The sequence below is a fragment of the Vreelandella gomseomensis genome (assembly GCF_031451645.1).
Lineage (GTDB): Bacteria > Pseudomonadota > Gammaproteobacteria > Pseudomonadales > Halomonadaceae > Vreelandella > Vreelandella gomseomensis.
The window spans coordinates 1-230,686 of sequence record NZ_JARWAI010000001.1 but is presented as its reverse complement, the minus strand read 5'-3'; the positions used below and the strand labels follow the sequence as shown (position 1 = coordinate 230,686).

Here is a 230,686-nt window from a genome sequence, read left to right as displayed (position 1 = left end):
CGCGGCGCAGGCTCGCCAGCAGCAGGCCCGTGGCGAGCCGGCCGAAACGGCTGACGCGACGGTGTCGCAGCAGTCGGCGGCGCCCGCTTCCACGCGGAAAGCCGGGCGTGGGCAGGCACTTTCGCCGGTGGAGCGAATCATCCAGCTGTTGCTCCACGAGCCCGGTCTGGTGACAAGCCTGCCGGAAAAGGACGCCTGGCTACCGGACAGCGAAGGGCCGCAAGGCGACGAAGTGCGCCTCTGCCAGGAATTGCTGGCGCTCCTGCGAGCCGGGCGTTATCGCAGCCCCCAGGTGATTCTGGCGCACTTTCAGGGCAGTGCCGAAGGGGTTCAGTTGGCGGCCTTTGCCCAGCGGGAGCTGTTGATTCCCAGGGCGGCGCGGGAGACCGAGCTAACTGGCTTGGTGGCTCATTTGAGCCACGTTCAACAGCAGCAATCGCCGCGCGAGGAATATGAGGCGTTGCTTGCGCTGGAGCGCGACGGGCAGAAGCTCGACAAGCGCCAACGCCAGCGCCTGGCGAGTCTGGTCATGGAGTTGTCTCAACGCCAGCAGTGACGTTACACGGCGGGTACGGGTTGAAAAGCCCCTGCGCCGCCTCAAGATAAGTGCCACGAGCAAAAAATGGCAAACCAATCAACCTAACACACCTGAATGACAGCGCAAATACACAAACTGGAAAAACTCGGGCTAAACGCGCTATACTGTTCGGCTTGATAGGTTTTTTTTCATCAGCGCTTCAGGTGCTTCATTCTTCTTCGTCGAGATAGGGTTTCTATGGCTGGAAATGCGCAGCAGCAGTCACGTCTGAAGGAGTTGATCGCGCGCGGCAAGGAACAGGGCTACCTGACCTATGCCGAGGTCAACGACCATCTACCCGAGGATATCGCCGACCCGGATCAAGTGGAAGACATCATTGGCATGATCAACGACATGGGTATCAGTGTCGTTGAAGAAGCGCCAGATGAAGACACTTTGATGATGTCGGATCACTCCACGGACGAGTCCGCTGCGGAAGAGGCCGTTGCGGCCCTTGCCGCCGTGGAAAGCGACGTCGGTCGCACCACCGACCCGGTGCGCATGTACATGCGCGAAATGGGCACGGTCGAGCTCCTGACCCGGGAAGGCGAAATCGAGATCGCCAAGCGGATCGAAGAGGGAACCCGCGAAGTCATGTCGGCGCTGGCTTATCTGCCCGGTGCCGTAGCGTCGATCCTTGACGCCTATGACGCGACCCAGGACGAAGAGGCGCCAGGTCGGCTGTCCGACCTGTTCTCCGGCTTCATCGACCCGGACGAAGGTATTCCCGGCGTGGCCGAAGCCGAAGTGCCCGAGCCCGAGCCGGTGTCAGAGGTTGACGACGACGTTGACGTCGACGAAGAAGACGATGACGCCTCGGCCAGCGAAGGCGGCCCGGATCCTGAAGAGGCGCGCGCGCGTTTCGAGCAGATCCGCGAGCAGAATGCCCTGGTGGACGCTGCCTTTGCCAAGCATGGCCGTGGCAGTGCCGAGCTGAAAGCCGAGCAGGCGCGCCTGGCCGAGCTGTTCTCGCCCATCAAGCTGGTTCCCAAGCATTTCGAACGGCTGGTGGGGCAGGTACGCATCAGCGTCGAGCAGGTTCGCGCCCAGGAAAAGGCGATCATGCAACTGTGCGTGAAAAAAGCCAAGGTGCCGCGCAAGACGTTCATCAAGTCGTTCCCGGGCAGCGAGTCGAACCCCAAGTGGCTGGATGCTTTCCAGTCCGAGCAGCCCAAGTACGCGGACCGGCTGGAGCCGCTGCGCGCCGATATCGCCCGCTCTCAGCGCAAGATCGCGTTCGAAGAGGACATGGTGCAGCTCAGGGTGGCCGACCTGAAAGAGGTCAACCGCAAGCTGTCGATTGGTGAAGCCAAAGCCCGTCGCGCCAAGAAAGAAATGGTCGAGGCCAACCTGCGCCTGGTGATCTCGATTGCCAAGAAGTACACCAACCGTGGCCTGCAGTTCCTCGACCTGATTCAGGAAGGCAACATCGGCTTGATGAAGGCGGTGGACAAGTTCGAATATCGCCGCGGCTACAAGTTTTCGACCTACGCCACCTGGTGGATTCGTCAGGCGATCACCCGCTCCATCGCCGACCAGGCACGCACCATCCGGATTCCGGTGCACATGATCGAAACGATCAACAAGCTCAACCGCGTATCGCGCCAGATGCTCCAGGAAATGGGCCGCGAGCCGACGCCGGAAGAGCTGGGCGAGCGTTTGGAAATGCCCGAAGACAAGGTGCGCAAGGTGCTCAAGATCGCCAAGGAACCGATCTCCATGGAGACGCCGATCGGTGACGACGATGACTCCCATCTGGGCGATTTCATCGAAGACGGCACCATGCTGCTGCCGATCGATATGGCCACCGGTGAAGGCCTGATCGAGGCAACTCGCAACGTGCTGGGCGGCTTGACGGCGCGTGAGGCCAAGGTGCTGCGCATGCGTTTCGGTATTGACATGAACACCGATCACACGCTGGAAGAAGTCGGCAAGCAGTTTGACGTGACGCGCGAGCGAATCCGTCAGATTGAAGCGAAGGCGCTGCGCAAGCTGCGTCATCCCAGCCGCTCCGAGCCGCTGCGTTCCTTCCTCGACGAATAGGCGCCCGGCGCCCTGCATCAAAAAAGCCCGCCGTTTGCCAACGGCGGGCTTTTTTTGGCCCTTCATGCAGCCGTAGAACTAGGCGTGTGCGAGGCGCGCCTTGTGCACGCGGCGGGCAAGCAGCATCAGCTCGATCATGGCGACAAGGATCAGGGAATAGCCCAGCAGTTCGACCACCTCCTCGGCGACGTCTTTGAATTCCCGCACGAAATGATCCTGTAGCACGGCTCTCCAGAAGTCCTGACGACCGTAAAGCCGCGAAAAGATATAGGTGGTCAGTACCCCGGCGGTAAACAGGCCGAACGAAAACGAGTTGCTGTAGTGCGCGAACTCGTCCAGAAAGCGGCGGCGCTGCATGACGACCCAGGCCAGCGAGGGCACCACGATGAGGGCGACAATGATTTGCCAGGTGTCGTCAGCGATATACTGATCAAGAAAGGCATCCTGCTCGCGAACCAGCGAGGCGCCGATAAACGCCAGCAGCAGCAGCGTCACCGTTGGCCACACCTTGAGGATATGGCGAACGTACAGCAACAGGCCGCAGCTCACGGCAAGCGTCAGGGTTTGCGTCAGCTCGGTAAAGCCCAGCTCGCTGAAACGCACGTCGGGGAGGTAGAGCGCTTCCAGGAAGGCGCCTTGGGCAATGGCGCCAATCCCCAGCACGTAAAGAATGGCCTTGATCAAGGTAGTGCGGAACCCAAGCGGCCAGGCACGGGGGGTATCAGACATACAACATCCTTATAACGTCCAACGGCAGGTGAGGCAGGTAAACAGGCGTTTAACAGGTGTCATTATATCGTCACCGTTCTGTGTTGGCACGCCACGATTGCTTGGGAAGCCGTTGTCAAGGCGTTAACCATGGCCGGCTGGGTTCATGGCGTGTTGGGGAGTACCGAGCCTATATGGGTAACGAGATGATCGACCAACTGGCGTATCTTGGGCGATAGATGGCGGTGGCGGGGATAGACGGCCCAGACCCCGGTATCGTGATGCTGGAAGGGCTCCAGCACCGCTACCAGCTCGCCGCTGGCAAGGTAGGGCGTCACATAGTAGTCGGGCAGCTGGGCGATACCGAGTCCCTTGAGCGTTGCGTCGAGCAGCGCCGGACCTGAGTTGGATTGCCAGCATCCGGCGATTTTTACTTCGCGGCGCTGCCCATTCTCCTCAAATAGCCAGTTGGGGCGTGATCCCACCAGGCAGCGGTGCTGGCTCAGTTCGCTCAGAGTGTGCGGGCGCGTTGCCTGGCGAAAGTAGGCCCGGGAGCCGACAATGTATTCGCGGCGATTGCACAGTCGTCGCGCGATCAGGCTTGAATCTCTGAGTACCCCCATGCGGATCGCAATATCGAAGCCCTCGTCGATCAGTTCGACCGGGCGGTTGGTGAAATGCATGTGCACGTCGAGCTGTGGATGCAGGCATTGAAAGTCGTTGACCAGCGGGGCGATGTAGCGCTCTCCAAAGGTCGTGGCCGAGGTCAGCTTCAAGACGCCGTGGGGCTTGGCCTGCTGCTCACTGAGCGCCTGTTCGGCATCGCGCAGGCCGTCAAACAAGTGTCGGCAGTGGTCGACGTAAATCTCTCCGGCGTCGGTCAGGCGGATTTGCCGGGTAGTGCGATACAGCAACTGAACGCCCAACTGGTTTTCCAGCTGGCTGACCAGCCGGCTAACGTGCGAGGTCGACACCTTGAGGTGGCGTGCTGCCGCCGAGAAACTCTCAAGGCGCACCACTTCGACAAAGGCTTCGATACGGTCCCAGCGCTGCATGTCATCACCCTGGTTGAATGGATTGTTGCTCAGTAGCAATAATCTTGTGAGTGTATCCCGCTTTATCCCGGTCGCCTACCTGACCTACACTGTGATGTATTGAGCGTTGTGTACTGGCTTTGTAGAGCGAGTGGCTAGGTATCGCGGACAACCTCGATCCAGCGGGCGAGCCCGTCTTTTTCCATCCAGGAGGTGATGCGTGTCTCAGCATTTATGGATTCCAAACGCAGGCAAGGCAGCGCTGCTGCTGACCATGGGGGTCTCCCTCAGCGCCGTGGCGGCGCCCGATCAACGGCCCGAGCAGGTGTCGGGCTGGTTCCGCATGATGGTCGACAACCACGAGGTCACGGCCCTTTACGACGGCTATACGGCGATTGACACCCAACTGCTCAAGGGCATGGGGCAAGACGACATTCGTGAACACCTTAACGCGCTGTTCATCGACACCGACGACGGCGTGCAGACCGCGGTTAACGCCTTTTTGATCAACACCGGTGACAACCTCGTCCTGGTGGATGCTGGTTCGGCCGCCTGTTTCGGCCCCACGCTCGGAAATGTCGAAGAGAATCTGCGCGCCTCCGGCTACCAGCCCGAAGACGTGGATACCATTCTGATGACCCATCTTCACCCGGATCATGTGTGCGGGCTGACCCGCGATGGTAAGGCGGTGTATCCCAACGCCGAGCTGCGCGTCAGCCAGCAGGATGCCGATTTCTGGCTGAGCGAATCGCGCGCGGAAGAGGCTGAGGAAGGCCAGAAGGCGTTTTTCGAGATGGCCCAGGACGCCGTTGCGCCCTATCAGGAAGACGACCGCGTTACGCCCTTCGAGCCGGGTGACGAGATGCTGATGGGCATTGAGGCCCAGGACACCCACGGCCATACGCCTGGCCATACCAGCTTCATGCTGAGCGGTGACGACGACGCCATGCTGGTATGGGGTGACGTCGTACATAGTTACGGCGTTCAGTTCGACGATCCCACGGTCGCTATCGAGTTTGATTCCGACCCAGCCCAGGCGATTGACGCCCGGGAGGCCGTGTTCAAAGCGGCGGTCAACGACAAGCATTGGGTCGCTGGCGCACATATGCCGTTCCCGGGGATCGGGCATATTATCGAGGACGGCGACGGTTATCAGTGGCTACCCATTGAGTATCAACCGGTCACGTCCGACGAAGAGTAAACCATACGCCCGCGCTGAAAGGCGCGGAGCCGACAGGCAGTAAAGGAGCAATAGAATGAAGTCACGTGCTGCGGTAGCACTGGAAGCAGGCAAACCCCTGGAACTGGTCGAGATTGACGTCGAGGGCCCCAAGGCGGGTGAGGTATTGGTCAAGATGGCCGCTACCAGCGTTTGTCACACTGACGCCTACACGCTTTCCGGCGCCGACCCGGAAGGCAACTTTCCCGCCGTGCTGGGCCACGAAGGCGCCGGCATCGTCCAGGAAGTGGGTGAGGGCGTCACCAGCCTCAAGCCCGGCGACCATGTGATTCCGCTTTACACCGCTGAATGCGGCCAGTGTAAATTCTGCCTGTCGGGCAAGACCAACCTGTGCGGCAGCGTACGCGCCACCCAGGGCAAAGGCGTGATGCCGGATGGCACCTCGCGTTTCTCGCTGGACGGCAAGATGCTCCATCACTATATGGGCACCTCCACGTTCAGCGAGTATACCGTGCTGCCCGAGGTTTCCCTGGCGGCGGTCTCCAAGGAAGCGCCGATGGACAAGATCTGCCTGCTGGGCTGCGGGGTGACCACCGGTATTGGCGCGGTGCTCAATACCGCCAAGGTAGAACCCGGCTCGACGATTGCCGTCTTCGGTCTGGGGGCGATTGGCCTGGCGGTCATCCAGGGGGCCGCCATGGCCAAGGCGTCGAAAATCATCGCGATTGACGTCAATCCTGACAAATTCGAGCTGGCCAAGCAGTTCGGCGCCACGGACTTCGTCAATCCCAAGGAATACAGCGATCCGATTCAGCAAGTGATCGTCGACATGACCGACGGCGGCGTGGATTACTCGTTCGAGTGCATCGGCAACGTCAATGTCATGCGGTCGGCGCTGGAGTGCTGCCACAAGGGCTGGGGGGAGTCGATCATCATCGGCGTCGCCGGCGCTGGTGAAGAGATCTCCACGCGGCCGTTCCAGCTGGTGACCGGTCGGGTCTGGAAAGGGTCGGCGTTTGGCGGCGTGAAAGGTCGTACTGAGCTGCCCGGCTACGTTGAGCGCTACATGAACGGCGAAATCAATATCGACGACTTCATTACCCACGACATGCCGTTCGAGAAGATCAATGAGGCCTTTGACCTGCTGCATGCGGGCAAGAGCATTCGTACCGTTCTGCATTACTGAGTATGATGGTGATGTATACCAAGGGCGCGGCGGGGATACCCGCCGCGCTTGCTGCTTTAAAGGAGCTTGCCCATGAGCATGAGTGAAACCCTCGAGCTCGTCTCGGCCAACCGCAGCTTCGGCGGCTGGCATAAACGCTACCGGCACTACTCGCGTGCGCTGGACTGCGACATGGTGTTTGCCGTTTATCTGCCCCCCCAGGCCGAAGAGGAACGCGTGCCGCTTTTGTGGTGGCTGTCGGGGCTGACCTGCACGGACGAGAACTTCATGCAGAAAGCCGGCGCGCACCGCCTGGCGGCCGAGCTGGGCATTGCCATTGTATGCCCGGACACCAGTCCGCGCGGTACCGAGGTGCCCGGCGAGCATGACAGCTATGACCTGGGGTCAGGGGCTGGCTTCTACGTCAATGCTACCCAGGCGCCCTGGAAGTCGCACTACCGCATGTACGATTACGTGATCGAGGAGCTGCCGTCGGTGGTACGCCAGCACTTCCCGGTCAACGGTCGTGAATCGATCAGCGGCCACTCGATGGGAGGCCACGGGGCGTTGATTCTGGCGCTGCGCCATCCCGGGCGCTTCCGTTCGGTGTCGGCGTTTGCGCCGGTGGTGAACCCCATGAACTGCCCATGGGGACAAAAGGCGTTTTCCAGCTACCTGGGAGACGACCCGGCGCACTGGCGTCAGTACGATGCCTGCGAGCTGGTGGCCAACGGCGCCTCGCGCCAGCGGCTGTTCATCGACCAGGGGGAAGCCGACCAGTTTCTGGAAGAGCAGCTCAAGCCTGAACAGCTGGAAGCGGTGTGCGACACCCACGACCATCCGCTGACGCTGCGTCGGCAGCCGGGGTATGATCACAGCTACTTTTTCATTGCGTCCTTCATCGACGACCACCTGCGCTATCATGCGGATCATCTGTTGAAGCGCTAAGGGGACCTCCATGTTGAAAGGCGCGCTACGTCGCATGGCAAGCCTGCTGTGGTGGTGGGTCTGGCGTGGCGTGTTTCTGTTTGTGGTGGTGTCCCTGAGCCTGGTGATGCTGTTCCGCGTGGTGCCGCCACCAGGCTCGATGGTCATGGTCGAGCGCAAGATACAGAGTTGGGTGCACAGCGAACCCGTGCAACTGCAGCGGGAATGGCGTGACTGGTCGCAACTCGCTGACTCAGCGAAGGTCGCGGTCATGGCGGCCGAAGACCAGCGGTTTCCAGACCATCATGGTTTCGACCTTGTCGAGCTTCGCCGCGCCCTGCAGGCCCGCCTTGATGGCGGCCGTCTGCGCGGGGCGAGCACCCTCAGCCAGCAAACCGCCAAGAACGTCTTTTTGTGGACCGGCCGGAACTGGGCGCGCAAGGGGTTGGAGGCGTGGTTTACCGTGCTCATCGAGCTGATATGGGGCAAGCAGCGCATTCTGGAGGTCTACCTCAACGTGGCCGAGTGGGACGCTGGGGTGTTCGGCCTGGAAGCCGCTGCCCAGCACTATTTCGGGGTGTCGGCAAGCGCATTGAATGAGCGTCAGGCCAGCCTGCTCGCGGCAATTCTGCCTAGTCCGCTGACCCGCAGCGCCTCACGGCCCGATCCCCAGGTAGAGCAGCGCAGCCTGTGGATACGCCAGCAGATGCGCAATCTGGGCGGGGCCAATTATCTGCAGCAGATTGCCGCTGATCGATGAAGCCGTACGGATTGCATAGGAACCTTCGACGCCGCCTGTCGTGTCAGTCGAATAGCGCCTTGTCGATTACCGGAAGTGCTTCAAGCTGCGGGCGGGCAAAGTAGAAACCCTGTTGCACGGGAATACCGATGTTCAGCAGGCAGCGTGACTCCTCGCGGGTTTCGACGCCTTCCGCTACCAGTTGGATCTCCAGCGTGTTGGCAAGCGCCACGATACTGCGCAGGATCGCCTGGCGGCGAGGGTTGCGGTTGCAGTGCATGACGATATCGCGGTCTATCTTCAGGGTGTCCGGGCGCAGGTCGGTGAGCAGATCCAGGTTGGCGTAGCCGTTACCAAAGTCATCAAGCGAGGTGGTGAACCCCATGGCGCGGTAACTTTCGATGATATTGCGCATGTGTTGCCGGTCCTGAACCCGCTCGGTTTCGGTAATCTCGAAGTTGAGTCGTTCGGTGGGCCAGCCGACCCGCTGGGACGTTTCCAGGGTTGCCTGAATGCACGCTTCGGGTTCATAGACGGCGTTAGGCAGGAAATTGATCGACAGACGTGCCTGCATATCCAGGGCGCTGGCTAGCTCGATGGCCTTGATCCGGCATGCCTGATCAAACTGGTACAGCAGGTCGTCGGTGACCTGTCCGAGTATTGTGCCCGCCGATTCCCCATCCGGGCCGCGTACCAGCGCTTCGTAATACACCACCTGCCGGGCCGCCACATCGACAATGGGCTGGAAGGCCATGGTGAAGGCAAAGGGAACCGGAGTATCGCAACGGTTGCAGCGGCCGTTTACCCGCGCGCAGTGGTGATGTTCAGACGTCTTCATACAAGCCCTGGGTGTTCCCTATCTCGTTATGTAGCTGATGTGTGGACAGCGGGTTTACGCACCGTCAATACGACACCGGCAATGGCCACGGCCATCCCGCCCAACCCTATCCAGGAAAGCCGCTCGCCGAATAACCACCACGCCTGAAGTGCCGTGACGGGAGGCACCAGATAAAACAGGCTCGCCACCCGCGACGCTTCGCCTCGCTTGATCAGCGCCATCAATAGAAGGATAGCGGCTATCGATAGAATCAGCACTAACCAACCCAGCGTCAAGACAAAGGTGAGCGTCCAGGTCACCTCGCGGGTTTCGAACAGCAGCGCGCCAATGCCCAAAACCCCGCCGGCGGCCAGGTATTGAATCACGGCGCCGGAGAGCAGCGGCATCTGCGTGCAGAAACGCTTTTGATACAGCGTGCCCAGCGAAATGCCCACCAGGGCCGCCATCACGCTCACCAAGGCACCGATGCCAAAGCCGCTGAACAGCGATTCCCCCAGCTCCAACTGGCTGCCGAGCACGGCGCTGATGCCGACCAGGCCAAGTACCAGTCCCAGCCACTGCTGCGCCGCCAGCCGTTCACCCAATAGCGGGCCCGCGCAGGCCGCGGTGAGCAGCGGTTGAAGACCGACCAGCAAGGCAGCGAGCCCTGCCGGCATGCCCAGCGAGATGCCGTAGAAAACGCCTCCCAGATAAGTGCCGTGTACCAGCAGACCCGAAACGGCGATGTGCGTCCATAACACAGGTGATGAAGGCCAGGCTATTTTCAGCATCCACACCAGCGGCGTTAACAGCGCCACCGTGAGCGCAAAGCGAATGAACAAGAATGTGAACGGCTCGGCGTAGGGCAGGCCAAACTTGGCTCCGATGAACCCCGTGCTCCAAAGCAAGACGAAAACCACGGGCATGGCGGTCAATCCCCATGCTGTGGCGTCTCGTTGGCCTACCCATGATGGCACTATGCGCATATCGATCTCGATGTAGTCGGTGGTGTTTACGTAACGTTCTTTATGTTACTTACTTTTACATTAAAATTTGAACCTCACGAATCGCCCCGCGTCACAGTAGGGACATTCATAATGCGCCAATTGAGGTTTCTTATATGCAACGTATGACTGCTCTGTTTTCTGCTGCCCTGCTTGCCACCGGTCTGATGACCGCGACGGCTCACGCCCAGCAGGATGAAGCGTCCACTCAGGGCTCCATGGCAACTGAAACAGCGCCTTCTCAAGATTTCTCTGACGAGCAGCTTCAGCAGTTCGCCGATGCGTCCCAAGAAATCGCGGTTATCTCTCAAGAGTATACCCAGCGCTTGCAAGAAGCCGATGATGAATCTGCCCAGCAGGAAGTTCGCACCGAAGCCAATGACCGCATGATCGAAGTGGTCGAAGACAGCGGCCTGGATGTTGATACGTTCAACGCTATCGGTCAAACCATCCAGCAGGATCCTGAAATGATGCAGCGTGTTCAGGAAATGGCGGAATCGTAAGCAGTTATTCAATGTTGCACGATGAGTGATGCAACCTCATCGTTGAAGCATGGGACGATCCCCAAAGCCCGGCGCAGCGCGCCGGGTTTTTTTTGTCTGGGGTTTACGCGTTTAACGCTTCGCGCCACACTTCCTGAATGATACCTGTGCCGAAAGGGTCGCGGGGCAAGGTGTGACGGTTGGCCAACACGGCCTGAGGAGAACGCATGGATGTCGAGCTGTTAGAAATACGCCAGCACATGGGGCAGTTCCCGCCCTTCGATGGGCTGTCAGATGAATTGCTGGATGAAATCGCCAGCAGGGTCGAGGTCAGCTACTTCAAGACCGGCGCGGACATCCTCACGCTCAACGAAACCATGACCGACCTGTGCTATATCCGCAGCGGCGCGGTGGAGGTGTACCGGCGTCAGGGGGAGCTCTACAACCGGCTGGGCGAGGGCGATATCTTTGGCCACTTCAATCTGCTGCGCAATCAGAAGGTGCGTTTTCCCGCCAAGGCCATCGAGGATACCCTGCTGTATTTCATTCCCTTGGATGTCTTCCAGAAGCTGTGCGAAGAAGACGATCACTTTGCCGACTTCGTCGAGCTGGAACGGCCGCGCCTGGAAACCGCCGCCGAGCAGCAGAAGAAAGCCAACGACATGATGGTTACCCGGATTCGCAAGCTGGTGACGCGCTATCCGGTCATGGTGGAGGAGTCCACCACGGTGCAGCAAGCGGCGCAGCAGGTCAGCCAGTCCCAGGCATCGGCGGTGCTGGTACTCAAGGAGGGTAGCACCCATCCCCGCTACAGCTTTCAGGACAGCGAAGGGCGCACCTGGCAGGTATGCGGCATTCTGACTGACAGCGATTTCCGCACCCGGGTCGTGGCCGAAGGGCTGTCACCGCAAACCCCGGCAGGAGACGTCGTGTCGCCTCGGCTGATCACGATCCAGTCGGACGCCTCCATCTATGAGGCCATGCTCACCATGCTGCGCAATAACGTTCACCACCTGCCGGTACTCTACCGTCAGCGACCGGTGGGCGTGGTGCATCTCTCCGACATTATCCGCTACGAAACCCACAGCGGACTGTATCTGGTGAGCAATATCTTTCACCAGTCGAACGTCGAGGGGCTGTCGCGTCTCGCCCCGGATGTCCGCGCTGCCTTTGTCAGGATGGTTCAGGAAGGCGCCAACTCGCAGATGGTGGGCAGTGCGCTCTCGACCATCGGACGCAGCTTCACCCGGCGCCTTTTGGAGCTTGCCGAGGAGACGCTTGGCCCGCCGCCGGTGGACTACTGTTTCATGGTCAACGGCTCGATGGCGCGCAACGAGCAGAGCATCGTCACCGACCAGGACAACGCACTGATACTCTCGGATGACTTTATCCCCGAAGCGCATGACGCCTACTTCAAGGCGCTGGCGACCTTTGTCAGCGACGGCCTGGATGCCTGCGGCTACACCTACTGCAAAGGCGACGTCATGGCGACCAACACCCAGTGGCGGCAGCCGCTGAGCGTGTGGAAAAGCTATTTTACCGACTGGATTGCCAATCCGACGCCCGAGAGGCTGCTGCACAGCTCGATCTTCTTTGATCTGGATAGCCTTTACGGCGAAGACCTGTTCGTGGAAGCGCTTCAGGACCTGATCGCCGAGCAGGCACCCAAGTCGCCGCTCTTCCTGGCGGCCATGGCCCGCAACGCCCTTAATCGCACGCCCCCGCTGGGCTTTTTCCGCACCTTCGTGATGGAAAAGGACGGCAAGCATAATAATTCCATCAACCTGAAGCGTCGCGGTACCGCCCCCATGGTCGACTTGATTCGCGTGCACGCCTTGGCATGCGGGTCCAAGGCGCAGAATACCTTCCAGCGGCTGGAAGCGATTGCCGATACCCAACTGCTGGCGACCGGCATGAGCGACAAGCTTAGCTATGCCTTCGAGTTCATGTGCATGTCGCGGTTGCGCCATCAGATGATCGACCTTCAGGAAGACCGGCTGCCGGATAATAACATCGAGCCGGAGAACGTCGCCGACAGCGAGCGTCATACGCTCAAGGACGCCTTCCAGGTGCTCAGCAATGCGCAAAAGTTCCTGAAGTTCCGCTACCCGATACCCAGCAATCGGGCGGGGCGCTGACATGACGCTTATTCGCCCGCGTAGAAAAATCAGCCAGGCGGACTGGGCCGCGTACATGCAAAAGCGCGAGCCGCTGGCCAAGGATCCGGCCATTCAGCGCTTTTTCGCCACGCCGCCCCCCAGCCTCGATACGCCGATCGGCGAGGTGCCGATGGTCGCCCTGGACATGGAAACCACCGGACTCGATGAGCGCCGCCATGCCATCGTCAGCGTCGGCCTGGTGCCCTTTACGCTGAACCGTATCAAGATGGCCGAACGGCGCTACTGGGTGGTCAAGCCGCCGCGCCCGCTGGATGAAGCCTCGATCACCTTTCACCATATTACCCACTCCGAGATTGCCCATGCCCCGGATCTCGAGGCCATCATCGATCCCTTGCTGGAGGCGCTGGCGGGCAGGATCGTCGTCGTGCATTTTCGCCATATTGAGCGCCCGTTTCTGAATGCGGCAATCAAGGCGCGGCGTGGTGAGGGCGTGATGTTTCCGATGATCGACACCATGTCGCTTGAGGCGCGACTGCACCGGCAGAAGCTGTGGGCGCGGTTCCGGCGCTGGCTGGGTCGGCCGCCGGTATCCATTCGCCTGGATGCCAGCCGGCGTCGCTATGGGTTGCCCAGCTACCAGGGCCACCATGCGCTGGTCGATGCCCTGGCAACGGCCGAGCTACTCCAGGCGCAGATCGCCACGCACTACGAGCCTAGTACGCCACTGGGGGCGCTGTGGAGCTGATGTGATCAAGGTCCAGGCATAAAAAAACGGGCAGCCAGGTGGCTGCCCGTTTTTACTGCCATCTACGATGGTTAGACCGCTTTTGGCTCGCTCATCAAGCCCTTGATGATGGCATAGCAGGCCACCAGCAGGATGATGGTGAACGGGAAGCCGGTCGAGACGGCCATGGTTTGCAGCGCGGTAAGACCGCCGCCCAGCAGGAGCGCAATGGCGAGCGCGCCTTCGATGATCGCCCAGAACACGCGCTGGGGCTTCGGTGCGTCGACCTTGCCACCGGCGGTGATCGAGTCGATAACCAGCGAACCGGAGTCCGACGAGGTCACGAAGAACACGATAACCAGCACAATGGCGACGAACGACGTGATCTGCGACAGCGGCAGCTGCTCCAGCATGATGAACAGCTGCAGGTCGATGCCGGCGTCGCGTACGGCCTCGATGCCCTGGCTGAGGTACTGATCAATCGCCGTGCCGCCAAAGGTTGTCATCCACAGCACCGAGACGATGGAAGGCACGAGGAGAACCGATACCATGAACTCACGCACGGTACGGCCGCGCGAAACGCGGGCGATGAACATGCCGACGTACGGAGACCAGGAAATCCACCATGCCCAGTAGAAGGCGGTCCAGCCCTGGCTGAAGTTGGCGTCTTCGCGGCCGAACGGGTTGGACAGCGCGGGCAGGTGAACCGCGTAATTGAGCAGGTTTTCGAAGAACCCGGTGGCGATCAGCAGCGTCGGGCCCACCGCAATCACGAAGAACAGCAGGGCTGCGGCCATGGCGATATTGATCTTGGATAGCAGCTGGACGCCTTTATCCACCCCCGCCAGGATCGAACAGATGGCGATGATCGTGATGCCGATGATCAGCAGGATCATGGTGACGTCGGTTTCCGGCGCGCCGAAAAGATAGGTCATGCCGGCGGCGGCCTGCGTTGCGCCCAGGCCGAGCGAGGTGGTCAGGCCAAACAGCGTGGCAAATACGGCCAGGATATCGATAAGGTGGCCAGGCCAGCCCCACACGCGCTCCCCAAGGATGGGGTAGAACACCGAACGCATGGACAGCGGAAGGCCCTTATTGAAGGCAAACAGCGCCAGGGACAGCGCAACGACGGCGTAGATCGCCCAGGGATGCAGGCCCCAATGGAAGATCGTGGCGGCCATACCCAGCGCGGCGGCGCCAGCTTCGTCGCCTTCGGCACCGCCCAGCGGTGCCCAGCTGCCACCGTCAAAAGACGTGCCAAAGTGGGTCAGCGGCTCGTTGACGCCGTAGAACATCAGGCCGATGCCCATGCCGGCGGCAAACAGCATCGAGAACCAGCCCATATAGGTAAAATCAGGCTTGGCATCGGCGCCGCCAATACGGATTTTACCTAGCGGGGAGAAAATCAGGCCGATACACAGAATCACGAAGATGTTCGCGGCCAGGATAAAGAACCATGCCAGATTGCCGGTCAAGAAACCGAAAACTGCATCGTACACCGGGGCGATTTCGTCCTGCAGGGCCAGCGTCAGGATGACAAACAGCAGCACCACGATGGACGAAATGGTGAACACCTTGCCATGCAGGTCGAGGTTCACGCCCATCGTGGTGGTGGTGATGTTGTCCTGGCCGATCACGTAGTCGGTATCAATCAGGTTGGCCGGGCCTTCCGGGGCAGGAATGCCTTCCGATGGCGCCTTGTCATCAGGCGATTTGTCTTGCGATTTGTTATCCACAAAGATGCTCCCTTTGCTGTTGGGACATTACGCCGTTTTACTTGGCTGGACGAATGAGAAAAACCGAGGCGTCGGTGTGGGTGGCCACCTTGCCGCCGTGGGACGGCATGACAATATCCAGGTGACGGGGCAGGTGTGTTGCCATCATGACCAGGTCGGTACCGATCTCTTTGATGGCTTTCACCAGCAGGTCGTCGACGTTGGCAACGGGGTCGGTGGAGCTGTAAACCTTGATGCTGACGGGTTGGCCATGCACTTGGTGACGCTCCTGGGCGAAAGCGTCGAGTTTCTGCTCATACTCCTGAGGCGTACGGGCCACGCTGGTCGGCGTGTTGGCCGTGATGCCGACGTAGGTGATGCGCGCGTCGTAGCGTTTGGCCATGTCGGCCACCACGTCCAGAGCGGGCTCCAACGTTTCGAGATGGGCAAGGTCTACGGGCACCATAATATTGTTAAACATGGCAGGCTCCTCACTATACTTGCGTAATGATCGACACTATCAAACGATATGCCGATCATCGTTATGGTTGAGGTGAGATAGATACAAGTGAGCTGGCACGTAAAAACGCACCAGCTCATGACTATCTCCGGGTGTGAGAATTAGCTCTCGAGCCATTCCTCAACGACGTCCTGGTTGTCTTCGACCCACTGCTTGGCGTTTTCATAGGGGTCGCTGTCATCTTCCTGGTTCATGAGCATGACTTCGCCCATTTGCTCAGGCGTCCATTCAAACGCATCAAGAATGGCGTAGGCTTCAGGCATGTCGTCTTCCAGGCCGTTGCGAACCACGGTATGGATCTGCTCGGCACCGCCATAGACGTTCTCCGGGTCTTCCAGATACTTCACGTCAAAGCGGGCAAACATCCAGTGCGGGGTCCAGCCGGTGACCACGATGTCTTCTTCGTTGGAAATGGCGCTCGAGAGCGCCGCAGTCATGGTAGCGCCGCTGCCGCTGCGTAGTTGAAGATCAAGATCATAGGTATCGACGACCTCTTCGGTGAGGGACATCAGGCCCGCACCAGGATCAATACCGATAATCTCGCCGTCAAAGGCGTCGGCGTTGTCGTTCAGCTCGGCGATAGAGTCGACATCGGTATACTCGGGTACCACGAGGCCCAGCTTGGTGCCGTCCAGGTTCGGGCCGAGATCTTCGACGTTATCGCCCACCCGCTCCATGTAGTTTTCGTGGGTCGAAGGCAGCCAGGCCGCAACGATGGCGTCGGCATCGCCGGTTGACAGCGCCTGGAACATGGCAGCGGCGGACAGCGAGGTCATGTCGACTTCGTAGCCGGCCTGCTCAAGCACGGCACGCACCACGTTGGTGGATGCCACTTCGGACGCCCACTCCACGTAGGCCAGGTTGACCGTGCCTTTGTCTTGCGCCTGAACCATGCCGCCAGCGGCGAGGCCGGCGCTTGAGACGAGTGCCAACGAGGCGAGACGGATACGTTTATTCAGCATACGAGTTTTCATTCACTTGCTCCCTTTGATGGAGAGGCGACAACGGCCGCCTCGAACAAAATCGTGCTTTCTTGTGTCGTTCACAGCATGCGCATGTATCGCATGCTGTGCAAGTTTTACCCTTTAACGCCCATGGGGCGCAAACAGGGGCTAGCGCCGTGACTTGCTGAATGATTGCGTCAAACGATCAAGCACCATGGCAAGAATCACAACGGCGATACCGGCCTCAAAACCGTCACCGGGACGCAGGCGCTGAATGGCACGCCATACCTCGCTACCCAGGCCGTCGGCGCCGATCATGGCGGCGATCACCACCATGGAAAGCGCGAGCATGATGGTCTGGTTGATCCCGGCCATGACCGTCGGCAGCGACAGGGGAAGCTGAACCTTGAAAAGCTTCTGGCCGCGGGTTGCCCCGTAGGCGTCAGCGGCTTCGATCAGCTCCACCGGTACCTGGCGAATCCCCAGGGTGGTGAAGCGAATGGCGGGGGGCATGGAGAAAATCACCGTGGCAAAGATCGCCGATACCGAGCCGATACCGAAGAACGGAATCGCCGGGATCAGGTACACGAAGGCCGGCATGGTCTGCATGAAGTCAAGCACCGGCATGATCACACGGTACAGTCGTTCGGATAGCGCAGCAGCAATGCCCACCGGTATGGCCATGACCACGGCCACCAGGGTGGCGATAACCACGAGGGTCAGGGTCTCGATCATCGGATCCCAGAGGCCCAGGTTCCAGATCAGGGCCATGCCGGCGGCCGCGCCGATCGCCAGACGCACGGAAGCCGCTTTCCAGCAGAGAAGCGCCACAATGGCTAGCAAGGCCCATGCGGGCAGCCACATCAGACCGTCGTTGAGTGCTTCGATACCGGTCTGGGTGACCCGCGAGATGGCGCGCGTCACTACCGAATATTCGCTGGTCAGCCAGGTCAGGCCGCTTTCAATCCAATGACCTAATGGAATACTAGGAATTTCCATGCTTATTCTCCCGCTCGCGCTAGTTCGTCGAGTACTGCCCCTTTGACCACGACACCGAGTAGCCGCTGCTCGTCATCAACAACGGCGATCGGGAAGCTCTTTTCGCTGAACATGGCGAACAGGTCGTGAAGCGCCTCGTCGGTGGTAACCTTGCGAAAATCCTGGGTCATGTAATCCTGGATCGTCTCCGCGCCGGCCTCGATGGCGCGGCTGGCCGCGTCGGCTTCGAGAAGCCCGAGCAGCTTGCGGTCGCGGTCGGTGACGTAAATGGAGTCGATGCTGTGGTCACGCATGCGGCGAAGCGCGGTGCGCGGTCCGTCGCTGTCCCGAGCGGTGGAACGCAGCGGGCGCATGGCGCTCTCGGCGGTCAGGATGCGCGAGCGGTCGACCCCCTCGATAAAGCGACGCACATAGTCATCAGCGGGTTTAGTGAGGATTTCCTCGGGGGTGCCGATTTGCACAACGGCGCCGTCCTTGAGCAGCACGATGCGGTCACCGATATTCAGCGCCTCGTCCAGATCGTGGGTAATGAAGACGGTGGTTTTCTGCATCCGGGATTGCAACTGCAGGAGTTCCTGCTGCATGTCCTTGCGGATCAGCGGGTCGAGCGCCGAGAAGGCTTCATCCATCAGCAGGACGCTGGCGTCATTGGCCAACGCCCTGGCAAGGCCCACCCGCTGCTGCATACCGCCGGACAGCTGGTTGGGATAGGCGTCTTCCCAACCATCCAGGCCGACCTGGGTCAGCGACTCCCGCGCCGTCTTGTCACGTTCGGCGGGGGAGATACCGCGAATCTCCAGGCCGAACTGGGCGTTTTGCAGAACCGTCTTGTGGGGGAAGAGGGCGAAATTCTGGAAGACCATCGAAAAGTGCCGGCGGCGACACTCGAGCAGGGCTTTCTCGCTCAGCGAAGGGATATGCTCATCGTCGATGAGTATATCCCCTTCGCTGGTGTCGATCAGCCGGTTGAGGCAGCGGATCAGGGTGGATTTACCCGACCCCGATAGCCCCATGATCACCAGCAGCTCACCTTCATAGACATCGAAAGAAATGTTGGAAAGCCCCAGCGTTTGCCCGGTTTTCTCAAGAATTTCAGAGCGACTCAAGCCCTGGTCGCGAAGCTCAAGGGCGCTTTTGGGGTTCTTGCCAAAGACCTTGCTTACCCCTCGCACCTGAATTTTGACGTTGCGTGTCTCGTCCATCGGCGTTGCCTTTTGTCAGCTGAGCGGCGCGCCGCGACCCGTTGGCACATGAGAAAGCTGCCTGCGGGGCCAGCGAACACCACCGCTCATAAAAAAAAGAGATAATGAAGTGCTAAAAGGATTATCAATTATTATACATAAGTGCCCGAGGTGTGTCACAACGCCCCGCGGTGAGCGGTGGCATGGCGTCTCATGTGTCATTTTTCACCCACTCCCACGCGGTGAGGCAAGCAGTAAGAGGGATGCTTTTCAGCGAGTAAAGTCATGATTTTTATGTTTTTTATTAAGTAATGCGCGGTGTTGGCATAATATGTGTAAACAGTTATTTAGCCATAGTGCCTTGACGCGTCTCGGTTCAAGCAAATAAATCAAGTGCAGCAAGTTAAACTCAGTACAAACGCATTAGCAATAAGCGATTACCATTTTCTCGTCCGAGTGAATGAGCCGCCTCAACGGTGAACGTGGCCAAGCGGCCATGCCATGGGTCGGCACTGTTTTCGTCATGAAAGGAGCAAAACGAGTGAAGTTATCGGGTTGTAACGTATCGAAAGGTGTCTGGGCAGCGTTGCTGTTCAGCAGTGTCTTATTGGCCGGTTGCGGACAGGAAGACGACGCTGATGGATCAGGCGTGCCAGAAGACGCGCCGACTCAGGAGCAGAGCACCCAAGATCAACAGGATGCTGGCGTGGCTGAAGACGTAGCGACGCAGGATGATCAGTTCGTTTCCGAAGAAGAATCGGTCAGCGCGGATGCGGAAATGGACGGCGAGTCCAGCAATACCGCCACCGCGCCGGAAGAGGCGCCGCTTAACGGCGAGGCCAATGAAGATCCCGGCTTTGGCGAGGGTACCGACCCCATGCCAGGTGACGGTGAAGATGCCAGCGACCTGGCAGACAGCAGCGATGAAGGCAGTGAAGATGCCGACATCGCCGATGGTCAAGATGAAGAGGCTAGCCAGGACGAAGAGGCTAGCGAAGAAAGCGAAGATCGCAGCGAGTAAGCCATCAGTAGTGATGGGAGTAGCGTAGATAGTGTAGGTCCCTACGATGGTAAGTCGCTTCAGCTGTTTGTTCCCTGCGGCTGTTCACACGGCTTATCATCCTTTCAGCCCCCGCACCCGCGGGGGTTTTTTTTGCCCGCTCGGTTTCAGGTATCTTCGCTGTCTTCCAGACGACGGTAAAGCGTGCGCCGGGCGATACCCAGTACTTCCGCCGTGCGGCGCTTGTTGCCGCCGGTGGCCTCCAGCACCTTGCGGATATAGCGCTTCTCGACTTCTTCCAGGCTCGGCCAGGGGGCCGATGCAGCGGTGGGAGCCTGCGGCGTGGAGAGGACTTCGCCGGTGAGCGTGGCCGTGGTCTGCGCCGACGCCTGGTTGAGCTGTTCGCGCAGCCGTTCCGGCAGGTGCTGGTGGCGAAGCGTGCCGTCCTCGCTGAGGGTGACGGCGCGCATGATGGCGTTCTCGAGCTCGCGTACGTTGCCGGGATAGGGATAATGCAGCAGGCAATGCAGCGCATCCGGCTCGATATGCTCGATCTGTTTGTGCTGCCCCTCGGCATGCTTGTCGATCAGGCTGAACACCAGGTGTTCGATGTCGGGGCCGCGGTCGCGCAACGGGGGGATGCGCAGCGAGAAGGTTTCCAGGCGGTAGAACAAGTCGCTTCGGAAGTTGGCCTGCTCGATTTCCTTTTCCAGATGGCGGTGCGTGGCGGCGATAATCCGCACGTCAACGGCTTCCTCGCGCTCGCCGCCCACCGGGCGCACGGTTTTTTCCTGCAGCGCACGCAGCAGCTTCGCCTGTAGATTGATCGGCATCTCGCCGATTTCGTCGAGAAACAGACTCCCGCCCTGGGCGCTGTGAAAGAGCCCCTGACGCGCCTCATTGGCGCCGGTAAAGGCTCCCTTTACGTGGCCGAAAAACTCGCTTTCCATCAGGTCGGCAGGGATGCTGGCGCAGTTGACCGCCACAAAGGGAGCGTCATGGCGCAGGCTTTCCTGATGAATCGCCCTTGCCAGCAGCTCCTTGCCGGTGCCGCTTTCCCCCAGCAGCAGGATGGGCGCATCGCTTTTCGCCAACCGTGAGGCATCATGAAATAGCGCCTGCATGGCATCGCTTTTACCCACGATGCCATGAAAGTGGCCCACCTCCGATGCCGGTGACACCGCCAGGCGCTGGCGTTCCAGTACGCGAAAGACCGATTCGCGCACGGCGTCCAGATCCAGCGGCTTGGTCAGGAAGTCGTCGGCGCCAAGCTTGAGCGCTTCCACCGCCTGGTCGATGGTACCAAAGGCGGTAATCACGATAATGCCAAGCTCGCTGCCTTCGTGGCGTAGCTGCTGGAGCAACTGGATGCCGCTGATGCCCGGCAAGCGCACGTCCGTGATGATCAGCGATACCGCCGTATGACTCAGCAGGGCAATCGCGTCTTCAGCGCTGGATACGCCATGCGTGGTGTAGCCGGCATCGTGCAGCTCTTCTTCCAGCAGCTCCCGTATGGCGCTGTCGTCTTCCACTACCAACAAAGGTAAAAGATGTTCCGTATGCGTCACAAACATGATCCTCATGCAGGTGTGGTGTCGTAGAGGGGCAGGGTGATTTCAAAACCGGCGCCGCCCAGCGGACTGTTGAAAACGCCGATGGTGCCGCCGTGATCGTTGATGATCCGGTGCACCATTGACAGGCCAAGCCCGCTGCCCTGACCGACGGGCTTGGTAGTAAAGAAGGGGTCAAATACCTGCTGGTGGTGCGAGGCGGGAATGCCCGGCCCGTCATCCTCGACCCATAAATGCAGTTCCTGGCGCTGCTGCTCGGCGTGCACCCGAATGCGAGTGACACCGTCAGCCTGGGCGGCGTTGCGCAGCAGGTTGGTCAGTACCTGCACGATTTGCTGGCCGTTGGCGAGCAGCGTGGGCGCCGGGCTGGGTAGCGTGGTTTCCAGGTTCACCCCGCGCGGTTCCAGCTCGTCTTCCACCAGGGCGCTGGCGCTGTGCACCAGCTCGTCTAGCGGCTGTTCGTCTTTCTCGACGTTATGCTGGCGGCCCAGTTCCATCAGCTGGCGAACGATCTCGACGATACGCTCCACTTCACCGCGAATGCGGCTCAGCCGGGCGCGCTCGTCTTCGCCGATCACGTCGCGCCGCGCCAGTCGCTGGGCCTGGCCGTTGATCACGGTCAGCGGCGCGCCGATCTCATGGGCGACGCCGGCCGCCAGGACGCCAAGTTCGGCAAGTTTCTTGGACTTGCGCAGCCGCTTTTCAAGCTCGATTTCACGCAGCTGGCGATCCTCGATGTCGTGATCCTTCTCTGCCATGGCATCCAGCATGCCGTTCAGCCCGGCCGCCAGCCGGCGGTATTCCGCAGGCCCTTCGATATTGGCGCGCTGGGCTCGGTCACCTTCCTCGACGCGCTGCATGACCGTCAGCAGGCGATTCAACGGCCGTTCGATATAGTGCCGGAACCCCCACCAGATGCTCAGCACGATGCCGGCGGCGCCGACTACAAACACCAGAGCCGCGACGATACTCAGAAAGCCGGTATAGTTTTCAATGCCGGTATTCAGGCGATTGACCTGCAGCACGCCGGTGACCTCACCATCCGGCGTGCGCAACGGCTTGAGCGCCGAGTAGTAAGTCCAGCCTTCGAACTGGCGATAGTCGCCGTAAAGCGCATCGTCTTCGATGACCTGCTGAATATCCTCGCGGCTGAACAGCTCCCGGCCCAGCCCCAGACCGTGGATTTCGCGGCCGTCGGTGTCGAACACATAGGCCCCGTAGATACGGTGGAAGGAAAAGGCGCCTTCCAGCGCTTCCTCCAGCGACGCATCATTTTCCCGGGCAACGGCGTAGCCAAGCGTCGTGCTTAACGCATGGGTGATCATGTCGACTTCATTTTGTAGCTTGGAGCGGACGTTATCCTCCAGCGACTTGATGGCGACCAGGCTGAACACCACCAGAATCACGAAGAGCGGGACGATGACCGTCAAAATAATCAGATTGCGTAAACGCATGCGCTAACCGGAGCTATGAAACATCAATGGTGGACGGTCCCTATTCGACGGGGCGTAAGCGATACAGGGCGCCGTCGGCGGCGTCGGTCAGCACGTAGATGGCCTCGTCAGGGCCCTGGCGCACGTCGCGAATACGGCCAAGCTCGCCGTCGAGGACGACTTCGCGTTGGGTCACGTCATTGTCTTCCAGCTGTAGCCTGACCAGGCGTTGGCTGCCCAGGCCGCCTGCCAGCAGCTGGCCCTGCCATTCGCCAAAGGCGTCGCTGGTGACTTCCGCCAGGCCGGACGGCGCAAAGCGCCCGTCAAAGACATGCACCGGGTCGACCATGCCGGGCTTGGACGTCTTGCCAATCGGCTCGTTGGTCGCGTAGTCATTGCCCCGGCTGACCTCGGGCCAGCCGTAATTGTCGCCTGGGGTGAGCCGGTTCAGTTCGTCGCCGGTTCTGGGGCCGTGTTCCGTGGCCCAGGGCTCGCCGTTCTGCCGTACCACCATGCCCTGAATGTTGCGGTTGCCCTGGGTATAGATGTCATCCAGCGTGGCGTCACCGACAAACGGATTGTCGTCGGGCACCCCGCCGGTAGCGGTAAGCCGCAGGGTAGAACCCGCGTGGTCGTCATCCGCCTGGGCACGCGGCGGTTCAATGCCGCGGTCGCCAATACTCATCAGCAGGGTGTCGTCGGGCAGCCAGGCAAGGCGTGAGCCGTAGTGACGTCCGGGCGAGGAGGCGCGGTTCTGTTCAAACAGATGCTCGACGTCACCCAGTGCGTCGCCCTGCCATTTTACCCGGGAAAGCGCCGAGCGGCTGTTACTGCCCTCGGGCTTGCTCCAGGTGAAGTAGATCCAGTCGTGTTCGCCGTCGCCAAACGCGGGATGCAGGGCAACATCCAGTAGCCCGCCCTGGCCGCGCTGACTGACCTCGGGGAGCCCTTCCAGCACTTGGCGCTCGCCACCGTCATCATCGATCAGGTTGAGCCGCCCGGGGCGTTCGCTGACCAGATAGCGGCCGTCGGGTAGAAACGCGACCGCCCAGGGATTTTCAAGGCCCCCGGCGACTTTTTCGATGGAAAAGGCCAACTGGTCACTCTCGATACGTTCCTCGACCATCTCGGCGGCATTGACCGAGGCGCTGCCAAGTGAACCGACAAGGGCAGCGGTCAGCCAGCGCTGACGCAGCGCATGGGTAGATAAACGACGCATAGAGCACGCTCCCGGGCAGTCATCGATAGAAGGTTTACCAAGCAGTGACGCTTTCAAGTCCGAGAGGTTCCCCGTGCTACGGCATCAACCAGGCAAGCATCAGGGGCAGGTACACCAGTGCCAGCAGGGTAGAGCAGAACACCAGGCTGGCCACATAGGCCGGTTCGCGCTGGGCGCGCTGGGCAAACAGGTAGTTGAATACCGCCACCGGCATGCTCATTTGCAGCACCAGAATACCCTGGGCTAGCGGCGGCAGCCCCAGCCATCCGGCAATCAGCCAGGCCGCCGTCGCGGCAAGCGGGATGCGCACCAGGCTGAATCCCAGGCCCGAACGCAGGCTTCTGACCTGAATGCTGGCCAGCGATACGCCGAGGGTGATTAGCATCAGCGGCACGGTAAAGCCCGACATCAGATCCACGCTGTTGGCGATCCACAGCGGCAGCTCGGTGTCCGTCAGCAGCAGTGCCATGGCAATGGCAATTGCGTAGACCGTCGGCGTCTTGGCCAGTGACTTGAGCGGATTCCCCCGACTGGCCAGCATGGTGCCTACGGTAAATTGAAACAGCGACACCGTGACCATCACGGTAATACCGTACACAAACCCGGCGCTGCCAAAGGCGTACAGCACTACCGGCAGCCCCATGTTGCCGGTGTTGGGGTACATCATCGGCGACAGCAAAACGCGCCAGTCGCGGCGTAATAGCTTGGCGACCAAAAACGTCGCCGCCGCCATGCAGGTGATCACCAGGGCAGTGGCGAGCATGGTGCGGCCAAAGGTGCTGGCGTCTATCTCCGCCCCGGCGAGCGAGGCCAGCACCAGCGAAGGCGTACCAATGTTGAAAACCAGCCGCGTCACGAAATCGACCGGGTAGGGGTGGCCCAGGCGCACCCAGGTAAACCCGAGGCCGGCACCCGCCAGTACGGGCGCCATTACCGCAAAGAGTTCCGCCAGCATGGGGCGTCCTTGGCAATGAATGGCCGACTATTGTGAATAGTAAGCGGACTAACTGGCAAGTCGCGGTTGACTGACCTAGGCGGCGACGTCGTCTTGCCGCCACTGACAGGGCATCTGCTCGCGCAGGAAGGTGAGCAGCGCCTGTACCCGTCGAGGTTGATGGCCGTAGGCATACAGCAGCGTGATCGGCAGGGGCGACGGTTTCCAGTCAGGCAGGCAGGGGGTCAGTTCGCCGGGATGATGAGCTTCGCGCTTGTCGGCGAGCCAGTGAGGCAGCAGGCCGATACCCTTGCCCCGGGCGATGGCATCCAGGTGAAGCGCGGTCAGGTCGACCCGCAAGCGCGAACGGGGCGGATAGAAATGGTAGCTGCCGTGGCTTGAGTGATGCAGCAGCAGGCCGTCCCGGGTCGTTCCCAGCAGGTCGATCCAGGCGTGGTCGGCCAGGTCGCGGGGGTGCCCGGGTAGCGGCTGCTGGGCAAGGTAGTCGGGGCTGGCGTACAGGCCTCTGCTGAGCCTGCCTAGTGGTTCCTGATGCAGGCCGCTTTCCGGTACCTGCCCCAGGCAGACGTGCACGCAATGGCTGTTGAGCGAGGTGGGCGGCGCCTCGCGGGTGCGCAGGGTCAGCTCGACTCTTGGGTAGCGCGCCATGAACGTATCCATGATCTGGCCCATCCAGCCCCGGGCCAGCGCGCAGTGCACCTCAAGGGTGACCGTGCCGCTGATATCCTCGCGCAATTCCGCCAGCGCTTCATGGCTGCGCGCCGCCAGGGCCAGCATGTCCTGGCAGTAGCGGTGGAACAGCAGCCCGGCCTCGGTGGGCAACAGCCGGTTGGCCTGGCGGCGCAGCAATGGCTGCTCGAGACGCGCTTCCAGGTGGCTGATCCGGCGGCTGAGCGTGGACTTGGCCAGCCCCAGCTTGCGCGCGCTGAGCGTGAGGCTGCCGGTCTCCATCACCTCCGCAAAGGCGTTGAGTTCGTCGAAATCATGCATGGTAAGCACCGCACTACGGAAACCGGGCATTGTGCCATTAGTTGCAAGTAATAAAAATCATTATGATTTGCCATTGCGTATAGCTGAGTCCACCCTTGCGTTTTTTACGGTCAGAAGTGCGACAGGGCGTTAGCCGACCAGCGCCTGCCAGACCAGGCGTAACGCCAGCAAGGTGAGCACCGCGTTAAAGAGGCGGGCGAACTGGCGTTCCGGCATGTGCTTCAGGATGCGCAGGCCAACCCAGGTGCCGATAGCGCCGCTCAGGATCATCGCCCCCGCCAGCGGCAGCCAGGGCCCAAGGTTGACCCCCGCCTGCTGAAAGACCGCCATCTTGATGACGTGCTGAAGGCTCATCACCGCCGCCAGCGTCGCCATGATCTGGAAGCGGTGCGTGTAAAGCTGTTTAAGGTAGGCGCCGATCAACGGCCCGGTCGCCCCGACAAACAGCGATAAGAAGGTAGTCACGGCACCGACGACGACCGTCCCCCGCTGACCCATGGCGACCTTTGGCAAGGCCGGCCCCCAGCAAAGATAAAGAATGAAGCTCGCGATGCTCAAATAAAGCACGGTAGGCGGCAGCGAGATCAGCACGAGGCTGCCCAGCAGTGCCCCTACCGCCGCGCCGGGTAAAAAGGCGAGGATCAAACGGCGATCTATGTGACGGAAGAGCATGGCCGCGCGGTTGGCATTCGACCCCAGCTGCACCATGCCGTGCAGCGGAATGATGACCTGGGGCGGGATGATTTGCGCCATCACCCCCAGCAGCATCACCCCGCCACCCGCCCCCAGGCAGGCCGTAAGCAGCGAAGTCAGAAAGGAGCTGCCTATCAAAAGCCCCGCCAAGACAGGGGAGAGTCCATTGAGTAAAGGTTCCAGCGCTCACATCCTGTTCAAAAGATGAGGTGAAAACATAGCAGATGTCGCCGGGCGACCACCATGGCCGCAGCCGGATGCCTCCCATAAAAAACCCCGGCGCCTGGCCGGGGTAAAGATCAGCATTGAAGCCAGTTAAAGGAATCGGAAGCGCACATGGCGATTAGAACGCGTAGCGCACCGAGAGCCACAGGCGACGGCCTTCCTCGCTGTTAGCGTAGCGGTTGCCGTAGCTGGTCTGGGGATTGCCCGCCCGGTCGGTGGAGGCATAGCGTTGGTAGTCGACGAAGTCCTTGTCGAACAGGTTATAAACCGTCGCGCTCAGATCAAGCTGCTCGGTGACTGCGTAATTACCGCCCAGGTTGAATAGCGAATAGGCTTTGAAGTCGCCCAGGTCGTCAAAGGAAGGCGCGCCGCGCACGCGTTCACGGTTGCGGTAGCGCTCGCTGCGATACTCCGCCGAGAGCCAGGCATCCAGCCTGGCGGTGGCCTGCCAGCGCAGCGTCGCGTTGACGGCGTGTTCGGGCGTGTCGGTGAGCGGTTCGCCCTCGTTCGCGCCGCTCTTTTGTTCGCTGTCGGTATAGGTGTAGTTCGCGCTCAGGCGCCAGTCCGGGGTGAACTGGTAGCTTGTCGACAGCTCGACCCCTTGGGTGATCGCCTCGTCCACGTTGACCTGTTGGCTGTAGGATCCGTCGGGGATCAAGGGATCGTTGGTGACCAGGATATCGTTACCGCTGGCGATCTTGTCGTCGAACCGGTTGTGGAAAAGCGTCGCGCTGGCGGTAAAGCCGTGCTGGTTATCGTAATGCGCGCCGATCTCGCTGCTGGTGCTGGTTTCCGGCTCCAGATCCGGGTTGCCGATGGTCAGTACGGTACCCTGGCCCGTGACGCCGTTGATGCCGTCGTGCAGGTCGTTGAGCGACGGCGTCTTGTAGCCGCGGCTCACGCCGCCTTTCAGCGTCCAGTTGGGCGTGGTGTTCCATACCAGATAGCCGCGCGGGCTGAACTGGCTGCCAAAGGCATCGTGGTGGTCGTAACGCCCGCCCAGAGTGAGCGCCAGGTCATCGCGCAGCAGCCATTCGTCTTCGGCAAACACCGAGCTGGTCGTTTGCTCGAAGGTTTCGCCGGCCAGGCCATCGTCCAGTTCGGCGTCCCACCATTGCACGCCCAGGGTGGTCATGTGATTGCCCAGCGGCAGGGTGAATTTGCTGTCGAACACGGTGTTGGTGGTTTCCAGCTCCCGCGGGGCGCCGCCGACAATGCCGGGGAAGCCCGCGTACGCTTCGCCCTGAGTGCCGGGAATCGTGCGGCCGGTGGTTTCGGTGGTGTTGCGCATCAGGCTCGAGTCCAACGTGCCCGAGGCAAACCGCCCGGTATGGCCAATGGCCAGCTGCTCGCGCTCGAAGCGCAGCTCATCCGCATAGCCGTTGGCGGTGCCGGGGGCGGGTTCGCAGCTGCGGGTACGCCCGTCCAGGGTGCCTAGCTGGCAGTCGTCGTTGTTGTAGCGCTGGCGATTCACTTCGCCGTCGAGCCACAGGTCGTGATTGGCGGTGGGGGACCAGGTCAGCTTGCCGCCCAGGTTGTAGGTGTCGCCTTCCACCGGGCTTGGCCCCCGCTGGCTGACCTCAATGGGGTCACCGTTTTGATCGCTGTACTGGAGATGGGACGCGTCGCGCTCCTGGAAGCGGCCGCGTAATTGAATCCCCAGGGTATCTTCCACCAGCGGGCCGCTGGTGTAGAGGTTGATCTCGCGGCGGTCGCCAAAGTCGCGGTCTTCGTTGAAGGTGTTCTCGACGCCGATGGCGCTTGTCCACTCGCGGTCGACCTTGCGGGTAATGATGTTGATCACGCCGCCCATGGCGTCGGAGCCGTAAAGCGTCGACATCGGCCCGCGAATCACTTCGATGCGCTCGATGCTCGCGACCGGCGGAAAGAAGCTCGTGGAGGTCTCGCCAAAGCCGTTAGGGGTCACGCTGCCCGCCGCATTCTGGCGGCGGCCGTCAATCAGGATCAGCGTGTAGTCGCTGGGCATGCCGCGCATGCGGATATTGCGCCCGCCGGTCTTGCCTACCTGGCCGCCTACGTCCACGCCTTCCACGTCGCGCAGGGCATCGGCAATGCTGCTGACCCGCTTGCGTTCGAGCTCCTCGCGAGACACCACCGAAATGCTGGCCGGCGCGTCGACCATGGCCTGTTCGAAACCGCTGGCCGACACCACGATGTTGTCCAGCTGGTCGTTCTGCTGGGCAACCGCTGCGGTGGATGACATGGCGAGCGCAACGGCGCCGCTCAAAACGGTACGGGTGTAGCGTGGCATGGGTATCCCCTTGATGAAGCCGTTCAGGTTTTAATGATATGCATTATCAAATGAGATGCAGAGTCTAAAAACTTAAGTTCCCAAATACGAGGCGACAAAGCGGAACGGTATGTTGCAGATTCGGCAACAGTTGCGGCCTGGCAGCGCGAATTCGCCAGTGTTGCGCAAGGGGGAACGGCGTATTCGCTGGAAGGCTGGTGCAAGTGCTTCTGATAATCGTTATTATCCTCGCCTGGTTCAACAGCGAGGATATCGGATGCGGGCTGCAGCGTTACGCAATGGCGTGGTGGGACTACTACTCAGTGGATTGTTGGTGAGCGCCGCCCAGGCGCGCACGCTCGATACCGCCTTTGGGGAGGTGGAGGTGACGGGTACGCCGGAACGCGTGGTCACCCTTTACGAAGGCGCGCTGGATGCGTCGCTGGCCGCGGGCGTCACGCCGCTGGGCGCGGTTACCACCCGCGGTGGCGATAACGTCGCCGAGTACGTGGAAGCGCATCTGGGTGATGATCGGCCCGCCATCATGGGGGTGGTGCGCGAAATCAACATCGAGGCCGTGCTTGAACAGCGCCCGGATGTGATTCTGGCGCCCGCTCGGCTCTCTGAGGAGCATTATCAGCTGCTGTCACGCATTGCGCCCACCGTGGTACCGACCACTCAGCCGATCGCTCCGGATAACTGGAAAGCCGAAGCGCGCCTTTACGGCGACGCGCTGAATCGCCGGGACGCCATCGAAGACGCCATCAGCGCCGTTGACCAGCGCGCCGCAGAATTAGCGAGCGCCCTGGACGCGGCCGGTGTAGGCGGCACGGCCTTTGTGGTGCGCTGGATGCCGGGCGGGCCGATGGTCATGTCGAAGAACCTGTTCGCCGCCGGTTTGGTCGCTCAAGCGAGTTTAACGGTGGAAGATGCCGGCCTGGTGGGCGAGCGCGGCGTGCACAGCGATATCTTGAGCCTTGAAAACCTCTCCCGGGTGGATGGCGACTGGCTGTTCCTGGCGACGCTCAACGAAGACGGCCAGGAGGCCCTGGCATCGGCCCGGCAGAATAGCGCCTTCACCCGGCTGGACGTGGTTCAGCGCGAGCAGGTGGTGCCGGTGAACGGCCAGCTATGGACCAGCGCCAACGGCCCGCTGGCCGCGCTGGCGATTCTTGACGATATCGACGCCGCCCTGTTGCCGTGATGGCGTTGAGCGTGGGTCACCAACGCACGCAGATGACGTTACTGCTCACCGCCCTTGTGGCGGTGAGTCTCGTTAGCCTGCTGATTGGCGCTGGTAACGTCGGCCCGCTGCGTGCCCTGGCGGTGCTGGGCGGCAGCCAGGATAGCGACGCCAGTTTCGTGGTCTGGCAGCTGCGCGCGCCGCGCACCGTGATCGGCATTATTGTCGGCATGGCGCTTGGGGTGGCGGGGGCGCTGCTGCAGGCGGTGTCGCGTAACCCGCTCGCCGAGCCCGGCCTGCTGGGGGTAAGCGCCGGCGCCGCCTTTGCGGTGGCGCTGACGCTGGTCATGGGCGCCAGTGCCGCCACCCTGCGTATTTCGGTGGCCCAGTTGGGGGCCTTGGTGGGCTGTCTGTGTGTGCTCAGCGTGACGCGGGTGCGCGGGGTTGGAAGTGATCCTGTACGGCTGGTATTGGCCGGGGCGGCGTTTTCGGGGCTGCTCGGCTCGCTGACCTCGCTGATGCTGCTGTATGACCAACGCGCGGCGGATGACATCCGCTTCTGGGTGATTGGCAGCCTCGCCGGACGCCGCCTCGACGATGTGGTGGCGATGCTGCCCAGCATGCTGGTCGCGGCCGTAGCGGTGGTGTTCATCGCGCGCCCGCTGGCGGCGTTGGCATTGGGGGAACGGGCGGCCTCCGGGCTGGGGCATCACCCGGGGCTGATCCGTTGGTTGGTGGTGGCCTGCGTGGCCCTGCTGGTGGGCGCTGCCACGGCGATCGCCGGGCCGATTGCCTTTGTCGGGCTGGTAGTGCCGTTTGCCGCCCGGGCGCTGGCGGGGCCGGACATTCGCCGCACGCTGTGGTTCTGCCTGCCGATTGGCCCCTTGATGGTGCTCTCGGCGGATGTCATTGCCCGCGTGGCGGTGGCGCCCTCGGAGCTTCCTATTGGCGTGCTGACCGCGTTATGCGGTGCACCGGTTTTGGTCGCGGTGGTGCGCGCCCGGCGGCTCCCGACTTTGTAACCTTTGGCGTTGACTTCCATGAAATCGAGCGCAAGTGATCTTCCTTCATCGGCCTTTGTAGCTGAGCGCCCCTCGCCGCCGGTAGCGCCGCCGCCGGGCTACTGGCGTGTTGCCTGGCAATCCACACGGGGTAATGCCTGCAGCCGGCTCATCGAGCGGCGTGGCGTCGCTGTCAGCGCGGGGCTTGGTGTCGCGTTACTGTGTGCCTGCGTCCTTTATTTGAGCCTGGGCAGCATGGCGCTGGCCCCGAGCGCGGTACTCCCGGCGCTGTTTGGCCGAGGCGAGATGATCAGCGTGTTTACCGTTCAAGAGCTGCGCCTGCCTCGGCTGGTGGCGGCCTGCCTGACCGGCGGCGCCTTTGCGCTTGCCGGGGTGCTGATGCAAACCCTGGCGCGCAATCGGCTCGCCACACCCGGGATTATCGGTATCGATAACGGCGCCACCGCCTTTGCCGTGGCCTCGGTGGTGGGCATGGGGGTCTCGCTGGCGCCACCGGCCATGGCGCTGGCGGGGGCGGCCACGGCCGCCGCGCTGACCTTTGGGCTGGTGGCGGGCGGCGGCACAAAGGGCTATCGTTTTATCGTCGCGGGAATCGGCGTGGGCGCGGTGTTTGGCGCGGTCACCCAGCTGATGCTGGCGCGCGTGGCGATCGATACCGCCAATGCCGCCTACCCCTGGACCGTCGGGTCGCTCAATGCCCGCCCCGGCGACGCGGTAAGCTTGCTTGCCGTCGGGTTAGCTGTGGGCGTGATCGCCGCTGGGTTTATCGCGCGCCCGCTATCGCTGATGCGCTTTAAAGACGCCACCGCCTATGGGCTGGGCGTTAACGTCAAGGCGCGCCGCTTTCAGGTGCTGATGCTGTCTGTCGTATTGACCGCGCTGGCGGTCGCTGTAGCCGGGCCGGTGGGCATGGTCGGGCTGATCGGCCCGGAAATCGCCCGCTCACTTGCTAGCTCACGCCAGGTGCCGCTCGTGGCGTCGCTGCTAGCAGGGGCGCTGGTGATGGTGCTGGCGGACCTCGCCGGGCGCACCTTGCTGGCGCCGATTGAAATTCCCGTCGGCATCGTGACCGCGGTGATCGGCGGTCCCTGGTTATTATGGATACTAATGCGCCCGCAACGGAGCCACGCATGACGCCTGCTGAGCCATCCCCCACGCTTGCCACCGAGTCGCTCGCCCTGAGCTATGGCGCCCGGCGCGTCATTGACTCGCTGGATATCAGCCTGCCCAGCGGCCAGGTTACGGCGATTGTCGGCCCCAACGGCTGCGGCAAGTCTACGCTGCTCTCGGGCCTTGCCCGGCTGCACAAGCCGGAAAGCGGCGCGGTGCTGCTGGACGGCGCGGACATTCAGCGCCTGCCCGCCCGGACGCTTGCCACTCAGCTGGCACTACTGCCGCAAGAGGCCGTGGCGCCGGAAGGGCTCACCGTCAGCGAGCTGATTCGCTTTGGTCGCCAGCCTCACCAGGGCTGGCTGCGCCAGTGGTCGGCGGAAGATCAGCGCGTGGTCGAGCATGCCCTCGCCGCCGCCGGGCTTGACGCCTTGGCCGAGCGTCCGCTGGAAGCGCTTTCCGGCGGGCAGCGCCAACGGGCGTGGATCGCCATGACCATCGCCCAGCAAACGCCACTGTTACTGCTTGACGAGCCGACGTCCGCGTTGGACCTGGGCCACCAGATCGAGGTGTTCGAGCTGGTGCGCCATCTGGCCTGCCATGGGCGTACCGTGGTGATGGTGCTCCACGACCTGGCCAGTGCCTGTCGCTATGCGGATCATCTAATCGCCCTATGCGACGGGCAGATCGTCGCCCAGGGCGCGCCTGCCGAGGTGGTGACGCCTGAGCTGGTGCGGACGCTGTACCAGGTCGACTGCACGTTGATGATCGACCCTGATACCGGCAGCCCGCTGCTGGCCAACGTGCGCCGGGCCAGTGCCTAGGCCTCATGCCTGAGCCGTAACGGGGGAAAGTGTTAGCATAGGCCGCGTTATTAGACGCTCATCATTCAGGAAGGAATACCCGTGGCCTCTTCCATGCCCCGCGATCAGAATCAGAGTTTTCAGGCCTTGATGCGCCTTCTGCGCTATGCCAAGGGTTACCGGCGGCGGATCATCGCCGCGAGCGTGTGCTCCATCATCAACAAGCTGTTTGATATCGCCCCCGAAATCCTCATCGGCGTGGCCATCGACGTGGTGGTCAACCAAGAGCAAAGCTTTGTGGCGAGCCTGGGGTTTGAAACGCCCCAGCAGCAGATCACCATGCTGGCGGTGTTGACCTTCGTGATCTGGGCGGGGGAGTCGCTATTCGAGTACCTGTTCCAGATCCTCTGGCGCAACCTGGCCCAGCGGCTCCAGGCGGATATGCGCCAGGATGCCTACGAGCATGCCCAGCGGCTGGACATGGCGTTCTTCGAATCGAAAAGCTCCGGCCAGCTGGTCGCCACCATGAACGACGACGTCAACCAGTTGGAGCGGTTTTTAGACGGCGGCGCCAACGCGCTGATTCAAGTGGGCGTGACCGTGGTGGCCGTAGGCGCGGTGTTTTTCGTGCTCTCGCCGCTGATCGCGCTGCTCGCGTTCACGCCTATTCCGCTGATCATCTGGGGCGCGTTTTACTTCCAGCGCAAGGCCGGGCCGCTCTACAGCGACGTGCGCGAAAAGGTGGGGGACCTGGGCAGCCGGCTCTCCAATAACCTGAGCGGCATTGCCACCATCAAGAGCTTTACCAGCGAAGACCGCGAAGCCGAGCGCCTGCGCGATGCCAGCGAAGCCTACGTTGACGCCAACCGCCGGGCGATCCAGGTAAGCTCCGCGTTCATTCCCGTCATCCGCATGGCGATTCTGGCGGGTTTTCTGGCCACCTTTACCGTCGGCGGCATGATGGCGCTGAACGGCACGCTCAACGTGGGCGCCTATGGCGTGCTGGTGTTCTTGACCCAGCGCCTGCTGTGGCCGCTGACCGGCTTGGCCCAGGTGATTGACCTGTTCGAACGCGCCATGGCCAGCACCAAGCGGATTCTCGACCTGCTGGAAGAGCCCATCACGGTGAAAGACGACAGCACCACACCGCTAGCCCAGCCCGTTCAGGGCGAGGTGCGTTTCGAGTCGGTGAGTTTTCATTACAAGTCAAGCGACGTCGGCGTCGATGGGATAGACCTTCACGCCCCGGCGGGGCATACCCTGGCGCTAGTCGGCGCCACCGGCTCGGGTAAGTCTACGCTGGTCAAGCTGCTGCTGCGCTTTTACGACCCGGAAGGCGGGCGTGTGCTGGTCGACGGTCAGCCGGTACGTGACGTTAGTATGCACTCGCTTCGCCAGGCGATCGGGCTGGTCAGCCAGGACGTTTACCTGTTCGAAGGCAGCATTCGCGACAACATCGCCTACGGCAACCCCGACGCCGATGACGCGGCGATCATCGACGCCGCGCAAACCGCTGAGGCGTGGAGCTTTATCGAAACGCTGCCCCAGGGGCTGGACACGCCGGTGGGCGAACGGGGCGTGCGGCTTTCCGGCGGCCAGCGCCAGAGGCTTTCGCTTGCCCGGGCGCTGCTGAAAGACCCGCCGATTCTGGTGCTCGACGAGGCCACCAGCGCAGTAGACAACGAAACCGAAGCGGCCATTCAGCGCTCGCTGAAACGCATCGCCCACGGGCGTACGGTGATCATGATCGCCCATCGGCTGTCCACCATTGTGCACGCCGATGAAATCGTGGTGATCGAAAAAGGCCGAGTGGCCGAGCGCGGTAGGCACAAGAGCTTGCTCGCCGCCAACGGTCACTATGCCGCCCAGTGGCGGGTACAAACCGGCGAGGCCCAGGCGGGGGACGCCGATGCGGTTAGCGGTTAACCAATAACGCATCCAGGGTGATCGGCACGTGCTCGTCGATCTCCTGGTAGCCCAGCAGCGAAAGCACGCTGCGCACGGTGGCATTGGCCATCAGCGCGCGGCCGTCCATTGCCATGGGCTCGGCGTGGGTAACGCGCACTTCGTTCAGGCCTTCACGGGTAAAGCGCAGCGGGACGCTTTCTTCCTGATTGACCAGGTCGCTTTGCACCCGGAAAGTCAGCGTGTCCACCAGCGACTCGCCAATATCCAGCTCGTCCAGCCGCTCCGGCGGCATCTGCGCTACCAGCGTCACCAGGGTGGTGTTGGCCAGCATCTCGGCCCAGGTAGGCATCTCGCCAAACCGGGTGAGGACATCGGTCTGGCTGAGCTTGAGCGGCAGGCGCAGCGTCCCGTCAGCGGAGATATCGCCCTGCAGATCGCGTACCCGGTGGTGGTGGGTCTGCGGCTCCTCGCCATCGAGCTGAGTGATGGACGCCTGCACCGTGGAACGGCCCGGGTCCAACTGCCAATCGGCCTGCGCCGGCACCGCCAGCAACAGCGTGAAAAATGCGATCAATGCTTTCAAAGCCAATCTCCTTGTAACGTGCCCCTAAGCCAGGGCTACTCTCAAGACCCCCACACCTGCAAAAAGTGCCGCTTTCATGGCAATATAGCCTCGCTCGGGGCTGGCCTCGTCCCATCACATTCGCTATGATATGCACGCCTTTAGGGCCCATAGCTCAGTTGGTTAGAGCAGGGGACTCATAATCCCTTGGTCGTAGGTTCAAGTCCTACTGGGCCCACCATTCTATATGCTTATTCTAAAAGCAGGGGATTATGAGTCCCTTGGTCGGCGGCTCCCTGCCGCTTGTTTGACCCCCCATCTTACTTCCTTGATTTTCGCTTGCGCTTCCTGGCTGTTACCGCACAGGTTGGCGTGTATGATATTCGCCAATTAACGAATATTTACTTAGCGTGGGGAAGCACCTTGAACACGGAAAGTCACTCCCAGTTAGCCGCCTTTATCTGGTCGGTGGCCGATCTTTTGCGCGGCGATTTCAAGCAATCGCAGTATGGTCGTATTATTCTGCCGTTTACCCTGCTGCGCCGCTTGGAGTGTGTTCTTGCGCCCACCAAAGCCGAGGTATTGCAGGCCGCCGAGCAGCACCAACACAAGCCGGAAGCGGTGCGCGAGAAGCTGTTGTTGCGCGCGGCGGACCAGCCGTTCTTCAATGCCTCGCCGCTATCCCTGGGCACGCTCTCCGATACCCAGACCGCCGACGACCTGATGAGCTATGTGCAGTCGTTCAGCCAGAGCGCGCGGGAGATTTTCGAGCATTTCGAGTTCGAAAGCTTCGTTCAGCAGCTCAGCGCCAATGATCTGCTCTACAAAGTAGTGCAGCAGTTTGCGGCGATAGACCTTAGCCCGGCGCGGGTGAGCAATCACGGCATGGGCGGCATCTTTGAAGAATTGATTCGCAAGTTCGCCGAAAGCTCCAACGAAACCGCCGGGGAGCATTTCACTCCCCGCGATATCGTCCATCTAACGACGTCTTTGGTGCTAACCGGGCAAGAAGCCAAGCTCAAGCCCAACAGCATCGTCACCGTGTATGATCCGACAGCGGGTACCGGCGGGTTTCTTTCCGAGAGCGACGAGTACATCCAGCAAGTTAGCCAGAACGTGACCGTCTCGCTGCACGGCCAGGAGCTTAACCCCGAGTCTTACGCCATCTGTAAAGGCGATATGCTGGTAAAAGGGCAGGAGGTCGAACGGATCAAGCTGGGCAACACGCTCTCCGACGACCAACTGGCGGGGGAGCGCTTTGACTACATGCTCTCCAATCCGCCGTTTGGCGTCGAGTGGAAAAAAGTACAAAAGCAGGTTACCGACGAACACAAGCATCGCGGCTACGATGGCCGTTTTGGTCCCGGCCTGCCGCGCGTATCAGATGGCTCGCTGCTGTTTCTGATGCACCTGGTGGCCAAGATGCGCGCTCGGCAGGACGGCGGCTCGCGGATTGGTATCATCCTCAACGGCTCGCCGCTGTTTACCGGCGGCGCAGGCAGTGGGGAGTCCGAAATTCGCCGCTACCTGCTGCAGCATGATCTGGTGGAATCCATTATCGGCCTGCCCACCGATATGTTCTACAACACCGGCATTGCCACCTATATATGGGTGCTCTCCAACAACAAGCCCGCCGAGCGCAAGGGCAAGGTGCAGCTGATTAACGCCACCGGCCGTGCCAGCAAGATGCGCAAGTCGCTGGGCAGCAAGCGCCAGTACATCACCGACCGCGACATTGACGATATCGTGCGGCTTTACGGCGCTTTTGAAGAGAGCGACGAGAGTAAAATTTTCCCTATTGAAGCCTTTGGCTATCGGAGCATCACACTGGAGCGCCCGCTGCGCCTCAACTTCCAGGCCAGCCCCGAGCGTTTAGCCCGACTCGATGACGAGAAGCAGTTCCAGAAGCTCGCTGAGGCCGAACGAGAGGTGATCAAGTCCGCCTGCGCTACTCTGGATCCCGGTCAGAGTTTCACCAATCGCGATGCATTCTCCAGAGCCTTAAAGGCCGCGCTAAAGACTGAAGACATAAATGTTGGGAACCCGGTGCTGAAGGCTATCTTAAATGCGCTTTCCGAACGCGATCCAGAAGCCAGTGTAGTTGTCGATGAACATGGAGGTGAAATCCCTGATATTGGTTTGCGCGAGTATATTAACGTCCCCATAGGAGAAGTAATAGATAACAAATTTGTCAATAGGATAAAAGAGGGTGGCTTTGATGGCTGGGTAGATGTAGGAAAGAAAGACCCTGATGATGGTAAAATTGGCCTTGTTGGTTATAAAATTAATTTTGCATCTTATTTTATTGGGGATGTGACAAGACCAATGGTAAAGGGGCTGAATGCTGAATGGATAAGGTTTTCTGATTTTTCGCGCCCTGTTTATAATGAAGATATGGATTGGGATGTTTGTATTTCTCGCGTTACTGGAGAGTTGCTTGCTAGCGAAAAGATGGTTGGTTTGGGTTCGTCAAGCAGAGCTTTATTACTAAAAATTGACGAGACCGTTGTTTCCAAAGATTATTTTGAGATGGTTCTTGACGGCCCCATATGGAAGAAAGGTGTGCTTGAAGATTTTAAAGGTCTTGGCTGCAGAGTGCTTGATTACGAGACTCTTATGGGAGTTGAGTTGCCCGTGCCCAATCTTGATACACAAGATGAAATGGTTTCTTTCATAGATGATGTTGACGAGCAAGTGGCTAGTCTCAAAGGATTAAGAGAAAATGTTTGGTTGAATCCTCATATAAGACATTTTTCAAACAATAGACAAGGTGCTATTGGCCAGCTAATTGATGTATTACCATACCCTCTCGCTAATCTTCTGCATCATCAAGGCAATACAAATAGCGGTCAGGATAAAGAAAGATATGAGGTAATACTCAAGTTTCTTGAGTGCTCTGCTCAATATTACTGTGCTGCCTTGATTTCTATGCTAAATGACTTGGGATTAGATGTTTCGAGTGTTATTAAAACCAACGAAAATAAGTTTTCTAGGTCTGGTGGGTCGTTCGGCTTCTGGGTTCACTTTATTCAAGATCTGAATAAGGTTGTTAAAAAGAAACAGGGTGAAAAAGGGACGCAAGGGTATACTTATTGGGAGGGTTTTTTAGAGGAAGAAGGGCCCATCTTTGGAGCGTTGCCAGCGTTGGTCGAAGCAAAGGATTTAAGAAATTCCAAGTTGGGCCATGGTGTTTACCCAACACCCGACGAGGCTGCTAGAACATTGCGGCATGCTGAAAGATGCTTAGAAGGGTTTGCGAATAATTGCATATCATTTTTTGCTCAAGTTGAACTGGTACGACCGGGTATGTGTAAGTGGGATGGCACTTCATACGAGTATGAAGTCGAGAAATTTTCCGGGCTTTATGCATACCCATTTTTAAGAGATTCTATTATTTGTAAGAAGCCGTTAAGGTATGGACAGTTACATATTTTTCTCAAAGAGTATGAAAGGCTTGTTGAGCTTCCTGAGATTATTGTGATGTCCCCTGCTATCAAAGACGGTGGGTTTGAAGGCTTTTTCTTTATAGGGAAGAAAGAGGAGAATGATTATAAGTACCTTTGTCATCAGCAGCTACCTATGCAGCAGAGAACTAATAAAGTAGTAGGCAGCCCATTTTTAGTTAGCTAAATTGAGTGATGTATATGGAAGGTTTTTCAAGGTTAGCCGCTTTTATCTGGTCGGTCGCTGACCTTTTGCGCGGCGATTTCAAGCAATCGCAGTATGGGCGCATCATTCTGCCGTTTACCCTGCTGAGACGCTTGGAGTGTGTTCTCGCGCCCACCAAAGCCGAGGTATTGCAGGCCGCCGAGCAGCACCAACACAAGCCGGAAGCGGTGCGCGAGAAGCTGTTGTTGCGCGCGGCGGACCAGCCGTTCTTCAATGCCTCGCCGCTATCCCTGGGCACGCTCTCCGATACCCAGACCGCCGACGACCTGATGAGCTATGTGCAGTCGTTCAGCCAGAGCGCGCGGGAGATTTTCGAGCATTTCGAGTTCGAAAGCTTCGTTCAGCAGCTCAGCGCCAATGATCTGCTCTACAAAGTAGTGCAGCAGTTTGCGGCGATAGACCTTAGCCCGGCGCGGGTGAGCAATCACGGCATGGGCGGCATCTTTGAAGAATTGATTCGCAAGTTCGCCGAAAGCTCCAACGAAACCGCCGGGGAGCATTTCACTCCCCGCGATATCGTCCATCTAACGACGTCTTTGGTGCTAACCGGGCAAGAAGCCAAGCTCAAGCCCAACAGCATCGTCACCGTGTATGATCCGACAGCGGGTACCGGCGGGTTTCTTTCCGAGAGCGACGAGTACATCCAGCAAGTTAGCCAGAACGTGACCGTCTCGCTGCACGGCCAGGAGCTTAACCCCGAGTCTTACGCCATCTGTAAAGGCGATATGCTGGTAAAAGGGCAGGAGGTCGAACGGATCAAGCTGGGCAACACGCTCTCCGACGACCAACTGGCGGGGGAGCGCTTTGACTACATGCTCTCCAATCCGCCGTTTGGCGTCGAGTGGAAAAAAGTACAAAAGCAGGTTACCGACGAACACAAGCATCGCGGCTACGATGGCCGTTTTGGTCCCGGCCTGCCGCGCGTATCAGATGGCTCGCTGCTGTTTCTGATGCACCTGGTGGCCAAGATGCGCGCTCGGCAGGACGGCGGCTCGCGGATTGGTATCATCCTCAACGGCTCGCCGCTGTTTACCGGCGGCGCAGGCAGTGGGGAGTCCGAAATTCGCCGCTACCTGCTGCAGCATGATCTGGTGGAATCCATTATCGGCCTGCCCACCGATATGTTCTACAACACCGGCATTGCCACCTATATATGGGTGCTCTCCAACAACAAGCCCGCCGAGCGCAAGGGCAAGGTGCAGCTGATTAACGCCACCGGCCGTGCCAGCAAGATGCGCAAGTCGCTGGGCAGCAAGCGCCAGTACATCACCGACCGCGACATTGACGATATCGTGCGGCTCTACGGCGCCTTTGAAGAAAACGACGAAAGTAAGGTTTTCCCGGTGGAGGCCTTTGGCTATCGGCGTATCACTGTCGAACGCCCACTGCGGCTCAACTTTGAAGCTAGCGCCGAGCGGCTGGCCAAGCTTGACGACGAAAAAGCCATTCTGAAACTGGATGATGCCGAGCAAGCCGCTCTCAAGGCCGCCTGCAAACAGCTTGGTGAACAGCGCTATACCAACCGTGACGTCTTCACCAAAGCGCTGAAAAACGCCCTCAAGGCAGAGGGGTTGAAGATTGGTGTCCCGGTGCAGAAGGCGGTTCTTAATGCCCTATCCGAGCGCGACTCAGACGCGGATATTTGCCTAGACAAGCAAGGCAATCCGGAGCCCGATACCGGCCTGCGGGATAATGAAAACGTGCCTTACGACGAGTCAGTGTTTGATTACTTCGATCGGGAGGTCAAACCCCACGTCCCCGACGCCTGGATCGATGAAAACAAGCGCGACGAACTGGATGGCCGCATCGGCATTGTCGGCTTCGAGATACCCTTCAACCGCCACTTCTATCAGTTCACGCCCCCGCGCCCGCTGGAGGAAATCGACGCCGACCTCAAAGCCTGTACTGATCGTATCAAGCAGATGATTGAGGAGCTGTCGGCATGAAGAAAGGCGGCGCTCAGTCTGGTCTTTCACAGTCATTGACTATGAAAGGGGTATGCCCTAATATTCTAAGTAATACACCCGCCATGCCTCTCAATGAAGCACACTTTGGCGGGTTTTTTGTGCCTGGAGGTCGGGCATGAGCGATTTTCATAAGCCTGCGCACAGCATTGAAGAGCAGATCGCAACGCTACGCAGCCGTGGCCTGGCGATACCTGACGAGGCTCGGGTGCGGCACTATCTAGCCAATATCAGCTATTTCCGCCTTTCAGCCTACACACGTCCCTTTTTCCAGCCAGGCCTCCAGGAGCATTATTTTCTAGAGGGCACTACCTTTGAGGATGTGCTGGGGCTCTACGTCTTTGATCGCGAGCTCCGCCTGTTGCTTCTTGATGCCATCGAGCGTTTGGAAGTCGCGTTACGCGCCCAATTGACCAACACACTGGCTGAGCACCACGGTCCTCATGGCTATCTTGATCCGGGCATCTTCGACACCCGATACAACCATGGCTGGCTGCTGGAGAAGCTGGAGAATGCAGCCAAGGGGCGAGAGATCGAGACCTTCCTGGCGCACTATCGCGGAAAATACCGATCGGCGCCTAATCAGCCGCCCATCTGGATGGCGGTTGAGCTTCTGACCTTCAAGGAAGTCTCGACCTTGCTAGCCAATTTGCGACTCCCCAAGGATACCCAGCGCATCGAGCGCCATTTTGGCTGGAAGATGCCAGTGCTGAAATCCTGGTTCCGCAGTCTTTCCGACCTGCGCAATATCTGTGCGCACCATGGCCGAGTCTGGAACCGCGAATTCGGTAGCCGCCCCGAGATGCCGAGAAAGGTTCCAGCCGGCTGGCCAAATATCCCCGGTAGTATTGAGACGGGATCTCATGAGCATCCCGGGCAGCGACTTAACCCGCGACGGCGACTGTATCTCCAGCTCGTGGTGACCGAATCGCTGATGCAGGTCGTGTCGCCTACTAGCCAATGGGCAGAGCGGCTGGTGACATTGCTGGATCATTACCCTCAGATCTCACGACCACATATGGGTTTCCCTGGGCATTGGGACACGGAACCTTTCTGGCGAGAGGCCGTGATGAACGTAAGAGAAGGAGCAACGGCATGACCTACCCCGCCTATCCTGAATACAAGGACTCCGGTGTTGAGTGGCTGGGAGAGGTGCCAGCGCATTGGGAGGTGAAACGCCTGAGATACGTTGCTGAACTCAATCCGGCCAAGACTGAAGTGCGTGCGCTGCCTACCGAGAGCTTAGTCAGCTTTATTCCCATGGAGGCCGTGGGAGATGATGGGTCGCTGTCGCTCGAACAGATCCGACCGATAAGTGAAGTCTTGGCAGGGTATACCTATGTCAGTGAGGGTGATGTCACGATCGCGAAGATCACACCCTGTTTTGAAAATGGAAAAGGGGCCGTCATGCGCGGCCTCGAAAATCGTGTTGGCTTCGGCACAACCGAACTCACTGTTATGCGGCCGAAGACCAGCCTTACTACGAGTGATTACCTATATCGGGTCGTCACTTCCGAGCCTTTCAGGGCTCTCGGTGTGTCATCAATGTATGGCGCGGGTGGTCAGAAGCGCGTACCGGATGACTTTGTCCGGAACTTCACTATCGCTTGGCCTCCTTATAAGGAGCAAGCTGAAATTCAGGCCTTCCTCGACCACGAAACCGCCCGCATCGACGCCTTGGTGGAAGAGCAGCAGCGCCTGATCGAGTTGCTCAAGGAAAAGCGCCAGGCGGTAATTTCGCATGCTGTCACCAAAGGACTCGACCCCGATGTGCCGATGAAAGACTCTGGAGTTGAGTGGCTGGGGGAAGTGCCGGCGCATTGGTATATTAACCGCCTGAGGTACGTTGCTGAACTGAACCCATCTAAATCTGAAGTGCGGTTACTGCCTACGGATAGCTCTGTGAGCTTCATCCCTATGGAAGCTGTCGGGGAAGGTGGGACGCTGTCACTTAAGCAGACACGACCAATAGGAGAGGTCTTGGCTGGGTACACCTATTTTAGGGAAGGAGATGTCACCATAGCGAAGATCACGCCCTGCTTCGAGAATGGTAAAGGGGCGGTAATGTCTGGCCTAGAGAATGCAGTTGGCTTCGGCACAACCGAGCTCACTGTCATACGCCCAAAGTCAGGATTAGCCACTAGTGGTTACCTTTATCGAGTCGTTTCGTCCGAGCCTTTCCGAGCGCTCGGTGAATCATCAATGTACGGTGCTGGTGGTCAGAAGCGTGTGCCGGAAGATTTCGTTCGAAACTTCAATATCGCTTGGCCCCCTTTCAAGGAACAAGCTGAAATTCAAGCTTTCCTCGACCACGAAACCGCCCGCATTGACGCTCTACTTGAAGCAGGCCAATCGGGTATCAAACTGCTTCAAGAACGCCGCTCCGCCCTTATCTCCGCAGCTGTTACCGGCAAGATAGACGTGCGTGGCTGGCGGCCGCCAGCGGATTCTGCGGTGGCGACTGGTGAGGCCACTCAGGTGGAGGCGGTATGACCCAACTTTCACCCGATACCCAGGAAATGCTCAACAGCCTTCGCACCGCCGTGGCCGAAACCTTAGAGCGCAAGCGCCGCCTGGGCCAATACGCGGTATTTTGGGAGAACGGCAAACCTGTTTTCATTGGTGAGGACGCGCCGCAAAATCCTGACGACACAACCCTCGACGATAATCAGCAGGCCAAGACGCGCCATTGATCAATACTGAGATTCCAAACAGTGTGTGTAGGAAAAGGGCGGTAGACATGCATCAAACCAGCCTCTGCCGATGCAGCTCCAAGAATTAGGTCTTTGTTTATAAAACACATCACGGCCTAAGGAGACTTCTCCTCTTCTCCCTGAAGCGCTAGGCTGTTATGCATTTACTTCAAGCTCAGGGGCTCAAATGGCGGACAGCAGGGAAGGCCGGTTCCAGCAGGACATCATCGACGCCATGGCCGCTGATGGCTGGCTGGTGGGCATGGCTAATGGCTTTGACCGCACGTCAGCGCTCTACACCGAGGATTTGTTGGGCTATGTGCAGGAAGCCTGGCCCGAGCGCTGGGAAAAGTTCTGCAAGGCCAACCCGCAAGCGCCTGAAGCTGTGTTTGTGCAAAAGGTGGTGCGTGAGCTTGAACGGGCGGGCACGCTTGAGGTGCTGCGCCATGGCTTCAAGGTGCCGGGGGTGGCGTTCGATCTGTGCAGTTTCAAACCTGACCACGCCATGAACCCTGACGCACTTGCCCGCTACCGCGCCAATCGCCTACGCGTGGTGCCAGAGGTGTCTTATTCGCCGCATTCGCGAGATAAAGGCCAGGGCGGCCAAAGCTATAACCCACGTCTGGATCTAGTGCTGTTCGTCAATGGCATCCCTACAGCTACCTTGGAGCTGAAAAGCGAGTTCAAGCAGTCGGTAGAAAACGCCAAGCGTCAGTATCGTAACGACCGCCCGGTGAAAGACCCGGTCACCCGCAAGATCGAGCCGCTGCTGGCGTTCAAGCGCGGCGCGCTGGTGCATTTTGCCGTCAGTCAGGCCGAGGTGGCGATGGCTACTAAGCTGGCGGGTAAAGACACCTTCTTTCTGCCCTTTAACCAAGGCACTGAGGGTGGCGGCGCGGGCAACCCACTGTCGGAAGACGAGAACCGCTATGCGACCACCTATTTGTGGGAGCGCGTGTTTTCACCGGATGCCTGGCTCAAGATTTTGGGGCGCTTCCTGCACCTTGAAAAGAAGACCAGTGAAGATTTTTACGGACGTCGAAAAACAAAAGAAACGCTTATTTTTCCGCGTTACCACCAATGGGAAGTCGTCAACCAACTGGTGGACACAACTCACCAGGAAGCGCCGGGCCAGCGCTACCTGGTGCAGCATAGCGCGGGCTCGGGGAAGTCCAACTCTATCGCCTGGTTGGCCCATCAGCTTGCCAACCTTTACGACGAAAGCGGCCAGCACAAGCGCTTCAACTCGGTCATTGTGGTGACCGACCGCACAGTGCTCGATAGTCAGCTCCAAGACACTATCTACCAGTTCGAGCACGCCCATGGAGTGGTGTGTCCCATTACCCGCGATGTGGGTAACCAGAGCAAATCAGAGCAGTTGGCGGACGCGCTTGCCAATAATACGCGCATCATCATTGTCACGATCCAGACCTTTCCGGCGCTGTTTGATGCGCTGGACAAGCGCCCTCAGCTAGCCGAGGGCCACTATGCGGTGATAGCGGATGAAGCCCATTCTTCGCAGACCGGCAGTTCGGCCACCAAGCTCAAAGCGCTGCTGGCTGCCGCAGGTGAAATGGCGGGTGATGATGAAGACATCAGCGCGGAGATGATGCTGGATGCGGCAGTGGCCTCGCGCCGCCCAAGCGAAAGCATTAGTTACTATGCTTTCACGGCGACACCCAAAGCCAAAACACTGGAGCTGTTTGGTCGCGTGCCGGACCCGACCTTGCCGCCGAGCGCGGAAAACAAGCCTGAGCCTTTCCACCTCTATTCCATGCGTCAGGCAATCGAAGAAGGCTTCATCCTTGATGTGCTGCGCAATTACGTTACCTACGGTACTGCCTGGAAGCTCGCACACCCGGATGGCGAAGCGCAGGAGGTGGACGCCAAAAAGGCCTCGCGCACCTTGGCCAAGTGGGTGCGACTACACCCTTACAACATTGCCCAGCGTGTAGAAGTCATTGTGGAGCACTATCGCGCCAACGTGCGTCATCTGCTGGATGGCCAAGCGAAAGCCATGGTGGTCACTGCCAGCCGCCAGGAAGCGGTGCGCTATCAGCTCGCTATGCGGCAGTATGTGGAATCAAAAGGCTATACCGATGTGCACCCGCTGGTCGCTTTTTCGGGTACGGTGCTGCCTGATGAAGTGATCGTTGAAGAGGTTAGCGAATCAAGCCAGTTACTCAACCCGGGTTTGCGAGGGCGAAATTTGTCGGATGCTTTCGACACCGACGATTTCAATGTGATGATTGCCGCCAACAAGTACCAGACCGGTTTTGATCAGCCCAAGCTATGTGCAATGTATGTAGATAAAAAGCTACAGGGCGTGGATTGCGTACAAACTCTCTCACGCCTCAACCGGCTGTTCCCTGGCAAGCAGACGTTTATTCTCGACTTCTTCAACGAGCCGAAGGACATACTCGAGGCCTTTGCGCCCTATTACCGCAAGGCAACGCTGGCCGATGTATCAGATCCGCAGGTGGTGTATGACATCAAGCGCACCCTGGACGCCAGTGGCATCTATCACTGGCCCGAGGTGGAGGCGTTCGCTACCGCCTTTTTCGATCCCAAAGCACCCTCGTCACGCCTGAGTTACCACTGCAAGCCTGCGCAAGAGCGTTTCAAAAAGCGTTATGAAGTGATCCTCGAACAGCAGGAAATATGGAAAGAGGAACGCCGTCAGGCTCAGCAGAAGGGCGATGAAAAAGGAGGTAAGCGTGCCGATCAGGAGTTGGAGGATGCAGGCAAAACCCGTGACGAGCTCGATCTCTTCCGCAAGAACCTGCAAAGCTTCGTGCGAACTTATGAGTTCCTCAGTCAAATCATTTCCTTTGATGACGCCGAGCTGGAGCAGTTGTGTGTGTTTGCCAAGCATCTCCATCCGCTGCTTCGCACTGATAGGTTGTTGGAAGGCGATCCTCTCGACGTAAGTGAGCTATCGCTGGATAGCTACCGGTTAACCAAGCGCGCCGAACAGCAGCTAAATCTAGGCGAAAAAGAAGGCGACTATGGCCTGAAGCCTATTACAGAGGTTGGTTCTGGCAAACCTCATGATCCAGAAACCCAGCAGCTCAATGAGATTATCGAACGGCTTAACGACCTGTATGGCGGTGATATTAGCGATGAAGACAAGCTGCACTTCGCCAACGGGATAGCTGATCGCATCGAACGTGATGACGCCGTAATGGCCCAGATTAACCATCACGATGATCACCAGGTAATGCACGGCCTGTTTCCAAAACGCGTAACGGACGCCGTGATGGATGCCATGAACGACCATGAAAAGCTCACCATGCCGCTACTGGAGGATGAGGAAACCGGCAGGCAGTTCGCGCTGTTGATTCTTAAGTTGCTGGCAGGAAGGGCAGGGAATAATGAGTATCCAAACAACTGAGTTGTCGACTCTTGTGGCAGCAATGGCAATAGATACATGACGGATACCGTGTGACAGACTTTTCGGTCATGAACGTTGCAGCACAAATAACGTCTATTTGATGCTATTGAAGGCAGGTTTATATGATCAATGCTTGGAAAAATCTGGTGCAGAACGACACCTGAGCAGGTGATCCATATGGCATCCGGCAGGCGGGCGAACGAGACTCAGAGAGTCAGCACTACGCAGGCGGGAGCGTCATCATCTTCGCATACAACGCACGGTCTTCGTTATAGCACACGCAGGCGGCGGCGATCAGGCCGGGCCGATCAAGTATATTGATTTCACCCCGGTGATACCCGATCAGGCCACGCGTCTGCAGTGCGATCGCTGCCATGGTGATGCCTGCCCGTCTGACGCCGAGCATCATGGCGAGAAACTCATGAGTCAACTTCAGTTGATCAGTGCCCGCGCGATCCTGCGTCATCAGCAGCCAGCGGGCGAGGCGGGCCTCTATCTGATGAAAATGGATGCAGGCGGTGGATTGGGCCAGCTGCTTCATGACGACGTAAAGGTAATGCTTCAGCCGCTGATGCAAGACGGGGCTGTCGAGTAGCTGGCGATGGAAATTGGCGGCGCTCATTCGGAGCGCCGAGCCCGTACCTTGCACCAGGGCGAGCAACGGTGCCTCGGCGATGCCCAGCACCAGGGAGCTCCCCAGCATGCCTTCGCAGCCCGCCATGGCGACTTCCAGTCGGCTGTCGCTATCGATCACCACAATCAATGAAATGAAGCTGTCGATCGGGAAATAGACGTGGGTAATGGCCTGGGTGGGCTGCAGGAGCACGTCGCCAAAGGTGAGCTTGACGGTCTCGCAGTCGGCCATAAAGGCCTTTCGCTCGACGTCCGGGAGCCCCGCAAGCAGTTGATTGACAGCTGGAGTGTGCAAAACAGACGTCATGTGCCTCTCCGGTTACAAAACCTGGCAAACGGCACAATGAGGAACCTATCATTTCGATGTCGGCTGCAGATCGATACGCCGTCATCAGATTATCTGACGGTACGCCTGAATATTAACATCCGGTAAATCACGCGTCGGCACGCTACCGTACATAACGCCGTCCTAATAGCGTTGGTTAAGACGGCGGTGGCGGGGAGGTTATTCACACCACCTCGGGGTGCTTGAGCAGGCGGTCGTACTCGCGCTTGACGACCGCGTAGCATTCGCAGACGCGGGCTTCGAGCCCGGGCCGGTCGGTCACGGTGATATGCCCACGGTTGTAGGAGATCAAGCCAGCTTTTTGCAGTTTACCCGCCGACTCGGTGACCCCTTCCCGGCGCACGCCCAACATGTTTGCAATCAATTCCTGGGTCATGATCAGTTTGTCGCCCGGGAGGCGGTCGAGGCTGAGCAGCAGCCAGCGACATAGCTGCTGGTCGACGCTGTGGTGGCGGTTGCATACCGCTGTCTGTGCCATTTGCGTCAGCAAGGCTTGGGTATAGCGCAACAGCAATCGCTGCATGGGGCCGGCGCGGTAGAATTCGTTCTTGAGCAGTTGACCCTTGAGGCGATAGGCCGTGCCTGCACTCTGGACGATCGCGCGGCTGGGGGTGGTTTCGCCGCCCATGAACAGCGATACGCCGACGACACCTTCGTTTCCCACCACGGCAATCTCCGTCGAGGCGCCATCCTCCATCACGCACAGCAGCGAGACGATGGCATCAATGGGAAAGTAGACATGGCTCATCTGCTGGCCGGATTCGCTCAGCGACTGGCCTAGGGTCAGCGTCACCTTTTCGAAAGAGGGTAACAGCCTTTCAAGCTCTTCTTCCGGTAGCAGGCCAAGCAGCGCGTTTTGCTGTAAAACTGTCGGTTCTAGCATTGAAAATCGATCCTTGTCCCTGTGTGACGCACAATGTCTGAGCGCAATGCTCACAGTTGACTTATGTTGTCAGGCGCTTGTATCGGGTATTCCAAGGCGTGGCGGTAGACGTTTCTAGTATAGAACGCCGCAAGGCAAGCTCTGTACGCTAGCGCACATAGGCGTGGTCGACCTGATTAAAAAAGCCATCCGTACAGTCATCGGCCTGATGGTAGATACGAAAAATAGTCGCCTTGCATGTGTGCTAACGCACAGTCGGCGGCGGGCTTACCGTCTAGTGTTCGTATGAGTGTGGCAACGGAGTTGCCTGGACAGGATGTCACACTTTGCGCTGCAGGGAACGCAGCGCCACCCCTCAACGTTTCATTATCACCACTGCCTTGCAGTCGTTACCTCGCCCTGGTTTTGCACCCATGCTCAGCCTGCCCAAATTGCCAAATTAAAAATTGCGTTTGTGTTCGGTGGCGCACAGAAGCGTGTCGCTTGACTCCCTTAAGGTCGAAATAAAACGCTGATATTGCCCAAGCCAACGTACCGGTTTTAGGGGGCAAGGCGTAAGGGCGATGGTGAAAAGGAGCGTATCCCATGGGTGTGGATGTCATCTTTGAAACGGTCACGCAAGCCGCTGTTATATCAACCGCACTTGGAAGTGCAAGGAAGAGACAAGCCGATGCGGCGCGTTAAACGTCGCCCTGTCCACTCGCAGTGGAGGGCCGTCACCGCCGTTGAAACACCCATTGACACGCGCCTGCGCGAGGCTGAAACCGCCTTGAAGGCCGCAACAGAATGGGCCCAGGTCACCTTGAATTCGATCGGCGATGCGGTGATCACCACGGATCTGGCATCGCAGGTTACCTATCTGAACCGCGTTGCGGAAGCGCTCACTGGCTGGTCAAGCCATGAGGCACTTGGCAAGCCTTTGGAACAGGTGTTGGCGCTTATCGATGGTCATACCCTGGAACCTGCCGCCAATCCAGCGCGGCGGGCGATGGACGAGAACCGCACTGTCGGCCTTGCCGTCAATTGTGTATTGGTTCGCAAGGATGGCAGTCAGCTGCTGATCGAAGACTCAGCGGCACCGATCCATGACCATGCGGGCTTTCTTCAAGGCGCGGTGATCGTCTTTCATGATGCCTGCCATTCGACTGAGCATTCTTCCAAGCTGGCTTACCAGGCGCAGCACGACGCCCTCACCGAGTTACCTAATCGTGCGCTCTTCTCTGAACGCTTGATGCGCGCTATTGGTCTGGCAAAACGCCACCATCACCAAGCTGCGCTCTTGTACATGGATCTTGATGCGTTCAAGGCCATCAATGACTCACTTGGGCACGCCATCGGTGACTGTCTGTTGCAGTCGGTGGCGGGGCGTCTTACACATTGTGTTCGAAGCACCGATACGATATGTCGCCAGGGAGGCGATGAATTCGTGGTGCTCCTGAGCGAGATCGACAAGCCCCAGGATGCGGTGAGAATTGCGGAGAAAATCCTCGCAACGCTCGCCGAGGCGCATTCCATCAGCCAACACGAGCTGCATGTTACCGCAAGCGTCGGGATCAGTATTTACCCAGACCACGGCAGTGATGAGCCCACCTTGCTCAATAATGCCGATACGGCGATGTATCACGCCAAGAAAAGCGGTCGTAACAAGTACCAGCTGTTTAGTGCCGAGATGAACGCCCAGAAAACGCAAAACAATCGTCTGGAATCCCAACTAAACCTGGCGCTCAATGCAGACGCGCTGTTTCTCGATTTTCAGCCCCGGATAGATCTCGCCACCGGCCATATGGTGAGTGCCGAAGCACTGGTACGTTGGCACAACCCGACCCAGGGACTCATGCAACCCTCGGCGTTTTTGCCCATTGCGGAAGCCCGCGGGTTGATAGTGCCTATTGGTTACTGGGTACTGGGCGAGACCTGCCGGCGGTTGCAGGCCTGGCGGCGGGAAGGGGGGCATATCGTGCCTATCGCGGTGAATATGTCGGCGATGCAGCTGCGCGACTCATTACTGCCCGCCCGAGTGGCAGAGATATTGGCCAAGACCGGGCTAGAAGCGCGGTTTCTGGAGATTGAGGTGGCTGAAGGTAGCCTGACCCATCTGCATACCGATGCTTCGATATCGACCCTGGTAGAGCTGAGTCGTATGGGAATACGTATTACCATCGACGACTTCGGGGATGGGCGTGCCAGCCTGAAGCAGCTGCAATGCTTTCCCATCAATACGATCAACCTCGCGCCATGTTTTTCCAACTGCATTCTTGATCACCAGAAAAGTGACGCTTTTACCAAGGCGCTGATCAACTTTCTTAAAGGTCTATCTTTCCGCGTTAACGCCAAGGGCGTGGAAACATTGGCCCAGCTCAAATACCTCGAAATGCAGGGTTGCGATGGCGCCCAGGGGTTCTGGTTAAGCAAGCCGCTTTCGGCCACACATTTCGGCGTACTGCTCTGCCCCGACCGCCCCAAACCGCAGTTGCGGCAACTGGTGCTGCGTCATCATTAGGCTTAACTACTTTCCTTTATCGTGATCGGCTACCGCGACCGCCATTAGATCAGTATTGGGGGCATCCACCGCGGTTTTGACTGCCTGCTCGACGGCACTGAGGCTGATCACTTCGTCCCCCAGGTTGGCAAAGCGGGTATAACGGTCAATCAGCGTCAAGAAGCCGTCTTCATCGATAAACCCTTTATCACCGGTCACGTACCAGCGTTGGCCGTCGAGCGTTTTAATGGCGTCAGCGGTGCCTTCGGGGTCATTGAGGTAGCCCTGCATGACTTGGGGCCGCTGATAAGAATCATCGCGGCGGCGCCGGTGGGCAGCTCCGCAAAACTTTCTGGGTCGACGATTTTAACGCTGGTGCCGGAGCAGCATGCCCACCGTGCCGGCTTTGATGCCCCGCTGTACTCGGCAGCAGCAAGCCGGCGTTTGGCCCGGCGTTCAGCTTGCGGATGCGCTTGGTCAGCAGCAGGCTTTCGGTCAGCGCCTGGCCGGCATTCAGCGGGCGGCTGAAGAAATCCGACAGGGCGGGCTCGCCGGGGCGGCGTTTCACGCTGCGGATCCACGCCTCCGGGAGCGTCGTGAGTTCATTGATGGCGTGCTGCCAGGAGTGGGTGGCCTGCTCGAAAATGCGCCGCTTGAGCACGTCGCCCGGGGTGTCCTTGGGTAGCGGCTTGCCAAAGGCGACCACCACCGAGCGGTGCAGCGGGGCATTGCGCCGTGCTTTCAGCTTGCTGGATGAGCGGGAAAACTGGCTGCCCCATAGGCCGCGCAGGTAGAAGGGCACGATGCGTACATCTGGGTTGGCTTTTTGACAGGCGCGCTCGAAGCCACGGCGCAGTTCGCCCAGTTGGCCTCGGCCAGGCGCGGCTTACCGAACAGCCCTTTGACCAGACCGTATTTGGCCGGAGAGTAAAAGGCCGATTGAATCGCCAGCAGTAACGTCATGGCAAACGCCAGCCAAAACCAGCCCTGGTAGTAAGCGATGGTGATGCCCAGTGACACCGCCACTGCCGCCCAGGTGGCCGCCTTACCATACCTTATAAAGCTGCGGGTGCTCTGGCGGGTTGCTTGACGTTTCTGGCTGGCCGCGTTCGCGGTATGCATAGCGGACGGCTGTTTTCGGGATCGAGGATGACATTCGCGTCCAGCTCGAATACGCGCTTGAGGTTGTGGGCGGTAAACACCTCGTTGGGCGTGCCACTGGTCACGATATGGCCGTCGCGCATCATCACCAGCTGGTCGGCGTAGGCGGCGGCCAGGTTCAGGTCATGGAGCACCAACAGCAAGGTACGGCCACGTTCATGGGCCAACCGCGAAAGGAGTTCCAGCAGGTCAACCTGTACCTTGAGATCCAGGAAGGTGGTGGGTTCATCGAGCAGCATCAAGTCGGTCTGCTGGGCCAGCACCATGGCAATCCAGCAGCGCTGGCGCTGCCCACCGGAAAGTGTGTCAACGCTTTGGTCGGCAAAGTCGGTGACGTCGGTGAACGCCATGGCCTCGCGAACGGCCTCGGCGTCTTCACCCGCATTCCGCCGCCATAATCGCTGGTGCGGAAAGCGGCCCATGCTCACCAGTTGCTTGACGCTCAGGCTCTCGGGCGCGATAGGCCCCTGGGGAAGAATGCCTAACTGTGTGGCGACTTCGCGGGTATTGCGATGATGAATATCCTTGCCGTCCAAATAGACATGCCCGGCGCTTGGAGTGAGCGTTCGAGCGAGCGTTTTTAGCAGCGTGGACTTACCGCTTCCGTTGGGCCCCAGCAGTACGGTCAGCTGACCCTCCGCCACCGCCAGGCTGACATCGTTCAATACCCGTCGAGACTCATAACCAGCGCAGAGGTGCTCGGCGGCCAGTCGGGCGTGAAGGGCTGAAGAGAGAGGCATGAAAGGGCTCGGATAGCATCGAATCAGTTGCCACCGTAAGACAAAAAGTTCTCATTTTCAATAAGCTCTAACTAGAAGTGATCACTCACTTCTTTTTGTCGTCCGTCATCGCCATGCCTTGAGCGTTACCTTTGCAAGCATACCTAACGTTGTCGTGCGGCATGCGATCCATGGCATCCAGTGCATTATTGTTTTATATTATTAAAATAATTATCATTTAGATGCGCATTTGTATTAATCGGGATCATTCAAACGCAAGGGGATAAGAAAACGATGCACTTCAAGAAACGGGCGGTATGCTGGCCCACGCTGACACTCGCGAGCTTGGTGACGGTCAGTCATGCTTATGGGCAGGAGGCTTCCGCTATCGCGTCGCAAAACGCGGCCGATGATGCCGATTCGACCATGGTGGTCACCGCGACCCGCAGTCGTAGCGATGAGGGCGAGACGCCCCAACGTGTGACCGTGATCGACCGTAAGCAGATCGAGCAGCAGATGGCGATTACCGATGACCCGGGCCAAGTGCTGAGTAACCTGATTCCGTCTTATTCGCCCAGCCGCCAAAAGCTCTCCAACGCCGGGGAAACCTTTCGTGGCCGCGATGCGGCTTTCCTGATCGACGGGGTTCCACAATCCAACCCGCTGCGCGACAGTTCGCGTGACAGCTACACGATTGATCTTTCCATGGTCGAGCGCATCGAGGTCATTCATGGGGCCAGCGCTGAGCATGGCCTGGGGGCCACTGGCGGGCTGATCAATTTTGTGACGCGTCGTGCCGAGGGTGGGGGTATCAGCCAGCATGCGGGTGTCCGCCTGACCACGGATGATGACTTCGAGTCCGACGGCTTCGGCCATAAACTGGACTACCGGATCAGCGGTCAGCATGAAGACTGGGATTTTGTGGCCGCCGCTACGCGCCAGGAGCGCGGCGCGTTTTACGATGGAAACGACGCGCGTGTGGGCATTGCCTATCCAGGTGAGCTACAGAACGCTAAAAGCTATGATCTATTCGGTAAGCTGGGTTATTGGATAGACGATAACCAGAACCTCGAGCTGTCGCTTAACCACTTTGATCTAGAAGAAAGCAACGGCTATGTGCCAGTAGCGGGCGACCGTGATGAGGGCGTTCCCACTACGGCGCAGAGGGGCACGCGAGATGGTGAGCCTGGTTTCAACGAGGTCACCACGGCGCGGTTGTCGTACTCACACGCCGATTGGCTGGGCAACGAAATAGACGCCCAAGTCTATCATCAGCGCTTCCGGGCCCGTTTTGCCACCACGCCTTATTTCCCTTATCTGGACAGTGCCGGTAACACCCAGTACGACCAGACACGTAACGAGTCTGACAAGGTGGGCGCCAAGTTCACCGTTAATCGTGACGGGTTGTTGGACGACCGCCTCGGCCTCACTGCGGGGCTGGACATAGTACGCGATGAAACGCGTCAAATGCTGGTGGAAACCGGGCGCACCTACGTGCCGGAAAGCCAGTTCGATAATATCGCGCCGTTCCTGCAGGGTAAGTTTGAACTGGCCGAGCCGCTTACGCTTCACGCTGGGGTTCGCCACGAGCACGCCGACCTGGAGGTGGATACCTACCAAAGCATCGACCGCAGCAATGTGACCCAGGACAATGTGACCGTGGAGGGCGGTAAGCCAAGCTTTGATGAGACGCTGTATAACGCTGGCTTAACCTATCAAGCCACCAAGTGGGCGCAGCTTTACGCCAACTACTCGGAAGGCTTTGGTATGCCGGATGTCGGCCGGGTGCTGCGCGGTATCAGCACGCCGGGGCAGAACGTCGATAACCTGTTACAGCTTCAGCCGATCGTCACCGACAACCGTGAAATCGGCGCCCGTTTTGATTGGAACCGCTACGGCCTGGAGTTGAGCTACTACGAGTCAAATTCCGACTTCGGCCAGCGCCTTACCGAGCAGAACGGCACCTGGGTGGGCAACCGCGAGAAGACCGAGATCCAGGGCGTTGAAATTACCGGCGATATGCAGGTGACGGACAATCACGACGTCTCGCTTTCGTATACCCATGCCCAAGGCGAGTCCGATCAGGATGGCGACGGCCGCGTGGATACCGACCTCACCGGCATCAACATCGCGCCGGATACGCTCAAGCTCGGCTGGAACGCTACCTGGAGTGATCGCCTCTCCAGCCGTTTGCAGAGCACTTACTACTTCGATCGCAGCGTCGATAATCCTGAACTCGATTTCGAAGGCTATGGGCTTGTCGACGCCTCGTTGGCGTATCGTCTGCCAGTTGGCAGGGTCTCCGTAGGTGTCGAAAACCTCACCGACGAAGATTATCTGACCTATTACTCCCAGTCGGCGCGGATCAGCGACGAGTACTACTTCACCGGCCGTGGGCGCACCTTCTCAGTGGGTTATCAACTGGATTTCTAGGCAGTTCAGCTTAGCTAGCTCGCTCGCTTGAGGGCGGCCCTGACGGGGCCGCCTTTTTTTGATGGATGGAGGCATCAATCACGGCGATGACGCGTTCTATACAGTAAATAAACAAAACAGGGCGCACCGATGCCGGAAACAAAGATGCCTGCGGGTAGATCTCTGGGCAAAAACGCGACCCGACCCAGCAGGTCGGCATAAAGTACGATCAGTGCGCCAATCAGTGCGGAGGCAGGCGCCAGCCTTGCAAACTGGCGCCCCACCAGCTTGGCGGCCATGTGCGGCGCCATCAGTCCGACAAAACTCAGACCGCCGGCAAAGGCCACCGCCGCGCCGGCCAGCGCCACGCTGCAGGCCAGCAGCAACAGCCGGCTGCGCAATAGGTTTACCCCTAACCCCTGGGCCACCGCGTCGCCAAGTGCCAGGGTATCCAGATGCCGTGCGTGGCCCAGGCAGAGTGGAAGCGCCAGGACCAACCAGGGCAGCATGCCCACGACGTCGTGCCACTGGGCGGCATAAAGGCTGCCGGTCAGCCACACATAGGCGGTCATGGCGGCGCTATCATCGCTGATAACGATCAGTAACGTGGTCACCGCGCCCATCGCGGCGGAAAGGCCAATGCCTACCAGCACCATGCGGGTAGGGCTAACGCTGCCTTTCCAGGCGAACAAGAACACCAGCAAGGCTGCAAAAAGCGCGCCGCTGAGGGCGGCGAGGGGAAGCCAGCCAATGCTAAGTTGAGTGCTTAACAACGCCAGAAATATCACCGATGCCATGGCGGCACCGCTGGTGATACCGATCACATCCGGCGAAGCCAGCGGGTTGCGTACAATACCTTGCAGGATGGCACCGGCAACCGCCAGTGCCGACCCCACCAGCACCGCCAACAGAATACGGGGAAGGCGTAGCTCCCAGACAATAAAGGCGATGTCGCTTTCTGCCGGGGCGGCCAGCGCGTGCACGACCTGCCCGGGCGGTGTGGGGAAACTGCCAAGGCTGAGCGAAAGCCCGATACTGGCCATCAAGCAGATCGACAGCAGTCCCATGACCGTCCAGTGGCGTTCCAATGGGACTGTGTTCAGCCGATGCGCGAGGCGCGTTGAAAGCGGCAGAGAGGTCATGATGAAACCTGTTGTCGACGTGCCAGGTAGATAAACCATGGGGTGCCGATAAGCGCTGTGATCACGCCCACAGGCACCTCCTGGGGCGGCATGACAAAGCGTGACAGCACATCCGCCAGCAGCAAGAGGCTTGCGCCCATCAGAGCACTGGCTGGCAGCAGCCATCGATGGTCGACGCCAAACAGGCTGCGCGCCATGTGCGGCACGATGAGTCCGATAAAGCCGATCATCCCTGCGAGCGCTACTGATGACCCTGCCAGCAAAATCACCGCCAGCCCGAGTAGCAGCTTGATCGTGCCCGCGCGCAACCCAAGCCCCGCTGCCATGTCGTCGCCCAGCATGAGCGCATTGGCGTGCTTGACCAGCAATCCGCACAGCACCAGGGCAATACCAAAAAGGGGCAGCAGGGGAACCACCAGCGACAGTTCGCGCCCCGAGACGGAGCCTGCCAGCCAGTACAGCACGCTCTCGAAGCTCTGCTGATCAACGATCAGTAGCCCCTGGCTAAGCGATACAAACATGGCCGTGACGGCGACACCCGCGAGGACCACGCGAAGCGGGGCAAACTCGCCAAGCGGCCCGCGGCTGAGGGCGACGACCAGCAAAGCGGCCGCCAGCGCCCCGAATAGTGCCGCCCAGATGTAGTCGGCGGGGGAATGCAGCGGCAATAACGAAACGGCGACGACAACGAAAAACATGGCCCCCGCGTTGATACCCAACAGGCCCGGTGATGCCAGCGGGTTACGGGTCATGGTCTGCATCAGCGCGCCGGCTATCGCTAGGCTCGATCCTACCAGGGTGGCGATCACCGCACGGGGAAAGCGTTCGGTGCGCAGCACGATATGCGCCACCTGGGTTGGGTCGTAGTGGGCGAGCGACGCCAGCAGGGTCGCCCAGGAAATCTCGGTGGTGCCGAGCATCACGTTAGCCAGAAACGCACCCAGCGCGACCAGTACCGCCAGGGTCAATCCTGCGCCGTTGCGGGCTTGCTCGCTTAGCATTTATCAGACTCCATGCCGGCCGTAGAGCCTGAAGCGCATGCCATCGACTCGCCGTCTGCGGAGGGTTCCAGGCCATAATGCGCATAAAGGTCATCCAGCATGGCATTGGCGGCCAGAATGCCGCCGCCCATGATCCAGTTAACCGCATCGACTTCAAAAACGCGCCCGTTGGCGACCGCATCGAGCTGCTGCCATAAGGGATGCGAAGTCCAGCGTTGGTAATTCTGGCGGATGGCAGGGTCGTCCGGCTCCAGCAGGACAAAGATCACGTCGGCGTTGATGGCGGGAATATTCTCTTCGCTGGTCAGCTTTATTCCCCATCCCTGGTCGTCGAGGGAACTGGGTTGCTCAAACCCCAGCTCGTCGAGAATGGAGCCCGCAAACCCCGACGAGTAAATACGCACATGGTCGCTTTTAAAGCGCACAACGGCGGCTTTCTGGGGCCAGTGAGAGCCCGATGCGTGACGGATCTTGTCGCGGAAGTCCGCCACTCGCCGATCCCACCTTTCCAGCAACGCGCGGGCGGTGGGTCGGCGGTCTGTCGCTTCAGCGATAAGCATAAGACTTGCTTTAAAATCATACACCTTGCCTGCCACCACCGTGGCCGCCGTCTTTTCCAGCAAGGGCATCACCCGCTGATGGCGAAAGCGCGTGGCCACAATCAGGTCAGGATCAAGCCAGGCGATCTTTTCCAGATTGGGCTGGGTTTCCAGTCCCACTTGTTCTACGTCGGCCAAGGGGGCGCGCAAGTAGTGATACATCGGCTTTTCCAGCCACGACTCCACGACGCCCACGGGTGTGATGCCCAGGGCGACGGCGCTGTCCGTCGCCCCTTGATAAAGGGTGACGACACGCGGCGATGCGGTATCAAGCGTGCGCTGAGCATCCTGCGGTTGGGGGCGATGGCGTTCAGTGCTGTTGGTGGCTAACGTCACGGTGCTGAAAAGCATGAGAAACAGCAGCGCCAATGGCAACTTGGTGATAGGCAGAGGACGAGTCGTCATGTCGGCTTCCTGGCGGACGCTGTCTTTAAGCAAAGGTGGCGGGAGACGGCGGGTATGTAAAACGCCAAACGAACGGTGGGCGATGATTACATGGCGTATTAACTAATGCAAATCGTTGTCATTTGAGGTCTTCTGTGACGCCTGACTGGCTTTCCCGTGTTGGTGCGGTACCATGCTGCGCTGCGTTGGCTCTTCTTACCTAGGCTAAAGGCACTACTAGCATGAGTATTTCTCCGTTTCAGGCGCTGGCCTGCCCGTTGGATGGCGAGCCGTTACAAGTGGACGGTCGCGTCTGGCGCTGTGCCGCCGGGCACAGCTTCGATGTTGCCAAGCAGGGCTACGTCAATCTTCTGCCCGTGCAGCAGAAACGCTCGGCGGATCCCGGCGATAGCAAGGCTATGGTGGCGGCGCGGCGGCGTTTTCTTGAGGCGGGTTATTATCAGCCGGTTGCCGACGCGGTCAGCTCGGCGGTTTTCAGCCATGCGCTGCAGGATGAAGGTGATACGCCGCTTGGCTGCCTGGATGCTGGCTGCGGTGAAGGCTATTACCTGCGCGGCCTGGCATCGGCGGTGCCCGAGGCGTCGTCGCTTGCGCTAATGGGGCTGGATATTTCCAAGTGGGCGATACAGGCTGCGGCCAAGCAGGACGATAAAGCATCGCCGCAAAGTCGCTGGGTGGTGGGCAGTAATGCCAATCTGCCGGTGACGAGTGGGGCGCTTGACCGCGTACTGTGCATGTTTGGCTTTCCGGTTCATCGAGAATTTGCCCGTGTGCTCAAGCCGGGCGGCTTGCTGATACAGGTCGAGGCCGGAGCGGATCATCTGCGTGAGCTGCGCGATATCATTTACCCGAGCTTGAAGCCTGAGCGTGACATGCCGCTTGAGCAGCCTGAGGGCTTCAGGCACCTCGGCACAGAGACCTTGCGCTATGCGTTGACGCTGGACGATGGGGAAGCCGTTGCGGATCTGCTGGCGATGACGCCGCATTTTTACCGGGCGTCCGCAGAGGGGCGTGAGGAAGCAGCGCAACTCAAGGCTATCACGGTAACGGTGGAGGTGCGTATCGTGCGGTGGGAGCGCGTCTAGGTGGCGTTGAACAAAATTTTGGGGGCCACAAACGCAACAAGGCCCGCATGAGCGGGCCTTGTTATTCGAACCCCGGAGGATTCGAGCAAACTGCTAACGGATGTTAGGAAGTTTGCTTGATGTTTGAAGCTTGAAGACCTTTCTTGCCTTGGGTAACGTCAAAAGAGACGCTAGCGCCTTCTTGTAGGGATTTGAAGCCGTCGGCTTGAATCTCAGAGAAGTGGGCAAAGAGGTCGTCGCCGCCGTCAGAAGGAGCGATGAAACCGAAGCCTTTAGTGTCGTTAAACCATTTAACTGTGCCAGTTGCCATGATGTAGATCCTTTCGCGCAAAAGCGCCTTAATTAAGTTCCTGGTATTACCCAGATTGAAGTAGCGGGTGAAACAAGGAATACAATGTCAGGCTGCCGAAATAGATCGTACACTTCTGAAACCATGCTGCTTGCTAACCACTGAGCACACAATGTCATGAATCGCCGGGTGTGTCAAAACCTTTCCGGTTATTTTTCTACAGGCCGCCGGATGGTCTCGGTTACTGCCAACCCATCTTCCATACGCTGTCATCTTTCAGGCGTTGCCAAGGGAGTATCGTTTCGCGATGGGAGTGAACGGCCTCAAGCACGACGTCCACGACATTGTCTTCTTCGTCGCGCAGTAATTGGGTGACGATGAAGTGTTTCTCTTTATTGCGCGGTGCCACGGCCGTCCACTTGCTGTGGTGCAACTTGCTGGGATTGATCGTATGCATGGGGGCTCCGGTTCGAGGGAAATACCTGGGAGAAGTGTCAGGTGGAGATTGCTGGGTATCGCGCCGATTTTCAATGGGCGATTCCCGATGCCTGATTGGATGCATGGCGTCGCTGGTTGGCGGGCGCACGACGCCATGGCTATGCCACAATAGAGGAATGCTGAAGCACCACCACAATCAGGAGGATATATGTTGGATGATCAGGAAACTGCCTACATCGCCCGCGCTGTAGCGTTGGCCGAAGAAGCCCTTGAAGCGGGAGACGAGCCCTTTGGTAGCGTGCTGGTGAGCGGTGACGGCGAGGTGCTGGCAGAGGATCGCAACCGGATTGCCGGTGGCGATTCCACCCAGCACCCCGAGTTTGCTCTGGCGCGTTGGGCGGCTCAGCATATGACGCCCGAGGCCCGGGCCAGGGCGACCGTCTATACGTCCGGCGAGCACTGCCCGATGTGCGCGGCGGCCCATGGTTGGGTAGGGCTTGGGCGGATTGTCTACGCCAGTTCGTCACAGCAGTTGAGCCACTGGCTTGCCGATCTGGGCGTGGCGCCGCCGCCGGTGGCCACCCTGCCCATTCAGCAAATCGTGCCCGGCCTTCCCGTGGAGGGCCCGGTAGCCGGTTGGGACGACAAGGTGCATGCGCTGCACCAGCGTCTCCACGGGGCATGAGCGACGAGCATAAAAAAACCGCCTGAGTGGGACTCAGGCGGTGTATCGCTTGCCATTGCCGGCTAGTGTTTCAGTATCACGTAGAACGCGTGAATGATGCCCGGTATAAAACCGAATAGCGTCAGGAGGATGTTCAGCCAGAAATGTCCTTTAAAACCGACCTCAAAGAATACGCCGAGGGGCGGTAAAATGATCGCAAATATCATCTTGATCGGATCAGTCGCGGTAAACGCCATGAAGCCTCCTTTGCTTTCAGGGTAGGGGTGCTAGTCACCATGTCGGAAAAACGGTAACGACCGTTTTAAAACGCCTTTAACGCTTGTGTTAACAACAGTGTTAACGGCAACGGCCATGCGGATACACCATCAATGTAGACACGCTCGGCGCTTTTCACGAGGCCGATGTGAATACCTGTGACGCGAGCCGCAGTAAAACGTTCCGTGTGCTGTACAATGCCTTTATTTAAGTATTATTTAATATATTGGGAGGGACTCCGTGAAAAAGCTGACCACCTCGATTTGCCTGGCCGGCTGCGCGCTATCAGGCCTCACCTGGGCGCAATCCAGCGAGCCGACCATGGCGACGCTTGAGGTGACCGCTCCAAGGCTGGCCCGCGAGCTGTACGCAACGCCTGCCGCCGTCACCACGCTCGAAGGAGACGCCATCGCCCAGGGCCAGCAGCGCGTGCGATTGGATGAATCGCTGGTGCGGGTGCCCGGCGTGTTCTTGCAAAACCGTGATAATTTCGCCCAGGGCCAGCGCATCTCGATTCGTGGCTTTGGCGCCCGCGCGCCCTTTGGCGTGCGTGGCATCACGGTCATGGTTGATGGTATCCCTTATACCCTGCCGGACGGCCAGGCACAGCTCGATGCGATTGACCTGGACAGCGCCGAGCGTATCGAAGTGATCCGCGGGCCGTCGTCGGTGCTCTACGGCAATGCAGCAGGCGGTGTGATCGATGTGACCACCGCCGATGGCCGCGATAACCCCGGCACGAGCCTGCGCGCCGAGGCAGGCAGCGATGGCTACCGTAAGACATCCCTGCAAACCGGGGGGAGCCAAGGCGACTGGTCGCACCACGTTAGCCTCTCGGCGCTCAATGTCGATGGCTATCGCGAGCAAAGCTCGACGGAAAAGTACCTGTTGAATGCCAAGCTTCGTCGGGAACTGGGCAGCGAGCGGGCGTTGACCGCCATCGTCAACCTGTTGGACAACCCGCGCTCGGAAGACCCCGGTGCGCTGAACGCTAGCGAAGTGGCGAACGGACGCGACCAGGCAGCGCCGAACGCGTTAGCGCTGGACGCGGGGCAGAACGTGGATCAGCAGCTTCTGGGTCTGCAGTACGAGGATTTGTCTGCGGGTTCCGGTGAGTTTTACCTCAAGGGGTTTATCTCCCAACGCGATTTTGAGCAGCAACTGCCCTATGTGGGCGATAGCCGTATCGGCTACCAGCGTGATTACCTGGGCGCGAGCGCCGAATACCACCACGAGATAAGCCTGGGCAGCCTGCCGCTGAGTTATATCGCGGGTGTCGACGTCGCCCGGCAGGATGACGAACGCTTTCGCAACGATGTAAACCCGCAGGGCGTGGTCGGCGAGCAGCTTGCCGAAGAGACCCAGACGGCGACGTCCACCGGCGTCTTTGCTCAGGGGGATCTATCACTGACCGAACAGGTAACGCTTTCACTGGGTGCGCGTTTCGATCGGGTCGAGCTGGAAGTGGATGACCGTTATCAGCAGGACGGTGATCAGAGTGGCAAGCGCAGTTTTGACGAATGGAGTGGCTCGGCGGGGCTCAGCTACCGCTATCGCCCCCAGCATCAGGCCTACGTGAACACCGGCACGGCCTTTGAAACGCCGACATTCAGCGAGTTTGCCAACCCGGCGGGCGGCGGGTTCAATGCCTCGATCGAGCCGCAGAAGGCCTGGAACCGCGAGGTCGGAGCGCGGGGCTATTTCGCGCCGTTGGCGCTGGATTACGACCTGACGCTGTTTTCGGTGCGCGTGCGCGATGAGCTGGTGCCTTACGATGACGGCGGCCGTACCTTTTATCGAAACGCCGGCGATACCGACCGCGACGGCATCGAGCTGGCACTGGGCTGGCAGTTTGCCGACAAGTGGCGGCTGGACAGCGCCCTGACGCTGGCGCGCTATGAGTTTGATCGTTTCTCCACGCCCGGCGAGCGCTTTGACGGTAACCGCATTCCGGGCCTGCCGGAGCAAACCTGGGTCAACCAGTTGACCTGGGAAGGGCGCGACGAGCGCTTCGCCACGCTGGAAACCCAGTACGTGGGTGACTTGGTGGCCGATAACGCCAACGAGACCCAGGTCGATAGCTACTGGCTGGTAAACCTGCGGGCGGGGGACGGCTGGCGATTGACGGACAAGACGCGCCTCAATGCCTATGTCGGCGTGCGCAATCTGCTCGATGAAAAGCACTACGCCAACGTGCGCCTGAACGCGAGCTTCGGGCGCTTTTACGAGCCCGCGCCAGGGCGCAGCGTGTACGGCGGGGTAGAAGTGAGTTTTTAGTCTCTTGCCTTTTAGGCAATGAAATCGGGCGGCCCTTGGGCCGCCCGATGTGTTAGTGCTGGCGTTGGTTAACCGGTTACTCCGGCAGCGCGTAGCCAATCACGTAATCGCCCATCTTGGTGCCAAAGGTGCCGTGTCCGCCCGCCGTGACCACCACGTACTGGCGGCCGTCTTCCCCGGTGTAGGTCATGGGCGTTGCCTGGCCACCTGCGGGCAGGCGTGCCTTGAACAGCTCTTCGCCGGTGGCGATATCGTAACCGCGCAGGTATTGGTCGAGCGTACCGCTCAGGAATGACACGCCGCCGCCGGTGGTCAGCGGGCCGCCCAGCGCTGGCACGCCTACGTTCAAGCCAATCGGCAGGTCGAAGGGCATGCTATCGCGGGTGGTGCCATTACGATGCTTCCAAACAACCTCGGCTTCCTGCAGGTCGATGCCCGCCACATCACCCCAGGAGGGCGCTTGGCAGGGCAGGCCGAGCACTGACAGTAGCGGCCCCAGCTTGACGGCGTAGGGCGCACCGGCATTGACTTGCAGCCCCTGTTCGCTGGCCGAGCCCTGACCCTCTTCGACCTCTTCACGAGGAACCAGCGTCGAGACAAAGGCCAGGTACTTGGCGCCGGTGAACAGCGCCTGGCGTTCGGGGTCAACCGCGACCCCGCCCCAGTTCATCACGCCCACGTTGCCCGGGTAGACAATGCTTCCTTCAAGAGACGGCGGTGTGTACTGCCCTTCGTAGCGCAGGGTGTTGAACTGAATGCGGCACATCATCTGGTCGAACGGCGTTGCTCCCCACATGTCGCTTTCGGTGAGCGGCGGGGGCAGCAGGTTGAGTGCCGAGCGCGGCTGCGTTTCCGAGGCCCAGTCGCCTTCAACGGCGCCTAGCGGTGCGGCGACTTCCTCAATGGGCACGATGGGCTCGCCGGTCTCGCGGTTCAGTACATAGAGGCTGCCCTGTTTGGTGGGTTGCACCACTGCCGGCTGGGTTCCCTCGTCGGTGGCGAGGTCAATCAGTACCGGCTGGGCGGGCGTGTCCATGTCCCACAGGTCGTGGTGCACAAACTGGTAGACCCATTCGACCTGACCGCTGGCAAGGTCAAGCGCCACCAGCCCTGCGCTGTAGGTTTCATCGTTCTGGCTGCGGTTGGCGCCGTACTGGTCGGGCGTGGCGTTGCCCATGGGCAGATACACCATCCCCAGGTCTTCATCGACGCTGATCGGCGCCCATACGTTGGGCGAGTTGCGCGTATAGGTCTCACCCTCGTCAAGCGGTTCGGTGTCGTGGGGGTTGCCGCTGTCCCAGTTCCACACCAGCTCACCGGTGTGCACGTCAAAGGCACGAATGACGCCGGACGGTTCATCGGTTGAGCGGTTATCGGTGACGTGGCCGCCCAGAATAATCAGGTTCTCGGTCACCGTGGGGGGCGAGGTGGAATAGTAGCCGCCGGGAGCAAAGTCGCCGATATTACGTGTCAGGTCGATTTCGCCGCCATCGCCAAACGCTGCGCAGCGCTCGCCGTTATCCGCATTTAGCGCAATCAGGCGGGCATCAGCGGTAGGCAGATAGAGCCTGCGCGGGCACATCACGTCAGCGGCACTTGGCATACGGGGCGTGACGTCATCCCCGGCGTCACTGCCTGGGTTCATGAAGAGTAGAAACGCCAGGTCAATATCAAAGGTATCGCGATCGAAGAGTTCAGGCGTCTGGCGGGTGCCATCCGTCTTGTTGGTGTCAGTCTCGCGGGTGTCGTCGCTATCGGCATAGCTACCGGCATCGTAATAGGCGAGGCCGCGGCAGGTCATATGCGCCCAGCCGGAGAAATCGTCGGCGCCCATGGTGCTGATGTCCGGGTCGAAGGACCAGTTCGTCTCGCCGTTTTCCGGGTCAAGCGACATCGCACGGCTGTGGGACGTACAGATATACAGGCTGTCGTTCACCTTCAGCGGCGTGTTCTGGTTGGTGATTTCCGGCGGCGCATTGGGGCCTGCTTCGTCGCCGGTTTCGATGCGCCAGACTTCTTCCAGCTCGCCGATATTCTCCGGCGTGATCTGGTCGAGGGAAGAGTAGTGGGTGCCGGCGTTGGTGCCGCCGTAGGCGGGCCAGTCGTCACCGGCTACCTGGGCGGGGTTGACGCTTTCCTGATGCTCGCTGCGTTGGGTATCGAGCGTGCCGTCGAGCGCAGCGGGGTCGTCAAACTGGCTGGTCAGTGCCACGCCCATCGCGGCCAGGACGCTGAGCCCCAACGCGAGGCTGCCGCCACGCGAGTCGAGGGGTTTTCGCCACCACGGCAGCAGCAACACAATGCCGATCAGGCAGGGGATGGCCACCCGAGGAACAAGCTGCCACCAGTCCAGGCCGACTTCCCACAAGGCCCACGCCAGGGTGGCCGAGAGGATAAGTGCGTAGAGCCAGAGGGCGGCGCCTTTGCGCAGTGCCAGTAATATCCCGCTGGCCATGACGCCAACGCCCGCTATCAGGTAATAGGCGCTGCCGCCCAGGCTGAGCAGCTTCCCGCCACCGATGGCCAAGGCGAGGCCCGCGATGATCAGTAGTAAGCCAAGTAGTAGCGCAGGCCATTTAGCCCGCTTTTGTTCTTCCATGAGGGTTCCCCTTTTCATAATCTCGAATCGCGGCTTGACGTACCCACGACCCACCGTGCGCTTTATCGTAAGTCGATAAAACGCTTAACATGCTAACTATTTTAAATATCAATGCGCCAATGGTCTAATGATTTCAAGAGGCACGCAATGTAGTAGCCAGGATGCGCTATGAAACAGGAGGGCCATAAAAAAGCCGCGCTGATTAAAACAGCGCGGCTGTAAAGAACCAAAGGGGAAAGAGGGGAGCCTAGTGGTCCAGCTTGACCAGCATTTTACCGGTATTGCCGCCTTCAAATAACGCCAGGAAGGCGTCAGGCGTACTTTCGAGCCCTTGCTTGACGGTCTCCTTGTAGTCGATCTTGCCGTCCACGACCTGGGGCGCTACTTCGTTGAGGAAAAACTGATAGTGTTTCCAGTGATCGGCGACGATAAAGCCCTGCATCCTGGCCTTGCGCACCACGAGTTGAGACAGGTTGCTGGGGCCGGGTACCGGGGTTTTGGCGTTGTAGCTATCGATCATGCCGCACACCGCTATTCGCGCGCCTTCATTCAGCTGGCTAAGCGCGGCTTCAAGGCAGATACCGCCCACGTTTTCAAACACCACATCAATGCCTTTGGGGCTGGCAAGCTGAATCGCATCGCTCAGTTCCTGGGCGTTTCGATCGCGGTAGCTCACCGGCTCGACCCCCAGGGATTCCAGCCAGGCCAGTTTGTTGGCCGCACCGGCAATGCCGACAACATGGCAACCTTTGGCCTTGGCCAGTTGGACCGCCAGCGATCCCACTGCACCGCTGGCGGCGCTGACCAGGACGTGGTCGCCGGGTTGGCAGTTGGCAATCAGGTTGAGGCCGGTCCAGGCCGTCATGCCGGGCATGCCCAGGACGCCAAGATAGGCTTGCTCGTCGACACCGAAGTCGGGCAGGGCCTGCACGCCGTCGGCGGGGATCTGCGCGATGTCACGCCAGCCACCCATATGGCCCACCAGGTCGCCTTCCTTGAAGCGCTCGTCGTGGGAGGCGATGACGTCGCCTATCGCGCCGCCTTCCATGGGGTTGCCCAGTTCAAAAGGCGCCACATAGGTATGAACGCCGGTCATCCGGCCGCGCATGTAAGGGTCGACCGAGAGCCAGCGGTTGCGAATGCGCACTTCGCCAGGGGCGAGGTCGGGCAGAGTTTGGGTTTCCAGCTCAAAAAGCTCGCGCTCAGGGCGTCCTTCCGGATAGCGGCTCAAGGTGAAAAAGCGTGATTGCATGGGGCCTCCTGCGTATGCGTTGGGAATACGATCCGTGCTTTGTAAAGACCGTTAGCGTGCTTGATAGTTCGCCGTCAACGCAAGCGTCGTAAAGCCAAGGGAAGTGCCGAGGAGGAGGTGAAACGCACAACGGGCGCCTGGGCGCCCGTTGTGGTTAGGTACGATGGTGTGAAACGAGCGAGCCGATCACATGAGGCGGCCGCTAGTCGAGCAGCGTGACCAGAACCGGGGCAACGCCACGGTTGATAATGCCCAGCTGCCGCGCGGCGCTTTTCGACAGATCAATGATACGGCCTTTCACGTAGGGGCCGCGGTCGTTGATCAGTACTTCTACCTCTTGCCCGGTATCCGGGCGAGACACCAACACCTTGGTGCCGAAGGGCAGGCTGGGGTGCGCGGCGGTCAGCGCTTTCTGATCAAAGGCTTCGCCACTGGCGGTGGTTGCCCCTTGAAAGCGGTCGCTGTAGAAGGAGGCAACGCCTCGCTGAGTATCGGCCGGTGTACCGTGTGCCAGAGCGCTATTCACTGCCGTGGTGAATACGGCTATGGCAAAGCAAGCATTTAATAACGTGTTTTTGATAGCTCCCATAAGGAGTACCTCAGTGTGTCGTGTCGCGGGTTCCGCATTCATCGATGAGGTGCCAATCAGGCGGCTCGATAGTAACCCTGTCCGACGTGCTGAGCAAGCTTTTAGACGTTCGGTGCCGTTGGCTGCATATTAGCCAACGTTAACCCGTCTGTTGGGGGCCTTTGAATTCAGTGGCTTATTCAAGTTCAAGGCAGTGCTGGCATCGTGTGCACAGAAAAACGCAAAGCCCGGTTGGACAATCCCCCATCATGGCGAAGATGGGCTTATAATGCCGCGTTCAATCAGTCCGTTTTTGCCACAGAATCAAGGATGCACGCATGGCTAAATCTTCTCCCTTAAGTTATCTGCTCGTTGCCGTTGGCGGTGGCGTTATCGGCTTCTTAGCGGCCCAGGCGATAACGCCCGGCGTGTCGCCCGATTCAGCGCCTGCCTCACAAACCGAGGGCGAGAGTAGTCAATCCGAGCGGCTGGCGGGTCTTGAGCGTGTCGCGCTGGGCGAGCGCTTGCGAGGTGAAATCACCTCGGAAAGCGAGCTTAACGGCAATGACGGTAGCCGGTTCGAGCGCTATGTCATGGCGCTCGAGGAAGACGATCTGGTCGAGGTAACGCTGGATGGCGCGCTTCAGGGCGTCGTCTCGCTCTATGATGACCAGCTTCAACTGGTAAGCAGCGGCGAGATCATGCGCCAACGCATCGATCAGAGCGGCGATTACATGCTGGTAGTGAGCGGCGCGGACGCGCAAAGCTATGGGCCTTTCTCTCTGGAGAGCCGTAGCGTCGAGCTTAGCGACAGCGACACCCTCACACTTGCATCGCCGCTGGATAGCTGGCTGCAACAGGACGAGCGCGAATACAGCTTCACCATCGACGAAGCCGGCATGTACGACATCGACATGCGTTCCGATGAGTTCGATACCTTTCTGGTACTGGAAGGCCCGAGTGGCTACTACCGCGAAGACGACGATAGTGCCGGCAATCTGAATGCGCGTATCGCCGACTTCCTGGCACCGGGTGAGTATCAGCTCACGGCACGTTCTGCTTACGGCGATGGCGAGGGCGTGTTTACCCTGGCGCTTGACTCACGCGAGCTGCCGAGTGACACCGAGCTGCGTAACTCGGGCGAGCTGACGGCCGATGCGCCCATCAACGGTTGGTACAGCGGCGAGGCACTGACCTACGAACTCACCCTCGACGAAACATCTGACGTAACCCTCGAAATGCGCTCCAGCGATTTTGATACCTTTCTGGAAGTTGAAGGTAACGGGGTGGCGTTGAGCGATGACGATGGAGCAGGCGGCACGGATTCGCGTATCGGCGAGCAACTGTTGCCCGGGACTTATACGGTCACTGCGCGTGGCTATAACCTGTCGGCCAGTGGCCTGTTCGAACTGACTGCTCGCACCGAACCAAGCGAGGTTGAACCCGAGCTCTAAGCCGGATGGCCGCCTGGTTATCCAGGCGGCCGTCTCTCTGCGCAGGCTATCGGCTGGCCTTGAGGCAACCTACCACCACCAGCAGGGCCGCAATCGGTAGCCGCCAGTCAAGGGTGCTCATGCCGGCCAGCACCAACAGTAGCGCCGCCAGTATCGGCACCCCGTAGGCCAGGCTGCCGACCAGGCTGGTGTGTCCCCAGCGTAGCGCCTTGTCCCAGGCCACCATGGCGATGCCGTAAGGGCCGAGACCCAGGGCCATGCCGGTCAGGACGGCTTCGCTGCTGGGCAGCGCCAGTTGGCCTTCCAGTATGGCGCTGGCCGCTGCGGCCATCACGCAGGCGATCAACAGCAAGCGGGGAAGCAGGGGTGTCAGCGGTACCGGCGCCACCTGACTGAGCCAAGAGTAAAGCGCCCAGCAGCAGGCCGCTAAAAGCGCCAGCGCATAACCGGTGAGCGCGGTATCCGTGCCGCCGCCCGAGGCTTGAGGAATCAACAGCACAGCGGCGCCGGCAAAGGCAATCAACGCCCCCACCAGGCCGCCTATGCGTAAACGTCCGAACCGGCTCCACTGGCTGAGCAGCACGAACAGCACTGGCCAGGTATAGGTAATCAAGGCGGCTTCGGCGGCAGGCGCAAGCCGCATGCCGATAAAGTAGGTGCTGACGGCACCGATAATCAGCAGCGGAACCCCCAGCCAGATACTCACCTGCCAAACGCGGCCGCAGGTCGCGACGTTAACCCGCCGACTCAATGGCAGGGTAGCCAGCGCCCCCGCCAACAGTGTCAAAGCCGTAAGCTGAAGCGGCGGCGTGGCGCGGGCATAATCGGCCAGCAGCGGGGCGACACTCCAAAGCATCACGGCCACCAGCGCCGCGCCAACACTGTAGCTTCGTGGAAACACAACGAGTGGATTGACATGATGCATAGCGATCTCCTGACCTTGCCTTGAAGTGACTTGCCTTGAGGTGACCGGCAAAGCATACTCATTCGAAACACATCACAATAGCGATGTTTATTGATCGTTATTATCAAGGAATATGATGTATGCGAGCGCCTACGCTGGACCTGACGCTTTTGCGCACCTTAGTGACGATTGCCGATACCGGTAGCGTGACGGCCGCTGCCAAACGCCTGTCCTATACCCAGTCGACCGTGAGCATGCAGCTGCAGCGTCTGGAAGCGCAGCTGGCATTGACGCTTCACGAACGCGAAGGACGGCGGCTGCGCTTTACCCCCGATGGTGAACGCCTGCTGAATCATGCGCGGCGTCTGTTGATGCTCAACGATGAAGCCTGGAGCGACATGCAGGCGCATCAGGTCAGCGGCGAGCTGACGCTGGGTATCCCGGAGGACTATGCGTCGCTATTGCCGTCGGTGTTTGCCTACTTCCACCAGCTTTACCCCGGCGTGGGGCTGCAGGTTCGCTGTGGCACCAGCGGCGATCTGGTGGAGCGCGTCAAACGCGCCGAGCTGGACCTGGCGCTGGTGACCCGGCAGCGTAACTCCCCGGGCGGCGAGGTGATTCGCCGCGAGCCGCTGATCTGGGCGGTGGGCGTCAACCAGCAGCCATCGTTAACCGATCCGCTGCCGCTGGCGCTGTATTCCCCCGGCGCGGACGTCTTCCGCGAGATTGCCGAACAGGCATTGCGCAATGCCGGCCGCGACTGGCGCGTGGCCTATACCAGCCAGTCGATGGCCGGCCTGGCGCCGATCGTCACGGCGGGGCTGGCGGTGGTCGTGGTCACGCGGAGCATGCTGACGCCGCTGTTAAGGCCCCTCGATGAAGCCAGCGGCTTGCCGTCGTTGCCGATGATCGAACTGGCCCTGCACCGCGCGCCGCACCGCCCGTCGGAACCCGCGCGACGCCTGGGCGAGTTGATTCGCGAGCAGTTGGCAGCACCGGTCGATGCCTGGGCGCCCTAGCGCCAAGCGTTGACGATGACGGGCGGCTTTATCGGCGAAGCCGCCTGGAAATGGCTAAACTAAGCCCACATAAGCGATTTTTGAGCGGGCGAAAGGAGCAGAGCATGCACGAGTTGGATCACTATATTTACCCGCACCGGGTACTCCACTGGCTGGTGGCAGGTGCTGCGCTGCTGTCATTGGCGAGCGGTTTGACGCTGGGCTTTCTGGGCTTTGAGCGAACGGTGTCGCTGATCGGAACAGGGTTCACCAATGGGCTCTATACCAGCCACAAAACCCTGGGCGTGGCGATACTGCTGCTGATGACGCTGCGTATTATCACCCGGATAGCGTTTGTCGTGCCCGACCATGACCCGCCCCTCAACGCTTTCGAGCGCATCGTCAGTACCAGCGTGCACCACCTGCTCTATGCGGCCCTGGTGGTGATGCCGCTGTTAGGTTGGGCGGCAACGGCCAGCGGTGGTTTCCCCGTGGAGTTCTTCAAGTGGCATCTGCCCGGCCTCATCGGGGAGTATCCGGCGCTGTCAGAGCGGCTCTTCATCTGGCACGGCTGGCTTGGCTGGGCGATTGTGGTACTGATCACGCTGCATGTGCTGGGGGCGCTTTATCACTGGCGCATCAAGCGTGACCACGTGATGACGCGAATGAGTCTGTTCGATTAGCGCCTAGGACGGCGCCGAGCCGTAGCGCGCACTGCTATCGGTTTGGCGGGCTTTCTCGTCGTACATCTGGCCGTCGGCTTCACGCATTAAACACTCGAGGCTTTTGCCGTCAGCGTGGCTGACGCTCATCCCGATACTCACGTCGACGCTGACCCGTTCGTCGCAGGGCAGCTTGATGGGCGCGCGTATTGCCGCGCTCAGGCGGTGGCGGATATCGTTGAGCGTGTTGAGGTCGTCGATGCCCTCGATCAACAGAATGAACTCATCGCCGCCAAAGCGGGCGGCGTGGTCGTGGGCGCGCGCCAGGTGTCCGATACGCCTGGCGACCTGTTGCAGCACAAAGTCGCCTGCCTCGTGCCCAAACTGGTCGTTGACCGGTTTAAAGCGGTCCAGATCCAGCATGAATAGCGCTACCGGCTGGCCGGTTCGCTGACTGCGCCGGAGGGCTTTCTTGGCACAGTCGGTCAAGCCATTGCGGTTCAGTAGTCCTGTCAGTACATCGCGACTGGCCAGGTGCTCGAGCGCCCGGGTGCGGTCGGCCACCTTCTGTTCCAGCACTGCCTCCTGGCGTTTGAGCGTCATCAACATTTCCGCCTGAGCGCGCTCCTTCTGGTGTTTGAGCTTGTTGAAACGCGCGGCCAAGGCAAACGACAGCAGCAGCATTTCCAGCGCCGAGCCAATCTGTATGCCGTGCAGGGTAATAAAGTTGGCGGGCAAGATGCCCAGGTTGCGCAGTGCAAAAACGCAGGCCCCGACCAGAAAAAGCGACCATGCCAGCACGAACAGCCGGGCACTGGGTACGCGTTGTGACACGCAGTACACCCCGCAGATCAGCATCAGCAGCGCAGCCACGAAGCCGGTGATGTCCATCAGCCGCAGAGCGGGCTGAATAGGCAGTATCAGCGTCGCCAATAGCGCGACGATGCAATAGCCGCGAAAATAACTCAGCAGGCGATGCCAGCGGGGCGTGAAGTGTTGCGTGTTGAGAAAGCTCTGGGCGAACAGGGTGCCCATGGTGGAGGCAAAGGTGAAACCGATGGCGACCAGTCGCGCGGTGTTGTCGCCGAGGATGCTCCAGAACATCAGCGTGCCGATGCCGTTGAACGTCAGGATCGCAACGGTAAAGCCGAGCGCAAACAGCGAGTAATACAGAAACACGCGTTCTTTCAGGCCGAAAAACAGCATGACGTTGTAAAGGCCTAGGGCGAGAAGCATGCCGAAATAGGTCGCCAGCCAGAAGTTGTGACGATCGTTTTGCGTGTAGAACGCCTGTTCGGACAGCAAGTTGACGTTGAGCATTTTGCTGCCTGCGGCGCTGACTTGGGCGTACAGCGTGACCGTTTCACCGGGCGCGAGGGTCAGTGGGAACACCGGTTGGCGATGGGCAAGCGCGCGTTGGGATTTTGGCACGGCGCTGCCGCTGGTCATTTGTTCGCTGAAATGCTCACGCACGACATGCAGCGTGACGTGATCCAGAAACGGGTACTCGAACGCAACGATCCAGTCCCTGGACTGCTGGGTAGGGTTTTCAATCCGGGTACGCAGCCATACGTCGTCGGGCGTGTAGCCAAAGTTCAGGTCGCGCTTGTCTTCAGCCTGGGTGAACGGCGGGTTGCGTGCCAGAAGCTCGTCAAGCGCCAGCGATTCGTCGCTGTGCAAGAACTGGGTATGAGGGGTAAGCGAGTAGCGTGACTTATCCGGCGAAATCGAAAGCGATGCAATGGCTTCCTGCCAGCAAAGCAGGCATCCCACCAGCAACAGCAGGACACGAGCTAAGGTGTTTCTGGATAAACAATAAGCCTGCATAGGGGTCGCTTTGGTTATGTTTTTCTCCCCCGTGGCGTTTTCTATAAAGGCCATTACCGCTGTCGGGGTGTGTCAACCTGGCTATCGCACGGGCTTCGCCAGCGTGCGGTAAATGTAAAGCTTACCTAGCTTACTGTGGCATCTACGTCGTTCTGAAGACACTTGATGGGTCAACGGTAATTCAGCCGTTCACGAATACCTGGCTTGCGCAGATGACGATAAGTGCAAGTGTAGAAAGGGTTTGACGCAGATATCAGAAAAACGCATGACCTAAATCAAGGCGACCTGTGCCAGCCGTTCGGTCAGTCGCTCGACCAGATTGCCGCTATGCCGCCAGTAATGCCAGTAGAGCGGGACGCTCAGGGTTTGCCCCGGGGCAATGCTAACCAGTTGGCCGCTTTGCATCAGCGCATGGGTCTGGAGCTGCGGCATCATGCCGTAGCCAATGCCCGCCGCTGCCAGACGCATAAAGCCCTCCGATGAGGGGCATAAATGATAGGGGAAGCGGCCATGGTAGCCGCATTGGGCAAGAAACTGGTGCTGCAACTGGTCATGGGGGCCATAGACAATGGCGGGTGCCTGTAGGAAAGCGTCCGCGCTAGGGCCGTGAGGAAAGTAGCGCGCCGCATAGGCCGGGGAAGCAAGCGGGTGGTAATGCATGTCGCCTAATGCCAGGCAGCGAGCGCCGGCGATGGGTTGGGGAGTCGCACACAGGCATGCCGCGACGTCGCCATCGCGCAGGCGCTTGAGGCCGACGTCCTGGTCTTCGATCACCAGGTCAAGCAAGAGCCCTTCGGCCTCGCAGATATCGGCGATGGCATCGGCCCACCAGGTCACGACGCTATCGGCATTGATCGCAATACGCAGGCGGGGAGCCGGGTCATCCAGGGTGGGCAGCGAGCCGCGCAGATCGCGTTCCAGTAGCTGGACTTGTTGGTAATGTGTCAACAGCCGCTGTCCCGCCGGGGTGGGCGCCAGGTGAGGGTGGCGTACCAGCACCGGCTGCCCCAGACGGACTTCGAGAGCTTTGACCCGTTGCGAAACGGCCGACTGCGAGAGTCCCAGCACGTCGCCGGCACGTTCGAAGCCCCCGCATTCCACCACGGTGGCCAGCGCTTTGAGTAATTTATAGTCGAGCATGACGGTGTTTCCAGGGTCTGAAACAGTGACGGTAAGCAAAAAGACGCGATGAAACAAATCGGCTGATCTGGTTAAGTAGTAGGTGGGATTGAATCTCAAAAGCTAATCGATTACATTCAGTTTATGGGGGCGGCATCGCGCCAGGTGCCGGTACCTTCCACGACCCGCTATCACGCTACTAACAAAAGGATACTGCCATGTCCGCCGTCATGCCCCGTCGGCCTCTCGCCGGCATTGTTGCGCTGGGCGCCTTGATGCCTTTCGCCGCTTTTGCCAGCAACGATGTCACCACCGACGCCGTGGTGCACCACTACGCCGATCTGGCCCATGCCAATTACGCCGATGCGCTCAACGCCGCCGAGGTGTTGAACGAGCGCATCGACGAATTGCTCGCCAACCCTACCGACGACAACCTGAAGGCCGCCAAGCAAGCCTGGCTGCAAGCGCGTATTCCCTATCAGCAGAGTGAAGTGTTTCGCTTCGGCAATGCCGTGGTCGACGATTGGGAAGGACAGTTGAATGCCTGGCCTCTCGATGAGGGCATGATCGATTACGTCGAAGGCGATGACTACCAGCACGAACTGGGTAACGAAGGCGCCACCGCCAATATCATTGCCAACGAGCAAATCACTGTCGGCGGCGAGAGCCTGGACGTCAGCGAGATCACCCCAGAACTCCTCGCCGACCTGAATGAAATTGGCGGTTCGGAAGCCAACGTCGCCAGCGGCTACCACGCCATCGAGTTTCTGCTCTGGGGTCAGGATCTGCATGGCTTTGAAGCAGGCAACGGCGAGCGCCCGGTGAGCGATTATCAAACCGGCGACGACTGCACCCATGGTCACTGCGACCGCCGCCGTACTTACCTGGATGCAGTATCCGATCTGTTGGTCGACGATCTTGAGTGGATGGTCGCCCAGTGGGCACCGGACAGCGAAGACAACTATCGCCAGGAACTGTTGGCGGAGAGCGATCAGGAAGGCCTGCGGCGCATGCTGTTTGGCATGGGGTCGCTGTCGCTTGGCGAGCTAGCCGGCGAGCGCTTGAAGGTAGCGCTGGAAGCCAACTCATTCGAGGATGAACACGACTGCTTCAGTGACAATACCCACAACTCCCACTACTACAACGGTCAGGGTATTCAGAATATCTACACCGGCACCTATCAGCGCCTTGACGGCAGCGTGGTCGAGGGGCCTTCCCTCGAAGACCTGCTGGCGCAGGAAGACAGCGAGTTGGCCGATGAGCTTCGTCAGCAGCTCGACGCCACCATGGCGCGCCTTGATGCGATCAAGCAGGCGGCTGAGGCGGAAAGCTCGCCAATGGCCTTCGATATGATGATTGCCCCTGGTAACGAGCAGGGCAGCGAATTGATCAACGACGCGATTCTCACCCTGGTGGCGCAAACGGGCTCCATCGAACAGGCCGCCGGCGAGCTGGGCGTGACGTCCCTGCAGCCAGATGACGCTGGCCATCAGTTTTAATTCAACCTGTTGATGCCCATGAGCCGCCGGTGGCTTCGTCACCGTGCGGCTTTTGCGCTTCGTGTTACGCGACATCCGCCTCAAGGTATTCCCATGTACCGCTTATTCCGTGTCTCGCCAAGCCGGTGTTCGCTATCCGGTCTTCTGCTGGTGCTGATGACCATGTCCGCGCAGGCAGCCGAATCACCTGACCAGGATTATCCCATTCAGACCACGCCCATGAGCGGTGGCGACGGGTCGGTGGAACAGTTCGACCACAATGCCTACTCGCTGCCGCTGGGCAATATGTCGATGACCAAGCGGCTGGATTTCAGCGTCGGCAATAGCTTCTTCCGCAACCCCTGGGTGGCGGCCCCCGCCAGTACCGAGGCCCGTGATGGCCTGGGCCCGCTCTTCAATACCAATAGCTGCCAGGGCTGCCATATAAAGGATGGCCGGGGACATCCACCGACAGGGGATGAGAGTCCCATTGCGCTGTTTCTGCGCCTCTCGCTGCCTCCTCAGCAAGCGGAGCCGGAGGTTCTGGAGCAGCGCGGCGCGCTCCCCGTGCCCAACTATGGCCTGCAGCTACAAACGGCGGCCATCAGCGGTGCCGAACCGGAGGCCAAGATGCTGATCGAGTATCGTCCTCGGGAGGTGACGTTTGCCGATGGCACCAGCGTGACGCTCCAGGAGCCGCTTTACTCGATTGCCGAGCCCGCCTACGGCGAGCTGCCCGAGGATCTGCAGACCTCGCCACGGCTGGCACCGCCGATGATTGGCCTGGGGTTGCTGGCGGCGATTCCCGACGCCGATCTGCTGGCGGCCGCCGACCCTGACGACGCCGATGGCGACGGCATTTCCGGCCGTGCTAACCGGGTGTGGGACGTGCGTCGAGGGACCACGGTGGTCGGGCGTTTCGGTTGGAAAGCCGGCGAGCCCAGCATCGAGCAGCAGGGCATGCACGCCTTTGCGGGCGATATGGGGCTGACGTCCAGTCTGGTACCGCAAACCGACTGCATGGCGAGCCAGGGCTGCGATAACTTCCCCAACGGCGGCACACCCGAGGTAAGCGATGACGTGGCCGACTTCGTGACCTTCTACGCCTCCAGCCTGGCAGTGCCCATGCGCCGCAATATGGACGACCCGGCGGTGAAGCAGGGGGCTGAACGGTTCAATGCCCTGGGCTGCGCCAGCTGCCACACGCCCCGTCATCGCACCGCGGCGGATGCGCCACGCCCGGCGCTGGCGGATCAGATCATATGGCCCTATAGCGACCTGTTGCTCCACGACATGGGCGATGCCCTGGCCGACCATCGCAGCGAGTTCAAGGCCGATGGCCGCGAATGGCGCACCCCGCCGCTGTGGGGCATCGGCTTGGCGAAAACGGTTAACCCCCGCGCAGGCTTTCTCCACGACGGCCGTGCGCGCACCCTTGAAGAAGCGATTCTCTGGCACGGTGGCGAAGCTGACGAGGCCACCCAGGGCTACCTTGCGTTGCCCGAAGACCAGCGCGCTGAACTCATTCGTTTTCTTGAATCCCTGTAAGGGGCGTTGAATGGTTGAAAGACTTGATTGCCAAGGAGTTTAGATGATGGCTGCGTTTCGACGGTTGGGTTTGCTGGCCTGTGCGTTTTTGGCGGCACCGCTTTCTTTTGCTACGGAGAACACCACCCCACGGGAGATGTGGCACAGCGCCGTGGAGATGCAGTACGCCGAGCTGAGCGCCGCCTCCGAGCGGCTGGAGGCTAGCGCCGCGCGTTTCTGTCAGGGCCCCGACGAAGCACTCAGGCAGCGGCTGGAAGATGACTGGCTGAGCGCCTATCAGGCCTGGCAGGCGGTGCGCTTTATCCAGTTTGGCCCGGTGGAGCAGAACAGCCGGGGCTGGCAGCTGCAGTTCTGGCCGGATCGCAAGAACCTGGTGGGCCGCAAGGTGAACGGCTGGCTGAAAGCGCCCGACGCGCCGGATGCCGAGGTGATTGCCGGTGACAGCGTGGCGATTCAGGGCTTTCCCGCCCTGGAGTACCTGCTTTATGACGATGCCATGGACCAGCAGGCCCTTGGCGAGCCGAATGCCTGTGCACTCATGCAGGCCATCACGACCCATCTTGCGGATACCACCAGTGCCCTGCATCGCGACTGGCAGGCCTTTGGTGAGCACTATCTTGATACTTCTGACTACACCGAAACCACCCTTGCGAGCGCTATCCAGGCCCTTGAACTGCTTGAAGATAAGCGCCTCGGGGAGCCCATGGGCCTTAAAGGCGCCCCCGCCAACGGCTACCTGGCGGAAGCCTGGCGTAGTGGGCAAACGGTTTGTTTGGTAGAGAGCAGCCTGGAGGGACTGCGTACCGGCTTCCTGCCCGGCCTTACCGCGCAGCTGCGTGAGGCTGGTGCGCTGCCGCTCGCCGAGGCGTTTCGTGATCAGCTGGACAAGACGCTCGCTCAGGCCAGCGAACAGCCGTCGGGCTTGGTGTCTGCCCTGGACGACGAAGCGGCGTTTCGCGGCCTGCAGTCGCTCTACCTCGATATCAGCCAGCTACGCCACCTGCTGGGCAACGAGATAGCCGCTGAACTGGGGCTGGTGCGCGGCTTCAATTCCAGCGACGGGGATTGAGCCATGCAGCGACGCCAGGTACTCAAGGTAGGCTTGGGCAGCATGGCCGTGGCGCTGACCCCGCTGAGCTGGGCGCTGCCCGCTCGTGAGGAAGTGGATTGGCTGTTTAGCGCGGTGGATGACGCCAGTGGTGGGCATTTCATCGCCGGGGTGGCGCTGGATGGCCAGGCCCGGTTTATGATCGAGGTGCCCGAGCGCTGCCACGGCGGCTGCTTGCGGCCGGACTCCCGCCAGGCGGTGCTGTTCGCCCGCCGCCCCGGCACGCGGATGCATGTGATCGACGGCGACAGCCGCCAACTCGCCCACACCATCGACGCCGGGGAGGGTTACCACTTCTACGGGCATGGCGTGTTCGACCCGGGCGGGCGCTACCTCTATGTCACCGCCAATCGTCTGGCGGATAGCGCCGGGTTGGTGCGGGTTTACGACGCTGCCAACGGCTACGCCCATGTGCGTGATATGCCGCTGGAGGGCATTGGCCCTCACGAGCTGCGGCTGATGCCGGATGGTGACACCCTGGTCATTGGCTTGGGCGGCATTCAGACCCACCCCGACTACGGCCGGGTAAAGCTCAACCTGGACACCATGGCGCCGGCGCTGGTGCTGATGGATCGCCATAGCGGCGAAATCCTGGCCCGCCACGCGCCTTCACACCACCAGCTAAGCTGCCGTCATCTGGACGTGGCCGCGGACGGCACGGTGATTGCGGGTTATCAGTTCGAAGGCCCTGAGTGGGAGACCCATCCGCTGATCTGCCGCCTGGATGCCGCCGGACACTTTTCAGAGTTGGCGCTGCCCGATGAAGTCACCGCCAGCCTGCACCATTACACCGCCAGCGTCGCGTTCAGCCGTGTTTCGACCAATGTTCTGGTGACTGCCCCGCGCGGCAACCGGGTACTGCTGCTGGATGCCGCCCAAGGCAGGCTTGTTGCCAACCTGGCACTGCCCGACGCCGCCGGCGCCCGCTGCGATGGCAACGGCGGCTTTCTGGTCTCCTCCGGCCAGGGCGGGCTCTACCGGGTAACGCCTGACACGCCAGCGCCTGAACTGCTTGCCAGCCTGGCGCTCCGCTGGGATAACCACCTGACCTGATCAGCGCTGACCTGTTTAGCGCTGACCTAGGTAGCGCACGCCTTGCATGGCGATCGTCGATAGCAGGAAAAATCCAGCGGCCAGGGTGACAATGGTCGGGCCGGTCGGGGTATCGAAGAGGTAAGCCGCTTTAAGCCCCGAGGTGACCGCCAATGCCGCAATGCCCGCCGCCACCAGCGCCATCATTTCAGGGGTCCGGCAGAAGGGCCGCGCCGTTGCGGCGGGAATGATCAACAACGCGGCAATCAGCAACACGCCGACGACCTTGAGGGCAACCGCTACCACCACCGCCAGGGACAGCGTGAGCACCAGCTGCTCCCGGCGGGGCTGAATGCCGCTGGCATGGGCGAGCTCATCGCTGAGCGTGGCGGTCAGCAGTGCCGACCAGCGCCAGCCGAGTAACGCCAACACCATCAGCGTGCCGCCCCCGATGACCCATAGATCGTCTTTGCCAACGGCCAGAATATCGCCGAACAAGTAGGCGCTGAGGTCGATACGCACGCCTGAGATAAACGAAACGGCAACCAATCCAATCGCCAGGGCCGAGTGGGCCATGACCCCCAGCAGGGTATCCATGGCGTAGCCCCGCCCGCTCAGCAAGGTGACGCAGCTCGCCATGGTGAGGGCGACCATTAATACCCCGGCAAACATGGATAGGTTGAACACCAACGCCAACGCAACGCCAAGAATGGCGGCGTGAGCCGTCGCATCGCCGAAGTATGCCATGCGCCGCCAGACCACAAAGCAACCGAGGGGCGCGGCGGCAAGGGCAACGAAAAGGCCCGCCAGGGTCGCGCGCCACATGAAATCATCCAGCATCGGCTACCTCCTCATGATGGTGGTGATACAGGGCTAACATTTGGGCTGTCTGCTCGCCGAATAACGCCTGATAGTCTGGGGAGGAGGCAACCCGCTCGGGTTTGCCCTCGCAGCAGACGCGGCCGTTCAGGCACAGCACATGATCGGCGGTACGCATCACCACATGCAGGTCATGGCTAACCATCAAGATCGCGCACCGATAGGACTGGCGTACCTCTTCTATCTTCTGGTAGAAGTCAGCGATGCCCCGATGGTCAAGCCCCTGCGTGGCTTCGTCGAGAATCAGGATATCGGGCCTGTTGATGAGCGCACGGGCCAGCAACACCCGTTGCAGTTGCCCGCCGGACAGCTGGCTCATCGCCGCATTGTGTAATGTCTCGACGCCCGCGTTCGATAACGCTTGATGCACATTGTCACGGCGATGGCGGCGGGGCAGGTTCATGAAACGCGAGACGGTGATGGGTAGCGTTGGGTCCAGGTGCAGCCGCTGGGGCACGTAGCCGATGCGCAGGTCCGCGTCGATTTCCACACGGCCTGACGTTGGCTTGATGGCGCCCACCAACGCTTTGACCAGCGTGGATTTTCCCGACCCGTTGGGGCCAATTAACGTGACGATTTCTTCGCGATGCAGCGCCAGGTGGATGTCTTCAAGAATCGGTTTTCCCCCGATGCGCACGTTGAGCTGACAGGCACGCAAAAGGGGAGCGCTAGGGGTAATAGATTGGAGCATCAGCAGGCAAACTCTAGCTTACGTATTAATTGTTATGTTATAACATATATGGTGTGGGCGGCCAAGACAAAGTGCGGCCAAAAGCGCCTGACCATAAGACGACGATTATTTACCTGCTGTTGACCATTAGGAGAGAGCCATGACGTATCGCTTGGCACATTACGCCTTACCGCTGTTGGTGGGCCTTCCCTTGACGGCCTTGGCCGATGTTCCCCGTGTGGCGGTGGATATCCCCCCGGTGCATTCACTGGTGGCCAAGGTGATGGGTGATCGTGGGTCACCCGAGCTTTTCATTCAGCCCGGCGCATCCCCCCACGGTTATTCACTACGGCCCTCGGAAGCAGACGCCCTGGATAATGCCGATCTGGTCGTATGGGTAAGCAATGATCTCACGCCATGGCTATCAGGCCCGGTGGAGAATCTGGCCAGCGACGCCAGGCACCTGGAGCTGATGCGCGTACCCGACATCAACACCTTTGCCTATCGCGAAGGCGCGACGTTCGATGTCGCTGACCACGACCACGACCACGACCACGACCACGACCACGACCACGACCACGACCACGACCACGACCACGACCACGACCACGACCACGACCATGGTCATGACCACCACCACGACGGGCAAGACCCGCATGGCTGGATGGACCCCGACAACGCGCGGCGTTGGCTCGACGCCATTGCCCGGCAGCTTGGTGAACTGGATCCGGAAAACGCGGATTACTACCGTAAAAACGCGGCAAGCAGTCAACAACAACTCGAAGCGCTCGAGCAAGACATCGCCGAGCGCCTGGCCAACAGAGATAGCACGCGGTTTATCGTGTTTCACGACGCCTATCAGTATTTTGAGAAGGCCTTTAATCTGTCGGCAGCGGGGGCTATTTCCATCGGCGATGCCTCCTCACCCAGCCCCGCCCGCATTGAGGCCATTCAAACGCTGGTCAACGACGAGGGCATTCAGTGCGTCTTCAGCGAGCCGCAGTTTAATCCGCAAATTGTTGAATCAGTCTTTGGCGATACCGATGCCTATATCGGCGTCATGGACCCCCTGGGCGTTGATCTAACGCCTGGCCCCGAGCTTTACGACGCGCTGCTCAACCAGATGGCAGATGAAATTCAGCATTGCACAAACGCCATGTAACTGGCTGGAAAGGCTGGCGCGTCACTGCGCCACGGCGATATTGTGCTCCCCGTTCGGGTGCTTCATGACCTGCATGGGGAGCCCGTAAATCGCTTCCAGGGTGCTGTCGCACATCATGTCATTGGGGGAGCCGCAGGCCAGTAGGCGGCCGCTGTGAAGCGCCATCAGTTCATCGCAGTAGCGCGAGGCCATGTTGATATCGTGCAGCACGATAATCACCCCGAGGTTTAGCTCATCGCACAGCTTGCGAATCAGCGCCAGGACTTCGATCTGGTGGGCGATATCCAGCGCTGCAAGTGGCTCATCCAGGAGTAGAAAACGGCTGCCCTGTGCCAACAGCATTGCAAGCCAGACCCGCTGGCGCTCGCCGCCGGAAAGCGTATCGACCAGACGGTCGGCGAAGTCCTCGGTGTGGGTGAGGGCAATGGCGCGGTCAATAGCGTCCTTGTCTTTTTGGGTGTGGCGCCCCAGCAGGCCGTGCCAAGGGTAGCGGCCAAAGGCCACCAGCTCGCGCCCGGTAAGACTCTCAGCGCTGGGCAGGTGTTGAGGTAAATACGCGACTTGGCGAGCGAACTCGCGGTTGCCCCAATCACTCAGCGGGCGCTGGTCAAAGTAGATCTCTCCCTGGCTGGTAGGCTGCTGCTGGGCCATGAGCTTTATCAAGGTCGACTTGCCCGAGCCATTATGGCCGATCAGGCCGTAAATCTTGCCTTCCTGAAAGCTATGTTCAATGGGCGTTAGAATCGGCTTGCCATTGATTTCGAAGGTGGCACCTTTGACCTCGAACATGAATCACTCCTAGCGATGCGTTAATGACCATGGCTCCATTCTAGTGCTAATAGTTCTCATTTTTAACAAAGAAATGGAAAAAAATCACGCGGGCGTGACTGCGCTTTGCGCAAGCGCGCTATCGGTTGGCTATGTCGCTCGGGGTGGGCTGCAAGCAGGCTATGCCTCGAGTGTTATTACCCTGAGTAGAGTAACTGGTGTGTCTTGCTGGGCGCTTGGTAGTTTCACTATAAATCGCTATCCATGAAGCGCCGGTGACAGTGGCTATTAGCCGCTGGCTACGCCAAGGTCTCCACGTCAAACGCCACAATTTGGCGCTGGGCGCCTGAAAACTCCACACCGATCAGGTGTATAGGTTTGCCGGAGGCATGGTGTTTATCGGCATAGCCTTTGTGTTTGATTTGCGCCAGGGCGGTGCCTTCTGGCAGTTGCTCGACCACCTTGAACTCGAACAGGTATATATGGCCACCAAAGTCCACGCTCATATCTACCTTGCCGTGGTGGCTGGCATCTTCCACGGTTACGTCAAGCCCCAAGGCAGCGAAGTGGCTGTAGAAGACGCTGGCGTAATGGCCTTCATATTTGGCAATGGGATTGTTGCGGTACCAATCGTGGGGGAGACCGGCGTAAAGCGCTTTGAGGTGAACTTCTAACCCGGAAAGGTCGTGCTGGCTTAAATGCCGAAACAGCGTTCGGCGCTCACGAGGGGCGTTCTCGACCCCCAACGATGGCAACAGTGCATGGTTGAGACTGGTTTCGACTTCGCGGTTAGGAAAGCCCAGTGTGTACTGTCGATAACCTACAAGGGGCTCTTCTACCTGCTGAATGGTCAGGTAGCCGGTTTGAAACAGCAGGCCTTCTGTGCTGATCTGGTCAACATCAAACTGGCTGAGCAGCTCGTACTCGGTTTCCCAATGATCCAGCGAGGGGGTAAACACCCCGCGCTGCTTGAGGATGTCGACCAAAAACGTCGGGGTCGCAGACTCAAACCAATAAGGGCCGAATTCGCGTTTCTGAAACAGTAGCAGCACGTCAAATGGGTTGTAGACAGAGGCTATCTCGCTGCTACCCCAGCGGTAGCCGTTATACCATTGGCGAATTGCTTCACGATCAAGGCCGGGGAGTTCCGAGGTAAACACCGTATCGATGTCCTCGTCGGTATAGCCGCAAATCGTACTGAAGGGGGCATCCAGGGTGATATCGTTGAGGTTGTTCAATCCCGAGAAAAGGCTGACCTTGCTGAACTTGGAAACACCGGTCAGCAGCACAAAGTGCAGGTGTGGGTCGGCATCTTTAATAACGCTGTAGAGGTTCTTCAAACCTTCGCGCAGTTCTCGGGCCTGCTCCGGTACGAGGATGTTATCCAGAATCGGTTTATCATACTCGTCAATGAGCACAACTATCCGCTGGCCGTACTGCTGGTGGGCGGCGCGGATGAGGGCGGAAAATTCGCCGGGTATGTCGGTTTTATGGTGCTGGGTAATGCCGAGTTGCTCGCGTTGAACCCTTAGCTGCTCACGGATACGCTCGTCCAGCCCTTCACGGCTCTGCATCACGCCATCGGCGAAGCTAATACGAATTACCGGGTAGCGCTGCTGCCAGTCCCACTTATCGTGGATATACAGCCCTTCGAACAGCGCCTGGCGACCTTCAAACAGGCAACGCAGGGTGTCCAGCAACAGGCTTTTACCAAAGCGGCGCGGTCGCGAGAGGAAGTAGTATTTGTTCTGGTTAATCAGGCGCTCGATATGCGGGGTTTTATCGACGTAGTAATAGTTGCCCTCGCGGATATCCGAGAACGTCTGAATCCCGATGGGGAGCTTACGGCGGTGGGCATCCGTCACGGTAGGTCTCCAGAGCAAAGCAGCAATATGGTCAATAGTCTAGCATGGCTAGGGTTTGCGCTGCCGAGCGACGAGACTGGCAGCGGAGGACGTCATCATGCGAAAGCCTATACACCTTACTAGTGATGATCACCGACTTGTATCTGCATAAGCACTATCGATGTTTTCGGTTTCAGTCAGGCGGCTAACAAGATTGTCGCCAAAACGCCGGGCGGCAGGTAAGCCTCCCCAGGACCAATAATTGACGGGGATAATCGTATAGCGTCCCTGTTTCACGGCTGGCAAATGTCGCCACTGGCCATCCGAGAGGAGTTGTCTCACACCGCCGTCCGGACCATAGGGGCTATCCAGAAACACCAATTTGGCATCAATATCAAACAGAGATGTCGCGCCGACGGTGGTCATTCCCCATCGGCCTAGATCTCCCTGCCAGGCGTTCTCGAGGCCAAGGCGATTTAACATCATGCCTTCAACGCTTCCTTCGCCGTACACACGGGCGTGACGCTCATCCATCAGGCGTACCACTAACAAAGGCGAGTCGATATCCGTAAGCGCTTGCTTGAGAGATGTGAAGTGGCGGCTGGCTTGTTCGATATAGTGTTCTGCCGCGTCAGGCTCTTCCACCAAATCGCCAAGCTGACGTGTCATCTCCTTGATCGTTTCCCAGTCGTTATTGGGGCCATCAGCATCGGCGTACTTGTAAAGTGGGTACTCCATTACATCAGCAATTTTCCTGAGCCGTGGGAGTAAGCTGACATGAGCAGGCGGTGAAATCAGAATATGCTGTGGTGGGTCGCTTGCAAGCAACTCAAGGTTAGGGAGGTGGCGATAGCCGAGGTTGGTGGCATGGGGGAGAACCCCCTCTTGCCGTGAGTATGTTTCGTATCCTTCAAGGCCCGACAGGAACTTAGGCGGGTGGCCAATCGCATTGAGGGTCTCTGCGATGGCGAAATCAAACGTTGCCAAGGGCGCTATGTGGTTTTCATCGCTGGCCGTTGATGCGTTACTCATTAAGAAACTGATGAGCAACGCGATCAATAAGGCCATGCTTTTATGACGTACAGAGCGATCTAACGTCTTTTTTTGATATGCCAAAATCATGCCTGTGTTTTGCGGATAAAGAAGTGCCATCGTCACCACGGATAGAGCGTATACCAACACCCAGTTTCAGCCTGGGTAGACCGACATCACTGAGGCGATAGTCACCCCATGGCGAGAGCTGGTTTAAGTGGCTTGTGTAAGCATAGGCTGTAACGAGATTGACGTTGAGGATGACGTTTGCCTTGTTCGGCATCCCAGGAACGCGAGCCTCCGCTTGCAAGAAGTGAGGTGATTCACGAATAATCTCCAAACATTAACATGTCTTTTTATGCGAATATTAATTATTTTTGTTTGTATTATGGATAGTATCAAGGCGAAGTCAATATCGCGTGAGCCTGGAGAAGAAAGGCTATGCTGCGGAGACTTCTTGTTTATTGGGTGATAAGAGGGGAGAACGTCGGCTGTCGTCGTCCTATCCATTAAAAAGCCCCGCATATGAAAGCGGGGCGAAAGCGCACTGGCATTGAATTCCTCGCGGTCGATATCCAGACCACAATCCAGGATGACGGTATCGCAGATGGCCGATGAAATCAGCGTCTCGAGCCCGCTGAGGGGGTGTTCTGCTTGGAGGTGGTTAAGTAATAGTTGCCATCATCATCCGGGTAGGGGAATGGATGGGAGCTTGATTCCTCTTCACGATGATAGGCTTGAAGGTACAGGTCCTGCCCAAAGAAATCCGCATGATGGTAGTTGGCGTTGAGCATGCGGCGGTCGGTTTTCGGCTCCCGGTCGGCCGAGAAACCATCATGGATTTCAGCCTCTCGCAAGTTGGGCGTCGACGAGGTCAGATTGGGAAAATAGACCCCTTTATCGTCTTCATAGCCGGATTCATACAGCTAGGCCTTGAGGTCAAGCGTCTGGTTTTCGGTTAGTTGGAAGCTCAGGTTACCGAGAATATCGTGGGAGCGGTTACCCTGAAAATCAGGGAAGATGTCATCTGTGGGTAGGCATCGCTGTTGAGCATTTCATAGAGATGGTGGTTGGGGGCTACTGGCGATTCTCAAGGCGGTGGCGTCTATGTGCCGCTGGGTAACAACAAGCATATCCTTATCAAAAGTGGGTTGGCGCTCACCGATTGACTTACTGCCATTTAACGCAAATAATAACTATTGCTATTTATTCCGTGGTGTTAATCAAGGCAGGAGGCCAAACCGTGGGTACCCAGTCGTGGAATGCTGAGTTAGAGGATATCTTCGTTAATCAGCGACCCCGGCTCTGCTGTGTCGCCGCAAAAGTATTGGGCAATACTGATCAAGCCGATGATGTTGTACAGGATGCCTATCTTAAAATTTCAGAAGCAACCACCCTTTTTGAGGTAAAGCAGCCCATATCCTACGTGTCACGGGTAGTGCGTAACCTCGCCATTGACCGCTGTCGCCGTTCCGCTTTTGAGTCTGCATTGTTTGCAAAAGAAGAGGAGGGAGATAACACCTCTTGCGCTTCGCATTCGCCTGAGGTGATTGCCATTGATCGCCAGGCCTTGGCCCAGGTGGTTGAAGCGTTGGATGAGCTACCTGAGCGGACCCGCCGTGCCTTTGAACTCTACCGTTCGGGAAGCCATACCCAGCGGGAAGTGGCCCAGCAATTAGAGGTTTCCACCACATCGGTTAACTTTATGATCCGCGATGCGCTTACCCATTGCCGTCGGTCGTTGCAAGGGCGGTAAGCCCACTTTAGTTATGCCTCCTTTGTTGTCGCTTTGTTACACTGTCATCAGATGGCTATAGCGTCGAAGAGCCTAGACGCTTCCCCAGGCAAGTATTGAGCGGACAGCAATAGCGAGGTTTGACAGTAACGATGGATAATGAAAGCGGCGACGATGCCGTTTGGCAAACTGCTATTGACTGGCTGATGCGAGAGCATGAAGAGACGTTGAGCGACGCTGATCGCGAAGCGCTGAATGCATGGTTGGCAGACTCTTCCCAGCATCGCCGAGTATTTCATGAAGCAGAACAGCTTTGGCTGCTCACGGGGATGATTCCGCGCAGTGATGAGCGCAACTGATAACTCGCTGCTTTTTAACCACTCCGTTTTTTTGTGCCCCTGGTTTTCCTCCTTGATGGTTTGACGCCTTTCATGTTTTTAAGCGCTAGAGCCGTTTAGCCCCCGCCCGCATTCTTTCTATTTTTTCCTTCCCGACATTAAATTTTCTGGTTCCTCACACGTCATTAAGTAATGAGAAGCAATTGCGTTTTATTTCTCATTCCTTAGGAAACGGTGAGGTTCTACCCATGACAAGCTGTTTTGATCGTGAAGATGCTGTCTTCCGCGTATTAGTCAACCACGAAGAGCAGTACTCCCTCTGGCCGGAATGGAAAGCGATTCCTGCTGGCTGGACGGATACCGGTGTGCTCGGCGATAAGCCAACCTGCCTCGACTACGTCGAAAAGACCTGGACCGATATGCGACCACTGTCACTGCGCCAGTGGATGGATGAGCAAGCTAGTGCCGAGGCGGAGCAGGTGAATGCCGGTTAAACGTTTAAGGCTGCTCTGCCTGCCCTGCGCCGGGGCCAGCGCCACCATGTATCTGCGCTGGAAGCGCCAGTTGCCCGCCTGGGTCGAGGTGTATCCCGTCGAATTGCCTGGGCGTGGCGAGCGCCTGGGTGAGCCGCTTATCGACGACTTCGAGACCCAGGTGGTGCGGCTGTGCGAAGAGCAGGCAACACGGATGCGCGGTGATTTTGCCCTGTTCGGCCACAGCATGGGGGCGCTGCTGGCCTACGGCATGGCGGCACGCTTGCGCGATGTGGGGCGCCCTCAGCCACGGATGTTATTCGCCTCAGGCAGCGCGGCGCCCTCAATGCGCGACCCAGAACGCTTGGCGGGGCTTGATAACGATAAGGCCTTGATTGCGGATCTGCGCCAACAGGGCGGCACTCCTGAGGAAGTCTTCGAAAGCCCTGAACTGCTGCGCCTTACCCTGGACGTATTAGCAGCGGACTATCGCCTCTGCCGCAGTTTCCGCTATCGCGGCGGGTCGCCGCTTGCTTACCCCCTACAGGTACTCGCTGGGCGTGAAGACGATATCGAGGAAGAGCGTCTGGAAGCGTGGCGGCGGGAAGCGGGTGGGGCGTTCTCTTTAAACTGGTTCGAAGGCGGCCACTTCTTTATTCGCCAGCAGCAAGCGCAAGTGCTGGAGACCATAGAACGTGCGCTGACCCGGCGGCTTGAGGAGGTGCCCCATGCAGCGCCTGCGGTTAGCTGAAGGGGTGCCCGAGGGGCTTGAGGTTTGGTGCCTGGCGCTCGACCTGAATGCCCCGGTGGCCGACGACGACGATCAACTGCTGAGCCGAGCCGAGTGGCAGCGTGCCCAGCAGTTTCGCCATCACGCCGATGCCATCCGGGCCATGGCAACACGCGCTGCTCTGCGGCGTCTGCTATCTGAGTACACCGGTATAGCGCCAGAAAAGCTGGTGTTTACTCAAAACGCCTACGGTAAGCCCGAGCTGGAAAACGCTGAGGGGCCTGCCTTCAATGTCTCCCATTCTGGCCATGTCGCCCTGATCGCGCTCGCTCCCGGCGGCGCGGTGGGGGTCGATATTGAGCGTCGCCGACCCGAGGACGAACTGGCGCCGTTGCATGGGTTGGTTCTATCGCCTAGCGAGCAGCGTGATCACATTAGCGGCGCCAATCTCCCCTTTATGGAGCGCTGGGTGGTCAAAGAGGCGGTGCTCAAAACCCTGGGCCTTGGGATTACCGATCATCTGCAGTCGCTCTCTATTACGTCCTCTTCAGAACCGAACACCTATCACCTTGAGCACTCGCTTCCCGTGTCATCACCTCTGCAGGCATGGCCGCTGCCAGCGCCAAGTGGCTATGCCGCTGCCCTGGGTTATGTCGACACAAGCTATCTCGACTCGGGCTATAGCGATCAAGGCTATGCCCAAGGTTAACGCTACTCAATGACTTTTTAGGAGATCAATAATGGACAGCCAAAGCGCAACACTAACGCACCCAACCAACGCCATATCCCAACGTCAGGGGCCAGCTGATTCTGAGCTGCCCATGATGATTTCCCCCGCCTACCCAGGGCAGCCGCTGCTGGAAGCCTTCGACGATTTGCGTGCGGATATTGAGTCACTAGTGACCAAAGTGGGCGGCGTGCTACTGAGAGGCTTTGACGTTCCCGCCGTTGATGATTTTCAACAGTTTGCCGCCGCCTTTGGCCATCCGCTGCTGAGCTACGAGTTCGCCTCGACGCCACGCTCAGCGGTGTCATCGGGTATTTATACCTCCACCGAATACCCCGCCCATCAACATATTCCCCTTCACAACGAGCAGGCCTATACCCGTGAGTGGCCGATGAAAATCTGGTTCCACTGTGTCACCGCGTCACCCGAGGGGGGAGAGACGCCGATAGCCGATAGCCGTGCCATTTACCGCCGTATGCCGGTAGAGATTCGTGAGCGCTTTGCCCCCGGGATTCTCTACGTACGCAACTACGGCGATTTCGATATGCCTTGGCAAAAGGTGTTTAACACCGAAGACCGCGCTGAAGTGGAGGCATTCTGCCAGCGCGCGGGGATTCGCTGCGAATGGAAACCCGACGGCGACCTGCGTACCACCCAGCTATGCCAAGGCATAGAGACTCACCCGGTCACCGGTGAGCCGGTGTGGTTCAACCAGGGCCACCTTTTCCATGTCTCCAACCTGCAGCCAGAAGTACGTGAATCGCTGGAAGAGATGCTCGACCCCGAAGACATGCCGCGCAACGTTTTCTTTGCCGATGGCAGCCCCATTGACGATGCCATTTTCGATGAGATCCGCGGCGTAATGGCCGAGGAAACGGTGATGTTCCCCTGGCAGGCGGGCGATGTGCTGATGCTCGACAATATGTTGGTCGCCCACGCACGAACGCCGTTTAAAGGGCCGCGCAAAGTCGTTGTCGCCATGGCGGAAGGTCACGGCAACCTCTCCAACGACTGAACGCAACACTTTACCCCACGGCCAGGAACTCCAGCAGGTACGTATATGAATATTAGGCACGCTCAGACAGTGAACAGCCGCCCGTCCCATAACGATGCTAGTCGCAATGACGCTTTTAGAAGCTATGTCGAGCATTTAAGTCGCCTGGCCCGGGAAAGGCCCAACGACAGGGCGCTGACTGTGGTGAATGCTCAGGGTGAAACCACGCTTGACTACGCCACCCTGGAGCGACGTTCACGTGCCCTGGCCAGCGAGCTACAACAACGGTTCCCTGTGGGCGAGCGTGCCTTGATCCTGCTGGATAACGATGAACACTACGTGGTGGCGTTCTTTGCCTGTCTGTACGCCGGGGTGATTGCTGTGCCGGTCTTCCCACCGGAGTCGGCCAAGCAGCAGCACCTGGCACGTCTGTTTGCCATCGCCGATGATTCTCAGGCTGCCTGTGTGCTCACTTCTTCGACGATTATTGAGCTGGTTGCTTCAGCGGGAAAGGACTTCGGTAGCGCTGAATTGATCCCCGTAGATGCAGTAAACGAGGTCCTCGCTGACCATTGGGTCGAGCATCGCCCTAAGCGCGATGATATCGCCTTTTTGCAATATACCTCAGGCTCCACGGCCACGCCCAAAGGCGTTATGGTCAGCCATGGCAACCTAATGGCCAATGAGCGCGCTATCGAGACAGGTTTCTCGATTGGTGCTGATGATGTCTTCGTTAGTTGGCTACCGCTTTACCACGACATGGGGCTGATCGGCGGCCTGCTGCAGCCCCTCTATCGCGGTATTCCTGCGGTATTGATGAGCCCCACCTTCTTTTTGCAGCGGCCGGTACGTTGGCTGGAAGCGATTTCCCGCCACCGGGGCACCATTAGCGGTGGCCCCGATTTCGCTTATCGGCTGTGCCTTGATCGTATTCGCGACGAACAGATTGAAACACTCGATTTATCCAGCTGGCGGGTCGCCTTCTCAGGCGCCGAGCCGGTACGCCACGCAACCCTCACTGGCTTTATTGAACGCTTCTGCCCGGCGGGCTTCTCTGCTGATACCGCAGCCCCTTGCTATGGTCTAGCTGAAGCCACGCTGCTGGTTAGCTGTAATCCGCGCAGTACGGGCGTGGTGGGCACGACTTTTTCGCAACAGTCGCTGGCCGAGGGGAAGGCCGCCTCAGCGGTGGAAGGCAATACACTGGTGGACTGCGGCACCCCGGAGCCAGGCCACGCAATCGATATTGTCGATCCCGATGGGCTTCACTCGCTGCCCGAAGGCGACGTCGGCGAGATCTGGGTCCAAGGGCCCAGCGTGGCACAGGGGTATTGGCACAACCCTGAAGCCACGGCTAAAACCTTTGTTACCCGTGATGGCGTTAGCTGGCAACGTACCGGGGCTCACGATAGCGACGCTCACGATACCAATGCACAGGGCCACGACGCCCAAGACGATCGCTGGCTACGCACCGGCGATCTAGGCTTTTTACACCAAGGGCAGCTGTATATCGCCGGGCGTATTAAAGACCTGATCATTCTACGCGGCAATAACGTCTACCCCCAGGACATCGAGAGCGCTGTCGAGGCGGAAGTGGAAGCCGTGCGCAAAGGGCGCGTGGCGGCCTTTGCCGTGACAACACCGGAAGGCGCCGAAGGGATCGGCGTTGCGGCAGAAGTCTCCCGTGGTATGCAGAAGCTGGTACCCGCTGAGAAGTTGATCGAGGCATTAAGGGAGGCGGTGGGATCCGCCTGCCATGAGCCGCTTTCTGTTGCGCTACTACTCAACCCCGGTGGCCTGCCCAAAACCTCCAGCGGCAAGCTACAGCGCAGCGCCTGCCGCCAAGGCTGGGAAGCGGGCAGCCTGGATGCCTACGCCATTCACGCCTTCGGGCATTTTGTCAGCGGTGGCGACGATAAGGACGCTGCTTCTGGAGAATCATCGCAATCTAGTGCGGAACCAGGGAGTGAAACGGAGCAGACGTTAGCGACGCTCTGGCGCCAAGTGCTGGCAGACAGCAAGGAAACGCCACTGGGGAGTAATGCCCACTTCTTCGCCAGCGGGGGGAATTCGCTGGCGGCGGTGCAGTTGGCTTCACGCATTAGCGATCATTGGGCGATTGATTTCCCGACCAGATCGGTCATGGAAAAGCCGCGCTTTAGAGATGTGGTTGGTGAAGTAGAGCGCCGGTTAGCGAAGCCTTCGGCTTTTCGTCAGGGAGCTATCAAGAATCCACTGATGCCGATTCCCCGGAATTCGGAACTACCTTTGGCACCTGTCCAGCGCCGGCTCTGGCTGGTTGATCGCTTGGCAAGTCAGGCGGGCGACCGTGAGCGTGCAGCCTATAACCTTCCAGCGCTGTTTTCCCTGACAGGGGAGTTGAATATAGAGGTTCTGGAGCGAACCGTTAATGCCATCGTTGCGCGGCATGAAGCCTTGCGTACCCACTACCCCGAAAGTGAGCGTGGTGATCCCATTGCGGTTATCGAAGATCAGCTAAACATCGAACTGCCTGTTTTGGATTGCAGCGATCTTTCAGAGCAAGAACAGCAGCGATATCTGCAAGATACTTTCGCCGAGTATGCGAACACACCGTTAGACCTTGCCACTGGGCCACTAATTAAGGCGGGTTTACTGCGTTTTAGCGCACATGACCATGCCCTGGTCCTGGTCATTCACCACATCGTTTTCGACGGTTGGTCGACGAGCGTATTCATCCGGGAGTTTGCCACTCTGTACGGGGAGTTGTTGGAAGGGAAGGAATCCGAGTTACCCGAACTGGGCATTCAGTACGTGGACTACGCCGCTTGGCATGAGAAAGCACTGTCAGGAGCCGCCTTCGAGCAAAGTGCAACCTTCTGGCGTCGCTATCTAAGGAATGCTCCTCCGCTCTCATCACTACCAGCGGACTTCTCTAGGCCTAGCCAAGTCTCCCATGCCGGTAGTGCCCTCAGCATGACACTGAGTCCAGACCTATCACAAGCGTTGAACAAGCTTGCCGCACAGCGTGGCACCACGCTATTTACCCTTCTATTGGCGAGTTTTCAGCTATTGATGCATCGCCAGACACGTCAACAAGACCTGGTGGTGGGAACCGATGTCGCTGGCCGTAGCCATCCCGATGTCGAGCCGCTAATTGGCTTTTTCGTCAATGTCATCCCACTACGATCTCGTTTGGCTGATGGCCAGCTTGATTTCGGCCACTGGCTCGAGCAAGTACAGACCAGCATGCTGGATGCCTTCGACCATCAAGACGTTCCCTTCGACAGAATTGTCGAACTTTCGGGAATTAGCCGTGAGCGCGATCGCTCCCCCCTGATACAAACCCTCTTCGTACTACAAAACACGCCAACCGAGCGGTTCTCACTTCCGGGTCTTGAGGTGGAGGTAATGCCTCAACCCCGGCAGGAGTCGAAGTTCGATATGGCGGTATTCGTTGATGAAAGTGATACCGGACTATCAGTCGAGTGGGTCTACGCAACTGCCTTGTATCGACACGAAACCATCGAGTACTTGACCGGTGCCTGGCAGTCGCTACTAGCGCAAATCGTGGAAGCTCCCAGCACGCCCGTTGAGGAGTTTCGCTTACCCCTAATGGAGAAACACGCTATGCAAAACAAGCTTTCAAAAGGTTCCAAACTCAACAAGCTTGGCAGCCTGAAATCCCAGCCAGGTGCGCGCCCCTCGACCAACAGTGACTCACCAGTACGAACGGCGTTGTTTGACGAAAAAAGGGTCTTTCCCCTGGTGATCGAAGCGACGGATGCTGATCTTGATGCGGTGGCGTGGGCAACGTCCCAGCGTGACTTCATCGAACAGCACTTACGCACGCACGCAGGCATCCTGTTCCGTAACTTTGACCTTACCACGCCGCAAGAGTTTGAGGCCTTTGCCGAGGCTATCCAGCCGGGCCTTTACGGCAATTATGGCGACCTGCCCAAGAAAGAAGGGGGGCGTAATACCTACCGTTCAACCCCCTATCCCGAGCGCCAGATGATTCTTTATCACAACGAAAGTTCGCATTTGGAGCGCTGGCCGCGCAAACAACTGTTCTTCTGCGAGAATCCTTCTCCTGTGGGAGGCGCCACCCCGATCGTTGACTGCCGCGAGATGCTGCGCCAACTCCCCGCCGACGTGGTGGAGGAGTTCGAGCGCAAAGGGCTGCTTTATGTGCGCACCTTCACCCGCAACCTGGACGTGAGCTGGCGAGACTTTTTCAAAACCGACAGCAAAGAGGAGGTGGAAGCGCGGCTCAAAGAAGCGGGAATCGAATGGCAGTGGTTGGGTGATGACGAGCTGCAGACACGTACGCACTGTCCTGCGGTAGTTACCCATCCCGTGACCGGTGACCGAGTGTTCTTCAATCAGGTGCAGCTCCACCACGTCAGCTGCCTTGAGCCTGATGTGAAAGAAGACCTGCTTGGCATGGTTGGCCCGGAGCGCCTGCCGCGCAATGTCTATTTCGGTGATGGCTCCGTGATTAGCGACGAGATAATGAAGGTTGTCGGCGAGGCCTACGAAGCTTGTGCGGTGCGCTTCGACTGGCGCCGGGGCGATGTGGTGATGGTCGACAATATGTTAGCGGCCCATGCCCGGGATCCCTACGAGGGGCCACGCAAAATCGTGGTGGCGATGGGAGACATCTATGAGCGTTCGGCGCTGGAAGAGGCCCAAGGGGCAAGTGCCGATGCCGAGTTGGTCGATCAATAAAGTCACGGGGTTTGGGAGTCAATAAATGAATGCGATAACGGAACAGCAGAGCCTTGCCCATTGGCCGCTTAGCCCTGAACAGCGCGCGGTGTTGGTGGCGGCGGAAGCTAATGAAAGCGACACCCAGCAGGCAGCATCGGCGCAAGTCGATGTCATGGTGGTCGATATCCAAGGTGCTCTTAATAGCTCGCGGTTGGAGCGTGCACTGAGCGACCTTAGGCAACAGCATGAAGCCCTATCAACGGCTTTGAAGAGCGTGGCCGGGTATCGCGGGCTGCGTCACCAAGCGCTTGAAAACCTTCCTGCTATCGAGTGGCAGCATGAGGACTTACGCGGCAGCGATGACAAGGAAGCGCTGCTCAACGACTTTCTTAATATCTATCGCGAGTCAATGAAGCGCCGGCCCCTTGCCCTAGAATCCGGTGAGCTGATGCGTCCAGCGCTGCTGCAAACGGGTGAAACAACCTGGGTATTAGTTCTGGCTGTTTCGGCGTTGGTGGCGGATCGCGGCAGTCTGCAGTCGCTGTTCTCAGCGTTGGCGGATGCTTACGATCAGAGCGAAGGAGCCGATGAGGATTCTGCGCTGCAGTATTCCCAGTTCATCGAGTGGCGCGCTTCGCTCGAAAACGACGATGACGCCAAAGCGGGCCGTGAGTATTGGCAAAGGCACCAGCAGCATGCCGAGCAGGCAGGCGCATGCCGCTTACCTGCCAGGCAAGCGAACCGCCATGGCGTGCGGGTAGAACATGAATATGTGGACTTGGAACTCGAACCAGACCTCGTAGCGCGTATCGATAGCCTGGCAGATGAGCTTCAAGTATCCGCCGAGGCAGTTTTACAGGCAGCTTGGTGGGCGTTACTCGTCAGGATTAGTGGCAATGAGCGTGTGCTAGGTGGTTGGCAACACGACTGCCGCCAGGATTACGAGGTGATGCAAGGGGCGATCGGGCTCTTCGACAAGGTACTGCCGGTACTGGTTGAAGGTGTCGCTGATAGCGATTTCTCTGGCTGGATCGCCCGCTTGTCAGAGCAGTTAGAAGCGCATACCCAAGCCCAAGAGTATTGGTCGATTGATGCGCTGCCTGATAAGCGCCACCTCGCAGTGGGGTTCGCATTTTCAGAGGAAGTGAGTGAGCTAAAGTCGGCGGGTTTGCAGTGGCGCTTGCGAGAAGTGCCTGGGCCATCGACAGAATTTGAACTTGCCTTGCACGTTGGCCGCAGTGAGAGCGGCGTGGTGGCGACGCTCTACGCCGACCCATCTTGCTATAGCCTAGCGGCGGCCGAGTGCCTGCTGGATCAGTACCATACGTTGCTAAAGGCGGGCCTAGCCGACCCAGCGCAAAAGCTATTTTCGGTGCCTCTTATCTCTCCTGAGCAACAGCAGGGATTACTGTCGATTGGAGACAATGTGCTTGACGTGGGCGAACGTAGCGTAGCTGCCCATATCGCTGCCTGGGCGGCTTCGACGCCGGATGCCATTGCCATTGAGGAGCAGGGCCGTACGTTGAGTTACGCCCAACTAGAAGCCCGCGTTAACAATATCGCTCGGTGGTTGGATGGTCAGGGCGTTAAGCATGGAGATTATGTAGCACTTAATTTGCCCCGATCCACCGATTTGGTCGTGCTACTGCTAGCAGTATGGCGTGTAGGCGCCGCTTACCTGCCGCTCGACACTGAGTGGCCCGTAGACCGTAAACGGCGGGTGCTTGAGGATGCCCAGCCCGCGCTCGTGGTGAGCGCTGAAAACGTCGAGGCGGAACTTGCAGCACTGGCCCTTCCTGGTATCCACAGTGTAGGGCTGCCACAAGAAGTGGAAGAAGTAGGTGGCGCATTACCGTTTCCAGAGCCAGAACTCGGTGACGTGGCTTACCTTCTCTATACCTCTGGCTCCACCGGTACTCCAAAAGGTGTGGTGATTGAACATGGTCAACTGCTCAATTACGTAGCCGGTGCCACAAAGGTCATGGGTCTATCGGTATGCCAGCGCTGGACATTGACCGGGTCGCTGGCCACCGACCTAGTTAATACAGCGCTGTTCGGTGCCTTGTTCAATGGTGCTCGCCTGGTGATCGCCACACCTGACGATATGCAGGATGGCGACCACTTTGCGCGCTTTATGTCGGCGGCCGATATTGATGCGCTCAAGATAGTGCCGTCTCATCTGGAGGCCCTGCTGGAGTGCGAAGCCCCACGGTTGCCGAAAACGCTGATTCTAGGCGGCGAGGCCGCTTCACCTGCCTTGCTTTCGAGCATTGCGCGGATCTCGCCCGAGTGCCAGCTATACAACCACTATGGCCCTACAGAAGCCACGGTGGGCGTTATGGTGCACCCGGTATCGCTGTCGCAAGATATTCAAGGCCCGTTGCCGCTAACCCAACTGCTACCGAACTGCCGCTACCGAGTGCTTGACGATAACTTGCAAGCGACCCCCACCGGGGCCATGGGTGAGCTGTATCTGGGCGGCGCTCAACTGGCGCGGGGGTATCTCAATAGCGATGCTTCCGCGTTTGTCGAAGATCCCTTTATTGACGGTGAACGGCTCTATCGCACCGGCGATCTGGCGTGCGTGCTACCCGAGGGTGGCGTACGCCTTATTGGGCGAGCTGACGATCAGATCAAGCTGCGTGGCTTCCGTATTGAACCAGCAGAAATCGAAAGCGTGTTGCAAGCACAACCAGGGGTTAAGCAGAGTCTGGTTCGCCTGATGGGTCGGGGCGGTGATACCCAGGAACTCGTAGCGTTCCTGATCGCTGACGCCGAGGTAACGTCCGTTGAGGGCCAAGCCCAACTGCGCGAGCAACTGACTGTGCTGCTGCCTGAGCCCATGCGTCCTTCTCGTTTTATCCCTGTTGAGCATTTCCCCCGCCTAGGTAATGGCAAGGTAGATACCACCGCGCTGGAAGCCTTGGCCCAAAAAACCGCAGAAAGTAAAACCCTGGTGAAGCCCCGGGATGCCGTGGAAGCCACCCTGTGCCAAGCCATGACCGAGCTACTTGGTCGCGATGAGATAGGCATTGAAGACGACTTCTTCGAACTGGGTGGGCACTCCTTGCTGGTGATCAAGCTGGTAGCTCGCATCCGTAAGCAGTTCGGAATCGAGATAGCTCCTGGCGTGGTATTTGATCATCCCACCGTCGTCGAGCTGGGTGCCGTTCTACGCGAGAGTTGTGCTGAGGCTAGTACGAGCGGTCTAGCCGAGCTTGATAGCAACTGAGTAGCCAAATTTGCCTAATAACATCATTTGTAACGCGGTACAGGAAGAGGATTTAGTGATGAAGGAAGTGGCTCATTCACAAGACGCAGCAGCACAAGGTAATGACAGAGAAGGGCACGATAGAGTGTCTGAAGCAATACGTGAAGATGATGTATTGCCGTTGTCATACTCCCAGCAACAGCTTTGGTTCCTGCACCGTTATTCGCCGGATCTTACCGCCTACAATCAGCCGCGTGCTTACCGGCTTACCGGAAACGTGGATGCAGGGGCCCTAGAAAGCGCCTTTCAAGCATTGGTTCAACGCCATAGCGTATTGAGAACGGGATTCTTCGAACGCAACGGTGTACCACACCAGTCTGTGCTCCCCAGCGTCCCTTTTTCTATTCGTAGAGAAGATCTCTCTGAACTGGCTGCGCCAGAACAGGACGAAAGGCTGGCGCGTTCAATCCAGAATGTCGCGCAGCATGTCTTCGATTTAGGCGCGCCGCCGTTGCTGGTAGCCCATTTAATCAAGCTGGCGGAAAACAGCTATGTATTAGTTGTTTGTCTTCATCATATTGTCTCGGATGCCTGGTCTAACCGCATCATCGAATCCGACCTAAGTGAAGCCTATCGACAGGCGTTGGGTCAAGACAGTGATACGCAGCTTCCAAGCTTGCCCGTACAGTATGGTGACTATGTTCTGCAGCAACACAAGAGAGTGGCAACGGGCGATATTGAGAAGGAGCTTAAGTATTGGAATGAGCATCTTGGGGATGATGTACCGCCGCTGGAAATCACTACTGACCATGTCTATCCCAAACAGCAAGCGTTTCGGGGCTCCGCAAAGCGTTTCGTTTTGGATAACAGTCTCGCCAGTTCCCTAAAAGCCTTTTGCCACCAAGAACGCTTTACTCCTTTTGTGCCACTTTTTGCTGCCTGGCAAGTAGTGCTGGCCCGCTACTGTGGGCAGCAAGACTTCGCTATTGGCGTACCGTCGTCAGGTCGCCAGCAAGAGGAGTTTCAGGAAGTCGTGGGCTTTTTCATCACGACACTGCCTTTTCGAGTTCGAGTGAATCCAGCCATGACACTGCGTGACGTATGTCAGCAGGTGAGAAAGGATGCAGTGGGCTCGCTCAATTATGCTGATATGCCGTTAGAAGTCTTGCTCGAACAACGGAAAGTAAAGCGGAATCCCATTCGGCAGCCCCTATTCCAGGTTATGTTTGGTCTCCAGTTCAAATCCGATGACGAACAGCTTCAGCTAGATGAGGTGTCTGTCGAACTGATCGATCTTCCTCAGACGAGTGCAAAGTTTGAGCTATCCCTGGATATGTTTATTGAACAGGAGCAAGTAGTTGGTGCTCTAGAATTCAATACAGACCTGTTCGAAGAACAGACCATTCAACGTTTGATAGGTTATTACCAGAAAGTACTGAAAATTTTATTAGAAAAGCCGGAAACACAGCTCTCCTCTATCGAACTACTTGAGAATACGGAAAAAGCATTGCTGCTCGACTGGGGAAGCAGCGCAGCAACCGATAGTTCGGTCGAGCCCATCCATCACGTCATAGAGCGCCAAGCTGCGGCAACCCCAGAGGCTACGGCACTCGTATTCGAAGATCAGTCGCTCAACTACACCGAGCTCAACGCCTGCGCCAACCAGTTGGCCCACTACCTGATCGGTCTAGGCGTAAAACCTGAGACCCGGGTGGGTATCGCCATGGAGCGTTCCATCGATATGGTAGCGGGCCTATTGGGCATTCTTAAAGCGGGTGGTGCTTATGTACCGCTAGATCCCGATTATCCAAGTGATCGGTTGGCCTATATGGTCGAGGACAGCGGCATCGAGTTGTTGCTTACCCAGCAGCATCTTCGCGATGCGTTGCCGGTGGCCGATGGGCTGAACGTCATTGATTTGGATCGGTTGGAGGTTGCTCACCACGCGCCGACCAATCCGAATGTGGCCCTGCACGGCGAAAATCTTGCTTATGTGATCTACACCTCCGGTTCCACCGGGCGCCCCAAAGGCGCGGCCAACCACCACCATGCACTGTCCAATCGCCTACAGTGGATGCAAGACGCCTATGGGCTAACGAACGACGATGTGGTGCTACAAAAAACACCATTCAGTTTCGATGTTTCCGTGTGGGAGTTCTTCTGGCCGCTGATGCAAGGCGCGCGATTGGTGATGGCGCCACCAGGTGCTCATCGCGAGCCGACGCAGTTGGTCGAATTAATAAGTACTCACAAGATCACCACGCTTCATTTCGTACCTTCAATGTTGCAGGCCTTCCTGGCCCATGGCGAGGTAGAGACCTGCACCAGCCTAACACGCATAGTGTGTAGCGGCGAAGCGCTACCAGCTGAATTGCAGAGCCAAGTATTTGCTCGGTTGCCTCACGCGGCGCTCTATAACCTCTATGGCCCCACTGAAGCAGCCATCGACGTTACCCACTGGAAGTGCCAAGACGATGGGCGCAACCAGGTACCGATTGGCCAACCGATCGCTGGTATTCGTACCTATGTGTTGGATTGCGATCTTAACTTGGCACCGCTTGGCGTCGCGGGGGAACTCTATCTCGGAGGCATTGGGTTGGCGCGGGGCTACCTACACCGCCCTGACCTTACCGCAGAACGTTTTATAGCCGATCCGTTTGTTAAGGGCGAGCGCCTCTACCGCACCGGCGATCTGGTGCGCTGGCGGGAAGATGGCCAGCTCGAGTACCTGGGCCGTCTTGATCACCAGGTGAAGATCCGCGGCCTGCGTATCGAACTGGGTGAGATCGAAGCCGAGCTATCAGCTCAGCCGGGGGTTCGCGAGTCAGTAGTGGTTGCTCAAGAAGGCCCCGGTGGTTCGAGGTTAGTCGCTTATGTGGTGCCCCAGGCCGACAGTGAACTCGACAGCACCTCACTACGTGAAGCGCTGGGTCAAAAGCTACCGGATTATATGGTACCGGGCGTCGTGGTCACGCTCGAGGCACTGCCGCTGAATGCTAATTGCAAGGTGGATCGCATGGCATTGCCCGAGCCGGACTTGGCCAGTAACTCGCAGTACGAGCCGCCCCAGGGCGAAGTGGAAGAAGCGCTGGCGGACATCTGGTCAGAGGTAATTGGCGTCGAACGTGTGGGCCGATACGACAACTTCTTCGAGTTGGGAGGCCACTCGCTTTTAGCAACTCAGATATCGGCTCGTTTCACGCAGCGCTTTGGTGAAGCGTTGCCAGTAAGACTTATTTTTGAACATCCAATGCTGGCGAAACTGGCAACACAAGTCGCATTAAAACAGCTAAATGCCGAGGGTGGTCGCACGAAGCGGCTCTCCACTATGGATCAACTGCTCAACGAATTGGAAGGGTGAAGCATGGAATTGGACGAAAGAAAGGTTGCTCAACGTTTTGCAGAGTTACAGGTTGATGCGCAGCGAAGTTTCCTGAATAAGCTGAGAAGTAGTGGCATCGATTTTCGTGAGCTTCCTATCGTGCCGGTTAGCCGGGATGAGCAATTTCCGTTGTCATATTCGCAGCGTAGCTTATGGCTGACATGGAAGCTTGATCCGACCAGCCCGGCTTATAACATGCCCGGTGTATTTCATTTGCAAGGCCCACTGGATGTTGCGGCATTCGAGTCGAGTGTGAATAACCTTGTGACGCGTCATGAAGTACTCCGCACAATATATCCTCAGAGCGAGGATGGAGAGCCTCAGCAGGAGATTCTCAGTGGCTGGCAGGTGCCGGTATTACACGATGATTTGCAGCACCATGCCGGTTTAGAGCAGGAAAAAGAACTACAGCGCCTAATTGGCGAGTTCTCTCAGCGCCCGTTTGCGCTTGATGTTGAACCGCCATTCCGCATGGCAATCTACCAGTTGAATACTAACCATCATGCGGTTGCCATTGTATTGCACCATATCGCTTGTGACGGTTGGTCGATTCAGTTGCTCATCGATGAGCTGTTCGAGCTTTATGAAGCCCAAATCCAACAACGTAATGCAGCACTACCATCGTTACCCATTCAGTTTGGTGATTATGCGATATGGCAGCGGAGTTGGTTTGAGGCTGGCGAAATGGAGCGGCAGCTAGACCACTGGCGCCAACGCTTGGGGGACTCGCACACGCCTATCGATCTTCCTTTTGATCGCCCAAGAGGCTCCCTGGAGACATCGAAAGCTGGCCAGTGTCATGTTCAATTATCTCGTGAGGTGAGCCAAGGTATTCACCAGCTAGCCCGTGAGCATGGCGCTTCACTGTATATGGTGATGCTGTCACTGTTAAAGCTGACGCTACATCGCTTCAGTGGACAAAGCGACATACGGATAGGCTCTCCCAGTGCTAATCGGAACAAAGCTGAAACACATGGTTTGATTGGTTACCTGCTCAATGTTCAAGTGCTGAGAACTTTATTAGAGCCTAGCAAAGGGTTTACCAGTTTATTAGATGCAGTTAAAGAAACCGTGCTTGATGCACAGGACTACAAGGACATTCCTTTCGATACTTTGGTAGAGGCGCTGCAGCCTGAGCGCCAGCCTGGCGTACATCCGCTATTTCAGGTCAAGTGCACCCAGCAGAAAGAGCTGGAAAGAGAAAAGGCCGTAGGTGACTTAAAGGTACATCTTGAAGAACTCAGCGGTGGTGATGCTCACTTCGATCTAAGCTTTGATTTTACCGATTCCTCCGATGGTATTCACTGCGTCTTCGCCTATGCGACGGCACTGTTTGACGAACAGACAATCAAGAGACTCGCCGGAGCACTACAAAGCCTGGCTGAGCAAGTGCTTAAAGAACCAAATACGCCGTTGGCATCGCTAGATATCCCCGCCCCCACTTCGGTGCTTGAAGGCAAATCAAACGCATATCCTTCTGAGAACGTCATACAGCTTTGGGATCAAGCCGTCGAAGAGCACTCCCAACAACTTGCGATGCAAGATGAGCCGGATCATGGCGTCACTTATGCCAGCCTGGATGCTCAAGCCCAGCGTCTGGCACAAGCACTAATCGCAGAAGGCGTTGGCCCCGAAGTGCGCATTGCCATCCATGCCGAGCGCTCGTGTGAATACGTACTCGGTATCCTCGCTGTACTCAAAGCGGGGGGCGCCTTTGTGCCGCTAGATCCGCAACTGCCAGCGGAGCGTTTGGCCTATCAACTGGCTGATAGTGGTGCTTGTTTGTTGCTGAGCAATACGTCTTGCGACTGGAATGGTGACGTTCCAGTAATGGCGCTGGCGTTTGCCGATGATACTCCAGCTTCATTAGAGCACGAACTACCCGTCATCCACCCCCAGCAGACGGCCTATGTGATCTATACCTCTGGCTCCACGGGCAAGCCCAAGGGCGTGGCGGTAAGTCACGGTGCTCTGGCCAATTACGTGCAGGGCGTTCTGGAGGCGCTGGCGCTACCAGAGGATGCCCGCAATATGGCGATGGTGTCGACGGTGGCGGCGGATCTGGGACATACGGTGCTGTTTGGAGCCTTGTGCACCGGGCGCGCCTTGCATCTTATTTCCCCCGAGTGCGCTTTCGACCCGGATGCCTTTGCGGCTTATATGCGAGAACAGCAAGTGGATGTGCTCAAAATTGTGCCTAGCCACCTGCGGGCGCTGATGAATGCCGCAACCCCGGCTGATGTATTTCCGCAAGAGCGGCTGATCCTGGGCGGCGAAGCGGCTGACTGGGCGCTACTGGAGCGTATCGCCGAACTCAAGCCAACCTGCCGGGTGCTTAATCATTACGGCCCCACCGAAACCACGGTAGGTATTCTCACCCAGCAAGCCGACATGGCCGATCGAGGTGCCAGCACACTGCCGGTCGGCACGCCGCTGGCCAATGCTCAGGCCTATGTGCTGGACCCCTGGCTTAATCCGGTACCGAAAGGCGTTGCTGGGGAGCTCTACTTGGGTGGCCCAGGACTGGCTAAAGGCTATCTACAGCGCCAGGGACAAACGGCGGAACGTTTCGTCGCCAGCCCCTTCCATGCAGGCGAACGGCTCTATCGCAGCGGTGACCGTGTGCGCCAACTGGCCGACGGTAGCCTGGAGTTCCAGGGCCGTGTGGATGACCAGGTCAAGATTCGCGGTTATCGGGTGGAACCGAGCGAGATCGCTGCCCTGCTGCGCGATCAGCTGGATATTGCAGAAGCAGAAGTAATTGCACGGGAAAACGAAGAAGGCCGCACACAACTGTACGCCTACGTGGTGATGGCAGCCGGTAGCGACGTCGATGACGACGCGTTACTCGCGCAGCTTGGCGAACGCGTGCCGGACTATATGGTACCCAGTGCCATGGTACGGCTGGAGGCTCTGCCGCTAACCGCCAATGGTAAGTTGGATCGCAAGGCGCTGCCTGAGCCGGTGCAAACCAGTAGTGGCAAAGCCTTTGAAGCTCCCCAAGGAGAAGCAGAAGAGGCGTTGGCAGCGGTTTGGGCTGACGTGATCGGCTGCGAGCAGGTGGGGCGTAATGACAACTTTTTCGAACTGGGTGGCGACTCCATCCTCAGCCTGCAGATCGTCGCGCGCTCTCGTAAGCGTGGCTACAAGGTAACGCCCAAACAGTTGATGGAAGGGCAGACCATCGCTGCCGTGGCGGCGATGGCCACGCCCCTGGCGGCGGCCGTACCTAAACAAGTGGTTGCGCCCGATAAGGTGGCTCCCTTTGCACTGCTGCCGACACAGCGCTGGTTCTTCGAGCAGAACTTTGCCGAGCCACACCACTGGAATCAGTCGTTGATGCTGGAAGCGGCCAGTGGTGTGGATGCCACGCTGTTACGGCGTGCCATTGAGGCAGTGGTCGATCATCATGGCGCCTTGCGGCTGCACTTTGAGCGCATCGACGATCGCTGGCAACAAGCCTATGGCAAGCTAGCCGATGACCTCTTCGAGCACCTCGACTTGAGCGATCATGCGGATCCAACGCAGGCCATCACCCAGGCCGCCGATGCTGCGCAACGCAGTCTGAGTTTGGCGCGGCCGTTCCGTGCCATCTGGATGGCACTGGGAGGCGAGCATGGCGGACGACTGCTGCTAGTGGCTCACCACCTGGTGGTAGATGGCGTCTCGTGGCGCGTGATTCTCGACGACCTGCAAGCGGCCTACACGCAGTTAAGTGCAGCAAAGGCGCTCGACCTACCACCAGCCACCACTTCGCTAGATGAGTGGGCGCGCACCCTGGCCGACTACGCCACATCGGAGGCGTTGGCTGAGCAACGTCCCTATTGGGAAAGCCTCGTCAACGAGCCAGAGCCTAGCCTACCGGCACAGAATCTCCAGGGCAGCAACACCGTTGCCGATACCGCATCACTTGCAGGCAGCTTGTCTACTGAGGCAACCACGCAACTGCTGGGGCCGGTGCATAAGGCCTACCGTACCCAAGTGGATGACCTGTTGCTCACGGCACTTTCGAGCGCCCTATGCCAATGGGCGGAGCGAGACAGCGTACTGATCGAACTGGAAGGTCATGGCCGCGAAGACCTGTTCGAGGGTATCGACCTCAGTCGCAGCGTGGGCTGGTTCACATCCCTCTACCCAGTTCGCCTGAGACCGGGTAATGCGGAGCCGGGTTCGAGGCTAAAAGCAATCAAAGAGCAACTTCGCCAAGTGCCTGACAAGGGGCTCGGTTACGGCGTGCTGCGCTATTTGAAAGAGGAACCCGCGCTGGTCGGTGGCGCCTACCCCCAGGTCACCTTCAATTATCTAGGCCAGTTTGACCGCTCTCTGCAGGGCGATGCGGCCTGGAAACTCGCCAAAGAGAACGCCGGGCAGCCCCGCGCGGCGCAAAATGAGCGCCGGACTTGGATTGAGGTGGTGGCCTGGGCTCAAGATGGCCAACTGCGCTTCGACTGGCATTACAGTCGTGAGATTCACAGCGAGGCAGCGATACATGCCTTGCAAGCAAGCTTCCAAGCGCAACTAGAGGCATTGATTGAGCACTGTGACAGCGGCGTTCGTGGCGCCACGCCATCCGACTTCCCGCTGGCGGGGCTGAGTCAGGCGCAGTTGGATGATTTGCGATTGGATGCCACCAATGTTGAGGACATCTACCCGCTGGCACCGATGCAGCAAGGGCTACTATTGCATACCCTGCTCAATCCAGGCGCGGGTATGTACATGATGCAGGATCGCTACCGGTTTGCTTCGCCGATTGATATCAATGCTTTTGAGAAAGCCTGGCAACGAGTCGTCGAACGGTATGAGGTTTTACGTACAGGATTCGTCTGGCAAACCGAAGACATGCAGTTGCAAGTGGTGTATCGGCAAGTTCCTTCGCCCGTGGAATATATCGATTGGCACGGCACGGACGAGGATGAGGCTGATCGTCGCTTGTCGAAGTTATTGCGCCAGGAACTTGATGATGGCTTCGATCTGGAAAGGCCACCACTGCTCAAGGTACGCCTTATTCAACTGGCGGAGAACCTGTTCTACGTCGTACAGAGTTTCCACCATATTCTGATGGATGCCTGGTGCCGCTCCCTGTTGCTCAGCGATTTCTTCCACTACTACGATGCCTATCGTCTAGGTACGCGTCATGAGCTGACGCAACCAAGGCCTTATCGTGATTTTATCGCTTGGTTGCAGCAACAGGATGTCAATGTCCTCCGCAACTATTGGCAACATGAGCTTGAAGGTTTCGATGAGGTAACACCAATTCCTTATCTTAAACCGCACGGTTCGCTCGACAGTGTTGCCACGGTGGCCGATGTATTCTCTTCTCTCTCCCACGATGAGAGTGTAGAGCTACAGAACGTTGCTCGACAGCATCAATTGACTGTCAATACGATCGTACAAGGGGCATGGGCACTGCTGTTAGGGCGGCTTTCCCAGGTGGATGACATCCTATTCGGCGTGACAGTGGCTGGGCGCCCGCTAGAACTTGAGGGCATACAGGAGACGGTTGGGTTGTTTATCAACACGATTCCACTGCGGGTTTCAGCGCCTTTGCCGCAAACCTCCGTCCTTGAGTGGCTGCATGGGCTATTGGCGAAAAACCTGGAGGTGCGCCAATACGAGCACCTGCCGCTAGTAGAAATCCAATCGTTGGGAGAGGGGGTACAAGGGCGCAGTCTATTCGATAGTCTTTTTGTTTTTGAGAACGCTCCGGTAGATGCCAGCTTGACTGGGAAAGGGCAAGACTTCCAGGTAGCAATCAAAGGCAACCGCACGCATACCAACTATCCTTTGACTGTCGTAGTCATGCCTGGAGATGAGTTAACACTGCAGCTCTCCTACGATGCGCGTAAATTCGAAGGTGCCGAAGTTGAGTGTTTGCTCTCGGAGTTCCGCCAAGTTCTTTTGCAAATTATCGACAGCCCTGACGCTCCATATCACGAATTGGAAGTGATGCCAGCAGGGGAGGTAAAAACGCAATTAATGCAAAGAAGTGGAGCGTCGGTTGCTTATCCCTTTGAGCGAGGCTATATCGAGCTGTTCCGTGAGCAGGTACGACAGCATCCACGCCAAGTTGCCGTTCGCCACGAGGGAGAGTTGCTCACTTATGATCAGCTAGAAGGCACCTCTAATCGCATTGCCCAGTCACTGCGGGAAGTAGGGGTGAAGAAGGATGACGTCGTGGCTCTGCATGCCGAGCGTGGCTTGGCGTTACCGAGCATGATTCTGGGTACGTTCAAGGCTGGCGGTGCGTATCTAGCGTTGGATACACGGCTTCCTGATCAGCGTATCGCCGATATGCTGTCTAGCCAGGCATCGGTTCTGGTTGCCACTGCTGAGCAAACACCGCGTCTCGAAGCTGTGCTTGCATCCATGCCCAACCCACCGCAGATGTTTGTGTTCGAAGATCTCGTCCTGGCGGAAGGGCTAGAGGGGGATATCACCGTACCGGTGCACCCAGATCAGGCTGCCTATGTCATCTATACCTCCGGTTCGACCGGTGAACCCAAGGGCGTAGTCGTTAGTCATCGTGGCATGCTCAATAACCAGTTGAGCAAGGTTCCCTACCTGGGTCTGTCGGCCAGCGATGTCATCGCCCAGACTGCAGCGCTGAGTTTCGATATCTCCGTCTGGCAAACGCTGACGGGACTGTTGTGTGGAGCCAGCATCGAGATCGTGCCTGATGAGATTGCACGCGATCCCAGTGCGTTGCTTCCTTATGTGCGCGATAACGGTGTCACAGTACTGCAAAGCGTACCTGCAGTGATACAGGGAATGTTGAATACTACCTCAGTCGACCTGCCAGCACTGCGCTGGTTGCTGCCTACGGGCGAAGCCTCAACGTATGAACTAGTGCGCCAATGGTTTGCACGCTATCCAGCGATCCCATTGGTCAATGCCTATGGCCCTGCAGAATGTGCCGATGACGTATCCCTGCACTTGCTGCGTAGCGACAATGACGAGCATGTAGCTGTGGTGCCAATCGGTAAACCGGCCGATAACACCCAGCTATTCGTCCTAGACAACCAACTGAATCCGTTACCAACGGGGGTGAGTGGCGAGCTATATGTCGCCGGTGTTGGGGTTGGGCGGGGTTACCTGAATCAGCCGCAGCTGACGGCGGAGCGCTTCGTGCCCAACCCGTTTGCCGATGTGCCTGGGGAGCGGCTCTACCGGACAGGCGATCTGGCCCGCTACCGCACCGATGGGGCTATTGAATACATCGGACGCACCGATCAACAGGTCAAGATCCGGGGGCAGCGTCTCGAACTCGGTGAGATCGAGTCCCGGTTGGTGGAGTTCGAAGAAATCCGTGATTCGGTAGTGGTGGCTCAGGAAGGGCCAGGAGGAGCCAGGTTAGTGGCTTATGCCGTTGCCCAGCCACATGAATCGATCGATACGGCTGAGCTACGCGAACGTCTGGGGCAGGTATTGCCGGACTATATGGTGCCAAGTTTGGTGATGATGCTCGATGCCTTGCCACTAACGCCCAACGGCAAGGTGGATCGCAAGGCATTGCCAGAGCCGGACTTCACCAGTAGTTCGCAATACGAGCCGCCCCAAGGTAAGACGGAAGAGGCGCTGGCGGCGATTTGGAGCGAGGTGCTGGGTGTCGAGCAGGTAGGGCGTCACGACAACTTCTTTGAGCTAGGGGGACACTCTCTGTTGGCACTGAGTGTGCTTGAGCGTATGCGAGTTCGAGGGCTGGAATCTCAAGTACGGACGTTGTTCCAGTCGCCAGAACTAGCAGCCTTTGCCAAGGCGCTGTCCATAGAGCCTGATAGGAAAAAACTGGTTGTACCGCCCAACAGGATTCCAGAGCATTGTCAGTCGATCCAGCCGGACATGCTGACACTGATCGATTTGGATACTGATGAAATCAGTCGCATAGAAGATGCAGTGCCAAGCGGAGCGATCAATATCCAGGACATCTACCCTCTGGCACCGTTGCAGGAGGGTATCCTGTTCCATCACCGATTACAGCAAGAGGGTGACACGTATGTACTCCCTTGCTTACTTGGTTTTGATAGCCAGGAACGGCTTGAGCAGTTCGTTGCTGGTTTCAATCAACTTATTGCCCGTCACGATATTCTGCGCACTGCAGTGCTCTGGGAAGGGCTTCATGAACCAGTACAAGTAGTGTATCGGCACGCCTCACTAGAGGTGGAGTGGCTAGAGCTGGAAGAACCCGATACCTCGTGCAGCGTTTCCGAACGACTAAACGCCCATGTTGATCCTGAGCATTATCGCATCGATGTACGCCAGGCGCCGATGGTGCGAGCTATTGCGGCACAAGATGCTGAGCAAGGGCGATGGCTGCTGCAATTGCCCAGCCACCACCTGGTGCTCGATCACACCACACTTGATCTGCTAGTGGACGAGATTGCCTTAATCCAGCAAGGGCGAGAAGGAGAGCTACCCAAACCGCTGCCATTCCGAAACTTCGTAGCACAGGCAAGGTTGGGAGTGAGTCAGACAGAGCATGAAGCCTTCTTTAGAGAAAAATTGGGCGATGTTGAGGAGCCTACTGCTCCATTCGGATTACTGGATGTACGTGGCGATGGCAGTGGCATTGAGGAGATTCGCCTACCACTGACAGCAGAACTGGCCCAACAAGTTCGACAGCAAGCACAGCGACATGGTGTCAGTACCGCTACCCTATTTCACTTAGCTTGGGCGCAAGTGCTGAGTAAAACGACAGGGCGGGACGACGTGGTGTTCGGCACTCTACTATTTGGCCGTATGCAAGGTAGTGAGGGCGCCGAAAGAGCACTTGGAATGTTCATTAACACGTTACCTATTCGTATTAGACTAGGTGCTAAAAGCGTGGGCGGCTGTTTACGCCAGACCCATAGCGAGTTGGCCGAATTGTTGAACCACGAGCATGCTAGTCTCGGACTAGCACAGCGATGCAGCGGAGTAGGTGGAGGATCACCACTGTTCTCAACCTTACTGAACTATCGTTATAGTGCTCTAGAGGAGAATGCAACTAGCCGGGCGTGGGAGGGGATGAAAGCCCTGGGCAATCGGGGGCGTACTAACTACCCAATTGTGATGTCAGTAGACGACTTTGGCGAGGGGTTCCAGCTGGTGGCGCAGGTTAGCCACAAACTCGGGGCTCAGCGGTTGTGTGATTATATGTGTGCGGCACTGGTCGGCATTGTAAATAGTCTTCAAAAGGCGCCTCAGCAATCATTGAGCGATATCAGCCTGCTAGGAAAAGACGAAAGGCAATTGTTGAACGAGTGGGGAGAGAGCTTACTCCAGCATCCCAGTGGTCAGCCAGTCCACCGAATGATTGAATGCCAAGCCATGAAGACGCCAGAGGCAATGGCATTGATCTTCTCAGAGCACCGTCTCAGCTACGGCGAGCTTAATATTCGTGCCAACCGTTTAGCGCACTATTTGATTGGCTTGGGTGTGCGCCCTGAAACCCGGGTGGGCATTGCCGTTGAGCGTTCTATCGAGATGGTAGTAGGGCTATTGGCTGTTCTCAAAGCTGGCGGTGCATATGTGCCGCTGGATCCTGATTACCCCACTGAACGGCTTGCTTATATTGCCGAAGACAGTGGCATCGAACTGCTCCTGACCCAACAGTTTCTTCGCGAGATTTTGCCAGTCTCGGAAAGTCTGAGCGTTATTGAGTTGGATCAGTTGGATGTCACGCATCACGCCTCGACAAACCCTTCGGTGGCGATCCACGGCGAGCACCTCGCCTATGTGATTTACACCTCAGGCTCCACCGGGCGACCCAAGGGCGCCGCCATCCGCCATAATGCCTTGACCAACTGCATGGTCTGGATGCAGGAGACCTATCAGCTCAATGAGTCAGATGCTGTCTTGCATAAGGCGCCCTTCGGTTTTGACGTCTCCGTATGGGAGATTTTCTGGCCATTGAGTGCCGGAGTTCGCCTCGTGGTAGCTCAACCAGGCGATCATCGGGATCCAGAACGCATCATCGAGTTGATCCAGCGGCACGGCGTTACCACGCTCAATTTTGTGCCCTCAATGCTCAAGGCCTTCCTGGCCTATCCCGATGTTAAGACCAATACGCGGCTCAAGCATATTATGTGTGGTGGTGAGGCCGTTCCAGCCACGCTGCAGCAGGACGTGGCTGAGTGTCTCGAAGGTGCCAATCTGCATGATCTTTATGGTCCTACTGAAACCACTATTCATGTCACTCACTGGTGGTGCCGTGATGACGCGCACCGTCAGATCCCCATTGGGCGACCCATTAGCGGTACCCGCACCTACGTCTTGGATGGTGAACTCAGCCTGGTACCCCAGGGCGTCGCGGGAGAGCTCTATATCGGAGGGGTAAGCCTGGCCCGTGGCTATCTCAATCGCAGTGGTCTCACAGCGGAGCGTTTTGTCGCTGATCCGTTCACGGAGGGCGAGCGCCTCTACCGTACGGGGGACCTGGTGCGCTGGCGGGAGGATGGCCAGCTTGAGTACCTGGGTCGTCTTGATCACCAAGTGAAGATCCGCGGCCTGCGTATAGAACTAGGTGAGATCGAAGCCGAGCTGTTGGCTCAACCGGAGATTCGCGAAGCGGTAGTGGTTGCACAGGAAAGTCCTAGTGGCTCGAGGCTAGTGGTCTATGTGGTGCCTCAAGCCGAAGGTGGGCTCGATACCCGCGCACTACGTGAAGCGCTGGGCCAAACTCTACCGGATTATATGGTGCCGGGCGTCGTGATTACGTTGGATGCACTGCCGTTGAATGCCAATGGCAAGGTGGATCGTAAAGCGTTGCCCGAGCCGGATCTAGAGGAAATTCGCGAGTATGTGGCACCCTCTACCTCGGAAGCCCAGCAGCTCGCCGAGATATGGCAAGAAGTGTTGGGTGTTGAACGGGTCGGTGAGACCGACAACTTCTTCGAGTTGGGCGGGGACTCCCTGCTGAGCTTGAAAGTGATGGGGCGCGTGCAAGCACTGCGGAAACCTAGACTTAACTTCAAATTGTTCGACCTAATGCAGAAACCGACCATTGCGGATCTGCTGGGCCTGAGGGGTAACAGCGAGTCGCTGCCCAAAGGGACTGTCATGCTCAACGGTGAGTGTCCCGATCAGCCGCCGCTATTCTGCATCCATGCTGTGATGGGAACGGTTTACGACTATCAACCGTTGGCCCGACACCTGCAGGGAATATGTACGGTCTATGGACTGCCGTGCCGGATGCTAACTGATCCTGAGCATCAAGACTCGTCGCTGGAGGCAATGGCGGATGCCTATGTTGAGACAATACGCCGCATACAGCCTATGGGGCCCTATCGGCTATTGGGTTGGTCCCTTGGTGGGGCATTGGCGGCGATGATCGCGGCACGGCTTGAAAGGGTAGGGCAAGATGTAAGCCATTTGGCTTTGATAGACCCCTATATACCTGGCGTTGGCCTCCACAGTGAGGATAGCTGGGAGAGAGATTTCGTTAACTTTGCATCGATAATACTGCCAGGCGTTGACCTTGAAACGCATGATGGTAATGAAGAGAGCGTGCAAGAACCGAGTGAGGAGAAGGTTGCCATTAAGTTGTCGAGGCTAATGGAATCATTCGATGCATATGGTCGTGAGGGCTACGCAGCTTTGGATAACGAGGAGCTTGCTCGAATATTCTGTGTGGCGAGATACTTGAAAAAGCTCTCCCTCCAAATTGATACTTTGCCAAAGTTGAGTTGCAACATAGGTTGCTGGTGGTCAGAAGAGCGTCTGCAAAAAGAACAACAAGCGTTAGCTCAACAGGTAGGGCAAGTGCCAGATCTTACTATTGAGGTTTCCGAGGGGCATTTCTCTATCGTCTCCAGTGATTCCGTGTTGCCGCAGGTGGTGGAAAAGCTGCAAGAGGAGACTCATCCATCGAGACATGTAGAGGAGAGCTCAATGGTTTGAGGATCTTTGGGTATTGAAAATTATGGTTGCTCTTCTCAGCTGTCAGTTTTGTGCGGCTGAGAAGAGTTATGGAGTAGGATGATTTCGCTAATGAGTACATTCGCAGCCTTAACCACTGCGGAAGTGGCTACACGTTCATTGGCGTTGAGTGGTTGAGATTGATTGGTCTGCTACCAATGCGTCGACCAAGTTGCGAGCAAATTGATATCCTGATGGTAGTGCACCAAATATCCAGAACGGTGGAACCGATATTACAGTACCTTCCTTGATACTAGGCATATGCTGCCACAATCCATGATTTGAAAGCTGGTTCATTCTTTCATCGGATATGCCGGGGCCTTTGACAATTACCAGCCTTGCCTCAATGTCTATGAGTTCTTCGATACCAACAACGGTAAACCCCCATCGGGTTGTCGGCTTTTCCCAAGCATTGGGAAGGTCAAGACGATCAAGTATGGCTTGGGGTAAGCTATTTTCTCCGTAAACTCTGACATGGCTATCATCTAAAGCTCGAATAATCAGGAGTGGCTCTGACCAGTCTTTTACGATATCTTTTAAAGATTCTATTTCAGTTTCTATGGTGTCTATATAGTTTTCAGCAGTATCTTGCTTTTTAATCGAAATAGATAGTTTTCTAGTGAGGTCTGTTAATTGCTTCCAAGTATCCAAGTCGCTGTCGTAAGTTGAAACCACCTGTGTGTTGTAATTTATTGAAAGTCTCTCGTCGATTTTGGATAAGTAGGCTTCTGACATTATAATGTCTGGGGCGAGCTCGGTGATAAGCTCAAGATTTGGTTGGGCGGGAAGCCCAATGTCAAATATACTTTCTGGAAGCGACCTGATACTACCCCATTCTTCGTATTTATTTGGTGCCCACATTCCTTGGGGATGAGCCTCAAGAGCGACCAATGTTTCGGCAACAGTCCAACTGAGTGCTATAGATGAAGGAGGCTCTGAAGCTTGGCTAACGAAAGGAATAAGTAATGAAATATGGAAGACTACTAAAATATTCGGGTTTTTAACTATGGGAAGGCTGGAAAAGGTCATTTTATAAGGCTCTTTTTAAATAAATGTTTTGCTATTGGTAGGTTTTTGAAAATTTTCTTGCGCTTATCGGAAAGGGGTGATCTCCAAATAAAGGTGCTTTTTCTTATTTTGGATTATAAAATAAGCTTTTTGCCTTAACTATATTTTTTATTATTCATGCTACGTTTGCTATTTTTAGTGCTAAAACGCGAAGAGTTAGGCAAAAGTTACAAAGAAACTTGCTCCTTTTAAGAAAAACCTGCACAGGGAACAAGCCTGTGCAGGTTTTAATGATTAGTACTGATAGCGCATTGTTAGCGTGAAATTGCGCGGCTCGCCATAATGATTATTTCGCGAACGGGCCCTCAATGAATCAAAGTACTTTTTATCAGTTAGGTTGTTGCCTTTAAGTGAAAAGTCGAGATGGCGATTAAAGCGGTATCCAATTAATCCTGAAAGCAATGTGTATCCGCTTTGGTCCCAACTTTGATCACCTGCCTCAACATAGATGCTACTGATATAGTTAACTCCAGCACCAATTCTCCATCCTGTGTCAGGATCGTCAGAAAATTGATATCGTGACCACAGCTTAAGGTTGTGCTCTGGGGTCTCGGTAGAAAAGTCTCTGCCTTGCTGAACTGGATCCTTTAAGTACTCGGTTAGTGTATAGGCATAGCCTGCTGATATATCTAGGCGAGGCAAAGGCTGCCCAGTAATCTCTAATTCCAACCCTTTACTTTCAACTTCCCCATCGGAAACCGAAAATCCAGGGTTTTCTATATCGGTAACGCTACGGTTCTGATCAATAATTCGAAAAGCCGCAGCATGCCAATTTAATAAACCATTAGGTGAATTACCTTTTAGACCTAGTTCAAATTGCTCACCAGTACGTGGGTCAAGAAACTCACCATCAATATTTTGTGAACTCTGAGGCTTAAAGATATCAGTATAGCTGGCGTATGCTGAAATGTCCTTATTTATATCATAGATTAAACCTGCGTAAGGAGTAAGTTCGCCATCAATATCGAAGTTGTTAGATGAGTTTAGTCGATCCTTCACTTCCCACCAACTTACCCGACCACCTGCGACGAGTGTCGTATTTTCTAAAACGGATAGGTTTAGTTGACTGTATACTCCTGTTTCTTCTGTCTTTGAGTTAGTGGTTTGATTGATGTCAAATGTTGGTTTTGGAGTGTTAGGATCGGGGTTAACTAAGCTACGCTGTATATTTTGAGGATTTCCGTAGCTCCAATTCACCTGTTCTTCGGTGACTTTGTAACTGGCCCCTGCCATGATGTTGTGTGTCTCACCCAGAAAAGTAAACGGGGTGGAAACCGTAGCATCCACAAAGCTGTCTTCGCGGGGAGTAATAATCCGCCATTGTGCAATATCAATAGCGTCTGTATTAGTATCTGGGAAGCTGACTCCTGCTGAGCTTTGTTGAGTATCAGTTTCTCGTTCTATGTAATTTGCGATCAGGCGCAAGTTGCCGCCATTATCTAACTGATGCTCTAGTTCAACAAAGTACCTATCAAGGTTTTCGTCTTTAATATCCCAAAGAGAACCATGATATGTAGATCGGTCAATGCTTAATAGTTCACCATTGGAGAGTTGTGGAAGTCCAAAATTAGGTCTGGATTCACCAGATTGACTCATGATGCCAGCAGATAAAGTTGTGTTCGGAGTAAGGTCGTACTCCAAGGTGCCGTATCCTAGGGTGTGTTCGTCGTAAATATGATCAATAAAACTACCTTTATCGTCATATACTCCGACGAAGCGACCACGCAGCCTGCCTGACTCATCAAGCGCGCCAGTGATATCGACCTCACCGCGATAAGTATCCCAGGAGCCATATGAAAGGGAAGATTGAAAACCAAAATCTTGCTTTGCGCGCTTGCGAACTAGGTTGACGGTGCCACTAGGCTCGCCAGAACCCTGAAGAAGCCCTGAAGGGCCGCGTAATACCTCTACTCGATCTAGTACAGCAGTATCGAATATAGTGTCCGTCACACCAGCTGCCGTATCTATTGGGCTACCGTCGAGTAACAAAGTATCAATATCAAACCCGCGGGATCTGAAGATTGAAGCTGAAGGTCCAAAGCCGCTTTTCGTTATGCCTGTGGTTTGTGACATGACATCGCCAAGAGTCGTCATGTTCTGATCATTCATTCGCTCACGAGTGATAACACTGACAGATTGAGGTATTTCCTTGAGAGATTGCTCTTGTTTACCAATGGTTACTCTATTGGATGTATAAGACCCCGTATTTTCGGTAGAAGGCTCGGAGATTGCTTCGCCTACTACCCTGACAACTGGCAAATCAGATGAATCTTGGTCTGCTTCCTGAGCAAACGCCGAAGAGCTGCACGCAGCCACAGCAATAGCCGTGGTTAGCCACCGCTTGCGGAAAATGGGTTGGTTCACGAATGTTCTCCTTGCGTTGAGTTTGTGTCGATATTTATGTAAATACTAATTGTTATTATTTGTATTATGAATAGCTATACCCCGATGTCAACACCTGGTGAACACCGGGGTTGGCCACTATGGGGTGGGGACTTCTTGCTTACAGGGAGAGGAAGTAGACAAGGGGTTTGTCTGATCTAATGCATCGCAGATTTCACTTGTCCGCGCCGCCAAAATCGACAGCAGGGTGTCGCTCAAGCCATGGGTGGGTTCGCAACTTCCCTGCAGGAAAATAGCCGGTTTGAACTCAGGTTTGGTGTAGAGCTGATAATGACGATTGACGGCAAAGTCAGATAGGTAGTCTTCAACCGGGGCCAGTAGCTGTTTATAAGTGTCGCGTACATAGCCGGTGGCGAGCACCACGGCGTCGTAACGGGTGATATCCGTATGGCCTGTCTCCAGGTCACGCACGTTGAGCTCGACGCCTTCGTTAGTTGCTTCACTGCCGATAACCTCATGGCGGCGGCGGAAGCGGTGGCGGGCCTGGCCGGTCACTTTTTGTTGGTAGAACACATCGTAAATTTCCTGAATCAACGCCAGGTCAGGGGCTGAGTAGTTGGTGCTTTTGTACTCCTGCAGCAGTGCTTCACGCTGGCCGGTGGGGTTGTTGAACACGTAGTCGGTGTATTCGGGATTGAATATCTCGTTAACGAAGGGGCTATCGTCGGAGGGTTTAAAGGCCCACGCCCGGCTAATAAGGTCCACCTGAATGCCTTCGCGGTTGTGCAGGTCAAGGAATATCTCAGCGGCGCTCTGGCCCGCGCCGATCACCGCGATGCGTTTGGGGGCGTCTTGCTTCGCCAGCTCACGAAGGTAGTGGCTGGAGTGGAAGACCCTTGGGTCGTCTTTTAGCCCGGCGAAGCATTCAGGCACATTGGGCGCGCCGCCTACGCTGATCACCAATGATCGGGTGAGCCTTTCCTGCACCGTGCCGCTCTCATCCCGTGAACGCACGCGGAGGTAGGCGACCTCGTCGTTGTCCGTTTCGGGCAGTACTTCAAATACGTCCTCGCCATAGGCGCACTGGTGTTCAAAGTGGCTGGCCGTCCAGCTTAGGTAGTCATTGAACTCGTGGCGGCTGGGGAAGAAGGTCTGCAGGTTGATAAAGTCCTGTAGGCGGCCTTTGCTGTGGAGGTAATTGAGAAAGCTGAAACGGCTTCCAGGATTGCGGGGCGTGACCAAGTCTTTGAGGAAAGAGATCTGCATATGGGCATTGTCCAGCAGCATATGCGGGTGCCAGGCAAAGCAGGGCTGGCGCTCTATAAAGAAGGCATCTCTTGCTTGCCCTGACTGGCGTTGCTCGTCGAGCGCAATGGCCAGGGCAATGTTGGAGGGGCCGAAGCCGATGCCGATCAAGTCGTGAATATGCATAAGAGTCCTCGTGGCTGACGTGTTTATAAGGTGAAGCGTGGGTCGGGTCGTGGCGCAGACCCAGGGTGCGGAGGCAGCGGAATCCAACTGCGCTCGTTAAAGAAGTGTTCGCGTAGCTGCATGCCGAGCATGGCCCGCTTATGGGGGAAATCGAACGCCTTGACGTGGGCATAACCGCACCGGGCAAGGTTGTGCAGCATCTTGGCGTTATCTACGCGGGGCTCGATCACCAGGCGCTGGGTGCGGCAGTCATCCAGAAACAGGTAGTGCGAGATGGAGGGCATCCAGGCCGCCACATAGGGCCGCCCGCGAAAAGCAGCTTCGCCGATCAACACGTGCCAGCCGCGATCAAAGTCACCGGCGTCGTAGTAAGCGCCGATGCGATCCTCCTTGGCCCAGTAAGTCTCGAAATAGCCGAAGGGCTCGCCGTCGATACAGCCGATCAGCGGTACCACGCTGGGATTTTGCAACGTGCTTTCAAGCCGCTCGCGGTGCTGTTGCAGATCACCTTGCTCTTCCCAGAAGTGGGCGACGACCGGGTCGTTCATCCAGCGGTTGAAGCGTTCAAGGTCGAGCTCCAGGTCAAGGACGCGAAAGCTCAGGGTGGCATCCAGCCAGGGAATATGGCGCTGATAGACCGTGCCACTGGGGCGCGGTGGGCGGCGTGGGTGTCGCTTGCCATTCGCCAGGATGGGTTGCCGTGGGTAGGGGCGCATGGCGGGAGAGTTCAGCCAGAGGGTTGGCAGCTGCCAAAATAGCTCCGCGTAGGCCCAGAGATCTCCATGAGGACCTTTAACCGCAATGCCAGTTGCGCACAGATTGGCATGCAAACCAGTGGGTAGCTGTAGACGAAGCGCTACAGCCCCAGGGTGAAAGGCAAAAGCCCCTTCGATAGCCGCCAGTAACGCCGGGAGAGGAGGTGCTGAACGCTGTGACCACTGCAGCGTCAAGGTGCTGTTGTCATCTACTAACAACCACTCAAGACGTTCTTGATGTCCTTCCACATAAAGTGTCTGCGTGGTGATCTCATAGGTAACGCGATAGGTGCCCCCTTCTGGTCGTGAGAGCAGCGAGGCTACCGTGGGGCTTTCATAAGGTATTTGTACCTTTGTTTGTGCCTGGACAGAACTGGACACCGCTAAGCTCCTATCAATAAGAACGAGTCAAAGAAACGAATAAAAAAACAGCAAAAAAATCACCCCATCGGAGGGCGGCGTTACTGACTTCCTTATCTAAGGACGAATGAGAATGAGGCTTGTTTACATAAATATTGGTTAACTTTTTGCGTGCGCGGTTCGTCATTAGAGATAGGTGTCGGTTTTCAATCGCTTTCCAACGAGGTGAATGTGCTTTCCTATCTGATTCGTCGAACCCGCGGGTTGATGGCCGCTGCTGCGCTGGCCAGTATTCTCTCGGGGCTTTTCAGCGTGCTGCTGATAGCCCAAATCAATGTGGCGTTAACCGGCGATGCCGCCTCCCATACCAACGCTGCCTGGGCCTTCGCGGGGATTGCCGTGGCGTTAATGGTCTGCCGGATGGTGTCGACGGCGCTTTTTGAGCGGTTAGGACAGCGTGCCCTGGCTGAGTTGCGCAGTTTTGTCGCCCGGTGCGTGGCCGAGACCCCCTTTGCCCAGTTCGAGCGGGTGGGCAGTGCGCGGATCCAGTCGGCGCTCACCGAGCACAGCAACAACGTGGCGGTACTGTTCGTTAGCTTGCCGGTGATTTTGACCAATACGGTCATCGTGGTGGGGTGTTTGGGCTACCTGGCAATGCTGTCATGGCAGGTGTTCTTGTTTGCCCTTGGGGTGATTGGGCTGGGGGCTATCGGCTACCACTTGGTGCACTTACGCGCGATTCGTTACCTCCAAAGTGCGTCGTCAGAGCAGGATCGACTGTTTGGTCATTTCCGCGCGCTGACCGATGGGGCAAAAGAGCTGCGCCTGCACCAGCGCAAGAGTCGAGTCTTTATGGATCAGGTACTGGGGGAGTCGGTTGAAGGCGTGCGGCGGCTGCGCACCTATGGCATGTCGCTGTTCGTGATCTCGACCAGTTGGGGGCAGTTCCTGATGTACGCCTTCATTGGCCTGGTGCTGTTTGTGTTGGCGGGCGATGGGCCTAATCAAACCCAGGTCATGACCGGTTTTGCGCTGGTGTTTGTGTATATGGTGACCCCTCTTGAAGGCTTGCTGATCAATATTCCGCGGATCAATATGGCGCGGGTAGCCGCTAGCCGAATTGACGACATCACCCGCGAGATGCCCCATGGGCAGGAGCGGCAGGCGTCACCTCAGGTGCCTGATTTTCAACGTCTAGAATTGCGCGACGTCACCCACCAGTACTACCACGAGCAGAGCGATGATTTCTTTGAGCTGGGGCCGATTAATCTTAGCTTTACGCCGGGGGAAGTGGTGTTTCTGGTGGGGGGCAACGGTAGCGGCAAAACCACACTGGCCAAAGTGGTGGTGGGGCTTTACCCGCCGGAAGGTGGCGAGGTGTTGCTCAATGGCGAACGTGTTGAGGCGGATGACTGGGATGCCTATCGGCAGCTCTTCTCGGTCGTTTTTTCAGACTTCCATCTTTTCGAGCGCCTGTTGGAGGCGCCGCGGGAAGATCTCGACGAAGAGGGTAACCGCCTGTTGGCCAAGCTGCACCTGCAGCACAAGGTGCAGGTTGAAAACGGCGCATTCACCACCCAGGCGCTCTCCCAGGGCCAGCGCAAGCGCTTGGCACTGGTAGTGGCTTACCTGGAAGACCGGCCCTTCCTGGTGTTTGACGAGTGGGCGGCAGACCAGGATCCGTTATTCAAGGAGGTGTTCTACTGCGAGGTATTGCCAGAGCTAAAACGCATGGGCAAAGCGGTGCTGGTGATTACCCACGATGACCGCTATTTCCACCTCGCGGATCGATTGGTGCGGCTGGAGAGCGGCAAGCTGTTGGCGCCAGAGAAGTTGACTAGTAGTGAGAAGGTAGTGTCTTCGGTGGTCAATTGAATCGGACATGGTGCCTTGGTATTGGTGCCTCGGTATCAGGGGGGGGGAGAACTGCTAGGGAGGGTGTCAAAATAGAGAGTATCGTTTAAGCTGTACAGGTAATCGAGGAGAGATGATCATGAATACCCAGCTAGATCCCATCGTTTCTGAATTCGAGACGCAGGAACAAGCCGATAGCTATGATCGTTGGCTCAAGGCCAAGGTTCAGCACAGCATCGACAACCCGGGCCAAGGAATGCCTCATGATCAAGTTATGACCAAGGTTGATGCGATCATCGCCGACGCGGAGCAACGCCAAAGCGGCGGAGTTTCGTGAGCCTGCCTATCCACTGGCATGACGAGGCGATTAACGACTTGTTTGAGCTTGTCGTATACATCGCCGAGCGCGATCCTCAAGCCGCCCGGCGGCTGCGTATTCGTATTGAAGCAGCTCTCTCCTCAGTGGCTGAACACCCCTACTTACACCAAGTGGGCCGTTTGCCGGGTACACGAGAAATTGTTGCTCACCCAAACTTTATCGTGGTCTATCAAGTGACGGATCGCATTGAGGTCATATCAGTGGTTCACTCTCGCCAAAATTATCCCTGACGCCTACTCGCCGCTCATACGAACTGCTAACCCAGAGTCTCCACCTCAAAGGCCACCATTTGGCGCTGGACGTTGGAAAATTCGAGCCGGTCAGATAAATGGGGTTGCCGGAGGCGTCATGTCTGTCAGTCCTTAAACATGTCATTCAGGCTAGTGGCGAAGAGCACCTCTCCTTAGCACTATGACGCTGAGCGAGTTCTTCATCAGAGTATGCGCCTTCATCTAGTGACTTCTTAAGCTCTTACCTGCCACTTCCCCTCACCATACGCGCCAGTACCCGGTCTTTAAGCCATAAGCGGTGAATCAGCGCCATCGCGATATGGCCGAAAATTAATCCACAGAGCAGCCACGCGAGCGGGCCGTGAAGGAGCTCGGCGGGGGCGGTCATCCAGGTGATGTCGCGCTCGACTTCGGGCACTAGCTCCATACCGTAAAAGCGCAGCGCCCCGCCACGCCCGTACTGACGCAGAATGGCAAAAGCGGGTAGCCAAATCAGCAGCCCATAAAAGGTGATATGTACAAGGCGCGCCATGCGACCACCCCATCCAGGCGGCTGCGGAGGACGCTGCTTGCGGTTGACCCATGCCCAGCCAAGTCGCGTCAGGGTTACGATCAGGAGCATAAAACCCAACGAGCCATGAGGCCCGATGCTCGCCAAAAAGAGCGTGATAGCGTTTTCGCCCATTCCCCGCCAGGCCAGCAACACGGTAAATTGCAGCGTGACCAGCGCAGCGGTCAGCCAGTGCAGCGCACGGCTTATGCGACCGTAGTGGCTGGGGCTGTCTCGCCAGCCAATGGTCGCTTGAATTGGCTGGCTTGTGTGATCACTGTTGAACGCTGTGGCGTTTGTTGCGCCTTTATCCATTGGCCTTGTCCTTGCGCCAGTAGCCCATGCTGGTGACGTACTGTTTGGGGAGCCCGCACTCGTTGACCAGATAGCGGCGCAGCTTCATGGCGACCTTGGTTTCAGCGGCGATCCAGGCGTAGAAGGGCGCGTTGTCGTCCAGGGTGGCGGATTCCCAGAGCGGGCCGTCCTCATCGTCGTTTTCGTCGTTGGCAGTGGCGCTGGTAGTAGCGTTAGCAGGCGTGCCGCCCAGCGCTTGAATTTCCCTATGTAAATCGATATCGCGCAGCGCTCTCATCAATAGCTCCCCGTGCTGGCAATTGGGTTCGGCATCGCGGGCCAACCAGTGCAGTTTGGCGGCCTGGGGCAGCGGCTGCACATCGTCGCTGCGGGGCACTTCGAACAGTGCTTCGGCCCTGGGTTTGAAGGGCAGGTCATCGAGGGTTTCCAGAATACCAGCCGCCGCGGGGAGGGCGGTTTCATCGGCGATGATCAGGATCCGGCGTACGCCCTGGGGAGGCTTCCACTCGTAGCCCAGCTTTGGGCCTTCCGCATTGGCGTCGGGAGCTGTCATGGCCAGGCGGTCGCCGGGACGGGCGCGCATTGCCCAGCGCGAGGCGGGGCCATTGTCGCCGTGGAGTACAAATTCTACGTCCACCTCAGCCTGTTCCGGGCGCAGGGCGCGGATGGTGTAGGTACGCGCAGAAGGCCGCTGGGCGTCCGGCAGTGCGCGGTAGGCGCCGTACCAGTCGTGCTCTTCCAGCTTGGCGATCTCAAACAGCGGGTCGAGACTGCCACCGCCTTCGGGGAAGAACAGCTTGACGCGCTGATCGGGGGCATAGGTCGCCATTTGGCCGACGTCTGGGCCAGTAAAGGTGAACCTGACTAATGAGTCGCTGACCTGGGTGCGCCGCGCCAGGGCGATATCGAAAAGCCGGTAGCTCGGTTTGGCTGCCATCGTTTATCTCCTTTTACACAGTGAGTCAATTGTAGTGCTAATTATTATCATTTAGAATCGTTATCCGTTATTCCATCATCAACTTCTAAAAAACGGTAGGGCGAAGACAATGATTCTGCTGCCTGTTAAGTCCCGGACGACGAACGGCATGGCCAGTCTGCAAGGATGCCTCTCATGCTAGGCGCCGCTCACGTTACTCAACGGATGGGGGGGATGTCGCCCTTGAAAGCCTGCCTGTTGCTCAGCCTGCCTATGGTGGTGCTGTTTTGGGTGGGCCTAGAGGATCAAGGCGGTGTCGCCCTGGGTCTCCAGGCATTGGTGGCTCCCTCTTTCGAGAAGGTCGACGAGCTGCTGCTCTACTACGCTTGGTGGCCGCGCCTCTCGATCGCACTGCTCGCCGGGGGCGGCTTGGGGCTGGCAGGCGTGCTTATGCAGCAGGTGCTGCGCAACCCCTTGGCGTCGCCCACCACGCTGGGGGTGGCGTCGGGCGCTAACCTGGCGCTGATGACCGCCACCTTGCTGGCGCCGGGCCTGCTGGTGGCTGGCCGCGAATGGGTTGCCTTGTTGGGCGGCGCGCTGGCAGTGGGGCTGGTTTTCCTGCTCTCCTGGCGGCGCGGGCTGGCGCCGATCGTGGTGGTGCTAGCGGGCCTGGTGGTCAATCTGTATCTGGGGGCGCTCTCTACCGCGCTGCTGCTGTTCAACCATGAAGCGCTCTCGGGGCTATTGATCTGGGGGGCAGGATCGCTGGCGCAAAACGGCTGGGACGGCGTTGCCACTCTCTGGCCACGGCTGGCGATTAGCTGCGTGGCCGCCTGGTTTCTGCTGCGTCCTCTGGCAGTGCTGGAGCTTGACGATGCCAGCGCTAAAAGCCTGGGGGTATCGCTTGCCTATCTGCGCTTTGCAGGCATGGGGCTGGCCGTATTTATTACCGGCAGTATTGTCAGCGTGGTGGGCATCATCGGTTTTATTGGTTTGGCCGCGCCCAACATTGTGCGTATGGCCGGGGCGCGCCGCTTAGGCCCACGGCTGTTATGGTCGACCCTGTTGGGAGCGGTACTGCTGGCGACGACGGACCTGCTGCTGCAGCAGTTCGGCGGCATGGTGGCGGCCTTTATTCCCACCGGGGCGATTACCGGAGCCTTGGGGGCACCGCTGTTAATGTGGCTGATTCCGCGCTTGAAACTCCAGGGCGATCAGCCGCCGAAAGGGGCGGGTGTTTTCGCCCACCGTCACCCGGCGCCTTCCCGCTTGGCCACCGCTTTAATCCTCGCGCTTCTGGGGGCTACGCTGCTTGGGCTGCTGGTTGGACAGGGAGTTGATGGCTGGTATTTGCTGTCGCCTGATAACTGGAACGTCATGCAGTGGCGCGTGCCCCGGGTGGTGGCGGCGGCGGCCAGCGGGTTGATGCTCGCGGTAGCGGGTACCATTCTTCAGCGTCTTTCCGCCAACCCCATGGCCAGCCCCGAAGTGCTGGGCATCAGCGGTGGCTGTGCCATTGCGCTAATTCTGGGCATCTTCCTGCTGCCTGCGCCCACCAATATGATGCTGATTGGCGTGGGCACCCTGGGGGCTTTTGCGACGTTGCTGGTGCTGGTGGGTATCAACCGCAAGAGCGGCTATCTCCCCGAGCGTTTGCTGCTCACAGGGGTGGCGGTCAGTGCGTTGTTTGACGCCGTTCGCAGTGTGATGCTGGCGGGTGGTGACCCGCGGGGCCAGCAAGTGATTGCCTGGCTGGCGGGGTCTACCTATTACGTGGATATCACCAATGCGGTGATCGTCGGCGTAATCGCTGCCGCGCTGGCGCTGGTGACGCTGCCGTTGACCCGCTGGCTGGATATCCTGCCTTTGGGGGCACCCACCGCTCGGGCATTGGGTGTCAACCTCAACCGCGCCCGTTTGGCGCTGCTGGTATTGGTGGCGCTGCTCACCGCCTGCGCCACTCTGGTAGTGGGGCCACTTTCATTTATTGGTCTGCTGGCGCCGCATATGGCTCGCTTGGTCGGCTTCTCCCGGGCAGGGCAGCATCTGCTGGGGGCTGCGCTGATCGGCATGCTATTGATGGTGCTGGCGGATTGGGTAGGTCGTCAGATTATCTTCCCCTATGAGATACCCGCCGGCCTTGTCGCTTCACTGATTGGCGGCGCTTACTTTATGTGGGGGCTGCGGCGGCTATGAATAACATGGCGATCAAACCGGGTGAGCTTTTGGCAGTGGCGGATCCTGCGGAGGCGCTGTTGGCGCTTTACCGCCAGCCACCGCTGGATAACATGAAGGCCCCGGCGTTTGGTCCGCCTGATGAGCCGACGCTGGCGGCCTCTGCGTTGCTGGATCGAAACTTCTTGAGTGAGCAACTGGCGCGCTATGGCTGCAGCCATGGTGACAATGCTGACCGCAAAGCCGTTGCGTCGATCTGGTCGAAATTTCATTTCAGCAGTGTCTCGATCCCGACGCTGGTGGCCAATCTGTTATTGGGTTACGACTTACCGTTGGGTGGGAATGAGTTGCGACTGGCGTTTGGCGATAAGGGCCAGGCCACGCGTATCTGGCTGCCCCACGGGGGCGTGCCATTGGCGTCCAAAGCGCCCCAGGCGCGATTCAGTCGCCTATTCGATGACCACTGTGCACCGCTTATCGAGACGCTGGCTGTGGTCTCCGGGCTTTCTGAAAAGGTGTTCTGGAGCAACCTTGGTCACTATGTGGAGTTTGTGGGGAAGACCTGCGAGCGGCACCCTGATTTCAGCGGAGCCGGTGAGCCGCTGTTGGATTATCTCGACACCAAGACGCTTCCCGGTGGGCGGCGCAACCCGCTCTACCAGCCGGTGCGTTATCTGGAACTGGGCGGTGAGACACCGTCCAGGGTGCGGCGGCTGTGCTGCATCAAATATCGGCTACCCGGCGAGCCCCTGTGCGGCGGCTGCCCGCTGAAACCTGAAAACAAGCCGGCCAAGCGTCGGCGCTAACCCTGAATCGCCAAGGAGCCCTATTCGTGGAGTTGTTGAGGATTGTCTGGCGTGATTACCGCTGGCCATTTGTGGCCGTGGTGGTGCTCAGTCTGGTCAGCGCTGGTCTTGGCATCGGGGTCATTGCCTATATCAATGAACGGATGCTGGGCACCTTCGCTGATCCCTGGCGCATCCTGCCGGAGTTTCTGGCGCTGGTGGCGTTATTGCTGGCGATCACCCTGGCCTCACAATTAGCCTTGACCACCCTGGGTCACCACTTCGTCTATCGGCTGCGGGGGCAGCTGATCAAGCGCCTTCTGGATACCGATATCGAGCGTATCGAGCAGATTGGCAGTGCGCGCTTGCTGGCCAGCTTATCCAGTGACGTGCGTTATATTACTGTGGCCTTTGTACGCCTGCCGGAGTTGGTGCAGGGCGGGGTGCTGACGGCGGGCGTGACCCTTTACCTGGCCTGGCTCGCCCCTGCCATGCTGGCCGTGACGGCGCTATGGGTGATCTTGACGATTCTGGTGGGCATGCGCCTGGTAGCGAAGGTCTATCGGCACATGGCCAAGCTGCGTGATGCTGAAGACCGCCTCTATGAGGACTACCAGTCGGTGATCGAGGGGCGCAAAGAACTGGCGCTCAATCGTGACCGTGCCGAGTGGCTGTACCGTGACGTATACACCCCCAACGCCAAAGCGTATCGCCACCATATCATTCGCGGCGATACCTACCATCTCAGCGCGGTGAACTGGTTCAATATCATGATGCTGGGCGCTATCGGTGTGGTGTTCTTCCTGGCCAATGGCCTCGGCTGGTCGTCGGCGCAGGTGGCCACCACCTTCTCGCTTACGCTGCTGTTTTTGCGCGCGCCGCTGATTCAGGCCATTGGCGCCTTTCCGCCGCTGATCAATGCCCGGGTGGCGTTCGAAAAAATCAGCGCCCTCGATCTGGCCGAACACCATGAACCGTTCGAGCATTCTACCCATCGTCATGAGTGGCAAACGCTGGCGCTGGATCAGGTCACCTATCGATATCCCGCAGAAGAAGCGCGGCCGGGTTTTGCCATTGGCCCTATTGACCTGACGTTACAACGCGGCGAGGTGCTATTTCTGATCGGCGGTAACGGCAGCGGCAAGTCGACCCTGGCAAGGCTTCTGACCGGGCTCTACCAACCCCAGAGCGGCTGTATAAGGGTCGATGGCAGGCCGCTTCAGGAGGAAGACTGGACAACCTATCGCCAGCACATCTCGGCTATCTACACCGATCTGCACCTGTTTGATCGCTTGATTGGCCCGGCGGGTGAATCACCCGACCCAGCGCTGATGGAAGAGTGGCTGGCAGCCCTTGGCATGCACAGCAAGCTCGATTTTGACGGCGACCGGGTCACCAACGCCAACCTCTCCCAGGGCCAGCGAAAGCGCCTGGCAATGCTGCTGGCAGTGGCCGAGCAGCGCGATCTACTACTGCTTGACGAGTGGGCCGCCGACCAGGACCCGCAGTTCCGGCGAGTCTTTTACCGCGAGCTATTGCCGCAGCTAAGGGCGCTGGGCAAGACGCTGGTGGTCATCAGCCACGACGACCACTACTTCGACCAGGCCGACCGCCTGCTGGAAATGCGCGGTGGGCAGCTAGTTGAACTCACCGGCGAGCAGCGTGAAGCCGCCAGCCGCGATGCGGTGGCAAGGGTGAATGGGTAGTCATTGATGTGAGTCGCTTAGCTAAGCCGCGCCCTGGTGATGGCGAAGTATCTAGTTTTCCAGTTAGAGGATAAAGATCCCAGATGCCAGCACGTGGTGCCGCCAGCCTTGACGCTTTTATTACCGGGACATATATTTCAACATATACTTGCTGACAAGGGGTGTGTCATGGGCCAGGTGACGATTTATATCGATGATGATACCGAGAAGAAGATGGCGGCGGCGGCCAAGGCGATGAATATCTCCAAGAGCAAATGGATTACTAATCTGATCAAAGAAGAGGTTGCCAATGAATGGCCACAGGCGGTGGTCGAACTGGCGGGGGCTTGGGATGCGTTTCCGTCGCTGGAGGAGATTCGGGCAGAAACCGGCACCGATCATCAGCGAGAACCACTCTGATGTATGTGCTTGACACCAATACGCTCATCTACTTTTTCAAAGGCATGGGCAATGTCGCCGATAACCTCTTGTCAAAAAAGCCCGGTGATATCGGCATACCTGCGATTGTGTTGTACGAGCTGGAGCTTGGTATTGCAAAATCGGTTGCTCCCAAAAAGAGAGCGATGCAGCTCGACAAACTGATCGACACTGTACAGGTTCTTGGGTTTTCCACCCCCGAAGCCAAAGCCTCAGCGCAAATTCGCGCGACCCTGGAAAAGCAGGGAACCCCCATCGGCCCCTACGATACGCTGATAGCCGGTACCGCGCTTGCCAACCAAGGTACATTGGTTACCCACAATACTGGGGAATTTAAACGCATTAAGAAACTGGCGGTTGAAGATTGGTACTAGCTGGGTGCACGGTACCGTTCGGCTAAGCCGCGCCCTGGCTATGGCGAAGCTGAAAGAGGTCATAATTGGCCTGCATGGATAGCCAGAACTCGGCGCTTCCGGCATGCAATTTTTCCAGAGCCAATGCCATTTCAGGTGTGACGGAGGCGCTGCCATTAATTACCCGGTTCAGGGTGTTGCGGTGGCAGCCGAGCTGTTCAGCGACCGATGCCACGCTGCCAATCTTGTGGCCGTCTTCATCCTCAATCAGACGTTGCCGGATAATGCGACCCGGATGTGAGGGGTTATACATCGCCATGGTTTGTTCTCCCATCAGTGATAATCATCATCGTCCAGCAGGTAAACATTACCGTCTCGGAACTCGAAGAACAGCCGCCAGTTACCTGACACCTTGATGGCATACTGGCCGTCCAGTTTTCCAGTTAGAGGGTGAAGGCCCCAGTTGCCAGCCGCTATATCGTCTAGACTCGTGGCTGCGTCCAGTACGGTCAGACGATCACGGAGACGGTCGACATGATCGGCACGAACGCACTTGGTGCTGCCTTTTTCAAAAAGCAGTTTTAGTCCCTTATGCTTGATGCTTTTAATCATCCATCGTACCGGCTTATGCCTAACTGGGTTTTATTTACTGTAGTGTGTCGCGCGACAGTGTGCAATGCTGGGCTAAGTGCGTTTATCTTCACTTCCGCTGACCTGCCATAGGCTCTGAAGTGAATGTGGACATTGACACTGCCTCTAAATTGAAAAAGAATAAGAATCATTTTCGAATCAGTGGGGCACTATTTATATGGCGGCGGCACCCCGATCAGCCGAGCCTGCGGCTTACCATACCGGCTGTCGAGACTCCCTCGGTCAGCTGTATCACCACCATCAGTCTTGGTTGCAGCAGCTGCTCAGCCAGCAGTTGGGATGCAGTGAATCGGCGGCGGATCTGGCGCAGGACGCGTTTGTGCGCTTGATGAAAACACCCCGCCATCTGGATAGTTTCGACGGTGCCAGAGCCTATCTCAGCCGTATGGCTAAAGGTCTATGCGTGGATCATTGGCGCCGCCAGGATATCGAGCGTGCCTGGCAGCAAGCTTTGGCGGCCAGCGCCGAGGCGCATTTGCCCTCTGCCGAACACCAGCAAATTGTCATCGAAACACTGTGCGAAATAGACCGCATGCTGGCGCGGCTACCCGAGAAAGTCGCCAGCGCCTTTCTTGCCTCCCAACTGCACGGCAAACCCTATCGCCAGATTGCTGAAGAGCTGGGCGTTTCCGAACGTATGGTTAAGAAGTACATGGCTCAAGCCATGCTGCAATGCGCACTGATCGAAGCCGGTTTCGAGGCCAGCCTTTAAATGACCTCGGCCGCTCGCCCCGATGACGCCGCCAAGCGCCGCGCCTTGGCCGAGGCCGCCGAGTGGTTTGCGGAGTGGCAAGCGGGGGAGATGTCGGCAACTGAGCGTCAACGCTGGCAGGCTTGGCATGATGCCAGCGATACACACCGCTGGGCCTGGCAACAGGTGGAGGGCATCAGCCGTCGTTTTACCGCCAACCTGGATGAAGCCGAGCGCCACGCTGCCGACCGGGTTATCAGCTCGGCGCGGCATCGGCGGCGGGGGCGGTGGCACCTGCTGAGTGGGCTCTCTAGCCTGGCAGTTGTGGCTGTGCTGGTAGGGCTCTCCTGGCAGTGGACACCCTTGCCGCAATGGGTGGCCTACTGGGGCGCCGACTACCGCTCCGCCACCGGCAAAATCTCCCGCATCGAACTGGAGGATGGCACCCAGGTTTGGCTAAGCAGCGCCTCGGCATTGGACGTCGACTACGACCAGGAGCGGCGCCAGCTGCAACTGGTGGCGGGTGAAGTGCTGATTAAGACCGGCAAAGACCCCGAACGCCCCTTTTACCTGGATACCCGAAGCGCCCGGCTGACCCCCTTGGGCACTCGCTTCAGCGTGCGCCAACGCCAGGCCGACGAACTGCTGGCGGTGTTCGAAGGCGCGGTGGCTATTCAGACCCTTGGCGATGCCGACCATGCTGGCCAACGCCAGGTAGTCGACGCCGGGCAGCAGGCCAGCTACGCCGCTAACGGCATTGGCGAACTCAACCCCGCCGACGGCAGCCGGGCCGCCTGGGCCAAGGGTGTGTTGTTGGCCGAAAATATGTCGTTAAAAACCTTTGCCGCAGAGCTGAGCCAGCATCACCATGGCCGATTAGAGGTCGACCCGGCGGTGGCGGATCTCACCCTGCTTGGCGCTTTCCCGCTTGACGATCTGGAGCGTACCCTGAACATGGTCGAGACCACGTTGCCGGTGAAGGTGCGCAAAGTCATGCCCTGGTGGATCAAGATCGAGGCGGCTGGGGCAGCCTCTGAATAAAGGCGAGCCAAGAATAAAAAAACGCTTTTCCGGTTCCCCTTTTTCGCGCTGGTTCGATTCCCCTATATAAGCAGCCAAAAATCATCTGCAAGGGGAATCGAAATGCCGCAACAACGCACCGCGTTACATCCATCGCCTACCGCCACCCGTCCGTTTCCACGGCGTCGCCGCGCCCTCGCGCTGGCGGTACACCTCGCCGCCGCCGGTTTGTTAGCCACGCCGCTGCTGTCGCTGCCCGCCATGGCGCAAACCACCCAGCAGCAAACTCGCCAGTACGATATCCCTGCGGGCCCGGTCAGCACGGTGCTCAACCGCTTCGCTGCTGAATCAGGTGTTTTTATCAGCGGCGCTGGCGAGTTGGGGCAAGGGCGGCAAAGTCCTGGGCTGCAGGGCCAGTACAGCGTTGGTGAAGGGCTGGAACGGCTGCTGAGTGGCACCAGTCTTAGGGCCGTAAGGCAGGGGGATGGTACTTATCGGTTGGAAGAGCGGCCTAATGAGGTGGCGCTGTCGGTCGTGGAAGTGTCCGCCGAACAATATAGGGGAGCTGTGACAGAAGGAAATGATTCTTATACATCCAGCAAAGTAACTCTAGGCAAGCAAGGGCTGTCACTCAAAGAAATGCCCCAATCTGTCAGTGTCATCACCCGAGAGCGCATGAATGACCAGAACATGACGACGCTGGATGACGTCCTGACACGCACCACAGGCATCACCAAACGAGACTTCGGCCCCACGGCATCGGTCTACCTCTCGCGCGGCTACGAAATTGACACCATGCTGCTCGACGGCACCCCCATCGACAGCGCAATCGGCGTAACCGACACCATGTTCGATACTGCGGTACTGGACCGTGTGGAAGTCTTACGAGGGCCAGCCGGGCTCATTCAGGGCTCAGGCGAGCCCAGTGGTACCGTCAATCTGGCGCGCAAACGCGCCCAGGAAGAGTTCGGCTTTCAGACGGCGCTATCGTATGGCTCTCACGACGCCTATCGCGGCGAAGTCGATGTCACCGGAGCGCTGGATGAATCTGGCAGACTTCGTGGTCGCTTTGTCGGCGTACATGATGATCGGAACCATTTCATCGACCATGTCTATACCGAAAACACCACAGGGTATGGCACGTTAGAATACGACATCACTCCGAGCACCACCATATCTGTCGGTCTCATGGATCAATCAGGCGAATCCAGGCCCAATTATGGCCTCCCGCAGCTCGCCAATGGGCAGTTGCTGGACATTGATCGGTCCACCTATCACGGCTCGCTTTGGGACGTGAAGGATGAAAGCATCGAGCGCTATTTCGCCGAACTGGAGCATGAGCTTGATAACGGCGGCAATTTTCGTATTATCGCCAACCATATTGACCGAGAGACCGATACACAGCAAAGCACCGCTGGCAACAGTATCCCTACCTCAAACACGGATGATATCGACATCTGGCAATGGCGCATCGCCAACCCCCGTCAAGATAGGTTCGTCGATGCCACGCTTTCAACACCCTTCGAGCTAGCGGGTCAAACACACAACTGGATGGTCGGCGCAAGCCATAGGATCACTGAGGAAGAGACCTTGTTCGGTTCCGGCGACCCTCAGTTCATTCAACGCAACTTGGCCAATCCCAATCCTGACACGCCGAAACCCACTTTCGATGTCAACCAGACTCGGGATCTTGAGACACAGGAAACCAGTCTCTATAGCCAGCTCAGGCTATCGGTTCTTGCTGACACCACTTTCATTGCAGGCGGCCAAGTAAGCTGGTGGGAATCAGAGGACCAACTGGATTCAACTAACAACTTCGAAATCGATAGTGAGTTCACTCCTTATGTCGGCTTGATTTATGATATCAATGATCAGGTCTCGACTTATGCTAGCTACACCGAAATTTTCCAGCCGCAAAGCTCGCAGGAGGTGAACGGCGACTTCCTAGACCCCCGAACTGGTCAGCAGGTTGAGCTAGGGCTGAAGGGGGAGCACATGAACGGAGCCTTTAACTGGCATGCCTCGACCTTCAAGATCACCGACAAAAACCGCGGCATTACTGATCTGGACAATCCAGGCTTCTCAATTGCCGAGGGTGAAGCGGAAAGTGAAGGCTTCGAGCTTGAGGTCACCGGCCGCCTGACGCCTCGCTGGGATATTTCAGCAGGCTATGCCTATACCCAGACAGAACTAGTCAACGACCCAGAACAGGAAGGTAGACCGCTTTCCACCGACACGCCGGAGCATGACCTTAAACTATGGACCCGCTATCGATTCTCCGATAACCCCGATCAAGGTTGGAGAGTGGGCGCTGGCCTCAACTATTCAAGTGAGGTCTTCGCCGAAGCCGGGGATACGCGTTGGGAGCAAGGCGGATACACAACAATATCCGGCCTGATTGGATATCGACTCAATCGTAATCTGGACTTCGCCCTGACCGGAGAAAATCTGACGGACGAGAAGTATTTTGAAACTGTCCGAGCTAGAACTCGAAACAACTATTATGGTGAGCCTCGTAACTTCATGCTAACAATGCGCTATCAATACTAAGCGCCAAGACCGGTGCAGATGCCCTATCTGTGCCGGTTTCCGTCTCTGGGCTTCTCCCGCCCCACACCACTACACAGACTTTGATATGCTTGACGGACGATCAATATCCCTTCGGAATACCATTTCGTGGTTTGCCCTGGTCATCGCCACCATTTTGACCTCCTTCCCCGTATGGAGTCAGCAGGTCAGGGAAGCTGGAACCGTCGCAACCCTCGACTTCGCCATCGCCGAAACACTCTTCGCGTTCCAAGACCTGCCGGTCGCTATGGGCAGCGTCAGCAACTACCAAAGCTGGACAGAAGATTACTCGCTACCACCCAACCTCGTGGACATTGGCTCCAACCCGCAGCCCAATAAAGAACTACTGTCCACGCTCAACCTCGACACTATTTTGATCCCGCTACAGTATGCGTACCTTAAGGATGACCTTTCAGGCATCGCCCCGGTGGCACTGCTTTCACCCTATAACACATCCCCCTTATCAGGCTGGGAAAAAATGCTCGCCTTTACCGAAGAAGTCGGGACACATACGGAAAGGAAGCGAGATGTGAACCAGTTGATTGTTGACGCGGATGACTACATGAACCGTCTCCGTGATACTGCTACAACGCTTCCGCAGCCACTATTGCTAGTGCAGTTCCTCGATACAAGACATGTCAGGATCTACGGACACAACAGCCTGCCTGGCATCGTTCTCGAGCAACTCGGCCTGCGCAACGCCTGGGAAGGGCCCACCAGCCGCTGGGGAATCTCCACCATCGGGATTGGTGAGCTATTCAACATGGAGGCTCATTTCGTTGTAGTGGATACCTCCCACCTGCCGAGCAGACACTCGATTCAGAAGAATGTCATGGCCAGCGAGCTATGGGGCCAACTGCCTAGCGTTCGGGCGGGCAACACCACCCTGCTTGATGCCGACTTCTGGGTTTTTGGGGCCATTCCCTCCACTCTCCGCTTCGCAAGCTCTCTTGTCGAGGCACTGGAAACGCCCGCAGAACCCTGATATCAACTGTTACTAAGATAATTCGATATCACCCATAGATTTGTAATGATAAGTATTATCACTTATTGTTTGCGTCTGGTTTTTTCCCCTTTTTTCGGGGCAATGGGCACAGGCAATCAATGGCAACGGGCGATGGTATCGATAAAGCAGCAGGGTAGGCGCGAGGCTCCTTTCGACGCGCTCTATCATAATCATCACAGTTGGCTGAGGCGCTGGTTGAGCGCCAAGCTGGGCTGTTCCCATACCGCTGCGGATCTTACTCACGATACCTACCTACGCATACTGGCGCGGGGCACCACACCCGAGCCGGAACAGTCGCGGCGTTTTCTAACTCAGATCGCTAAGGGGTTAGTGATCGATCACTATCGCCGTCAGCGGATCGAAACCGCCTACCTTGAAGCCCTGAGCCTGCTCCCCGAGACCATGGCGCCTTCGCCAGAGGAGCAAGCACTTACTATCGAAGCGCTGGTCGAGATCGATGCGCTGCTGCATGGGTTGCCCAATAAACCTCGCCGGGCTTTTTTGATGTGCCGCCTGGATGGCCGGAGCTACCAGGAAATCGCTGATGCCTTGGAGGTGTCGGTTTCATCGGTGGAGAAGTACATCGCCAAGGCGTTGCTGGTGTGCCATCAGGCCATGCATGAATCTCAACCCTAAGCGAGCCGATGCCATGAGCCGACCATCCGCCAATGCCTCCCAAGAGACGCCTTCTCAAGAAACCATCTCCCCTGCTGTTCTGGAGCAGGCCAGCTTGTGGATGGCACGGCTATGGAGCGACGACGCCACCGACGCCCAGCGCAAGGCTTGCCTGCAATGGCGGCAAGCCGCGCCGGAGCACGAACGTGCCTGGCAGCAGCTTCAGGCGGTCGACGGTCAACTGGGAACGTTGCCGCGCCATGCGGCGCGCAGTGAGTTATTCGAGGCCTCCTCACAGGTCTCCAGGCGTCATCTGCTGCAGTGGGGCGGCGTTGCGCTGCTCGCAGGTGGCCTGGGATTTGGGCTCCCGCGCACGCCTCAATGGCAGCGTCAGTTCGCCGACTATGCGACCGGCATTGGCGAGATGCGAGAGGTGACGTTGAGCGATGGCACTCAACTGCGCCTGGATACCGATACCGCCATCGACGTCAGCTTCGATGGCCACCAACGGCGACTCCATCTTCTGCGTGGCGGGGTGCTGATTACCACCTCTAAAACCCCGGATGCCCGCACGTTCAGCGTGATGACGCGAGAAGGGCTTTCTTATCCGTTGGGCACCCGCTTTAGCGTGCAGCAGCATAGCGATAGCACCCAAGTGGCGGTTTTCGAGGGGCAGGTGGCCCTGGAACGGCGGGGAGGCGCCAAGCGGACGACGTTGGATGCCGGCCAGCAAGCCGCTATGAGCGCCGAGCGGGTGACCTCGCCCGAACCGCTAGACGCGACCGAACTGGCACGCTTTGATGGGCGACTGGTGGCGGAGAGCATGCGAGTGATTGAGGTGCTCGATACCTTGAAGCGCTATCGCCATGGGGTGTTGCGCTGCGCACCGGAGGTAGCTGACCGGCGGGTGAGCGGTGTGTTCTCCCTCGAAGATACCGACCGCGCCCTGGCAAGCCTTGCCGATGCGCTGTCGCTGGAACTGGTTTACCGCACGCCGCTATGGGTGACTCTTAAGCCGCGCAGCGGTGGACAGAAATAAAGTGGGAAAATTTCCATAAAATATTGAGGGATTCTCGTTCTCGTTCGGAATAGAGGATGTAGACATAAAAAATGCATCACTCAACGGGGATCTTCATGACGACGCAGCAAGCGCACTCTCGCTTTATCCGTACGCCTCTGGCGCGAGCCATTCAATACGGCCTACTGGCCAGTTGCCTGGCAGCTGGATTGCCCGCCAAGGCGCTTGCCCAACAAGCCACAGGGCAGGACAGCACCGCTCAGCAAACTTATTCTATCGAAGCAGGGCAACTCGATACGGCGCTTAACCGGTTTGCGGTCAGTGCAGGTATAGAGATTGCCTTCGATGCATCGCTAACCAGCGGTAAGCAGACCAATGGCCTGCAGGGGCAGTACAGTGTTGATGAAGGGTTGCAGCGGTTATTGGCAGGTACTGGGCTTGCGCCTGTGCGCCGGGGTGATGGGAGTTATCGGTTGGAGGAGGGGGCTGGTGATGTGAAGCTACCTCTAATGGAAGTCACAGGCACACGCGCTTCAAACCAAGCACTGCCCACTTCTTATTTTGGGGGGCAGGTAGCAACAGGCGGACGCCTTGGTTTGCTGGGCAACATGGACATCATGGACGCCCCCTTTAACATCACTAGTTACACCTCAGAACTCATTGAAAACCAACAAGCCAGAAGCATCGCTGATATTACTGATAATGATCCCTCAATTCAGATTAGTACACGTGGACGAGGAACCAATACTGGAGGTGATACCTTTCACATTCGTGGCTTTGATCTCTTCAACAGTGATATTTCTCTTAATGGTCTCTACGGTGTGATGCCGCTAAACACTATATCCATGGAAACCGTAGAGCGTGTGGAAATCATTAAAGGGCCCAACACCTTATTGGGCGGAGTATCACCTGGTGGCAGGGTTGGTGGCGCAATAAATATTGTCCCTAAGCGCGCAAGCGATACTCCTCTGACAAAAATCTCAGCAGTTTATCAAAGCGACTCACAGCTAGGTACCCACATTGACGCTGGACGCCGATTTGGCGAATCCAATCAACTTGGCGTACGTTTCAATGGTGTCTTCAGAGAAGGCGATACGGCGGTCGATGGTCAATCTTCGACATTAGGCGTTGCCAGTCTTGGCCTTGATTATCAAGAGGATAACTATCGCTTATCAGCCGATCTAGGCTATCAAAAAGATAGGACAGATGCTGGCAGCGGTTTTGGCTCAGGGCTCCAGCTCCGACAAGGGGTTGAAGTTCCTTCTGCGCCCGATGCAAGCAAGCAAACAGCGCAATCATGGGAAAGAATTGAGAATGAGGATACTTATGTCGCTATGCATGGTGAATATGACGTATCCCCTAACTGGACTCTCTATGGTGGATTAGGGGGGCGTAACAATACGCGCTACAACCTTAGAACCAATCACGCACTGATAGATGCGTCAAACCCTTTGGCCTCATTTTCCGTCTATTACCCGGACTATGTTGACACAAGGAGCGCCACATCAGGTATTCGCGGCCTTGTAACAACCGGTGATATTACCCATAACTTCAATATAAACGTATCCAAACTAAAGGAGGAAGGCGGATATCTATACGAGAACAGCGATGTAAGTCTTTCCAACCTTCACAATGTTGGTGTGATTGGCTTCCCTGATCAATTCGAACTATCCAGAAACATCTCAAAATCTTTTGAAAGAGAGCTAACATCCATAGCAGCAGCAAACGTCATAGGTTTGCTTGACGATCAACTGCTTGTCACTTTAGGTGCGCGTCATCAGAATGTCAGGATTGAAAACTTTGACACTGAAAGCGGAAACAGTACCTCTCTGTATGATGAAAGTGCTCTTGCACCAGCTATCGGAATAACCGTAAAGCCCTCTGACAGCATTTCTCTCTATGGAAACTATATTGAAGGACTTGATCTTGGTTACACTGCCCCAGCGACAGCAGAAAATGCTGGAGAAACCTTTCCGCCATCCAAAACTCAGCAACTAGAAGCAGGCGTAAAGCTGGATCTTGGTAATTTTGGAGGATCAGTAAGTGCCTTCGAGATTCGCCAGCCGAGCACAATCACTCTTCCAGGCTCCTCTGATCAAGCATTTATATCGACTCAAGATGGTGAACAGCGGAATCGTGGCGTCGAAATAAATGTCTTCGGTCAACCCACATCAACCTTAAAGCTGTTAGGTGGTATAGCTTATCTACGGCCGACTCTAACTGAAACACAGGATGGTGTTAATGATGGAAATCAAGCACCAGGTATCTCTCGATGGCTAGGTAATATTAGTGTTGAGTGGGATGCCCCTGTTTCTGGATTGACTTTAAATTCAAGTGTTGTTAGCGGCAGCTCGCAATATATTGATGCCAGTAATACCTTAGAAATTCCAGGATGGACACGCTGGGATATAGGGGCAAGTTACCAATTTGACGGCCACCCTGTAACAGTCAGGGCTAATGTAAATAATCTTTTAGATAAGGATTACTGGGAATCTGCTGGGGGGAGCGGCGGACGCCTTCGCCTCAGTGAGCCAAGAAGTGTGATTCTTTCTGCAACGATGGAGTTTTAGTATTAAGTTGCAGCCCCGCTGGCAGCGGCGGGGCTGCTAATTATTAACAATGCTTAGGTTGTGATGCTTTTACAGCAAGTTGTAACTAATCTTGTTGGACTTAGAGAGTTTACTGTCAGCAACCTAAAGACTTAATTTGCTTCACTAAGATTAAGGGACTGTAATGCCCCGTATCTGTATCGCACGTATATTTCTTTTTCGCTGCATGGTCACAATGATCCTAACTGCGTGTCTGGCACTCCCTACTCCTGGCTTGGCCATTACTCCCCGTGACTTCACCTCCATTGCTTCTCTTGATTATCGCTGTACCGAGACATTGTTGTCGATGGGAATAGTCCCTAGCGCTGTCATAGATCCTGACGCTCCATACTCCACGCTAGAAGGAGCGACGCAAGCCATCAATCTTGGAACTATTATCCAGCCCAATCTTGAACTTCTTGATCAGGTTTCACCTGAGCTGGTTTTGATATCGCCAGAGTTCACACACATGGCTCCTCGACTGTCAGGTATTGCCAAGGTGAAAAGCCTAGCTCCTTATAGCCCAGAAAGCGAAGCAAATAGCTGGCAACGAATGATCTCTTTTACAAGAAGGGTAGGAGAGGCCATCGGGTCTACGGCTCTCGCGGAGGACATGATTAATGAAACCGAGTCGCATTTCCAGTCATTGAGAAGCAGAATAGCTGCTGATCAAATACCACCCTTATTGATTGTTCGCTTGATGGATCATAAGCATGCCAGGATCTTTGGTAACAACAGTATGTTTCAAGGTTCCCTTGATCAACTGGGACTGTCAAATGCTTGGCAAGGCTCCGAGAATCACTTTGGAATCAAAATGGTTAGTATCGACTCCTTAGTCGGTATCAGCGGCCGCCTAGTAATATTAGAAAGCCCTTACGCAGATAATCCCAATCGCCAGCAATTCGCTGTAAGTGGTATGTGGGAATATTTGCCCATCGCAAAACGCGATGATGTCATTTTCCTACCAACGACTTTTAACCATTTCGGTGCTCTTCCTTCTGCTCTAGGTTTCGCCGACGCTCTGGTCGAGGCACTCGAATCCCCCGCTGGCTAATCGCAACGCTTAATCACCATGCCAGTCATATAAACGGCCTCTTTATAAGAAAAACTAATGCCCCATTAGCAGGATGATTTTTAGTTATCAGCGCTGCCCGTTATCTTAGTTCCAGATCAATCAACACGACGCTAATTCTGACGCTGGGAGCGGGGCAATGATGGAAAGTTATATCACCGGACTGGTGGTGTGCGGCGGGATTATCATGGCGATTGGGGCGCAGAACGCCTACATTCTGGGGCTGGCGATTCGCCGGGAGTATCACTGGTGGTCGGCGGGGCTTTGCATAAGCGCGGATATCATCCTGCTCACGGCGGGGATGTTTGGGGTGAGCGCTTTCCTGCTGACAATGCCCAGCGCTATGGAGGTCATGCGCTGGGTGGGTGTGGTGTTTTTAAGTTGGCTGGCGGCGCAGGCGTTGTTTAGAGCCGTTAGCGGGCGGCAGGGGCTGAACGCGGAAGCGGGCAAGGCGCGCAGTTTAACCAAAGTGATTTTCGCGACCCTTGCCGTGACCGTGCTCAATCCTCAGGTGTATCTGGACACGCTTCTGCTGATACCCGCCATCGGCGCCCAGCAGGAGAGCGCCGGTGTGTTTGTGGCGGGGGCCTCTACCGCCTCCATACTCTGGTTTAGCCTGCTGGCCTGGGGGGGCGCGGCGCTCTCGCCTTGGCTTTCAAAGCCCATCGCGTGGCGCACTATCGATGGTCTGATTGGCTTGATGATGGCCGGGATTGCCGTGCATCTCGCATTTAATGCCAGCTAGTCATCAATGGCGACTAAAATACGCCTCCATCACCGCGATAACCTTGTCGATATCTTCATCGCTGATATCGCGATGCGCGACGAACCGCGTGGCGTAGAGTAGTTCAATCAAGATGCCGTGCTCTTTGAGCCAGGCGGAGAGCGGCTGAACGTGTTCGTCAGGAAAGTGCGCGAATACCATGTTAGTTGCCTGGGAGGTAATCTCGACGCCCGGCAACCTCGCCAGCCCTTCCGCGAGGCGTGCCGCGCGATGGTGGTCGTCGGCCAGCTCCGCCACGTGATGATCCAGGGCATGCTGACAGGCCGCGGCGATAATGCCCGATTGGCGCATGCCGCCACCCACCACTTTACGCCAGCGTCGGGCCCGGTCGATTAAGGCGTGTGAACCGACCAGTGCCGAGCCGATGGGCGTGCCAAGCCCCTTGGAGAAGCACAGCGAGACGCTATCAAACGGCAGGCAAAGCTGTTTGAGAGGGATGTCGCTCGCCACGACGGCGTTGAACAGGCGCGCCCCGTCCAGGTGTGTGGCCAGGCCACGCTCCCGGGCCAGTTCGGTGGCTTTCAAGACGTAATCCGCTGGCAATACCTTGCCGCCGATAGTGTTTTCCAGTGCCAGCAGGCGAGTGCGGGCGAAGTGGAAATCATCGGCTTTGATCGCTTCGCTGATTTTCTCCAGGGGCAGGCTGCCGTCGGCGGCGTTTTCAATGGGTTGGGGTTGAATGCTGCCCAGTACGGCAGCGCCGCCGCCTTCCCATCGATAGGTGTGCGCGGACTGTCCTACGATATACTCGTCGCCTCGCTCGCAGTGGGCCATCAGTGCCGCTAGATTGCTTTGGGTACCGCTGGGAAACAGCAAGGCGGCATCCTTGCCGGTTTGCTCGGCAAGATGCTGCTGGAAGGCGTTCACCGTCGGGTCGTCGCCCCAAACGTCATCGCCCAGCGGTGCCGAGGTCATGGCCGCCAGCATTGCATCAGTGGGGCGTGTGACGGTATCGCTACGTAAGTCGATCATGACATGTCCTGTTGAGAAAAATCCTGAGTAATGCTTGATAAGCTTCTATGTTTATCTCCATGCTTTTATCGTTCATAAACCCTATCCAGGGCAACCCGGCAAAGGCAATCAGCCCCCTTCGCTGCCTGACATCTCCGTGGGAGAACGGCCAACATGCAAGACACGCTGCATCTTCGGGCGCTGGAGCGCAGTGACCTGCGCTTTGTGCACGAGCTCAACAATAATCAAAGCATCATGTCGTACTGGTTCGAGGAACCCTACGAATCCTTCGATGAGCTGGAAGAGCTTTACAATAAGCATATTCACGATAACGCCGAGCGCCGCTTTGTAGCCGAGGGGGCCAGCGCCAACCCCATTGGCCTGGTCGAGCTGATCGAGATAGATTACATCCACCGCAGCGCTGAGTTTCAGATCATCATCGCGCCGACCTATCAGGGAAAGGGGTTCGCGCGCACGCTGATCTACCAGGCACTGCACTACTCGTTCACCATTCTCAACCTGCACAAGGTATTCTTGATCGTGGCGGTAGAAAACGCCAAAGCCATTCATTTATATCAACAAAGCGGCTTTGTGGAGGAGGGGCATCTGGTTCAGGAGTTTTTCATCAATGGCCGTTACCGCGATGTGAAGCGCATGTATATCCTGCAGGATAATTTTCTGGCGACCTTGGCCGACACCGAACACTCGGAGCTCGCCGGGCTATAAAAGGGCGATAAAAAAACGCCTCGAAAGAGGCGTTTATGGCACTGTTTGCGGTTTCTAGCGAAGGTAGGCCGCAATGGCGTCGAATGCGGCGCGCTGTTGCTCGGCGCGTGCTGCCCATACGTCGAGCACGTCAACGTCGGCGGCACGGCCCTGGCTGAATGATAACGACATGGCGTCAACTCCTGGTGGGGAATGGAAACGGGTTTTATAGGGCAACCGCTTTGCTGCTAAGCAATATTGTTAGCGAGGAAACGATATTAGGCGGTTTTTCACCATCAAGCTAGTGCTTAAGAAGTAGTCTTTTGGATGACATTTGTAAGCTTAGGCTTACAAATTGGCGTTAAAACGCCTATGTGACTGAGTGAAAGAGGCTTTCTAACCATGAAAAAGCCGAGCAACGGCCCGGCTTCGGTGACAATCATTTCGTCTAACGAGATAAGCAATATGTCAGTGACTCACAGTACGCCGCAAGGGCGTCGCTCGCGGCGCGCTGCCAGTACGCTTGTTGCGTCCAGGCGTTAAGCACTTCGCTATTTCGTGTCGAGGATACATTGGATGAAGACATGTGCGTGGCCCTCCTAGTGGGACTACGCAATGAGTATAGCAGTTTTTGTTGCAGTGCAGCAAAATGCCTTGTATGGCGCAACTGGATCACAATGGCATCGCAGGGCATACCGTGGGTCAGCGAGCTTTAGCATGAACCCGTGATGGCGTAAGCGTGTTGTCCATGCCGATGATTCCGTAGTTAATTCATCAGTAACGTCCAGGAGGGAGTAAACCAATGCGCTTGCGCGTTTTATCGGATCTGCATTTGGAGTTTTTTAACGGCGAGCGTGATTTACCGGACGTGGCGGCCGATGTCGTTATCCTTGCGGGGGATATTCATCGTCAGGTCGAGGGGCTGGCCTGGGCGCGTCAGCGCTTTCCCGCCACGCGGATCATTTACGTGCCCGGCAACCATGAATTTTATGGCACCTGCATGCCGCTGTGCCGTGAGGCGCTGGCTGCAAAGGCCGATCAGCACGACATCGAGCTTCTGGATAACCGCTACATAACCCTTGCTGGGGTGCGTTTCTATGGCACCACGCTGTGGACCGATTTTGCGCTTTACGCTGATAACCCAGCTCACAACCCGCGAGAAACTGTGACGAAAGCGAAACGCTATATGCCGGATTTTCGCATTGTCGAATCTTCCCCCGGCATCACCCTGACCCCTGAGGCCAGTAGCGATCTGCACCAAGACGCTTTGCATTGGCTATCGGAGGCGCTTGCCGAACCGTTTGAGGGCCCCAAGGTGGTGATCAGCCACCATGCGCCAATGCGTGACTGCATTCCCGATCAGTACAAGGGCGATGCACTATCGCCCGCCTTTGCCTCGCATTTACCGCAGTTGATGGGTCACATGGACCTGTGGATTCATGGTCATGTCCATGAGCCGGTTGATCACTATCACCTAGGTACCCGAGTGGTGGCAAACCCCGGCGGCTACCCCGAGGAATTTGTACCACCGTTGTTTGAGCCTAGCCTGGTGATCGACGTCTAGGGTCCTGAGCCGTGAGCTTTGAATTTACCTTCCATCCCCCGTCATTGGTTTGGGGGGCGCGCTAAAAACTGACTAGACTCGGGTGAGGGCACAAGTAGGCAGCCCACGCAGCGGGGCAAGGCACTTCCCGCCGTCGTCAAGAAACCTGGAGAGCATGGCCATGGAAATCCTCGAATCGATATTAGGCCCGCTGCGTGATGGACTTTATGCCGTCATGATGCCGGTCAGTGACTTTATCTGGAGCTATATCCTGGTGTATCTGCTGCTGGGCGCGGGGGTGTGGTTCACGATTATTACCCGTGGCATGCAGTTTCGCCTGTTCGGTCACATGGCCCGGGTCACGGTAACGGCCCGCGGTGCTGGCGAAGGTGTTAGCGGCTTCCAGGCATTTGCGACATCGATGGCTGCCCGTGTCGGCACGGGTAACCTGGCGGGGGTGGCGCTGGCGCTTTGGATCGGCGGCCCGGGGGCGATTTTCTGGATGTGGGTGACGGCGCTGGTGGGCTTTGCGACCGCTTTCATCGAATCCACGCTGGCCCAGGTCTACAAGCATCGCAATGAAGACGGTGTGTTTCGCGGCGGGCCTGCCTACTACATTGAACGTTGCCTGGGATGGCGCTGGCTGGGCTCGTTGTTCGCGGTGTTTCTGATTATTGCTTACGGCCTGGCCTTTAACGCTGCGCAATCCAACACCATTGCCCAAGGGATGAACGGTGCCTTTGGTATTCCCAATTGGCTATCCGGTGTGGTGATTGCCATCCTGGCGGGCTTGGTCATTTATGGCGGGCTCAAGTCCGTTGCGCGTACCGCTGAGAAAATCGTCCCCGTCATGGCAATTGCCTACCTGCTGGTGGCGCTGTGGATTCTAATTGCCAATATCTCCGCCGTGCCAGATATGCTTTCGCTGATTGTGATGAGCGCCTTCGGGCTGGGGCCAGCCGTGGGTGGTGCCGCTGGCTATGCCATCAAGGCAGCGATGGAAAACGGCATCAAGCGCGGGCTGTTTTCCAACGAGGCCGGTATGGGGTCGACACCCAACGCTGCCGCCCAGGCGACGGTTAAACACCCGGCCGCTCAGGGACTGGTGCAGTCATTCGGGGTGTTTGTGGATACCATCGTGATCTGTAGCTGTACGGCGGTCGTGATATTGCTTTCCGGCGTATATGAGCGGCTGCTGTCTGAGTCAGCGGGGGATAGCATCGAAGGCATTCAGCTGACCCAGGATGCCATGGTCGATCACCTGGGCGGCTTTGGGGAAATCTTTATCGCCCTGGCGATCTTCTTCTTCGCCTTCACCTCGATTCTGGCCAACTTCTCGTTTTCGTCGGTGAATATCGAGTATCTATTCCGCCGCCATGCAAAAAAAGCGGTCAATGTCTTTAAAGTCATTATCATCGCCATGGTGCTCATCGGCTCGGTGGCTGAACTCAGTGTGGTATGGGACTTTGCCGACCTGGCGATGGGACTGATGGCCACCACCAACCTGTTTGCCATCCTTATCATGGGACCCATCGCTGTGTCGGTGCTCAAAGACTACGAGCGCCAACGCCGGGAAGGCATCAAGGAGCCAGTCTTCCACCCCTCGGTGCTCAAGCGCCCCGAGCTGGTCGATGACGATGTATGGCCGGTAAAAGAGGCGAAATCCTGACCATAAAAGCGTAAGACGATCAGCATACACCAGGGCGGCTAGGCCCGCCCTTTTTAATGATGGGGTTCAACCAGCAGCCCACAGGAGGGCGCCGCCCAGCGAGTATCGGCGGTGAATACCACATCGCAGACCACGGGGGAGTAGTAACGCCTAACTTCTTCATCGACTTGTGCTCGCAGCTTATCTTGGTCGACAATGGAAACATCAGGGGTGACGGGCAATACCACATGCACGATGACATACAGCAGGCGGCCGGGGCGCACCATGCGTACGCGCACTTCCTGTGTGTCGATATCCGCCAGTGCACGCCCAACGGCCTGATGGACCGGCTCTGCAAGGGCTTCTTCAGGCGTCTTGTTGAGCAGTTCCTTTAATGCCTGGGAGGCCATGCGCACCGGTACCCCCATGCACAACACGACCACGGCAATGACCAGCAGCGGGTCGATATAAGTGAGTACGCTTTGCCAGTTGAGCTTTTCGAAGATCAGCACCAGGCAAAAGGCAGCCAGGACCGCCGCTGAAATCACGCTGTTGACGACCCAGTTTGCTTTGTCGGCTTCCACCAGCGGGCTGCTGACCGAGCGCAGACTGCGGTGCATGACCCAGGCCGTCAGCGAGCACGCGGCGGTGGCGAACAGGGCGTAAGCGATGGCGATACCAGCCGCAATAGCGCGTCCACCCGTCAGCAACGCCGCAATGGCATCCACCAGGGCGAATATCGACACGCCGAAAATCAACAGTCCCTTGCACAGGTTCACCAGCGACTCAAAGTAGCTGTAGCCGAACGGGTACGACTCGCTATCCGGGCGGCTGGCAAGGCGGCTGACCTTGATGGTGACCAGTGCCACACCGAAATAGATCAGGTTGAAGAGTCCATCCAGCAGAATCGCCTGGGAATTGGATGCCAGCGTGGCGGCAATGCCTGCACAGCCGATCAGCAATGCCATGAAGGCGGAAAAGGCTAAGGTATGGGACTCGGTTTTCATGACGCCACTGCCCTGTGAGCTTGATAAAAGCGACAGTATAACAGCAGCGCATGTTAGCGAGGGGTGGCGCTACCCCTCAATCCACACCTCATCGCCTTTAAATTCGACCTTCCAGGTACGCAGTTGGATGTCTTCATTTTCCAAACACTGGCCATCTTCCAGTCGGAAGTGCTGCTTGTAGATGGGCGACGCGACCACCGGGGCACCTTTTAGATCGCCGACAATGCCCCGGGCGATGACGTTGGCGTTGGAGAACGGGTCGTGGTGGTCGAGGGCATAAAGCTCGTTGCCATGGCCGGGTAAATAGAAAATGGCCACCTGGGCCGGCGGCTCAACATTATCGAGCCAGGCGGCCACCCCGGAAAACTCAACCAGGTCGGCTTTGGTGCAGACTTTTTGCCACGCTTTGCTGTTTTCAACACTCACTGTATCCATCTCTTTTTTCATTGCCGTTGCGGTCATGGGGTGCCTCGTCGTTTGATCCGTTTTTATTCAGTGAAAAGCGTCGCTTAAGCAGGCCGTAGCTGGCCGCGCTCGCTGGTCATGATGATCGACGGATCCGGGCGCTCGTCGTTGACGAAGCTTCTGAAGCGCTTGAGCTTTTCCGGATCGCTGATGGCATCCGCCCATTCGCACTGGTAGTTGTCGATGACGGTTTGCATCTGACGTTCGAGTTCATCGCCAATGCCCAGGCTGTCTTCAAGCACCACCTCTTTGAGGTAATCCAGGCCGCCTTCGAGGTTTTCCCGCCATACCGAGGTGCGCTGCAGGCGGTCGGCGGTGCGCACATAGAACATCAGGAAGCGGTCGATGGTGCGGTACAGCTGCTCGTCGTCCAGATCGGTGGCGAACAGTTCAGCGTGGCGCGGGCGCATGCCGCCGTTGCCGCACACATAGAGGTTCCAGCCGTTTTCGGTGGCAATGATGCCAATATCCTTGCTCTGGGCCTCGGCGCATTCGCGGGTGCAACCGGACACGCCAAACTTGATCTTGTGCGGCGAGCGCAGCCCCTTGTAGCGGTTCTCCAGCTGGATGGCCATGCCGACGCTATCCTGCACACCGTAGCGGCACCAGGTGCTGCCCACGCAGGATTTAACCGTACGCAGCGACTTGCCGTAGGCGTGGCCCGTTTCAAAGCCGGCGTCGATCAGCTCGCTCCAGATGTCCGGCAAATCTTCCAGGTGTGCGCCGAATAAATCGATCCGCTGCCCGCCGGTGACTTTGGAGTAGAGGCCATATTTCTTGGCGACTTCGCCAAGCACGATCAGTTTATCCGGGGTGATTTCGCCACCGGCAACCCGCGGCACCACTGAGTAGGTGCCGTTTTTCTGCATGTTGGCCATGAAGGTGTCGTTGGTGTCCTGCAGTGGCACATGGGCGGCGTCGGTGATCGGCTCGTTGAAGCAGGAAGCGAGAATCGAGGCCACGGCGGGTTTGCAGATATCGCAGCCCAGACGGTGGGTCTCAGGGTTGCCGTGCTTGTCGATCAGCTCGCTGAAGGTCTTGATGCCTTCCACGCGCACAATGTCGTAAAGCCCCTGGCGGGTATGGGCGAAGTGCTCGCAGATTGATTTGTCGACCTCCACGCCGCGGGTTTCAAGCTCGTGATCCACGACACTTTTGAGCAGTGCCGTGCAGCCACCACAGCCGGTGCTGGCCTTGGTTGCGCCTTTCACGCCCGCCAAATCGACCGCGCCGTCGTCAATGGTGGCGCAAATATCGCCCTTGGAAACGTTATGACAGGAGCAGATGGTGGCGGTTTCCGGCAGCGCACCAGGGCCCAGCGCCGGAGCGGCACCACTGCTTTGCGGCAGAATTAGCGAGGCGGGTTCTTCAGGCAGCTCGATGCCGTTTGAATAGTACTGCAGCAGGGTGTCGTAGGCGCTGTTATCGCCCACCAGCATGGCGCCCAGCAGCTTCTTGCCGTCGCTGGAGACGACCATCTTGCGGTACACCTGAGTCAGCGGGTCGAGGTAGCGGAACATCCGTGCCCCCGGGTTCTGGTTGCCGTGGGCGTCGCCAATCGACCCCACATCCACGCCGAGCAGTTTGAGCTTGGTACTCATGTCTGCGCCGCTAAAGCGGGTATCGCCGTCGGTCAGCGTGGCGAGCGCCGCCTTGGCCATCTGGTAGCCGGGGGCGACCAGGCCGAAAATGCTCTGGTTCCATAGCGCGACTTCACCGATCGCCAGGATGGCGGGGTCGCTGGTGCGGCACTGGTCGTCGACCACCACGCCGCCGCGCTCGCCGATCTCCAGGTCGCAGTCCCGGGCCAGCTGGTCGCGGGGGCGAATGCCCGCCGAGAACACGATCAAGTCGGTTTCCAGCACCTTGTCGTCCTGGAAGACCATGCGGTGACGGCTCGCGTCGCCGTCTTCGATGCGCTGGGTGGCGCGCTCGGTAAGGACCTGAACGCCCAACGCTTCGATTTTTTCGCGCAGTAATTCGCCGCCCTCATTGTCAACCTGCATGGGCATTAGCCGCCCGGCAAACTCCACCACGGCGGTATCCAGGTTCAAGCCGCGCAGCGCGTTGGCGGCCTCCAGGCCCAGCAGCCCGCCGCCGACCACCACGCCGTTGGTGGCGTTTTCCGCCGCCGCGCGAATATCGTCCAGGTCATCCAGGGTGCGATAAACCAGGCAGCCATCACGGTCGTTGCCGGGAATCGGCGGCACGAAGGGGTAGGAGCCGGTGGCCAGCACCAGCTTGTCGTAGGGGTAGCGGCCCTGATCGGTCACCACTTCCTGCTGGTCGCGGTCAATGTGCGTTACGGCTTCGCCGGTGCGCAGCGTGACGCCGCTGGTGGTGTAGTAGTCGGCGTCGCACAGGGCGAGCGACTCGGCATCGCGGCCGCTGAAATATTCCGATAGGTGAACGCGATCATAGGCCCGGTGACGCTCTTCGCCAAACACGGTGACCTGGTAGCGCTCAAGAGCGCCGTTATCGACCAGTTGCTCGACCAGGTGGTGGCCGACCATGCCGTTACCAATAATAATGAGCTGCTGTTGGGTAGACATGCTTAAGCCGCCTCCGACGTTGAATGAGAAGAGTGTTTGGAAGAATGTTGAGCAGAGAGCTCAGAAGAATCAGGGGGCAGTTGGGCTGCCGCTGCACGCAGCACCTCGACATCCGCGGCACCAAACAGCAGCGCCTGACGGAAGCCGCTGAGGTCGTGCCCCGCCAGCGCCTGCTCGAAATACCAGGGGCCCTGTTGGGTGTCGCCGTACAGCACGGCGCCTTCAATGCGGCCGTCGCGCAGTAACACGCGCCGGTAATCGCCCCGGTGTGGGTCGTGGTAGCACAAGACGTCGTGCTCGGGCGCTGCCTCGGTAGGGCCAAACGCGAAAAGCGAGACGCCGCTGACTTTCAGCTTGGTAGCGGTGGGCACCTCGCGATAACCGTCGCCCGCGTCGCCACAAAGCACCGCCGCCAGCACCTCGACCTGATGCCAGATAGGCTCGACCAGCCCATAGGTATGCTGCTCGAACTGGCAGCATTCGCCCAAGGCAAAAATATGCGGGTCGGAGGTGGTGAGATGGCGGTCGACCTTGACGGCACGGTCGGTGGTAAGCCCGGCCTGCTGGCCCAATTCGGCGTTGGGGGTAATGCCGGCGGCGATAATCACGCTGTCGGCGGGCAGTCGACGGCCGTCATTCAGGATGGCAGCGCAGACGCGGCCGGTCGGGTCGCCTTCGAGTTTTGCCAGCTGTGCCTGGGTGACGATGTTAAGCCCGCGCTCAACCAGCGAGGCTTTCAGCAAATTGGCGGCGGTAGCGTCCAACTGGCGGTTCATCAGCCGGTCGCTGCGTTGTAAAACGCTTACCTGCAGTCCCTGGCCGCGCTTGCGTAGCCCTTCAGCGGCTTCCAGGCCCAGCAGGCCGCCGCCAATTACCAGCGCATGGCCGCCTTGTTGGGCAATGGCCTCCAGCGTTGCGGCGTCGTCCAGGTCCCGAAAGCCATGGACGCCATCCAGCGCTATACCTTGCACCTTGGGAAGCGTCGGGCGTGAGCCGGTGGCCAGCACGAGGCGATCATAGTAGAGGGTTTCGCCTGCGTCGGTTGCCAGTGTGCGGCTGTCACGGTCGATGTGCTCGACGCGTTCGCCCAGCTTGAGCGTTACGCCGTTGTCCTGATACCAGTCAGCGTCGCGCAGCGTTAGTGCCTCTGGCTGCATGTCACCGGCAAGCAAAGGCGAAAGCAGAATGCGGTTGTAAGCGGGCACCGGCTCTTCCCCAATCACGGTAATGGCTCTGGGGCGTTGAGGATGATTGACCAGCGCTTCCACCAACCGGTGGCTGGCCATGCCGTTGCCGATGATGACCAGGTGGTCATCGGGTGAGCACCGGGAAAAAGTTTCCATGGGTGGCTCCTCATCTTGCATGATGGTGATTCGCTCCAAACAAAAACGCCCCTGACACATGCGCTTCCTGCGAGCAGGATGAACAAGGTCAGGGGCGTCGTTGCCCGGTAACGTTGATTAACGCGTGGCCGCCGCCATTGGCTGCCAACAAGTTATATATCTAACTAGTAGCAAGTCAGCGGCCAACTCCGGGGTATTCTTTTTTTTTGTTTTACTTTCATCATGTTGAGTAAGTGCATCAGAAATGCAGAGGGGCCGCTCCTTGTGGCTTTGTGCACGCTGTTGGTGCGCCATGGAGGGTGAGCTGCACTTTCAGTACGCAAGTTTAAGGTGCCAGAGGGGTAAGCTGATGATAGGAAGAAGGCAGGGTTTTCTATTTAAGTGGCTGTTTTTAAATAAAAATTTAGGCGATGCCGAATAATGGCTTAGGGTTTGCAACCCTACGAGTACAAGCAACAAACGCGCATTGCAGTGCGTTCACCAAAAAAACAGTGGCAGCGAATAAGCCCAATAACGTTGTTAGACAAATAAGTTTCTTTACACAATACGTTTGGCACCTTTAGCGGTGCCCGCTGCGGCAACGACGTCCAGCCAGCTGATCGCCTTGCGCTTTGCGCAACAGGGTCAGCGGCCTGGGCGTTTTTTTATGGGTGGCGTTTGCAATTTGCCGAGGAGTCATCATGCACCAAGTCAAAACGACTTGCCCCTACTGTGGCGTTGGTTGCGGCGTTAACGCGACCGTGGCGGAGAATGGCACGCTGAGCGCTGTCGAGGGCGACCGTGAACACCCCGCCAATTTCGGGCGGCTGTGCGTCAAAGGTTCAGCGCTGCACGAAACGCTGGGCGAGCAGGGGCGTCTGATCAAGCCGCGTGTAGATGGCGAAGAGGTCTCGTGGGAGCAGGCCTTAAGTGTCACCGCCGAACGCTTAAACACCCTGCGGGCCAAGCATGGCAACCAAAGTGTGGCGGCGTACCTTTCGGGCCAGCTGCTGACGGAAGATTATTACGTTGCCAACAAGCTGTTTAAAGGTTTCTTGGGCACGCCGCATCTGGATACCAACTCGCGGCTGTGCATGGCCTCGGCGGTGGCAGGGTACAAGCGCGCCTTCGGTGCCGATGCGGTGCCCTGTAACTATGAAGACCTGGAAGAGGCCGAACTGGTCGTGCTGGTAGGGTCTAACCTGGCCTGGAATCACCCGGTGCTTTATCAGCGCATCAAGGTCGCCAAAGAGCGTAACCCGTTGATGCGCGTGGTGGTGATTGACCCCCGCGTGACCGACAGCTGCGAAATCGCCAACCTTTACCTGGGGATTAAACCCGGCAGCGACGCAGTGTTGTTCAACGGCCTGCTGGCCTGGATGGCGGCCAAGAACAAGCTGGACACGCTGTATCTGGAGCGCCATACCCAAGGTATTGACGATGCGCTAAGCGCCGCCCAGCAGTCGGCTGGTTCCATCGCTGAGGTGGCGGCTGCCTGCGAGGTCGATGCCGAGCGCCTGGAAACCCTCTACTACTGGTTTGCCAGCCAGCTGCACGTGGTAACGCTTTACTCCCAGGGGGTCAATCAGTCGTCCAGCGGCACCGACAAGTGCAACGCCATCATTAACTGTCATTTGGCCGGTGGGAAGATCGGCCTGCCCGGGGCAGGGCCGTTTTCGATCACCGGTCAGCCCAACGCCATGGGCGGGCGTGAAGTCGGTGGCCTGGCCAACCAGATGGCCGCGCACATGGATTACGATACCCCCGGCGCGCGCGAGTTGGTCAGCCGCTTCTGGGCAACCGATAACCTCGCGCCCATCCTGCCGGAAGGCCCCGGCCACAAGGCGGTCGATCTCTTTGATGCGATCGAACGCGGCGAGATCAAGGTGTTGTGGGTGATGGCCACCAACCCGGCGATTAGCCTGCCTGATGCCGCCCACGTGCGGGCCGCGCTGGAAAAGTGCCCGCTGGTGATCGTCTCGGAATGCACGGCGGATACCGATATGCTGCCCTACGCCGACATTGTGCTGCCCGCGTCCGGGTGGTCCGAGAAAGATGGCACCGTGACCAATTCCGAGCGGCGCATCTCGCGCCAGCGGGGCATGCTGCCACTCCCCGGCGAGGCGCGCCACGACTGGCAGATTATCTGCGATGTGGCTAAGCAGTTGGGTTTCGGGGAGGCGTTTGCTTACACTCACCCAAGCGAGATATTCGACGAGCACGCACGGCTCTCCGGCGTGGACAATACCGGCGCCACGCAGCGCCTTTTCGATATTTCAGGGCTGGCCGAGCTTGGCCGCGACGGCTATGATGCGCTCGCGCCGATCCAGTGGCCGGTGAATCGCGATGCCCCCCAGGGTACCGCGCGCTTGTTCGAAGCGGGGCAGTTCGCCACGCCCGACGGCCGGGCTAAGCTGTTGCCGATTACCCCGCGTGGGCCGGAGAAAGCCCTGAGTGCCGCTTTTCCGCTGCGTCTGAATACCGGACGGATTCGCGACCAGTGGCATACCATGACGCGGACCGCGCGGTCGCCGCGGCTGATGAACCACCGCGCCGAGCCTTTCATGGAGGTGCACCCGGACGATGCCGCCCGGGCGGGCGTCACCGACCAGGCGCTTGGCGTGTTGACCGCCGCCACCGGTGAATATCGCGCCCGGGTGAGGGTGGCCCATAGCCAGCGGCGCGGCGAGGTGTTCGTGCCGATTCACTGGACCGACTGCTTTACCCACAGCGCGCGCAGCAGTGCCTTGATCGATGGCATCACCGACCCGCTTTCAGGTCAGCCGGAAGCCAAGCACGGTGCCGTGGCTCTGGCGGCCCTGCCGACCGCCTGGCAGGCGACGCTGTTTGTTGCTGATCACGCCCTGGCGTCGCTGCCTGACGCGCCGCGCTGGTGTGCGAGCGATTACTGGACACGAATCCCGATGCGCGGCTGCCAGCGCTGGCAACTGGCCGGTAGCAGGGCGGTCAGCGACTGGTTCCGCCAGATGGGCGAATGGCTGTCGGCGTCGCCGGCGCTGTGGTGTGAAGATGCCGCTACCGGTCGCCTGCGCGCCGCAGGCATCGAAAACGGTCGCCTCAGCTGGTGGCTGATGGTGGGGCCGCCCAGCGAACTGCCGGGCTTTGCCTGGCTGGAAGCGCGCTTCAACGACGACGCGGTGAGCGATGCCCACCGCCGCCGACTGCTGGCGGGCTGCGACGACGGCGCGGTGGATAGTGGCCCGGTGGTATGCAGCTGCCATCAGGTCGGCCAGACGTCGATTGTCGAGGCCATCCGGCGCGGCGATACCAGCGTCGAGGCGTTAGGCGCACGATTGGCGTGCGGTACCCAGTGCGGTAGCTGCATTCCTGAGTTGAAATCATTACTTGAAGAGGAACGCCCCCATGCGCGCGCTGAGCAAATCCCAGCTTCTGAAATGGTGTAACCCCTTGGCGCGCCTGGCGAGCCGCTTTGAGCTGCCCCGCAGTGGCCGTGATGCGTCGCGGTCCCTCCCGCTGGGCGACGACTGCCGGCCTGGGCACGTGTACCTGGTGGGCGCCGGCAGCGGCGACGCCGAGTTGCTGACCCTCAAGGCCGCGCGGCTTTTGCAGCAGGCGGATGCCGTGGTCTACGACCGCCTGGTGGGCGATGACGTGCTGGCGCTGCTGCCCGTCGGCGGCGAGCGCCACTATGTGGGCAAGGCCAAGGGCCATCATAGTGTTCCCCAGGCCGAGATCGGTGCGCTCATGGTGCGCCTGGCCCGGCAGGGCAAATCGGTAGTGCGCCTGAAAGGCGGCGACCCGGCCGTTTTTGGACGCATGGGCGAAGAGCTTGATGCCTTGGCCATCGCGCAGATGCCGGCCACCATCGTGCCGGGGATTACCGCGGCCTCCTCGGCGGCGGCCTGCATGGGCATTCCGCTGACCGACCGGGGCCATGCCCAGCAACTGCGCTTTGTCACCGCGCAGCTGTGCCGCGAGGACGGCACGCCGGACTGGGCGGCGCTGGCGCGCCGCGACGAAACGCTGGTGTTTTACATGGGGCTTTCCAAGGTGGACGCGATCTGCGCGGGCCTGCGCGAGGCGGGGCTGCCCGACGACTGGCCGATCATGCTGGTGGCCAATGCCAGTCAGCCTGACCAGCGGTCGCTGGTCGGCAGCCTGGCCGATATGCCGGGGCGGTTGGCCGCCGAGCCTCTGCCGTCGCCTTGTGTGATTGTCGTGGGTAGCGTCGTCAAACGCGTCGAAGCAAGCCCGGCCAGCGTTGCCAATCAGGCACGTTATGCATGCCAACGCTGAGCATTTCCCTCGGCCAGTGGTCCGATAAAGGCCAAAAGCCCAGCAACCAGGATTTCTACGGCGCCTGTTTGCCCGACGACACCCAGCGGCGACAAAAAGGCATTGCCGTTGCCCTGGCGGATGGCATCAGCAGCAGCGCCGTGAGCCGCGACGCCGCCGAAGCCGCGGTGGGCGGCTTCCTGACAGATTACTACGCCACCCCCGCCCCGTGGAGCGTCAAAAGCTCGGCGCAGCGGGTGCTTCAGGCCACCAATGCGTGGCTGTATGCCCAAACGCGGCAAAGCCAGTATCGCTACGATATGGATCGGGGGTACGTGTGTACGCTGAGCGCGATGGTGATCAAGTCGGCCACGGCGCACCTGTTCCACGTCGGCGACTGCCGCATTTACCAGTTAGCAGGCAAGACGCTTGAGCCCTTGACCGAAGATCACCGTTTCTGGGCCTCGCGTGAGGTCAGCCACCTGAGCCGCGCGATGGGGGCAAGCCAGCATCTCGAGCTTGATTACCGTGCCGTCTCGCTCAGTGAGGGCGATGTGTTTTTACTGGCCAGCGACGGCGTTTACGAATGGCTGTCCCCTCAGGTGATGGTCACGCTGATCCAGGACCACGCGGCCGACCTCGAGGCCGGCGCAAAAGCCCTGGTAGACGCCGCGCTGGCCAACGGCAGCGACGATAACCTGACCGCACAGCTGGTGCGTATCGAGACGTTACCCGACCGCGAGGCCGACGAGCTTTTCGAGTCCTTGGGCCGCCTGCCGTCACCCGCCGAGCTGCGTGCGAATAGCGAGCTGGATGGCCTGCAGATCATCCGCCCGCTGCATGCCAGCGCCCGCAGTCACGTCTACCTGGCGCACGACCCTCAGGCCGACCAGCATGTGGTCGTCAAGACCCTGGCCACCGAGCTTGCCGAGGACCCCGCCAGCGTCGAGCGCTTTGTGCGGGAGGAGTGGATCGCGCGTCGCTTGCATAATCCCCATGTGCTATCCGCGCCCGTGCAGCGCGGCCCAAGGCGCTACCTTTATACCGTCTGGGAATACATTGAAGGCCAGACGTTGACCCAGTGGATGCGAGACCATCCCGATCCGGACCTGGCCGACGTACGCGATATTATCGAGCAGGTGGCCAAGGGGCTGCGTGCCTTTCACCGGCTGGAAATGCTCCATCAGGACGTGCGTCCGGACAACATCATGATCGACCGCCACGGTATGGTCCGGCTGATTGATTTTGGCGCCACGCGAATCGCGGGAATTGCAGAAGCAACGGATTCCGCCGGCGAGGTTGACCCGATACTCGGAACCGCCCAGTACACGGCGCCGGAATATTTTCTGGGCGAGGGCGGCACTGAGCAGTCCGACCTTTATTCACTAGCAGTGATTGCCTATCAAATGCTAACCGGCACGCTGCCCTACGGCACCGAGGTGGCCAAAACCCGTACCCGGGCTGCTCAGCGCAAGCTCGCTTATCAGTCAGCGGTCAGCGAAAACCGCGCGCTGCCCGCCTGGGTGGACGCGGTGCTGAAAAAAGCCCTGCATCCCAATCCGGATCAGCGCTATCCAGCACTCTCGGAATTCATCTTCGAGTTGCGCACGCCAAGCCCGGGAACCCTGAAACAGTCGCGGCCGCCGCTTCTCGAGCGTGACCCCGCGCGTTTCTGGCAGTGGCTATGTGCCTTGCTCGGCGTCGTTATCGTGGCGCTTTTGGCCAACATGCCTCAATAGATGTAAAACGCCGTGATTCTTCTCGTTTTTCATGACGCTCAGCATGCTGATGCCACCCGGCGCCATCCTACTCAGCTTCTCGTTCCGTGTTGACGGCTTGGCAGGTTTCCATTCGATACCCGGATTGGTAAACGCTGCGCAGGCGCAGACCATGACGACCATCCAGTTCCAATTTTCGGCGCAGGCGGCTTACGTGCGTATCGACAGTGCGCGTTGAAACGTCTCCCTTGATGCCCCAGACAAGCTCGAGCAAATGGGGGCGGGTGATCAATTCACCGATCTTGGAAAAAAAGAGGGCAGCCAACCGATACTCACGTTCGGTCAAATTAACGGGCTGGCCTGCCACGCTGATGTAATGCTCGTCGGTGTGCAGAGTGAAGGCCTCCGGGCACGCAGCCGCCGGACGTGGGGGCGTATAGCCTGCACGTCGACCCAGCGCGCTGACCCTGGCAATAAGCTCTTTAGGGCGAAGCGGCTTGGCAAGAAAATCGTCCGCGCCCTGCTCCAGAGCGCGGACGACGTTATCCTCCCCCTGACTGGCGGTGATAAACAGGATGGGGCCTTTCCAGCTCTCGTGCTGCCGCAAGTGGCCGACAACGTCCATGCCGCAGCTGTCGGGGAGGCGCCAATCGATAATCAGCAAATCAAACGTTTGCTGGCGGATGGCGCGAGTCAGCTCGCTGGCGCGAGCAAAAAGCGCTACGCAATGACCTGCGGCAATCAGGCAATGTTCGATGAAGGCCTGCTGGTCAAGGTCGTCTTCAAGTACGCCAATATGCATGGTGTTTTACCTTAGTTATCAACTTATAAATGTCATCCACGAAGATGCAAAAAAACCATATCTTAAGTTTAGTGGATAGTGATGCGTTGACACAAAGGTTCACAGTTTGTCATCGAACGGTCGTTATATACTCGCTTTAAATTGAACAACTACACTGGGGTTCCCCATGAGCCGATATCTGGGTTTTATCGTTGTTGCAATGGCCGTCATGTTGCCTGTCCAGGCCCTTGCGCTGAATGCACCTGAGGGGCGTGTCTTGCTGGTAGTGAGCGGCAAGGTGGAACACACGAATGTCGGCGATGAAGCCCATTTTGACAAAGCCATGCTGGAAGCGCTGGCCCAGCATGAAACCGCTTCACGCACGCCGTGGTATGATGGTGTCGTGCGTTTTTCGGGTCCTCTCGGTCGGGCGGTACTCGATGCCGCTGGCGCCAATGGAGAGCATGTGCGTGTCTCGGCACTGAATGATTACGCGGCGACGATACCGGTCAGCGACTTTGAAGCGTACGACGTGATCCTGGCCATGCAGGCCGACGGTAAAACACTGCGTATACGCGATCATGGCCCGTTATTTGTCATTTACCCTTTTGATACCCATCCAGAGCTTCTTAACGAAGAGATCCTGGTGCGTTCCGTATGGCAGGTGAACCGCATCAATGTTGAATGACATTACTGAGCAGTTATCATGCTGGCCTTGTTGAAATTTTATTTCTCCCGCCGCACCAGGATCGCGACATTCTCAGCGATCCTTTTTTTTCTTTCGGCCCTCACGGTAGGGGGGGTGATTTATAGTCGGCAAAATGCCCTGGAAAACCGGCTGCTTGAAAACCTGCTATGGGCGGCGTACCAGTTTGATCGAGAAGTGCGCGAATTTCGGCTGTCATTGCATGAATCACAAGCAGGCGACTCCGCCATTGATGACCTGCTGGTACGTTATGAAATATTGTACAGCCGACAAACACTTTTTTTGCAGGGAGAAATAGGCGCCGCTGTTGAAGCGCTGGGAAATATTCAAGGCGATGTCCAAGCGTCCCAGGCAAATATTGCAAAGATGGAAACCCTGATTGCCCCTCTATGGGAAACGCCATCCGTACTCGGCAGTCAGTTGAGCTCGGTTCTTCATCAACAGGCGACTGCCCTGCAGCAGCTTACCAACAACATCTTGGTCGAGACCAACGCCCACGTGTCCAAGACACGCAGCGATGAGCGTCGGGTATTAACTCACCTATACGGTTTAGTACTGTTACTTATCATTTTTCTGATGTTTTCCGGGGGTATGTTAGTGCGTGCCCTGATTCTGGAAGGCCGTTCCAGTATGCGCAAGGCCCAGGCGTTAGAAGTCAAAGGCCATGAATTGAACGAGGCGGCCAGCCGAGCAGAAAAAGCAAGCCTTGCGAAGTCAGAGTTTATGGCGGTGATGAGCCACGAAATTCGCACCCCGTTGAATGGGGTGGTGGGCATGGCGGATTTATTGAAAGACGAAGTAAAAACGCCGAAGGCTGTCACCTATCTGGCTGCTTTAAAGCGCAGTGCGGAAAGTTTGCGCGCCGTCATTAACGATATACTCGACTACACGAAAATCGAGTCGGGGCGTTTCGATCTTGATTATCAGACATTAAACCTTCACCAGTGCATCGATGAGCTTTGTGAAAGCTATGCACTGCAACAGCCAAGGTCGAACGTCATGTTTCATTACTGGGTCGACCCTGCATTGCCGCGCTATGTTATCGGCGATGTTGCACGGCTGCGGCAGATCATAATGAACTTGATCAACAATGCGCTGAAGTTTACGGAAGAGGGTGTCGTTCGGTTTTACGTAAGGTCACTAACAGGCAATAACATTCTATTTGAGGTGCTTGATACCGGCTGCGGTATTTCTGAGGAGCATCAAGCACAGCTCTTTACGGCCTTCTCACAAGTCGATGCGTCCATCGCGCGTCGCCATGAGGGTACCGGGCTTGGCCTTGCCATTTGCAAGCGGCTAGTGGAAGCCATGCAAGGAAATATCGGTGTCAGCAGTCAGCCAGGATTAGGCAGCCGGTTCTGGTTCAAGGTCAACATGGATGTCGCTGAGCCGATGGTGGGCGACGACCCTGACGAACAACGCCGTGTGCTGACGTCCTATCACCATATTCTGGTGGTGGAGGATAACCCATTGAATCAGACCGTTGCACAAGGAATGCTGGAGTACCTGGGGGCGAAGGTGACCATTTCTGAAAATGGCCAGGAGGCACTTGACGAACTTCAAGCGCACCACGGGCAGATCGATCTCGTCTTGATGGATATGCAAATGCCGATAATGGATGGGCCGGAAACCGTCCGTCGTTGGCGGGTGTTCGAGGCGCGCCATCAGCTACCTCGCATGCCTATTCTGGCGATGACCGCCAATGTAATGGCCGAGCATCGTGAACGCTGCATGCAAAGCGGCATGGACGACATGATCCATAAGCCCTTTACCAGAGACGAGCTTTTCAGAGGGATACACCGCCACCTGGCCACACAACAGTTGCCAAGCCCCGCCACTGAACGAGGCGTTTTGCCAACCTCATCAGCACCACCAGTAGACAAGCATGACGGTGAGCCACCATTGCTGGATGAGCATCTTTGCAATGAGTTGAGAGACACCTTTGACGCAGCATCTCTTGATGCATTGCTGAGCGCTTTTATAACCCGTTTTGATGAACGTTATGTGCGGCTTGAAGCGTTTAATGCATCAGAGGCGCGCGAGCATCTGTCCCAAGAAGCCCATTCACTAAAAGGCGCTGGTTTATCGTTAGGTTGCCTTGCGATTGCCGAGCAGGCTAGTCACATAGAACGTCGCGCGGACACTGCAACACCCGACGAGTTGGCCATGTATCTGGAACGCTTGAAAAGCCTCAAGGCGTCTACCCAAAGGGCGTTGCAGGACGCGGGATTGATCTGTGGCCCGCTTTAGGGCAAGGCGCATGTCTCGTCTACTGCGCCAAGTGAGGCTCTCTCGTTAACCAGGTGTCGAGGGCATGGCGCGCTAGCGGACGAGCAATGAAGTAGCCCTGGCCTAGCGTGCAGCCGTACTGCGCCAGAAGGGTGTGCTGGCAGGACGTCTCGATGCCTTCAGCCACGACCTTGAGCCCCAGCCGCTTACCCAGGTCGATAATGGAAAGAGTAATGGCCCGGGCATCGTCATCATGGTCAATCCGTGACACAAAGCTTTTGTCAATCTTGAGCTCGGTAAATGGCAGCCGGTAGAGCTGAACCATGGACGAGTAACCGGTTCCAAAATCGTCCAGGGCGAGCTGGCATCCCTTCCGCCTCAGCGTTTCAAGCACGTGTCGGGCGTAACCCAAGCATTCAATGCCGGCTGACTCGGTAAGCTCCAGGGTAATCTTGTCCAGGGAAATATGATGCCGTTGCGTCAGGCGATCGAACGTCGCCAGCATCCCTTCTGCCTGGATAAACGCAGCGGGGACATTGATCGCAACATTCAAGTCGATCCCTTCGGATTGCCAGCGGGCCTGTTGCGCCAGCGCAAGTTCGATAACATGCCAGGTGAGGGGCAGTATCAGGTCTTGTTTTTCGGCCAGTGGAATAAAGCTGTCCGGATAAAGAACCCCGCGTTGTGGGTCCTGCCAGCGCACCAATGCCTCAACGCCCGTTATGTTGCCCGTGTGAAGGTCCTGCTTGGGCTGAAACGCCAGAAAGAGCTCACGGTCACGAAGGGCCTTTTCCAGCTCTGCTTTGACGGGCGGTTTGGACGACTGCTTGAGTGAATCAATAAATGGCGCCAAGCCTGTCATCAGTTTGGTTTTAGGCAGGAAGCCCAGCATGCACAGGCCTTTTTGATTGCCACTCTCGATCGTATGTGCCGCCGCCTCTTCAGAGCAACCGCTGGTCACTATGATGGCGGCATTCAGACGTAAATCATGCAGATAATCGATAATGTCCAGACCGGTAAATTCGCCAAGTCCCAGATCCAGCAAGATCAGTTCCGTATTGAGTAAAGATGGCTGACGGGCCAGCTCGCCAAGACATCCCGCCGTTGCGACATTGTACCCGAGCTTCTGAAGCAGCATGGTGCCCAATAGCTGTATATCGGCATCATCGTCGATGACTAATGCGTTGCGAATCATATAGGATCCTGTGGCGGCGATGCATGGCATTGTTGTGCACATCAAGGCGCAGATAGCATTAAGTGACGCTGCCGTCAGGCAGCCTTCCTTGGGTTCAACGAGAAACCCAAGGAAGTTTGTGGTACTAGAAAGACTCCCATTCGTAGGGCTGGGATTTGGTCAGCAGAGGCGACGTGGTCGTTCTGGAGGGTGAGGGTTGATCGTTGGTGACCTTCACCGCCTGGTTTGCCTGGGAATCGCTTTGCGTATTGCTGAGCTTGAAGGCACCGACCAGTGCGCCCAGACGTTCGGCTTGTGCGCGTAACTCGGCGGCGGCGGCGCTGGACTCTTCCACCATTGAAGCATTGTGTTGGGTCATACTATCCAGCTCGCTGACGGCGTCATTGACCTGACCGATGCCTACGCTCTGTTCTTTCGCCCCTGAACTGATTTCGGCAATGACGTCAGCCACGCGCTCGATGCTTTTGACCATTTCCTGCATGGTGGCACCGGTTTTCTTGACCTGATCGACGCCCGACTGGGTTCTCGTCATAGAGGTGTTGATCAGCTCGTTGATATTTTTTGATGCATCGCTGGATCGGCTCGCCAGCGTGCGGACTTCCTGGGCCACCACGGCGAAGCCGCGACCGTGTTCACCCGCCCGAGCGGCCTCAACGGAGGCGTTCAACGCCAGTATATTGGTCTGGAATGCGATACTCTCGATGAGGCTGACGATGTTGCTTATCTCGGAGGATGACTCACTGATACTATCCATCGTCTGTTCGACGCTGTGCATGGCCTGCAGGCCTTGCTGGGCAAACTTGCGCGTCGACGTCGCGAGTTGGTCGGCCTGTTCCGCTGAGTCTGAGGCGTTATTGACCACTGCCGCGATTTCCTCCATGGAGGCCGAGGTCTGCTGCAAATTGGACGCCGCCTGTTCCGTCCGTGCCGCCAGTTCCTGGCTGCCTTTGGCAATTTCCCCCGAGGCGTGCTGAAGACTGACGGTGCTGCTGCTCACCGACTGAAGCGTGTCGTCGATCCGTTTGATGAAAGCATCGAATTGCTGCGCGAGTTCGCCGATTTCATCACGGCGGCTGCTTTCGATACGGGCGGTCAAGTCGCCATCCCCGTCGGTGATTTCCTTGATTCGCCCCGTGATGCGACGAATGGCGCGCGACATCATCAACGGGCCTAGCAAGGCAGTCGCGACGGCGGCTAAAAACGCGATAGCGGCAAAGACAATCGTTGAGGTTTGCTGAACCTGGATTCTATCAATAACGGCTTCTTCTGCCTGGTAGGCGGCCGTCTCGATATTGACCCCGGATACATCGTAGATATCACGCAATGCATTGAAAGCCTCCAGTGACGAACCGGAAAGCATGGCGCGGGCGGCTGATGTGTCGCCATTCTGGTGCAGTTCGAAAACACGCGTGGCCTCTTGCTTCCAGTTGCGATATGAGGTGTCAAAAGTGGCTAACTGAGAGATGAGTTCCGGATAGTTTTTCATTAACCCGGCATAACGTTCCATGCGGTCGTACGCCTGCTGGGCATTTTCTTCAAACTCGGCAATGAGGGCGGATCCCCGCTCACCTGAAGGGTCTGACAACAGATACTCAATCTCGGCGGCACGCGCCTGGTAAAGGTCTCTATCGCCGTTAAGTGTTGCGGTGGTGGCGGGTATATAGTTGGTGATAAAAGTATCCAATCGACTTTTCACCATGTTAACGAGTAAGGCGTCAGCGATGACAATAAATAATAATGCTATCGCAACGCTGATAAAGGCTAAGGCGTATTTGACGCTGATTTTATGGAGGTGGCGCATTGAATAATCCTTTAATGGAATCTAATGAGCGCACACTACCGCTAAAGTACTAAAAGCGTCGACGCCTTTATGAACTTCGTCACCTTTGTTCACGATTGTTTTATTAACTTGCTAATCAGTTAAGTATGGGAATCACCAGGCCAAGGCCTGGTTTATTGATAGCCCTTGGCCTGCAGCTGAAACAGCTTGGCATAGCGGCCCTTGGCGGCGAGCAGTTCATCGTGAGTGCCGCGCTCGATGATGTGGCCCTGGTCGATCACCAGAATGAGATCGGCGCTGCGCACGGTGGAGAAGCGGTGGGAGATCAGAATCGCCATCTTGTCGCGGCTGTGCTCGCGGAAGCGGGCGAAGACCGCGGCCTCCGCGGCGGCATCCATGGCGGCGGTGGGTTCATCCAGTACGATGATGTCGGCGTTCTCGCGCATGTAGGCGCGGGAGAGCGCGATCTTCTGCCACTGGCCGCCGGAGAGTTCCTGACCGTTTTTGAACCAGCGACCCAGCTGGGTCTGGTAGCCGCTGGCCATGGCGCTGATGAAGTCATCCGCCATGCCGTGCCGGGCGGCTTGCTGCCAGCGCTGCTCATCGTCAAAGGCATGGGTGTCGCCGACCCCAAGGTTTTCCCCCACCTGTAGCTGGTAGCGCACAAAGTCCTGGAAGATCACCCCGGTGCGCTCGCGCAGCGCCTGGGTGCTCCAGTCGCGCAAGTCGCTGCCATCGAGCAGGATCCGCCCTTCGGTGGGGTGATAGAGCCGCGTCAGCAGCTTGATCAGGGTCGTCTTGCCGGAGCCATTCTCGCCCACCAGGGCCAGGCTCTGCCCGGGGGATAGGTGCAGCGTGACGTCGTGCAAGACCGGTGCGCCGCCCGGGTAGGCGAAGCTGACGTGCTCGAAGCGCAGGCCGTCGCCGGGCAAGGTTCCCTGGGTCAGGGTGCCCTGGTCGGCGTCCACCGGCTGCTCCAGGTATTCATACAGGTTGGAAAGGTAGAGGTTATCTTCGTACATGCCGCTAATCGCGGTCAGGCTCGCGGAAAGCGCGGCCTGGCCCTGCTTGAAGACCATCAGGTACATGGTCATCTGACCCAGCGTCAGCGCGCCGGCAATGGTTTCAATCACCACCCAGCCGTAAGCCGCGTAAAAGGTCAGGGTGCCCAGCAGGCCAAGGACAAACCCCCAGCTTTCGCGGCGCAGCGTGAGGCGACGTTCCTCGGCAAACAGCCGGGTGAAAATATCCCGATAGCGCTTGAGGAACAGCCCCTCAAGGCCAAACAGCTTGACCTCCTTGATGCTGTCCTCCCGGGCAAGCACCGTTTCAAGGTACATCTGCATGCGAGTCTGCGGCGAGCGCCAGCGAAACAGCCGGAAGGCATCGCCGGAAAACTTGGCCTCCGAGATAAACACCGGCAGCGCGCCGGCTACCAGGATCAGTAGCGCCCAGGGAGAAAACTGCACCAGCAAGACGCCGAAGCTGGCCAGCGAAATGGCATTTTGCAGCAGCCCAAAGGTTTTATTGACCAGCGCCAGCGGGCGCGTGGAGGCTTCGCGCCGTGCCCGGGTCAGCTGGTCGTAGAGTTCTGAATCCTCGAACTGGCTGAGCGACAGCTGCCCGGCTTTCTCAAGAATCATCACATTGACCTTCTGCCCCAGCAGCGCCCGCAGCAGCGACTGCTGGGCCGAGAGGCCACGCTGGGCGAGCGCGATCAGTGCAATGATCAGTGCCTCGAAGGCCACCAGCGTAAGTACCGGCGTGATGGACACCAGCAGGTTGGGGTCGGTGGCAGCCTGATGCGCGTCCATCGCGTTGACCACGCCATCGACGATCAACTGGCCGACCCAGGCAGCAACGGCAGGAAGCACGCCGGCCACGAGCGTACACAGCGCCAGGCCAAGCATCATCCAGCGTGAGGTCTCCCACACCAGTCCCAGTGCCCGGCGGCTATAGCGGAAGACACCAAGAAAGCCGCCAAGTGGCGATGACGAAGAAGCGGCGGGTGACGAGGGTGGTGACATAATGGAACGGCAACGACCTGGCAGATACGGAGGGCCATGATGCGATGGTTAATCGTGGATAGCCAGTTCAACCCAGCAAAAGTCCGCCATAAATCAGCGCGCCGATGACCACAAAGGCTGGGTGCGTCTTGAACCGAATCAGCGCAACGGCGGCGACGGCGCCGATGATCAGGGTGTGGACGGCGCCGCTGCTGTCAACGCTTTCCAGCAAAAAGCCGAGGGTCAGCCAGGCCATCATCATGGCGATGACCGGACGTACCCATTGGCTCATGCGCTTCACCCGGGGCGAATCGCGGTGGCGATACAAAAGCCCAAGCGCGCCGAGCATCAGCAGCAGGGTAGGGATCACCGTGGCGGCCACCGCGACAATAGCACCGCCGATCCCGGCCACTTCGTAGCCGATATACCCGGCCATCTTGGTAGCGATGGGGCTTGGCAGCGCGTTGCCCAGCGCCAGGGTTTCCGCAAAGGCCTGCGCGGTCATCCAGTCATAGCGGCCCACCACCTCGGCCTCGATGAGCGGAATGATCGCCGGGCCGCCGCCATAGCCAATGATGTTGGGGATAAAAAACGCGAGAAACACCTCCCAGTAAATCATGCCGACTCCTTGGCGTTTTTAGTGCCCGTGGGGCGCAGCAGGGCGGCGAGCAGAATGGCGCCTATCACCCAGCCTGGATGCACGCCGAGCCAGTAAATAAGCCCCGCCGCAATGACCGCCATGAGACCGCTGGCCAGCCAGCCCAGGGCCGCTTGGGATTTATCGAAAAAATCCCAGGTAAGCTGTGCCATCATGACCATGACCACGGGCACCACCGCCTGGCCCATGCCGCGAATCCAGGCGACATCGCGGTAGCGGCTGAAAATGCCTAACATGATAATCATGGCGACGATCATGGGGACGATGATCGCGACGACGGCGGCGATGCAACCGGTGACCCCGGCTACCCGATAGCCGATGTAGCCGGGCATCTTGGTGGCAATGGGGCCCGGCAGGGTATTGCCGATGGCCAGTACGTCGGCGAACTCTTCATCGCTGAGCCAGCGGTGGCGGGTGACAACCTCGGCGCGTACCAGCGGTATCATGGCGGGACCGCCGCCGAACCCCAGCAGGCCGACGCGCAAGAAGGCCCAGAACAGCTGCCAGGTGGGGGTCGATGAGATCACAGGTGGTGGCCCTGGAAGGCCAAAAATGAGAAACAGCGCATAGCCGACCCTTGTTGATCGTTTGTCAGTTAAAAAATCGATTATTTGATATAAAATAGAATATAAGCGAGGGCTTCCCAGGGCGTCAACTCCCGTGTGGTTCAGGGCATGGGCGCCAGGATGAAAAAGGATCTGACATGAATCAACACCTTCAACCGGTTATCAGCACGGCGTCGAGCCGGATTTACGAAACACTGCGGCGGGATCTGGTCGGCGGGCGTTTTGCGGCAGGCGAGAAGCTGGCGATCAATGCCCTCAAGGAGCATTATCACGTCGGCCTGAGCCCGCTGCGTGAAGCGCTGAACAAGCTGGCCGCCTATGGCCTGTTGATCCAGGAAAACCAGCGTGGCTTCAGAGTGCCCACCCTGACCCGTGCCGAACTGGACGACATTGCCAGCATGCGGCTTGAGCTGGAAGGCATGGCGTTCGAACGGGCGATCCAGCACGGCGATGCCGTTTGGGAAGCGGAGCTGCTGGCTGCGGCGCATCGCCTGAAGCGCGCCGACATGTCGCTTGAAAAAGACGAGGAATGGGAAACGCTGCACAGCCAGTTTCATCGCACGCTGGTGGCGCCCTGCGGCTCTGTCTGGCTGCTGCGCTTTATCGAACAGCTCCACGACCAGTTTGACCGTTACCGTCGCCTGGGGCCGAAAATGCCAACGGTGCGCCAGACGCTGGATGATCAGCACCACCAGCTCGTGGAGCTGGCGCTTCAGCGCGACACCAAGGCCGCCCGGGCGCTGATGGACGACCATATCCATAAGTCCTATCAGGTGGCGTTAAAACGTTACGAGGCTCACGCTTAATCAAGCGCTGACGTGTAAACTGTCGCCCGACGCGCCGGGCATCGGCGAAGCTAACAAAGAGGAGCAGGCATGCAGGACGCCGATAAAACGGTCATCGCCCAGACGCTGAACTGGGTCAACGGCTTTATTGTAGCCCACGACATCTGCCCGTTTGCGCGGCGCGAGCTGGAGAGGCAAGCGGTGCGCGTCGAGGTGGTGCGCTCCAAGAAAATCGAGGTGGCACTCGAGGAGCTGATGGTCGAGGTGCAGTGGCTGGATGAGCACCCGGAGACGGAAACCACGCTGCTGGTGTTTCCTACGCTATTCAAGAGCTTCGATCACTACCTGGATTTCATCGACCTGGCCGAAAGCATCCTGGTCGACCAGGGGTATGAAGGCGTCTACCAGCTGGCGAGCTTTCACCCGGATTACTGCTTTGCGGACGCGGATCCGGGCGACGCTGCCAACTATACCAACCGTTCTCCCTACGCCATGGTGCACTTGCTCCGCGAGGAGAGCGTCGCCCGGGCGATCGATTATTACGGCAATACGGCGGCGATCCCCGAGCGCAACGTGGCGTTGCTCAACGGCATGGGCAGCGACGCCGTCGAACAGCAATGGCAGCGCAGCTGCGCCACCGATCCTCAAGGCTGAGGAATCACGCTTGAAGACTGGCTTCATCCCCGGCAAGCGATAGACAGGATGGAGAGGCCAGGCGCATGGCCTTTGTGGCGTTCAGCGCGCCGCATCGGCGACGATCTGGTAGCTTTTCAGCCGATCCTGAGGGTCGTAGAAATCGCTGTTGATCATCAGCTCATTAGCCCCCGTGCGTGCCTGAAACTCGCTCAGTCGGGCTTTGACCGTCTCGGGGCCGCCAATGATCGCAGCGCCCAGGAACTGCTCGACCTGGGCACGCTCCATGGGCGTCCAGTCCAGCTGCTCCACCGGAGGCATCGACACCGTGGGCTTGCCGCGGATCAGGTTGAGGAATTTCTGCTGGGCCGTGGTCGCCAGGTAATGGGCCATGGCGTCGCTCTCGGCGGCGATCACCGGCAGCCCGACCGTTGCGTAGGGGGCGTCCAGATGGGTCGACGGCTGGAAGTTGTCGCGATACAGGCGTAGCGCCTCGAACAGGTAGCCGGGCGCGAACTGGGCGGCAAAGGCAAAGGGCAGGCCCAGCTTGGCGGCCAGCTGCGCGCTGAAGCCGCTCGACCCCAGCAGCCAGATAGGCACGTGTGTGCCCTGGCCGGGCACGGCCTTGACACGTTGCTGGGGCGGGGCATCGCCAAGGTAGCCGCGTAGCTCGTCGAGCTGAGCGGGGAAGTCGTCTACCCCGGCTCGGGCATGGCGACGCATCGCCTGCATGGTGGCGCCGTCGGATCCCGGCGCACGACCAAGCCCCAGGTCGATGCGCCCGGGGTAGAGCGTTTCGAGCGTGCCAAACTGCTCGGCCACTACCAGGGGCGGATGATTGGGCAGCATGATACCGCCGCTGCCGACGCGAATGCGCGAGGTGTGTCCGGCTATATGTCCAATCAGCACCGCTGTCGCGGCACTGGCGATACCCTCGATGTTGTGGTGTTCCGCCAGCCAGTAACGCTCATAGCCCAGCTGTTCGGCGAGCTTGGCAAGTGACACGCTATCCTGAAACGTTTCCGCAGCGCTGCCGCCCTGACGAATCGGGGCAAGATCCAATACCGATAGCGCGGTAGACGCGAGTCCGCTCATGCTTCACCTGTAGAACCGTATAGAAAAAGGCGTACCGATCATGGCCCGACGGCGTGATGTCGGGCTGATCATTAGCACGCTTGTTATCTACCCGTTATGCGGCCGGTACCGTTGAATTGCAAGGCGGGGCGCTACAAAAGCGCTCACTCCACCGGCGGGGTGGGGCGAACGAGTATTTCATTGACGTCGACGTGGGCGGGCTGCGACAGCGCGTAGATGACCGCATTGGCAATGTCGCGGTCTTCCAGCGCGTGCTCCGGTGGTTCATCAAAGAAGGGGGTGTCGACCATGCCGGGCTCGATCAGCGTGACCCGCATGCCGGTGCCGCGCAGTTCCTCGCGCAGGTTGTAGCCGATGCCCGTCACGGCCCACTTGGTGGCGCTGTACATCGAGCCTGGTATGGTTGCTCGCCCGGCGGCGGAGCCGGTCAGCAGCACGTGGCCTTTGCTGCGTTTGAGCGCCGGCAGGCAGGCCTGAAGGGTCAGCCCGACGCCGTAGACGTTGGTCAGGATCATGTCCTTCCAGCGCTCATGATCGGCCCCGCTGAAGCCGCCCGGTGTCCCGCCGCATCCGGCGTTGGCGAAGACCGCATCAAGACGGCCGAAGGTTTCCAGCGCTTCGTCGACCATCGCCTGCTGGGCGTCCATCCGGGTGACGTCGAGTTCGCAGGTCAGCACGTTCTCCGGCCCAAGTTCCTGGGCGAGCGCGCTGAGCTTGTCCGTGGAGCGGGCCGCCAATACCAGTTTATAGCCTTCCCGGGCGGCCGCACGCGCCGTCGCGGCGCCGATGCCGCTTGATGCCCCCGTGATCAGTAGTACGCCGTTTTGCATCCTTTGCGCTCCTCGCAGTTAACCAGAAGTATCCTTTTAGGATGGCTAACTTGGCGCCATTGTGCAAATCATAAGCCTGCGAACGAATGGGGCGTGTGTCTCAGTGATTGGCTTCCTTGCGCTTGAGCATGGAGGAAAGGTCGAGAATCGACTGAGCCATGTCCGCCATGCTTTTGCTCTGGTTCATGGAGGTGGTGCGCAGGAAACGATAAGCCTCCTCCTCGGTCATTTCCTGGTGAGCCATGATCAGACCCTTGGCGCGCTCGATCAGCTTGCGCTCGCGCAGCGCCTTACGGGTGTTTTCCAACTCGTCGCTAAGGCCTTGCAGGCGTCGGGACTGTGCCTGGGTCAGCTCGATGAGCGAACGGCCCAGCGGCGAGTTGAGCGCATTGGCGGTCAGGTCGCCCAGCGGCTCGGCGCTGGTCAACGCCAGCAGCTGCGCGCAGGGCGCCGGAGTGTTCGTAGCGGGATCGGCCTTGGCCTTTTCCAGCGCGGCGCTGGCCTGATCGATCTTGCGGTGGCAAAGCGCAGTAAGCTGGGCATTGAGCGCGTCTTCGACGTTCTTGATGCTATCGATACGCAGGGTGGCCAGCTCGTACCAGGTCTCGCCAAGCGAGTCCGGCGAGTCGGGATGCGAGCGCCGCTGGCAGGCAATGTCGCGCAGGTGGCCGATGCCCGAGAGCGTACGCGGCGAGAGCTCCTGCTGCCAGCACTGCCGGGCGTCCGGTGAGGCAAATTCCTCAAAGGTATCGAAGCAGCGCTGCTGGTCGTTGATAAGCTGGGCGAGCAGGGCGCTGTGGGCATCGTCAAAATACCCCTGGGTAAAGCCGAAGGCACCGCAGGCGCGTTCCTGCCCGGCCAGCTCCTTGCCCTGCATCAAATGAAAAATGGCCACCAGCGCGCGGGTGATGTCCGGATCGACGGCCGTATCCGCGGCGTCAAAGACGATTGCCAGCAAGCCACTGGCCAGCTGGTTATACGCCTGGGTGGCCGCGTCCGGGGTAATGGCAAAGGTGTCGATGGCGTGGCGCAATGCGTCAAGCTCGTCCAGCGCGGCCCATACCGTGGCGATCCGGCGTAGCAGGCGGGCGGCGGCCTGGGGGCGGGCTTCCTGGCTTAGCGCTTCGAGACGGCGGCGCAACAAGGCTTCCGCGTCCTGGCTATGCTGCTGGTATGTCGCGCGCCGTTCCTTGAAGCGCATGCCCCGGGAGACCAGGAAAATCGTCGACGCCCCGCGTTCACGCTGCAGCATGTGAATGAAGTGACTGATATCGCCAACGATATCGCACGTCGTGGCCAGATGGGTCAGGTTGTCGATATCGCAACGTTTGGCGGTTAACAGTAACTGTTGAGCTGAAGACATAACGCATTTCCTTGTGGCTCACCGCCAGGACGGCGCACCTCCGTGGAGGTCCGCCGTCGGCGTTGTTTAGCGTAACGATAGGGCACCGGCCCCGGTGTCGTCGCCCACTGCATCGCGATAGGCCATGGCTTCCTCGGCTTCCTGGGCATCGCTGAAGCGCACCAGCAACACGCAAGAGGCCAACGCCAGTACCGCCAGGCCAAGGTAGAACAGTCCCTGCTGATAGGTCAGGCTTTCGCTGCGGAACAGGAAAGCAGCGGATACCGCACCGACGTTGCCGCCCGCGCCGACGATACCGGCCACCGCCCCCAGGGCCTTTTTATTGATGAACGGAACCACGCCGTAGGTGGCGCCCTCGGCCATCTGCACAAACAGGCTGAAGACCAGCATGATGCCAATGGCCAGGCTCAGGACGTGCATCTGTGAAAAGGCAACCAGTGCGATCCCTTCGCATATCAGCGCCACCAATAACCAGCGCACGCGTCCTTTCAGGCCGCCCTGTTTGGCAAACAGATCGGAAAACATGCCGCCCAGGGTGCGCGCGAAAATATTCATCAGCCCGAACAGCCCGGCAATCAGGCCGGCGGTTGCCAGCGTCAGCTCAAAATTATCGAAAAAGTAGATGGCGGCAATGTTGTTGATCGTCAGCTCCACGCCGAAACACAGGCCGTACACCACAAACAACGCCCAGACGCGAATATCCTTTGCTGCGGTCATGAAGTTTTGCACGGCACCATGCTCGCCGCTGGCGGCGGGCAGTTCGCCCCGGGCGCGCAGCTCGTCGAAATTGCCATCGGGGGCATCCTGGGTAAACAGCCAATAGGCAATGCCGGTAAAGAACAGCACGACGCCCGGCACGACCATGGCTAACCGCCAGCTCAGCGCCTCGTTGACGCCCAGCATCAGCATGCCGGCAAAGATCAGCGGCATCACGATCTGGGTGGTGCCCCCGCCCAGGTTGCCCCAGCCCGCGCTGGTGGCGTTGGCCGTGCCTACCACGTTGGGCGCGAACATGATCGAGGTGTGGTACTGGGTAATCACGAACGACGCGCCGATGGCGCCGATCGCCAGCCGCGCCATGAGGAAGGTCTCGAAGCTATCGGCGAGGCCAATACCCATGACCGGGATCGAGCCGAGCAGCAGCAGCCCCGAGTAGGTCTTGCGCGGTCCCAGCCGGTCGCACAATACGCCAATCACCAGGCGGACGATGACGGTGATGGCTACCGAGGCGATGATGGTATTGCCAATCTGGGTCTGGGTCAGGGCCAGGTCTTCGCGGACCACCGCCATGAGCGGGGCAATGCCGAACCAGCCGAAAAAGCACAGGTGGAAAGCAAACCAGGAAAAATGGAACGCACGCATTTGCGGCGTCGAAAAATTGAGCAACCGAATGCGGTTGGCCTTGTTGCGAATATCCATGGGATGGCCTCACGGGTCTTGTTACGAGTTCAATACCCTGCGCAGCAATCGCGCAGCGTTATCGGTTCACGAGAACATGCCTTCTTCATTGAAGGTCAGGTTCGACGCACTCGTACCCGCTTGGGCCTGGTCCACGCCTACCACCACTGCTTACATTTATGCAAAGTGGTTGCCATGGCGCAGTTTTTATATGTTTATCAGCTAATTACTTTTAGGGGGTTGGCTGAGCAAGCGGTGACCACCCGGCCAGTGCTGCATGGTTGGGCACTGGCATACGCGGTCTGACTTATATTGGTGCCTCGGCAGGCGTCGCGCTGTCGTCCTGGTAGACATCCTCGATATCCAGCGTCGAGTGATGGCCCAGCGCGTCGAGGTTGTCTTCCAGCCAGCGGTCGGCCGCCGCGCGCCCCTGTTCAAACAGATGGCACAGGAAGGGCCATTCGGCGTTGAGCTTGCTGGAAACCGAAAGGTCTTGCAGCGCGCCTTCGCCGCTGATGCGGTGAAACAGTGCCTGCTGATAGCAGTTCTCGATGCCCTGGGCGTCAAGCACCTGCTTGAGCATGGCGATCATGCGGATTTCCTTTATCAGCGCCGAGTTGAAGGTAATTTCGTTGAGGCGGTTCATGATGCCCGAGGCGGTGGTCGGGACGGTGTCCCGGCGAATCGGGTTGATCTGCACCAGCAGAATATCTCGGGCGCTACATTCCTCCATCAGCGGGAACAGCGCCGGATTGCCCATATACCCGCCGTCCCAATAGGCCTCGCCGTCGATGTCAACGGCCTGGAACACAAACGGCAGGCAGGCCGATGCCATGACCGCCTCCAGGCTCATCTCCTGGCGGCGGAACACCCGTTGCTTGCCGGTACGCACGTTGGTGGCCGTCACGAACAGCTTGAGCTGTTCGCAGCGGCGAACTCGGTCAAAGTCGATCCGCTCGGCGAGGATCTCGCGCAGCGGGTTCACGTTCAGCGGGTTGAACTGATACGGCGAGACCAGGCGGCTCATTAGATCCATGGCGATATAGCCCGGCGAGTGGTCAAGGCTCCAGTTGCCGGTCAGCTTGTCCAGGGGCGTGCGACGAATCGGGCTGGCCATCCCTGCGCGGCTGACCGCCTGCCAGAAGTCGTGGAGGGCTTCGCGGGCGGTTTCCTTGTCACCGCGGGTCAGGGCGTCGGCCATCACTACGCCGTTCATCGCCCCGGCGCTGGTGCCGCTGATGCCTTCGATCTCAACGCGGTCATCCGCCAGTAAGCGATCAATGACGCCCCAGGTATAGGCACCGTGGGCGCCGCCTCCCTGTAAGGCCAGGTCTAACGATTTGGGTTGAACCATTGGCTTGCCTCCTTGCGGTTGGCGGTCAACTAACAGCCAGATGGCTACCAGCATGGCACATCGCGGCTGGAACCGTTATCTTCCGAGCCATTCAGCTATCGTCAGGCCTGTCTGCCATCGGGTAGTGCTGGGCGAGCGACGGTGCATTCGGGCAGTTGATCACCTGAGAGGTCGCCAGCCATTCTTGATCCGGGTAGTACGCGAAGACATAGTGGTCGCCCTTCAGGCTGTCGATCAGCGGGTAGGTGACCTCTTCGCGAACCGCCGGGCAGCCATGGCTGCGCCCTAACCGGCCGGTTTGATCGATGAAGGCCTCGCTGACGTAGTCGGCCCCGTGAATCACGATGGCGCGCTCAAAGGCGTTATCGTTCACGTTGGCTTCGAGTCCTTCCAGGCGCAGCGAATAGCCGTTGCGGCCGTAATAGCTATTCATTGTCTTGAATAGCCCGATACTTGATTGATGGCTGTCGGGAACGTTGGAAAAAGTCTCCGCCTGGGCATCGCCGGATCCCTGTCCGTGGGAGACGAGCTCCTGAAACATCAGCTCGTGCTGTGCCAGATCGAATACCCAGAGGCGCGGCTCGGTTGACGGTAGCGAGTAATCGATCACGGCCAGGCGCTCGGCATGGGGATCGCGGCAGCTGAGTGCCTGGGCGGCCAGGCGGAGTGCCTCCGGGCTGGCCCCGGGGGCAAGCTGAAGCAGCTGATGATGCAGAGGCAGAACGCCGTGAGGCGGTGCCGCATTGACCTGACTGAAAAAGCTGGCAGCGTGAAGCGGTAGGCTCAAAAAGGTGACCGGCAGGCAGACAAGCCATGCACGCGACGAAAAAAGTGGCATCATATAGGTTCATCCTGCAGCTAGCACGCGGTGGGGCCGGCGCCAACCGGCTATTATCACAAAGGAAGTACACCGCATTGTCGGGGCGATCATAGTAACGCAAGGAGAGGCCAATGAACGAGCGGCAGCCATTAAGACAATGGGCGATAGGGGTGGCGCTTTGCCTGAGCGCGGGCGTGGTCGGTAGTGCCGTGGCCGAGACCGAAACCTCGGCGCCGCTGCGCGAGGCGCTGGAAGCGCAAGTGACCGAAAGCGATCAACACCTGCCCGTCGAGCGCTTTTACGCGCACCGCGACTACCAGCCGGTGTGGACGAGCTCGGCAAGCGTGGGGGCGCTGGTCGCGGGGCTTGACGACCTGGTGCAGGACGGGATCCATCCGGATCACTATGCGGCCGGGTCGTTGATGGCAGGATTTGAACGTAGCCAGGCAGCCGGAGCATCGGCCCAGGTCGCCTTTGAACTGCGGGCAAGCCGGGCGCTGCTGCAGGCACTTGATGACCTGAACCGCGGGCGGTTGAACCCTCGGCTGTTAAGCAGTCAGTGGGATGGCGAGCGGCCAGCGCGTGGCTACTCGATGGCGCGGGTGGTCGAGGCGGTCAATCAGATGGATATTGCGGCCGCGCTGGATCAGGCGCGTCCTGATACGCCGGCGTATCGCCAGCTAAAGGCGGCCTATGCCGACTTCCAGTCGCGTGCCTCCCAGTCCAGCGTGCCCTACCTGGGTCGGCGTGAGGAATCGTTGCGGCTGGGGGATCGGCATGACGATGTGCTCACCTTGCGTCGCCGGCTGACGCACTGGGGCGAAGCGCATCTACTGGCGGCGAACCCCGAGGCTTATCCGCACATCGACGCCAATGCCCCGGATCAGCGTGAGTTTGACGCGCCGCTGGCCGCGGCGGTCAAGCGTTTCCAGCGTCGTCATCTGCTCCAGGAGGATGGCGTCGTCGGCGAGCAGACACGTCGTGCGCTCAACGTGCCGCTGTCTTCACGGGCCGATCAGCTCAGGGTCAATCTTGAACGCGCCCGCTGGATGGGCGCCCAATCGGATGCGGCGCCGAGCGCGTGGGTCGACCTGGCGGGCTACCGGCTGCATTACACAAGGCCCAACGGCGAGCACTGGCAGACTCGCGTTATCGTGGGGACACCGCGGCGTGCGACCCCGGTGATACACTCGGCGATCACCCATCTGACCGTTAACCCAAGCTGGACGATTCCGCCGACGATTCTGCGCGAGGATGTCCTTCCCCGGGTGCGCGATGATGTCGGTTATCTCGCCGACGAGAACATCCAGGTCGTTGATTTTTCGGGTAACCCAGTGGCGGCCGAGACAGTCGACTGGGAGCGGCCGGGGAATATCATGCTGCGTCAGGTGGCGGGCAGTGCCAACCCGCTGGGGCGCGTGGTGGTGCGCTTCCCCAACAACCACATGATCTACCTGCACGACACGCCTGCCCAGGGGCTCTTTCAGCGGCACCGGCGCGCGCTGAGCTCGGGCTGTGTCAGGGTGGAGGGTGTTACCCATTTTGCCCAGCTGTTGCTCCGGGATACCGGCAGTTCGGCGCAGCTGTCGCGCCTGATGGCCAGCCGTGGCAATGACCACCAGGTAAGCTTGCCCCGGCGCGTGCCGATTGCGCTGCATTATTTGACCGCCTGGCCCAACGCCCAGGGCGAGATCGAATTCCGCCCGGATATCTACGGCCACGATGCCAAGGTAGACGCGGCGCTTAGTCAGCGTCGGCTATCCGGTTGAGCGGCACCCGCGCGGCCGACATAAAAAAGCGCCACTTCCAAGAAGTGGCGCTTTTCTAGTTATCGCAGGGCGCTGTGATAGTTACTCGTCAGCGTCCGCGGCGTCGTTATCGACCAGGCTGATGGTGCCGGTTTCACCGCTTTCCAGTGCGGCCAGCATGGGAGCCGCCTGGCGCTGAAACGCCACCAGGGTGTCACCGTCGAGGCTGGTGTTTTCGGGCAGCTCCACGGTCATGGCGTTCACCGGGGAGTTGTTGACGATGACTTCGTAATGCAGATGGGGGCCGGTGCTGCGGCCGGAGTTGCCTGAAAGCGCGATACGCTCACCCATCTCGACCCGCTCGCCCTGGCTGACCAGCGGCTTGGAGAGATGCAGGTAGCGCGTGCGGTAGCCGTTATCGTGACGAATGACGATGTAGCGTCCGGCGGCGTAATGGTTGGCAACCTTTTCGACCCGTCCCGAGGCAGGCGCCGTGACGGGCGAGCCGATCGGCATGGCAAAGTCGGTGCCATTATGCGGGCTGATGCGTCCGGTAACCGGGTGTTTGCGGCGGGGGTTGAAGCCTGAACTCAAGCGGTAGTTGCCTTCGAAGGGGCGACGCGCAAACGCCGGATCCAGGCTGCTGCCATCCGGTGTATAAAATTTATCGTCGGTGGCATTGCGCACGACAGTCAAGTTCATGCGTTCGCCTTGGTACTTAACTGCCAGAACGCGCGAATCCAGCGTTTCGCCGTCGATCATATCGGATTCGACCAGCACTTGAAAGCGATCGCCGCGACGGCTATCGCGGCGAAAATCGAGTTTTTTCTGGAGCAGGAGGGTCAGTGCCGTGACGGCGCCACTGTCGAGACCCGTCGACTGGGCTGAACGCGCAAAGCTGCCGCTGACGGTGCCGGCGTACATGCGCTGCACGGGCTCGCCATGGCGTTCTATCCCGGTAATGGCGAACTGATCGTTCTCGCGCTCGATCAGCACTCCTTCGCGGGTATTCTTCATCATGCGCAGCGACAGCAGGCGGCCTTCTTTGTCCAACTGATAGTCGAAGCTGTGCCCGGCGCGCCAGTGGGTCAGCATCCTGGGATCAGGGACGTCGTCGAGCAGTCGAAGCGCTTCACTGTATCCCAGACCCAACTGATTCTGCGCCAGTACGGCGAAGGTTTCGCCGGACTCGACGATGTGGGTTTCCCACTCGGGCACGAACGTCTCTTCAGCCGCGAGTTCCAGGTCGAGGAAGGACACATCGCCAAACAGGTCGGCGCCATAATCTTCATAGGACGTGGCGTCGGCAGTGGCATCGGCCAACTGCGTGGCGGGAGCGTGGTCGACGTCCAGCATGCCGCTGGTCAAGGTACCCACGACAACGGCCATGTGCAGAGCGCCGTCGTTCAACGTGCTGTTCTCAACCGTGTCGGTGTCAAGAGTAGGTGAAAGAACGCTCGCTGCTTGAACCTCGATATCGGCTTCAGCGCCGTCAATAACGTCGAGGTCGACAATTTCGGTTGCCTTGAGCTCGCTAAGGGGGATGTTTTCCCGGGTAGCGTCGAGGGCGCGGGAGGCGCGGTCAATGGCATCGGCGACAGGCGTTCGTTGTTTATTCAGAGAAGGAACGCCCGGCGTGGAATCGCTTGGTAGGGGAACCAGAACGCTTTCCATTGACGCATCGGGTTGGCTCAGGTCGTGATATGTCGTGATTAGTTTTTGTGTGCCCAGCACGGTAACCATGGTGGCTACGGGTAACAGTAACAATTTGTGCGTGCGGGGCAGCGAATGAAGGATTCGCAACATGGGTAAATGGGCCGCCAATTTCGTGATTTAAAAGTAACTAAAGCGAATAAACCCATGAACCATAACCCATGATAGCGGGGGTTCCTAGACTGTATGTCCATCCATAAAATGAACTTACGCCTAATGACGCATGCACCAGACCGGCGTTACGGATTTTTGAACACTGTTTGCTAATAAATGTAATGGCAGGCGTTCGTCATCTTTGCCCATCAACACAATGACTGCGCAGATTAGTTAGTTCGGGGTACGGTAATCAAGCACAAATGCTGGCATTCTAGAGGGGTTTTTCGAATGTTTAGCGGATTGTTTCGCTGTTTTGCGTCGAGGAAATCGAAATGTCTCGGGTAACACTTGCACAGTGGCAGATGCTTGCCGCCGTGGTTGACCATGGAGGGTTTGCTCGGGCCGCCGAGGCCGTGCATAAAAGCCCCTCAACGCTGAACCACGCGGTACACAAGCTGGAAGAGCAGTTAGGGGTTCAGGTACTGGAACCGGTGGGCCGTCAGGTGCGCTTGACCGAAGCAGGGGAGCTGCTGCTGCGTCGGGCGCGTCAGCTGATCGAGAGTGCCGAATCCCTTGAAGACGTCGCCTCGCGGCTTGCGGCGGGCCTCGAAGCCGAAGTGGTGCTGGCGATCGACCAGGTATTTCCCGCCGCGGCCCAGGCAAAAGCGTTGGAGCGGTTTTCGGAAACCTACCCCCAGGTGCGTGTGCAACTGTTTGAAAGCGTATTAAATGGCGGTACTGAAATGCTTTACGATGGCCGCGCCGATCTGGTGATCTCCGGCATCGAAGCCCAGGGATTTCTTGGTGAGCCGCTGGTGATGGTCAGATTCGTGGCGGTTGCTCACCCGTCGCACGCGCTTCACCGGCTGGGCCGGTCACTGGATTTGCGCGACCTTGCCCAGCATCGTCAACTGGTGGTGCGCGATTCGGCCCAGCGTCAATCCACCAATGCCGGATGGCTCAAAGCCGAGCAGCGCTGGACGGTGAGCCATCTCAATACCTCCCTCGATATGCTCAAGCGCGGCCTGGGGTTTGCCTGGATGCCGGAAACGCGCATTGCCGAAGAGCTAGGCGACGGGCGGCTCAAGCCGCTTCCGCTGACAGCCGGCAGCATCCGTGAAGTCCCCGTCCAGTTGATTTTCCGCGATCAGGATCGGGCGGGGCCGGCTGCGCATGCCATGGCCTCGGCGCTCCGCCAGGCGGTGCGCGAGTGCGCCCCCGAAGATTCGATTGTGTCGAATGAATAGCGGTAAAACATCCGCTTGAGTCGGGTGGCCTCTGGCGTATGCTTACCCAACGCTAACGCTTTGAGGAGAGGCTATATGGGCTTGTTGATTGAAGGAAAATGGCACGACCAGTGGTACGACACGAAGAAGCATGGCGGAGAATTTGTCCGCGAATCCGCCCAACTGCGCGACTGGGTGGGTGACAACCCTGACGCCGAAGGCCGCTGCCATCCCGCCGAGCACGACCGCTACCACCTCTATGTATCGCTTGCCTGTCCCTGGGCGCACCGTGCTCTGATCATGCGAACGCTCAAGGGGCTTGATGCGGTGATTGGCACCTCTCACGTTAGTCCACTGATGCTCGATCAGGGGTGGACTTACCACCAGGACGAAGGATCCAGCGGCGATCTCGTCAACGGCGTCGAGTATCATCATCAGCTCTATACCATGACGGATCCCGGCTATACGGGGCGTGTCACCGTTCCCGTACTTTGGGACAAGCATCGCAATGCCATCGTCAATAACGAATCCGCCGATCTGGTGCGCATACTCAACGATGCCTTCGATGAGCTGACCGGCAATGATCTGGATTTTTATCCTGCCGACCTGCGCGATGTGATCGACGAGGTCAATGCCGACGTCTATGACCATATCAACAACGGCGTTTATAAATCAGGCTTTGCCACCGAGCAGCACGTCTACGAAAAGCATGTGCGCGCACTTTTCGACGCCCTGGAGCGTATGGAGAAACGCCTGGGTGAGCATCGCTATCTGGCGGGGGAGTGGCTCACCGAGGCGGATATTCGGCTGTTCACCACTTTGATACGCTTCGATGCCGTGTATTACGGGCACTTCAAGTGCAACGTGAAGCGCATCGAGGATTTCCCCAACCTGGCCAACTACGTGCGCGAGCTTTATCAATGGCCGGGCGTGGCGGAAACGGTCAACATGGATCACATCAAGCGCCACTACTACTACAGCCACGATACCATCAACCCCACGCGTATCGTGCCGGTAGGGCCGGCGCTGGATCTCGGTCGTTCCCATGATCGCGAGCGACTGCCAGGCAAGGGTATCCGTCGCAAAGCCTGAACCGACCGTCAGACACCAAAAAGCCACCTTGCGGTGGCTTCTTGTCGTTATCCCTTAACGGTTAAGGGATCAGCGATATAAAGATGAAGGCGCTACTCTTCAATCGCTTCATCGTCAGGGTTGATGGCCTCGCGTGTGGACTGCCAAGCGCTTTCTACCCCTTCTTCAGTGCTTTCCCAGGCATCCCTGGCATTCGCCTTGGTCTGTTCCCACCAGTCACGATCATAGGTCGGGAAGGATTTGACTTCATCTTCAGAGGCGTTGACCAGAATCCGATGTTCGGTGTCGTCACCGTCGGTATCGGTTTCCAGGCTGAAGTAGTCGGTATCGACGACGATTTCACGTCCGCCCAGGCCCAGCACGGAGCCGCTTTCCACGACCAGCGCGCTGACTTTCATGTCTTCGTTCAGCAGAATATCGTCGACGTCGCCAATTTCTTCATTGGTATCGCCTTCGAGATACACGGTCGCATCCATGATGTCATCGGCGGAATACATGCCCTGAGGCCCGTCCGAGGCAGCGTTGGCATGAAAGGCAGCGCTGCTTAGCAGGGCGGCACTGACAGCGGTGGTGATGATTGATTTACGCATAGCGTCTCTCCTTGTGGCTACGATGCTCAATGTGCATGTATCGCTGTGTCGCGATAGGTGACATTGAGAGAAATAAAATTACCGGCGTGTAGAGTCAACGCGTGGCTATAAAGCGTTTGCCCACTCGTCGGCCTTGCGCTCGGCTTCCTCCCTGACCAGGCCGTATTTTTGCTGAAGCTTGCCCACCAGCTGTTCGCGCTTGCCATCGATCTGATCCAGCTCATCGTCGGTAAGTTCGCCCCAGCTGGCGCGTGCCTTGCCCTTCATTTCAGTCCATCGACCTTCGACTTGATCCCAGTTCATCGAACCACTCCTTTGAGGTGCCTTTGAATTGATAGGCGACTATCAGGCTAGTTGAAATACGTTGCGGTGCAAGGAAGCTCGTCCAAAAAAGCCGCTGAAACCACTGGTCAGCCATCAGTTGCAGTGTTAGGATGCGCGCTCCTCGCATGTGTTGACCCCTCCATCACGACGATAAGCGTTTGCCTGCGTAGCCACGAGTCATTGTCAAGTCATTGCTCGCTACCCGGAAACGTTTGCTGGAACATCTCCCTGTTGGCAGATGTTCGCTGCTGTGAAGATGGCGCGCCTCCAGCATTTCACCAAACGGGTGAAATCGGCGCAGTAAGGTCGCCACGGCGGATTGAGTCACTTAAGGGTGAGCGATCCGGATGCTAGGTGCGACCGGCGTCTCCGACTCCACTGATGACGATATCCGCGCTGCGGATCGATGTTCTTTGATGCTGCTTACTTGATGCGCATCATTGACCGAGTCAGAGACGCTTACGATGTTTTTTGCCGGCACAACCGGCCTACCAAGGTGTGATTAATGACCTCGACTTCTGTCGCCTCGCCGAGCTTCGGCGATCTGGCTCTATTGCCTGCCGTTCTGTCTGCTGTTGAAGCACAGGGCTATGAAACTCCCTCGCCGATCCAGGCGCAGACGATCCCTGCGTTGCTGGAAGGCCGCGATATGCTGGGCCAGGCACAAACCGGCACCGGCAAGACCGCTGCATTTGCACTGCCATTGCTTACGCGTCTGGATCTGACGCGCCGCGAACCTCAGGTGCTGGTCATGGCACCGACCCGTGAGCTGGCGCAGCAGGTTGCCGCCTCGTTCAGCAAGTATGGCCAAAACCTCAAGGGTCTCGAAGTCGCGATCCTGTGTGGCGGCCAGGAATACCGTGAACAGCTGGGCGCGCTGAAGCGCGGCGCCCAGGTGATCGTCGGCACCCCCGGCCGGATTATCGACCACCTGGATCGCGGTAGCCTGAAGCTTGACGGCCTGTCCGCCCTGGTGCTCGACGAAGCCGACGAAATGTTGCGCATGGGCTTTATCGACGACGTAAAACGCGTGGTTGCCGATACCCCGAAAGATGCTCAGCGTGTGTTCTTCTCGGCAACGCTGCCGACCGAAATCGAGCGCATCGTCAACCGCTATCTGGTTGACCCGGTCAAGGTGGCGATCGAGTCTGGCACCACCACCGGTGAAAACATCGAGCAACGCATCGTTCGCGTTGACGGTGGCGCCAAGCTTGAAGCCCTGGCGCGTATTCTCGAAGTCGAACCCGTCGATGGCGCCATCGTCTTTGTGCGTACCCGTGCCGCCTGCACCACCCTGGTGGAACAGCTGACCGCTCGTGGCATCAACGCCGCCGGCCTCTCCGGTGATCTGGATCAGAGCCTGCGCGAGCGCACCATCACGCGCCTGAAGCGTGGCAAAGTCGACGTGTTGATCGCCACCGACGTCGCTGCCCGCGGCCTCGACGTATCGCGTATCACCCACGTGATCAATTACGACCTGCCCCAGGACGCGGAAGCCTATACCCACCGCATCGGGCGTACCGGTCGTGCCGGACGTAGCGGCATCGCGATTACTTTTGCCGGCTTCCGTGAAGGCCGCAAAGTGGGCTGGATGGAGCAGGCAACCGGTCAGAAGATGTCCGAAATGCCGCTGCCCGACGAGAGCGCGATTCGTGCCCATCGTGATGAGGTCTTCCATCATCGCGTCGTGGCTGCGCTCACCAAGGGAGCCGAGGAACAGCGTGCTCTGGTCGAGCGCCTGGTCGAGGAAGGCCATGACCCTGTCGAGCTGGCCTGTGCCTTTGCGGCCATGGCCCGCGCTGACGAAGCGCCGATCGGTCGCCTCCAGGCACCGCGCAAGGAAAAGCCCTCGCGTGACGGCGCGTCAGGTGGCAAGCCGGGTGCGCGTCGCGAACGTTCCAGCGCACCGAGCGAAGGCATGACCCGTTACCGCGTTTCCGTTGGCCATAAAGACGGCGTCAAGCCCGGCCAGCTGGTAGGCGCTCTTGCCAACGAAGGGGGTATCGAAGGCGCGCGTATCGGACGTATCGATATCCGTAACGCCTTCTCGGTGGTCGAGCTGCCCAGCGGTCTGCCGTCTACCATCCTGACCAAGATGGCGCGTGCCCGGGTTGCCGGCCGTCCGCTGGAGATCAGCGAAGACAGCGCGCCCGAGCGTGCGCCGCGCCGTCGTAATGACGATGGCGATGCGCCGGTCCGTCGCCGCGAACGCGCCTAAGGATTGACCGGCTGCCGCCAGGCGGCAACGGCTATCCCCACGCCCCCGTGCCTTTCCAGGCCCGGGGGCGTTTTTTTGCTACCTTGTGCGTCTGGATGTCGGTAAATCAGGGAGGCCTTATGGCGACACCGCTACACGCATGGAACCTGGCGCCTAAACAGGCCATTGCGCTGCAGAGCCAGTTGGCCAAGCGTCTCGAACTTACCGACCGTATCGACCCGGTGCGTCATATCGCCGGGGTGGATATTGGCTTCGAAGACCAGGGTGCCAACACCCGGGCGGCGGTGGTGGTGCTACGCTGGGCCCCGAACGCTGCCTCCCACCTGGCCGTGGTCGAGAAGGTGGTTCACCGCGAGGCGACGCGCATGCCCTATGTGCCCGGTCTGCTATCGTTTCGCGAGCTTCCGGCCGCGCTGGGCGCGTTCGAAAAACTCGCCATGACGCCTGAACTGGTCATGGTGGACGGGCAGGGCATTGCCCACCCGCGCCATCTTGGCGTCGCTGCCCACTTAGGTCTGTGGCTGGACTTGCCCACCATTGGCATTGCCAAGTCACGGCTGACGGGCAGTCATACCGAGGTGGGGGAGGCGCGGGGCGACTGGGTGCCGCTGACCGCCGGGGATGCGGTGATCGGCGTGGTGCTGCGTTCGCGGGCCAAGGTCAAGCCGGTGTTCGTTTCTCCCGGCCACCGACTGTGTCTGGATACCTCACTAAGCTGGGTTATGAGCTGCCTGGGAGCCACCAAGCTGCCCGAGCCCACCCGCCTGGCTGACCGGCTGGCATCACGGCGCGACGAAAAGCGCACGCCTGCCCGCTAGCCCACGCTAGACGAACGCTAAAAAGCGGCGCAGCAGGCTCGATGCCTCCGGGGTGTCGCCAATGCTGAGGAGCAACGCCTCGGGGTCGTCCCCCTGATCGCGCAGCGCGGCCTTCTGCCGTTCCAGGTAAGCGCGCATGACGGGCGCGGTGAATTCCGGATGAAACTGTACGCTCCATTGGCGTGCTCCATAGCGCAGCGCCTGGTGAGCGTCGTGGCTGTTATGCGCCAGAATCGTGGTGTCGGGCGGCAGCTGCATGACCGACTGGGCATGGGTCAGGTGGGCCGGGAAGCATGTCGGTAGCTGGCCAAATAGCGGATCCTCTTGACCCGCCCGGGTGAGACGTACGGCATGGGTGCCCGACTCGCGGCCGGCGGGGTGGTAATCGCTGATGCCGTCGAATGCCGCGGCCATCAGCTGATGACCGTAGCACACGCCGAGCATGGGTACCTCGTCCGCCAGCGCCTGGCGCAGCCAGGGCTTGAGCGCCTCGCTCCACGGCGGCGCTTCGCTGACCATGCTGTGCGAGCCGGTGATGATGACGCCGGCATACGCCGCGGCGGGCTCAGCGGGTACCGCATCGCGGGCGTCCCAGACGCTTAACGTCAGCGTTTCCGGCAGCGCCTCGCGCAGCTGGCGGATAAAAAGTTGTTCAAAGTCGCCGTGGGCATCGACGACCTCGGGGAAGGCATCACCGGTTTTGATAATCACTAAAGAAGACATGCTGGCTCTCATCCTGGCGCCGCGCGGGATCGTTGAGGGAGGTTAAGGTCGTCAAGAACGATAGAAACAATAGCCTGCCGGGGCGATTCCCATGTAAGGTGCATCCGTGACCCCATATTACGTTCAGGAGCCTGATATGCAACAGATAACCCGCGCAGGTGAGCCCATGGATGTGGCCGGCAGCCTGCCTGCCCCCGGCCAGCAAGCCCCGGCTATGACGCTGACCAACGCCGAGCTCAAGGATGTCACCCTGGATACTTACCAGGGCAAGCGCAAGGTGCTCAATATCATCCCCAGCGTCGATACGCCGACCTGTGCCATGTCGACCCGACAGTTCAACGCGTTGGCATCCAAGCTGGACAACACCGTGGTACTGGTCGTGTCCGCCGACCTGCCGTTTGCCGCCAAGCGCTTCTGCGGGGCGGAAGGGCTCGATGAAGTCGAGACGCTCTCCACCTTCCGTCACCGCGAGTTCCAGGAAGCCTGGGGTGTGGCACTGTGCAATAGCGCCATGGAAGGACTGTGTGCCCGTGCGGTCGTGGTCCTGGACGCCGACAACCGTGTGCTGCACAGTGAACTGGTCAGCGAGCTCAAGAACGAGCCGGACTACGACGCCGCGCTGGCCGTGCTCAACGCGTGATGCCCAACTGATGGCGCTCGGCCGCCGCCACCAGCGCGCGAATCAAGCGCTGCTGGGGGCGGTTGAAGATCAGCCATTCGGGGTGCCATTGCACGCCGATCAGGAAGTCGTGATCCCGTGACTCGATGCCCTGGACCAGGCCGTCGCGGTCGCGGGCAACGATGTCGATACCCTGTCCGGCCTGATTGACGGCCTGGTGGTGAAGGCTGTTCACCCGGCACCAGGTGACGCCGAGCAGGCGATGGAGCTGGCTGGCGCCGACGATATCTACCGTTTTGCGTGGCAGTACCGTCCGCCGACGCTTGAGGCCTTCGTGGGTGGTGTAGATATCCGGGTCGAGGGTGCCGCCAAGGTGCACGTTGATCAGCTGAGCGCCACGGCAGATACCTAGCACGGGGGTATGCCGAGGAATGAAGCGCTCGAGCAGGTTGAGCTCCAGCGCATCCCGGGCGGGATCCAGACGCACGTCAAGCTGCACCTCCCCACCATAGAGCGACGCTTCAATATCATCGCCGCCACCAATGATCAGGCCATCCAGGTACTCAGGTTTGGGCCTTGATGGCGACAGGCGAAGCGGTCGCCCGCCGTGACGCCAGACGGCGAACCAGTCGAACCACCAGGCAAGCTGGCTTTTTGCATCGGAGGTGGTGATGCCAATTAACGGGCGGGCCATGCAACGGCACTCTCTGGTCGATGTGAATGAGTTGGTCGATGTGAATGCGTCAATCGCAAAATTTCAGCGTTTCGTCGCCGAACGCCCGTGCCACCAGCACTTGATGCGGCTGGTCATGCGCATGAACCAGGGCCGGTTGTGCAGGGCGATGTAGTCGTCGCAGCGGGCGGACAGGGATGCCTCAGCGGCGGCCAGGTGTTCGACAGCGGCCCATCGGTTCCATTCGGTAACGGCCCCCCAGTGAGGCTCCGATAGCTGGGCGTTGGGCAGCCGGTAGTGAAACGTCGGCCGCGGCTTGGTCAGCTCGCTATGCAGCAGCTTGTGGGGATGGTCGGGGCGAAGGTAGGCAAACAGCGGCAACATATCCAGCTCGCGGTTGCGGGTCGGATTGTAATGCAGGTAGTCGTCAATCAGCGTGTCGAGATCCGGGGTGTACTCACGGTCGAGCACCTTGAGCGCGTACTCTTTGGGAAACGGGTTGGCGTGGGGGAGGACTTCGCGGGTGATATCCACCTTGATCTCGTCGCGAAGCCAGCTTGCCAGCAGCAGATAAGCCCGGAGCATCGCCAGCAGGTAGTCCACGTCGGCGCGCTCGATCTCAGGGTTGAGGTGCAGTCCGAAGCCGTAGAGCAAGCTCGCATCCGTGCCCTTGGCGCCATGTGTGCGCAGCGCCTCGAAAAGGCTATCGAGGTCGGGCAGCTCGTCCCAGGGCACCGGCGGGCAGACGATTTCGGTGGGTACCAGGCCGGTCACCATGTCGCCAATCAGCTCGCGGGTCTTGCGATGGAACTCCAGGCGGTGCTGGTGCTGCTGGCGCATCCACTCGCTGTCCTGCTCGTGGCCCTCTTCCAGCAGCGCCTTGTCCGGGTGGGCATACTGGGTGTCCAGCTCAATGCCGAACTCCCCCCAGCGGGTACCCTCGACCAGTAGTCGGTGAGGGCTGACCACGTTAAGCTCACCACCAAATAGCTCGCGAACGATCTGGGCCGTGTCGCGGGGCGGGAGGCCGGCAAACTCGATTTCAACGCCGACACGGCGGGTTTCGCCCTTTGCATTGCGTCCGTTAGGTGGTGCATCTAACGTCATCTCGGCATCCTGTGAGGTGAACAATTCATCCACTCAGCCTATCATAGTCACGCGCACGGGCTGAGAATAATCACGTAGCGCACCACTTAAGCGTTACCGTGTGGCAACGTCTATTCACGCCTTGGTCCAGGAGTAACATGTGCGAACGCACTGGCTAATTAACACCGTTCTACGCCTCGTTGTCATTTTGATGATGGGTAGCGTGGCCACACAGGCCCAGGCGCAGTCGATCACCCTGCCGAGCCTGGGAGGCGCTGGCTCGGAGGAGCAGAGCGATGTCAACAGCGAGGATTTTCAGGGCTCGCTGGATGACGTGATCTCGATGCTCGAGAACGAAGAACGGCGCAATGAGTTGCTTGGCTCGCTGCGTGAGCTGCAAACCACCTCGGGCGAGGCGACCCAAGAGGAGGGTATCGTGCACCAGGGGCTGTTGGGTGCCCTGGCCGACACCCTCACCGACATCGGCGAGCAGGCCCAGGCCGGGGATTCACCGGTCGACGAGTGGGAGCGTCAGCTGGTACATGGCGGTCAAGAGCTGAAAGCGTTGGTCAGCACCGCCGACCGCAGCGAAACCATCCGCGCCGTGGCCGAAGGGGCGGTGCTGGCGGTGGTCTGGATCGCCTTGCTGGTGGCGATGATCGGCGCCGGTCGGGTGCTGGCCAACCGCCGCGAATGGCCGCTCGACCTGCCGCGGGACCCCAAAGGCTGGCTGATGGTGGTGCACTTCCTGCGCCGCATGCTGCCCTGGATACTGGCCTTTGCCATTACCCTCGGGATCGGTCAGTTGATGGCGTACAGCCCGGGCCGAACCATGGTGCTGGTGGTGGCGTATATTTGCGTGTGCGGTCGGTTGCTGTCGGTGGTGTTTGAAACCGTGGTGGCGTTTTTCAGCCGCGGCCATCGTTTTACCGCGGTGCTGCTGCTCCATCAGCAGGCACTGCGCGGCCTGTTCGTGATTGGCGCACTGATTGCGCTGGGCGACGCGGTGAATTCCAGCCGTATCGTCGAGATGCTGGGCGAAGAGCTTTCCAGCCTAGTCTCGGTGCTGGCCAACATGCTGGCGGCCCTGCTGTCGGCGCGCTTTGTGTTCAAGTTCAAGCGGCCGGTTCGCCACCTGATCTGCAATCGTCCCTACAAGCAGCGCCGCGATGCCAGCGCGGCGGTGGAAATGATCCGTGCCCTGGGTGGGCTCTGGCATATTCCCGCGCTGCTGCTGGTCGGCGGTTCACTGCTGGCGATCTTCATTACCGTGGGTGACGTGGGAACGGCACTGGCCCGGTCAATCATTTCCGCCAGCCTGTTGGTGCTCACGCTCGTGGTCACCGGTCTTCTGCGCCGCCAATCCGAGCGCCTGGGCAAGCGCCGCCATCGTCGTCGGCAAAGCCAGTACCGCAAACGGTTGGAGCGCTTTGCGTTCGTGCTGGGGCATATCTGTGCCTGGGTGGTCTTTGCCGAACTGCTGATGCAGGTGTGGGGCAGCTCCATGTTCGGCCTGGGGCAGCGCGGGCTGGCCGGGGCGCGGATTGGCCCGGCACTGGTGAGCCTTGGCGCAACGGTGTTTCTGGCCTGGCTGGCGTGGATCTTTGCCGATACCGCCATTCAGCGGGCGTTGGTATCGTCGACCCGCTCGCGGGGGCGGCGGGTGAACCAGGCCCGGGCGCAAACCATCACGCCGATGATTCGCAACGTGATTTTCGTCACGATTCTGATCATCGCAGTGATAGCGGGGCTTGCCAATCTAGGGGTCAACGTCACGCCGCTGCTGGCGGGTGCCGGTGTCATCGGTCTGGCGATCGGTTTCGGGGCGCAGACCCTGGTGCAGGATTTGATCACCGGGATCTTTATCCTGATCGAAGACTCCCTGGCGGTGGATGACTTTGTGCAAATCAACGGTCACATGGGGACAGTCGAGGGGCTGACGTTGCGCACGGTCAGACTGCGCGACCTCGATGGTGTCGTGCATATCATCACTTTCAGCCGCATCGAGTCGATTCACAACATGTCCCGGCAGTTCGGGATTGCGCTGATGCGCATCCGTATTCCCCACGAAATGAAAGTCGACGACGCCATCAATCTGATGCAGGACACGGCCCAGGAGCTGCGCAAGGACCCGATGATGCGGCACTACATCTGGTCGCCGCTGGAAATGCAGGGCGTCGACAGCTTCGACGACGGCGGCGCCATCCTGCGCATGCGTTTCCGTACCGCGCCGGAAATGCAGTGGGACGTGTCGCGGGCGTTCAATCTGATGCTCAAGCAGCGCATGGAAGCGGAAGGCGTTGACATGGCACCGCCGCGTTTGAGCATCAACATGGAAGGCCAGGCAGGCGGTTCGATGGCGTCGGATGCCAGCGTTGACATGGACTTGGACGAGGCCCCCCACAACGATGACGGGACGCTGCCCGAGGATCGCGAGCGGCCGACGTCACCCAAGCCCGCGCCGCTGCCCACGCAGGCCGAGATCAAGAAGGACGAGCGTCAGCGCAAGGGCGACGGCCAAGGCAAGCGGTTACCCGGTGGCAAGTCCCAGGCAAAGGGCAAACCCGATCACACTCCCGATACCGGCCCCGGTCGCGAACATGGCGACGAGTAGCCACGGGCCGCGCCAGCGACGCCAGCGGTTATACAGGGAGACTGCGTTGCTGACGCGATCGACCAGTTCATCGTGGCGTGAAATGGCGTGATCGGGGGGCAGTGAGAAATCGTTGGCCACATCACCCTGCCAGTGCGCGCCATGGGTCAGCCCCAGTCGCGCGCGTAGACAGCCGATGTCGCTGAGCGTCTGGTGCAGGGTGTCGTAGGTTTCGCGATGCTCATTGACCGCCAGCACGGTGTCGGCATCCTGGCGCAGGGCGCTGTTTTGGCAGCGTTCGACGGCGCTCCGGATGTCGAGCTCGCTGGCTTCTGATGAAAGCGATAGGCGTTGATACAGATCGCGCATAAGAATGGTCTTGTTCCGTCGGTCGCCGCCGTGTCGGTTTAATAGGTTTGCATCAGGTAATCATACGCGTTTTTGATGCGCTGGAAACGAGCAGATGCGAGCGCTACCTGATGTTCGCTTTCGGAGAAGAAACGGTCCGGGTGGTGCAGCTGGGCCATGCGCCGATAGGCGAGCCGAACGTCACCGCGGCTGGCGCCCGGCGGCAGCCCGAGCACGGCCAGCGCCCGGGTAGTGCGATCCGGTGGCGGGGTGTGCGACGACTGTCGCCGCTCGCTCTGGGCGCGTTCGTGACGCGCCTGCTCTCGTTGGGCCTGTTCGCGGCGCTGCTGGTCGTCGCGCTGGCGCTGGCGTTCTCGCTCCTGACGGGTCTGTTCCTTACGCGCGTGCGCCTGTTCCTGCTGGCGCTGCTTTTCCTGATGTTTGCGCTGTTTTTTCTGTTCGCGCTGCTCGGCTTTCTCCTGAGCCTGGCGTTCGGCGTCTTCGCGGGCTTGCTGTTCGGCGGCGGCGTCGCGCGCTTTTTGACGGAAATAGTCAGGGTTATGCTGCTGCCAATAGGTATGCCGACTGGGATCTTCGGGGGCGCCCATGGATCGGCCGGTCAGCTCGTAAAACAGCGTGCTCAGCGTGGTGGGGGTCACGTTGAGCAAGTCGGCAAGAAAGCGCAGGATATAATGGTTGGCCAGCGACAGCTCGCCGTCGTCGGTGGCAACGGTAATCGACTGGTGCAGCACGCTCAAGCTACGCTCCTTGGAGCATTCCTTGCGCAGAATTTCGGCGGCCAGCTGAATCGCCTGAAGATCCTGGCTATGAGCGATCCCCATGACCGGTCCGAGCTCGTGCCCATGACGAAACTGCGCCGTGACCTGGGCCAGACGGCGGCGCCGTTGACCTTCGGACACGTGCTGACGGTGCACCAGCACCCAGGCCAGCAATAGCAGCGTTGCCGTATCCACTTGGCTGCGGCTTTTCAACAGCACCAGCTCAAAGGGTGAAAAACGGGCCATGGACATTCCCAAGCTCCCAATGCAAAGAGGTAAACAGCGAGCAATAGTGGCGTTCGGCGTCCATTAAGGCAAGTCCTCCCCATACCCGATGCACTGCCATGTTATCGCATCACCATACACAGGGAAGTAGGAGATTGGTCGTTGATCAACGTTGAGCGCAAGAACAGCTATCAGCTGCGTATTTCGCGGCGTCTCAAGGAGGAGACGTCTCATACCCTGGACGTCTACCTGTTCGTGCCGGGCGAGCTGGGTCTGTCGACCCAGTTGATCTCCGAAGAAGCGTTCTATCATGCGGCGATCCAGATATCGCGCACCTATTACAGCGATCAGCATCACCTGCCCTTGGTGCGCAGTCGCCTGGCCACGCGCCACCAGATGGGCAGCGATTCCTATCGGCTGAGCCTCAGCCTTTACGCCTATCAATACGTTGGCGCGATGGAGCGTACTACCCAGGCCATGCTGGAGCGTGCGCGAGCCATCCGCCCTGGGCAGGAAAAGCAGCAGGTCGATCAGCAAAGCGTCGACCGCCTGTGCGATGAGATGCAAGAGACCAGCGACTTGAGCGAGAGCATCCTGAGGCGTCTGCGCCGTCATCCACCCAAGGACGACCGGCTGTATAAATACTTTGCCAATATCGACAACTACCTGTCGTGGTTTACCGAGCAGCAGCTGTTGGCTCTGGTGGCCCACATGCCCAGGGGCGGCGAGTTTACCCCCATCCGTCACCGTTTCGTGGCGATTTGCCAGCGCGAGGCCGAGTACCGCCAGGAGCAGGAATACAACGCGATGCGGGTCATGGAAGACCCCACGCGCATGTCGAACAAGATGCGTCTGTTACGCCGTTTGATCGAGTACCCGATCACCCTCAAGCAGCGCTCTCAGGAGCTCGGCGGCGGTGAGCAGAAAGCCGTCAAGGCCCTGGCGACCGCCGTGGTCATGGGGTTTGTCTCGTTTGGCGTGCTGCGCCTGCGCGATACGCTGGGCGATATTACCGCGCTGTTCGTGATCGCCATGGCGGTGCTCTACGCCATGCGCGAGGTGTTCAAGGACGATCTGCGCAATACGCTCTGGCGCTGGCTGCGGCGGGGGCGCCCCAAGTGGCGGCGGCAATACGTCGACCCCAACCGCAATGTGCCGGTTGGGCATCAGCTGGAGTGGTTCGACTATAAGCGCTACGCCGTGCTGGACACGGAAATCCAGCAGTTGCGGCGTCGAACGGTCGCCCAGCGTGAAGAGGTGGTGCTGCATTATCGTTCGCAGTCGCGCATGTCACCGACGCGCTTCCTGAGCGGCTACGAACACACCCAGGAGAGTCTGACCCTGGATATATCCATGCTGACGCGACTGATGAGCAAGGGCAAGCACGCCATCTACCGGCTCAAGGAAGGCCAGGCCGTGCGCGAGACCGTCGAGCGCCGTCACCTGTTCAATCTGGTGATCCGCGAAATCGGCAGCGAAGACCAGCCCTACCTGGCCCGCTGGAAGGTCGTGGTCAGCCGCTCGGGAATTGTCTCGGTGGAAAAGGTCGAGGAGAGCGAGGCTCACCAGGCACCCCCATAAACTGCGCTGGATCAAGTTTGCGTCATCCAGCTCAAGCGTGCATAGGCAAATCCCCGGGGGCGGACTAGGCTTATCGATAGGCAATGCCTCCCGCATTGGCGACGACATCGCAAGACGCGTCGCAAGGAGAAAATCATGCAAGCAATCGATATTATGACCCCTAAAGTCGTCAGCGTGTCTCCTGGCACGGAGGTGCGTGATATTGCCCAACTGCTGCTCAAGCATCGCATCAGCGCCGTACCCGTCGTGGACGCTCAGCACCAAGTGGTCGGGATTGTCAGCGAGGGCGATCTGATGCGCCGGCTAAAGGATGACAGCGGCGAGGATCACGGCGGGTGGCTATCGCTTTTCAGCGCCGGGAAGAATGCCGGCGAGTATGTGAAGGCACACGGCCGTAAAGCCCAGGACATCATGACCCGCGACCCGCTGACCGTTGAGGAAAATACACCGCTCCACAGCATCGCGCGACTGCTGGAAAAGCACCATATCAAGCGCGTGCCGGTGCTGCGTGACGGTAAGCTGGTGGGTATTGTCAGCCGCGCCAATCTGCTGCAGGGCATTGCCAATGCGGCGGTGGGGCCGACGCAATCGCCCACCGATGACCGGGCGATTCGCGACGCCATTTTCAATGAAGTCGAGCATGGCACGGACGTGCGGATCGAGAACATCAGCGTCATCGTGGACGGCGGTGCCGTGGAAATCTGGGGGCTGGTGGATTCCCTTGAGCAGAAACGGGCCGTCACCGTCGCGGCGGAAAACGTTTCCGGGGTGACGCAGGTCGAGAACCATCTGGGCATGATGCCCCGCGGCGTGGGCTATATGTAACCTGTCGTTCGCTTGTCGTCGTTTTGCCAATAGCCCGCTATCGCTGATAGCGGGCTTTTTCGTGCCTAGCTGACCGCTTCGATGGCGTTTTCCAGGCTAGCCACACTGCGCTGGGTATGGTGAAGCTTGTCGAGACCAAACAGCCCGATGCGGAAGGTCTGGAAGTGGTCGCCCTCATCGCACATCAGCGGCACGCCGCCGGCGACTTGAACGCCTGCCTGGGCAAGCCTGCCGACCAGGCCGGCGTCGTCGGTATAGCAGACGACCACGCCGGGGGCTTCAAAGCCTTCGGCGGCGACGCTGGTGAACCCGTGGCGCGTAAGCATGGCGCGAACCTCGCGGCCAATCGCCTGCTGCTCAGCTTTGACCTTGGCGAACCCATACGCGCGGGTTTCCTGCATGATGTCGCGCAGCGTGCGCAGGGCATCGGTGGGCATGGTCGCGTGATAAGCGTGGCCGCCGTTTTCGTACGCCTGCATGATGCTGTGCCACTTGCCCAGATCGCAGGCGAAGCTGTTGCTTTGCGTCTCGGAAAGACGCTGGGTGGCGCGCTCGGAGAGCATCACCATGGCGCAGCAGGGCGAGCCGCTCCAGCCTTTCTGCGGTGCGCTGACCACGACATCCACCCCCAACGCCTGCATATCCACCCACAGCGTGCCGGCGGCAATGGCATCGAGCACGAACAGGCCGCCCACGTCACGGGTCGCCTTTGCAACGCTGCGGATATAGTCGTCCGGCAGCAGCAGCCCGGCCGAGGTCTCCACCTGCGGGGCAAACACCACGGCGGGCTTTTCCTCACGAATACGCGCGGCGACGTCGTCGGCGGGTACTGGCGCGAAGGGGGAGTGCGGATCGCTGGCGTCAAGCCGCCGTGCCTTGAGCACCGTATGCTGGTCGGTCAGACGGCCCATCTCGATAATCTGCGTCCAGCGGTAGCTGAACCAGCCGTTGCGAATGACCAGCGTCGGCTGGTCGACAGCGAACTGGCGCGCAACCGCTTCCATGCCGAAGGTACCGCTACCCGGCACGATGACGGCCGCATGGGCGTTATAAACTTCTTTGAGCGTGGTGGAAATATCGCGCATCACGCCCTGAAACTGCTGGGACATATGGTTCAGCGAGCGGTCGGTATAGACCACCGAATATTCCAGCAGGCCGTCGGGGTCGACGTTGGGCAGTAAGCCAGCCATGGCGTTCTCCAAAGAAATGGTGTGCTCTTGACGGCACACTTGGCGTCAACAAAAGGGTGGTCTTAAGCGTACGAGCAATACACGCACAAAACCAGCCCAAAGGGGCTGGCTTATCGTGGACTGCCTGGCGGCTTAACGCTGTGGCAGTTGCTCGGGGCCGAAGGCGTCGGGCAGCAGCGTTTCCATGGTGTAGGTCTTCAGCACCTCGCCTTCGCGAGAAAGCACCAGGATCTGCGTGTCGGGCGTGGCAAATTCGCGGATACGCTGGCGGCAGTCGCCGCAGGGCGTACACAGATGCTCGCCGGGGCCCATCACATAGACCTTGGCAAGTTCGCGTTGCCCGGCGGTTGCCATGGCGGAAATCGCCGACGCTTCGGCACACAGCCCCTTGTAGTGGGCAACTTCCACGTTGGCGCCGACAAACTGCTGGCCGTCGGGCGTCTCCATCACCGATGCCACCGGGTGGTGGGAGTAGGGCGCATAGGCATTGCCCAGCGTCTTGAGTAGTGTTTCAACCAGCGCGGGGGCGACTTGGCTCATGGCGATTTCCTCGGTGTTGTCCGCTCAGGCGTGCGCGGCGTCGTCGCGCAGTACCGTATCCAGCGCAATGGTCATCATGTCGTCGAAGGTGGTCTGACGGTCGGCGCTCGAGAGCGAGTCGCCTTTCAGAATGTGATCTGACACGGTGCAGATGGTCAGCGCCCGGGCGCCGAATTCTGCGGCCACGCCGTAGAGACCTGCCGCTTCCATTTCGACGCCGACAATGCCGTAGCGCTTGAGCAGCTCGGCCATCTCGGTTTGCGGGTTGTAGAACAGATCCGCCGAGAAAATGTTGCCGACTTTCACCGGCACGTTCTGCGCATTGGCGGCGGCCACGGCGTGCTGGGTCAGGTCAAAGTCGGCAATCGCAGCGAAGTCGTGGTCGTTGAAGCGCATGCGGTTGACCTTGGAGTCGGTGCAGGCGCCCATGCCGATGACCACATCGCGGACGTTGACGTCGTCGCGCACGGCGCCGCAGGAGCCCACGCGAATGACAGATTTCACGCCGTAGTCGGTGATCAGCTCCTTGGCATAGATCGAGACCGAGGGGATGCCCATGCCATGGCCCATGACCGAAATCTCGCGGCCTTTGTAGGTGCCGGTGTAACCAAACATGCTGCGCACGTCGTTCACCTGGCGAACGTTCTCCAGGTAGGTATCGGCAATGTACTTGGCGCGCAGCGGGTCGCCGGGCATCAGCACGGTATCGGCAAAGTCGCCTTGGGCAGCGTTAATGTGCGGGGTCGCCATGAAATGCTCCTATGTCTATTACGGGAGGTCCGAACAACCCTCCGCGGGGGCGCTGTAAACCCATCCCTGGGCGCTACTTTCGCCATCCATGGCGAAAAACCCCCGCTACGGGTTGATTCTGACCTTGCACTCTATGGTGCTAGTCGTTTGTTAGCCGCACTCAAGCAGCGTTGGGCAAAAAACTGTTGCCGTCGGCCATGGCCTCGAGCGCGAAGTAGTCGGCGAGTGTCTGGCCAATATCGGCGAAGGTGCCGCGTTCGCCCATGGGGCCGGGGGTGAAGCCGGCGCCGCGAACCATGACCGGTACGTATTCGCGGGTATGCTCGGTGCCTTGCCAGCTGGGGTCGCAGCCGTGGTCGGCGGTAAGCAGAAGCAGGTCGTCGTCGCTCAGCGCGGCGAACAGCTCGGGCAGGCGGGCATCGAAATGCTCGAGCGCGGCGGCATAGCCCGGCACGTCGCGGCGGTGACCGTAGACCGAATCAAAATCGACAAAGTTGGTCATGATCATGGTCGGGCGGTCGCTGGTTTCCTTGGCAGTACGCGCTACCTCGCCAAGCGTCGCTTCCATCAGTGCGTCGTGACCGCTGGCCTTGACCTTGTGGGTAATGCCGCAGTGGGCGTAGATATCGGCAATCTTGCCGATCGACACCACTTCGCCCCCCGCTTCGGCGAGCTTTTGCAGCACCGTGGGCGTGGGGGGCTCGACGCTGTAGTCGCGGCGATTGCCGGTACGCGCAAAGTCGTCGCGGTCATTGCCGACAAAGGGGCGGGCGATCACGCGGCCAATGTTGTAGGGCTCAAGCAGACCGCGCACGGTTTCGCATAATTCATAGAGCCGTTCGAGGCCGAAGTGCTCCTCGTGGGCGGCAATCTGAAACACGGAATCCGCCGAGGTGTAGACGATGGGCTTGCCCGTGGCGATATGCTCTTCGCCCAGGCGGGCGATGATCTCGGTGCCCGAGGCGTGGCAGTTGCCGATCACGCCGGGCAGATTGGCGGCGTCGACAATCTTGTCGAGCAGCTCTGCCGGGAAACTGTCGGTTTTATCGAGAAAGTAGCCCCAGTCGAAGCGAACGGGCACGCCGGCAATTTCCCAGTGGCCCGACGGCGTATCTTTGCCGCTGGAAACCTCTTTAGCGTGGGCGTAGGCGCCTGCCAGGTTTTCTGGAAGCGAGACGCCTTCGGCTACGCTGCCGGTGGCATCGCGGTGGGCGTTGAACAGCCCCAGCGCGGCCATGTTGGGCAGTCTGAGCGGCCCTGAGCGTTCGGCGGTATTAGCCTCGCCGCGGGCGCAGGCGGCGGCGATATGGCCCAGGGTGTCAGCTCCCTGGTCACCGAATTTATCGGCGTCCGGCGCGCTGCCGATGCCGAAGGAATCGAGGACAACAACAATTGCGCGGCGCATCAGGCTTCTCCTCGGAAGGTGTCTTGAAGTAGCGTATCGGCGGTCGCGGGGGCGTCACCCAAGGTGACCGCGGCGCGAAGCTGGGCGGCGGCAAGGGCGGCGGCGTCTTCGCTTTTGGCGTGAACCATGGCGATAGGACGCTGACCATCGACACGCTCGCCGATTTCGGCAATGTCGCTGAAGCCGACGCTGTGGTCGACGCTGGCATCATTGCGCAGGCGCCCTCCACCGAGTTCCACCACGCTCATGCCGACGGCCCGGGTGTCAATACGCTGGATGATGCCCGACTGTTCGGCATATACAGGCTTGATAACGTCGGCTGTGGCCAGGTAGTGATCCGAACGCTCCATGAAGTCGGCAGGGCCGCCCAGCTCGCTCACCATGCGGGCAAAAACCTCGGCCGCCGCACCCGATGTAAGGGCTTTTTCAAGCTTGGTCAGCGCTTCCTCACGGCTGTCGACCAGCTTGCCCGCCATCAGCATTTCCACCGCCAGTTCGCGGGTCACCTGCATGACCCGGCTGTTGGAACGTTCACCGCGCAGCAGTGCCAGGGTTTCGACGATCTCGACCGCGTTACCGGCGCAGGGGGCCAGTGGCTGGCTCATGTCGGTGAGCAGCGCGGTGGTCGGCGTGCCTGCCTGGGTCGCGACATTGGCGATGCTCTTGGCCAGTTCGCGGGATTTTTCCGGCGTAGGCATGAAGGCGCCGCTGCCGACTTTGACATCCATGACCAGGGCATCCAGGCCGGAGGCCAGCTTTTTGCCCAGGATGGAGGCGGTGATCAGCGGGATGGATTCCACCGTGGCGGTCACGTCGCGCACGCCGTAGATGCGCTTGTCCGCTGGAGCGAGGTTGCCGGTTTGGCCGATAATCGCCACGCCGGTGGATTTCACCACGTCGCCGAAGCGTTCCGGGGCGGGGTAGGGGTTATAGCCGGGAATGGACTCCAGCTTGTCCAGCGTGCCGCCGGTGTGGCCCAGGCCGCGGCCGGAAATCATCGGTACGAAAGCGCCGCAGGCGGCGACCCAGGGGCCGAGTACCAGCGAGACCAGATCTCCCACGCCGCCGGTGGAGTGCTTGTCGACGATCGGCCCCGGCAGGTCAAGTGAATCCCACTGCATGACGTAACCGGAGTCACGGGTGGCGGTGGTCAGCGCGACGACTTCCTCACGGCTCATGCCGTTTAAAAACACCGCCATGGTAAAGGCGCCAATTTGGGCATCGCTGATACGGTCATCGGCAATGCTCTGAACAAAGGCCTTGATTTCTTCTGCCGGCAGCGGCTGGTGATCGCGCTTGAGGCGAATCAGTTCTTGCGGGAGCATGTTAGTAGCCTCCGTCATTACGCGAGAGCGAGGCGGTCTGCGGGTTGCCACTCAGGGTATTGAGCAAGTCCCCCAGCAGGCTGGACGCACCAAACCGGAAGTGGCGCGGCGAGACCCACTGGTCACCCATGATCTTGGCGGCGAGCGCCAGGTATTCGGCGGCCTCTTCGGCTGTCTTGACGCCACCTGCCGCCTTGAACCCGACATCCTTGCCGCTTTCCTTGATCGTCTGGAGCATGATCTCGGCGGCTTCCAGCGTTGCGTTGACCGCCACCTTGCCGGTTGAGGTCTTGATGAAGTCGGCGCCGCCTTCAATGGCCAGCTCGCTTGCCCGCTTGATCAGCGCAGGCTCTTTAAGCTCGCCGGACTCGATGATGACTTTCAACAGCGCCTGGCCGCCGCAGGCCGCATGGCACATTTCCACCAGCTCACGGCCGGTCTCTTCGTCGCCCGCCATGAGGGCGCGATAGGGAAAGACGACATCGACTTCGTCTGCCCCGGAGGCGACGGCTTCACGGGTCTCGCGGGCGGCGCCCATGATGTCGTCACCGCCGTGGGGGAAGTTGGTGACCGTGGCAATTTTGACGTCACCGTTGAGCTCGTGGGCGGTGAGGGCGCGACGCGCGGTCACGACGAACTGGGGGTAGACGCATACCGCCGCCGGGTAGCCAAAGGGCGTTTTTGCCTTTTTGCACAGTGATTCGGTGGACGCATCGGTGTCGGTATCGTTGAGACTGGTCAAGTCCATTAGTGAAAGCGCCTGGCGCGCGGCAAGGGTCACGTTAATCGAAGCGGTCATGGACATCTCACACAGTGGTAGGGTTAATCATTAACTGAAAAAAACGGGCACTGCCGTATAAGACAGCAGCGCCCGGGATATAGCCGTATGTCGCGTTCAGCTAGCGGCGCTGCCCAGGGCAAGGAAGAAGCCCGCAATCGACGCCGACATCAGGTTGGACAGTGTACCGGCCAATACCGCCTTGACGCCAAACCGGGCGATTTCTTGGCGACGGGTGGGGGCGATGCTCCCCAGGCCGCCGAGCAGAATCGCAATCGACGACAGGTTTGCGAAGCCGCACAGGGCAAAGGAAAGAATCGCCATGGTGTGCGGCGTCATGGCCTGTCCGGTTGCCGCGACCATCTGCTCGCCCTCGATATAGGGCGCCAGGTTGATATAGGCGACAAACTCGTTGACCACCAGCTTCTGGCCGATGAACGAGCCGGCAAGCGTGGCCTCTTCCCAGGGCACCCCGAGCAGGAACGCCAGCGGGGCAAACAGCCAGCCCAGGATCCACTCAAGGCTCAACGATTCGAAACCTACCCAGCCGCCGACACCGCCCAGAATGCCGTTGATCAGGGCGATCAGGGCGATGAAGGCCAGCAGCATCGCGCCCACGTTGGCCGCCAGCATCAGGCCGGAAGTGGCGCCAGACGCTGCAGCGTCGAGGACGTTGCTGGGCTTGTCCGATTGCTCGTCAAGCTCCTCCTCTACCTTGGAAACGCTGTCCGCATCTTTGGGATCCTGGGTTTCCGGCATGATCAGTTTAGCAAACAGCAGGCCGCCGGGGGCCGCCATGAAGGAGGCGGCGACCAGGTATTCCATGGGAATGCCCAGGGCGGCGTAGCCCGCGAGCACCGAACCGGCGACGGAAGCCAAGCCGCCGCACATCACGGCAAACAGCTGGGAAGGCGTCATGCGGGCGATAAACGGACGCACCACCAGGGGCGCTTCGGTTTGGCCGACAAAGATGTTTGCCGTAGCGGAAAGCGACTCGGTACGCGAGGTGCCCAGCGCCTTCTGCAGCGCGCCACCCAGGATGCGGATCACCCACTGCATGATGCCGAGGTAGTAAAGCACCGCGATCAGCGAAGAGAAGAAGATGATGACCGGCAGTACCTTGATGGCAAAGACAAAGCCCACTGCGTCGGCATCGGCCAGGCCGCCGAACAGGAAGCTGATGCCGTCGTCGGCGTAGACGAGAATCTGGCTGACCCCCGCCGAAATGGTTTGCAGCACCGTCTGGCCAAAGGGGACATAAAGCACAAAGGCGCCAATACCCGCCTGAATGCCAAACGCGCCAAGCACCGTGCGCAAGCGGATCGACTTGCGATCGTAAGAAAAGACTAGGGCGATGGTCACCAGGGTGACCATGCCGACCAAGCTCATCAGGAGTGTCATAAGGAAATCCTTGGTGTCGCGTTAGGCGCTTTTACAGCAGGTTGAGCTTCACGGTGTAAATCATCGCATTCTGGTAGTTGTTGCGGGTACCCAGCTTCTCGTCAGAATACCGGTACTGGATGCCGGTCGTCACCAGTTCGGTCGGGTGCCACCACAGGCTGACGGCGCCATTGGTACCTACGCTGTCCGCCTTGCCGCCGACATAGTTCTGCTCCAGGTACTCATCGTCGCGACCAAAGGTCTGCTCGTGCCAGTTGGTCACGCCAAACTGCTGCCCGAACGCATTGAAATCGTAGCCTGCCACCCAGCCGGCCATGAAGCCGTTCGAACCGGTATAGGCATCGCTCTGCACCCGTGCGGCACCGATAAACGGCTTGAACCACAGGCCGTTATCGAAGCTGGTGATATAGCCGAGACCGAGGATCTGATCCTGCTCGCGGGCGTTGAAGCCGTAATCGCGGAAGTCGTACAGGTGGGCGTAAATGGATAGCGGGCTATCACCCAGATAGATATGCGAGGTGAGCTTGCCCGCCGTGCGGAAGTTGTCGGTGCCGCCGCTGGCTTCGTCGAACTGGTCGTTGGTGGGGTTCTCGAAGTCGAAGAAACCGTAGAATTCCCCCCATTCGTAGCCCAGGCCGCCCTCGATTTCGAGAAACAGAAAGTCGCTTTTCGCTGCATTGTTGGCGGTGCGCGCTTCGGTGCCGTCGGACCAGTCAAGGTAGTTGACCGATACGTTGGCAAACGACCAGATGGGGTCAAATGTGTCCGCATTGGCGGTACTGGCGGCGCCGGCCATTAATATGCCAGCGCCGAACGCCGCGAGCGACGCACGTGAAGAGAAAGCGGTAGTAACGTGTGTGCGAGCAGTCATGAGAGCCTCAACAGGTTGTTAGTGGCAGTTTTGATCCGCCTCGACGACGGACGTGAGGGCTGGCGTTTTGTTGCGATGTTAGAATTATAACATTTAGTGTTATTTTTCTAACGCGAATTTGCAAACCCTGGCCCGTCAACGGTGTTTAAATGAAAAACGGCTGACATGCGCTTTAAAAATTGCTGGTTCAATGGTAATTCCCTGTGTGCTGGCTCAGCATGAAGGATGCCTCGGCGGCAGGCGTCGAGGCGCTCAGCGATAACCTAGGCCCATCCAAACACAACAGGCCGTTACCAGGAGAAGCTGCCCATGAAAGACCGGAGTACGTTGCGCTTGGCAACCTTGCAGGAGGCACTTGCCAGCGGCGGGACGCTGCATTTGCGGGATGCGGCGGCGCTGTGCGGCGTGTCGGAGATGACCATTCGCCGGGATCTGAATGCCCACCCGCACGTGATCAGCCTGCTGGGGGGGCGTCTGGTCATGGCGCATACGCCAGGCGTAACGCCGGTATACGACCTGAACGAACAGCAGGCGAGCCACTATCAGATAAAAAGCCGCCTTTGCCAGCGGGCGCAGCGCTTTATCGAGGACGGCGATACGCTATTTGTCGACTGCGGTTCAACCCTGATGCCGCTGATGAATCAGTTGGGGGCGTATCGTGAGCTGACGGTCATCACCTATGCGCTTAACGTGGCCAATGCCGTGGCCCCGCTGCCTAATGTACGGCTGGTGCTGCTGGGCGGGTTGTTCTATGCGGCATCGCAGTCTTTCGCCAGCGATGCCATGACCGAATCCATCGAGCGATTGGGCATCAATAAGGCGTTTATTTCAGCGGCGGGAGTTGATGTGCAGCGCGGAGTAAGCTGTTTCCACTTCCACGAGGTGGTGCCCAAGCAGGCAGCGATGGCGGCGGCCATGCAGCGTCTGTTGGTTGTTGATGCCAGCAAGTTCGGCGTGGTGCGCCCGGCGTACTTCGCTTCGGTGAGCGAGTTTGACGTGATCGTTACCGACGAGGAGGGCGCCCCGACCTTGCTTCACGACGCACGCAGTGTGTCATCGACGATCACCGCGCCATAGTTTTTGAGAAAGTGTCTTGCCTGGTTTTTTGGATTAAATTAGCCAAGTTACCTTTAAGCTGCCGGCCAATCGTGGCAGAATCCGCAGCGTTTACCTGCGGCAAATCGTCTCTTCTCTTCTGCGTCATTGATGCGAGAATAGCCAGCGTCTGCGGTAATTGTGTTTGGCATTAGCCTGCCAAACGATCCTCTCTCGCGATCAGACGCCGACGTTAAGCATTTGCTTATCCACTGCGTTTGCTCAAGAGACTTTGTTAGCTTGCTACTTAGCAGCTTGTTTACAATGTTTGCCTCCCAGCCCTGACGAGGTCGTAACATGAGAAAAAACCTCTACGCCAAAGCGGCAGGTATTCTACTGTTGCTTTCTTTATTTCTATTGCTGGGTGGTTGTAGCTCGGCGCTGATGGACCCGAAAGGTCAAATTGGCGCCGAGCAACGCACCCTGATTCTGACAGCCTTTGGCATTATGCAGATCGTCGTGCTTCCCGTTATCGGGATGACGCTGTTCTTTGCCTGGCGTTACCGCCGTGGCAATCATAATGCTGCCTACACGCCTGAATGGGCTCACAACACCTGGGTCGAAGTGGTGGTGTGGCTGATTCCATGCGTTATTGTCCTCTTCCTCGCGGGGTTGACGTGGTACACCTCGAACAGTCTGGATCCGCACAAGCCCATTGCCGAGGACGGTGAAGAGACACTTGAAATTCAGGCCGTCGCGATGGACTGGAAGTGGCTGTTTATCTATCCCGAGCAAGGCATTGCCTCGGTCAACGAGGTGGCGTTCCCAGCGGATACGCCCGTACGTTTCCGGGTCAGCTCGGCGTCAGTGATGAATTCGTTCTTCATTCCTGATCTTGGTAGCCAGATCTACGCCATGGCGGGTATGGATAACGATGTCCATCTGATCGCAGACGAGGAAGGCACTTACCCAGGTCGTTCTACCAACTATAGTGGTTCGGGCTTCTCGGGCATGACCTTTGACGCGCATGCGACATCGGAAGAAGGCTTCGATGAGTGGGTGGAAGAAGTTAAAGCGTCCTCCAAATCGATAAGCTTCGACGATGGCTATCTCGAGCTGTTAAAGCCAAGCCGTAATCATCCGGTCGAGTACTTCTCCGAAGTATCGCCAACCCTTTATGACGACATTCTCAACATTTACCACAGCGGTGAACCTGTTGAAGTGTTGCCTAATGAGACCGGATACAAACATGCCAGTAGCGATCATCAAGAGCAGGACGGCGATATGGCGATGAACGCGGAGGCAGCGGAGTAAACTATGTTTGGAAAACTCGGTTTAGACTCGATCCCCTTTTACGATCCCATCATCGTATCGCTGATGATCATGACCGCTTTGGGCGGAGCCGTAGTGTTAGGGGGTGTTACCTACTACCGTAAGTGGGGCTACCTGTGGAGCGAGTGGGTGACCTCGGTCGACCACAAGAAAATCGGGATCATGTACTTTATCGTGGCCCTGGTGATGTTGGTCCGCGGTATTGGTGAAGCCCTGATGATGCGTGCCCAGTTGGCGATTGCATCCGGCGGGGCAGAAGGCTTCCTGCCGCCGGAGCACTACGACCAGCTGTTCACGACTCACGGCGTCATCATGATCTTCTTCGTGGCCATGCCCATGGTCATTGGCTTGATGAACCTTATCGTGCCGCTTCAGATCGGTGCCCGCGACGTTGCCTACCCGTTCCTGAACAACCTCAGCTTCTGGTTGTTTGTATCCGGTGCGATGATCGTCAACCTATCGCTGTTTATCGGCGAGTTCGGTACCACCGGCTGGTTGGCCTACGCGCCTCTCTCGGGGATTGAGTACAGTCCCGGGGTCGGGGTCGATTACTGGATATGGGCGTTGCAGATATCCGGGGTAGGTACCACGTTGACGGGTATCAACTTCTTCGTGACGATCCTGAAAATGCGTGCGCCGGGCATGAAAATGTTCCGCATGCCGATCTTTACCTGGACGTCGCTGTGCGCCAACGTGCTGATCATCGCGTCGTTCCCGATTCTGACCGCGACGATTGCGCTGCTGACCCTTGATCGCTACCTGGGGATGAACTTCTTCACCAACGATCTTGGCGGCAACGTGATGATGTACGTCAACCTCATCTGGGCCTGGGGCCATCCTGAGGTGTACATCCTGATTCTGCCGGCCTTCGGGGTGTTCTCCGAGGTCGTGGCGACGTACGCCCGCAAACGGCTGTTCGGCTACCACACCATGGTATGGGCCACCGTCGCGATTACGATTCTGTCGTTTGTCGTGTGGCTGCACCACTTCTTCACCATGGGGGCGGGGGCCAACGTCAATGCCTTCTTCGGTATCATGACGATGATCATCGCCATCCCCACGGGCGTGAAGGTATTCAACTGGCTGTTCACCATGTATCGCGGCAGCATCGAGCTGTCCGTGCCCATGCTGTGGCTCATCGGTTTCATCATCGTCTTTACCATCGGTGGTATGACCGGCGTCATGTTGTCGGTACCGGCCGCTAACTTCGTGCTGCATAACAGCCTGTTCGTTATCGCCCACTTCCACAACGTGATTATTGGCGGCGTGGTGTTCGGCATGATGGCGGGCATGTACTACTGGTTCCCGAAAGCGTTTGGCTTCAAGCTCGACGAAAAGTGGGGCAAGCGCAGCTTCTGGTGCTGGTTGATCGGCTTTCTCATGGCCTTTATGCCGCTCTACGTGCTGAGCTTCGATGGGGCCGTGCGTCGCATGTCGTCCTACGAACCCACCGAGTGGCAGCCGATGATGATCGTTGCCTTTATCGGCGCCTGCATCATCCTGATGGGTATCTTGTCGACGCTGATCATGGTGGCGGTCAGCATCAAGAACCGTCACAGCATGCAGTATGCTGATATCAGCGGTGACCCTTGGGATGGTCGTACTCTGGAGTGGGCCACGTCTTCTCCTGCGCCGTTCTACAACTTTGCGCACCTGCCGAAAATCAGCGGTATCGATGATTACTGGCGTCAGAAGCAGGAAGGGCGTGAAGCAATCGGTAACGGGCCTTATCAGGATATCCACATGCCGCGCAACACGATTGCCGGACCGGTTATCAGCCTGTTCTCGATGATCTTCGGCTTTGCCCTGGTATGGCATATCTGGTGGCTGGCGATCGTCGGTGGTATCGGTATGTTTGTTGCCTTTATCGCCCGCGTAGCCAATGACGATATTGACTACTACGTGCCGGCGGCTGAAGTCGAACGTATTGAGACTGAACACAAGCAGCGCCTCGAAGAGTATCGGGAGTGGGTCAAGCAGCATCCCGAAGAAGCGTCTCATCTACAGGTTCGGATGCAGGGGTAACCATGGCGAGCGAAGCAGTAAGTAACCACGACGATCACGCGCACTCAGAAGCGCACGATCACCACGATACCAGCAGCATCAAGGTGTTCGGTTTCTGGGTCTACCTGATGAGCGACTTGGTGATCTTCGGAACACTATTCGCAACCTTCGCCGTGCTCCTTCGGGGCACGGCCGGTGGACCCGACGGCTCCGAGATCTTTGATCTACCGCTGATTCTGGCCGGTACCTTTGCACTGTTGATCAGTAGTTTTACCTACGGCATGGCAGTGCTGGCAATGAACGCCGAGAAGGTCGATCAGGTCAAGAAATGGCTGTGGATCACCTTCGTGCTGGGGTTAGCCTTTATCGGGATGGAGATCTATGAGTTCCAGCATCTCATCCATCTCGGCTACGGGCCTGATCGCAGCGCCTTTTTATCGGCCTTCTTTACATTGGTTGGCACACACGGTCTGCACGTAACCTTCGGGCTGGTCTGGATCCTGGTGGTACTCTACCAATTGCGTACCAAGGGTCTGAATGACATGACTCGCCCGCGTATCCTGTGCCTCAGCCTGTTCTGGCACTTCCTGGATATTGTGTGGATTTGCGTATTTTCGTTCGTCTATCTGATGGGGGCTCTGTAATATGAAGGACTCACCCACTGCACACGGCAGCGTCAAGTCTTATGTGACGGGGCTGATTCTCTCCATCGTGCTGACCATTATTCCCTTCGCGGCGGTAATGAGCGGTGCGCTGAGCATGAACGTCACCGTCTGGACGATCGTAATCACCGCCGTTGCCCAGATCTTGGTGCAGCTTGTGATGTTCATGCACATGGACACCAAGCAAGAGGAAGGCTGGAACTTCATGTCCTTTGTCTTCACCTTGATTATTCTCGGCCTGGTAGTTGGAGGTTCGTTGTGGATCATGCATCACCTGCACCTCAATCTGCACATCGGGTAACGTTTATGGCAAAGATGGGCGATTATTTCGCCCTCACCAAACCGGGCATTATCGGTGGCAATACCATTTCGGTCATGGGCGGCTATTTTTTAGCCGCCCGCGGCCAATTTGATCTGCTGATATTCATGAGCGCGGTGGTGGGTCTGGCGCTGGTCATTGCGTCAGGCTGTGCCTTCAATAACGTGATCGATCGCGATATCGATGCGGTAATGAGCCGTACGCGTACGCGGGCCCTGGTTCAGGGTCGCATCACCCCCTTTGCGGCACTGTGCTTTGCAACACTGCTCGGGATTGCCGGCTTTACGGTACTGGCGCTGGGCACCAATGCGCTCACCGTCGGACTCGCCGGCTTTGGCTACGCCATCTATGTCGGGGCGTACAGCCTCTACATGAAGCGTCATTCGGAGTTTGGCACCCTGGTCGGGAGTCTTTCCGGGGCCATCCCGCCGGTGGTGGGCTACTGTGCCGTGGCCAACCAGCTCGATGCCGGGGCGCTGACGCTGTTGCTCATCTTCTGCCTGTGGCAAATGCCGCATTCCTATGCGATTGCCATTTTCCGGATGGATGACTACCGCGCCGCTTCAATCCCCGTTTTGCCGGTGGTGCGCGGCATCGCGTCGGCACGCCGCTATATCCTCGGCTATATCGTCGCGTTCATTGCCGCGTCGCTTGCCCTGGCGCTGGCCGGCTACGCGGGTATTGGCTACCTGATCGTCGCACTGGTCATGGGCAGCTACTGGCTGTACCTGGCGGTTCAGGGCTATCAGGGCGACGAAGTGCGCTGGGCCAAGCGCGTGTTCGGCGTGTCGATCCTGGCGATTACGGCATTGAGCCTTGCCATGTCGTTGGACGCCAGCCTGCTGTCCTTGCCACCGTTGTTAGACCGTTGGTCGTAATGTACGTCAGAAAGTAGGCAGGAGTGCAACGCTCCTGCCTATACTGTCTGTAAGCCCGTCTTGGGTGTAATCGGCTATCCCGCCGGTTTGCAAGGACAGTAGGAGGCGTACCCATGCTGACACATGTCTGGGGCTTGATGGCCCATCCTCAGCGCGAATGGAAACAGATGCATGACGAGCATGAAACGGTGTTTCACCTTTATGCTCACCACGTATTGATTCTCAGCGCTGTCCCCGTTGTCTGTTCATTTATCGGCACGACCCAGTTTGGCTGGGGGCTCGGTGCCGAACGCACCATCCAGCTTGGACTGCTGGATGCGTTTTATGCGGGCATCGTTTTCTATCTGGTGATACTGGCAGCCGTCTGGTTCATGGGCAGCGTCATTCACTGGATGGCCCAGCGGTTTGTGCATCCGCCCAATCGTCGTCGCTGCGTCAAGTTTGCCGGTTATGTGGCAACGCCCATGTTGCTGAGCGGCATTGTCGCCCTGTATCCCATCGTCTGGCTGTGCCTGCTGGCCGGGGTGATCGGGCTGTGCTGGTCGGGCTATCTGCTCTACGTCGGGATACCGAATTTCCTGGATATTTCTGATGAACAAGGCTTCATCGTATCGAGTGCTACGCTTGCGATCGGCGTGCTGGTACTCGAGATGTTGCTGGCCGCGACCGTCCTGCTATGGGGCTATGGCGAGCAGATTATCCTGAGTCTCCTCCAGTAACCTTTATCTCTTTGCTACGCCTGCCTGGCAATTGATTGCCCGCCGCCTCGATCGGTCACCGATGGGGCGGCGAAGTCGTTGTGGCGACGTTAGGTATCTGCCGTGCGCTGGCTGGCCTGGATGGCCGTCAGGGCGATGGTATACACGATGTCGTCGACCAGCGCGCCGCGGGACAGGTCGTTCACCGGCTTGTTGAGGCCCTGCAGCATGGGGCCGACACTCACCACGCGAGCGCTGCGCTGAACCGCTTTGTAGGTGGTGTTACCCGTATTCAGGTCGGGGAATACGAACACCGTGGCTCTGCCCGCGACCGGCGAGTCGGGGGCTTTTTGTCGGCCGACGCTTTCGATGGCGGCGGCGTCGTACTGCAGCGGCCCGTCGATCAGCAGATCCGGCGCGCGCTGCCTGGCAATGCGCGTTGCCTCGCGGACTTTATCCACATCGGCCCCGGTGCCCGAATCGCCCGTCGAATAGCTGATCATCGCCACGCGCGGCTCGATGCCGAAGGCCTTGGCAGAATGCGCGCTTTGCAGAGCAATTTCCGCCAGGGTTTCGGCGTCCGGGTCGGGATTGACCGCGCAGTCCCCGTACACCACGACCTGTTCGGGCAGCAGCATGAAAAAGATCGACGACACCTGATGGTACTCGGGGGCGGTCTTGATCAACTGAAAGGCCGGGCGCACGGTATTGGCCGTGGTATGCACCGCCCCGGAGACCAGGCCGTCCACTTCATCCAGCGCCAGCATCATGGTGCCCAGCACGACAGTATCCTGCAGCTGCGCCTCGGCGGTCAGCTCGTTGAGCTTGCCGCGACGGCGGTCCACCATTGGGGCGATGTAATGCGCGCGGGTGCTTTCGGGGTCGATGATGGTCAGCGACTCCGGTAGCGTCAGGCCGCGGTTGCGGGCGACGTTTTCGATATCGTCGCGCTTGCCCAGTAGCACGCAGTTGGCAATGCCGCGCCGCTGGCAGATGATTGCCGCCTCGATGGTGCGTGGCTCATCGCCTTCTGGCAGCACGATGCGCTTGTTGGCCTGCTGAGCCAGTTTGACCAGCTGATGGCGAAAGGCGGAAGGCGAAAGCCGGTGGGTATAGCCCTGGCTGAGGTTGTCCTTCAGCCAGTCCAGGTCGATATGCGCGGCGACGTAGCGGGCGACCTGTTCGGCGCGCTCGAAGTCGTCCATGGGAATTTCGCTGCTCAGCTGGCTCAGGTTCTGGGCGGTGGTCAGGCTGTCGGTGTCTACCGCCAGCACCGGCAAGCCGGTCTTCAGCGCCGGCCGACACATCTCGATCATGTTGTCGTTGGGCATGAAGCCGTTGGTCAGCAGCACGCCGGCCAGCCGGGTACCGTTCATGGTGGCGAGCGCCGAGGCCAGGATGACGTCGTCGCGATCCCCGGAGGCCACGACCAGCGTCCCCGGCTTGAAGATATGCAGCGCGTTGGCCGCGCTGCGGGCACACAGGCTGGTGGACAGCACCCGGCGGGTGGACGCTTCGCCTTCGCTGAGCACCCGGGCATCCAGCGCCCGGGCGACGTCCAGCGTGCGCAGAGCGCTGAGGGTGTTGCTGTAGGGGACGACGCCGATCAGGTGGAACCTGTCGGTGGCCAGCGACGGCGAATAGCGGCGCAGTTCGTCGAGCAGCGAGGCCTCGAGCTGCGGCTTGATGGTGCCGGGCGCGGCGGAAAGGTCGTCTTCCTGGGCGTAGGGTAGGTGCTGCATGCGCATCAGAATGCCACCCAGGGTTCTGCTTGAGCTCACTCCACCGAAGCTGCGGGCGTGCATGTCGAGCTCTTCGGCGAGCCCCTGAGGGTCATCCAGGTCGCCGGTGCCCACCAGAATGATCCGCGCGTTGAGCGCATGGGCGAGCTGGGCGTTTGTCTGGGTGGCGTAGGTGGTGTGCTGGGTGGGCACCACGCCCTCGACCACCACCAGTTCCAGCGCGCTGCCGTCGCGATAAGCCTGCTGGGTCACCTGGTCGACAAGCTCCATCACGTTTTCCATCAGCTCGTCGGTCTGGTTATCCCGCAGCAGGCGCTCCAGCCGAGCCTGGGAAATGGGCGAGGGCGGACGCTGGTTCAGGGTGCGCGATACCAGCGCCGTCGAGCGGTCGAGCCCCGGGCCGTTCAGCTCGTGCTGCATGAACGGCTTGAGAAAACCCGCCTTGAGGCCGATGGTATCCAGCGCCTGGATCAGACCCAGGCAGGCCGAGGTCAAGCCGACCCCCTCGCGGGTAGGTACCAGCAAGAGGGCCTGGGGGGTGTCGGCGGGCGTGTTCATGCGTGGGTCTCCAGGCAGTGGCGGGTTTCCATGGCGATACGTGCCTCTTCGTCGGTGGGGATCACCCACACCTCTGGGCCGCGATGATCGGCGCGATCCAGCGCGCCTTCCCGGCCGCGAATCGTGGCGTCGTTGGTGGCGTCGTCCAGCGCAAAGCCGAAGTGAGGCATCAGCTGAATCACCCGGCGCCGCACCTGCGGCGAGTTTTCGCCAATGCCACCGGTGAAGATCACGCCGTCGAGGGTAGGCAGCGCGCAGGACAGGCCGGCCAGCGATTTGGCAATACGGTAGCAGAACACCTCCACCGCCAGCGACGCCCCCGCGTGGCCCTGCTCGGCGGCCTGTTCGATTTCGCGCATGTCGTTGGTCAGGCCGGAAAGCCCCAGCAGGCCGCTTTGCTTATTCAGCACGTTATCGATCTCGTCCAGCGACCAGCCCAATTGGCGGTGAAGGTGAGCGTGCAGGCCGGGGTCGACATCGCCGCTTCGGGTACCCATCACCAGGCCTTCCAGCGGGGTTAGCCCCATGCTGGTGTCCAGGCTCTGGTTCTGCCATACCGCGCTGGTCGAGCAGCCGTTGCCCAGGTGCGCCGTCAGCCAGCCGCCCGCGCCGTGCGTGCTTAATTGACTGGCGCGCTGGCTGACATACGCATGGCTGGTGCCGTGAAAACCGTAGCGCCGAATGCCGTGATCGCGGTAAAGCGCGTCGGGCAGGGCGTAACGGTAGGCCCGGGGCGGCAGGGTTTGATGAAAGGCGGTATCGAACACCGCGACTTGGGGCAGGCTGGGAAACACCTGCCGGGTGGCGGCAACACCGGTCAGGTTGGCCGGGTTATGCAGCGGGGCCAGGGCCGCGGTGCTGTCGATGGCGGCGATGACGCCGTCGTCGATCAGCGCCGCCTGGGTAAAGTGCTCGCCGCCGTGGACGATGCGGTGGCCAACGGCGCTGGGCTTGCGGCCCTCCAGGCGGTCGAGAATCGCGCTCAGTGCCTGGGCGTGATCAGCGCCGGGCAAGGGCTGGCTGAAGCGTTCGCCGGCGCTGTCGGTGCCTTTCAGCACGGCCGCCTGGCTGCCCAGCCGCTCGGCGATGCCGTCAAGGCGTGGTGCCTGTGGATCTTCGTCGATCAAGGCGTATTTAATCGAGGAGGAACCACAGTTGATGACCAGTACCGATGCGTTCATGGGGGCCCTTCAGCAAAGACAGAGGATGTAGATTTTTAGACCTTAGTATAACATGTGGCGGTGTTAACAATCAGCTTGTAAATCTCGTTAGCCTTCTAGATAAAATCTCGGCATCCTGATAGTGCCGTTATGTTTATCTGCCATCTTACAAAGAGTCCGCTGTTACTATGCCATCCCCATCGCTGCCGTCCTTTCTGCCTCGCCATCTGGCGATCCTGCTGTTGATGACGGTGGCCACCATGTTTGCGGCCAACCACGTATCGGCCAGGTTGGCCTTCGATAACGGTACGGGGCTGCTGCTGGCCGTGCTGACCCGCTCGGGCGTCGCCTGTCTGATTCTGGTGTGCCTGGTCGTGGCACAAAGAAAGCGCCTCTGGCTGCCGCCCGGCACCTGGCCGTGGCAACTGGCCGTTGGCTTGTGCATCACGGTGCAGAGCGTGTGCCTGTATTCAGCGGTGGCGCGCCTGCCCGTGGTCATCGCCTTGCTGCTGGTGAATACCTTTCCCATCCAGCTGGCCCTGCTGAGCTGGGCGCTGGGCGGCCCGCGGCCCACGCTGCGCAGCTGCCTGATCATGGGCACCATCCTGATCGGCCTGTTGGTGGTGCTCGACATACCCGCCTGGTTTGCCAGCGCCGAGGGAATGGGCCCGGGGTGGCTAGCGGGTATCGGCTTTGGCCTGACGGCGGCGTTTGCCTTCGCCTGCGCGCTGTGGACCACCGAGCACCGCCTGGCACGCGTGGGCAGCACGCTGCGCAGCCTGCTGACCATGCAAACCGTGTTCATCGCCATGATTATCGGTGGCATCGCGGGCGTGGTGCCGGAGGGCATGAGCCTGCCCGATAACGGGACGGGCTGGCTGGGCCTGGCGCTTTTGGGCGTGCTGTATGGTTCGGCGTTCTCGACGCTGTTCATTTTCGTGCCGCGCCTGAACATGGCGCGCAACGCGCCGGTGATGAACATCGAGCCGGTGGCCTCGTTAGTGATTGGTTACTTCGTTCTGGGGCAGATGCTCACCCCAAGCCAGCTCCTCGGCGGCGCCGTGGTAGTGGGCGGCATCGTGGTGCTGAGCCTGTCGAAACAACGCTAGTTTGTTAGCGCGCTAATTAAATGCTAAGCTAGCGGTGTAATTAACACGCTAACGAGCTTCGCATGTCCCCCGAACAACGATTTGCCCGCTGGGTGAAGGTGGCGCTCGCCACCTTTGTGGTTTTATTTGTCTACTTTCTGATCGCTGACAGCTTCATGCCGCTCACGCCCGAGGCGCGGGTGCTGCGCCCGGTGGTGCGTGTCGCCCCTGAGCTGAGTGCGCCGGTGAGCGAGGTGGCGGTCGAGGATCACCAGCGGGTCGCGAAGGGCGACGTGCTGTTTCGTCTGGACCCGGCACCGTTTCGGCTGGCGCTGGCTGACGCCGAATTACAGCGCGAGCAGGCCAAGCAGGACAACGCGCGTTTGGCGGCGGAGCTGGCCGCTGCGCGCGCGGAACTGGCTTCGGCCCAGGCCAGCGCCGAAGAAAAGCGCGGCGAGCGACAGCGTGCCGAGACCCTGGTTGCCCGCCAGGGCATCTCTCGCCAGCAGTTCGAGCAGCGCGTCGCCGCCGCGCAGACCGCCCAGGCGGCGGTGGCGGCGGCCGAGGCGCGTACCCACAGCCTGGAAGTACAGCTTGGCGCAGAAGGCGAGGCGAATCTGCGCCTGCGCCAGGCCGAAAACGCGGTCGACCAGGCCGAACTGGATCTGGCGCATACCCGGGTGCGCGCCGACGCGCCCGGCGTGGTGACCAATCTGCAGCTGCAGCCGGGTGACTACGTTCAGGCCGGCCAGCCGGTGCTTGCGCTGGTCACGGAAGCTATCGACATCATTGCCGATTTCCGCGAGAAAAGCCTGCGCCACGTTCGCCCCGGCGATAGCGCCAAGGTGGTGCTGGATGCCTGGCCCGGGCGGGTGCTTGAAGGCCACGTCAGCGCCTTCGATGCCGGCGTGCGTGAAGGCCAGCTGGCGGCGGACGGACAGCTGGCCGATATCCCGACCACCGACCGCTGGGTCCGCGATGCCCAGCGGTTGCGGCTCCACGTCACGCTCGATGAACCCCTCGACGTATTGCCCGCCAGCGGTGCCCGCGCCAGCGTCCAGCTGGTGCCGGGCGATCACCTCCTGGCCAGGCCGTTCGCCGCGCTGCAGGCGCGCCTGGTGAGCTGGCTGCACGTGGTGTATTGAACATGGCCCTGAACGAGAACGGTCTGCGTCAGTGCCTGCGCGTTGCGGGCGGGGGCTCGCTTGGGTTTATCGTCAGCCAGCTGATGGGCTGGAACTACGGCGTGTTCTTCACCGTGTTTCCGATGTTTCTGCTGGGCATGGTGCCCATCCTCAACGGCCACATCGTGCGTCAGTTTCTGGCCAACGTGTCGGTCAACGTGCTCGAAGTCAGCCTGGTGGTTGGCCTGCTCAAGCACATGCCGGTGGTCATGACGCTGGTGGTGCTGGGCATGTTTCTGTTCCGCTTTCACCTGATGGCCAGGGGCCCGCTGTTTCTGTACGGCGCCAACGGCGTGCTCACGCTGAGTATTCTGCTGCACTTTGCCAGCTACCCCGGGGTCGACTTGAGCGATCTGCTGGCCAGCAATATGGTCGCCAGCGCGCTGGCAGTGCTGATCGCCATGCTCATGCACGTGCTGTTTCCCGATGTGGAACCCCGCCAGCCACCGCCCCGCGCCGCAAAGCCCGCCGCGCAGATTCGTCATGAAACCCTGATCGGCGGCATCACCGCCACGCTGTCGTTTGTGGTGTTTCAGGTGCTTGATTTACAGGGCTCGCTGTCGGCGCAGATGGCGACGATTCTGATTCTGTTCGCCCTCGGCTATCACGGCGCCAGGCTGTCGGCGGGCAAGCGTGCCATCGGCACGCTGCTTGGCTGCAACCTGGCGCTCGTCATGCAGCTGTTGCTGTTCAGCCAAAGCCATCATTTCACGTTGGTGATACTGCTGTACTGGCTGGGGCTGATGCTGTTTGCCCGCGAGCATATTCTGGAAGGGGCGGGGTCAGGGATTGGCTTTGGCGGGCTTACCACGCTTGGCATCCTGTTTGGTCAGTCACTCGGCCCGGAGCAGGATCTGGTTTATAGCGCGCTTTACCGGTTTTCCTCGATGAGCGTGGCGCTGGTGGCCACGGTACTGGTCATGGCCTGCCTGCACGCGTTACTCAATCGTTGGCCGCCAACACGGCTACCCGACCATTTACCTGAAACGAGTTGATGCAAGGTGGCGAATACCGACTACGCTGATGACAGTGTCGTGAACGAAGTAAGTATTTACTAGCGCGCGACATCCTCTCCACTAACGGATTAGAGGTGCGCATCATGGCAAGTGGCAAAAAAGACAAAGCAAAAGGGGTTGCCAATCAGACGGTTGGTAAACTGAGAGAAACAGCCGGGAAAGCCACCGGCAGCGGCAAGACCGAAGCCAAGGGCAAGGCTCAACAGGCAAAGGGTGGCATGCAAAAAGGCATGGGTGAGACCAAGGGCAGCCACAAGAAACAACGCTAAACGTTCAGACGAGAACCGGCAGGGGGCATGTGGCTCCCTGTTGGCGTTTGCGGGTTGAAAGCGCAAACCTTGATGTGGCGCAACGTTATCCCGCCTCCAGTGTGACGTAATGGCGATGTGCTTCGATTCCCCTGATAGAGGAAACGCCCCATGCCTGCCATGATGAAAGCGGCCATCTTTGTCGAGCCCGGCCGTATCGAAATCGACGACAAACCCATTCCCGATATTGGCCCCAACGATGCCCTCGTGCGCGTGACCACGACAACCATCTGCGGCACCGACGTGCATATCCTCAAAGGCGAGTACCCGGTGGAGCGCGGCTTGACCATCGGCCACGAACCCGTGGGTGTCATCGAAAAACTCGGCGCCAACGTACAGGGCTACCAGGAAGGCCAGCGGGTGATTGCCGGGGCGATCTGCCCGAGCTTTACCTCTTACGGCTGCCAGGACGGCTGCTCATCCCAGGATGGCGGCCACCACAGCCACGGCTACAAACCCATGGGCGGCTGGCGGTTTGGCAATACCATCGACGGCGCCCAGGCGGAATACCTGCTGGTGCCCGACGCCCAGGCGAACCTCTCGCCGGTGCCCGACGGCCTGACTGACGAACAGGTGCTGATGTGCCCGGACATCATGTCCACCGGCTTTGCCGGTGCCGAAGCCGGAGGGATCAAGATTGGCGACACCGTGGTGGTGTTTGCTCAGGGGCCGATCGGCCTTTGCGCGACGGCCGGTGCAAGGCTGCGCGGGGCGGGCATGATCATTGCCGTTGACGGCGTGGACGAGCGCCTGACCATGGCCAGGCAGATGGGCGCCGACGTCACCCTGGATTTCCGCAAGGTCGACGTGGTGGATGAAGTCCTCAAGCTCACCGGCGGGCGCGGCGTGGACGTGGCCATCGAAGCCCTCGGCCTGCAGCAGACCTTCGAGTCAGCCCTGCGCGTCCTGAAACCCGGCGGAACACTTTCCAGTCTCGGCGTCTACTCCGAAGACCTGACGATTCCGCTGGGGGCGTTCTGCGCGGGCCTGGGCGACCACAAGATCATTACCTCGCTGTGCCCGGGTGGCAAAGAGCGCATGCGTCGGCTGATGAGTATCATCGCCGCCGGCCGCCTGGATCTGGGCCCCATGGTCACCCACCGCTTCGCGCTGGAGAACATCGTCGAAGCCTACGATCTCTTCTCCCACCAACGCGACGGCGTACTGAAAGTAGCGCTCGAGGTCTCCTGAGTTTCAGTCGCCAAGTTCAGCAATGAGCCAAAAATGAAAAACCCGCTAACGGTCGCTATGCAGCCGTCAGCGGGTGTTTGGCAGGCGACAATAGCCGCCAGGCCTCAGTCGAGTTCCAGCGAGAGGTTCATCTCAACGCCGGCATCGCCCACGCTGACCCCGTACTCCATGTGCTTGTAGGTATCGCCATACTGCCGGAACATGTCAATATCGGACGCTTCCAGCGCGTCGGCAGGCGCCTGCTCCATGACATCGGCCAGCGAATGGTAAAACTCACTGGCCAGGTGGCCATGAAGCAGTAAGTCCTGCTCTGATGCCGGGGCTTGAAGCGCTTCCTGCAGTGACGCCGGGTCGCTGATGTCTGCGCCCAGGGCAATCGCCGTATCCGACATGGCGGCATACAGCGGCGGTGTTTCCGGCGGCAGCATCATGCTGTCGATTCGCTTGGCGTCTCCGCCGGGTTCAAGCCCAAGCGCGCCCAGTTCAGGCAAGAAGGTGGCTGCGGTCGTCACCAGCCCCATCGGGTTTGGGGAAGCAAGGGTCAGGATGCCGCTGCCACTGGGCTCGCCGTCGATCATTGTCAGGCTGTCGATGCGCGCTCTCAGGCCGGATAGCGCTGACCCGATCATCATGGTGGCCGGGTTGTTCATCGCCACGTTGATCTCGGCCCAGGCGCTGTTCAAATCCTGTAGCTCATTGCAGCTGAAGGGATTCTGACGAACCTCCCGGGCATATTTTTGAACCGTCTGAAGCAGTAACGGCAAATTAAGGCCCATGCCGACACTGGCGATACCCTCTGTACTGCCAAGGCCTGGCACCTGAGTGGTCAGGGCGCGCAGGTCAGTGACAATCGCTTCATCGGTTTCCAGGATGACATTCATCTCCATGCGATTCTGGTTGTACTCGCGCATGCCCATCACAAGGCCGGGGAAGCGGCTGGTAATGCGGTCAATATCGGCCTGGCAGGCCGACAGATCCAACTGCTCTGCCTCAACGGCGTCCATCAATGCTTGAGTCCCCGTATGCGTGGGGGAGCCCAGTTCATTAAGCAGGCGTGAAAAGTCGACTTCCCCGGCACCGTAGGGGGTAAAGTCATGGCGCTGCTCAAGTTCTGCCAGCGCACCAGAGTCGCCAAGGTTGCTGTCAGGCAAATCGCTACCCAGTACCTGCGCAAGCAACGCGTCGCTGGCATCCTGCGGCACTACCGACATCAGCAGCTGCTGATCTTCAATGACAAGAATTGCCTGGACGGGCGCCTCGGGGGTCAGGATCCAGTAGTCGGTGCCGTTGGTAGTGGCCGTGCGGGGGTTGAGCTCCGCCTTGGTCAGGAGACGCTTGAGCGTTTCGCGAAACGCCTCTTCATCCTGCAGCTGCATGCGCAATACAGGCAAGATACCCAGTCCATACAAAGCGGCCCGAGGGCTTGCCTTCAAGCCCAGCGCATGGAAGTCATCCAGTGATTCAACACCGTCGAGCTCTTCACCCATGGCGATCAGCAGCTTTATCATTGCCCGCGACACGTCATCGTCAGTATCGGCCAGCGTAATGCGCAGTTCATCCAGGTCAGACTCAAGGCTCGCCATGGGCTGCATGCGCTGGTAGAGGTCGAAGGCCTCCTGCTCAGGCATTGCCTCGCTGGAGGCCATGAAGTAGGGCGCGTCAGCCGGAATATAATCCAGTATCGTCGCTGCGTCGGTTGATGCCTTGTCGTCGCTGCAGCCGCTGAGCAGGCCAGCGCTGATCAGGGTAACCGCCAGGGAAAGCTTGGTTTTCATCGGGTATTCGTTCCTTGAATGGTGTGGGGTTGAAAGAATTGTTGGGCTGAAGAATCAGTAAATGATAATCATACACAAAATTTGCTTTATTATCTTCTGCTTATGTAAAAAAGTGACCCTTGAGGCTTGCAACACTCAAGAGCCACCATACGCAGCCGCGTGGTTTTTAAGGCTGCTGCTTTAAACCTCCTGATACAGCTCGCTGCCTTTATCGCGAAATTTCTCCGCCTGCTCTTCCATGCCTTTCATCACCGCTTCCTGATCGCCGTTTAGCCCGTGCTCGTTTGCATAGTCACGCACTTCCTGACTGATCTTCATGGAGCAGAACTTCGGCCCGCACATGGAGCAGAAGTGGGCCACCTTGGCGGAGTCCTTGGGCAGGGTTTCATCGTGGTATTCGCGAGCGGTATCCGGGTCCAGCCCCAGATTGAACTGATCCTCCCAGCGGAACTCGAAGCGCGCCTTGGACAGCGCATTGTCGCGCCGCTGTGCGGCTGGGTGGCCCTTGGCCAAGTCCGCCGCGTGGGCCGCAATCTTGTAGGTGATGATGCCGGTTTTGACGTCGTCTTTATTGGGCAGACCCAGGTGCTCCTTGGGCGTCACGTAGCAGAGCATGGCGCAGCCAAACCAGCCGATCATCGCCGCCCCGATGCCCGAGGTAATGTGGTCGTAGCCGGGGGCGATATCGGTGACCAGCGGGCCGAGGGTGTAGAAGGGCGCTTCGTCGCAGTACTCCAGCTGCTTGTCCATGTTTTCTTTCACAAGATGCATGGGCACGTGGCCGGGGCCTTCGATCATCACCTGCACATCGTGCTTCCAGGCAATGTGAGTGAGCTCGCCCAGGGTCTTGAGTTCGGCCATCTGCGCTTCGTCGTTGGCATCCGCCACCGAGCCGGGGCGCAGGCCATCGCCGAGGGAGAACGCCACGTCGTACTGTTTGCAGATCTCGCAGATATCTTCGAAATGGGTGTACAGGAAGCTCTCCTGGTGGTGGTACAAACACCACTTGGCCATGATCGAGCCGCCGCGGCTGACAATACCGGTGACGCGCTTGGCGGTGAGCGGCACATAGCGCAGCAGTACGCCCGCGTGAATGGTGAAGTAATCCACGCCCTGTTCCGCCTGCTCGATCAGCGTATCGCGGAAGACCTCCCAGGTGAGGTCTTCGGCCACGCCGTTGACCTTTTCCAGCGCCTGGTAGATCGGCACCGTGCCAATGGGCACCGGTGAGTTGCGCAGGATCCACTCGCGGGTCTCGTGGATATTCTGCCCGGTGGAGAGATCCATGATGGTGTCCGCGCCCCAGCGGATCCCCCAGGTCATCTTGTCTACCTCTTCCTCGATGGAAGACGTCACCGCCGAGTTGCCCAGATTGCCGTTAATCTTGACCAGGAAGTTGCGGCCAATGATCATCGGCTCGCTTTCCGGGTGGTTGATGTTATTGGGAATAATCGCCCGCCCGCGGGCGACTTCATCGCGCACGAACTCCGGGGTGATCTCTTCGGGCAGGCTGGCGCCAAAGCTCTGACCTTTATGCTGGTGGCCCAGAATGCGCTCTACTTCCGCATTGCCCAACGCCTGGCGGCGCTGGTTTTCCCGCAGGGCGATAAACTCCATTTCCGGCGTAATAATCCCCTGGCGGGCGTAGTACAGCTGGGTCACGTTCTTGCCCGCTTTTGCGCGGCGTGGTGTACGGGTTAGATCAAAGCGCAGCTGCGCAAGAGTCGGATCGTTGGCGCGGCGATGGCCGTACTCGCTGGTGGGGCCGGTCAAGAACTCGGTGTCGTCCCGCGCTTCAATCCAGGCGCGACGCAGCGCCGGCAGGCCGCGACGCAGGTCGATCTGGGCGTCGGGGTCGGTGTAGGGGCCGGAGGTGTCGTAAACCAGCAGTGGCGGGTTCTGCTCGTCGTCGGCGGAGGTCTTGGTGGGCGAGAGGGTAATCTCGCGAAACGGCACGCGAATATCCGGCCGCGAGCCTTCCACGTACACCTTGCGCGAGCCCGGCAGCGGCGCGATGGCGGCGGCATCCACCTGGGCGGTGTCGGCTAAAAAGTGGGCGGTTTTGCTTTTGACGGTCTTGGTCATGACGGTGTCCTTGTCGTTATCGGTCATTATTCAGAAAGGTCTAAGCCCATCTGCCAGAAGTCGATTTCCAGGCGGGTGGCATCGCGGAAGATCTTGCTCAGCTCGGCAAAACGGGCGGGGGTAACGTCGGCCAGGCGGGCATTGAGCCATTCGAGCTCCGCCCGCATGGCGGACTGAAACTCTTCGCTCTCGTACATGCCAATCCAGGCGTCAAAGGGGTTTTGCTCGCCGCGTAGCGTGGTGGGCTGGTCGTTCAGCCAGTTGGCGATTTCGCCGTAGCCGACCAGGCAGGGGGCCAGCGCCACGTGCAAATCGAGCAGGTCGCCCCGGCTACCGGTATCCAGCACATAGCGGGTGTAGGCAAGCGTCGCCCTGGCTTCGGGAAGCTCCGCCAGCTCCGCCTCTCGGATGCCCCACTCGTGGCAAAAGCCCACGTGCAGGCCCAGCTCCACGTCCACGATGGCTTTCATGCCGTCATGGGCCTGGCGAAGATCGGCGAGGGTGGGGCTTTTATAAGCGGCCAGCGCATAGGCGCGGGCGAAGTGGATCAAGAACAGGTAGTCCTGCTTTAAATAGTGGCGAAAGGACGCCTCGGGCAGCGTCGCCGTGCCCAACTGACGCACGAAATCGTGCTCGATATAGGCGCGCCACTCATCGTGACAAGCGTTGGTGAGATAGGTAAAGCAGTAGCCCATGATGCCTCCGGTAGTAATGATCCGGAGGGCAGGCGTGAGATCGAGGAAATGGCGCGGAAAGGTGGCGTGCGATCGTGGGAGAAAGCTAGCCATGGCCATCGCTTGATCCCTACGCCGGTACCCGCGTGCAACTCATGTGAGCAGCAGCGCATTAGCCGGATCAGGTTCAGCGGGACCAGCGCTTGGCAGCAAAAAATGCACACCCTGCGCCATCTCAGCCGGATATCACCGGCACCCCGTCAAGCTGTTCGTCGGTGGAGTGTAGGAGGCGGGTGGGGGAGATGCAAGAGAACTCCTGTGATCGGGTGACAGCTTTGCTACGTACGGCGCTAACCTAATGGGCTTCTAACACCCGCAAAGCCATTACCCAGCACATGGGTGTATATTTGAGTGGTTTCGATGCTCTTGTGTCCCAGTAGCTCTTGAACCGTGCGAATATCGGTGCCTTGGCTTAGCAGCTGAGTTGCGAAACTGTGGCGTAAAGAGTGACATGACCCAGGGCGCGTCAGAGAAGAAGATCGCATGGCATATTTAACGGCTTTTTGTACGGCAGACGTATGAATGTGGTGTAGCACTATCCGGTTGTCGTCATCGAAACAGGGCTTGGATGAAGGAAAAAGCCATTGCCATGCGAGGGAAATGCCCGCATTCGGATATTTTTGATCCAGCGCGTAGGGCAGTGATACCGGAATGGCGTTGGTTTCAATGCGGGCCGCAAGCTGTTGCTCCGCTATCTGAATATGGGCGTTTAACGCTTCCTCACAAGAGGGGGGCAATAGCGTGGTGCGGTCTTTATTGCCCTTGCCCGCACGGACAGTAATGACGTGACGCGCAAAATCGATATCTTTTACGCGTAACCGACAAGTTTCGGAGACTCTTAACCCAGAGCCGTACATCAGCGATGCAATCAGGAGCATGGAGCCGGACAGGTGCTCAAACACACCCATAACCTCCTGGTGGGAAAGCACGACAGGCAAGCGCTGAGAGCGCTTAGCCCGGCTAAAATTACCAATCTCACCCAGCGGTTGATCTAGAACGTGGCGATAAAGAAATACGATGGCGTTGAGTGCCTGGTTTTGTGTTGCCGCAGCAACACGCCTCTCTATCGCGAGATATTCCAAAAATTGACGCACTTCATTACCCGCCATGGTGGCAGGATGCCGCATTCTGTGGAAACGAATGAAAAAGCGAATCCAGTAGCAATAGGTTTTCTCAGTGCGAAGGCTATAGCGCTTGACTCTGAGGGCAGCTTTCACCCTCTCCATCAGTTTCATAGATTGCACCCATGTCGCTTTTAACTGATTTTATATACAGTATCATTGAAAATAGCAAATCGCGCAAGCACGCGAATTTTGTCTATACCGCCAAATTTTGCTTTGCTCTCAAGGGAATCAATGGGGTAGAGTCAAAATGGCAAGCTGCAAAATCCCAATGAATGCGCCGTCGTGTTCATTGAGGTTTTGTAGCTGGGTGTAGAATCACTGTTAGCTATCTAGTTGGAGTCTGTCATTGAATCGAGAAATTTTTCAAAAACAATATGATTTTGAATTAGAGCAAAGAAATGGAATTGCCTCAGCTACTAATACTCCGATTGTTGCCCTGACCATTCTTGGTGGTGCTCTAACGAGTATAATTAATGGCTTTAATTATAATTATAATCTTGTGACCTACTATTTCATTGGCTGCATAGTTTTATCAGCAGTAAGTATGCTCGTTTGTATTTATAAGGTCGTTCGGACATTCTTAGGGTATTCATACCAGAAAGTGCCCGCAGCTAAAGAGCTGAAACACTATCTTAATCAGTTAAAAGATTGGCATAACTCCAATGGTAGTGACGAGGCTTCTGCATATAAAGATTTTGATGAATACTTTGATGAACGATTGTCTGAAGCAGCTGATTTTAATAGCCAGAATAATATCGCGCGTGGTAATTATCTTCATGATGCCACTGCAGCTGTAGTAATAGCATTTATTTTTCTTTTTGCTGCATCACCATCTTATGTCTACCAAAAAGTAAGTCATAAGGAAACAGTTTATCAAGTTCACTTAACTAACGAGGAAAATGTAATGGCAGAAAATGAATCAGGGAATAATGGGCAACAAAGTAATCCAACACCTTCGGCTGCTCCAGTTCAAAATCCATCGGCAGCTCCCAAACCTACAGGTCCTCAAAATGTAGTGTTTAAAGGAAATACAAAAGGGAATAATGTACAAGCGTCCAATAGTTCAGGCTCTGATAAAAATAGCTAACAAGAGCAAGCATCAGACTAACTAATCGCTTCGGCTCTTAGTTAGCTGGTGTTGCAAGCGTTAATCATTTTAAGGAGGATTTGTGCGAACGGATGAAGTTTTTGGAATTTCCCCTGAGGTGCGCGATGCATCCTATGTAGATCGCGGAGAACTTGATTCAAAATTGCAACGTTCCCTCCGTAGAACAAAACATATAGCGATTAGGGGCCCTTCTAAGAGTGGAAAGTCCTGGCTTCGTCAAAAAGTCATCGACAACCCGATAGTTGTGCAGTGCCGTTTACATAAGTCATTTGCGGATATCTATGTCGATGCACTATCTCAAATTGGTATCAAGCTAACACTTAGCGAGTCCAAAAGTGGTTCAGTGAAAGGCTCCGTTAGTGCCTCTGGAGACGTTGGTGCTGCTCTGCTAGGTAAAATTGGAATCAATGTTCAGGCTGAATCGAACAAGGGAACAGAAAAGAGCGAGAAGCCTGTTGGCCAAGATATCGACGACTTGCGATATATCGCTGATATATTAAAGGCTTCAAATAGAAGATTGATTATTGAAGACTTCCATTATATGTCTACTGACGACAGGCGAAGCTTTTCTTTTGATTTGAAAGCTCTCTGGGACTATGGAGTCTTCGTTATTATCGTTGGTGTTTGGTCTGAAACCAATCTTCTTCTGCATCTTAACCCTGACTTAGCAGGTAGGGTTGATGAAATATCAGTAGCTTGGTCGCCACAGGACTTACGGGAAATTATAAATAAAGGTGAAAGAAAGCTTAACTTAAATATCGGTGACAACGTCAAAAGCAGATTAGTGGAGCTGGCTTATACAAATGCCGGCGTCTTGCAGCAACTCACTCTTTTTACTCTAGACGACGCCGAAATAGAAGCAAAAACATTTCGATCTCAGAAGCTTGATAATCTCGAGCATGTTGACTCGGCAGCCATGGAATATGCAGATCAGTTGAATCCTGTATATCAGCAGTTTTCGAAACAGGTGTCAGGCGGAATAAGGTCACGTCGAAATTCAACTGGTATATACGCCTATGCCATGGCGACTATTATTGAAGCTTCTGATAACGAATTAATCAACGGATTGAGTGCGCGCAGAATCTTTGAAGTTGCTCATTCTCGACAAGATAGAATCCAGCTTGGGAATCTCAAAGCGATTCTTGAAAAAATTCCTGAGCTTCAAGTTGATGATGAGGGGCGAGGGCTAATTCTGACTTACAACTCAGCTACTGAAGAAGTGAGTGTTGTTGATCGGCAGTTGTTGCTTTACAGGCGTTTTGCCACGGTGAAATGGCCTTGGGAAGACATGATCGCGGAAGCCGATGCACAGGGTGGACAGCTGGACAATGATTAACAAGTGAATGAAGCCGACCGCTTTGCGCTGGCGCTCCAAGCGGCGGCTTATTCAAGGCGTTATGAGGAAAAGGGATGCCATTAGAATTCATAAAAGAAAACCTTGAAAAAGTGGACTGTGAAATTTCTATCGAGGGGAATAAGATTTATTACCACTACGATGGTAACAAGGAAGAAATTTTAATTGATGATGATTGGAAAAAAGAAATACGTTCTTACAAACGATCGAATCAGTTTGAATTTGATCTAGAAGAGAGAAGACTTGTTGGTCCCAGAATCATCGAGTCAATGGTAGCACCATTAGGAGCTGATATTTTCTATAGACCTGACTATACGTTTACCGCAGGGGCAGGAAGAGAGGTCAGGCTTACAGAAAGCAGTAAAAGATTTCAACTTTCATTCTTCGCATCAGCAGAATACGAGAGATTCTTTGAGTCGGTAATTCAAAGGAAGATTTCTCGTTTCATCAAACGTGAGAGGAAATTATCGTTCGGGGATCTTCTTTGGCGGCAGAGAACAATTTCTTACCACGTCCCAAGAAAACAAGAAAAATACCAAATCATGCGAGAAGGGCTTCCAAAGATGGAAGCCTGTTTGTTCAAATTGGCGGCAGAGAATAACGAGTGCTGGGAATTTAGACGCCGCATCAAGAAGCCTGTTATTGCATGGACTGATGAGTTTGACGAAGATAACTTAAAGATCCCGCTTGCAAAATATGACTCAAATCTTGTCAAGTATTTTAAAGTGGCCATAAGTAGCCAGTTTCCAAGTCAGTCATTTTTGGCTTTCTATCATGTTCTAGAATACAATTTTTTGTTGGTATCTGACGAAGTTCTTCATGGAAGGCTTAAGTCCCATGTCAATAGTACGAGATTTCAAGGTCAAGACGATGAGATTGAAAAGATAATTTCCATTGTCAAAAAGCATGGCAGTTCGTCAGATGAGACCGAGATGTTAATGAGGGTACTAAGGAAGTATGTTGATGAAGAAGAGCTAATTGAGTTTATTTCAAAATCTGAAGATGGTGCGGAAGAAAAAATATACAGTAAAACTAGAGAAGTTTTTGGCGAGCGGTTTCATATACAATTAAAGTCCGACCATGTAATTTCAAATACAGCTAAGCTGATAAAGCATATAAGGAATGCCCTAGTTCACTCATCAGATAGATATTCTAGAGACGATTGTCATATCCCATTAACGGAGTCAGAGGACATTGTAAGAGAGTACATTCCGTTGATTCGCTTCCTTTCAGAACGAGTGATTTGTGCCAAAACCTCATAACAAGCGCATGTTGTCGGACTGGTTTTCCGCTGCGCTCCAAACCACCTGCAAATGCGAGCGTTAGAGCGCATATGAATATTTCCCAGTTTAAAATCACCTACGCAACAAATGCACATAGACTTGCACTATTTGAAGAGCTTTTAAAATTTATCGAGAAGGCGGACGAATACTTACACCCTTACCAAGTGGCAGTATATGGGAGCTTCATCACCAACAAACCAAGCCTCGGCGACATTGATGTAATACTTCAAGGCTTCGTAAGGAAAGATAAATGGGGTGAGTACAGCCCCAGCATTTTCCGCCTAGATGGCCCAATTCACGTCAAGCCATTCATTACAATGTCTATGGACGATGTGTGCAATTTAAAGCCAATTGACAATGTGATAAAAGAGTTCTCTAGCACAGAAGAAAATAAGCTCAGAAATTTCAATATAGCGAGCTACGTGCAAATTACGTTCTAACAAACCAAGGCAGCGGGACATATTTTGCTTCGCTGCGCTCAAAACGCAAAATATACCCCTGATTGGGGCGTTAAGCAGCCATTATAGAACTTCACATTTGAAGGATATGTTATGCAAGAAAACCCAGCCGGAAGGCTTCACGAAATTTTAACTCAGTTAAAAGATTCAAGTCCTAGCAGTAAAATGAAAAACATTTGGGCTGATGTTTTAGGTATTGACAAAAATGACGAGATGAAAGTCGTAAGGCAGGTCATTGAAGTCTATGGGCTAACATTAGAAATCGAAAAATTAATAAAATTAAAGCCCGAGATTAATCATGAGCTTTATCTGGCTTCGTTTGACATCATGGAGAATATAACATCCCCTACTAATTTTCATAAGTCATGGCATGAGGTAAGCGGGCAGTTTGAGACTGATGTTCTCACAAGGTTGGAGTTTTGTTCTTATGAGTTAAGCCGGGGCGGATGCAGGCTCTGAGTGCAACACCGTCAATGTGTCGATGACGGAACCTCATGGTACTTCGCCAGCTCCTCGCTCATCACCTCAATTGGGCACTTGAAGTCGAAGCGCTTTCGCGGGCGCATGTTCAACTCAAGCGCGATCTCATCTAGTTCTTGCTGGCTATAGACCGATAGATCCG

182 protein-coding genes, 1 tRNA gene, 3 pseudogenes and 1 riboswitch (1 of these 187 cut by a window edge) are annotated in these 230,686 nt (G+C 58.4%); of the genes and pseudogenes, 98 read left to right on the top strand and 88 right to left on the bottom strand.

Annotation, left to right across the window (positions count from 1 at the left end):
• Positions 1-514 (top strand): annotated as a pseudogene (gene dnaG, locus QC815_RS00925) (DNA primase) (its annotated part extends 1,319 nt beyond the left edge of the window); the annotation flags it as partial.
• Here the strand turns inward: dnaG and QC815_RS17435 are convergent.
• A pseudogene (locus QC815_RS17435) lies at positions 470-613 on the bottom strand (hypothetical protein); the annotation flags it as partial. The pseudogenes dnaG and QC815_RS17435 sit on opposite strands and share 45 nt — an antisense overlap.
• A 162-nt stretch (positions 614-775) precedes the next feature.
• On the opposite strand from QC815_RS17435, the gene rpoD reads away from it, so the two are divergent.
• A complete protein-coding gene (gene rpoD / locus QC815_RS00920; protein WP_230446091.1) occupies positions 776-2,620 on the top strand; it encodes an RNA polymerase sigma factor RpoD in 1,845 nt (614 codons plus the stop codon).
• 78 nt (positions 2,621-2,698) lie between these two features.
• Here rpoD and QC815_RS00915 read toward each other — a convergent pair whose 3' ends face one another.
• Together QC815_RS00915 and QC815_RS00910 are read right to left on the bottom strand one after the other, a co-directional pair.
• Entirely contained in the window at positions 2,699-3,349 is a 651-nt protein-coding gene (locus QC815_RS00915) for a hypothetical protein (RefSeq protein ID WP_230446092.1), read from the bottom strand.
• 143 nt (positions 3,350-3,492) lie between these two features.
• Positions 3,493-4,383 (bottom strand): LysR family transcriptional regulator, encoded by an 891-nt coding sequence (locus tag QC815_RS00910; protein ID WP_230446093.1) that lies wholly within the window; start codon positions 4,381-4,383, stop codon positions 3,493-3,495.
• A gap of 199 nt (positions 4,384-4,582) precedes the next feature.
• On the opposite strand from QC815_RS00910, the gene QC815_RS00905 reads away from it, so the two are divergent.
• From QC815_RS00905 to mtgA, 4 genes are all read left to right on the top strand, one after another.
• A complete protein-coding gene (locus tag QC815_RS00905; RefSeq protein ID WP_309766451.1) occupies positions 4,583-5,563 on the top strand; it encodes an MBL fold metallo-hydrolase in 981 nt (326 codons plus the stop codon).
• A gap of 55 nt (positions 5,564-5,618) precedes the next feature.
• The gene (locus QC815_RS00900) at positions 5,619-6,728 is read left to right on the top strand and encodes an S-(hydroxymethyl)glutathione dehydrogenase/class III alcohol dehydrogenase (RefSeq protein ID WP_230446095.1); all 1,110 of its coding nucleotides are present in this window, start codon (positions 5,619-5,621) and stop codon (positions 6,726-6,728) included.
• 72 nt (positions 6,729-6,800) lie between these two features.
• Complete coding sequence (gene fghA, locus QC815_RS00895) at positions 6,801-7,655, top strand: S-formylglutathione hydrolase (protein WP_309766449.1); 855 nt, start codon at positions 6,801-6,803, stop codon at positions 7,653-7,655.
• A 10-nt stretch (positions 7,656-7,665) separates the two neighbouring features.
• The gene (gene mtgA, locus QC815_RS00890; RefSeq protein WP_230446097.1) at positions 7,666-8,394 is read left to right on the top strand and encodes a monofunctional biosynthetic peptidoglycan transglycosylase; all 729 of its coding nucleotides are present in this window, start codon (positions 7,666-7,668) and stop codon (positions 8,392-8,394) included.
• Positions 8,395-8,437: 43 nt separating this feature from the next.
• On the opposite strand, the gene QC815_RS00885 is transcribed toward mtgA, so the two are convergent.
• Both QC815_RS00885 and QC815_RS00880 read right to left on the bottom strand, forming a co-directional pair.
• Positions 8,438-9,211, bottom strand: a complete 774-nt coding sequence (locus QC815_RS00885; RefSeq protein WP_442788956.1) for an EAL domain-containing protein — start codon at positions 9,209-9,211, stop codon at positions 8,438-8,440.
• A 26-nt stretch (positions 9,212-9,237) separates the two neighbouring features.
• Positions 9,238-10,116, bottom strand: a complete 879-nt coding sequence (locus tag QC815_RS00880; protein ID WP_230446098.1) for a DMT family transporter — start codon at positions 10,114-10,116, stop codon at positions 9,238-9,240.
• A gap of 194 nt (positions 10,117-10,310) precedes the next feature.
• Between QC815_RS00880 and QC815_RS00875 the strand changes: the two genes are divergently transcribed.
• The 3 genes from QC815_RS00875 (at position 10,311) to QC815_RS00865 (ending at position 13,541) form a co-directional block, all read left to right on the top strand.
• Positions 10,311-10,697, top strand: coding sequence for a DUF4168 domain-containing protein (locus QC815_RS00875; RefSeq protein WP_230446099.1), 387 nt, complete (start codon positions 10,311-10,313; stop codon positions 10,695-10,697).
• 206 nt (positions 10,698-10,903) lie between these two features.
• The gene (locus QC815_RS00870) at positions 10,904-12,814 is read left to right on the top strand and encodes a DUF294 nucleotidyltransferase-like domain-containing protein (RefSeq protein WP_230446100.1); all 1,911 of its coding nucleotides are present in this window, start codon (positions 10,904-10,906) and stop codon (positions 12,812-12,814) included.
• 1 nt (position 12,815) lies between these two features.
• Complete coding sequence (locus tag QC815_RS00865; RefSeq protein ID WP_309766446.1) at positions 12,816-13,541, top strand: 3'-5' exonuclease; 726 nt, start codon at positions 12,816-12,818, stop codon at positions 13,539-13,541.
• A 71-nt stretch (positions 13,542-13,612) separates the two neighbouring features.
• On the opposite strand, the gene QC815_RS00860 is transcribed toward QC815_RS00865, so the two are convergent.
• From QC815_RS00860 to QC815_RS00840, 5 genes are all read right to left on the bottom strand, one after another.
• Complete coding sequence (locus QC815_RS00860) at positions 13,613-15,256, bottom strand: BCCT family transporter (protein WP_309766444.1); 1,644 nt, start codon at positions 15,254-15,256, stop codon at positions 13,613-13,615.
• Between the two features lie 37 nt (positions 15,257-15,293).
• Positions 15,294-15,716 (bottom strand): universal stress protein, encoded by a 423-nt coding sequence (locus QC815_RS00855; protein WP_309766442.1) that lies wholly within the window; start codon positions 15,714-15,716, stop codon positions 15,294-15,296.
• A gap of 140 nt (positions 15,717-15,856) precedes the next feature.
• Positions 15,857-16,729 carry a glycine betaine ABC transporter substrate-binding protein gene (locus QC815_RS00850; protein WP_309766440.1) on the bottom strand — a complete coding sequence of 291 codons (873 nt, stop codon included), beginning with the start codon at positions 16,727-16,729 and terminating at the stop codon, positions 15,857-15,859.
• 138 nt (positions 16,730-16,867) lie between these two features.
• Complete coding sequence (locus tag QC815_RS00845) at positions 16,868-17,698, bottom strand: ABC transporter permease (RefSeq protein WP_230446105.1); 831 nt, start codon at positions 17,696-17,698, stop codon at positions 16,868-16,870.
• A 2-nt stretch (positions 17,699-17,700) separates the two neighbouring features.
• Positions 17,701-18,900: a quaternary amine ABC transporter ATP-binding protein gene (locus QC815_RS00840; protein WP_230446106.1), complete on the bottom strand. Its 1,200-nt coding sequence runs from the start codon at positions 18,898-18,900 to the stop codon at positions 17,701-17,703.
• Positions 18,901-19,420: 520 nt separating this feature from the next.
• Between QC815_RS00840 and QC815_RS00835 the strand changes: the two genes are divergently transcribed.
• Positions 19,421-19,900 (top strand): hypothetical protein, encoded by a 480-nt coding sequence (locus QC815_RS00835; protein WP_230446107.1) that lies wholly within the window; start codon positions 19,421-19,423, stop codon positions 19,898-19,900.
• A 146-nt stretch (positions 19,901-20,046) separates the two neighbouring features.
• Here QC815_RS00835 and QC815_RS00830 read toward each other — a convergent pair whose 3' ends face one another.
• The 7 genes from QC815_RS00830 to QC815_RS00800 all read right to left on the bottom strand — a co-directional run bounded on the left by QC815_RS00830 (position 20,047) and on the right by QC815_RS00800 (position 29,237).
• Positions 20,047-21,447 carry a sigma-54-dependent transcriptional regulator gene (locus QC815_RS00830; RefSeq protein WP_230446108.1) on the bottom strand — a complete coding sequence of 467 codons (1,401 nt, stop codon included), beginning with the start codon at positions 21,445-21,447 and terminating at the stop codon, positions 20,047-20,049.
• Between the two features lie 11 nt (positions 21,448-21,458).
• Positions 21,459-22,904, bottom strand: a complete 1,446-nt coding sequence (locus QC815_RS00825; protein WP_230446109.1) for a HAMP domain-containing sensor histidine kinase — start codon at positions 22,902-22,904, stop codon at positions 21,459-21,461.
• Positions 22,905-22,944: 40 nt separating this feature from the next.
• Positions 22,945-24,102 (bottom strand): PQQ-dependent sugar dehydrogenase, encoded by a 1,158-nt coding sequence (locus tag QC815_RS00820; protein ID WP_230446110.1) that lies wholly within the window; start codon positions 24,100-24,102, stop codon positions 22,945-22,947.
• 76 nt (positions 24,103-24,178) lie between these two features.
• Positions 24,179-25,057, bottom strand: coding sequence for an AEC family transporter (locus QC815_RS00815; RefSeq protein ID WP_230446111.1), 879 nt, complete (start codon positions 25,055-25,057; stop codon positions 24,179-24,181).
• A gap of 75 nt (positions 25,058-25,132) precedes the next feature.
• A complete protein-coding gene (locus QC815_RS00810) occupies positions 25,133-26,047 on the bottom strand; it encodes a LysR family transcriptional regulator (protein ID WP_230446112.1) in 915 nt (304 codons plus the stop codon).
• A 129-nt stretch (positions 26,048-26,176) separates the two neighbouring features.
• Positions 26,177-26,878 (bottom strand): sulfite exporter TauE/SafE family protein, encoded by a 702-nt coding sequence (locus QC815_RS00805; protein ID WP_230446113.1) that lies wholly within the window; start codon positions 26,876-26,878, stop codon positions 26,177-26,179.
• Between the two features lie 205 nt (positions 26,879-27,083).
• A complete protein-coding gene (locus QC815_RS00800; RefSeq protein ID WP_230446114.1) occupies positions 27,084-29,237 on the bottom strand; it encodes a TonB-dependent receptor domain-containing protein in 2,154 nt (717 codons plus the stop codon).
• 256 nt (positions 29,238-29,493) lie between these two features.
• On the opposite strand from QC815_RS00800, the gene QC815_RS00795 reads away from it, so the two are divergent.
• The 5 genes from QC815_RS00795 to QC815_RS00775 all read left to right on the top strand — a co-directional run bounded on the left by QC815_RS00795 (position 29,494) and on the right by QC815_RS00775 (position 35,260).
• Entirely contained in the window at positions 29,494-30,420 is a 927-nt protein-coding gene (locus QC815_RS00795) for an ABC transporter substrate-binding protein (RefSeq protein WP_230446115.1), read from the top strand.
• 32 nt (positions 30,421-30,452) lie between these two features.
• Positions 30,453-31,421: a FecCD family ABC transporter permease gene (locus QC815_RS00790; protein WP_230446455.1), complete on the top strand. Its 969-nt coding sequence runs from the start codon at positions 30,453-30,455 to the stop codon at positions 31,419-31,421.
• Positions 31,422-31,439: 18 nt separating this feature from the next.
• Positions 31,440-32,555 (top strand): FecCD family ABC transporter permease, encoded by a 1,116-nt coding sequence (locus QC815_RS00785; RefSeq protein WP_230446116.1) that lies wholly within the window; start codon positions 31,440-31,442, stop codon positions 32,553-32,555.
• The gene (locus QC815_RS00780; protein ID WP_230446117.1) at positions 32,552-33,355 is read left to right on the top strand and encodes an ABC transporter ATP-binding protein; all 804 of its coding nucleotides are present in this window, start codon (positions 32,552-32,554) and stop codon (positions 33,353-33,355) included. Before QC815_RS00785 ends, QC815_RS00780 begins: the two co-directional genes overlap by 4 nt.
• Before the next feature lie 93 nt (positions 33,356-33,448).
• Positions 33,449-35,260 (top strand): ABC transporter ATP-binding protein, encoded by a 1,812-nt coding sequence (locus tag QC815_RS00775; RefSeq protein ID WP_309766672.1) that lies wholly within the window; start codon positions 33,449-33,451, stop codon positions 35,258-35,260.
• Here the strand turns inward: QC815_RS00775 and QC815_RS00770 are convergent.
• Positions 35,250-35,825: a hypothetical protein gene (locus tag QC815_RS00770; protein ID WP_230446118.1), complete on the bottom strand. Its 576-nt coding sequence runs from the start codon at positions 35,823-35,825 to the stop codon at positions 35,250-35,252. The two genes, QC815_RS00775 and QC815_RS00770, sit on opposite strands and share 11 nt — an antisense overlap.
• 143 nt (positions 35,826-35,968) lie before the next feature.
• Between QC815_RS00770 and QC815_RS00765 the strand changes: the two genes are divergently transcribed.
• The 7 genes from QC815_RS00765 (at position 35,969) to QC815_RS00735 (ending at position 47,524) form a co-directional block, all read left to right on the top strand.
• Positions 35,969-36,045, top strand: a tRNA-Ile gene (locus tag QC815_RS00765).
• 98 nt (positions 36,046-36,143) lie between these two features.
• Positions 36,144-39,434: an N-6 DNA methylase gene (locus QC815_RS00760; protein ID WP_309766432.1), complete on the top strand. Its 3,291-nt coding sequence runs from the start codon at positions 36,144-36,146 to the stop codon at positions 39,432-39,434.
• A gap of 14 nt (positions 39,435-39,448) precedes the next feature.
• A complete protein-coding gene (locus tag QC815_RS00755; RefSeq protein WP_309766430.1) occupies positions 39,449-41,419 on the top strand; it encodes a type I restriction-modification system subunit M in 1,971 nt (656 codons plus the stop codon).
• 136 nt (positions 41,420-41,555) lie between these two features.
• Positions 41,556-42,536, top strand: coding sequence for an Abi family protein (locus tag QC815_RS00750; protein WP_309766427.1), 981 nt, complete (start codon positions 41,556-41,558; stop codon positions 42,534-42,536).
• Complete coding sequence (locus QC815_RS00745; protein ID WP_309766425.1) at positions 42,533-43,930, top strand: restriction endonuclease subunit S; 1,398 nt, start codon at positions 42,533-42,535, stop codon at positions 43,928-43,930. The genes QC815_RS00750 and QC815_RS00745 overlap by 4 nt, the downstream gene beginning before the upstream one ends.
• On the top strand, positions 43,927-44,130 hold the full coding sequence (locus QC815_RS00740; protein ID WP_309766423.1) for a hypothetical protein: 204 nt from the start codon (positions 43,927-43,929) through the stop codon (positions 44,128-44,130). Before QC815_RS00745 ends, QC815_RS00740 begins: the two co-directional genes overlap by 4 nt.
• Positions 44,131-44,317: 187 nt before the next feature.
• Complete coding sequence (locus tag QC815_RS00735; protein WP_309766421.1) at positions 44,318-47,524, top strand: type I restriction endonuclease subunit R; 3,207 nt, start codon at positions 44,318-44,320, stop codon at positions 47,522-47,524.
• 220 nt (positions 47,525-47,744) lie between these two features.
• Here the strand turns inward: QC815_RS00735 and QC815_RS00730 are convergent, their stop codons facing one another.
• Complete coding sequence (locus QC815_RS00730; protein ID WP_309766419.1) at positions 47,745-48,464, bottom strand: Crp/Fnr family transcriptional regulator; 720 nt, start codon at positions 48,462-48,464, stop codon at positions 47,745-47,747.
• Positions 48,465-48,666: 202 nt separating this feature from the next.
• Positions 48,667-49,386, bottom strand: a complete 720-nt coding sequence (locus tag QC815_RS00725) for a Crp/Fnr family transcriptional regulator (RefSeq protein ID WP_230446124.1) — start codon at positions 49,384-49,386, stop codon at positions 48,667-48,669.
• A gap of 670 nt (positions 49,387-50,056) precedes the next feature.
• On the opposite strand from QC815_RS00725, the gene QC815_RS00720 reads away from it, so the two are divergent.
• On the top strand, positions 50,057-51,886 hold the full coding sequence (locus QC815_RS00720) for a putative bifunctional diguanylate cyclase/phosphodiesterase (protein WP_309766417.1): 1,830 nt from the start codon (positions 50,057-50,059) through the stop codon (positions 51,884-51,886).
• 6 nt (positions 51,887-51,892) lie between these two features.
• On the opposite strand, the gene QC815_RS00715 is transcribed toward QC815_RS00720, so the two are convergent.
• The 3 genes from QC815_RS00715 to QC815_RS00705 form a co-directional block, all read right to left on the bottom strand.
• Positions 51,893-52,156 carry an AMP-binding protein gene (locus tag QC815_RS00715; protein ID WP_230446126.1) on the bottom strand — a complete coding sequence of 88 codons (264 nt, stop codon included), beginning with the start codon at positions 52,154-52,156 and terminating at the stop codon, positions 51,893-51,895.
• A 22-nt stretch (positions 52,157-52,178) separates the two neighbouring features.
• Positions 52,179-52,667, bottom strand: coding sequence for a hypothetical protein (locus QC815_RS00710; protein ID WP_230446127.1), 489 nt, complete (start codon positions 52,665-52,667; stop codon positions 52,179-52,181).
• A gap of 253 nt (positions 52,668-52,920) precedes the next feature.
• Positions 52,921-53,766: an ABC transporter ATP-binding protein gene (locus QC815_RS00705; protein ID WP_309766415.1), complete on the bottom strand. Its 846-nt coding sequence runs from the start codon at positions 53,764-53,766 to the stop codon at positions 52,921-52,923.
• Between the two features lie 273 nt (positions 53,767-54,039).
• Here QC815_RS00705 and QC815_RS00700 point away from each other — a divergent pair, with 273 nt between their 5' ends.
• Complete coding sequence (locus tag QC815_RS00700; RefSeq protein ID WP_309766413.1) at positions 54,040-56,178, top strand: TonB-dependent receptor; 2,139 nt, start codon at positions 54,040-54,042, stop codon at positions 56,176-56,178.
• A 74-nt stretch (positions 56,179-56,252) separates the two neighbouring features.
• Here QC815_RS00700 and QC815_RS00695 read toward each other — a convergent pair whose 3' ends face one another.
• The 3 genes from QC815_RS00695 to QC815_RS00685 all read right to left on the bottom strand — a co-directional run bounded on the left by QC815_RS00695 (position 56,253) and on the right by QC815_RS00685 (position 59,304).
• Positions 56,253-57,224, bottom strand: a complete 972-nt coding sequence (locus QC815_RS00695) for a FecCD family ABC transporter permease (protein WP_230446457.1) — start codon at positions 57,222-57,224, stop codon at positions 56,253-56,255.
• Between the two features lie 71 nt (positions 57,225-57,295).
• Entirely contained in the window at positions 57,296-58,300 is a 1,005-nt protein-coding gene (locus QC815_RS00690) for a FecCD family ABC transporter permease (RefSeq protein WP_230446130.1), read from the bottom strand.
• Positions 58,294-59,304 carry an ABC transporter substrate-binding protein gene (locus tag QC815_RS00685; RefSeq protein ID WP_230446131.1) on the bottom strand — a complete coding sequence of 337 codons (1,011 nt, stop codon included), beginning with the start codon at positions 59,302-59,304 and terminating at the stop codon, positions 58,294-58,296. Before QC815_RS00685 ends, QC815_RS00690 begins: the two co-directional genes overlap by 7 nt.
• Positions 59,305-59,525: 221 nt before the next feature.
• Between QC815_RS00685 and QC815_RS00680 the strand changes: the two genes are divergently transcribed.
• The gene (locus QC815_RS00680) at positions 59,526-60,389 is read left to right on the top strand and encodes a putative RNA methyltransferase (RefSeq protein WP_230446132.1); all 864 of its coding nucleotides are present in this window, start codon (positions 59,526-59,528) and stop codon (positions 60,387-60,389) included.
• 103 nt (positions 60,390-60,492) lie between these two features.
• Here QC815_RS00680 and QC815_RS00675 read toward each other — a convergent pair whose 3' ends face one another.
• Together QC815_RS00675 and QC815_RS00670 are read right to left on the bottom strand one after the other, a co-directional pair.
• Complete coding sequence (locus QC815_RS00675) at positions 60,493-60,699, bottom strand: cold-shock protein (RefSeq protein ID WP_027336479.1); 207 nt, start codon at positions 60,697-60,699, stop codon at positions 60,493-60,495.
• A 220-nt stretch (positions 60,700-60,919) separates the two neighbouring features.
• Positions 60,920-61,135: a TIGR02450 family Trp-rich protein gene (locus QC815_RS00670; RefSeq protein ID WP_230446133.1), complete on the bottom strand. Its 216-nt coding sequence runs from the start codon at positions 61,133-61,135 to the stop codon at positions 60,920-60,922.
• Positions 61,136-61,324: 189 nt separating this feature from the next.
• Between QC815_RS00670 and QC815_RS00665 the strand changes: the two genes are divergently transcribed.
• Positions 61,325-61,801 (top strand): nucleoside deaminase, encoded by a 477-nt coding sequence (locus QC815_RS00665; protein WP_230446134.1) that lies wholly within the window; start codon positions 61,325-61,327, stop codon positions 61,799-61,801.
• A 62-nt stretch (positions 61,802-61,863) separates the two neighbouring features.
• Here QC815_RS00665 and QC815_RS00660 read toward each other — a convergent pair whose 3' ends face one another.
• Entirely contained in the window at positions 61,864-62,037 is a 174-nt protein-coding gene (locus QC815_RS00660) for a YqaE/Pmp3 family membrane protein (RefSeq protein ID WP_230446135.1), read from the bottom strand.
• 259 nt (positions 62,038-62,296) lie between these two features.
• Between QC815_RS00660 and QC815_RS00655 the strand changes: the two genes are divergently transcribed.
• The gene (locus tag QC815_RS00655) at positions 62,297-64,333 is read left to right on the top strand and encodes a TonB-dependent receptor family protein (RefSeq protein ID WP_422828127.1); all 2,037 of its coding nucleotides are present in this window, start codon (positions 62,297-62,299) and stop codon (positions 64,331-64,333) included.
• Between the two features lie 76 nt (positions 64,334-64,409).
• On the opposite strand, the gene QC815_RS00650 is transcribed toward QC815_RS00655, so the two are convergent.
• From QC815_RS00650 to QC815_RS00640, 3 genes are all read right to left on the bottom strand, one after another.
• The gene (locus QC815_RS00650; protein ID WP_309766409.1) at positions 64,410-66,932 is read right to left on the bottom strand and encodes a glucose/quinate/shikimate family membrane-bound PQQ-dependent dehydrogenase; all 2,523 of its coding nucleotides are present in this window, start codon (positions 66,930-66,932) and stop codon (positions 64,410-64,412) included.
• A gap of 247 nt (positions 66,933-67,179) precedes the next feature.
• Complete coding sequence (locus tag QC815_RS00645) at positions 67,180-68,184, bottom strand: NADP-dependent oxidoreductase (RefSeq protein WP_230446137.1); 1,005 nt, start codon at positions 68,182-68,184, stop codon at positions 67,180-67,182.
• A 202-nt stretch (positions 68,185-68,386) separates the two neighbouring features.
• A complete protein-coding gene (locus QC815_RS00640) occupies positions 68,387-68,773 on the bottom strand; it encodes a septal ring lytic transglycosylase RlpA family protein (RefSeq protein ID WP_309766407.1) in 387 nt (128 codons plus the stop codon).
• Between the two features lie 317 nt (positions 68,774-69,090).
• Here QC815_RS00640 and QC815_RS00635 point away from each other — a divergent pair, with 317 nt between their 5' ends.
• Positions 69,091-70,206 (top strand): hypothetical protein, encoded by a 1,116-nt coding sequence (locus tag QC815_RS00635; protein WP_309766405.1) that lies wholly within the window; start codon positions 69,091-69,093, stop codon positions 70,204-70,206.
• 46 nt (positions 70,207-70,252) lie between these two features.
• Here the strand turns inward: QC815_RS00635 and QC815_RS00630 are convergent, their stop codons facing one another.
• On the bottom strand, positions 70,253-71,131 hold the full coding sequence (locus QC815_RS00630; RefSeq protein WP_230446140.1) for a DMT family transporter: 879 nt from the start codon (positions 71,129-71,131) through the stop codon (positions 70,253-70,255).
• Positions 71,132-71,250: 119 nt separating this feature from the next.
• On the opposite strand from QC815_RS00630, the gene QC815_RS00625 reads away from it, so the two are divergent.
• On the top strand, positions 71,251-72,129 hold the full coding sequence (locus QC815_RS00625; RefSeq protein ID WP_230446141.1) for a LysR substrate-binding domain-containing protein: 879 nt from the start codon (positions 71,251-71,253) through the stop codon (positions 72,127-72,129).
• Between the two features lie 104 nt (positions 72,130-72,233).
• Entirely contained in the window at positions 72,234-72,791 is a 558-nt protein-coding gene (locus QC815_RS00620; protein WP_230446142.1) for a cytochrome b, read from the top strand.
• Positions 72,792-72,794: 3 nt separating this feature from the next.
• On the opposite strand, the gene QC815_RS00615 is transcribed toward QC815_RS00620, so the two are convergent.
• Both QC815_RS00615 and QC815_RS00610 read right to left on the bottom strand, forming a co-directional pair.
• The gene (locus QC815_RS00615; RefSeq protein WP_230446143.1) at positions 72,795-74,597 is read right to left on the bottom strand and encodes a diguanylate cyclase; all 1,803 of its coding nucleotides are present in this window, start codon (positions 74,595-74,597) and stop codon (positions 72,795-72,797) included.
• A 270-nt stretch (positions 74,598-74,867) separates the two neighbouring features.
• On the bottom strand, positions 74,868-75,737 hold the full coding sequence (locus QC815_RS00610; protein ID WP_230446144.1) for a LysR family transcriptional regulator ArgP: 870 nt from the start codon (positions 75,735-75,737) through the stop codon (positions 74,868-74,870).
• 197 nt (positions 75,738-75,934) lie between these two features.
• Between QC815_RS00610 and QC815_RS00605 the strand changes: the two genes are divergently transcribed.
• From QC815_RS00605 to QC815_RS00590, 4 genes are all read left to right on the top strand, one after another.
• A complete protein-coding gene (locus QC815_RS00605; protein ID WP_230446145.1) occupies positions 75,935-77,215 on the top strand; it encodes an imelysin family protein in 1,281 nt (426 codons plus the stop codon).
• Between the two features lie 93 nt (positions 77,216-77,308).
• Entirely contained in the window at positions 77,309-78,742 is a 1,434-nt protein-coding gene (locus QC815_RS00600) for a di-heme oxidoreductase family protein (protein WP_309766400.1), read from the top strand.
• 43 nt (positions 78,743-78,785) lie between these two features.
• Complete coding sequence (locus QC815_RS00595; RefSeq protein ID WP_309766398.1) at positions 78,786-79,811, top strand: imelysin family protein; 1,026 nt, start codon at positions 78,786-78,788, stop codon at positions 79,809-79,811.
• Positions 79,812-79,814: 3 nt separating this feature from the next.
• A complete protein-coding gene (locus tag QC815_RS00590; protein ID WP_309766396.1) occupies positions 79,815-80,903 on the top strand; it encodes a DUF1513 domain-containing protein in 1,089 nt (362 codons plus the stop codon).
• A gap of 15 nt (positions 80,904-80,918) precedes the next feature.
• On the opposite strand, the gene QC815_RS00585 is transcribed toward QC815_RS00590, so the two are convergent.
• Together QC815_RS00585 and QC815_RS00580 are read right to left on the bottom strand one after the other, a co-directional pair.
• Positions 80,919-81,722: a metal ABC transporter permease gene (locus tag QC815_RS00585; protein WP_309766394.1), complete on the bottom strand. Its 804-nt coding sequence runs from the start codon at positions 81,720-81,722 to the stop codon at positions 80,919-80,921.
• A complete protein-coding gene (locus tag QC815_RS00580) occupies positions 81,712-82,452 on the bottom strand; it encodes a metal ABC transporter ATP-binding protein (protein ID WP_309766392.1) in 741 nt (246 codons plus the stop codon). Before QC815_RS00580 ends, QC815_RS00585 begins: the two co-directional genes overlap by 11 nt.
• A 139-nt stretch (positions 82,453-82,591) precedes the next feature.
• Here QC815_RS00580 and QC815_RS00575 point away from each other — a divergent pair, with 139 nt between their 5' ends.
• On the top strand, positions 82,592-83,593 hold the full coding sequence (locus tag QC815_RS00575; RefSeq protein WP_309766391.1) for a zinc ABC transporter substrate-binding protein: 1,002 nt from the start codon (positions 82,592-82,594) through the stop codon (positions 83,591-83,593).
• A gap of 21 nt (positions 83,594-83,614) precedes the next feature.
• Here QC815_RS00575 and QC815_RS00570 read toward each other — a convergent pair whose 3' ends face one another.
• The 3 genes from QC815_RS00570 to QC815_RS00560 all read right to left on the bottom strand — a co-directional run bounded on the left by QC815_RS00570 (position 83,615) and on the right by QC815_RS00560 (position 87,357).
• Positions 83,615-84,382, bottom strand: coding sequence for an ABC transporter ATP-binding protein (locus tag QC815_RS00570; RefSeq protein ID WP_199283829.1), 768 nt, complete (start codon positions 84,380-84,382; stop codon positions 83,615-83,617).
• 278 nt (positions 84,383-84,660) lie between these two features.
• A complete protein-coding gene (locus QC815_RS00565) occupies positions 84,661-86,226 on the bottom strand; it encodes an ATP-binding protein (protein WP_309766388.1) in 1,566 nt (521 codons plus the stop codon).
• 129 nt (positions 86,227-86,355) lie between these two features.
• Positions 86,356-87,357: an ABC transporter substrate-binding protein gene (locus QC815_RS00560; RefSeq protein WP_230446153.1), complete on the bottom strand. Its 1,002-nt coding sequence runs from the start codon at positions 87,355-87,357 to the stop codon at positions 86,356-86,358.
• Positions 87,358-88,480: 1,123 nt separating this feature from the next.
• On the opposite strand from QC815_RS00560, the gene QC815_RS00555 reads away from it, so the two are divergent.
• The 10 genes from QC815_RS00555 to QC815_RS00510 all read left to right on the top strand — a co-directional run bounded on the left by QC815_RS00555 (position 88,481) and on the right by QC815_RS00510 (position 115,396).
• On the top strand, positions 88,481-88,993 hold the full coding sequence (locus QC815_RS00555) for an RNA polymerase factor sigma-70 (protein ID WP_230446155.1): 513 nt from the start codon (positions 88,481-88,483) through the stop codon (positions 88,991-88,993).
• A gap of 131 nt (positions 88,994-89,124) precedes the next feature.
• Entirely contained in the window at positions 89,125-89,331 is a 207-nt protein-coding gene (locus tag QC815_RS00550; RefSeq protein ID WP_309766383.1) for a FecR/PupR family sigma factor regulator, read from the top strand.
• 227 nt (positions 89,332-89,558) lie between these two features.
• On the top strand, positions 89,559-89,804 hold the full coding sequence (locus QC815_RS00545) for an MbtH family protein (RefSeq protein ID WP_230446157.1): 246 nt from the start codon (positions 89,559-89,561) through the stop codon (positions 89,802-89,804).
• Positions 89,794-90,534 carry a thioesterase II family protein gene (locus tag QC815_RS00540; protein ID WP_253022856.1) on the top strand — a complete coding sequence of 247 codons (741 nt, stop codon included), beginning with the start codon at positions 89,794-89,796 and terminating at the stop codon, positions 90,532-90,534. Before QC815_RS00545 ends, QC815_RS00540 begins: the two co-directional genes overlap by 11 nt.
• Positions 90,512-91,222 (top strand): 4'-phosphopantetheinyl transferase family protein, encoded by a 711-nt coding sequence (locus tag QC815_RS00535; protein WP_309766381.1) that lies wholly within the window; start codon positions 90,512-90,514, stop codon positions 91,220-91,222. Before QC815_RS00540 ends, QC815_RS00535 begins: the two co-directional genes overlap by 23 nt.
• A 112-nt stretch (positions 91,223-91,334) precedes the next feature.
• Positions 91,335-92,255 (top strand): TauD/TfdA family dioxygenase, encoded by a 921-nt coding sequence (locus QC815_RS00530; RefSeq protein ID WP_230446160.1) that lies wholly within the window; start codon positions 91,335-91,337, stop codon positions 92,253-92,255.
• A gap of 45 nt (positions 92,256-92,300) precedes the next feature.
• Positions 92,301-96,944, top strand: coding sequence for a condensation domain-containing protein (locus QC815_RS00525; RefSeq protein ID WP_230446161.1), 4,644 nt, complete (start codon positions 92,301-92,303; stop codon positions 96,942-96,944).
• 25 nt (positions 96,945-96,969) lie between these two features.
• Positions 96,970-100,158: a non-ribosomal peptide synthetase gene (locus tag QC815_RS00520; RefSeq protein ID WP_230446162.1), complete on the top strand. Its 3,189-nt coding sequence runs from the start codon at positions 96,970-96,972 to the stop codon at positions 100,156-100,158.
• 58 nt (positions 100,159-100,216) lie between these two features.
• On the top strand, positions 100,217-103,498 hold the full coding sequence (locus QC815_RS00515; RefSeq protein ID WP_230446163.1) for a non-ribosomal peptide synthetase: 3,282 nt from the start codon (positions 100,217-100,219) through the stop codon (positions 103,496-103,498).
• 3 nt (positions 103,499-103,501) lie between these two features.
• Positions 103,502-115,396, top strand: a complete 11,895-nt coding sequence (locus QC815_RS00510) for a non-ribosomal peptide synthetase (RefSeq protein ID WP_309766377.1) — start codon at positions 103,502-103,504, stop codon at positions 115,394-115,396.
• A gap of 135 nt (positions 115,397-115,531) precedes the next feature.
• Here the strand turns inward: QC815_RS00510 and QC815_RS00505 are convergent, their stop codons facing one another.
• From QC815_RS00505 to QC815_RS00490, 4 genes are all read right to left on the bottom strand, one after another.
• The gene (locus tag QC815_RS00505) at positions 115,532-116,443 is read right to left on the bottom strand and encodes an ABC transporter substrate-binding protein (protein WP_230446165.1); all 912 of its coding nucleotides are present in this window, start codon (positions 116,441-116,443) and stop codon (positions 115,532-115,534) included.
• Between the two features lie 273 nt (positions 116,444-116,716).
• On the bottom strand, positions 116,717-118,846 hold the full coding sequence (locus QC815_RS00500) for a TonB-dependent siderophore receptor (protein ID WP_230446166.1): 2,130 nt from the start codon (positions 118,844-118,846) through the stop codon (positions 116,717-116,719).
• A 117-nt stretch (positions 118,847-118,963) separates the two neighbouring features.
• Positions 118,964-120,256 (bottom strand): lysine N(6)-hydroxylase/L-ornithine N(5)-oxygenase family protein, encoded by a 1,293-nt coding sequence (locus tag QC815_RS00495; protein ID WP_309766373.1) that lies wholly within the window; start codon positions 120,254-120,256, stop codon positions 118,964-118,966.
• Positions 120,257-120,279: 23 nt separating this feature from the next.
• On the bottom strand, positions 120,280-121,392 hold the full coding sequence (locus QC815_RS00490; RefSeq protein ID WP_309766371.1) for a GNAT family N-acetyltransferase: 1,113 nt from the start codon (positions 121,390-121,392) through the stop codon (positions 120,280-120,282).
• A gap of 210 nt (positions 121,393-121,602) precedes the next feature.
• On the opposite strand from QC815_RS00490, the gene QC815_RS00485 reads away from it, so the two are divergent.
• The 3 genes from QC815_RS00485 (at position 121,603) to QC815_RS00475 (ending at position 123,834) form a co-directional block, all read left to right on the top strand.
• Positions 121,603-123,246 carry a cyclic peptide export ABC transporter gene (locus QC815_RS00485; protein WP_309766369.1) on the top strand — a complete coding sequence of 548 codons (1,644 nt, stop codon included), beginning with the start codon at positions 121,603-121,605 and terminating at the stop codon, positions 123,244-123,246.
• A gap of 118 nt (positions 123,247-123,364) precedes the next feature.
• A complete protein-coding gene (gene relB, locus QC815_RS00480; RefSeq protein ID WP_092826850.1) occupies positions 123,365-123,562 on the top strand; it encodes a type II toxin-antitoxin system RelB family antitoxin in 198 nt (65 codons plus the stop codon).
• Positions 123,559-123,834 (top strand): type II toxin-antitoxin system RelE/ParE family toxin, encoded by a 276-nt coding sequence (locus QC815_RS00475; RefSeq protein ID WP_230446170.1) that lies wholly within the window; start codon positions 123,559-123,561, stop codon positions 123,832-123,834. Before relB ends, QC815_RS00475 begins: the two co-directional genes overlap by 4 nt.
• A 241-nt stretch (positions 123,835-124,075) precedes the next feature.
• On the opposite strand, the gene QC815_RS00470 is transcribed toward QC815_RS00475, so the two are convergent.
• Entirely contained in the window at positions 124,076-124,699 is a 624-nt protein-coding gene (locus QC815_RS00470) for a cytochrome b (protein ID WP_230446171.1), read from the bottom strand.
• A complete protein-coding gene (locus QC815_RS00465) occupies positions 124,692-125,636 on the bottom strand; it encodes a siderophore-interacting protein (protein WP_230446172.1) in 945 nt (314 codons plus the stop codon). The genes QC815_RS00470 and QC815_RS00465 overlap by 8 nt, the downstream gene beginning before the upstream one ends.
• Positions 125,637-125,810: 174 nt before the next feature.
• Here QC815_RS00465 and fhuB point away from each other — a divergent pair, with 174 nt between their 5' ends.
• From fhuB to QC815_RS00440, 5 genes are all read left to right on the top strand, one after another.
• Positions 125,811-127,811: a Fe(3+)-hydroxamate ABC transporter permease FhuB gene (gene fhuB / locus QC815_RS00460; RefSeq protein ID WP_230446173.1), complete on the top strand. Its 2,001-nt coding sequence runs from the start codon at positions 125,811-125,813 to the stop codon at positions 127,809-127,811.
• Between the two features lie 5 nt (positions 127,812-127,816).
• Positions 127,817-128,596: a siderophore-iron reductase FhuF gene (fhuF, locus tag QC815_RS00455; RefSeq protein ID WP_230446174.1), complete on the top strand. Its 780-nt coding sequence runs from the start codon at positions 127,817-127,819 to the stop codon at positions 128,594-128,596.
• A 26-nt stretch (positions 128,597-128,622) separates the two neighbouring features.
• Positions 128,623-130,281, top strand: coding sequence for a multidrug ABC transporter permease/ATP-binding protein (locus QC815_RS00450; RefSeq protein WP_230446175.1), 1,659 nt, complete (start codon positions 128,623-128,625; stop codon positions 130,279-130,281).
• Positions 130,282-130,449: 168 nt separating this feature from the next.
• Positions 130,450-130,680 (top strand): CopG family transcriptional regulator, encoded by a 231-nt coding sequence (locus tag QC815_RS00445; protein WP_230446176.1) that lies wholly within the window; start codon positions 130,450-130,452, stop codon positions 130,678-130,680.
• Positions 130,680-131,072, top strand: a complete 393-nt coding sequence (locus QC815_RS00440; RefSeq protein WP_230446177.1) for a type II toxin-antitoxin system VapC family toxin — start codon at positions 130,680-130,682, stop codon at positions 131,070-131,072. The genes QC815_RS00445 and QC815_RS00440 overlap by 1 nt, the downstream gene beginning before the upstream one ends.
• A gap of 22 nt (positions 131,073-131,094) precedes the next feature.
• Here the strand turns inward: QC815_RS00440 and QC815_RS00435 are convergent, their stop codons facing one another.
• Positions 131,095-131,370, bottom strand: coding sequence for a HigA family addiction module antitoxin (locus QC815_RS00435; RefSeq protein WP_309766362.1), 276 nt, complete (start codon positions 131,368-131,370; stop codon positions 131,095-131,097).
• A 14-nt stretch (positions 131,371-131,384) separates the two neighbouring features.
• A complete protein-coding gene (locus QC815_RS00430) occupies positions 131,385-131,663 on the bottom strand; it encodes a type II toxin-antitoxin system RelE/ParE family toxin (RefSeq protein ID WP_230446179.1) in 279 nt (92 codons plus the stop codon).
• A gap of 196 nt (positions 131,664-131,859) precedes the next feature.
• Between QC815_RS00430 and QC815_RS00425 the strand changes: the two genes are divergently transcribed.
• The 9 genes from QC815_RS00425 to QC815_RS00385 all read left to right on the top strand — a co-directional run bounded on the left by QC815_RS00425 (position 131,860) and on the right by QC815_RS00385 (position 143,025).
• The gene (locus tag QC815_RS00425) at positions 131,860-132,414 is read left to right on the top strand and encodes a sigma-70 family RNA polymerase sigma factor (RefSeq protein ID WP_309766360.1); all 555 of its coding nucleotides are present in this window, start codon (positions 131,860-131,862) and stop codon (positions 132,412-132,414) included.
• Positions 132,415-133,434: a FecR domain-containing protein gene (locus QC815_RS00420; RefSeq protein ID WP_309766358.1), complete on the top strand. Its 1,020-nt coding sequence runs from the start codon at positions 132,415-132,417 to the stop codon at positions 133,432-133,434.
• A gap of 102 nt (positions 133,435-133,536) precedes the next feature.
• Positions 133,537-135,963, top strand: coding sequence for a TonB-dependent siderophore receptor (locus QC815_RS00415; RefSeq protein WP_230446182.1), 2,427 nt, complete (start codon positions 133,537-133,539; stop codon positions 135,961-135,963).
• An 85-nt stretch (positions 135,964-136,048) separates the two neighbouring features.
• Complete coding sequence (locus tag QC815_RS00410) at positions 136,049-136,966, top strand: ABC transporter substrate-binding protein (protein WP_309766356.1); 918 nt, start codon at positions 136,049-136,051, stop codon at positions 136,964-136,966.
• Positions 136,967-137,098: 132 nt separating this feature from the next.
• Entirely contained in the window at positions 137,099-137,623 is a 525-nt protein-coding gene (locus tag QC815_RS00405) for a sigma-70 family RNA polymerase sigma factor (protein ID WP_230446184.1), read from the top strand.
• Positions 137,624-137,636: 13 nt separating this feature from the next.
• The gene (locus QC815_RS00400; RefSeq protein WP_309766353.1) at positions 137,637-138,641 is read left to right on the top strand and encodes a FecR domain-containing protein; all 1,005 of its coding nucleotides are present in this window, start codon (positions 137,637-137,639) and stop codon (positions 138,639-138,641) included.
• 95 nt (positions 138,642-138,736) lie between these two features.
• Positions 138,737-141,190: a TonB-dependent siderophore receptor gene (locus QC815_RS00395; protein ID WP_309766351.1), complete on the top strand. Its 2,454-nt coding sequence runs from the start codon at positions 138,737-138,739 to the stop codon at positions 141,188-141,190.
• 163 nt (positions 141,191-141,353) lie between these two features.
• Positions 141,354-142,262: an ABC transporter substrate-binding protein gene (locus QC815_RS00390; RefSeq protein WP_309766349.1), complete on the top strand. Its 909-nt coding sequence runs from the start codon at positions 141,354-141,356 to the stop codon at positions 142,260-142,262.
• Positions 142,263-142,419: 157 nt separating this feature from the next.
• Positions 142,420-143,025, top strand: coding sequence for a LysE/ArgO family amino acid transporter (locus tag QC815_RS00385; protein ID WP_309766347.1), 606 nt, complete (start codon positions 142,420-142,422; stop codon positions 143,023-143,025).
• Between the two features lie 3 nt (positions 143,026-143,028).
• Here QC815_RS00385 and ltaE read toward each other — a convergent pair whose 3' ends face one another.
• A complete protein-coding gene (gene ltaE, locus QC815_RS00380; protein ID WP_309766345.1) occupies positions 143,029-144,036 on the bottom strand; it encodes a low-specificity L-threonine aldolase in 1,008 nt (335 codons plus the stop codon).
• Positions 144,037-144,189: 153 nt separating this feature from the next.
• Between ltaE and speG the strand changes: the two genes are divergently transcribed.
• From speG to QC815_RS00365, 3 genes are all read left to right on the top strand, one after another.
• Positions 144,190-144,741, top strand: a complete 552-nt coding sequence (gene speG / locus QC815_RS00375) for a spermidine N1-acetyltransferase (RefSeq protein ID WP_230446190.1) — start codon at positions 144,190-144,192, stop codon at positions 144,739-144,741.
• A gap of 781 nt (positions 144,742-145,522) precedes the next feature.
• A complete protein-coding gene (locus tag QC815_RS00370; protein ID WP_230446191.1) occupies positions 145,523-146,284 on the top strand; it encodes a metallophosphoesterase in 762 nt (253 codons plus the stop codon).
• A 160-nt stretch (positions 146,285-146,444) separates the two neighbouring features.
• Positions 146,445-147,932 carry an alanine/glycine:cation symporter family protein gene (locus tag QC815_RS00365; RefSeq protein WP_309766341.1) on the top strand — a complete coding sequence of 496 codons (1,488 nt, stop codon included), beginning with the start codon at positions 146,445-146,447 and terminating at the stop codon, positions 147,930-147,932.
• Positions 147,933-147,985: 53 nt separating this feature from the next.
• On the opposite strand, the gene QC815_RS00360 is transcribed toward QC815_RS00365, so the two are convergent.
• From QC815_RS00360 to QC815_RS00345, 4 genes are all read right to left on the bottom strand, one after another.
• Complete coding sequence (locus tag QC815_RS00360; protein WP_309766340.1) at positions 147,986-148,918, bottom strand: cation diffusion facilitator family transporter; 933 nt, start codon at positions 148,916-148,918, stop codon at positions 147,986-147,988.
• Between the two features lie 69 nt (positions 148,919-148,987).
• Entirely contained in the window at positions 148,988-149,380 is a 393-nt protein-coding gene (gene nirD / locus QC815_RS00355) for a nitrite reductase small subunit NirD (protein ID WP_309766337.1), read from the bottom strand.
• A 47-nt stretch (positions 149,381-149,427) separates the two neighbouring features.
• The gene (nirB, locus tag QC815_RS00350) at positions 149,428-151,935 is read right to left on the bottom strand and encodes a nitrite reductase large subunit NirB (protein WP_309766335.1); all 2,508 of its coding nucleotides are present in this window, start codon (positions 151,933-151,935) and stop codon (positions 149,428-149,430) included.
• 2 nt (positions 151,936-151,937) lie between these two features.
• The gene (locus tag QC815_RS00345; RefSeq protein WP_309766333.1) at positions 151,938-153,278 is read right to left on the bottom strand and encodes an NAD(P)/FAD-dependent oxidoreductase; all 1,341 of its coding nucleotides are present in this window, start codon (positions 153,276-153,278) and stop codon (positions 151,938-151,940) included.
• 680 nt (positions 153,279-153,958) lie between these two features.
• Here QC815_RS00345 and QC815_RS00340 point away from each other — a divergent pair.
• Genes QC815_RS00340 through QC815_RS00330 form a run of 3 tightly spaced genes read left to right on the top strand, consistent with a single transcriptional unit; the run spans position 153,959 to position 159,253 of the window.
• Positions 153,959-156,682 (top strand): nitrate reductase, encoded by a 2,724-nt coding sequence (locus QC815_RS00340; RefSeq protein WP_309766331.1) that lies wholly within the window; start codon positions 153,959-153,961, stop codon positions 156,680-156,682.
• Positions 156,642-157,535 carry a uroporphyrinogen-III C-methyltransferase gene (gene cobA, locus QC815_RS00335; RefSeq protein WP_309766329.1) on the top strand — a complete coding sequence of 298 codons (894 nt, stop codon included), beginning with the start codon at positions 156,642-156,644 and terminating at the stop codon, positions 157,533-157,535. Before QC815_RS00340 ends, cobA begins: the two co-directional genes overlap by 41 nt.
• The gene (locus QC815_RS00330) at positions 157,523-159,253 is read left to right on the top strand and encodes a bifunctional protein-serine/threonine kinase/phosphatase (RefSeq protein ID WP_309766327.1); all 1,731 of its coding nucleotides are present in this window, start codon (positions 157,523-157,525) and stop codon (positions 159,251-159,253) included. Before cobA ends, QC815_RS00330 begins: the two co-directional genes overlap by 13 nt.
• A 67-nt stretch (positions 159,254-159,320) precedes the next feature.
• On the opposite strand, the gene QC815_RS00325 is transcribed toward QC815_RS00330, so the two are convergent.
• On the bottom strand, positions 159,321-160,034 hold the full coding sequence (locus QC815_RS00325) for a response regulator transcription factor (protein WP_230446199.1): 714 nt from the start codon (positions 160,032-160,034) through the stop codon (positions 159,321-159,323).
• A gap of 166 nt (positions 160,035-160,200) precedes the next feature.
• On the opposite strand from QC815_RS00325, the gene QC815_RS00320 reads away from it, so the two are divergent.
• Both QC815_RS00320 and QC815_RS00315 read left to right on the top strand, forming a co-directional pair.
• The gene (locus QC815_RS00320; RefSeq protein WP_230446200.1) at positions 160,201-160,701 is read left to right on the top strand and encodes a putative pterin-binding protein; all 501 of its coding nucleotides are present in this window, start codon (positions 160,201-160,203) and stop codon (positions 160,699-160,701) included.
• An 18-nt stretch (positions 160,702-160,719) separates the two neighbouring features.
• The gene (locus QC815_RS00315; protein WP_230446201.1) at positions 160,720-162,969 is read left to right on the top strand and encodes an ATP-binding protein; all 2,250 of its coding nucleotides are present in this window, start codon (positions 160,720-160,722) and stop codon (positions 162,967-162,969) included.
• A gap of 19 nt (positions 162,970-162,988) precedes the next feature.
• On the opposite strand, the gene QC815_RS00310 is transcribed toward QC815_RS00315, so the two are convergent.
• From QC815_RS00310 to QC815_RS00290, 5 genes are all read right to left on the bottom strand, one after another.
• A complete protein-coding gene (locus QC815_RS00310) occupies positions 162,989-164,143 on the bottom strand; it encodes an EAL domain-containing response regulator (RefSeq protein ID WP_309766323.1) in 1,155 nt (384 codons plus the stop codon).
• Positions 164,144-164,267: 124 nt separating this feature from the next.
• Positions 164,268-165,944, bottom strand: a complete 1,677-nt coding sequence (locus QC815_RS00305) for a methyl-accepting chemotaxis protein (protein WP_230446202.1) — start codon at positions 165,942-165,944, stop codon at positions 164,268-164,270.
• 152 nt (positions 165,945-166,096) lie between these two features.
• Positions 166,097-167,950 carry an ABC transporter ATP-binding protein gene (locus QC815_RS00300; RefSeq protein ID WP_309766321.1) on the bottom strand — a complete coding sequence of 618 codons (1,854 nt, stop codon included), beginning with the start codon at positions 167,948-167,950 and terminating at the stop codon, positions 166,097-166,099.
• A 67-nt stretch (positions 167,951-168,017) separates the two neighbouring features.
• Entirely contained in the window at positions 168,018-168,548 is a 531-nt protein-coding gene (locus QC815_RS00295; protein WP_230446204.1) for a chromate transporter, read from the bottom strand.
• Positions 168,545-169,111 (bottom strand): chromate transporter, encoded by a 567-nt coding sequence (locus QC815_RS00290; protein WP_230446460.1) that lies wholly within the window; start codon positions 169,109-169,111, stop codon positions 168,545-168,547. Before QC815_RS00290 ends, QC815_RS00295 begins: the two co-directional genes overlap by 4 nt.
• 179 nt (positions 169,112-169,290) lie before the next feature.
• Here QC815_RS00290 and QC815_RS00285 point away from each other — a divergent pair, with 179 nt between their 5' ends.
• Together QC815_RS00285 and QC815_RS00280 are read left to right on the top strand one after the other, a co-directional pair.
• The gene (locus QC815_RS00285; RefSeq protein ID WP_230446205.1) at positions 169,291-169,959 is read left to right on the top strand and encodes a GntR family transcriptional regulator; all 669 of its coding nucleotides are present in this window, start codon (positions 169,291-169,293) and stop codon (positions 169,957-169,959) included.
• Positions 169,960-170,028: 69 nt separating this feature from the next.
• A complete protein-coding gene (locus tag QC815_RS00280) occupies positions 170,029-170,592 on the top strand; it encodes a DUF1415 domain-containing protein (RefSeq protein WP_309766318.1) in 564 nt (187 codons plus the stop codon).
• A gap of 81 nt (positions 170,593-170,673) precedes the next feature.
• On the opposite strand, the gene QC815_RS00275 is transcribed toward QC815_RS00280, so the two are convergent.
• The 6 genes from QC815_RS00275 to QC815_RS00250 all read right to left on the bottom strand — a co-directional run bounded on the left by QC815_RS00275 (position 170,674) and on the right by QC815_RS00250 (position 177,452).
• Positions 170,674-171,666 carry an LLM class flavin-dependent oxidoreductase gene (locus tag QC815_RS00275; protein WP_230446207.1) on the bottom strand — a complete coding sequence of 331 codons (993 nt, stop codon included), beginning with the start codon at positions 171,664-171,666 and terminating at the stop codon, positions 170,674-170,676.
• A 143-nt stretch (positions 171,667-171,809) separates the two neighbouring features.
• Complete coding sequence (locus tag QC815_RS00270; RefSeq protein ID WP_230446208.1) at positions 171,810-172,496, bottom strand: SDR family oxidoreductase; 687 nt, start codon at positions 172,494-172,496, stop codon at positions 171,810-171,812.
• Between the two features lie 100 nt (positions 172,497-172,596).
• Positions 172,597-173,859, bottom strand: a complete 1,263-nt coding sequence (locus QC815_RS00265; protein WP_230446209.1) for a nitrate regulatory protein — start codon at positions 173,857-173,859, stop codon at positions 172,597-172,599.
• Positions 173,860-173,925: 66 nt separating this feature from the next.
• On the bottom strand, positions 173,926-175,278 hold the full coding sequence (locus QC815_RS00260) for a NarK family nitrate/nitrite MFS transporter (protein ID WP_309766314.1): 1,353 nt from the start codon (positions 175,276-175,278) through the stop codon (positions 173,926-173,928).
• A gap of 286 nt (positions 175,279-175,564) precedes the next feature.
• Complete coding sequence (locus QC815_RS00255; protein ID WP_230446211.1) at positions 175,565-176,611, bottom strand: patatin-like phospholipase family protein; 1,047 nt, start codon at positions 176,609-176,611, stop codon at positions 175,565-175,567.
• A 91-nt stretch (positions 176,612-176,702) separates the two neighbouring features.
• Complete coding sequence (locus QC815_RS00250; RefSeq protein WP_422828097.1) at positions 176,703-177,452, bottom strand: murein L,D-transpeptidase catalytic domain family protein; 750 nt, start codon at positions 177,450-177,452, stop codon at positions 176,703-176,705.
• 110 nt (positions 177,453-177,562) lie between these two features.
• Here QC815_RS00250 and QC815_RS00245 point away from each other — a divergent pair, with 110 nt between their 5' ends.
• A complete protein-coding gene (locus tag QC815_RS00245) occupies positions 177,563-179,200 on the top strand; it encodes a L,D-transpeptidase family protein (RefSeq protein WP_230446212.1) in 1,638 nt (545 codons plus the stop codon).
• A gap of 81 nt (positions 179,201-179,281) precedes the next feature.
• On the opposite strand, the gene QC815_RS00240 is transcribed toward QC815_RS00245, so the two are convergent.
• Complete coding sequence (locus tag QC815_RS00240; protein WP_230446213.1) at positions 179,282-180,985, bottom strand: peptidoglycan DD-metalloendopeptidase family protein; 1,704 nt, start codon at positions 180,983-180,985, stop codon at positions 179,282-179,284.
• A 335-nt stretch (positions 180,986-181,320) separates the two neighbouring features.
• Here QC815_RS00240 and QC815_RS00235 point away from each other — a divergent pair, with 335 nt between their 5' ends.
• Both QC815_RS00235 and QC815_RS00230 read left to right on the top strand, forming a co-directional pair.
• Positions 181,321-182,235 (top strand): LysR family transcriptional regulator, encoded by a 915-nt coding sequence (locus QC815_RS00235; protein WP_230446214.1) that lies wholly within the window; start codon positions 181,321-181,323, stop codon positions 182,233-182,235.
• A gap of 75 nt (positions 182,236-182,310) precedes the next feature.
• A complete protein-coding gene (locus tag QC815_RS00230) occupies positions 182,311-183,306 on the top strand; it encodes a glutathione S-transferase family protein (protein ID WP_230446215.1) in 996 nt (331 codons plus the stop codon).
• 92 nt (positions 183,307-183,398) lie between these two features.
• Here the strand turns inward: QC815_RS00230 and QC815_RS00225 are convergent, their stop codons facing one another.
• Both QC815_RS00225 and QC815_RS00220 read right to left on the bottom strand, forming a co-directional pair.
• Positions 183,399-183,896 carry a PRC-barrel domain-containing protein gene (locus QC815_RS00225; protein WP_309766310.1) on the bottom strand — a complete coding sequence of 166 codons (498 nt, stop codon included), beginning with the start codon at positions 183,894-183,896 and terminating at the stop codon, positions 183,399-183,401.
• 105 nt (positions 183,897-184,001) lie between these two features.
• Complete coding sequence (locus QC815_RS00220) at positions 184,002-184,199, bottom strand: CsbD family protein (protein ID WP_309766308.1); 198 nt, start codon at positions 184,197-184,199, stop codon at positions 184,002-184,004.
• Positions 184,200-184,725: 526 nt separating this feature from the next.
• On the opposite strand from QC815_RS00220, the gene QC815_RS00215 reads away from it, so the two are divergent.
• Entirely contained in the window at positions 184,726-186,438 is a 1,713-nt protein-coding gene (locus QC815_RS00215) for a DEAD/DEAH box helicase (protein WP_230446218.1), read from the top strand.
• A gap of 119 nt (positions 186,439-186,557) precedes the next feature.
• On the top strand, positions 186,558-187,256 hold the full coding sequence (gene nfi / locus QC815_RS00210) for a deoxyribonuclease V (RefSeq protein ID WP_309766306.1): 699 nt from the start codon (positions 186,558-186,560) through the stop codon (positions 187,254-187,256).
• Between the two features lie 6 nt (positions 187,257-187,262).
• Here the strand turns inward: nfi and QC815_RS00205 are convergent, their stop codons facing one another.
• A complete protein-coding gene (locus QC815_RS00205) occupies positions 187,263-187,979 on the bottom strand; it encodes a glutamine amidotransferase (RefSeq protein ID WP_309766304.1) in 717 nt (238 codons plus the stop codon).
• A gap of 136 nt (positions 187,980-188,115) precedes the next feature.
• On the opposite strand from QC815_RS00205, the gene tpx reads away from it, so the two are divergent.
• The gene (gene tpx, locus QC815_RS00200; RefSeq protein ID WP_230446221.1) at positions 188,116-188,619 is read left to right on the top strand and encodes a thiol peroxidase; all 504 of its coding nucleotides are present in this window, start codon (positions 188,116-188,118) and stop codon (positions 188,617-188,619) included.
• Here tpx and QC815_RS00195 read toward each other — a convergent pair.
• Complete coding sequence (locus QC815_RS00195; RefSeq protein ID WP_230446222.1) at positions 188,609-189,292, bottom strand: gamma-glutamyl-gamma-aminobutyrate hydrolase family protein; 684 nt, start codon at positions 189,290-189,292, stop codon at positions 188,609-188,611. The two genes, tpx and QC815_RS00195, sit on opposite strands and share 11 nt — an antisense overlap.
• 63 nt (positions 189,293-189,355) lie before the next feature.
• Positions 189,356-190,378, bottom strand: a complete 1,023-nt coding sequence (locus QC815_RS00190; RefSeq protein ID WP_309766300.1) for an amidoligase family protein — start codon at positions 190,376-190,378, stop codon at positions 189,356-189,358.
• A 139-nt stretch (positions 190,379-190,517) separates the two neighbouring features.
• Between QC815_RS00190 and QC815_RS00185 the strand changes: the two genes are divergently transcribed.
• On the top strand, positions 190,518-192,971 hold the full coding sequence (locus QC815_RS00185; protein ID WP_230446224.1) for a mechanosensitive ion channel family protein: 2,454 nt from the start codon (positions 190,518-190,520) through the stop codon (positions 192,969-192,971).
• Here the strand turns inward: QC815_RS00185 and QC815_RS00180 are convergent.
• Together QC815_RS00180 and QC815_RS00175 are read right to left on the bottom strand one after the other, a co-directional pair.
• On the bottom strand, positions 192,888-193,319 hold the full coding sequence (locus QC815_RS00180; protein WP_309766298.1) for a hypothetical protein: 432 nt from the start codon (positions 193,317-193,319) through the stop codon (positions 192,888-192,890). The two genes, QC815_RS00185 and QC815_RS00180, sit on opposite strands and share 84 nt — an antisense overlap.
• A 38-nt stretch (positions 193,320-193,357) precedes the next feature.
• On the bottom strand, positions 193,358-194,323 hold the full coding sequence (locus QC815_RS00175) for a DnaJ domain-containing protein (RefSeq protein ID WP_309766296.1): 966 nt from the start codon (positions 194,321-194,323) through the stop codon (positions 193,358-193,360).
• Between the two features lie 141 nt (positions 194,324-194,464).
• Between QC815_RS00175 and QC815_RS00170 the strand changes: the two genes are divergently transcribed.
• The gene (locus tag QC815_RS00170; protein ID WP_230446227.1) at positions 194,465-195,883 is read left to right on the top strand and encodes a hypothetical protein; all 1,419 of its coding nucleotides are present in this window, start codon (positions 194,465-194,467) and stop codon (positions 195,881-195,883) included.
• Between the two features lie 135 nt (positions 195,884-196,018).
• Entirely contained in the window at positions 196,019-196,708 is a 690-nt protein-coding gene (locus tag QC815_RS00165) for a CBS domain-containing protein (RefSeq protein WP_230446228.1), read from the top strand.
• A 65-nt stretch (positions 196,709-196,773) separates the two neighbouring features.
• Here the strand turns inward: QC815_RS00165 and QC815_RS00160 are convergent, their stop codons facing one another.
• The 8 genes from QC815_RS00160 to QC815_RS00125 form a co-directional block, all read right to left on the bottom strand.
• Positions 196,774-197,898: an aminotransferase class V-fold PLP-dependent enzyme gene (locus QC815_RS00160; RefSeq protein ID WP_230446229.1), complete on the bottom strand. Its 1,125-nt coding sequence runs from the start codon at positions 197,896-197,898 to the stop codon at positions 196,774-196,776.
• Between the two features lie 132 nt (positions 197,899-198,030).
• On the bottom strand, positions 198,031-198,438 hold the full coding sequence (gene cdd / locus QC815_RS00155) for a cytidine deaminase (protein ID WP_309766292.1): 408 nt from the start codon (positions 198,436-198,438) through the stop codon (positions 198,031-198,033).
• A 24-nt stretch (positions 198,439-198,462) separates the two neighbouring features.
• The gene (gene deoD, locus QC815_RS00150; RefSeq protein WP_230446231.1) at positions 198,463-199,188 is read right to left on the bottom strand and encodes a purine-nucleoside phosphorylase; all 726 of its coding nucleotides are present in this window, start codon (positions 199,186-199,188) and stop codon (positions 198,463-198,465) included.
• 160 nt (positions 199,189-199,348) lie between these two features.
• Positions 199,349-200,593 (bottom strand): phosphopentomutase, encoded by a 1,245-nt coding sequence (locus tag QC815_RS00145; protein WP_230446232.1) that lies wholly within the window; start codon positions 200,591-200,593, stop codon positions 199,349-199,351.
• Positions 200,593-201,918 (bottom strand): thymidine phosphorylase, encoded by a 1,326-nt coding sequence (gene deoA / locus QC815_RS00140; protein ID WP_309766289.1) that lies wholly within the window; start codon positions 201,916-201,918, stop codon positions 200,593-200,595. Before deoA ends, QC815_RS00145 begins: the two co-directional genes overlap by 1 nt.
• Position 201,919: 1 nt before the next feature.
• The gene (gene deoC / locus QC815_RS00135) at positions 201,920-202,723 is read right to left on the bottom strand and encodes a deoxyribose-phosphate aldolase (protein WP_309766287.1); all 804 of its coding nucleotides are present in this window, start codon (positions 202,721-202,723) and stop codon (positions 201,920-201,922) included.
• A 90-nt stretch (positions 202,724-202,813) separates the two neighbouring features.
• The gene (locus tag QC815_RS00130; protein WP_230446235.1) at positions 202,814-204,097 is read right to left on the bottom strand and encodes a NupC/NupG family nucleoside CNT transporter; all 1,284 of its coding nucleotides are present in this window, start codon (positions 204,095-204,097) and stop codon (positions 202,814-202,816) included.
• Positions 204,098-204,128: 31 nt separating this feature from the next.
• Complete coding sequence (locus QC815_RS00125; RefSeq protein ID WP_422823723.1) at positions 204,129-204,968, bottom strand: outer membrane protein OmpK; 840 nt, start codon at positions 204,966-204,968, stop codon at positions 204,129-204,131.
• 309 nt (positions 204,969-205,277) lie between these two features.
• Here QC815_RS00125 and QC815_RS00120 point away from each other — a divergent pair, with 309 nt between their 5' ends.
• The 7 genes from QC815_RS00120 (at position 205,278) to QC815_RS00090 (ending at position 211,917) form a co-directional block, all read left to right on the top strand.
• Entirely contained in the window at positions 205,278-206,045 is a 768-nt protein-coding gene (locus QC815_RS00120) for a DeoR/GlpR family DNA-binding transcription regulator (RefSeq protein WP_230446236.1), read from the top strand.
• A 315-nt stretch (positions 206,046-206,360) separates the two neighbouring features.
• Positions 206,361-207,317, top strand: coding sequence for a ubiquinol oxidase subunit II (cyoA, locus tag QC815_RS00115; RefSeq protein ID WP_309766285.1), 957 nt, complete (start codon positions 206,361-206,363; stop codon positions 207,315-207,317).
• Positions 207,318-207,320: 3 nt separating this feature from the next.
• Positions 207,321-209,360: a cytochrome o ubiquinol oxidase subunit I gene (gene cyoB / locus QC815_RS00110; RefSeq protein ID WP_230446238.1), complete on the top strand. Its 2,040-nt coding sequence runs from the start codon at positions 207,321-207,323 to the stop codon at positions 209,358-209,360.
• A 2-nt stretch (positions 209,361-209,362) separates the two neighbouring features.
• Positions 209,363-209,983: a cytochrome o ubiquinol oxidase subunit III gene (gene cyoC, locus QC815_RS00105; RefSeq protein ID WP_230446239.1), complete on the top strand. Its 621-nt coding sequence runs from the start codon at positions 209,363-209,365 to the stop codon at positions 209,981-209,983.
• A 1-nt stretch (position 209,984) separates the two neighbouring features.
• Positions 209,985-210,302: a cytochrome o ubiquinol oxidase subunit IV gene (gene cyoD, locus QC815_RS00100; RefSeq protein WP_230446240.1), complete on the top strand. Its 318-nt coding sequence runs from the start codon at positions 209,985-209,987 to the stop codon at positions 210,300-210,302.
• Positions 210,303-210,307: 5 nt separating this feature from the next.
• Entirely contained in the window at positions 210,308-211,198 is an 891-nt protein-coding gene (gene cyoE, locus QC815_RS00095) for a heme o synthase (RefSeq protein ID WP_230446241.1), read from the top strand.
• A gap of 113 nt (positions 211,199-211,311) precedes the next feature.
• Complete coding sequence (locus QC815_RS00090; RefSeq protein WP_230446242.1) at positions 211,312-211,917, top strand: Yip1 family protein; 606 nt, start codon at positions 211,312-211,314, stop codon at positions 211,915-211,917.
• Between the two features lie 89 nt (positions 211,918-212,006).
• Here the strand turns inward: QC815_RS00090 and pta are convergent, their stop codons facing one another.
• Positions 212,007-214,196, bottom strand: coding sequence for a phosphate acetyltransferase (pta, locus tag QC815_RS00085; protein ID WP_309766280.1), 2,190 nt, complete (start codon positions 214,194-214,196; stop codon positions 212,007-212,009).
• Positions 214,193-215,377 (bottom strand): acetate/propionate family kinase, encoded by a 1,185-nt coding sequence (locus QC815_RS00080; protein ID WP_309766278.1) that lies wholly within the window; start codon positions 215,375-215,377, stop codon positions 214,193-214,195. Before QC815_RS00080 ends, pta begins: the two co-directional genes overlap by 4 nt.
• A 167-nt stretch (positions 215,378-215,544) precedes the next feature.
• Here QC815_RS00080 and QC815_RS00075 point away from each other — a divergent pair, with 167 nt between their 5' ends.
• The 5 genes from QC815_RS00075 to QC815_RS00055 all read left to right on the top strand — a co-directional run bounded on the left by QC815_RS00075 (position 215,545) and on the right by QC815_RS00055 (position 220,143).
• Positions 215,545-216,465, top strand: a complete 921-nt coding sequence (locus QC815_RS00075) for an EamA family transporter (protein ID WP_230446245.1) — start codon at positions 215,545-215,547, stop codon at positions 216,463-216,465.
• A gap of 62 nt (positions 216,466-216,527) precedes the next feature.
• Entirely contained in the window at positions 216,528-217,589 is a 1,062-nt protein-coding gene (locus tag QC815_RS00070; protein ID WP_230446246.1) for an HlyD family secretion protein, read from the top strand.
• Positions 217,590-217,591: 2 nt separating this feature from the next.
• Complete coding sequence (locus tag QC815_RS00065; protein WP_230446247.1) at positions 217,592-218,623, top strand: DUF2955 domain-containing protein; 1,032 nt, start codon at positions 217,592-217,594, stop codon at positions 218,621-218,623.
• A gap of 104 nt (positions 218,624-218,727) precedes the next feature.
• Positions 218,728-218,913 (top strand): CsbD family protein, encoded by a 186-nt coding sequence (locus QC815_RS00060; protein WP_230446248.1) that lies wholly within the window; start codon positions 218,728-218,730, stop codon positions 218,911-218,913.
• 150 nt (positions 218,914-219,063) lie between these two features.
• Positions 219,064-220,143, top strand: a complete 1,080-nt coding sequence (locus QC815_RS00055) for an NAD(P)-dependent alcohol dehydrogenase (RefSeq protein ID WP_309766272.1) — start codon at positions 219,064-219,066, stop codon at positions 220,141-220,143.
• A gap of 104 nt (positions 220,144-220,247) precedes the next feature.
• Here QC815_RS00055 and QC815_RS00050 read toward each other — a convergent pair whose 3' ends face one another.
• The 4 genes from QC815_RS00050 to QC815_RS00035 all read right to left on the bottom strand — a co-directional run bounded on the left by QC815_RS00050 (position 220,248) and on the right by QC815_RS00035 (position 225,972).
• The gene (locus tag QC815_RS00050; RefSeq protein WP_309766270.1) at positions 220,248-221,918 is read right to left on the bottom strand and encodes a hypothetical protein; all 1,671 of its coding nucleotides are present in this window, start codon (positions 221,916-221,918) and stop codon (positions 220,248-220,250) included.
• Between the two features lie 180 nt (positions 221,919-222,098).
• A complete protein-coding gene (gene thiC, locus QC815_RS00045) occupies positions 222,099-224,003 on the bottom strand; it encodes a phosphomethylpyrimidine synthase ThiC (protein WP_309766268.1) in 1,905 nt (634 codons plus the stop codon).
• Between the two features lie 26 nt (positions 224,004-224,029).
• The gene (gene tenA, locus QC815_RS00040) at positions 224,030-224,698 is read right to left on the bottom strand and encodes a thiaminase II (RefSeq protein ID WP_309766664.1); all 669 of its coding nucleotides are present in this window, start codon (positions 224,696-224,698) and stop codon (positions 224,030-224,032) included.
• 89 nt (positions 224,699-224,787) lie between these two features.
• A riboswitch (TPP riboswitch) is annotated at positions 224,788-224,947 on the bottom strand.
• Positions 224,948-225,027: 80 nt separating this feature from the next.
• On the bottom strand, positions 225,028-225,972 hold the full coding sequence (locus QC815_RS00035; RefSeq protein ID WP_309766266.1) for an integron integrase: 945 nt from the start codon (positions 225,970-225,972) through the stop codon (positions 225,028-225,030).
• Between the two features lie 235 nt (positions 225,973-226,207).
• Here QC815_RS00035 and QC815_RS00030 point away from each other — a divergent pair, with 235 nt between their 5' ends.
• The 5 genes from QC815_RS00030 to QC815_RS00010 all read left to right on the top strand — a co-directional run bounded on the left by QC815_RS00030 (position 226,208) and on the right by QC815_RS00010 (position 230,523).
• A complete protein-coding gene (locus QC815_RS00030; RefSeq protein WP_309766265.1) occupies positions 226,208-226,948 on the top strand; it encodes a hypothetical protein in 741 nt (246 codons plus the stop codon).
• An 82-nt stretch (positions 226,949-227,030) separates the two neighbouring features.
• On the top strand, positions 227,031-228,305 hold the full coding sequence (locus tag QC815_RS00025; protein WP_309766263.1) for a hypothetical protein: 1,275 nt from the start codon (positions 227,031-227,033) through the stop codon (positions 228,303-228,305).
• A gap of 74 nt (positions 228,306-228,379) precedes the next feature.
• Positions 228,380-229,585 carry a hypothetical protein gene (locus QC815_RS00020; protein WP_309766261.1) on the top strand — a complete coding sequence of 402 codons (1,206 nt, stop codon included), beginning with the start codon at positions 228,380-228,382 and terminating at the stop codon, positions 229,583-229,585.
• Positions 229,586-229,656: 71 nt separating this feature from the next.
• Positions 229,657-230,046: a DUF6932 family protein gene (locus QC815_RS00015; RefSeq protein WP_309766258.1), complete on the top strand. Its 390-nt coding sequence runs from the start codon at positions 229,657-229,659 to the stop codon at positions 230,044-230,046.
• A gap of 111 nt (positions 230,047-230,157) precedes the next feature.
• Positions 230,158-230,523, top strand: a complete 366-nt coding sequence (locus QC815_RS00010) for a hypothetical protein (protein WP_309766256.1) — start codon at positions 230,158-230,160, stop codon at positions 230,521-230,523.
• Between the two features lie 11 nt (positions 230,524-230,534).
• On the opposite strand, the pseudogene QC815_RS00005 reads toward QC815_RS00010, so the two are convergent.
• A pseudogene (locus QC815_RS00005) lies at positions 230,535-230,686 on the bottom strand (IS30 family transposase); the annotation flags it as partial.

What these genes read in the sequence shown, in the direction of transcription:
- QC815_RS00405 (WP_230446184.1), top strand. Translation starts at nt 137,099, where the DNA reads ATGGTATCGATAAAGCAGCAGGGTAGGCGCGAGGCTCCTTTCGACGCG.
- QC815_RS00370 (WP_230446191.1), top strand. Translation starts at nt 145,523, where the DNA reads ATGCGCTTGCGCGTTTTATCGGATCTGCATTTGGAGTTTTTTAACGGC.
- QC815_RS00600 (WP_309766400.1), top strand. Translation starts at nt 77,309, where the DNA reads ATGTACCGCTTATTCCGTGTCTCGCCAAGCCGGTGTTCGCTATCCGGT.
- nfi (WP_309766306.1), top strand. Translation starts at nt 186,558, where the DNA reads ATGGCGACACCGCTACACGCATGGAACCTGGCGCCTAAACAGGCCATT.
- QC815_RS00055 (WP_309766272.1), top strand. Translation starts at nt 219,064, where the DNA reads ATGCCTGCCATGATGAAAGCGGCCATCTTTGTCGAGCCCGGCCGTATC.
- QC815_RS00435 (WP_309766362.1), bottom strand. Translation starts at nt 131,370, where the DNA reads ATGGCGATGTATAACCCCTCACATCCGGGTCGCATTATCCGGCAACGT.
- QC815_RS00090 (WP_230446242.1), top strand. Translation starts at nt 211,312, where the DNA reads ATGCTGACACATGTCTGGGGCTTGATGGCCCATCCTCAGCGCGAATGG.
- relB (WP_092826850.1), top strand. Translation starts at nt 123,365, where the DNA reads ATGAATACCCAGCTAGATCCCATCGTTTCTGAATTCGAGACGCAGGAA.
- QC815_RS00195 (WP_230446222.1), bottom strand. Translation starts at nt 189,292, where the DNA reads ATGGCCCGCCCGTTAATTGGCATCACCACCTCCGATGCAAAAAGCCAG.
- QC815_RS00395 (WP_309766351.1), top strand. Translation starts at nt 138,737, where the DNA reads ATGACGACGCAGCAAGCGCACTCTCGCTTTATCCGTACGCCTCTGGCG.
- QC815_RS00365 (WP_309766341.1), top strand. Translation starts at nt 146,445, where the DNA reads ATGGAAATCCTCGAATCGATATTAGGCCCGCTGCGTGATGGACTTTAT.
- QC815_RS00650 (WP_309766409.1), bottom strand. Translation starts at nt 66,932, where the DNA reads ATGGAAGAACAAAAGCGGGCTAAATGGCCTGCGCTACTACTTGGCTTA.
- cdd (WP_309766292.1), bottom strand. Translation starts at nt 198,438, where the DNA reads ATGAGCCAAGTCGCCCCCGCGCTGGTTGAAACACTACTCAAGACGCTG.
- QC815_RS00300 (WP_309766321.1), bottom strand. Translation starts at nt 167,950, where the DNA reads ATGTCACCACCCTCGTCACCCGCCGCTTCTTCGTCATCGCCACTTGGC.
- speG (WP_230446190.1), top strand. Translation starts at nt 144,190, where the DNA reads ATGCAAGACACGCTGCATCTTCGGGCGCTGGAGCGCAGTGACCTGCGC.
- QC815_RS00145 (WP_230446232.1), bottom strand. Translation starts at nt 200,593, where the DNA reads ATGCGCCGCGCAATTGTTGTTGTCCTCGATTCCTTCGGCATCGGCAGC.
- QC815_RS00310 (WP_309766323.1), bottom strand. Translation starts at nt 164,143, where the DNA reads ATGATTCGCAACGCATTAGTCATCGACGATGATGCCGATATACAGCTA.
- QC815_RS00625 (WP_230446141.1), top strand. Translation starts at nt 71,251, where the DNA reads ATGCGAGCGCCTACGCTGGACCTGACGCTTTTGCGCACCTTAGTGACG.
- QC815_RS00125 (WP_422823723.1), bottom strand. Translation starts at nt 204,968, where the DNA reads ATGACTGCTCGCACACACGTTACTACCGCTTTCTCTTCACGTGCGTCG.
- QC815_RS00735 (WP_309766421.1), top strand. Translation starts at nt 44,318, where the DNA reads ATGGCGGACAGCAGGGAAGGCCGGTTCCAGCAGGACATCATCGACGCC.
- QC815_RS00580 (WP_309766392.1), bottom strand. Translation starts at nt 82,452, where the DNA reads ATGCTCCAATCTATTACCCCTAGCGCTCCCCTTTTGCGTGCCTGTCAG.
- QC815_RS00780 (WP_230446117.1), top strand. Translation starts at nt 32,552, where the DNA reads ATGACGCCTGCTGAGCCATCCCCCACGCTTGCCACCGAGTCGCTCGCC.
- QC815_RS00745 (WP_309766425.1), top strand. Translation starts at nt 42,533, where the DNA reads ATGACCTACCCCGCCTATCCTGAATACAAGGACTCCGGTGTTGAGTGG.
- QC815_RS00840 (WP_230446106.1), bottom strand. Translation starts at nt 18,900, where the DNA reads ATGGACGAGACACGCAACGTCAAAATTCAGGTGCGAGGGGTAAGCAAG.
- QC815_RS00520 (WP_230446162.1), top strand. Translation starts at nt 96,970, where the DNA reads ATGAATGCGATAACGGAACAGCAGAGCCTTGCCCATTGGCCGCTTAGC.
- thiC (WP_309766268.1), bottom strand. Translation starts at nt 224,003, where the DNA reads ATGACCAAGACCGTCAAAAGCAAAACCGCCCACTTTTTAGCCGACACC.
- deoC (WP_309766287.1), bottom strand. Translation starts at nt 202,723, where the DNA reads ATGTCCATGACCGCTTCGATTAACGTGACCCTTGCCGCGCGCCAGGCG.
- QC815_RS00660 (WP_230446135.1), bottom strand. Translation starts at nt 62,037, where the DNA reads ATGGCGTTTACCGCGACTGATCCGATCAAGATGATATTTGCGATCATT.
- QC815_RS00865 (WP_309766446.1), top strand. Translation starts at nt 12,816, where the DNA reads ATGACGCTTATTCGCCCGCGTAGAAAAATCAGCCAGGCGGACTGGGCC.
- deoA (WP_309766289.1), bottom strand. Translation starts at nt 201,918, where the DNA reads ATGCTCCCGCAAGAACTGATTCGCCTCAAGCGCGATCACCAGCCGCTG.
- QC815_RS00175 (WP_309766296.1), bottom strand. Translation starts at nt 194,323, where the DNA reads ATGGCCCGTTTTTCACCCTTTGAGCTGGTGCTGTTGAAAAGCCGCAGC.
- QC815_RS00740 (WP_309766423.1), top strand. Translation starts at nt 43,927, where the DNA reads ATGACCCAACTTTCACCCGATACCCAGGAAATGCTCAACAGCCTTCGC.
- QC815_RS00495 (WP_309766373.1), bottom strand. Translation starts at nt 120,256, where the DNA reads ATGCATATTCACGACTTGATCGGCATCGGCTTCGGCCCCTCCAACATT.
- QC815_RS00845 (WP_230446105.1), bottom strand. Translation starts at nt 17,698, where the DNA reads ATGGAAATTCCTAGTATTCCATTAGGTCATTGGATTGAAAGCGGCCTG.
- QC815_RS00670 (WP_230446133.1), bottom strand. Translation starts at nt 61,135, where the DNA reads ATGCATACGATCAATCCCAGCAAGTTGCACCACAGCAAGTGGACGGCC.
- QC815_RS00050 (WP_309766270.1), bottom strand. Translation starts at nt 221,918, where the DNA reads ATGAAAACCAAGCTTTCCCTGGCGGTTACCCTGATCAGCGCTGGCCTG.
- QC815_RS00205 (WP_309766304.1), bottom strand. Translation starts at nt 187,979, where the DNA reads ATGTCTTCTTTAGTGATTATCAAAACCGGTGATGCCTTCCCCGAGGTC.
- QC815_RS00080 (WP_309766278.1), bottom strand. Translation starts at nt 215,377, where the DNA reads ATGAACGCATCGGTACTGGTCATCAACTGTGGTTCCTCCTCGATTAAA.
- QC815_RS00075 (WP_230446245.1), top strand. Translation starts at nt 215,545, where the DNA reads ATGCCATCCCCATCGCTGCCGTCCTTTCTGCCTCGCCATCTGGCGATC.
- QC815_RS00360 (WP_309766340.1), bottom strand. Translation starts at nt 148,918, where the DNA reads ATGAAAACCGAGTCCCATACCTTAGCCTTTTCCGCCTTCATGGCATTG.
- deoD (WP_230446231.1), bottom strand. Translation starts at nt 199,188, where the DNA reads ATGGCGACCCCGCACATTAACGCTGCCCAAGGCGACTTTGCCGATACC.
- QC815_RS00325 (WP_230446199.1), bottom strand. Translation starts at nt 160,034, where the DNA reads ATGCATATTGGCGTACTTGAAGACGACCTTGACCAGCAGGCCTTCATC.
- cyoE (WP_230446241.1), top strand. Translation starts at nt 210,308, where the DNA reads ATGGCAAAGATGGGCGATTATTTCGCCCTCACCAAACCGGGCATTATC.
- QC815_RS00790 (WP_230446455.1), top strand. Translation starts at nt 30,453, where the DNA reads ATGACGTTACTGCTCACCGCCCTTGTGGCGGTGAGTCTCGTTAGCCTG.
- QC815_RS00120 (WP_230446236.1), top strand. Translation starts at nt 205,278, where the DNA reads ATGAAAGACCGGAGTACGTTGCGCTTGGCAACCTTGCAGGAGGCACTT.
- QC815_RS00815 (WP_230446111.1), bottom strand. Translation starts at nt 25,057, where the DNA reads ATGCTGGCGGAACTCTTTGCGGTAATGGCGCCCGTACTGGCGGGTGCC.
- nirD (WP_309766337.1), bottom strand. Translation starts at nt 149,380, where the DNA reads ATGACCGCAACGGCAATGAAAAAAGAGATGGATACAGTGAGTGTTGAA.
- QC815_RS00425 (WP_309766360.1), top strand. Translation starts at nt 131,860, where the DNA reads ATGGCGGCGGCACCCCGATCAGCCGAGCCTGCGGCTTACCATACCGGC.
- QC815_RS00340 (WP_309766331.1), top strand. Translation starts at nt 153,959, where the DNA reads ATGCACCAAGTCAAAACGACTTGCCCCTACTGTGGCGTTGGTTGCGGC.
- QC815_RS00465 (WP_230446172.1), bottom strand. Translation starts at nt 125,636, where the DNA reads ATGGCAGCCAAACCGAGCTACCGGCTTTTCGATATCGCCCTGGCGCGG.
- QC815_RS00885 (WP_442788956.1), bottom strand. Translation starts at nt 9,211, where the DNA reads ATGAAGACGTCTGAACATCACCACTGCGCGCGGGTAAACGGCCGCTGC.
- QC815_RS00285 (WP_230446205.1), top strand. Translation starts at nt 169,291, where the DNA reads ATGAATCAACACCTTCAACCGGTTATCAGCACGGCGTCGAGCCGGATT.
- QC815_RS00690 (WP_230446130.1), bottom strand. Translation starts at nt 58,300, where the DNA reads ATGCTAAGCGAGCAAGCCCGCAACGGCGCAGGATTGACCCTGGCGGTA.
- QC815_RS00160 (WP_230446229.1), bottom strand. Translation starts at nt 197,898, where the DNA reads ATGGCTGGCTTACTGCCCAACGTCGACCCCGACGGCCTGCTGGAATAT.
- cyoA (WP_309766285.1), top strand. Translation starts at nt 206,361, where the DNA reads ATGAGAAAAAACCTCTACGCCAAAGCGGCAGGTATTCTACTGTTGCTT.
- QC815_RS00065 (WP_230446247.1), top strand. Translation starts at nt 217,592, where the DNA reads ATGGCCCTGAACGAGAACGGTCTGCGTCAGTGCCTGCGCGTTGCGGGC.
- QC815_RS00680 (WP_230446132.1), top strand. Translation starts at nt 59,526, where the DNA reads ATGAGTATTTCTCCGTTTCAGGCGCTGGCCTGCCCGTTGGATGGCGAG.
- QC815_RS00330 (WP_309766327.1), top strand. Translation starts at nt 157,523, where the DNA reads ATGCCAACGCTGAGCATTTCCCTCGGCCAGTGGTCCGATAAAGGCCAA.
- fhuB (WP_230446173.1), top strand. Translation starts at nt 125,811, where the DNA reads ATGCTAGGCGCCGCTCACGTTACTCAACGGATGGGGGGGATGTCGCCC.
- QC815_RS00225 (WP_309766310.1), bottom strand. Translation starts at nt 183,896, where the DNA reads ATGCGTAAATCAATCATCACCACCGCTGTCAGTGCCGCCCTGCTAAGC.
- QC815_RS00630 (WP_230446140.1), bottom strand. Translation starts at nt 71,131, where the DNA reads ATGCATCATGTCAATCCACTCGTTGTGTTTCCACGAAGCTACAGTGTT.
- QC815_RS00060 (WP_230446248.1), top strand. Translation starts at nt 218,728, where the DNA reads ATGGCAAGTGGCAAAAAAGACAAAGCAAAAGGGGTTGCCAATCAGACG.
- QC815_RS00505 (WP_230446165.1), bottom strand. Translation starts at nt 116,443, where the DNA reads ATGACCTTTTCCAGCCTTCCCATAGTTAAAAACCCGAATATTTTAGTA.
- QC815_RS00295 (WP_230446204.1), bottom strand. Translation starts at nt 168,548, where the DNA reads ATGATTTACTGGGAGGTGTTTCTCGCGTTTTTTATCCCCAACATCATT.
- QC815_RS00070 (WP_230446246.1), top strand. Translation starts at nt 216,528, where the DNA reads ATGTCCCCCGAACAACGATTTGCCCGCTGGGTGAAGGTGGCGCTCGCC.
- QC815_RS00730 (WP_309766419.1), bottom strand. Translation starts at nt 48,464, where the DNA reads ATGACGTCTGTTTTGCACACTCCAGCTGTCAATCAACTGCTTGCGGGG.
- QC815_RS00700 (WP_309766413.1), top strand. Translation starts at nt 54,040, where the DNA reads ATGCACTTCAAGAAACGGGCGGTATGCTGGCCCACGCTGACACTCGCG.
- QC815_RS00720 (WP_309766417.1), top strand. Translation starts at nt 50,057, where the DNA reads ATGCGGCGCGTTAAACGTCGCCCTGTCCACTCGCAGTGGAGGGCCGTC.
- QC815_RS00220 (WP_309766308.1), bottom strand. Translation starts at nt 184,199, where the DNA reads ATGAACTGGGATCAAGTCGAAGGTCGATGGACTGAAATGAAGGGCAAG.
- QC815_RS00855 (WP_309766442.1), bottom strand. Translation starts at nt 15,716, where the DNA reads ATGTTTAACAATATTATGGTGCCCGTAGACCTTGCCCATCTCGAAACG.
- QC815_RS00250 (WP_422828097.1), bottom strand. Translation starts at nt 177,452, where the DNA reads ATGATGCCACTTTTTTCGTCGCGTGCATGGCTTGTCTGCCTGCCGGTC.
- QC815_RS00035 (WP_309766266.1), bottom strand. Translation starts at nt 225,972, where the DNA reads ATGAAACTGATGGAGAGGGTGAAAGCTGCCCTCAGAGTCAAGCGCTAT.
- cyoC (WP_230446239.1), top strand. Translation starts at nt 209,363, where the DNA reads ATGGCGAGCGAAGCAGTAAGTAACCACGACGATCACGCGCACTCAGAA.
- QC815_RS00190 (WP_309766300.1), bottom strand. Translation starts at nt 190,378, where the DNA reads ATGACGTTAGATGCACCACCTAACGGACGCAATGCAAAGGGCGAAACC.
- QC815_RS00800 (WP_230446114.1), bottom strand. Translation starts at nt 29,237, where the DNA reads ATGCCACGCTACACCCGTACCGTTTTGAGCGGCGCCGTTGCGCTCGCC.
- QC815_RS00575 (WP_309766391.1), top strand. Translation starts at nt 82,592, where the DNA reads ATGACGTATCGCTTGGCACATTACGCCTTACCGCTGTTGGTGGGCCTT.
- QC815_RS00265 (WP_230446209.1), bottom strand. Translation starts at nt 173,859, where the DNA reads ATGTCTTCAGCTCAACAGTTACTGTTAACCGCCAAACGTTGCGATATC.
- QC815_RS00645 (WP_230446137.1), bottom strand. Translation starts at nt 68,184, where the DNA reads ATGCAATCACGCTTTTTCACCTTGAGCCGCTATCCGGAAGGACGCCCT.
- fghA (WP_309766449.1), top strand. Translation starts at nt 6,801, where the DNA reads ATGAGCATGAGTGAAACCCTCGAGCTCGTCTCGGCCAACCGCAGCTTC.
- QC815_RS00870 (WP_230446100.1), top strand. Translation starts at nt 10,904, where the DNA reads ATGGATGTCGAGCTGTTAGAAATACGCCAGCACATGGGGCAGTTCCCG.
- QC815_RS00560 (WP_230446153.1), bottom strand. Translation starts at nt 87,357, where the DNA reads ATGGCACTTCTTTATCCGCAAAACACAGGCATGATTTTGGCATATCAA.
- rpoD (WP_230446091.1), top strand. Translation starts at nt 776, where the DNA reads ATGGCTGGAAATGCGCAGCAGCAGTCACGTCTGAAGGAGTTGATCGCG.
- QC815_RS00390 (WP_309766349.1), top strand. Translation starts at nt 141,354, where the DNA reads ATGCCCCGTATCTGTATCGCACGTATATTTCTTTTTCGCTGCATGGTC.
- QC815_RS00165 (WP_230446228.1), top strand. Translation starts at nt 196,019, where the DNA reads ATGCAAGCAATCGATATTATGACCCCTAAAGTCGTCAGCGTGTCTCCT.
- QC815_RS00640 (WP_309766407.1), bottom strand. Translation starts at nt 68,773, where the DNA reads ATGGGAGCTATCAAAAACACGTTATTAAATGCTTGCTTTGCCATAGCC.
- QC815_RS00280 (WP_309766318.1), top strand. Translation starts at nt 170,029, where the DNA reads ATGCAGGACGCCGATAAAACGGTCATCGCCCAGACGCTGAACTGGGTC.
- QC815_RS00705 (WP_309766415.1), bottom strand. Translation starts at nt 53,766, where the DNA reads ATGCCTCTCTCTTCAGCCCTTCACGCCCGACTGGCCGCCGAGCACCTC.
- nirB (WP_309766335.1), bottom strand. Translation starts at nt 151,935, where the DNA reads ATGTCTACCCAACAGCAGCTCATTATTATTGGTAACGGCATGGTCGGC.
- QC815_RS00915 (WP_230446092.1), bottom strand. Translation starts at nt 3,349, where the DNA reads ATGTCTGATACCCCCCGTGCCTGGCCGCTTGGGTTCCGCACTACCTTG.
- QC815_RS00215 (WP_230446218.1), top strand. Translation starts at nt 184,726, where the DNA reads ATGACCTCGACTTCTGTCGCCTCGCCGAGCTTCGGCGATCTGGCTCTA.
- cyoD (WP_230446240.1), top strand. Translation starts at nt 209,985, where the DNA reads ATGAAGGACTCACCCACTGCACACGGCAGCGTCAAGTCTTATGTGACG.
- QC815_RS00020 (WP_309766261.1), top strand. Translation starts at nt 228,380, where the DNA reads ATGCCATTAGAATTCATAAAAGAAAACCTTGAAAAAGTGGACTGTGAA.
- QC815_RS00615 (WP_230446143.1), bottom strand. Translation starts at nt 74,597, where the DNA reads ATGCAGGCTTATTGTTTATCCAGAAACACCTTAGCTCGTGTCCTGCTG.
- QC815_RS00635 (WP_309766405.1), top strand. Translation starts at nt 69,091, where the DNA reads ATGGCTAAATCTTCTCCCTTAAGTTATCTGCTCGTTGCCGTTGGCGGT.
- QC815_RS00610 (WP_230446144.1), bottom strand. Translation starts at nt 75,737, where the DNA reads ATGCTCGACTATAAATTACTCAAAGCGCTGGCCACCGTGGTGGAATGC.
- QC815_RS00695 (WP_230446457.1), bottom strand. Translation starts at nt 57,224, where the DNA reads ATGGGACTGCTGTCGATCTGCTTGATGGCCAGTATCGGGCTTTCGCTC.
- QC815_RS00180 (WP_309766298.1), bottom strand. Translation starts at nt 193,319, where the DNA reads ATGCGCGATCTGTATCAACGCCTATCGCTTTCATCAGAAGCCAGCGAG.
- QC815_RS00590 (WP_309766396.1), top strand. Translation starts at nt 79,815, where the DNA reads ATGCAGCGACGCCAGGTACTCAAGGTAGGCTTGGGCAGCATGGCCGTG.
- QC815_RS00255 (WP_230446211.1), bottom strand. Translation starts at nt 176,611, where the DNA reads ATGGTTCAACCCAAATCGTTAGACCTGGCCTTACAGGGAGGCGGCGCC.
- QC815_RS00305 (WP_230446202.1), bottom strand. Translation starts at nt 165,944, where the DNA reads ATGCGCCACCTCCATAAAATCAGCGTCAAATACGCCTTAGCCTTTATC.
- fhuF (WP_230446174.1), top strand. Translation starts at nt 127,817, where the DNA reads ATGGCGATCAAACCGGGTGAGCTTTTGGCAGTGGCGGATCCTGCGGAG.
- QC815_RS00715 (WP_230446126.1), bottom strand. Translation starts at nt 52,156, where the DNA reads ATGCAGGGCTACCTCAATGACCCCGAAGGCACCGCTGACGCCATTAAA.
- cyoB (WP_230446238.1), top strand. Translation starts at nt 207,321, where the DNA reads ATGTTTGGAAAACTCGGTTTAGACTCGATCCCCTTTTACGATCCCATC.
- QC815_RS00725 (WP_230446124.1), bottom strand. Translation starts at nt 49,386, where the DNA reads ATGCTAGAACCGACAGTTTTACAGCAAAACGCGCTGCTTGGCCTGCTA.
- QC815_RS00825 (WP_230446109.1), bottom strand. Translation starts at nt 22,904, where the DNA reads ATGCGTTTACGCAATCTGATTATTTTGACGGTCATCGTCCCGCTCTTC.
- QC815_RS00410 (WP_309766356.1), top strand. Translation starts at nt 136,049, where the DNA reads ATGCTTGACGGACGATCAATATCCCTTCGGAATACCATTTCGTGGTTT.
- QC815_RS00440 (WP_230446177.1), top strand. Translation starts at nt 130,680, where the DNA reads ATGTATGTGCTTGACACCAATACGCTCATCTACTTTTTCAAAGGCATG.
- QC815_RS00785 (WP_230446116.1), top strand. Translation starts at nt 31,440, where the DNA reads ATGAAATCGAGCGCAAGTGATCTTCCTTCATCGGCCTTTGTAGCTGAG.
- QC815_RS00550 (WP_309766383.1), top strand. Translation starts at nt 89,125, where the DNA reads ATGGATAATGAAAGCGGCGACGATGCCGTTTGGCAAACTGCTATTGAC.
- QC815_RS00315 (WP_230446201.1), top strand. Translation starts at nt 160,720, where the DNA reads ATGCTGGCCTTGTTGAAATTTTATTTCTCCCGCCGCACCAGGATCGCG.
- QC815_RS00900 (WP_230446095.1), top strand. Translation starts at nt 5,619, where the DNA reads ATGAAGTCACGTGCTGCGGTAGCACTGGAAGCAGGCAAACCCCTGGAA.
- QC815_RS00420 (WP_309766358.1), top strand. Translation starts at nt 132,415, where the DNA reads ATGACCTCGGCCGCTCGCCCCGATGACGCCGCCAAGCGCCGCGCCTTG.
- QC815_RS00130 (WP_230446235.1), bottom strand. Translation starts at nt 204,097, where the DNA reads ATGACACTCCTGATGAGCTTGGTCGGCATGGTCACCCTGGTGACCATC.
- QC815_RS00345 (WP_309766333.1), bottom strand. Translation starts at nt 153,278, where the DNA reads ATGGAAACTTTTTCCCGGTGCTCACCCGATGACCACCTGGTCATCATC.
- QC815_RS00230 (WP_230446215.1), top strand. Translation starts at nt 182,311, where the DNA reads ATGGGCTTGTTGATTGAAGGAAAATGGCACGACCAGTGGTACGACACG.
- QC815_RS00415 (WP_230446182.1), top strand. Translation starts at nt 133,537, where the DNA reads ATGCCGCAACAACGCACCGCGTTACATCCATCGCCTACCGCCACCCGT.
- QC815_RS00775 (WP_309766672.1), top strand. Translation starts at nt 33,449, where the DNA reads ATGCCCCGCGATCAGAATCAGAGTTTTCAGGCCTTGATGCGCCTTCTG.
- QC815_RS00530 (WP_230446160.1), top strand. Translation starts at nt 91,335, where the DNA reads ATGATGATTTCCCCCGCCTACCCAGGGCAGCCGCTGCTGGAAGCCTTC.
- QC815_RS00820 (WP_230446110.1), bottom strand. Translation starts at nt 24,102, where the DNA reads ATGCGTCGTTTATCTACCCATGCGCTGCGTCAGCGCTGGCTGACCGCT.
- QC815_RS00685 (WP_230446131.1), bottom strand. Translation starts at nt 59,304, where the DNA reads ATGACGACTCGTCCTCTGCCTATCACCAAGTTGCCATTGGCGCTGCTG.
- QC815_RS00605 (WP_230446145.1), top strand. Translation starts at nt 75,935, where the DNA reads ATGTCCGCCGTCATGCCCCGTCGGCCTCTCGCCGGCATTGTTGCGCTG.
- QC815_RS00430 (WP_230446179.1), bottom strand. Translation starts at nt 131,663, where the DNA reads ATGATTAAAAGCATCAAGCATAAGGGACTAAAACTGCTTTTTGAAAAA.
- QC815_RS00385 (WP_309766347.1), top strand. Translation starts at nt 142,420, where the DNA reads ATGATGGAAAGTTATATCACCGGACTGGTGGTGTGCGGCGGGATTATC.
- QC815_RS00910 (WP_230446093.1), bottom strand. Translation starts at nt 4,383, where the DNA reads ATGCAGCGCTGGGACCGTATCGAAGCCTTTGTCGAAGTGGTGCGCCTT.
- tpx (WP_230446221.1), top strand. Translation starts at nt 188,116, where the DNA reads ATGCAACAGATAACCCGCGCAGGTGAGCCCATGGATGTGGCCGGCAGC.
- QC815_RS00245 (WP_230446212.1), top strand. Translation starts at nt 177,563, where the DNA reads ATGAACGAGCGGCAGCCATTAAGACAATGGGCGATAGGGGTGGCGCTT.
- tenA (WP_309766664.1), bottom strand. Translation starts at nt 224,698, where the DNA reads ATGGGCTACTGCTTTACCTATCTCACCAACGCTTGTCACGATGAGTGG.
- pta (WP_309766280.1), bottom strand. Translation starts at nt 214,196, where the DNA reads ATGAACACGCCCGCCGACACCCCCCAGGCCCTCTTGCTGGTACCTACC.
- QC815_RS00755 (WP_309766430.1), top strand. Translation starts at nt 39,449, where the DNA reads ATGGAAGGTTTTTCAAGGTTAGCCGCTTTTATCTGGTCGGTCGCTGAC.
- QC815_RS00015 (WP_309766258.1), top strand. Translation starts at nt 229,657, where the DNA reads ATGAATATTTCCCAGTTTAAAATCACCTACGCAACAAATGCACATAGA.
- QC815_RS00750 (WP_309766427.1), top strand. Translation starts at nt 41,556, where the DNA reads ATGAGCGATTTTCATAAGCCTGCGCACAGCATTGAAGAGCAGATCGCA.
- QC815_RS00675 (WP_027336479.1), bottom strand. Translation starts at nt 60,699, where the DNA reads ATGGCAACTGGCACAGTTAAATGGTTTAACGACACTAAAGGCTTCGGT.
- ltaE (WP_309766345.1), bottom strand. Translation starts at nt 144,036, where the DNA reads ATGATCGACTTACGTAGCGATACCGTCACACGCCCCACTGATGCAATG.
- QC815_RS00570 (WP_199283829.1), bottom strand. Translation starts at nt 84,382, where the DNA reads ATGTTCGAGGTCAAAGGTGCCACCTTCGAAATCAATGGCAAGCCGATT.
- QC815_RS00535 (WP_309766381.1), top strand. Translation starts at nt 90,512, where the DNA reads ATGCAGCGCCTGCGGTTAGCTGAAGGGGTGCCCGAGGGGCTTGAGGTT.
- QC815_RS00400 (WP_309766353.1), top strand. Translation starts at nt 137,637, where the DNA reads ATGAGCCGACCATCCGCCAATGCCTCCCAAGAGACGCCTTCTCAAGAA.
- QC815_RS00010 (WP_309766256.1), top strand. Translation starts at nt 230,158, where the DNA reads ATGCAAGAAAACCCAGCCGGAAGGCTTCACGAAATTTTAACTCAGTTA.
- QC815_RS00595 (WP_309766398.1), top strand. Translation starts at nt 78,786, where the DNA reads ATGATGGCTGCGTTTCGACGGTTGGGTTTGCTGGCCTGTGCGTTTTTG.
- QC815_RS00545 (WP_230446157.1), top strand. Translation starts at nt 89,559, where the DNA reads ATGACAAGCTGTTTTGATCGTGAAGATGCTGTCTTCCGCGTATTAGTC.
- QC815_RS00260 (WP_309766314.1), bottom strand. Translation starts at nt 175,278, where the DNA reads ATGGATATTCGCAACAAGGCCAACCGCATTCGGTTGCTCAATTTTTCG.
- QC815_RS00585 (WP_309766394.1), bottom strand. Translation starts at nt 81,722, where the DNA reads ATGCTGGATGATTTCATGTGGCGCGCGACCCTGGCGGGCCTTTTCGTT.
- QC815_RS00470 (WP_230446171.1), bottom strand. Translation starts at nt 124,699, where the DNA reads ATGGATAAAGGCGCAACAAACGCCACAGCGTTCAACAGTGATCACACA.
- QC815_RS00875 (WP_230446099.1), top strand. Translation starts at nt 10,311, where the DNA reads ATGCAACGTATGACTGCTCTGTTTTCTGCTGCCCTGCTTGCCACCGGT.
- cobA (WP_309766329.1), top strand. Translation starts at nt 156,642, where the DNA reads ATGCGCGCGCTGAGCAAATCCCAGCTTCTGAAATGGTGTAACCCCTTG.
- QC815_RS00445 (WP_230446176.1), top strand. Translation starts at nt 130,450, where the DNA reads ATGGGCCAGGTGACGATTTATATCGATGATGATACCGAGAAGAAGATG.
- QC815_RS00515 (WP_230446163.1), top strand. Translation starts at nt 100,217, where the DNA reads ATGAAGGAAGTGGCTCATTCACAAGACGCAGCAGCACAAGGTAATGAC.
- QC815_RS00810 (WP_230446112.1), bottom strand. Translation starts at nt 26,047, where the DNA reads ATGCATGATTTCGACGAACTCAACGCCTTTGCGGAGGTGATGGAGACC.
- QC815_RS00795 (WP_230446115.1), top strand. Translation starts at nt 29,494, where the DNA reads ATGCGGGCTGCAGCGTTACGCAATGGCGTGGTGGGACTACTACTCAGT.
- QC815_RS00235 (WP_230446214.1), top strand. Translation starts at nt 181,321, where the DNA reads ATGTCTCGGGTAACACTTGCACAGTGGCAGATGCTTGCCGCCGTGGTT.
- QC815_RS00665 (WP_230446134.1), top strand. Translation starts at nt 61,325, where the DNA reads ATGTTGGATGATCAGGAAACTGCCTACATCGCCCGCGCTGTAGCGTTG.
- QC815_RS00510 (WP_309766377.1), top strand. Translation starts at nt 103,502, where the DNA reads ATGGAATTGGACGAAAGAAAGGTTGCTCAACGTTTTGCAGAGTTACAG.
- QC815_RS00525 (WP_230446161.1), top strand. Translation starts at nt 92,301, where the DNA reads ATGAATATTAGGCACGCTCAGACAGTGAACAGCCGCCCGTCCCATAAC.
- QC815_RS00540 (WP_253022856.1), top strand. Translation starts at nt 89,794, where the DNA reads ATGCCGGTTAAACGTTTAAGGCTGCTCTGCCTGCCCTGCGCCGGGGCC.
- QC815_RS00270 (WP_230446208.1), bottom strand. Translation starts at nt 172,496, where the DNA reads ATGCAAAACGGCGTACTACTGATCACGGGGGCATCAAGCGGCATCGGC.
- QC815_RS00850 (WP_309766440.1), bottom strand. Translation starts at nt 16,729, where the DNA reads ATGAAAACTCGTATGCTGAATAAACGTATCCGTCTCGCCTCGTTGGCA.
- QC815_RS00320 (WP_230446200.1), top strand. Translation starts at nt 160,201, where the DNA reads ATGAGCCGATATCTGGGTTTTATCGTTGTTGCAATGGCCGTCATGTTG.
- mtgA (WP_230446097.1), top strand. Translation starts at nt 7,666, where the DNA reads ATGTTGAAAGGCGCGCTACGTCGCATGGCAAGCCTGCTGTGGTGGTGG.
- QC815_RS00275 (WP_230446207.1), bottom strand. Translation starts at nt 171,666, where the DNA reads ATGAGCGGACTCGCGTCTACCGCGCTATCGGTATTGGATCTTGCCCCG.
- QC815_RS00240 (WP_230446213.1), bottom strand. Translation starts at nt 180,985, where the DNA reads ATGTTGCGAATCCTTCATTCGCTGCCCCGCACGCACAAATTGTTACTG.
- QC815_RS00880 (WP_230446098.1), bottom strand. Translation starts at nt 10,116, where the DNA reads ATGCCCGTGGTTTTCGTCTTGCTTTGGAGCACGGGGTTCATCGGAGCC.
- QC815_RS00620 (WP_230446142.1), top strand. Translation starts at nt 72,234, where the DNA reads ATGCACGAGTTGGATCACTATATTTACCCGCACCGGGTACTCCACTGG.